Source organism: uncultured Tenacibaculum sp., assembly GCF_947495995.1.
Taxonomy (GTDB): Bacteria; Bacteroidota; Bacteroidia; order Flavobacteriales; family Flavobacteriaceae; genus Polaribacter.
Map to the genome: position 1 here is coordinate 461372 of NZ_CANMAX010000003.1, position 190841 is coordinate 652212.

The 190841-nt window shown below is 29.9% G+C and carries 199 protein-coding genes and 3 tRNA genes (1 of these 202 cut by a window edge); 60 read left to right on the top strand and 142 right to left on the bottom strand.

The genetic code is table 11. The features are described from left to right. Window positions 1–263, top strand: partial view of a tRNA lysidine(34) synthetase TilS gene (tilS, locus tag Q1A15_RS11285; RefSeq protein ID WP_299623447.1) — the end only. Its footprint begins 1048 nt before the window's first position; only the last 263 of its 1311 coding nucleotides appear in the window; its start codon lies off the left edge, out of view; the stop codon is at window positions 261–263. Window positions 264–278: 15 nt separating this feature from the next. Beyond that, window positions 279–2255: a cytochrome c biogenesis protein CcdA gene (locus tag Q1A15_RS11290; protein ID WP_299623450.1), complete on the top strand. Its 1977-nt coding sequence runs from the start codon at window positions 279–281 to the stop codon at window positions 2253–2255. Window positions 2256–2326: 71 nt separating this feature from the next. Here the strand turns inward: Q1A15_RS11290 and Q1A15_RS11295 are convergent, their stop codons facing one another. The 5 genes from Q1A15_RS11295 to Q1A15_RS11315 are packed head-to-tail and all read right to left on the bottom strand — an operon-like array spanning window position 2327 to window position 6666. Then, entirely contained in the window at window positions 2327–3139 is an 813-nt protein-coding gene (locus Q1A15_RS11295; RefSeq protein WP_299623453.1) for a DNA/RNA non-specific endonuclease, read from the bottom strand. Beyond that, window positions 3132–3581, bottom strand: a complete 450-nt coding sequence (locus tag Q1A15_RS11300) for an acyl-CoA thioesterase (RefSeq protein ID WP_299623456.1) — start codon at window positions 3579–3581, stop codon at window positions 3132–3134. The genes Q1A15_RS11295 and Q1A15_RS11300 overlap by 8 nt, the downstream gene beginning before the upstream one ends. Window positions 3582–3617: 36 nt before the next feature. Next, a complete protein-coding gene (locus Q1A15_RS11305) occupies window positions 3618–4694 on the bottom strand; it encodes an ABC transporter permease (protein WP_299623459.1) in 1077 nt (358 codons plus the stop codon). Then, complete coding sequence (locus Q1A15_RS11310; RefSeq protein ID WP_299623462.1) at window positions 4684–5946, bottom strand: mechanosensitive ion channel domain-containing protein; 1263 nt, start codon at window positions 5944–5946, stop codon at window positions 4684–4686. Before Q1A15_RS11310 ends, Q1A15_RS11305 begins: the two co-directional genes overlap by 11 nt. A 15-nt stretch (window positions 5947–5961) precedes the next feature. Beyond that, entirely contained in the window at window positions 5962–6666 is a 705-nt protein-coding gene (locus Q1A15_RS11315) for a queuosine precursor transporter (RefSeq protein ID WP_299623465.1), read from the bottom strand. 67 nt (window positions 6667–6733) lie between these two features. Between Q1A15_RS11315 and fabD the strand changes: the two genes are divergently transcribed. After that, window positions 6734–7621, top strand: a complete 888-nt coding sequence (fabD, locus tag Q1A15_RS11320) for an ACP S-malonyltransferase (protein WP_299623468.1) — start codon at window positions 6734–6736, stop codon at window positions 7619–7621. A gap of 46 nt (window positions 7622–7667) precedes the next feature. On the opposite strand, the gene Q1A15_RS11325 is transcribed toward fabD, so the two are convergent. The 5 genes from Q1A15_RS11325 to Q1A15_RS11345 all read right to left on the bottom strand — a co-directional run bounded on the left by Q1A15_RS11325 (window position 7668) and on the right by Q1A15_RS11345 (window position 14036). Continuing rightward, complete coding sequence (locus Q1A15_RS11325) at window positions 7668–10505, bottom strand: pitrilysin family protein (RefSeq protein WP_299623472.1); 2838 nt, start codon at window positions 10503–10505, stop codon at window positions 7668–7670. Between the two features lie 136 nt (window positions 10506–10641). Next, window positions 10642–11184: a carboxymuconolactone decarboxylase family protein gene (locus tag Q1A15_RS11330; protein WP_299623475.1), complete on the bottom strand. Its 543-nt coding sequence runs from the start codon at window positions 11182–11184 to the stop codon at window positions 10642–10644. A 52-nt stretch (window positions 11185–11236) separates the two neighbouring features. After that, a complete protein-coding gene (locus Q1A15_RS11335) occupies window positions 11237–11803 on the bottom strand; it encodes a TetR/AcrR family transcriptional regulator (protein ID WP_299623477.1) in 567 nt (188 codons plus the stop codon). 73 nt (window positions 11804–11876) lie between these two features. Continuing rightward, window positions 11877–12887: a UDP-glucose 4-epimerase GalE gene (galE, locus tag Q1A15_RS11340; protein WP_299623480.1), complete on the bottom strand. Its 1011-nt coding sequence runs from the start codon at window positions 12885–12887 to the stop codon at window positions 11877–11879. Further along, window positions 12888–14036 (bottom strand): DegT/DnrJ/EryC1/StrS family aminotransferase, encoded by a 1149-nt coding sequence (locus Q1A15_RS11345; protein ID WP_299623483.1) that lies wholly within the window; start codon window positions 14034–14036, stop codon window positions 12888–12890. Between the two features lie 69 nt (window positions 14037–14105). Here Q1A15_RS11345 and Q1A15_RS11350 point away from each other — a divergent pair, with 69 nt between their 5' ends. Then, on the top strand, window positions 14106–16490 hold the full coding sequence (locus Q1A15_RS11350; protein ID WP_299623486.1) for a penicillin acylase family protein: 2385 nt from the start codon (window positions 14106–14108) through the stop codon (window positions 16488–16490). A gap of 4 nt (window positions 16491–16494) precedes the next feature. On the opposite strand, the gene Q1A15_RS11355 is transcribed toward Q1A15_RS11350, so the two are convergent. The 22 genes from Q1A15_RS11355 to Q1A15_RS11460 all read right to left on the bottom strand — a co-directional run bounded on the left by Q1A15_RS11355 (window position 16495) and on the right by Q1A15_RS11460 (window position 34196). Further along, window positions 16495–17118 (bottom strand): hypothetical protein, encoded by a 624-nt coding sequence (locus Q1A15_RS11355; RefSeq protein WP_299623490.1) that lies wholly within the window; start codon window positions 17116–17118, stop codon window positions 16495–16497. A 47-nt stretch (window positions 17119–17165) separates the two neighbouring features. Then, window positions 17166–18083, bottom strand: coding sequence for a pyridoxamine 5'-phosphate oxidase family protein (locus Q1A15_RS11360; RefSeq protein ID WP_299623493.1), 918 nt, complete (start codon window positions 18081–18083; stop codon window positions 17166–17168). Between the two features lie 54 nt (window positions 18084–18137). Next, entirely contained in the window at window positions 18138–18548 is a 411-nt protein-coding gene (locus Q1A15_RS11365) for an Rrf2 family transcriptional regulator (protein WP_299623496.1), read from the bottom strand. A gap of 226 nt (window positions 18549–18774) precedes the next feature. Next, a complete protein-coding gene (locus tag Q1A15_RS11370) occupies window positions 18775–19527 on the bottom strand; it encodes a hypothetical protein (protein ID WP_299623499.1) in 753 nt (250 codons plus the stop codon). A gap of 103 nt (window positions 19528–19630) precedes the next feature. After that, complete coding sequence (locus tag Q1A15_RS11375) at window positions 19631–20326, bottom strand: CPBP family intramembrane glutamic endopeptidase (protein WP_299623502.1); 696 nt, start codon at window positions 20324–20326, stop codon at window positions 19631–19633. A gap of 78 nt (window positions 20327–20404) precedes the next feature. Continuing rightward, window positions 20405–20911, bottom strand: coding sequence for a GNAT family N-acetyltransferase (locus Q1A15_RS11380; protein WP_299623505.1), 507 nt, complete (start codon window positions 20909–20911; stop codon window positions 20405–20407). A 45-nt stretch (window positions 20912–20956) separates the two neighbouring features. After that, window positions 20957–22072, bottom strand: coding sequence for a hypothetical protein (locus tag Q1A15_RS11385; protein ID WP_299623508.1), 1116 nt, complete (start codon window positions 22070–22072; stop codon window positions 20957–20959). 96 nt (window positions 22073–22168) lie between these two features. Then, window positions 22169–22897: a hypothetical protein gene (locus tag Q1A15_RS11390; protein WP_299623511.1), complete on the bottom strand. Its 729-nt coding sequence runs from the start codon at window positions 22895–22897 to the stop codon at window positions 22169–22171. A 29-nt stretch (window positions 22898–22926) separates the two neighbouring features. Continuing rightward, complete coding sequence (locus Q1A15_RS11395; RefSeq protein WP_299623515.1) at window positions 22927–23307, bottom strand: VOC family protein; 381 nt, start codon at window positions 23305–23307, stop codon at window positions 22927–22929. A gap of 31 nt (window positions 23308–23338) precedes the next feature. Beyond that, entirely contained in the window at window positions 23339–23794 is a 456-nt protein-coding gene (locus Q1A15_RS11400; RefSeq protein WP_299623518.1) for a RidA family protein, read from the bottom strand. Between the two features lie 20 nt (window positions 23795–23814). Then, window positions 23815–24150, bottom strand: a complete 336-nt coding sequence (locus tag Q1A15_RS11405) for a hypothetical protein (RefSeq protein WP_299623521.1) — start codon at window positions 24148–24150, stop codon at window positions 23815–23817. A gap of 24 nt (window positions 24151–24174) precedes the next feature. Continuing rightward, window positions 24175–24627, bottom strand: coding sequence for a nuclear transport factor 2 family protein (locus Q1A15_RS11410; RefSeq protein ID WP_299623524.1), 453 nt, complete (start codon window positions 24625–24627; stop codon window positions 24175–24177). 38 nt (window positions 24628–24665) lie between these two features. Then, window positions 24666–25400 carry a phosphatase PAP2 family protein gene (locus Q1A15_RS11415; protein WP_299623527.1) on the bottom strand — a complete coding sequence of 245 codons (735 nt, stop codon included), beginning with the start codon at window positions 25398–25400 and terminating at the stop codon, window positions 24666–24668. A 15-nt stretch (window positions 25401–25415) separates the two neighbouring features. Then, window positions 25416–26375, bottom strand: a complete 960-nt coding sequence (locus Q1A15_RS11420) for a hypothetical protein (protein ID WP_299623529.1) — start codon at window positions 26373–26375, stop codon at window positions 25416–25418. Between the two features lie 48 nt (window positions 26376–26423). After that, entirely contained in the window at window positions 26424–26918 is a 495-nt protein-coding gene (locus Q1A15_RS11425) for a hypothetical protein (protein ID WP_299623531.1), read from the bottom strand. Between the two features lie 16 nt (window positions 26919–26934). Next, window positions 26935–27429 carry a hypothetical protein gene (locus tag Q1A15_RS11430; RefSeq protein ID WP_299623534.1) on the bottom strand — a complete coding sequence of 165 codons (495 nt, stop codon included), beginning with the start codon at window positions 27427–27429 and terminating at the stop codon, window positions 26935–26937. A gap of 75 nt (window positions 27430–27504) precedes the next feature. Then, window positions 27505–27717 carry a hypothetical protein gene (locus tag Q1A15_RS11435; protein WP_299623537.1) on the bottom strand — a complete coding sequence of 71 codons (213 nt, stop codon included), beginning with the start codon at window positions 27715–27717 and terminating at the stop codon, window positions 27505–27507. Between the two features lie 185 nt (window positions 27718–27902). Then, on the bottom strand, window positions 27903–29057 hold the full coding sequence (locus Q1A15_RS11440) for a hypothetical protein (protein ID WP_299623540.1): 1155 nt from the start codon (window positions 29055–29057) through the stop codon (window positions 27903–27905). A gap of 101 nt (window positions 29058–29158) precedes the next feature. Further along, window positions 29159–31621: a leucine-rich repeat domain-containing protein gene (locus Q1A15_RS11445; protein WP_299623543.1), complete on the bottom strand. Its 2463-nt coding sequence runs from the start codon at window positions 31619–31621 to the stop codon at window positions 29159–29161. A gap of 165 nt (window positions 31622–31786) precedes the next feature. Then, on the bottom strand, window positions 31787–31942 hold the full coding sequence (locus tag Q1A15_RS11450) for a hypothetical protein (RefSeq protein WP_299623546.1): 156 nt from the start codon (window positions 31940–31942) through the stop codon (window positions 31787–31789). 13 nt (window positions 31943–31955) lie between these two features. Continuing rightward, window positions 31956–33470, bottom strand: coding sequence for a T9SS type A sorting domain-containing protein (locus Q1A15_RS11455; protein ID WP_299623549.1), 1515 nt, complete (start codon window positions 33468–33470; stop codon window positions 31956–31958). Between the two features lie 69 nt (window positions 33471–33539). Then, window positions 33540–34196: a leucine-rich repeat domain-containing protein gene (locus tag Q1A15_RS11460; RefSeq protein ID WP_299623552.1), complete on the bottom strand. Its 657-nt coding sequence runs from the start codon at window positions 34194–34196 to the stop codon at window positions 33540–33542. A 170-nt stretch (window positions 34197–34366) separates the two neighbouring features. Between Q1A15_RS11460 and Q1A15_RS11465 the strand changes: the two genes are divergently transcribed. The 3 genes from Q1A15_RS11465 to Q1A15_RS21040 are packed head-to-tail and all read left to right on the top strand — an operon-like array spanning window position 34367 to window position 35505. Further along, window positions 34367–34846 carry a hypothetical protein gene (locus tag Q1A15_RS11465; RefSeq protein WP_299623555.1) on the top strand — a complete coding sequence of 160 codons (480 nt, stop codon included), beginning with the start codon at window positions 34367–34369 and terminating at the stop codon, window positions 34844–34846. Further along, window positions 34798–35085, top strand: a complete 288-nt coding sequence (locus tag Q1A15_RS21035) for a WG repeat-containing protein (protein ID WP_363322675.1) — start codon at window positions 34798–34800, stop codon at window positions 35083–35085. Before Q1A15_RS11465 ends, Q1A15_RS21035 begins: the two co-directional genes overlap by 49 nt. A 6-nt stretch (window positions 35086–35091) precedes the next feature. After that, on the top strand, window positions 35092–35505 hold the full coding sequence (locus Q1A15_RS21040) for a WG repeat-containing protein (RefSeq protein WP_363322676.1): 414 nt from the start codon (window positions 35092–35094) through the stop codon (window positions 35503–35505). An 813-nt stretch (window positions 35506–36318) separates the two neighbouring features. Here Q1A15_RS21040 and Q1A15_RS11470 read toward each other — a convergent pair. From Q1A15_RS11470 to Q1A15_RS11670, 41 genes are all read right to left on the bottom strand, one after another. Then, complete coding sequence (locus Q1A15_RS11470) at window positions 36319–36483, bottom strand: hypothetical protein (protein WP_299623558.1); 165 nt, start codon at window positions 36481–36483, stop codon at window positions 36319–36321. A 460-nt stretch (window positions 36484–36943) separates the two neighbouring features. Beyond that, window positions 36944–37105, bottom strand: coding sequence for a hypothetical protein (locus Q1A15_RS11475; protein ID WP_299623561.1), 162 nt, complete (start codon window positions 37103–37105; stop codon window positions 36944–36946). Between the two features lie 184 nt (window positions 37106–37289). After that, on the bottom strand, window positions 37290–37445 hold the full coding sequence (locus Q1A15_RS11480) for a hypothetical protein (protein ID WP_299623564.1): 156 nt from the start codon (window positions 37443–37445) through the stop codon (window positions 37290–37292). Between the two features lie 13 nt (window positions 37446–37458). Further along, complete coding sequence (locus tag Q1A15_RS11485) at window positions 37459–40308, bottom strand: leucine-rich repeat domain-containing protein (protein ID WP_299623567.1); 2850 nt, start codon at window positions 40306–40308, stop codon at window positions 37459–37461. 90 nt (window positions 40309–40398) lie between these two features. Further along, entirely contained in the window at window positions 40399–40998 is a 600-nt protein-coding gene (locus Q1A15_RS11490; RefSeq protein WP_299623570.1) for a response regulator transcription factor, read from the bottom strand. Between the two features lie 6 nt (window positions 40999–41004). Then, the gene (locus Q1A15_RS11495; RefSeq protein ID WP_299623573.1) at window positions 41005–42186 is read right to left on the bottom strand and encodes a sensor histidine kinase; all 1182 of its coding nucleotides are present in this window, start codon (window positions 42184–42186) and stop codon (window positions 41005–41007) included. A 108-nt stretch (window positions 42187–42294) separates the two neighbouring features. Continuing rightward, window positions 42295–43134, bottom strand: coding sequence for a hypothetical protein (locus Q1A15_RS11500; RefSeq protein WP_299623576.1), 840 nt, complete (start codon window positions 43132–43134; stop codon window positions 42295–42297). Between the two features lie 138 nt (window positions 43135–43272). Beyond that, entirely contained in the window at window positions 43273–43671 is a 399-nt protein-coding gene (locus Q1A15_RS11505; protein WP_299623579.1) for a heme-binding protein, read from the bottom strand. Window positions 43672–43788: 117 nt separating this feature from the next. Beyond that, window positions 43789–44634, bottom strand: a complete 846-nt coding sequence (locus tag Q1A15_RS11510) for an AraC family transcriptional regulator (protein WP_299623582.1) — start codon at window positions 44632–44634, stop codon at window positions 43789–43791. 38 nt (window positions 44635–44672) lie between these two features. After that, window positions 44673–45659 carry a hypothetical protein gene (locus Q1A15_RS11515; protein ID WP_299623585.1) on the bottom strand — a complete coding sequence of 329 codons (987 nt, stop codon included), beginning with the start codon at window positions 45657–45659 and terminating at the stop codon, window positions 44673–44675. A gap of 31 nt (window positions 45660–45690) precedes the next feature. Further along, window positions 45691–46278: a hypothetical protein gene (locus Q1A15_RS11520; protein ID WP_299623588.1), complete on the bottom strand. Its 588-nt coding sequence runs from the start codon at window positions 46276–46278 to the stop codon at window positions 45691–45693. A 104-nt stretch (window positions 46279–46382) separates the two neighbouring features. Further along, the gene (locus Q1A15_RS11525; protein ID WP_299623593.1) at window positions 46383–46892 is read right to left on the bottom strand and encodes a hypothetical protein; all 510 of its coding nucleotides are present in this window, start codon (window positions 46890–46892) and stop codon (window positions 46383–46385) included. Between the two features lie 15 nt (window positions 46893–46907). Then, window positions 46908–47510, bottom strand: a complete 603-nt coding sequence (locus Q1A15_RS11530) for a short chain dehydrogenase (RefSeq protein WP_299623596.1) — start codon at window positions 47508–47510, stop codon at window positions 46908–46910. Window positions 47511–47513: 3 nt separating this feature from the next. After that, window positions 47514–50660: a glycosyl hydrolase gene (locus tag Q1A15_RS11535; RefSeq protein ID WP_299623599.1), complete on the bottom strand. Its 3147-nt coding sequence runs from the start codon at window positions 50658–50660 to the stop codon at window positions 47514–47516. Between the two features lie 126 nt (window positions 50661–50786). Further along, the gene (locus tag Q1A15_RS11540; protein WP_299623602.1) at window positions 50787–52028 is read right to left on the bottom strand and encodes a S41 family peptidase; all 1242 of its coding nucleotides are present in this window, start codon (window positions 52026–52028) and stop codon (window positions 50787–50789) included. Between the two features lie 88 nt (window positions 52029–52116). Further along, window positions 52117–52833 (bottom strand): GNAT family N-acetyltransferase, encoded by a 717-nt coding sequence (locus Q1A15_RS11545; protein WP_299623605.1) that lies wholly within the window; start codon window positions 52831–52833, stop codon window positions 52117–52119. 11 nt (window positions 52834–52844) lie between these two features. Continuing rightward, entirely contained in the window at window positions 52845–53786 is a 942-nt protein-coding gene (locus Q1A15_RS11550) for an NAD(P)H-dependent oxidoreductase (protein WP_299623608.1), read from the bottom strand. 42 nt (window positions 53787–53828) lie between these two features. Continuing rightward, a complete protein-coding gene (locus tag Q1A15_RS11555; RefSeq protein WP_299623611.1) occupies window positions 53829–54407 on the bottom strand; it encodes an NAD(P)H-dependent oxidoreductase in 579 nt (192 codons plus the stop codon). 28 nt (window positions 54408–54435) lie between these two features. Next, window positions 54436–54789: a DUF983 domain-containing protein gene (locus Q1A15_RS11560; RefSeq protein ID WP_299623614.1), complete on the bottom strand. Its 354-nt coding sequence runs from the start codon at window positions 54787–54789 to the stop codon at window positions 54436–54438. 3 nt (window positions 54790–54792) lie between these two features. Continuing rightward, entirely contained in the window at window positions 54793–55668 is an 876-nt protein-coding gene (locus Q1A15_RS11565; protein WP_299623617.1) for an SDR family oxidoreductase, read from the bottom strand. 130 nt (window positions 55669–55798) lie between these two features. Beyond that, window positions 55799–57526: a helix-turn-helix domain-containing protein gene (locus Q1A15_RS11570; RefSeq protein ID WP_299623619.1), complete on the bottom strand. Its 1728-nt coding sequence runs from the start codon at window positions 57524–57526 to the stop codon at window positions 55799–55801. Between the two features lie 199 nt (window positions 57527–57725). Beyond that, window positions 57726–57923 (bottom strand): hypothetical protein, encoded by a 198-nt coding sequence (locus tag Q1A15_RS11575; RefSeq protein ID WP_299623622.1) that lies wholly within the window; start codon window positions 57921–57923, stop codon window positions 57726–57728. Window position 57924: 1 nt separating this feature from the next. After that, a complete protein-coding gene (locus tag Q1A15_RS11580; protein WP_299623625.1) occupies window positions 57925–58380 on the bottom strand; it encodes a hypothetical protein in 456 nt (151 codons plus the stop codon). Window positions 58381–58392: 12 nt separating this feature from the next. Beyond that, window positions 58393–59073 carry a hypothetical protein gene (locus Q1A15_RS11585; protein ID WP_299623628.1) on the bottom strand — a complete coding sequence of 227 codons (681 nt, stop codon included), beginning with the start codon at window positions 59071–59073 and terminating at the stop codon, window positions 58393–58395. Between the two features lie 290 nt (window positions 59074–59363). Beyond that, window positions 59364–60218 carry a hypothetical protein gene (locus tag Q1A15_RS11590; RefSeq protein WP_299623631.1) on the bottom strand — a complete coding sequence of 285 codons (855 nt, stop codon included), beginning with the start codon at window positions 60216–60218 and terminating at the stop codon, window positions 59364–59366. 15 nt (window positions 60219–60233) lie between these two features. Beyond that, window positions 60234–60620, bottom strand: a complete 387-nt coding sequence (locus Q1A15_RS11595; RefSeq protein ID WP_299623634.1) for a hypothetical protein — start codon at window positions 60618–60620, stop codon at window positions 60234–60236. 21 nt (window positions 60621–60641) lie between these two features. After that, complete coding sequence (locus Q1A15_RS11600; protein WP_299623637.1) at window positions 60642–61040, bottom strand: hypothetical protein; 399 nt, start codon at window positions 61038–61040, stop codon at window positions 60642–60644. 18 nt (window positions 61041–61058) lie between these two features. Next, window positions 61059–61499, bottom strand: a complete 441-nt coding sequence (locus tag Q1A15_RS11605; RefSeq protein ID WP_299623640.1) for a hypothetical protein — start codon at window positions 61497–61499, stop codon at window positions 61059–61061. 20 nt (window positions 61500–61519) lie between these two features. Continuing rightward, window positions 61520–61987, bottom strand: a complete 468-nt coding sequence (locus Q1A15_RS11610; protein WP_299623643.1) for a hypothetical protein — start codon at window positions 61985–61987, stop codon at window positions 61520–61522. Window positions 61988–62009: 22 nt separating this feature from the next. Continuing rightward, window positions 62010–62570 (bottom strand): nucleotidyltransferase family protein, encoded by a 561-nt coding sequence (locus Q1A15_RS11615; RefSeq protein ID WP_299623647.1) that lies wholly within the window; start codon window positions 62568–62570, stop codon window positions 62010–62012. After that, a complete protein-coding gene (locus tag Q1A15_RS11620) occupies window positions 62567–63172 on the bottom strand; it encodes a hypothetical protein (RefSeq protein WP_299623650.1) in 606 nt (201 codons plus the stop codon). The genes Q1A15_RS11615 and Q1A15_RS11620 overlap by 4 nt, the downstream gene beginning before the upstream one ends. After that, a complete protein-coding gene (locus Q1A15_RS11625) occupies window positions 63156–63650 on the bottom strand; it encodes a hypothetical protein (protein ID WP_299623653.1) in 495 nt (164 codons plus the stop codon). The genes Q1A15_RS11620 and Q1A15_RS11625 overlap by 17 nt, the downstream gene beginning before the upstream one ends. A 31-nt stretch (window positions 63651–63681) precedes the next feature. After that, on the bottom strand, window positions 63682–63921 hold the full coding sequence (locus Q1A15_RS11630; RefSeq protein ID WP_299623656.1) for a hypothetical protein: 240 nt from the start codon (window positions 63919–63921) through the stop codon (window positions 63682–63684). 138 nt (window positions 63922–64059) lie between these two features. Continuing rightward, window positions 64060–64254 carry a hypothetical protein gene (locus Q1A15_RS11635; RefSeq protein ID WP_299623659.1) on the bottom strand — a complete coding sequence of 65 codons (195 nt, stop codon included), beginning with the start codon at window positions 64252–64254 and terminating at the stop codon, window positions 64060–64062. 16 nt (window positions 64255–64270) lie between these two features. Next, complete coding sequence (locus Q1A15_RS11640; protein ID WP_299623662.1) at window positions 64271–65431, bottom strand: hypothetical protein; 1161 nt, start codon at window positions 65429–65431, stop codon at window positions 64271–64273. A 12-nt stretch (window positions 65432–65443) separates the two neighbouring features. Further along, the gene (locus Q1A15_RS11645; protein WP_299623665.1) at window positions 65444–65893 is read right to left on the bottom strand and encodes a hypothetical protein; all 450 of its coding nucleotides are present in this window, start codon (window positions 65891–65893) and stop codon (window positions 65444–65446) included. Window positions 65894–65905: 12 nt separating this feature from the next. Further along, window positions 65906–66691 carry a hypothetical protein gene (locus tag Q1A15_RS11650; RefSeq protein ID WP_299623668.1) on the bottom strand — a complete coding sequence of 262 codons (786 nt, stop codon included), beginning with the start codon at window positions 66689–66691 and terminating at the stop codon, window positions 65906–65908. Between the two features lie 108 nt (window positions 66692–66799). Continuing rightward, window positions 66800–67108 carry a hypothetical protein gene (locus Q1A15_RS11655; protein ID WP_299623670.1) on the bottom strand — a complete coding sequence of 103 codons (309 nt, stop codon included), beginning with the start codon at window positions 67106–67108 and terminating at the stop codon, window positions 66800–66802. Between the two features lie 92 nt (window positions 67109–67200). Continuing rightward, on the bottom strand, window positions 67201–67632 hold the full coding sequence (locus Q1A15_RS11660) for a GNAT family N-acetyltransferase (protein ID WP_299623673.1): 432 nt from the start codon (window positions 67630–67632) through the stop codon (window positions 67201–67203). Between the two features lie 89 nt (window positions 67633–67721). Further along, window positions 67722–68153: a nuclear transport factor 2 family protein gene (locus Q1A15_RS11665; RefSeq protein ID WP_299623675.1), complete on the bottom strand. Its 432-nt coding sequence runs from the start codon at window positions 68151–68153 to the stop codon at window positions 67722–67724. A 56-nt stretch (window positions 68154–68209) separates the two neighbouring features. Continuing rightward, entirely contained in the window at window positions 68210–68635 is a 426-nt protein-coding gene (locus Q1A15_RS11670) for a MarR family transcriptional regulator (RefSeq protein WP_299623677.1), read from the bottom strand. Window positions 68636–68776: 141 nt separating this feature from the next. Here Q1A15_RS11670 and Q1A15_RS11675 point away from each other — a divergent pair, with 141 nt between their 5' ends. Continuing rightward, window positions 68777–68977 (top strand): hypothetical protein, encoded by a 201-nt coding sequence (locus Q1A15_RS11675; RefSeq protein ID WP_299623680.1) that lies wholly within the window; start codon window positions 68777–68779, stop codon window positions 68975–68977. 30 nt (window positions 68978–69007) lie between these two features. Here Q1A15_RS11675 and Q1A15_RS11680 read toward each other — a convergent pair whose 3' ends face one another. The 22 genes from Q1A15_RS11680 to Q1A15_RS11785 all read right to left on the bottom strand — a co-directional run bounded on the left by Q1A15_RS11680 (window position 69008) and on the right by Q1A15_RS11785 (window position 87594). After that, on the bottom strand, window positions 69008–70231 hold the full coding sequence (locus Q1A15_RS11680; RefSeq protein WP_299623683.1) for a hypothetical protein: 1224 nt from the start codon (window positions 70229–70231) through the stop codon (window positions 69008–69010). Between the two features lie 53 nt (window positions 70232–70284). Next, window positions 70285–71187 carry a hypothetical protein gene (locus Q1A15_RS11685; protein WP_299623686.1) on the bottom strand — a complete coding sequence of 301 codons (903 nt, stop codon included), beginning with the start codon at window positions 71185–71187 and terminating at the stop codon, window positions 70285–70287. A gap of 147 nt (window positions 71188–71334) precedes the next feature. Next, entirely contained in the window at window positions 71335–71805 is a 471-nt protein-coding gene (locus Q1A15_RS11690; RefSeq protein WP_299623689.1) for a YcxB family protein, read from the bottom strand. Window positions 71806–71944: 139 nt separating this feature from the next. Further along, window positions 71945–72667: a LamG domain-containing protein gene (locus Q1A15_RS11695; RefSeq protein ID WP_299623693.1), complete on the bottom strand. Its 723-nt coding sequence runs from the start codon at window positions 72665–72667 to the stop codon at window positions 71945–71947. 151 nt (window positions 72668–72818) lie between these two features. Beyond that, a complete protein-coding gene (locus Q1A15_RS11700; protein ID WP_299623696.1) occupies window positions 72819–73220 on the bottom strand; it encodes a hypothetical protein in 402 nt (133 codons plus the stop codon). Window positions 73221–73245: 25 nt separating this feature from the next. Further along, a complete protein-coding gene (locus Q1A15_RS11705; protein WP_299623699.1) occupies window positions 73246–74328 on the bottom strand; it encodes an NADH:flavin oxidoreductase in 1083 nt (360 codons plus the stop codon). A 219-nt stretch (window positions 74329–74547) separates the two neighbouring features. Continuing rightward, window positions 74548–75759 carry a hypothetical protein gene (locus Q1A15_RS11710; protein ID WP_299623702.1) on the bottom strand — a complete coding sequence of 404 codons (1212 nt, stop codon included), beginning with the start codon at window positions 75757–75759 and terminating at the stop codon, window positions 74548–74550. 92 nt (window positions 75760–75851) lie between these two features. Continuing rightward, a complete protein-coding gene (locus Q1A15_RS11715; RefSeq protein ID WP_299623705.1) occupies window positions 75852–76394 on the bottom strand; it encodes a VOC family protein in 543 nt (180 codons plus the stop codon). A gap of 58 nt (window positions 76395–76452) precedes the next feature. Then, complete coding sequence (locus tag Q1A15_RS11720; protein WP_299623708.1) at window positions 76453–76983, bottom strand: hypothetical protein; 531 nt, start codon at window positions 76981–76983, stop codon at window positions 76453–76455. 21 nt (window positions 76984–77004) lie between these two features. Continuing rightward, window positions 77005–77907, bottom strand: coding sequence for an ADP-ribosylglycohydrolase family protein (locus tag Q1A15_RS11725; protein ID WP_299623711.1), 903 nt, complete (start codon window positions 77905–77907; stop codon window positions 77005–77007). Between the two features lie 27 nt (window positions 77908–77934). Next, window positions 77935–79008, bottom strand: coding sequence for a serine hydrolase domain-containing protein (locus tag Q1A15_RS11730; RefSeq protein ID WP_299623713.1), 1074 nt, complete (start codon window positions 79006–79008; stop codon window positions 77935–77937). Window positions 79009–79324: 316 nt separating this feature from the next. Next, window positions 79325–79801: a hypothetical protein gene (locus Q1A15_RS11735; RefSeq protein WP_299623716.1), complete on the bottom strand. Its 477-nt coding sequence runs from the start codon at window positions 79799–79801 to the stop codon at window positions 79325–79327. Beyond that, window positions 79792–80208: a hypothetical protein gene (locus Q1A15_RS11740; RefSeq protein WP_299623719.1), complete on the bottom strand. Its 417-nt coding sequence runs from the start codon at window positions 80206–80208 to the stop codon at window positions 79792–79794. The genes Q1A15_RS11735 and Q1A15_RS11740 overlap by 10 nt, the downstream gene beginning before the upstream one ends. Before the next feature lie 124 nt (window positions 80209–80332). Next, entirely contained in the window at window positions 80333–80713 is a 381-nt protein-coding gene (locus tag Q1A15_RS11745; RefSeq protein ID WP_299624051.1) for a VOC family protein, read from the bottom strand. A 137-nt stretch (window positions 80714–80850) separates the two neighbouring features. Continuing rightward, window positions 80851–81663, bottom strand: coding sequence for a helix-turn-helix domain-containing protein (locus Q1A15_RS11750; protein WP_299623723.1), 813 nt, complete (start codon window positions 81661–81663; stop codon window positions 80851–80853). 55 nt (window positions 81664–81718) lie between these two features. Continuing rightward, window positions 81719–82279, bottom strand: coding sequence for a hypothetical protein (locus tag Q1A15_RS11755; RefSeq protein ID WP_299623726.1), 561 nt, complete (start codon window positions 82277–82279; stop codon window positions 81719–81721). Window positions 82280–82317: 38 nt separating this feature from the next. Beyond that, window positions 82318–83049, bottom strand: a complete 732-nt coding sequence (locus Q1A15_RS11760; RefSeq protein ID WP_299623729.1) for a nitroreductase family protein — start codon at window positions 83047–83049, stop codon at window positions 82318–82320. Between the two features lie 7 nt (window positions 83050–83056). Next, complete coding sequence (locus Q1A15_RS11765; RefSeq protein WP_299623732.1) at window positions 83057–84451, bottom strand: aldehyde dehydrogenase; 1395 nt, start codon at window positions 84449–84451, stop codon at window positions 83057–83059. Between the two features lie 4 nt (window positions 84452–84455). Next, entirely contained in the window at window positions 84456–85484 is a 1029-nt protein-coding gene (locus tag Q1A15_RS11770; RefSeq protein WP_299623735.1) for an alkane 1-monooxygenase, read from the bottom strand. A 33-nt stretch (window positions 85485–85517) separates the two neighbouring features. Beyond that, complete coding sequence (locus tag Q1A15_RS11775) at window positions 85518–86207, bottom strand: RluA family pseudouridine synthase (RefSeq protein WP_299623738.1); 690 nt, start codon at window positions 86205–86207, stop codon at window positions 85518–85520. A gap of 7 nt (window positions 86208–86214) precedes the next feature. Next, window positions 86215–86826 (bottom strand): ribosome biogenesis GTP-binding protein YihA/YsxC, encoded by a 612-nt coding sequence (gene yihA, locus Q1A15_RS11780; RefSeq protein WP_299623741.1) that lies wholly within the window; start codon window positions 86824–86826, stop codon window positions 86215–86217. Window positions 86827–86829: 3 nt separating this feature from the next. Next, on the bottom strand, window positions 86830–87594 hold the full coding sequence (locus Q1A15_RS11785; RefSeq protein ID WP_299623744.1) for an alpha/beta hydrolase: 765 nt from the start codon (window positions 87592–87594) through the stop codon (window positions 86830–86832). A gap of 200 nt (window positions 87595–87794) precedes the next feature. Between Q1A15_RS11785 and mraZ the strand changes: the two genes are divergently transcribed. From mraZ to Q1A15_RS11880, 19 genes are all read left to right on the top strand, one after another. Further along, a complete protein-coding gene (mraZ, locus tag Q1A15_RS11790; protein WP_299623746.1) occupies window positions 87795–88256 on the top strand; it encodes a division/cell wall cluster transcriptional repressor MraZ in 462 nt (153 codons plus the stop codon). Further along, window positions 88249–89148: a 16S rRNA (cytosine(1402)-N(4))-methyltransferase RsmH gene (rsmH, locus tag Q1A15_RS11795; protein WP_299623749.1), complete on the top strand. Its 900-nt coding sequence runs from the start codon at window positions 88249–88251 to the stop codon at window positions 89146–89148. Before mraZ ends, rsmH begins: the two co-directional genes overlap by 8 nt. 1 nt (window position 89149) lies before the next feature. Then, window positions 89150–89470 (top strand): FtsL-like putative cell division protein, encoded by a 321-nt coding sequence (locus tag Q1A15_RS11800; protein WP_299623752.1) that lies wholly within the window; start codon window positions 89150–89152, stop codon window positions 89468–89470. 67 nt (window positions 89471–89537) lie between these two features. Next, a complete protein-coding gene (locus Q1A15_RS11805) occupies window positions 89538–91499 on the top strand; it encodes a penicillin-binding protein (RefSeq protein WP_299623755.1) in 1962 nt (653 codons plus the stop codon). Then, window positions 91500–92963, top strand: coding sequence for a UDP-N-acetylmuramoyl-L-alanyl-D-glutamate--2,6-diaminopimelate ligase (locus tag Q1A15_RS11810; protein WP_299623758.1), 1464 nt, complete (start codon window positions 91500–91502; stop codon window positions 92961–92963). 3 nt (window positions 92964–92966) lie between these two features. Then, the gene (gene mraY, locus Q1A15_RS11815; protein WP_299623763.1) at window positions 92967–94193 is read left to right on the top strand and encodes a phospho-N-acetylmuramoyl-pentapeptide-transferase; all 1227 of its coding nucleotides are present in this window, start codon (window positions 92967–92969) and stop codon (window positions 94191–94193) included. Next, window positions 94193–95527, top strand: coding sequence for a UDP-N-acetylmuramoyl-L-alanine--D-glutamate ligase (murD, locus tag Q1A15_RS11820; RefSeq protein WP_299623766.1), 1335 nt, complete (start codon window positions 94193–94195; stop codon window positions 95525–95527). Before mraY ends, murD begins: the two co-directional genes overlap by 1 nt. 4 nt (window positions 95528–95531) lie before the next feature. After that, the gene (locus tag Q1A15_RS11825) at window positions 95532–96722 is read left to right on the top strand and encodes an FtsW/RodA/SpoVE family cell cycle protein (protein ID WP_299623769.1); all 1191 of its coding nucleotides are present in this window, start codon (window positions 95532–95534) and stop codon (window positions 96720–96722) included. Between the two features lie 10 nt (window positions 96723–96732). Then, complete coding sequence (murG, locus tag Q1A15_RS11830; RefSeq protein ID WP_299623772.1) at window positions 96733–97827, top strand: undecaprenyldiphospho-muramoylpentapeptide beta-N-acetylglucosaminyltransferase; 1095 nt, start codon at window positions 96733–96735, stop codon at window positions 97825–97827. Beyond that, on the top strand, window positions 97824–99176 hold the full coding sequence (gene murC / locus Q1A15_RS11835; RefSeq protein WP_299623775.1) for a UDP-N-acetylmuramate--L-alanine ligase: 1353 nt from the start codon (window positions 97824–97826) through the stop codon (window positions 99174–99176). The genes murG and murC overlap by 4 nt, the downstream gene beginning before the upstream one ends. Then, window positions 99173–99913 (top strand): cell division protein FtsQ/DivIB, encoded by a 741-nt coding sequence (locus tag Q1A15_RS11840; protein WP_299623777.1) that lies wholly within the window; start codon window positions 99173–99175, stop codon window positions 99911–99913. The genes murC and Q1A15_RS11840 overlap by 4 nt, the downstream gene beginning before the upstream one ends. Then, complete coding sequence (ftsA, locus tag Q1A15_RS11845; RefSeq protein WP_299623780.1) at window positions 99900–101246, top strand: cell division protein FtsA; 1347 nt, start codon at window positions 99900–99902, stop codon at window positions 101244–101246. Before Q1A15_RS11840 ends, ftsA begins: the two co-directional genes overlap by 14 nt. A gap of 46 nt (window positions 101247–101292) precedes the next feature. After that, entirely contained in the window at window positions 101293–103155 is a 1863-nt protein-coding gene (ftsZ, locus tag Q1A15_RS11850; RefSeq protein ID WP_299623783.1) for a cell division protein FtsZ, read from the top strand. A gap of 79 nt (window positions 103156–103234) precedes the next feature. Continuing rightward, a complete protein-coding gene (locus Q1A15_RS11855) occupies window positions 103235–103681 on the top strand; it encodes a GatB/YqeY domain-containing protein (protein WP_299623786.1) in 447 nt (148 codons plus the stop codon). A gap of 12 nt (window positions 103682–103693) precedes the next feature. Further along, a tRNA-Arg gene (locus Q1A15_RS11860) sits at window positions 103694–103767 on the top strand. 112 nt (window positions 103768–103879) lie between these two features. Continuing rightward, window positions 103880–104734 (top strand): AraC family transcriptional regulator, encoded by an 855-nt coding sequence (locus tag Q1A15_RS11865; RefSeq protein ID WP_299623790.1) that lies wholly within the window; start codon window positions 103880–103882, stop codon window positions 104732–104734. A 102-nt stretch (window positions 104735–104836) separates the two neighbouring features. Then, a complete protein-coding gene (locus tag Q1A15_RS11870; RefSeq protein WP_299623793.1) occupies window positions 104837–105190 on the top strand; it encodes a hypothetical protein in 354 nt (117 codons plus the stop codon). 191 nt (window positions 105191–105381) lie between these two features. Further along, entirely contained in the window at window positions 105382–106011 is a 630-nt protein-coding gene (locus tag Q1A15_RS11875) for a DUF1266 domain-containing protein (protein ID WP_299623796.1), read from the top strand. 24 nt (window positions 106012–106035) lie between these two features. Continuing rightward, window positions 106036–107061 (top strand): DUF1266 domain-containing protein, encoded by a 1026-nt coding sequence (locus Q1A15_RS11880; protein WP_299623799.1) that lies wholly within the window; start codon window positions 106036–106038, stop codon window positions 107059–107061. A gap of 516 nt (window positions 107062–107577) precedes the next feature. On the opposite strand, the gene Q1A15_RS11885 is transcribed toward Q1A15_RS11880, so the two are convergent. The 3 genes from Q1A15_RS11885 to Q1A15_RS11895 form a co-directional block, all read right to left on the bottom strand. Then, on the bottom strand, window positions 107578–108810 hold the full coding sequence (locus tag Q1A15_RS11885) for an N-acetylmuramoyl-L-alanine amidase (protein ID WP_299623803.1): 1233 nt from the start codon (window positions 108808–108810) through the stop codon (window positions 107578–107580). A gap of 195 nt (window positions 108811–109005) precedes the next feature. Continuing rightward, window positions 109006–109662 carry a ribulose-phosphate 3-epimerase gene (gene rpe / locus Q1A15_RS11890; RefSeq protein ID WP_299623806.1) on the bottom strand — a complete coding sequence of 219 codons (657 nt, stop codon included), beginning with the start codon at window positions 109660–109662 and terminating at the stop codon, window positions 109006–109008. A gap of 106 nt (window positions 109663–109768) precedes the next feature. After that, window positions 109769–110632 carry a sigma-70 family RNA polymerase sigma factor gene (locus tag Q1A15_RS11895; RefSeq protein WP_075341103.1) on the bottom strand — a complete coding sequence of 288 codons (864 nt, stop codon included), beginning with the start codon at window positions 110630–110632 and terminating at the stop codon, window positions 109769–109771. A gap of 211 nt (window positions 110633–110843) precedes the next feature. On the opposite strand from Q1A15_RS11895, the gene Q1A15_RS11900 reads away from it, so the two are divergent. From Q1A15_RS11900 to Q1A15_RS11910, 3 genes are read left to right on the top strand one after another with little or no spacing between them, the layout of a single operon-like run. Then, on the top strand, window positions 110844–111416 hold the full coding sequence (locus Q1A15_RS11900) for a sigma-70 family RNA polymerase sigma factor (protein WP_299623819.1): 573 nt from the start codon (window positions 110844–110846) through the stop codon (window positions 111414–111416). Window position 111417: 1 nt separating this feature from the next. Continuing rightward, window positions 111418–111654 (top strand): hypothetical protein, encoded by a 237-nt coding sequence (locus Q1A15_RS11905; RefSeq protein ID WP_299623822.1) that lies wholly within the window; start codon window positions 111418–111420, stop codon window positions 111652–111654. A gap of 22 nt (window positions 111655–111676) precedes the next feature. Further along, window positions 111677–112519 (top strand): hypothetical protein, encoded by an 843-nt coding sequence (locus tag Q1A15_RS11910; RefSeq protein ID WP_299623825.1) that lies wholly within the window; start codon window positions 111677–111679, stop codon window positions 112517–112519. 374 nt (window positions 112520–112893) lie between these two features. Here the strand turns inward: Q1A15_RS11910 and Q1A15_RS11915 are convergent, their stop codons facing one another. The 5 genes from Q1A15_RS11915 to Q1A15_RS11935 all read right to left on the bottom strand — a co-directional run bounded on the left by Q1A15_RS11915 (window position 112894) and on the right by Q1A15_RS11935 (window position 117874). Beyond that, on the bottom strand, window positions 112894–113592 hold the full coding sequence (locus Q1A15_RS11915; RefSeq protein ID WP_299623828.1) for a porin family protein: 699 nt from the start codon (window positions 113590–113592) through the stop codon (window positions 112894–112896). A gap of 1 nt (window position 113593) precedes the next feature. Then, window positions 113594–114322 carry a bifunctional demethylmenaquinone methyltransferase/2-methoxy-6-polyprenyl-1,4-benzoquinol methylase UbiE gene (gene ubiE, locus Q1A15_RS11920; RefSeq protein ID WP_299623831.1) on the bottom strand — a complete coding sequence of 243 codons (729 nt, stop codon included), beginning with the start codon at window positions 114320–114322 and terminating at the stop codon, window positions 113594–113596. Beyond that, window positions 114315–115214 carry a NifU family protein gene (locus tag Q1A15_RS11925; RefSeq protein WP_299623834.1) on the bottom strand — a complete coding sequence of 300 codons (900 nt, stop codon included), beginning with the start codon at window positions 115212–115214 and terminating at the stop codon, window positions 114315–114317. Before Q1A15_RS11925 ends, ubiE begins: the two co-directional genes overlap by 8 nt. Before the next feature lie 115 nt (window positions 115215–115329). Continuing rightward, window positions 115330–116712, bottom strand: coding sequence for an outer membrane protein transport protein (locus Q1A15_RS11930; RefSeq protein WP_299623837.1), 1383 nt, complete (start codon window positions 116710–116712; stop codon window positions 115330–115332). A gap of 49 nt (window positions 116713–116761) precedes the next feature. Then, window positions 116762–117874, bottom strand: coding sequence for a hypothetical protein (locus Q1A15_RS11935; protein WP_299623840.1), 1113 nt, complete (start codon window positions 117872–117874; stop codon window positions 116762–116764). 145 nt (window positions 117875–118019) lie between these two features. Here Q1A15_RS11935 and proS point away from each other — a divergent pair, with 145 nt between their 5' ends. The 5 genes from proS (at window position 118020) to Q1A15_RS11960 (ending at window position 120648) form a co-directional block, all read left to right on the top strand. After that, window positions 118020–119498, top strand: coding sequence for a proline--tRNA ligase (gene proS / locus Q1A15_RS11940; protein ID WP_299623843.1), 1479 nt, complete (start codon window positions 118020–118022; stop codon window positions 119496–119498). Between the two features lie 74 nt (window positions 119499–119572). Further along, window positions 119573–119644: transfer RNA gene (locus tag Q1A15_RS11945), tRNA-Glu, on the top strand. Window positions 119645–119761: 117 nt separating this feature from the next. Continuing rightward, a tRNA-Glu gene (locus Q1A15_RS11950) sits at window positions 119762–119833 on the top strand. Window positions 119834–119865: 32 nt separating this feature from the next. Then, window positions 119866–120117: a 30S ribosomal protein S20 gene (rpsT, locus tag Q1A15_RS11955; protein ID WP_299623846.1), complete on the top strand. Its 252-nt coding sequence runs from the start codon at window positions 119866–119868 to the stop codon at window positions 120115–120117. Window positions 120118–120207: 90 nt separating this feature from the next. After that, on the top strand, window positions 120208–120648 hold the full coding sequence (locus Q1A15_RS11960) for a hypothetical protein (RefSeq protein ID WP_299623849.1): 441 nt from the start codon (window positions 120208–120210) through the stop codon (window positions 120646–120648). A 28-nt stretch (window positions 120649–120676) separates the two neighbouring features. Here Q1A15_RS11960 and rodA read toward each other — a convergent pair whose 3' ends face one another. From rodA to Q1A15_RS12040, 16 genes are all read right to left on the bottom strand, one after another. Next, window positions 120677–121954 (bottom strand): rod shape-determining protein RodA, encoded by a 1278-nt coding sequence (gene rodA, locus Q1A15_RS11965; protein WP_299623852.1) that lies wholly within the window; start codon window positions 121952–121954, stop codon window positions 120677–120679. Further along, on the bottom strand, window positions 121935–123824 hold the full coding sequence (gene mrdA / locus Q1A15_RS11970; RefSeq protein ID WP_299623855.1) for a penicillin-binding protein 2: 1890 nt from the start codon (window positions 123822–123824) through the stop codon (window positions 121935–121937). Before mrdA ends, rodA begins: the two co-directional genes overlap by 20 nt. Continuing rightward, entirely contained in the window at window positions 123824–124333 is a 510-nt protein-coding gene (locus Q1A15_RS11975) for a hypothetical protein (RefSeq protein WP_299623858.1), read from the bottom strand. The genes mrdA and Q1A15_RS11975 overlap by 1 nt, the downstream gene beginning before the upstream one ends. After that, window positions 124326–125138: a rod shape-determining protein MreC gene (mreC, locus tag Q1A15_RS11980; RefSeq protein ID WP_299623861.1), complete on the bottom strand. Its 813-nt coding sequence runs from the start codon at window positions 125136–125138 to the stop codon at window positions 124326–124328. Before mreC ends, Q1A15_RS11975 begins: the two co-directional genes overlap by 8 nt. A 4-nt stretch (window positions 125139–125142) precedes the next feature. After that, entirely contained in the window at window positions 125143–126171 is a 1029-nt protein-coding gene (locus tag Q1A15_RS11985; protein ID WP_299623864.1) for a rod shape-determining protein, read from the bottom strand. Between the two features lie 80 nt (window positions 126172–126251). Next, window positions 126252–127778 (bottom strand): bifunctional phosphoribosylaminoimidazolecarboxamide formyltransferase/IMP cyclohydrolase, encoded by a 1527-nt coding sequence (gene purH, locus Q1A15_RS11990; RefSeq protein WP_299623867.1) that lies wholly within the window; start codon window positions 127776–127778, stop codon window positions 126252–126254. A 355-nt stretch (window positions 127779–128133) separates the two neighbouring features. Continuing rightward, window positions 128134–128586, bottom strand: coding sequence for a GAF domain-containing protein (locus tag Q1A15_RS11995; RefSeq protein WP_299623870.1), 453 nt, complete (start codon window positions 128584–128586; stop codon window positions 128134–128136). Between the two features lie 3 nt (window positions 128587–128589). After that, a complete protein-coding gene (locus Q1A15_RS12000; protein ID WP_299623873.1) occupies window positions 128590–129408 on the bottom strand; it encodes a pseudouridine synthase in 819 nt (272 codons plus the stop codon). An 86-nt stretch (window positions 129409–129494) separates the two neighbouring features. Continuing rightward, entirely contained in the window at window positions 129495–130106 is a 612-nt protein-coding gene (locus Q1A15_RS12005; protein WP_299623876.1) for a response regulator transcription factor, read from the bottom strand. Continuing rightward, on the bottom strand, window positions 130093–132960 hold the full coding sequence (locus tag Q1A15_RS12010) for a two-component regulator propeller domain-containing protein (RefSeq protein WP_299623879.1): 2868 nt from the start codon (window positions 132958–132960) through the stop codon (window positions 130093–130095). Before Q1A15_RS12010 ends, Q1A15_RS12005 begins: the two co-directional genes overlap by 14 nt. Window positions 132961–133592: 632 nt before the next feature. Then, a complete protein-coding gene (locus Q1A15_RS12015) occupies window positions 133593–134513 on the bottom strand; it encodes a geranylgeranylglycerol-phosphate geranylgeranyltransferase (protein WP_299623882.1) in 921 nt (306 codons plus the stop codon). A gap of 5 nt (window positions 134514–134518) precedes the next feature. Beyond that, window positions 134519–135445 (bottom strand): mevalonate kinase, encoded by a 927-nt coding sequence (locus tag Q1A15_RS12020; RefSeq protein ID WP_299623886.1) that lies wholly within the window; start codon window positions 135443–135445, stop codon window positions 134519–134521. Between the two features lie 37 nt (window positions 135446–135482). Then, on the bottom strand, window positions 135483–135968 hold the full coding sequence (locus tag Q1A15_RS12025) for a hypothetical protein (protein WP_299623889.1): 486 nt from the start codon (window positions 135966–135968) through the stop codon (window positions 135483–135485). A gap of 5 nt (window positions 135969–135973) precedes the next feature. Next, on the bottom strand, window positions 135974–137053 hold the full coding sequence (locus Q1A15_RS12030; RefSeq protein ID WP_299624054.1) for a diphosphomevalonate decarboxylase: 1080 nt from the start codon (window positions 137051–137053) through the stop codon (window positions 135974–135976). Between the two features lie 40 nt (window positions 137054–137093). Beyond that, window positions 137094–137801 carry a LytTR family DNA-binding domain-containing protein gene (locus Q1A15_RS12035; protein ID WP_299623892.1) on the bottom strand — a complete coding sequence of 236 codons (708 nt, stop codon included), beginning with the start codon at window positions 137799–137801 and terminating at the stop codon, window positions 137094–137096. Next, window positions 137794–138852 carry a sensor histidine kinase gene (locus Q1A15_RS12040; protein ID WP_299623895.1) on the bottom strand — a complete coding sequence of 353 codons (1059 nt, stop codon included), beginning with the start codon at window positions 138850–138852 and terminating at the stop codon, window positions 137794–137796. Before Q1A15_RS12040 ends, Q1A15_RS12035 begins: the two co-directional genes overlap by 8 nt. A 202-nt stretch (window positions 138853–139054) precedes the next feature. On the opposite strand from Q1A15_RS12040, the gene Q1A15_RS12045 reads away from it, so the two are divergent. The 6 genes from Q1A15_RS12045 to Q1A15_RS12070 all read left to right on the top strand — a co-directional run bounded on the left by Q1A15_RS12045 (window position 139055) and on the right by Q1A15_RS12070 (window position 143013). Further along, a complete protein-coding gene (locus Q1A15_RS12045; protein WP_299623898.1) occupies window positions 139055–139435 on the top strand; it encodes a MotA/TolQ/ExbB proton channel family protein in 381 nt (126 codons plus the stop codon). A 34-nt stretch (window positions 139436–139469) separates the two neighbouring features. Then, a complete protein-coding gene (locus tag Q1A15_RS12050) occupies window positions 139470–140801 on the top strand; it encodes a serine hydrolase domain-containing protein (protein WP_299623901.1) in 1332 nt (443 codons plus the stop codon). Beyond that, window positions 140798–141709: a tetratricopeptide repeat protein gene (locus tag Q1A15_RS12055; RefSeq protein ID WP_299623904.1), complete on the top strand. Its 912-nt coding sequence runs from the start codon at window positions 140798–140800 to the stop codon at window positions 141707–141709. Before Q1A15_RS12050 ends, Q1A15_RS12055 begins: the two co-directional genes overlap by 4 nt. 62 nt (window positions 141710–141771) lie before the next feature. After that, window positions 141772–142008 carry a hypothetical protein gene (locus Q1A15_RS12060; RefSeq protein ID WP_299623907.1) on the top strand — a complete coding sequence of 79 codons (237 nt, stop codon included), beginning with the start codon at window positions 141772–141774 and terminating at the stop codon, window positions 142006–142008. A gap of 74 nt (window positions 142009–142082) precedes the next feature. Beyond that, window positions 142083–142703: a hypothetical protein gene (locus tag Q1A15_RS12065; RefSeq protein WP_299623910.1), complete on the top strand. Its 621-nt coding sequence runs from the start codon at window positions 142083–142085 to the stop codon at window positions 142701–142703. Window positions 142704–142719: 16 nt separating this feature from the next. Beyond that, entirely contained in the window at window positions 142720–143013 is a 294-nt protein-coding gene (locus Q1A15_RS12070) for a hypothetical protein (RefSeq protein WP_299623913.1), read from the top strand. 57 nt (window positions 143014–143070) lie between these two features. Here the strand turns inward: Q1A15_RS12070 and Q1A15_RS12075 are convergent, their stop codons facing one another. The 3 genes from Q1A15_RS12075 to Q1A15_RS12085 all read right to left on the bottom strand — a co-directional run bounded on the left by Q1A15_RS12075 (window position 143071) and on the right by Q1A15_RS12085 (window position 147439). After that, window positions 143071–144282, bottom strand: coding sequence for an NAD(P)/FAD-dependent oxidoreductase (locus Q1A15_RS12075; protein ID WP_299623916.1), 1212 nt, complete (start codon window positions 144280–144282; stop codon window positions 143071–143073). Further along, window positions 144279–145208, bottom strand: coding sequence for a GYDIA family GHMP kinase (locus tag Q1A15_RS12080; RefSeq protein WP_299623919.1), 930 nt, complete (start codon window positions 145206–145208; stop codon window positions 144279–144281). The genes Q1A15_RS12075 and Q1A15_RS12080 overlap by 4 nt, the downstream gene beginning before the upstream one ends. Window positions 145209–145705: 497 nt before the next feature. Continuing rightward, window positions 145706–147439 (bottom strand): hydroxymethylglutaryl-CoA reductase, degradative, encoded by a 1734-nt coding sequence (locus Q1A15_RS12085; protein ID WP_299623922.1) that lies wholly within the window; start codon window positions 147437–147439, stop codon window positions 145706–145708. 150 nt (window positions 147440–147589) lie between these two features. Here Q1A15_RS12085 and Q1A15_RS12090 point away from each other — a divergent pair, with 150 nt between their 5' ends. From Q1A15_RS12090 to Q1A15_RS12105, 4 genes are all read left to right on the top strand, one after another. Continuing rightward, window positions 147590–149767, top strand: a complete 2178-nt coding sequence (locus Q1A15_RS12090; RefSeq protein WP_299623925.1) for a S9 family peptidase — start codon at window positions 147590–147592, stop codon at window positions 149765–149767. Window positions 149768–149780: 13 nt separating this feature from the next. Further along, window positions 149781–151301, top strand: a complete 1521-nt coding sequence (locus tag Q1A15_RS12095; protein ID WP_299623928.1) for an oligopeptide:H+ symporter — start codon at window positions 149781–149783, stop codon at window positions 151299–151301. 24 nt (window positions 151302–151325) lie between these two features. After that, window positions 151326–152903, top strand: coding sequence for a peptide MFS transporter (locus Q1A15_RS12100; protein ID WP_299623931.1), 1578 nt, complete (start codon window positions 151326–151328; stop codon window positions 152901–152903). A gap of 93 nt (window positions 152904–152996) precedes the next feature. Beyond that, the gene (locus Q1A15_RS12105) at window positions 152997–153512 is read left to right on the top strand and encodes a DUF255 domain-containing protein (RefSeq protein WP_299623934.1); all 516 of its coding nucleotides are present in this window, start codon (window positions 152997–152999) and stop codon (window positions 153510–153512) included. Window positions 153513–153517: 5 nt separating this feature from the next. Here the strand turns inward: Q1A15_RS12105 and Q1A15_RS12110 are convergent, their stop codons facing one another. Then, entirely contained in the window at window positions 153518–155539 is a 2022-nt protein-coding gene (locus tag Q1A15_RS12110; RefSeq protein WP_299623937.1) for a ComEC/Rec2 family competence protein, read from the bottom strand. A gap of 250 nt (window positions 155540–155789) precedes the next feature. Between Q1A15_RS12110 and Q1A15_RS12115 the strand changes: the two genes are divergently transcribed. Beyond that, the gene (locus Q1A15_RS12115) at window positions 155790–157514 is read left to right on the top strand and encodes a polysaccharide lyase family 7 protein (RefSeq protein ID WP_299623940.1); all 1725 of its coding nucleotides are present in this window, start codon (window positions 155790–155792) and stop codon (window positions 157512–157514) included. Window positions 157515–157636: 122 nt separating this feature from the next. Here Q1A15_RS12115 and Q1A15_RS12120 read toward each other — a convergent pair whose 3' ends face one another. The 3 genes from Q1A15_RS12120 to Q1A15_RS12130 all read right to left on the bottom strand — a co-directional run bounded on the left by Q1A15_RS12120 (window position 157637) and on the right by Q1A15_RS12130 (window position 161339). Then, window positions 157637–158713: an energy transducer TonB gene (locus Q1A15_RS12120; RefSeq protein WP_299623943.1), complete on the bottom strand. Its 1077-nt coding sequence runs from the start codon at window positions 158711–158713 to the stop codon at window positions 157637–157639. 176 nt (window positions 158714–158889) lie between these two features. After that, window positions 158890–160584, bottom strand: a complete 1695-nt coding sequence (lysS, locus tag Q1A15_RS12125; RefSeq protein WP_299623946.1) for a lysine--tRNA ligase — start codon at window positions 160582–160584, stop codon at window positions 158890–158892. Window positions 160585–160832: 248 nt separating this feature from the next. After that, the gene (locus tag Q1A15_RS12130) at window positions 160833–161339 is read right to left on the bottom strand and encodes a DUF456 domain-containing protein (RefSeq protein WP_299623949.1); all 507 of its coding nucleotides are present in this window, start codon (window positions 161337–161339) and stop codon (window positions 160833–160835) included. A 104-nt stretch (window positions 161340–161443) separates the two neighbouring features. Here Q1A15_RS12130 and Q1A15_RS12135 point away from each other — a divergent pair, with 104 nt between their 5' ends. The 7 genes from Q1A15_RS12135 to Q1A15_RS12165 all read left to right on the top strand — a co-directional run bounded on the left by Q1A15_RS12135 (window position 161444) and on the right by Q1A15_RS12165 (window position 168033). Beyond that, window positions 161444–161920 (top strand): hypothetical protein, encoded by a 477-nt coding sequence (locus Q1A15_RS12135; protein WP_299623952.1) that lies wholly within the window; start codon window positions 161444–161446, stop codon window positions 161918–161920. Further along, window positions 161913–162281 carry a BlaI/MecI/CopY family transcriptional regulator gene (locus tag Q1A15_RS12140; protein ID WP_299623955.1) on the top strand — a complete coding sequence of 123 codons (369 nt, stop codon included), beginning with the start codon at window positions 161913–161915 and terminating at the stop codon, window positions 162279–162281. The genes Q1A15_RS12135 and Q1A15_RS12140 overlap by 8 nt, the downstream gene beginning before the upstream one ends. Before the next feature lie 2 nt (window positions 162282–162283). Next, the gene (locus tag Q1A15_RS12145) at window positions 162284–163792 is read left to right on the top strand and encodes a M56 family metallopeptidase (RefSeq protein ID WP_299623958.1); all 1509 of its coding nucleotides are present in this window, start codon (window positions 162284–162286) and stop codon (window positions 163790–163792) included. A 1-nt stretch (window position 163793) separates the two neighbouring features. Then, the gene (locus tag Q1A15_RS12150) at window positions 163794–164687 is read left to right on the top strand and encodes a DUF4350 domain-containing protein (protein WP_299623962.1); all 894 of its coding nucleotides are present in this window, start codon (window positions 163794–163796) and stop codon (window positions 164685–164687) included. A 32-nt stretch (window positions 164688–164719) separates the two neighbouring features. After that, window positions 164720–165973 carry a tetratricopeptide repeat protein gene (locus Q1A15_RS12155; RefSeq protein WP_299623966.1) on the top strand — a complete coding sequence of 418 codons (1254 nt, stop codon included), beginning with the start codon at window positions 164720–164722 and terminating at the stop codon, window positions 165971–165973. 38 nt (window positions 165974–166011) lie between these two features. Next, window positions 166012–166485 carry a hypothetical protein gene (locus tag Q1A15_RS12160; RefSeq protein ID WP_299623969.1) on the top strand — a complete coding sequence of 158 codons (474 nt, stop codon included), beginning with the start codon at window positions 166012–166014 and terminating at the stop codon, window positions 166483–166485. A 105-nt stretch (window positions 166486–166590) separates the two neighbouring features. Further along, entirely contained in the window at window positions 166591–168033 is a 1443-nt protein-coding gene (locus Q1A15_RS12165) for a hypothetical protein (RefSeq protein WP_299623972.1), read from the top strand. Window positions 168034–168040: 7 nt separating this feature from the next. Here Q1A15_RS12165 and Q1A15_RS12170 read toward each other — a convergent pair whose 3' ends face one another. After that, window positions 168041–168574: a hypothetical protein gene (locus tag Q1A15_RS12170; protein WP_299623975.1), complete on the bottom strand. Its 534-nt coding sequence runs from the start codon at window positions 168572–168574 to the stop codon at window positions 168041–168043. 157 nt (window positions 168575–168731) lie between these two features. On the opposite strand from Q1A15_RS12170, the gene Q1A15_RS12175 reads away from it, so the two are divergent. After that, window positions 168732–169514 carry a hypothetical protein gene (locus tag Q1A15_RS12175; protein ID WP_299623978.1) on the top strand — a complete coding sequence of 261 codons (783 nt, stop codon included), beginning with the start codon at window positions 168732–168734 and terminating at the stop codon, window positions 169512–169514. Between the two features lie 28 nt (window positions 169515–169542). On the opposite strand, the gene Q1A15_RS12180 is transcribed toward Q1A15_RS12175, so the two are convergent. The 5 genes from Q1A15_RS12180 to Q1A15_RS12200 all read right to left on the bottom strand — a co-directional run bounded on the left by Q1A15_RS12180 (window position 169543) and on the right by Q1A15_RS12200 (window position 174188). After that, window positions 169543–170439 (bottom strand): ATP-grasp domain-containing protein, encoded by an 897-nt coding sequence (locus Q1A15_RS12180; protein WP_299623981.1) that lies wholly within the window; start codon window positions 170437–170439, stop codon window positions 169543–169545. A gap of 13 nt (window positions 170440–170452) precedes the next feature. Further along, complete coding sequence (locus tag Q1A15_RS12185) at window positions 170453–171151, bottom strand: hypothetical protein (RefSeq protein ID WP_299623984.1); 699 nt, start codon at window positions 171149–171151, stop codon at window positions 170453–170455. 1 nt (window position 171152) lies between these two features. Next, entirely contained in the window at window positions 171153–171710 is a 558-nt protein-coding gene (locus tag Q1A15_RS12190) for a Crp/Fnr family transcriptional regulator (RefSeq protein WP_299623987.1), read from the bottom strand. 138 nt (window positions 171711–171848) lie between these two features. Continuing rightward, complete coding sequence (locus Q1A15_RS12195) at window positions 171849–172547, bottom strand: hypothetical protein (RefSeq protein ID WP_299623990.1); 699 nt, start codon at window positions 172545–172547, stop codon at window positions 171849–171851. A gap of 129 nt (window positions 172548–172676) precedes the next feature. Continuing rightward, a complete protein-coding gene (locus tag Q1A15_RS12200; RefSeq protein WP_299623993.1) occupies window positions 172677–174188 on the bottom strand; it encodes a GH3 auxin-responsive promoter family protein in 1512 nt (503 codons plus the stop codon). 55 nt (window positions 174189–174243) lie between these two features. On the opposite strand from Q1A15_RS12200, the gene Q1A15_RS12205 reads away from it, so the two are divergent. Then, window positions 174244–175044, top strand: a complete 801-nt coding sequence (locus Q1A15_RS12205) for a DUF2797 domain-containing protein (protein ID WP_299623996.1) — start codon at window positions 174244–174246, stop codon at window positions 175042–175044. A gap of 61 nt (window positions 175045–175105) precedes the next feature. Here the strand turns inward: Q1A15_RS12205 and Q1A15_RS12210 are convergent, their stop codons facing one another. Both Q1A15_RS12210 and Q1A15_RS12215 read right to left on the bottom strand, forming a co-directional pair. Next, on the bottom strand, window positions 175106–177223 hold the full coding sequence (locus tag Q1A15_RS12210; RefSeq protein WP_299623999.1) for a carboxy terminal-processing peptidase: 2118 nt from the start codon (window positions 177221–177223) through the stop codon (window positions 175106–175108). Between the two features lie 71 nt (window positions 177224–177294). After that, window positions 177295–177813 (bottom strand): hypothetical protein, encoded by a 519-nt coding sequence (locus Q1A15_RS12215; protein WP_299624002.1) that lies wholly within the window; start codon window positions 177811–177813, stop codon window positions 177295–177297. 121 nt (window positions 177814–177934) lie between these two features. Here Q1A15_RS12215 and surE point away from each other — a divergent pair, with 121 nt between their 5' ends. From surE to Q1A15_RS12240, 5 genes are read left to right on the top strand one after another with little or no spacing between them, the layout of a single operon-like run. Beyond that, on the top strand, window positions 177935–178705 hold the full coding sequence (gene surE / locus Q1A15_RS12220; protein WP_299624005.1) for a 5'/3'-nucleotidase SurE: 771 nt from the start codon (window positions 177935–177937) through the stop codon (window positions 178703–178705). Then, the gene (locus Q1A15_RS12225; RefSeq protein WP_299624008.1) at window positions 178693–178980 is read left to right on the top strand and encodes a hypothetical protein; all 288 of its coding nucleotides are present in this window, start codon (window positions 178693–178695) and stop codon (window positions 178978–178980) included. The genes surE and Q1A15_RS12225 overlap by 13 nt, the downstream gene beginning before the upstream one ends. A 4-nt stretch (window positions 178981–178984) precedes the next feature. Continuing rightward, window positions 178985–180094: a lipid-A-disaccharide synthase gene (gene lpxB / locus Q1A15_RS12230; protein ID WP_299624011.1), complete on the top strand. Its 1110-nt coding sequence runs from the start codon at window positions 178985–178987 to the stop codon at window positions 180092–180094. Window positions 180095–180105: 11 nt separating this feature from the next. Beyond that, a complete protein-coding gene (locus tag Q1A15_RS12235) occupies window positions 180106–180642 on the top strand; it encodes a C40 family peptidase (RefSeq protein ID WP_299624015.1) in 537 nt (178 codons plus the stop codon). Then, a complete protein-coding gene (locus Q1A15_RS12240) occupies window positions 180639–181133 on the top strand; it encodes a C40 family peptidase (RefSeq protein WP_299624018.1) in 495 nt (164 codons plus the stop codon). Before Q1A15_RS12235 ends, Q1A15_RS12240 begins: the two co-directional genes overlap by 4 nt. A gap of 82 nt (window positions 181134–181215) precedes the next feature. Here Q1A15_RS12240 and obgE read toward each other — a convergent pair whose 3' ends face one another. From obgE to thrS, 8 genes are all read right to left on the bottom strand, one after another. Then, a complete protein-coding gene (obgE, locus tag Q1A15_RS12245) occupies window positions 181216–182205 on the bottom strand; it encodes a GTPase ObgE (RefSeq protein ID WP_299624021.1) in 990 nt (329 codons plus the stop codon). Window positions 182206–182243: 38 nt separating this feature from the next. Further along, window positions 182244–183362, bottom strand: a complete 1119-nt coding sequence (locus Q1A15_RS12250) for an adenylate kinase (protein ID WP_299624024.1) — start codon at window positions 183360–183362, stop codon at window positions 182244–182246. A gap of 96 nt (window positions 183363–183458) precedes the next feature. After that, a complete protein-coding gene (gene secDF, locus Q1A15_RS12255; protein ID WP_299624027.1) occupies window positions 183459–186443 on the bottom strand; it encodes a protein translocase subunit SecDF in 2985 nt (994 codons plus the stop codon). 235 nt (window positions 186444–186678) lie between these two features. Further along, window positions 186679–187275, bottom strand: coding sequence for a hypothetical protein (locus tag Q1A15_RS12260; protein WP_299624030.1), 597 nt, complete (start codon window positions 187273–187275; stop codon window positions 186679–186681). An 82-nt stretch (window positions 187276–187357) separates the two neighbouring features. Next, complete coding sequence (rplT, locus tag Q1A15_RS12265) at window positions 187358–187702, bottom strand: 50S ribosomal protein L20 (RefSeq protein WP_095070111.1); 345 nt, start codon at window positions 187700–187702, stop codon at window positions 187358–187360. A 94-nt stretch (window positions 187703–187796) separates the two neighbouring features. After that, entirely contained in the window at window positions 187797–187994 is a 198-nt protein-coding gene (gene rpmI / locus Q1A15_RS12270) for a 50S ribosomal protein L35 (protein WP_075341031.1), read from the bottom strand. A gap of 55 nt (window positions 187995–188049) precedes the next feature. Beyond that, window positions 188050–188568, bottom strand: coding sequence for a translation initiation factor IF-3 (infC, locus tag Q1A15_RS12275; protein WP_095070112.1), 519 nt, complete (start codon window positions 188566–188568; stop codon window positions 188050–188052). Between the two features lie 71 nt (window positions 188569–188639). After that, window positions 188640–190592 (bottom strand): threonine--tRNA ligase, encoded by a 1953-nt coding sequence (gene thrS / locus Q1A15_RS12280; RefSeq protein ID WP_299624042.1) that lies wholly within the window; start codon window positions 190590–190592, stop codon window positions 188640–188642. Window positions 190593–190841: the final 249 nt, after the last annotated feature.

Below are 190841 nucleotides of genomic sequence, written 5' to 3' on the forward strand. Positions count from 1 at the left end.
TTCTAGTTAACAAAAATTTAGTAACTTTCCCGATGATAATAAGGAAATGGGAAGTTGGAGATTTTTTCTATCCTTCAGGGATGAAGGGAAAGAAAAAAGTAAGTAAGTTTTTTAAGGATGAGAAGTTTTCTAAGTTTCAAAAAGAAAAAACTTGGTTGCTTTGTACTAAAGAAAATAAGATCATTTGGATTGTCGGAAAAAGACAAGACAGAAGATTTACTACTTCTACTTCTACAAAGGATGTATTAAAAATAAGTATATAAATAACCCCAATGACAATGAAAAGAGTTTTTACCCTGCTTTTGTTTATTCTAGGATTTTCATTCGCAACTTTTGCGCAAGATGATGACCCACTAGAAGTAGAAACCTCTGTTAAGAAAATCTCAGATACTGAGTACGATTTAATCTTCACTATTTTTATTGAAGACGATTGGCATCTTTATTCACAGTACAACCCGAAAGATGCATCTTTACCAATGACGATTAAGCCGTCTGTTGGTGATGAAGGTTATACTTTAGTTGGAAAAGCCGTAGAAAGTGAAACAACTACTGAGTATAGCGAGATATGGGGAGTAGACGAAATTTTCTTTACTGAAGAAGCAACGCTTACTCAACGTATAAAGTTAGATGACACAAGTTTAAGACAGATATCACTTAATATAGACGCCCAAGTTTGTAAAGAGTTTTGTTTACCATATGATAATGACTTCACTTTTTCTTTAGATGGAGGTGATATCGTAGAAACAGTTGCTGAAGTAAGTGAAACAAGTAAAGAATTAACAAGTTCTTTAAACTTAGACTTAAAAAATAAGGAATTATTAAATGCAAATGTTAATGGAGCTACCGACGAGGAGAAAGGAAATTTATTCAATATTTTCTTACTAGGATTCTTAGGTGGTTTAATTGCTTTCTTAACACCTTGTGTATTCCCATTAATACCTTTAACGGTTTCGTTTTTTACAAAACAATCTGAGAAGAAATCAAAAGGTGTTACAAATTCGATCTTATATGGTTTCTTTATTGCTGCTATTTATGTAGCTTTAAGTTTACCATTCCACTTTGCAGATAGTTTAGATCCTGAGATCTTAAACACTATTTCTACAAACATGTGGTTAAACATATTCTTCTTCATAGTACTTGTATTTTTTGCTGGATCTTTCTTTGGATTCTATTCAATTACATTACCAAGTTCTTGGAGTAACAAAACAGATAGCGCATCAGGAATTGGAGGAATCATTGGTATTTTCTTCATGGCTGTAACTTTAGCTATCGTTTCTTTCTCTTGTACAGGACCAATTTTAGGTTCTTTATTAGCAGGGTCATTAACTTCTGATGGAGGTCCAATGCAATTAACTGCTGGTATGGGAGGATTTGGTGTAGCATTAGCTTTACCATTCGCATTCTTTGCACTTTTCCCTAAGTTATTAAGTGCTTTACCTAAATCTGGTTTCTGGATGAAGGCAATTACTGTAATGTTAGGATTTATTGAATTAGCTTTAGCATTCAAATTCTTATCAAACGCAGACTTAGTAGGACAGTGGAATTTCTTAAAGAGAGAAATCTTTATCGGAATCTGGATTTTAATTACTGTATTAGCAGCATTATTTATGTTCGGAGTAATTAAATTCCCTGGAGGAGAAAAAGTTAGAAGAGTATCTGGATTAAGAATTGTTATAGGTTTAGCAGTATTAGGTTTCGCAGTATATATGGGGCCTGGTGTAACTCAAAAGCCAATCTGGAATCAAAACTTATTAAGTGGTTTTGCACCACCTCAATTTTATAGTGTTTACGAATTACAAGATAACAAGTGTCCTTTAGCTTTAAATTGTTTTAAAGATTTTGACGAAGGAATGGCTTATGCAAAATCTGTCAATAAACCAGTTTTATTAGATTTTACAGGATGGGCTTGTGTTAACTGTCGTAAAATGGAAGAAAACGTTTGGAGTGAAAACAACATCTATAATACATTAAAAGATGATTACGTATTAATCTCTCTTTACGTAGATGATAACGAGAATACTTTACCACCAGAAGAGCAATTTGATTTTGTAAAGCCTAGTGGGAAAATTAAGAAAATTAGAACCTATGGTGAAAAATGGGCTACTTTACAAACTGTAAACTTTAAGAATGCTTCACAGCCTTTCTATGTACAGTTAAGCCCAGAAATGGAAGTTTTAAACTCACCACAACAGTATACAGATAAGTTAACTTATTACAACTGGTTAAAAGAAGGTTTAAAGAACTTTAAAGAGTAAATCTTTAAATATATCCGAGTAAACAAAAAAGGTTTCGTTTTAAACGAAACCTTTTTTGTTTTTATAGATTATTACTTAAAAGACCATTTTTTATAATCTTTAGAAGTTTCTAATTTATTTTCTATGTTATCAGGTAAGTGCCCAAAGAAATCTATTCCTGTTTTCTTTTCTATGATATCTATAGAAGTAACAAAGTCATATAACGGTTTTTTACTTTCCTTATGTGGAATTAAAAATGCAATTGCTTTTATTTCTGGTTTTGTATAATCTAATACAATCTTGTAGAAAGTATTTGGAACAGTAACTTTTTCTTTTCCTATTGTTTTATTTCCTGAGTTTAAAATACCTCCGGTAACTACATAAACTTGCTTATTTCTTTTAGCCCAGTAACGAACTTTTTGTTCTAAACGATTCCAAATTCCTGCGTTAAAATCATGTTTTTGCGGCGTTATGTTCGATGTGTAGAAAGTTTCATTAAAAGCTTTTAAAGTAGCTTTTCTGTCTCCAGCAGGACATAAATGGCCTTTGTCATAACCAGATTTCTTGTAGTTTCTCCAATCAGAGGATTGAGTCTTCACTTTAGGGTCTTGAATAAAATAAGGTCTTTTGAATTTTGAATATGCAATATCGTTACTATGTAAACGATACGCTACCCATTCTGCTTGTTCATGTTTCTCATCATAAGACAAAGAATACCCATTATGATGAATTATTTGCCCAGTTGTTGAGCTAGGCAAATAATTAAATTTAGAACTATCATTAGGTGTTTTATTCTCAGTTGTATTAACATCTTTTGAGATGACTTGCTCTTTTTTTTCAGTATAATAATAAGCGGTCATTACACCTAGGACAAGTAAAACACTGATGACATTTTTTTTACGCATTAGTTTTTAATTCTATTAGCTTAAAATCTTCAGTTCTTTCGGCATCATTAAAAATAACTTGGAACTTTTCTGGTGGAACAGTTAATTTTCTTTTGGCTAAATCTAACCAAGCACCATAAACATTGATTACAGCAGAAAGTTGTCCTTTTCCGTTAAAAACTTCGTGTTGAATTTTCCAACGTTCACCTTTACCAGATAAACCAGTAATTTTTAGATTTACAGAAATATCTTCCCCTAAGTGAATTTCTTTTAAAAATTTAGTGTTTTCTTCGAATAAAATCGGACCTACTTTTTCTTTAGTAAAATCGTGAATTGTAATTCCGAATTGATTAAAATAACGCAGTCTTGACTCAGCAGCATAATCATTATAAGCTGTATGCCTCATATGAATGTTAGCATCAAAATCTGCCCATCTTGTGGTAAAGTTTACAATAAAGCTCATGTGTATTTTATAATTTGAACGAGCTAAATTACAAACTTAACTTTTCACATCCAATGCATCTCTAAGTGAATTACCTAAAAGCATAAATGCCATTACTAAACTCATAATTGCGATTCCTGGAATTAAAGCTAAGAAAGGTTTTCCAAGAATAATATAGTTGTAGTGATTTTTAATAATTGCTCCCCACGATGGAGTAGGAGGTTGTGCACCGATTCCTAAAAAACTTAAACCGCTTTCAATTAAAATTGCAGCAGCAAAGTTCGCTGCAGAAATAACAATTATTGGAGCTGTAATGTTTGGTAAAATATGTTTGAATATAATTCTAAAATCAGAATAACCTAAAGCTTTAGCAGCTTCAATATATTGCTCTTGTTTAGCACTAATTACTTGTCCGCGTACAATTCTTGCGACTTCTACCCACATTGTTAAACCCACGGCTATAAATACTTGCCAATATCCTTTTCCTAAGATTAAAATGAAAGCAACTACCAATAATAAAGTAGGAATAGACCAAGTTATGTTGATAATCCACATAATAAATGCATCTACTTTTTTACCGTAATAACCTGCCACAGCTCCAACAGGAATTCCGATAAGCAAGGAAATAAAAACAGCAATGAATCCAATAAAAAAAGAAATTCGTGTTCCTATTAATAATCTGCTTAATAAATCTCTACCATATTTATCTGTCCCGAACCAAAAAGTACGTTGCGTTATAAATTTTTTAGGAGCCTTACTGAAAATAGAAGTATTGTAAAACTTTGGCAATCCATCGGAGTATTTGATCACTTTTAAAGAATCATTTTTAACTTCATAACTTTTAATTGGAAGTTCTTCATGATTGTTTGTTTTACCATTTAAAATTTTAGAAAACCAAGATTGTGAATCTGATGTTTTAGTAGTAGGAATACTTAGCATTAAAACAGAAAAACCAGGTGATTTTGAATGGATTTCTAAATGCATTTGATTTCCTGAATTACTATTGTCTGGAGCAATTGCATAACAAAAGATAGCAATTAAACCACATAAAAAAATGTAGCCTAAGCTGATTAAACCAATCTTATTGCTTTTAATCTTTTGAAATACTTGACTTCGGAAAATATTAAGATTCATTCGTGTTATCTTTCAGGTTTACAACATCTAAACTTGACGGATTTTCAAAAACCTCTAAATTAAAGAAACCTATACTTGCGAAAATATGATCGAAAATATCAGACATAATACGTTCGTAAACAATCCATTCTTTTTCACTACTGAAAGCATAAATTTCTAAAGGAATTCCGTTTGGAGTCGGAGATAATTGTCTGCTCATAAACAACAATTCCTGATTGATTTTAGGATGTTGTTGTAAATATAAATCGATGTATTTACGAAATACTCCAAAATTGGTAAGATTTCTACCGTTAATCAATAGCGATTTATCAATGTTATGAGTTGAATTATATTCATTGATTTCACTAGATTTTTCAGTAATATAATCTTGAATTAATGCTATATTTTTATAATCTTCAATTTCCTTTTCTGATAAAAAATGAATGCTATTAATCTTGATATGAATTGCACGTTTTATTCGCCTACCACCCGAATGATTCATAGCACGCCAATTCTTAAATGAATCAGAAATTAAAGAATATGTAGGAATGCTGGTAACTGTGTTGTCGAAATTTTTAACGATAACAGAAGTTAAGTTGATTTCAATTACATTTCCATCCGCACCAAACTTTTCCATTGTAATCCAATCCTGTAAGCGAACAGTATCATAAACAGAAATTTGAATACTAGCTACAAAACCTAAGATTGTGTCTTTAAAAATTAAAAGTAATACCGCAGAAAAAGCTCCTAGTGCAGTAAAGAAACGTAACAAAGGTTTTCCTGTGATGATTGAAAAAGAAACAATAAAAGCTATGATCCATAAAAGAATCATAAATATCTGAACATAACTCTCTAAAGGTTTGTCTTTAAATGCAGGAAGTGTTCTTAAGAAATCTTTTATACTTTGTAGAATACTTTTTACAAGTCGTACAAAACTTATAACAATGAGTAAATTAACGAAACGTTGTGCATATTCTAAAAAGTGAGGAAAATCAACTAGAATATAATTTAGAGACCCATAAGTGATAATTAAAACTAATACTCTAGCTAAACTTAAAAAGAAAGAGTTCTTAATTAAAATATCATCAAATTTAGTTTTGGTTTTTGTTGCTAGTTTTTTCAAAAATTTACTACCATAGTAACGAAGCACTTTAAATAACAGATAACCTATTATTGCTATTACCAATAAATTAAAAAATACATTAAAGTAACTAGCGGTAGTATGATCTAGACTTAGTTTGTCTTTTAAAAAATTATAAAAAAATTTATTCACAGCTTTATACGTTTGTTAAATACCTTGAATTTCTTCCCCAGTTTTTAAGTTAAATTTCTTTTTAAACAAATAAACTGCAAGGTAAAGAAGAGGAGTGTCTAACGCAGCAATAATTATTTTAAAAATAACTCCACTAACCAACAACCCTAAAAATTTATCCCATGCTATTATTTCGAAAGAACAAAGTAAAACTAATACAGTAAGAGTATCTATAAATTGAGATGTAAAAGTTGAAAAATTATTTCGTAGCCATAAGTACTTTCCTTTGGTTAAGTTTTTCCAAAAGTGATATACTTTAATATCGATAAATTGAGCGAATAAGTAAGCTAACATTGAGGCTACTACAGCTAAAGGAGCAGCTCCAAAAACTAGATTAAAAGTTTTATCATTCACTGGAGACCAAACTGTAGCTGGAGCTAGTTTTCCTGCATAAATAATCAATAATGAAAAAAGTGAAGCGAATATTCCAGCGATTACTACCTGATTGGCTTTTTTCTTTCCGTAAATTTCAGATAAAATATCTGTGATTAAAAATGTAATAGGATAAGGCAATAACCCTACAGAAACCTCAAATAATTTAACTCCGAATATTTCAGTATTGAAAGGATACCAGTAGAAAAATTTTTGAAAAATTAAATTAGAGGCAACTAATGAAGCAATAAACAATGCTGCCAAAATGAGATAAATATTTTGAGCGAGTAGTTTGTTTTTATCGGTCATATAGCGAAAATAACAAAATTAAAATTGATTATGTTTGCATTATAAAACAAATGACAAAAAGAAATTTATGAAGGCATATGTTTTTCCTGGACAAGGAGCACAGTTTACAGGAATGGGATTAGATTTATATGAGAAATCTTCCTTAGCTCAAGAGCTTTTTGAAAAAGCGAATTCGATTTTAGGTTTTAGTATTACTGATGTAATGTTCGAAGGTAGTGCTGAAGAATTAAAGCAAACGAAAGTAACACAACCAGCCATATTTTTACACTCAGTTATCTTAGCTAAAGTTTTAGGAGAAGAGTTTAAACCAGACATGGTAGCAGGACATTCTTTAGGAGAATTATCTGCTTTAGTTGCAAATGGAGTATTATCTTTTGAAGATGGTTTAACCTTAGTTTCTAAACGAGCTTTAGCAATGCAACAAGCATGTGAAGCACAAGAGTCTACAATGGCTGCTGTTTTAGGTTTAGAAGATGCAGTAGTAGAAGAAGTTTGTGAATCTATTGATGGAGTTGTAGTGGCAGCTAATTACAATTGTCCTGGACAATTAGTAATTTCTGGAGAGATTGAAGCGATTAACAAAGCTTGTGATGTTTTAAAAGGAAAAGGAGCGAAAAGAGCTTTAGTACTTCCAGTAGGAGGAGCTTTTCACTCGCCTTTAATGGAACCAGCTAGAGAAGAATTAGCAAAGGCTATTGAAGAAACAACTTTTAATACACCAACTTGTCCAGTGTATCAGAATGTAGCTGCTAAAGCAATTACAGATCCTAATGAGATTAAAGAAAACTTAATCGCACAATTAACTGCGCCTGTAAAATGGACACAATGTGTTCAAGCAATGATTGCTGATGGAGCAACTGAAGTTATTGAAGTTGGTCCTGGAAAAGTTTTACAAGGTTTAATGCGTAAAATTGACAGAAGTATAGCTGCTAGTGGAGCAAGCTTCGGAGAATAATAAAACAAAAAAGCCCTTTTAAAAAGGGCTTTTTTTAATTTAGATTTTATTGTTTTACTTTTTCTTGAAGTTTATTAAGTAAGACCGGTTCTCCAAAACCTAATTCTTTCATTCTTTTTAGTTGTGTTTCTGCATCTCCAACAACTAACCAAATCATTTTATTCGGATCTACATATTGATTTGCTAATTCTTGAATTCTAGGAATAGTCATTTCAGAAACTATTTTTTCTCTATCCTTCATATAATTGTTAGCTAAGTTATATGTACTTATGTTTTCTAACATTCTTAGTTTAGCACCCATAGTTTCAAAAGCTCGAGCATTACTTTTAATCAAGAAACCTTTAGTAGTTGCTAAATCTTTTTCAGAATAATTTTTCGCATAGTTTTCTAGAATTTGCTTTACTAATTGAGAAGCTTCTAAAGTAACATTACTACGTACTCCACTACCAATAGTAAATGCACCTTTATCTTTTCCTCCAGAGAAACCTGATCGAACTCCGTATGTATATCCTTTTCCTTCTCGTAATTGTTGTGTTAATTGAGAAGCAAATCCACCGCCACCTAGAATGTAATTCATTACAGTAGCAGGATAATAATCAAGATCATTAAAAGCTAAAGCTGGAGCCCCAAAACGTAATTGAGATTGTTTTGCATTTGGAATATCATAGAAATATACTGTAGATTTTTCAGGAGCTTCAGGAATTTTAAAACTTGGAACGGTAACTTCTTTCGCAGCCCAGTTTGTATCAAGTTCTTGTAAAGAAGTCATAATATTTTCTTTATCAATATCACCAACTACATGCATTGTTGTTATTGAAGGAGAAAAGAAATTATTGTAATACGCTTTTAAATCATCAATAGTAATAGATTCAACAGATTTTATATCCCCTAATATATTTTTAGAACGAATATTGTCTTTTCCGTAGATAAGTGCATTATATTGATTTGAAGCTATTGAAGTCGGACTAGCTTCTTGAGATCTTAAATTCGTGATTGCTCCTTTTTTTAATAACTCGAATTCAGCTTCATCCCATCTTGGTTCTAAAAGCATTTCTTGAATTAAAGCTAATGTTTGTTTGTAATTACGTTTTAATGTATTACCAAAAACACGAATATTATTTTTAGTAGCAAAAATACTTACTGATGCACCTAATTGAGCTAATTCATCTTCTAACTGACTTACATCTTTATTTTTAGTTCCTTTTTCTAATAAACTAGCTGTTAAATTTGCAACACCTAATTTATCCATGTTTTCAAGTAATTGTCCACCTTCGATAACAAAATTGAATTGTACTAATGGAACTTCATCACTTTGAATTCCAAATACTTTTAAACCGTTTTTTAATTCATCTTTCCAAACATTTGGAGTTTTTGATTCCGGAGCTTTTCCATATGGAGGCTCAACAGAACGATCAAAAGATGAAGGAGTTTTTTCATAAGTAGCTGCAATAGATGAATCAAACGATTCTTCTGCACCGATAACTATTTTTTCCTCAACTACATTTGCTTCCACAGAATTAGATAACGCTAATTCTTGTTGAGTTTTAGGAACAAAACTAGTAGCGATATAGTTTTTACCTTTAATATACTTATTGTAAACAGCCATTACATCTGCTACAGTAACAGCTAATGTTTCATTTAATTCTTTAGTAACATAACCAGGATCTCCAGTATATGTGTTGTAAGAAGCCAAACGAGAACCTTTACCAAGAACACTAGATAAACTATTGTAAAAATCTGTTTCTAAACCAGCTTTAATACGATCTAAATCTTTTTGAGGAATTCCATTTTGTTCAAAGTCAGCGAATGCTGTTTGAATCCCTTTTTGAACTTCGTCTAATTTTGTGTTAGAGAAAGCTCTAACAATTAATTGAATTTGACCAGCAATTTCTGAAGTAAAGTTAAACATAGTTGTTCCTGAAGTTAATTTTAAATCATCAACTAAAACTTTGTTTAAAGGAGCTTTCTTTCCGTTACTTAAGTATTCTGATAAAATATCTAAAGCATAAGCATCTTTATGATATTGTTCAGCTGCAGGCCATGTTAACGTTAGTTCTGGTAAACGAGCAAAGTTATCTTCGTAAACTAAGTGTTTAGTTTCCTTAACAATTCCAGGTCTTTTTTGAATAGGAGCAATGTCTTTACCTCTTGGTATTTCATCAAAATATTTATGAACCCATTCTTTAGCTTTAGCAACATCAATATCTCCAGATAACACTAAAGTTGCATTGTTTGGTACATACCATTTTTTGAAGAAGTTTTTTACATCTTCAACTGTAGCATTTTGAACATCCTTCAAAGAACCAATTACTTGCCAATTATATGGATGATCTTTTGGATACAGATTCTTTCCAATTACATACTGTCTGTGTCCGTAAGGTCTATTATCAACACTTTGTCTTTTTTCGTTCTTTACTACTTGTTTTTCTTTTGCTAAAACAGGATCAGTAACAGTATTAATAAACCAACCTAATTTATCAGCTTCAGCCCAAATCATTTTTTCTAAAGCATCGCTAGGAACGGTTTGTAAATAATTTGTTCTATCTCTTGAAGTAGATCCATTAGCTCCAGAACCACCAATTCGTGCACTCATTTTATCAAGTCCACCTTTACCAAGATTTTCCGATTCTAAGAATAGTAAATGTTCAAAAAGGTGAGCAAAACCAGTTCTACCTTCAAGTTCTCTAGCAGATCCTACATGAACCATAAGTTCTACAGCAACAACAGGATCAGATTTATCAACGTGAAAAATAACATCTAGTCCGTTGTCTAGTGTAATTTTTTCATAATCAATTTTTAAAGCTACTTTTTTAGGTTGTTTCTCTTTGGTAGTACACCCTATTAAAAAGCAAAATAAGAGTCCCCAAGTTAAGTTTTTTATCATGTTTGTATCTCTAAATTTAGGTTTTAAAGATACTAAATGAAGGAAAAGTTAAATTCCCTAAAATTTGTTAAAATGTAAAAAGCAAAAAGTCGATTAATTAACATAATCGACTTTTTGTTTAAAATTTTTAAAGTTATTAGATAAACTTTTTAAAAGGCTCATCTACTTCTGTATTGGCAATATGGTTTACGTAATTACTAATTACTTTTTGAGAAAGTCCTAAGATAATTTCTAAAACATGTCTTTCCGTATAACCAGCTTCATAAAATTTATCTAATTCTGGTTTAGAAATGTTTCCTCTGTTTCTTAAGATAATAAGTGTTGTATCGTATAATGCTTGTAATTTAGCATTTGGCATAGCACTTTTATTTCTTAATGCATCTATTAATTCTGGACTTACTTTCATCATGTGTGCAATTGCAGTATGTGCAGGAACACAATAATGGCATTCGTGCTCTACATTTATAGTTTGCCAAACTACAGTTAATTCTTCTGCATCAAAAGCTGTTTGTGTAGAGAATAAATGATGTAATGTTTTATATCCTTCTAAAATAGCTGGAGATTCAGCTAATACACCATGTAAGTTTGGTAACATACCAAATGCTTTTACAGATTCTTCTAATTGTCCTTTACTTTTTTCAGGAGCAGTTTCGATAGTGTGAACAGTTAATGTACTCATATTAAAATTGATTTTAATAACTAAACAATCGGTTAGTTATTGGTTAAAAAAATTATGTGTTACTAAATATGTTTTCTATAAAAATGTGTAATTGTGGTTTGTTAAATACTCTAGAAGCTGAAGATAAACCGAACATAGAAACAATAAAATAATCTGATTGTTCTTGAATTTGAACTTCGGAAAAACCAGCTTCTTGTCGAACATTACTTTCAAATAAACCTCTTATTTCTTTAGTGAAATTTGATAACTGATTTTTAATTATTGGATCAGAGTCTTCGTTTAGCTCATTAGCCGCATTTGTAACTAAACACCCTTTTATAAAGTCGTTGTTATCTTTAGCAAATTCTAAAAAATCGTAGAAATATTGTTTAATACCCTCAATACCATTTTTTGAATCTTTTAATTTATCTGTGATAGCTAAAAGCTTTTTTCTATAAGACTTTACGCATTCTAGAAAAACTCCTTTTTTACTTCCGAAACTAGAATAAATAGAAAATTTATTAATGCCCATTTGTTTTTCGAGCATTTGCATAGAAGTAGTTTCATAACCATTCTTCCAGAATAGTTCCATTGCTTTATCTATTACTTCAGATTCTATGTATTCTTTCTTTCGTGCCATTTACTTTACAAAACTAAACAATTGTTTAGAAATAAAAAACTAGTTAACAAAAGTTTAATATTTTATCTAAATTTTAGGTTTGATTATTTTGCCATTTCCAAGCGGATAACAAAGCTTCCTCTATACTTTTTTCAGTTCGCCAGTTTAATTTTTCGTTAGCAATATTTGTGTCGGCATAAGCAGCTGTGATGTCTCCAGCTCTACGCTCAACTATTTTGTAGTTTAAATTTTGATTGGTGGCTTTTTCGAAAGCTTTAACAATTTCTAAAACAGAACTACCTTTTCCTGTTCCTACATTAAAGACTTCAAAAGCTGTTTCATTTTTCTGATTTAGTAAGCGGTTTAAAGCAGCAATGTGCGCTTTAGCTAAATCAACAACATGAATATAATCGCGAATGGCAGTTCCATCAGGAGTATCATAATCATCACCAAAAATTGATAATTGTTCTCTAATTCCAGCGGCAGTTTGTGTTACGTATGGAATTAAATTTTGAGGAACACCTAAAGGAAGTTCTCCAATTTTAGCACTTTCATGAGCACCAATCGGATTGAAATATCGTAAAGCAATGGCATTTAAGCCATTTGCTTTACAACTATCTTGTATAATTTCTTCTCCAACCTGTTTGGTATTTCCGTAAGGAGATTCTGCAGGTTTAATTGGAGCATTTTCAGTTATTGGTAATTCATCTGCTTGTCCGTATACTGTACAAGAAGAACTAAAAATGAAATTATTTAAATTTCTATCTCTCATTTCTTGAAGAATGTATACCAAACTTCCAATATTATTCTCGTAATAATCTAAAGGTTTTTGTACACTTTCTCCAACTGCTTTATAAGCAGCAAAATGGATAATACCATCTACATTCACTCTCTCAAAAAAGTCTGTTACTTCTGCTTTCTTCTTAAGATCTAGTTGAAAAAACTCTGGAACTTTACCTGTGATTTTTCCAATATTTTCTAACACTTCTATTTTAGCATTAGAAAGATCATCAATAATTACAACTTCAAATCCTGAATTTTGTAATTCTACAGCAGTATGTGAACCAATGAAACCAAGGCCACCAGTAACAAGAATTTTTTTCATTTATGAAAGAAAATCATTTATAGTTTTGGTAATAAAAGCTAATTGCTCTTCGTCTAATTCTGTATGCATCGGAAGAGAAATAACTGTATCTATTAATTTATTAGTAACGGTAAAATCTTCTTCGTTATATCGCTCATCAGCATAAGCTTTTTGCTTGTGTAATGGAACAGGATAATAAATTGCATTTGGAATATTGTTGTCTAACAAATGTTGATGTAATTCATTTCTTTTCCCATTGGTAATTTGTAACGTGTATTGGTGAAAAACATGACAATCACAAGTATCGCAAATAGATCCACAAGAAGATGAAGAAGGAGTAATAATATTTTCGTTATTAGCAAAAGCATTATTGTAATATCTAGCCGCATCTCTTCTTGCATTACAATATGCATCTAAATTTGGAAGTTTAGCTTTTAAAACAGCCGCTTGAATGCTATCTAAACGAGAGTTTACACCAACAACATCGTGATAATAACGTTTGTACATTCCATGATTTACAATTCCTCTGATGATATGTGCTAAATCGTCGTCATTAGTAAATATTGCACCTCCGTCACCGTAACAACCTAAGTTTTTAGATGGGAAGAAAGAAGTTGTACCAACATCACCTATAGTTCCAGCTTTTTGCTTTGTCCCGTCTTTAAAAGTATAATTTGCTCCGATTGCTTGAGCGTTATCTTCGATAACAAATAAATTATGTTCTTTGGCAATTTCTAAAATAGCTTCCATATTCGCTACTTGTCCAAATAAATGTACTGGAACAATAGCTTTTGTTTTTGGAGTAATTGCTTTTTTAAGCGCTTCAATGTCTATATTGAATGAATCTGGTTCAACGTCAACTAAAACAGGTGTTAAGTTTAATAATCCGATTACTTCCACAGTAGCAGCAAAAGTAAAATCAACAGTAATAACTTCGTCTCCAGGTTGTAATCCAAGTCCCATCATTGCTATTTGCAGAGCATCAGTTCCATTAGCACAAGGAATTACATGTTTAACGTCAAGATATTTTTCCAAATCAGCTTGAAATTCTTTTACATAAGGTCCATTCACATAAGCTGAAGAGTTTAAAACTTCTTGAATAGAAGTATCAACAATATCTTTAATTTTTTGATATTGACTTTGTAAGTCAACCATTTGAATTTTTTTCATCTAGACGTTTGTTTGTGTATTCAAAAGTACAAATTTAAAACAGTTATATTTGATAAAAAACCATAACACATGAAAGTACTTAAAAAACTATTTTTTTTTCTTTTCATAATCATTGTATTACTAGTTGTAGGATATTTTATAGCAGGTTCTTATTTTAAGCCTAAATACAATGGAGAATTAAAATTAAGTGGTTTACAAGATAAAGTTATAGTTTTTTATGATGATAATGGTGTTCCACATATAAATGCTCAAAATCAAAAAGATGCATATAAAGTTTTCGGTTATGTACATGCACAAGATCGATTATGGCAGATGGAATTGATGCGAAGAATTGCAGCTGGTAGATTAAGTGAAGTATTTGGAAAAGATTTGGTGAGAACAGATAAGTTTTTTGGAAGTTTAGGAATAGAAGAAGCTGCAGAAAATACTATTAAAAATCTAGATGCAAATTCAAAAGCCTATCAATTAGCTACTGCTTACCTAGAAGGAATTAATGAGTTTATTAAAGAAGGAACGACTCCGTTAGAGTTTCATTTAGTTGGAATAGAAAAAGAAGCCTACACGTTAAAAGATATGTATAATGTTTTTGGTTATATGGCTTTTAGTTTTGCTGCTGCACACAAAACAGATCCATTGTTAAATGAGATAAAAGAAAAATTAGGAAACGATTATTTAGCTGAATTAGGAATTCCAACAGAAAAAGGACAACTAATTAAAAATGCTAGAAAGCCAGCAATACAATCTCAAATGACAGCTGAGATTAATGCTATTTATGAAAAACTACCAGTATCAAGTTTTATAGGAAGTAATTCTTGGGTTTTAGGTCCGAAGAAAACAGCAAATGGGAAAGTGATTTTTGCTAACGATCCGCATATCAATTTTTCTCAACCTTCAGTTTGGTATCAAAGTCATATTAAAACTCCAGATTTTGAGTTGTATGGTTTTAATTTGGCTTTAACTCCATTTCCATTATTAGGACATAACAAAGATTATGCTTACGGTTTAACTATGTTAGAGAATGATGATGTTGATTTTTATATAGAACAAGATCATCCTGAAAATTCTGAGCAGTATAATACAGCCGATGGTTTTAAAAATTACAAAACCTATTCAAAAACTATTAAAGTAAAGAAATCAACAGATGTAACTTACCAAGTTAGAGTAAGTCAACACGGACCAATAATGAATGATATTATTGAACAAGTAAAAGACAAGCGACCAATAGCAATGCAATGGATTTATACGCATTTACCGAATCAGTTATTGGATGTCTGTTATGAAATGTCGCATGCAACTAATCTTAGTGAATTTAAAAAAGGAGTTTCTAAAATTCATGCACCAGGATTAAATGTAATGTATGGAGATGCTAAAGATAATATCGCTTGGTTTGGAGCAGCAAAATTATATCAGTATAGAGATAGTTTAAACACTAAAGTTTATTTAGATGGAACGTCTGGAAAAGATGAAATCCTGAACTATTTAAACTTTGGAGAAAATCCACAAGCGACAAATCCAGATTGGGGTTATGTGTATTCAGCAAATAACCAACCAGATACTGTAGCTGGTAAATTATATCCAGGTTATTATTTACCAGAAGACAGAGCTAAACGTATTGTTAGTTTAATTGAAAATAAAGACAAGTTTACTAAGTATGATGTGAGTATAATGATGAATAATGTTAACTCAGTAGTAGTTAAAGAGGTAATAAATTCAGCATTTCAAAGTATTTCTGATAGTGAACTTACAACCGAAGAAAAAGAAGCTGCTACAATTTTAAAATCTTGGGATGGAAATTATGATAAAGAGAGTTTAGCAGCTACAGTTTACACACGATTTATTTATCAGTTTTTGCAAAATACTTTTGAAGATGAAATAGGAGAGAAGGCATTTATTCAATTATTAGATGGAGCTCCGTTACAGAAAAAATTAATTGCTGTTCAAATGCATAAGAACAATTCGCTTTGGTGGGATAATGTTAATACCAAAGAGGTAAAAGAAGACAAGAAAGTAATATTAACAAATGCATTTAAAACATCTGTAGCCTTTTTGAAAAAGCAATTAGGAAATGATATTAATTCGTGGAAATGGAAAAGAGTTTTATCTGTAGAACACGAACATCCGATAGGAAAAGCAGGTGGAGTTTTACGTAAATTCTTTAATGTTGGTCCGTTTGAAACTAATGGAGGAAATGAAGTAATTAACAATCATATTTTTAAGTTAGATAGTACTGGGATTTATAAAGTAGTAGCCGGACCATCAACTCGAAGAGTCATTGATTTTTATGATGTTGAGAATAGTATTTCAATTTTACCAACAGGGCAAAGTGGAAATAGATTCAGTCCGTATTATAAAGATCAGGCTCAAAAATACTTGGAAGGAAATTATATTCCGATGTTACTTAATCAGCAAGAAATAGAAAAATCTAAAAATAAATTAGAGTTTTTACCAAAGTAGGAAACTACTTTGGTGTTGGAATTATTTCTAATGGAGGTTTTACAAAAAAATCGTCATTTAAAGATTTTTTTTCTACAGAAATAAGTTCAATACAACTGTAAGAATCTTCTAAGTCGCCAATTGCTTTAATAGATATAGCACCATTGGTTTTTTCAGCAAAGAAATGCCATAAACCAGATTTATGAGTTTTATAATATTCTGGATTAGTTCTTAATTTTGGACTATAATAATACTTATGAATTCCTTTATTAGTTTTTACAACTAATAATTTGCATTCGTAATTCAGAATTTTTAAATCGGTCTTTTCAAATTTATGAGATAGAATTTTTTCTTGTTCTTTATTAGTAAGACTATACATGAGTTTATCACTAATAGCCATTTTTGTAAATAAGGTATCTTTTCCTTCGTGATAAGCAGTTAATTTAAAAGCACCATTTAAAGAAGAGCGATATTTTTTTCCTTTTAAATAATAAGTTTGTTTTGTACCCATTATATATTTTATCTCATCATCAGGCATTTTTCCTGTTTTGTCTTTAAAATCTATTTTAAATTTTAAGATGCCTTCAAAATCATCTTGAGCAAATAAGATATTAACAGTTAAGAATAGGAAAATAAATAGTTTTTTCATCACTTAATTTTTTTGATAAAAGTAAGTATAAAAATCTATTCTGTCTTTTACGGATTGAAAGGAGAAAAACTAACAAATTCCCAATTTGCTTTTTGGTACGTTTCAGTTTGAATCCATTGTTCAGGAGTAAATAACCAATATCTACCAGTTCCCATTGTTGTTTCTAAATCTTCCGAAGATTCTTGATCTAATACTAAAGTTGTTCTTCCTGTTAATTGTAAAGCACTTCCGCTCTCAAAATCAATAAACAATAATCCGGCTTTCGGGCATTGTAAAAAATTACCAAGTGTATTGAAAAGATTATTACCGATGTAATCTGGAATTTTTAAGGTATCGTTTTCTAATAGTTCGATAAAACCTTCCGGTCCACCTCTATGAGAAGCATCCATATTATCCTTATTATTAACGCTTCCAAGAAAAAAAGTATCGGCAGTTTTAATCCATTGTCTTTGTTTTTCAGTTAAAGTAGTTCCTTTTATTTGATTGTTTTCTTGAATGCTACTTTCTTCATTTACAGTTAAAATTCGTTGCTGAATATATTTCGGACAATTAGGATAAGCCTCACTTATATGAAACTCAATTTTATGATCGATAATTTCTGCTGAAGCATTCATTCGATATCGTGTTCTAGAAGCAGTATCGATAAATAATAAACCTACATTGTTTTGAGCTATGATATTTGAAAATAAAATGTCGTTCTGATTGCTTTGTACTTTTTTTAAATCGATAGTTACATGTTTAGGAGATTCAACTTTAATGAAGTCTTTTTGCCCAATTAACATCGACGTCCAAATATTTTTAGCTTCATCTGTTGAACTAATAATTACCGTGGTTTGTTGTTCTATAAAAGGAATCAACTGATCAATTATATGATCTTTTAATAAACGTTTTACTAATCCTGGAGGATGATATGCTTTATATTTTTTTTGAAGAGCTAATTCGCCTTCGTGAAAAGTATGTGCCATAACTGAGTTTAATTTTATGTGTAATTATTTTTATTACAGTTTTAATTAAAAAAATTAGAACCTATTTTTAAAAGATTCTAAACTAACGTCGTTGAGTTTTGTATAAATAGCTTCATCAATTTCTTGATATAAACTCTTTAGATTAGTATTGATTTTTTTGCCAACCTTACAAGTTTTATCAGGAGAGTTTGTTCTTAAAGTAAAAACATGATCTTCTTTTTTTATAGCTTTAAAAATATCTGATAATAAAATTTGATCAGCAGACTTTATAAGTTTAACGCCACCATTTTTACCTTCTTTGCTTTGAACTAATCCAGCATTTTTTAAAACACGAAGTTCTTCACGTACCAAAACAGGATTGATATTAATACTTTCAGCAAGTATTCTAGAAGATATCCATTTTTCAGAAAACATAGCTAAAACTGTCATAATATGTAGTGAAGTTGAAAGACTACTTTTAATCATATTGTTATATTATTAATTCAGAAAGTTCTTCAATACTCATTCCAGATTTTCTATTTCCGTAGAAGCCTTTTTGTAAATCAAATTTTTTCTCAACTACGTAATATGCAATATCATGATTTGGAAGATCTGGGTCTAAACTGTAACTTTTAGAAGTATTGTTATTTCGTTTACATATTAACGGTTTGTGTATGGCGCATATTCTGAAGTGTATGCACTACATACTCTGTTAGATAGTTATTTTTCTTATTTTCGAAATTTGTTTAGCATATTCATACCCTGTAGGTTTTTGAATTCCATATTTTTTATAACCTAAACTTTCAGAACCTTTATCACCATAAAAAAAATTAAATATTCTATCGTATTCTTCTGAATTTTTATTCTCTGAGTAATATTTTTCTATTTTGATAAAATCTGATTCTATATAGTCTTGAAAGTAATTGTTTTCTAATTTTAAAGAAAAAATTTCCTGTTTCAAATGTTCCCTTAGTGTTTTGGGTTGAGGGTTCTTTAATCTGTAAAAAGTCCTATTTAAATATTCTAAAGTTCTGTTTGTAATTAATTCTGTTGAAAATAATTCGCTAGTCCAAAAATAGGGAACACAAAAACTTCTATTTATCAATGGGGTTAGTTTAAATTTGCTATCGAAATCTGTCGAAAAGAAATTTGTCCAACCTCCTTTTAAATCATCGGCAATATTAAGAACAACTGTTATTTCTTTAGAACTAGATTCAACCAACTTGGTATTGAAATTTTTAATAGTTTGTTCCATTATAGCTTCCGCTCTAAGGTTTTCTAATTCAGATATTTTCTGTAAGATATGATTTTTAGCCATTGGGTTAAATCCTCCAATAGGCAAAGCTAAATCTCCTTTTGTATCTCCTTGAAGTTTTGAAATATACTCTTTAAACCTTTCAGCTGATATAGGCTTTGAGTATAGTTCTTTCATTTCAGATAATATTGGTTTCAGTTTAAATTTCATTTATTTTCTCTAATTTGACCTAATGTATTTCTATCTTTTCCTTTTGTAATTATAATTTCCATTTTTCAGCAAAATAAATTAATGATTTAAAGATAAATAATTATTAAACTCTATCAAGCATAGACATAGAATTTAACAGGCAATGTGCGATAATTAAAGGCCATAAGTTTCGTCCGAATTTCACGTAAGCAATTCCCATGATAAGTCCAATTAAACCTACACGAATAGATCTGTCGGATAAATCATATGTATGTCTAAATCCGAAAATCAAAGCTTGTAAGATTACAGCAAGAAATGTTGCAATATTAGTTTTTGAAAATACCTTTTCAAACCAATGGATTAAAAAGCCACGATCTAATAATTCTTCTAAAGTAGATTCTAATAAAACGCCTGGCATAATTGTAAAAAAAAGTATCCAGTTACCTTTTAATTCTCCAAACTTACTCGCAGAACTTTCTCCATAGTTTTTTTCAGGAATAGAAAAAGGTAAAGCATCTTTAAACAGTTCAAAAGCTATTATAGATCCTACAACTGTAACTAAAATTCCAGCAGTAATGAATATAGTTTTTTTTAAGCTTTCAGGTTTTTTTAGTCCCAAATCATACCAAGAAACATTACGGACTTTCATACGCCACATGGCAATTACTAATGTAGAAAGCGACCAAAATAATCCGTTGACTATGAATCCTAGTTTTTCGATATAAATTTCTCGAATTAAAAACATTACAGAGAAATAAATAAGTAAATCGAAAAGGAAATTTTTATAGTTAGGAGATGTTTGTGTTAGTTGATTTTTCATACCGGAAGCTTTTACCACAATGAGACAGCTTTTTTGAAAAACTGTTACACTTTTTGAATAAAATATAAGTATCTCTTTTTAAGAAAGTTGTTTCTGAAAAAGCGTGTTGGTAGAAAGTTTACCTTCTTTAACTCCAACTTTTTGAAAACCTATTCGTTCGTAATAATTACATAATCCTATGTTTTTAGAAACCGCATCTAAACGAAGAAATTCGCAGTTTTCTTGCTTCGCAATCTCAGTAATTTTTTCAATAACTAAACTACCCAATCCTTTTCCGTTGTATTGGTCTTTAATCACTAACGAATGTATATATTTTGCTTTGTCGTTTGTAATTCCCCAATAAGGTTCATCAATATTCATTATTCTCACCATTCCTATTTGTTCAGTATCGTTTAAAATAATGAAGAAGAATTCATGATTTTGAATTCCTGTTGTAACCCATTCGATTTTTTCTTGTGGAGGATTTTTCCAGTATTGCCAATGATCTACATTCTTTTTATTGATTTTTTCTGCTGCGGTTTTAAAAAACTCCAGCACTAAAGAAAGTTCTGATATTTTAATTTCTTGGAATTTGAGATCACTCAATTGTATAGTCACCTTAATTTTAGCTTTTAAGATTTAGAGAAATAATTATTGATTTATTTTATAAAGTATATTTCCTTTTTTACTAGTTACATGCTTTACATGTCCACTAATTTTTAATTCTTCCAATACTGTTTTAATTTCTTTAGAAGTGAAAATCTCTAACTTTTCAAAGTCATTTTGAAGCGATCCCCATTTTTGAATTCTCAAAGGAGAAAATGCCCATTTAGAGTATTTTGTTAAGAATACTTTTAATAGTTCAGCAAGAGATTCTTCTTTGGTTTGTGTTTTATTCCAGTATTCAGTTTCTAAATAATCAGATTTGAAGTTTAGGAATGATTGTGATTGAAAATCGTATTGAATGATTGGAGTATCATTAACATTCTCTGGAAGATTCTTGTTTTTAGGAACAATAATTAACGGTTGTATTTCAACAGAAATATTACGTTCATCTAAATAATTACGATATAAGTCAACGTAAGAATTTAGTTCTGTGTTTGCTGCTTCTATATACAGCATTTTATCGGTTTTCTTTACCTCAATTACGTAGTGCGTATCTTTTGTTTCAATAATTACATCAACGATATAACGAACTCTATTTGAAGTTAAATGAACTTTTCTTTTTAGTCTGTTGAATTTAAAAGGAATTGTTTTTTTGTTTAGCTTTTGTAGTACTGTTCTCTCAAAATTTAAAGCTTGATGAACTAAAACAGCTGGATCATCGTGTTTAGGAATTGAAAGTACATCAGCTATTCCTTTAGGTATAATTTCAGGTTCATCTATAGATTCTACTTCATCAACATCATCTATTTGTTCATTCGATAAATCATCTTCAATTTGCTTTTTCGTTTTATCTTCAATTTCGTTGTTTTTAGCTTTACCTTGAAGATAAGTCCAATACTCTTTACGATTCCAGATTAACGCAGCTATTTTTTCTAAGAATTCTAATTCTGTTACTAATGTTGCGATTATGAAAATAGCAATTGTATAGACTATAACACTATCGGCATATAAACTAATTGACATTACAAATAACGAACCAACTAGTTGAATTTTTGTTGTTGGTTTACTGCCAAAAGCGAGAAATATGAGCATCACCAATCCAGAAAAAGCAAATAAATCTGCTATTTTGAAGGTTTCAAAAAACTCTTGTAGAAATTGCATAACGCTTTTTAGTTATTTGGTAATGGCTTTAAATTTAGTCAAAAAGCTTGACAATTGAAGAAACAACACGAAAAATAGTGTTTGAGTTTAGAAAGTTTACTTTTCATTTTCTTTTAACCAAGCTAAACTCTGATCAAAATATTTACGGATTGTTTTTTTTAGATGAGAACTATAATCTGTATTTTCATTACGCTCTTTAGACAGCCAAGCCATTACATATGCAATAATTTGTTCAGGGAGATATCCTTGGACGCTCGATTCCCAACCAAATTCTTTTGAATTGAATTGAAAACGAGAATTCCCTAAGAAAATTCCAAAACCATATACTATTGCAGTAAGGTCTGTTAAATATTCATCATTTTCTTCAATTCGATTTTCACCTAATAAAATTTGATGAGCTAGTTCGTGAGATATCGTTGCAATTAGGGAAACAGGATTTTTTAATTGTTTAGTTTCAATTGAAATTATAGTTTCTGTTTCAGTTTGCTGATAAGTTCCACTAGCACTTTCCCAGCTACCATCAATATCTGCAGGTGTTGTTAAAATTGTTCCATCAGCCATTTCGATAGGAGAATCAGAAAAATATTCTAAAGTAATATCAATGTCTTTAATATTCATTAATTCCATTGTACGCTCAAGAATAAATTCTGCATCTTCTTTAGTGCCATTAAAATTCCTTTCAAAAAAATCTTCTGTAGGCGTAACAGTTCTAATTAAATTGAAATGTTCTTTACCGAATTCTTCTCGTAACCAGTTCAATTCTTTGTCAATCCAAACTTTATCGGCTTCAGTAATAGGTAATTTATTTTTTCTTTTCCAAAACATTATCAATAGTTTTATATAACATGTATTCCTTAAAAACTGAAATTTTCAATTGGAGAAGAAACATCAATTAAAGTTCCGTCAGGATCTTTTAATAATACTCTTCGTTGGCCGTAGAATGTATCAGCAGGCTCTTGTACAATTTCAAAACTTTCAGCGACTGCAATATTAAATATTTCATCTGCATTATCAACTACAAAAGTAATGTAGAATCCTTGAGGCTTGTTTTGAAATTCTTCTGGAACAATTTCATTAGTTCGATCAATTATACCTAATTCCAAGTTTTTATTATCAGTAACCAAATGAATAAACCAATCACTTTCAAAAGCTATGTTTAGCTTAAAAATTTTTGAGTAAAAATCACGGCTTTTAATTAAGTTATCTGAGCATGTGTTTGTCATTAATCGATTCATAGTCTTTACTTTTTTAAATTTTAAACTTTAATCATTGTATTGTAAATGTAGCTGTAAGTCCGACACTAAAATTTCTAGGAAGTTTGTGAACGCCAAAGATTGCTCTTGAATGTTGACCTTTTTGTTCGAGTATTTTTAAAAAAAGATCTGATGCACCATTTACAACTTTTGGAGATTCATCCCAATCTTCACCTGATTGAAAATAAGCATCAATATGATTTAAACCGACAATATTATCAATTCCAACATTTTTATCGATTTGAGCTAATACATTCAAAGCAGCTATTTCCATAGCTTTGTAACCGTCTTCAGTTGAAATTTCATTACCTAATCGACCTTGATATTTATATGCTTCATTCCAAATAGGAAATTGAATTGCAACGTATGCAATTTTTTCTCTAATGTTTACTGATACATAACTTCCGCCAGGAGTAGAAGCTTCAGGTAATTCGTAATTGAATTTGTTTAATCGTTCTTTAAGTGTCATTTTACTTCTATGTTTTCTTTTTAAATTATTTCTTTTTTTGAATAACTATAAGTGTGTAAGTCCATAATTTCAACCGATATGTTTTCTATGTCATACAATTTCATAACACTACTTAAAATACGCTGACTTAATTCCTTTTTTTGAACGCCACTTCTTCCTTCCAGCATTTTTACTGTAACATGAATAAATGATTCTTCTGTTCCGCCAACTAAATAATCGTCAATAGGAATCGCTCTAGTTTTAATTGTTCGTTTATCAAAAAGTCCTGAGTTTTCTATATCAACAGTAACTGTTTTTACAGTTTCTTTTATATGTGTATTTAAGTCGTTAGAAAACTCAATAATGCAATGCGGCATAGTTTTATATTTTACGTAATAATATTAATGAGATTTAGAGTCATTGAATTGCCATAGCACATTAACCAATTGCCATTTTCCGTTCAGTTTTACAATGTGCATATAATCTACCCAATCATCAGCAATTAGTTTAACAGAAGCTATTTTGTTAAAAATATCTAGAATAATAATTTCCTTTTTCGGTTTCTTAGGAAATTTATCTTGATTCTTATTATAACTTTCAGCTAATAAAATCATAGCATCGGTAAATGTTTCTCTTAAATATTCTTTATTCGTTTGCTTATTTTTCCAGAACGTTCTTTTCACCATTCTAGGATGAGCAGCTCTTTCAAATTGTTTAGGTTTTACGTTATGTTGCGATTCGATATAATCTAAAGCTACTTGTTTAATAGCTAAAGAATCTTTTTTTGTTTGTCCGAAACAATGCACACTGAAGATTAAAAAGTTAGTTAATAATAGAAAAGATATTTTATTCATAGTTTTTGATTTAAGTAATTTATATGTAGTAGTTAATGTTATAAATTTAATTTAAAATAAAACCCTAGATGATTATTATTAACCGTCGGAATTAACATCATATTATCTTTCTTTTTAAACGGATTCCAGTTTTTTAATGGTTCAAAATGATAGACGAGTTTCGTAACTAAAATTCCTAATCCTGCACCAACCAATACATCAGAAACCCAATGTTTATTATTTACAACTCGTAAAGCGCCCACAACAGAAGTTATTGCATAGCCGCTAAAGGCAAAAGTAGGAGAGGAGTCTTTAAACTCTTCATATAACACGCTTGCATTTGTAAAAGAAAAAGAAGTGTGACCTGAAGGAAAAGCATGTAAAGATCCGTTAGGCCTTTTTTTATTTATAATGTTCTTTCCAGCATGTGTTAAAGCTGCCGTAACAATATTAGCAATAAAGAGATATTTGGTTTGATCGAACCAATGATTTTTCGATTTAACACCTAATAAATCCGCAGTATATAATTCTACAATTGGAGCATACTGAATTAAATCATCAATAGGTAAAGAGAAATCAATAGCATTTTCTGAACCATCGTGAAAACTTCGTTTTATTTCTTTTTCGAAATGACTTCCAGATAATACAGAACCTACTAAAATTAATGAACCAGGTAAGATGAGGTTTTTTATTTTTAGTTGATTCTTATCCTTTGCGACTAAAGTATCCGATTGTATTTGTCCAAATACAAACAACGGAATTAGATAAACAGTAAGCAATAAGTTTTTATGCATAGCTTTTACTTTAAATTATTCAACTCCCATATTCCAAACAGGAAGCTTTAAAGCATTACTGATTTTTACCATATCACTTAACATAAAAGTTTTATCTCCGTGATTTAATAAATTAAAACGTTCTCCTTGCTTTGTTACCAAATTGAGTTCATAGCAATAATAACCACCTGTTTTATTTCCTTGAATAAATTTATGCAAGACTTGTAATGCATGTAACTGATTAAAATGGATGGTTTCGCCTTCTACTTTTATCGTTTGTTTCTGCTTGTTAACATAGATTTTTGTTGGAGTTACTTGAAACAATAAGAAGAAACCAGGCAACATAAATATTCCACCAGAAGTGAAAAATAAATTTCCAGCTTTCATAAAAGTGATGGTTTCTTGATTCAATTGAATTGCTTCAACGAAGGTCCATACAACAGGATTAATACCAAGGATAATAAATCCCCAAGCGATATATTTCATAAAATTACTCGGAGCAATTTTATAACCCGAACGAGTTTCTTCTAAAGCAGTACTAACAAAATTACTTCCAGAGTTTTTTACAGGGTTCCAAGAAATTTGTTGTCCAATATGATCTACATAAGGATCTGAAAAAGTAAAACTTACTTTTCTATTCTTCGGAGAAGATTTTTTTCGTTTTATCACGTAACTATAACCAAAGAATAGCGTTAGAAAAACTAAAACAAAAACAACTGTACCACCGTGTTTTAAGTATTTGTATTTTCTTCTAGCAATTGCTGTTTCATGAACTGGTACTAGAATTTCTAGCTTTGCAATTTCATTTTTAGCTTTTTGATTCGGATTGGCAATTTGTTTTAAGGAATCTAATTTATAAACATTAGTTTCATGTTCAATTATTTCTCGATTAAAATCAGTGCCTACTCTTTGTAGTTGTGGAAATACCACAAAAAACAAAATACCTATTACAGGTAAAAAAACAAGCCATGAATTATTAATTGATACTTTTTTCATAGTAAAATTTAGTTTTTATATAAGTGTATTTAAAATTGATTTTTTTGATTAGTCTCCAGCTACAATTTTCCATTCTCCGTTTTCTTTACGAAAAATTCCAAACCAAGTATGTGATTCAACCTCTTTTCTGAATGGAAGTAAAACAAGATAATCTCCTTCCTTAGATTCGTACGAAAATCGTTTTATAGGTCCTTTTTCTTTTACCAATTCTTGATAGTTCCAAATGGTTAATTTTTCGAGATCTAAAATCTCTTCTACTGTTTTTCCTTTGATATTATTAAATTGTTCAGACCGTACAATTTTTTCTAACTTTTCTTTCCATTCTTTGAGATCAACTTTTCCTTCTCCGCTACCGCCTCCAAGATCCGTAAGATTAGAAGAATATATTTTAAAATATTCAGTGATTTTTCCATGAGCTAGATAATGGATCTGTAGTTTAGCCAAACTATCTATTATTCTTTTATTAGGATCTTTAAATTCTTGAGCGTATGTATACACTGGAATGACAAGAAGTACTAGTATGATTTTCTTAATTTTTAACATGTTTTATTCTTCTTCTTTATTTGAAACCTTTAGTTAAATGACAACCAATTACTTCTGGAGTAATAAGATTTTGGGGACCTTCGTATCCTCTTTTTTCATTGATTTTAATTATTGCAATTCTCCCTTTTTTAGGCGAAGGAATACAACCAACAATTGCGGAGTTTATTACCTTCCATTTATAATTTTTCTTTTCATATACTGTCTTATTTCCAAATGCTGTAGTATGAATAATTATGGATTCTTTTTCAATTTCGTTATACCCAAAACCTTCGTTAAACTTATGTGTTTGTTTTGAATTAATCGTATAGATAATGTTATTAATTTTAGCAGGAAAAGCTTTGAAATCGTAGCCTTTATCTAAAACTGTAATATTATACTGACGAAGTTTCTGACTAATCATATTTTTATATTCATTCCAAACTTTGGTAATATTATAGTTGGTTTTTTCATCCCAATTTTTTTGTTGATACTCTTTAAAAGACCAAGTCCAAATAATAGTATCGTTTTTCATGTTTTGAATGTTTATCGTAAAATCGTAACCACCAATAGCTTCATTTTCTGGTTCAATACCCCAAGTAAAATAATTTTAATCTTCAGACCAACCGATAGGGAAGAAAGTTTCCACTAAACACTTTTTGTTTTTGCAAATATTAGCAAGTATCTTTTTAGGTATGGATAATTTTTCAGGAACCTGAAAAGCTGTATGTTGTTTTAAATCGTTAATACTGTTTTTTTTATTGAATTTTTGACTAGAACTTTGTCTGCTAAATAAAACACATAAAATTGTTATAAAACCCAAGAGTTGTTTTTTTACAGGTTTATAACAATTATTGTTTTTAAATATTGATGTTACGTTAGAATCTATAAACATTATATAATGATGATTAAAATAGAGCAGAGGAAAGTATTATTTTTCGTTAGATAAAAAATTTTAAAACCTTGTTTTTTATCCTCTGCTCTCATTATTAACCGACCCTAAAATTTTTAGTTTATCACGTTAGCCGTTATATTTAATTTTACTGGTTCAACCATATCATTAATCGTTTCTTGACCTACAAACTGTGAATAAAAAACAGCAGTAGTTTTGTATTCAGAAGCTGGTAGATTACCCACAACAAGTACGTTTACATCAGCGCTTTCACCAGGTTTTAATCCTCCTACAGGAAAGATTCTGTGAGCAGTAACAGCATTTTGCATATTTTCAGGAATTATATTCTCATACGTATTTGCAGATTGAAGTTCAATGCTATGGTTTCCAATGTTTTTCCAATGAGTAATTCCTGTAAATGTATTCACACTCACGTCTCTATCAATATCACCAGTGTTAACGTGGTTGTCTACTAACTGCATTGGATTTTTTATATCAACAAAAACATTCACCCATTTCATTCTATTATTTGAATCGTCTTTTAAAACAATGGTAAAGATTTTTGGATAGGAAAAATCAAAACTAGTCTCTGTCGTTGGAAACGGAGTATCAACATCTACAGTTGGAATAGAAGAATCTTGTGTATAAAAAACATCTTCAGCATCAAAAGTAGCCGTTGGAGTTAAATCAGAAAAATCTGTTCCTTCTGGTACAAATAAGTATATTGTTGAACTATTAGAGTTCGGATCGTTAAATACTCGTTCTATGGTAACATCTTCTGTTAATTGCGCATTTTTACTAGCTTCAAATTTAAAATCTGTAACTGTTAATGAAGATGGAGTAGGAGGAATTTCAGCTTCAATAGTAACAACATAGTGTAATAACTCTTGACTTTCATTTAAAGCATTAACAATAGTATGCGTATGACTTTGAGACTCATAAGAAAGAGCTGTATTGCCTCCAGGAATAATAGCAAACTTACTTAGGTTTAATTCGTTTGAAGTGATATTTGGTACAATATGAGGTAAAAAAAGTGGATCAGAAACTACTATATTGATTTTACCATATTCAATTTCTGTATTGTTTTCAATTACTGGTTGAATAATTTCTACAGAAGTAGGAGTAATTCCTAATAAAGGAAATGCAGTTAATTTAGCCTCTTCAAGAATAAATTCTTCAGTGTTATCAGTATCGTTGTCATCACTACAACTGATATAGAATACTGTAAAAAGAGAGAGCATAAGAGCTGTTAGAATTCTTTTGTTTTTCATTTTTTTAAAATTAGATTTATTCAGCAATTTTACTAAAAGTTAGTTCTGACGTCAATAACCCGAACGGGGGGTTTTTATAAATCGTTTTCATTATTTGCACGCTACTCTTTAATGAATTTTTTAAACACCAAACCGTTATTAAATTCTAAAGCAATAATGTATAAACCTTTAGCTAAACCAATCGTTGGTATGTCGATTTCTTTACCTTGTAAAGTAGTAGTTCCAGAAATATTATAAATACTGTAGTTATTAAATTGTATAGTATTAGGGTGAGAAATCTTTAATCTATTTTGTTGGGTAAATACGTGAACAGAATTTTTTAAATCTATATCAGAAATACTTAAAGCAGAATTTTCTGTAATTGATTTAAAACCTGTCCATTCTGCTGCAATATATGCTGATCTTGTGCCGTCAGGAATTATCAAATCGATATTACTACGATCGGTAAAAACATTGTCTCCAAGACCTCCTGATGAACTTCCTGTTGTTATTGCTGGAGTCTCACCTTGAGCTGTAACACTCATTAAAGGATTATTTGCAAAAGCCTTTTGATTTATATGTGAAATACTATAAGGAAGCACTACGCTAACTAATTGATTATTTTCAAAAGTTGATCTATTAATAGTAGAAATACTATTTGGAATAGTTAAACTAGTTAGTTTATTATTTTTAAAAGCTAGTATTCCAATATTAGTAACACTATTAGGTATAACTAAATCTGTTAATTCATTGTTTTCAAAAGCTTGACTTCCAATATTAGTAACACTATTCGGTATCAATATATTATTTAGTTTATTGTTTGCGAAAGCAGAGTTTTTAATTATGGAAATACTGTTAGGTAAATTTACGTTTGTAAGTTTATTATTATCAAAAGCACTGTGTCCAATACTAGTAGTACTATTTGGAATAATTAAATTGTTTAGCTTATTGTTTGCAAATGCTGCACTTCCTATAGTAGTTACATGATTAGGAATGGTTACGCTGGTTAATTCGTTATTGAAAAAAACAGCTTCTTCAATAGTAGCTATACGGTTAGGTATTGTAATGTTAGTTAGTCGATTGTCGGAAAAAGCAAATTCGCCAATATGTATGACATTATTTGATATGTTTACATTAATTAATTGGTTGTTAGAAAAAGCTCCTTCTCCAATACTAGTAACACTCTCAGGGATATTAAGATCAGTCAGTTTATTTTCCTGAAAGGTATAATCTTCTATTTTTAATATATTATTCGATAATATAATGCTTGTTAATTCATTATGTGCGAAAGCAAAACGCCCAATACTTGTAACGTTATTAGGAATAGTTATATTAGTTAATTGATTATTTCCAAAAGCATTTTCTTCGATAGAGGTAACACTATCAGAAAAGTCTATACTAGTTAGTTTATTATCAAAAAAAGCTCCTTTTCCAATATGGGTAACACTTTCAGGTATTGTCACTGTTTCTAATTTATTACCTGCAAAAGCAACATTTCCAATACTAATAACACCGTTAGAGATAGTTATACTGGTTAATTGATTATATCCAAAAGCCCCACCTCCGATATGGCTAACACTTGCTGGAATAGTTATCGTTTCTAAGTTATTAGAATTAAAAGTATCTGATCCAATATACGTAACACTGTTAGGAATGGTTACACTCTTTAGTCCACTTTTGTAAAAAGCATCATGATCAATACGCGTAACACTATTGGGAATAGTTACATGATTTAGTTGATTATTTGAGAAAGCAGAATCTCCAATGCTAGTAACACCATCTGGTATAGTTACACTGGTTAATTGATTTCTATAGAAAGCATCATCTCCAATACTCGTTACATTATACGTTATTCCACTATTTTCAACCTGAGCAGGTATTACTATGTCTCCCATGTTAGTATTATCTATGATCTCTACATCATTTGTACCTGAAATAACTTCATATTGTATATTATCAATTGTAAAAACTTGAGAAACCCCTTCTGTTACAGATTTAAAATTTGTCCAAACAGCAGTAGTATATGTTGCTGCTGTACCTACAGGAATAAACAAATCAATATTATTACGATCAGGAAAAACATTGTATCCAAGACCACCTGATGAACTTCCAGTTGTTATTGCTGGAGTTTCACCTAATGCAATAACACTTATTAAAGGGTTATTTTCAAAAGCATTATCACCTATATTAGTAACACTACTAGGAATGGTGATACTAGTTAGTTCATTTTCTTTGAAAGCATGATTTCCAATGCTGATAACATTATTAGGAATGGTTACGCTAGTTAATTGGTTATCATGAAAAACGGCATCTCCAACATTGGTAACACTATTAGGGATAATTATACTAGTTAATTCACTACTAGCAAAAGCCCCATGTCCAATACTTATCACATTGTATAATTCTCCATTATGTTCAACTCTCTCTGGTATTACTACATTTCCTGTGTTAGTATTATCAGTTATTCTTAAAGAGTTACGGATGCCGATCATTACTTCATATTGTATACCATCAATTGTAAAGACTTGAGAAAATCCAGTAAAGGCTATTAGTAAAGTAAATATTATAAGTAGTTTTCTTTTCATTTTGTAAGATTAGAATTGAAAGACAATTTTACAGAAAGAAAAAACCACGATCAATCACCCGAATAGGGGGTTTTACGTAGTTTTTTATTAAAAATGAAGTTGATAAATAAAAAGCGAGATAGAAAATACAATCTATCTCGCTTTTTTAGCTAGTCGTGTATGGAATTAAAATCCGCTTCCTGGTGGTTCTGGACTAGCAGCTTGAGCTTTTTTAGGATGTAAAATTAAATAGGTGCCCAATGCTGTTAATGCAGTGTACTTTCCATATTTTCCTATTTTTTGTAAAGCTTCTTTTCTATTTATTTTTTCCGATGCTTTCATACTTTTATATTAACTACTTAAATATTACTTTTTTTGTTATTGTTCCTTGTAAGCTTTCAACTTTTACAATATAAACTCCAGTATCTAAACGATTTGATTGTATTGTTAACATTCCTTGAGGAACAACTATTTGTTTATAGATTTCATTTCCTAAAACAGAATATAAACTTACTGTAACTTGCTTATTTTTAGCTAAACCTTGAATCGTAATTTCTTGTTTTCCTGACTTAACTATTTCTACGTTTTGTGTTAATTCAATTTCATCTTCAGTGTTTAAAATTTTAGAAGAAGTGTGTAAATAAAATCTTCCTATTCCTTCTAATTTACTGGTGGTTTTAAACGTGTACGGTTTTTCTTTAGTTAAGTTGATGAATTTTCCTGTTGCTGTATCTTCTAAGTATATGTTAAGGTTTGCAGGAATATTATCTGTATCAACAGTTAAACTAATTTCTTTTCCAGCATCAGATTGTAATCCTATAGGAATTACTGTTGTTTCGTAATCTGAATCTGGTAAGGATTGAATGGTGAAGTCTGTATTTTCATTACCTTCCACTAAATGGGTAAATACATCAAAAGAAGCACCTTTAAAATTTCCAATATCATAACCAGGATCTAAACCTTTTGTAGTATTATTGATATAATTAATTTTCGTAATTACTTGAACATCATTTTGATTTGCTATTAAGCGAATACTAGAACGGTTACGACTTCTTGATAAAGTTGTCGTTGTAGCATTTGGTAAACGATGACTTTCTTTAAACGTAATTGATGAAACACCTGTGTTAGTTTTAATCATGAAACCTTGACCTACATTTAATAAAGTATCACCATCTGATAGTGATGCAGTAACATATTTGTTCTGACTCGCATCCCAAATGTAAACACTTTGATAAAGCGGATCTAGTTTACTTAAATTCTCTTGAATAAAGTTATTATCTGAATTAGCATTTATTGGTAAATAAGCAGTATAAGGGTTTCCAATGGCATTCCATTGATCTGCATCTACATCTATACTCACATCATTAGTTTCTATATTTCCTGTAAAATAAACTCTTCCATCAGTAGCTCTAGATATAATATAGCTTTTTCCTTTTTCAAAAGTAATGGTGTTTGAAGCTAAATCATCAGTTGTATAATATACCCATTTCGATCCTTCAGCTTTGCTATCATTATAATAAGCAACAGCATATCTATTAGGTGTAACAGTTGTATTTACTCGAATATCGTTTCCTGAATTTTCTACAAAATTTTTAATGCTTTGTCCAGAAACAGGTGCAGTAATTAAACTCCATTGGTTTGCTAGTAATTCATATTTATAAAAAGCGATTCTAGCATTGACTTCGCCTTTTACTATAAGACTACCGCTTGTAGCGGCCGATGAATTAATGTCAATTCTATAACCACCATTTAAGTCACCATTTACAATAGCAGCCCCGTTATCTTTTATAACAAAATATGTAGAGTTACTCATTAACAAATCATTCATTTCAACTAAAACTCCTGAAGGAATAACTGGGGAAAAATTCAAGAAATTAGATACAATTACATTTTGATTAGTAGTTGCAATAGTATTTTTAGCCCAGTTTGCAGGATCTGTCTAATCACTTCCATTATTACCAGACCAAATTGCTACTTCTTCAGTTATTTCTTTAAACCCTGTCCAACCAGTTGTAGTATATGCATTTGTAGTTCCAGGAGGAATCATCAAAGTTATGTTAGTACGATTAGAAAAAACATTGTCTTCAAGTTTTTCGAATGTACTATCTTTAGTTGTTGGAGGAGTAGAACCTAATGCTATAACATTTATTAAAGGATTACCGTAAAAAGCATATTCTTCTATATTTGTTACACTTTCAGGAATAACTACACTGGTTAATTTGTTACCAATAAAAGCAGAATCTTCTATATTCATAACACCTTCAGAAATTACAATATCTGTTAGTTGATTACCAGAAAAAGCATAAATTCCAATATCTTTTATACTGCTTGGAATATATACTTCCATTAATAGTTTGTCAGCAAATGCGTAATGTCCAATAGCTGTAATATTGTAGGTAGTTCCATCATATGTAACTTGATCAGGTATTATAAAAAAACTAGGAAGTGAAGTATAATCGAAAGGATCAGGATTTTGAATTATCATTACTTCATTATTTGAAGTTGTTTGATAATATATATCATCAATCGTAAAGACTTGAGCAAATCCAATGAAGCAGAAGATTGATGTAATGATTGTAAGTAATTTTTTTTTCATTTTGTAAGATTAGAATTGAAAGACAATTTTACAGAAAGAAAAAACCTCGATCAATCACCCGAATAGGGGGTTTTACAGTAGGTGTTCTGGTACCTGAAAAGAGGAAAAGTTCATTGATATAATTATAGTATGTTATTTTTATTTACTTTCGTTTAAGAATAAAAAATAAAATGAAAAAGATAATTATACTTACTTTGGCGCTGTACTTAGCGTTAAATAGACTAAGTGCTCAATCAAATACAATTTCTTATGAAAAGTCTTTAAAAAAAGCAGAAATAGTATTTAATAATAAAGATTATTCATCTGCTTTAAGTATCCTAGATTCTATTGTAGTAAATAAGTATAGAATAGATTCAGCAATAGAATCTTTGTATGTCAAAATATTTTTGGCTCAGGGAGATGATTTAAATACGTTAAAACATTTAAATGGATATTTTAGAGGTGTAGATGAAAATGCAGAAGAATACGAAATAATGCTAAATCATTATATCAACCTTAAAATTGTTAATGAAAAAGAATATTTTAGAGAAGGTTTGTTAGCAATTGGTATATCACTCAAGAATGGGAGAAAGGCGGGTTTGTTGATAAAACAGGTAATATTATTGTACCATTCAAATATGTTCAGGTTGAAGACTTTTACAATGGGTTAGCGAAAGTAATAAACCATGATTTTCAAGAAGGTTATATAGATAAGAAGGGGAAAGAAGTTATACCTCTCAAGTTTGATTTTGTTCCTAATAAATTTGGATTTGATTTCGAGGGAGTCGAGTATAAAGGTAAATGGGGTGTTGTAGATAGGAATGGAAATATAATAATTCCTTTCAAATATGAACGATGTTATGGATTTCGAAAAAATGAATTTTCTGTTGCAAAAAGTAAAGGTAAATGAGGTACGATAGATGAATCAGGAAAAACTATTTTACCTTTTAAATATGACAGAATCAAATATGTTAGAGAGGGATTAGCTGGAGTTAAGTTAAACGATAAATGGGGATTTGTTGATAAAACAGGGGGAATAGTAATACCAATTATATATGATACTATTTCAAGTTTTTTTAATAACGTCTCTGTTGTAGAATTAAATTATTCTTGGGGAGCTATTAATAGGGTAGGAAAAATTATTATCCCTTTTGAATATGATGAATTTTATTATACTCCTTTAGGTTTGAGAGAAATGGTTGTTTTAAAAAAGGATACAAAATGGGGAGTTATGGATAGAAAAGGTAGAGTAATTTTACCATTTAAATATGAACAACCGAACGAAGAATTGAAAAAAGATTTGAATTTGATCAAAAAAAGAAAAAAGTAATCAAATTTTATCATACTGATATCCTAAGCAAAATCTAAAGACATTTTTAAAATATCAGCAAGGCATCATTTTAGAAAAAGTCTAAAAATTTATATTAAATTAACAATTAAAAGAAAAATTAATTTAATGTTTTTATACTTGAGATGTCATAATTTATAAATATACACTTACCACAAAGCACCTTAATCAAGGTGTTTTTTTATGTCTGATATTTAGTAAACGAATTATAAAATAATTGTAGGATATGTGTTACAAACTAATGTTCAGATTAACAAGGTTCCTAAAGTATTTCAAGCATTCATTAAAATGCATTTTGAGTATTTAACTGGGAATTAACACTGTAAAAGAGTGTTGGTAGACGTTTGTAAGTGAGGAATTTGAAAACTAAAAAATCTAGGAATTAATAAATCTGTTATAATTTTGATAACCAGAGCCAAAATGGAAACTTTAAAAATACATAGACTAGGATTGATACAAATAGATTTATAATAATTGTCTTTCTTTTTTCTTTGAAAAAAAAATGATAACAGTAATAAAAGAAACGCAATCACTCCTATAAGAGAGGCTGGTAATATAATCCAATGCAAAAGATGGTAAAGCCCATAAAGAGCTCTTGTTTTTCCAACTGCTTCTATAAAATTAATATATAGGTCAACTTGCATCCATAAACCTAAAAGGATTGAAATAATACTTAAACCAAAAGATAATCTTGAAATCAACATTTAGTGAAAGTAGTAAAAACAAAATAAATTAAAAGAGAAGAAAGCATGAAAGGTAAATAGAAGAAAAAAGCGACTCGAAAGTCGCTACAAATTAGCATGCTTCTCCACATGCTTCTACTCGATCTGAACCACAAGCGATAACAGTTTCACCTGTTAGGCAACGACAATAGAAACATCTAGAACTGCTGCCTCCTGAAATAAGTTGTTGTTTAGTTTTAGATAATTCAATTCCCAATTTAGAAACGTTTTTTAGCATAATAAAAAGTTTAGAAGGTTAATAAAGCAAAAAGATACAAAATAAAAACTCTTTAATATGAATGGTTTTACTTTCTGTCCTTAAAAAAATTATCGCTTCTTATTCCAAAAATTTTAACGCATTTAAGACAAATTAAAGTAACAATTACCATTACAATGATTATAAGAATAAACATATATGATTCCATGATTCAAATATATAAACTTAAAAAGTGATTAAAGAACTTTTATTAACCATTCAATTGCTTTGAATAACAAACAAATACTATTAAGAAAACATAATGAAAAAACACCTTGTTTTTTTTGAGTGCCAAGATTTTCTTTTTGGATTTTTAGATAAGTAAAGATAATAAGCTAAATATTCAATTATGAAAAAAACAAGAACTAAAATAATGCCAGCAATGTATGGATTCATAACAACTATTTTAAGCAAATATAGGAAATCAATTAAAATTTAGATTTTAATCATTATCAAATAGGTCAATGTCAAAAGAGTCTTCATCATTTTCATGTAAATGTGAATCAAAGTCAATTTCATTTGACTTTCTCTTATCGATAATCAATAAAAAAACTACTAATAAAATTAATCCAAAAAATACTATGTATCCCAAAATGTCAACCATTATTTAAATATAACCAAACTAAAAATAAAACAGTAGATTTATTGATAAAGTTTAAAAAAGATGTTTATACCGTTAAAAGTTACAAACTAAATTAAAAATGTAGGTTTTTATTAAAAATGAAGTAGAAAAAAGCGAGATAGAAAATACAATCTATCTCGCTTTTTTTAGCTAGTCGTGTATGGAATTAAAATCCGCTTCCTGGTGGTTCTGGACTAGCAGCTTGAGCTTTTTTAGGATGTAAAATTAAATAGGTGCCTAATGCTGTTAATGCAGTGTACTTTCCATATTTTCCTATTTTTTGTAAAGCTTCTTTTCTATTTATATTTTTCGATGCTTTCATACTTTTATATTAACTACTTAAATATTACTTTTTTTGTTATTGTTCCTTGTAAGCTTTCAACTTTTACAATGTAAACTCCGGTATCTAAACGATTTGGTTGTATTGTTAATATTCCTTGAGGAACAGCTACTTGTTTATAGACTTCATTTCCTAAAATAGAATGTAAACTCACTGTAACTTGCTTGTTTTTTACCAAACCTTGAATCGTAATTTCGTGTCTCCCTGACTTAACTATTTCTACGTTTTGTGTTAATTCAGTTTCATTTTCAGTGTTTAAAATTTTAGAAGAGGTATGTAAATAAAATCTTCCTATTCCTTCTAATTTACTTGTGGTTTTAAATCTGTATGACTTTTCTTTAGTTAAGTCGATAAATTTTCCTGTTGATGTATCTTCTAAGTATACGTTTAGATTAGCAGGAATATTATCTGTATCAACAGTTAAACTAATTTCTTTTCCTGCATCAGATTGTAATCCAACTGGTATCACTGTTGTTTCGTAATCCGAATCTGGTAACGATTGAATGGTGAAATCTGTATTTTCATTACCTTCAACGAGATGTGTAAATACATCAAAAGAAGCACCTTTAAAATTTCCAATATCATAACCAGGATCTAAACCTTTTGTAGTGTTATTGATATAATTAATTTTCGTAGTTACTTGAACATCATCTTGACTTGCTATTAAACGAATACTAGAACGGTTACGCTTTCTTGATAAAGTTGTCGTTGTAGCATTTGGTAAACGATGACTTTCTTTAAATGTAATTGATGAAACACCGGTGTTTGTTTTAATCATGAAACCTTGACCTACATTTAATAAAGTATCACTATCTGATAGTGATGTAGTAACATATTTGTTCTGACTGGCATCCCAAACATAAACACTTTGATAAAGCGGATCTAGTTTACTTAAGTTTTCTTGAATAAAGTTATTGTTTGAATTACCGTTAATAGCTAAGTAAGCAGTATAAGGGTTTCCAATGGTATTCCATTGATCTGCATTTACATCTACATCAATATCATCAGATTCAAAATTTCCTGTAAAACGAAGACTACCATTAGATGCTTTTGATACAACATACCCTTTTCCTTGTTTAAAACTATTTAGATGGTGTATGTAATTAGTTGTATAGTAAAACCATTTTGATCCTGCTGGTTTTCTATCGTTATAATAACCAAAAGCATATTTTTTAGGCGTAACACTCGTATTTACTCGAATATCATTTTCAGGATTATTAATAAAATCTTCAAAAGTTATATCTGGTATAGGAACCGAAATTAAATTCCATTGATTTGCTTGTACCCCCTTTTTTTTCAAAGTAATTTTTCTTTTTACAAAAGCAAAATCTTTTTCTGCTATATTTCCCTTAACTATTAGTGTTCCACTTGTGGTAGTAGAAGAATTTATAGCTATTGTGTCTCTATTATCTAAGTTTCCGTTTACAATAACAGCACCTTTATCTTTTATAAAAAAAGAAGATAACCTGTTAAGAAATAAATCATTCATTTCAACTGTAGTTCCTGAGTCAATTACAGGGAAATTATTTAAATAGCCAGGGATAATAATGTTTTGATTGTTAGATGGTAAAGAGTTTTTGTGCCAGTTTTTATTATTATTCCATTCGCTTCCCATCATTCCAGACCAAATAGCAATATTATTTATATCTATTTCTATTATAGAATTAAATTTTATCCATCCAGCATCAATGTATGCATCCATAGTGCCATAAGGAATGAATACATTTATCATGTGATCATTACTAAAAGGACTTTCTGATGGGTTATCACTTATTATTACTGGAGTATTAGCTTTCATGATAATAATATCAATAGGATTAGCCCAAAAAGCATCTTTATCGATATTCGTTACACTTTCTGGGATTATTATTGTGTTTAGTTTATTTTTTTCAAAAGCATATTCTCCTATTGAAGTAACACCATTAGAAATTGTCACGTTTGTTAATTTATTGTTACTAAACGCTAATCTTTCTATAGAGCTAACACTATTAGGAATGGTAATATTAGTTAATTGGTTGTTTTTGAAAGCATTTTTTTTAATATTAGTAATACCTTGTTCGAGAATTAAATTTGTTAATTGATTATTTCGAAAAGCAAAAGCTTCAATATTAGTAACATTACCAGGTATAGTTAAATCATTTAATTGATTTTCTTCAAAGGCATATTCCCCAATACTAGTAACACTATTAGGAATTAAAATACTTGTTAATTGATTATTACTAAAAGCATAATCTCCTATACTTATTATATTATTTGGAATGACAACATTTGTCAATTTATTATTTCGGAAAAGGGAATTCCCAATACTAGTAATACTATTAGGAATAGTAATATTGGTAAAATTATTGCTTGCGAAAGCAAAAGCACCAATACTAGTAACGCTATTGGGAATTGTAATACTATCATCTGTCAACTGATTACTACTAAAAGCTCCCTTTTCAATACTGGTAACATTATTAGAAATGGTTACTGATGTTAATTGATTACCTGTAAATGTATTCTCTTTAATAACTGTAACATTAATAGGGATATTGATTCTTACTAATTTGTTAAAACTAAAAGCGTATTTTTCAATATTATTAACGCTATTTGGAATTACAACACTTGTTAATTGATTATCCTTAAAAGCAAATTGGCCTATCTCAGTTACATTAAAAATAGTTCCATTATACTCAACTGTTGATGGTATTTCTAAATCTCCTGTATTAGTATTATCTAATATTTTTACTTCATTTTCATCAATACAACAAATAATTTGATACGTTATTCCGCTGAGTGTAAAGGTTTGAGCAAATCCAATAAAACAGATGGAGAGTGTAATAAGGGTAAGTAGATTTCTTTTCATTTTTAAAATTAAATTTAGAGTGCAATTTTATTGAAAGAAACCTCTTACGTCAATAACCCGATCAGGGGGTTTTATTATTGTCGCTTAGATTTAAATCAACTGATTTTTTAAAGCAAAAACAGTTAATTCTACAACACTAGAAACATTGGATTTTTTGAATATATTTTTTTTGTGACTTTTAACAGTATGATTAGAAATGAATAATTTATTTGCAATTTGATCTTCTGTTAATCCTTTTGAGATATAGTTTATAACTTCAATTTCTCTCACCGAAAAAAGATTTTTGGTGGTACTGGTATTTGAATTTGGGTTAACAGTATTAATTCCCATTTCTAAAGCAGCAAATAAAGATTTTTGATGTATAGGTTTTATAATGTATCCATTCGGCTTTACATCTTGAGCTCTTTTAATGGTTTTTTTATCTGCATATGCAGTAAGGAAAAAGATATACGGTGTGTAAATTTTCAAGATTTCTTTCGCTAACATTATACCGTCTTTATCTTCATTAATTCTAATGTCTAACAATAAAATATCAGGTTTTAAACTGCTGATTTTTTCAAAGGCAGTTTCCCAGCTTTTTGTTGATCCTAAAACTTCATAATTTAGATCTTCCATGATCATTTTAATTTCTTCAGAAACGATTAATTGATCTTCTACAATAAATGTTGTCATAGTGTTATTCTTTGTCATGGAGAATTAATTTTCGTAGCTATATGTTAATTGATACATAACACCGTTTTCGGTTTGTATCTCTAGTTTTCCGTTAATTTGTTCTGTTAAGAGTGTTATAATTTTTGAACCTAAACCTTTGAAGCTTTTTTCAGAATTTAAAATTCCGATTCCATTATCTTGAATGGTAAGTATTTTAGTTTTTTGATCAGAGGAATTGAATTCAATAGAAATTTTAGGATTTTTAATTCCAACGAAAGCATATTTAATAGAGTTCGTTATGGCTTCATTAATAATTAACCCGATATATAAAGCTTCATTAGAACTTAATTCTTTTTGTTCTATTTTTAGTTCATATTCAATTTCTGTTTCACTAGTATATTTAAAGATTAATCCAGCAACAATATCTTCTATATACTTTTGAAAATTTACAGTTTCATTGGAATCGTTTCGATATAACAGCGTATGAATTTTACCCATTGCGATGATTCTGTCTTTACTCGTATTTAATCCATCGATAGCAGCTTCGTCGTCTAATCTATTTGCTTGCAATCCTATTAAACTTGAAATTAATTGTAAGTTATTTTTTACTCTATGATTTAATTCATGCAGTAGGAATTCGATTCGTTCTGTTTTTTCGTTAGATTTTTTTCTCTCAAATTCATATTGATTTACCAGCCAACGAATAAGAATTATAAATAAGATTAGTACAATAATAAAACTTAAAGAAACATCTAAAAATCTTATAGATTCACTAGAATAGGGAACAACCCAGGTAGTGAATTTTTCTAAGAGAATTAACCCAGAAGCATTTAGTAAAGCAAAAATTATAAAGGAACGTAAATACTTTTCTTCAATAAAAATGATAAAGCTAGAAGCACTAACAAGTACATATAATAGCATAGCGCCTTTTAAACCACCAGATTGAAACCAAAGAATATCAATCATAGTAATAGAAAACACAACTATTACAATTGAAACTTGTTTGTATCTGTTTTTACAACGAGCATGATAGTAACAAATACTGTATACTAAACCAACGATTAAATTTAAAACATGTACTTCTATGTCTACATCTGCAACGATATTGATCACGGCAGAAGTTGAGCCAACTAAAATCCCTATGATGAGGACAATATTAATTAATTGATAGCGGAAGTTAACTTCGTTAGCATTGGTTAAAAGCAATGATAACTTTTTTATACTCATAAAACTGTTTTTGTACTTCAATTAAACATTTACGCTACAAATAAACCTAAATTTATCCTCAGTAAACGCACAAAACAGTTGTTGGTATAGTTAAATATTTTTTAAAATTTAACGAAAACGTTTGAGTAGAAATGATATTCTTTCGATGAATGATTTTTTAACAATTTTTGCTTCTGATGAATCGATCCATTGCTTGAATAATTCTATAAAAACATGTTGATTTATTAGAAAACCTTTGTTGATATAATCTATGATTTTTCCTTTTTTGAATAGAAATATTTCACCACCACCTTCAATTGCAACGCGACCTATTTCTTTATTATATTTATTTAAATATTCATTGAAGAATTGATATTCTTCATTTGAATTATTGATTAAATACTTAGGTAAACTGTTAAATTGTTTTTCTTGTAAAGCATTGAAAATTTTAGCTCTTCCAGCTCTCTCGTATCCACTCCAATCAATTTGTATATAGAGTACAGCTTTTTCTTCTTGTAGTAAGTTTTCAAATTGTTGCTGATTATCAATAATAATAAAATCACTTTCTTGTATTAAAGCGTTTAGTGATTTATTAGATTTCAACTTCTTATTGAGTTGAGTATTTTCTTTATTAACTTCATAAGATTCAGGAATTTCTTTAATGAATTCTTTTTCACGAAAAGCATCCATTCCTAAAGCAGTAATTTTACGTACGAGAATAATGTTCTTCTTAATTTCGTTTTCCGATAATTCTTTTGAAAGGTAATATCTGTTATCCCTGTAATGTATTTCTCTATCGGTTATTGTAGTTATTTTTTTGATAGTTTTTACAGGAATATTCTTTTTAATGAGAATTATAACAGTTGGTTTTGTATGATTTTCATTACGAATAAGTTGAATTTTATCGCAAGGAGCATCAATAACAATGTCATTAGTATTCTTTACTAAAGTATATTCTAAATATCTCAATTTTATCAGTAATAGTTGAGAAAGTTAAGGAATAAATTTTAATCGTATTTGTAACGATAGGTACTGAAGAATGCGTAAAACAAAAAAGCACAAAAGTAAAATTTACTTCTGCGCTCTTTTGTTTTGTAGTATAGTAACTTAAATAGTTAAAACTCCAGCTTCAGCAACAATATGATCGTTTTCAACAGTACTTCCACTAACACCTATAGCACCAATAATTTCACCAGATTCGTTTTTAATTGGTACACCACCAGGGAAAGTAATTAATCCGTTGTTAGAATTTTCGATATTAAATAAAGGTTGTCCAGGTTGTGATAACTCACCAATATTACCAGTATTCATATCAAAATAACGAGCAGTTTTTGCTTTTTTGATAGAAATATCAAGTGAACCTAACCAAGCTCCATCCATTCTGCTGAATGCAACTAAATTAGCCCCAGCATCAACAATAGCAATATTCATTTTAGTATCAATAGCTGTAGATTTTTGTTTTGCAGCTGCGATAGCTTTTTCTGCTTGTTCTAAAGTTATATTCATTTTTTCGTTGTTTTAGTATTGTAATTAATTTGATGCAAATGTATTACGAGAGTTCAGATTCGTATTTACTAAAACAGTTCAATAACTTATGAAAAAAGGTCAACTTGAAAAATGATTTTATTTTTGATTTATAATTTGATTCGGACTTACACCAAATTTATTCTTGAACGCAGTGCTGAAATTAGATAAGTTGTTGTATCCGAAATCTAGATAAATATCTGAAGGTGTACTTGTGCTTTCTTCTAGTAACTCTTTAGCCTTATTGAGTCTTTTGTCTTGAAGCCATTTTCCTGGAGAAACATTATATTCTTTAACAAAATGACGTTTGAAAGTAGATAAACTCATGTTGCATAAAAATGCAATTTCCTCAAGTTTTAAGTTAGAATGAATTTTGCTTTCAATAATTTTTTTGAAAGGTGAACTTTTTTCAATAATTAAAGAATGCAAGTAAAATTCAAATTTCTGTCCATATTTCTGAAGTAAATACAGCATTAATTCTTCAAATTTTATAGCCAGCAAATTCTCATTTAATGCCATCGGAATTTCATTAATTGCTGATAATGAATTTAAATATGAAGAAATATAAGCGTCGTTTTTAATAGTGAAATATGGAGATTCTTCTTTTACTGTGATATTATTCTTAGTGTGTTTTTCAAGGAAGTTTTTTAAAACTTTTTCAGAAAAGAATAAAAGTTTACAATAATATTCAGCTTCAGTATCTAATAATTCTGTCCATAACCAATTCCCTTTTTTCAACAATAAAGACTGATCTCTATTTACAGCTACAGATGTGCCTGCAAAATGGACTTGCTTTTTACCAACTTGTAAAAAACTGAACATGTTCATTCTCAGATTAACTTTACTTTTAACAACATCACTTACCATTTTAAAATCATAAACAAATACATCAGGATTTTTATTATCATCCTTAATGTAAATCTCTGGAATATTTTCTATTGGCATGAGTGTTTGACTAGTAGTTTACGATAAAGCTAAATTAACTAATCTTTTTCTTTTGCTTGTTTCAATATCCAATCCATAAGTTCTTTTTTATCAATATCATTCCAAGTAGATTGTGCATTTTTCTTTTTTTGTGACGGTTTCGGTTGTACAACAATCAGCTCTGTATTTTGATTTCCTGCAAGCTTTAATTCTGCTAAAAAACCAACAATATCTGTAGTGTTGTTTTCGTATAGTGTTCTTATATATTTTTCTAATCTATACTTTATTGCAGGCTCAGCATAAGCTCTAACAGCATAATTTTTATACGTAGCAATATTTCGATTTTCTTCATCAAAATAGCTATATGGAGAAAACTCATGATAACGATTAGGAACAGTTTTAGGTGTGCCTTTCAAATGTGTTTCTAACATATAGTTCATCAGTTTTGCTTCCCAAAGATTAATCTTATTTATTCTAATATCACGTTTATGTTGATGCCATTTTCTTGTCCAGTCTAAAGTGAAATTACAGATTACAATTCCTTTGGTATTTAGCTGAAATTCTAGTTTGATTTTTTTTATAAATTGAATGTATTGCATTGCTCTATGACCAACCAAACTAGCACCTAAAAAGAAAATGTTTTTATTAGGTAAGTCATATTTTTCAAATACTTCTTTAATGGTTTTATGAGCAGAAAGTATAGAAGAATTAGAAAAGTAAAAATCAAGCGGGATTTCTGTTGAAATTGATAAAACAGCAAAATCTTTTTGAGAAGCTAAATCGTACATTTGTTTCGCACTTCTATTTTTTTGATCATATTTAGAATCTTCAAAGAAAACTAAGACACCTTCTACAGTTTTATTTTTAGGCAACATTAATGTGTAACCACTTTGAATAAAAGGTAAAAAGTCTTTATCACCAATTCCAATTCGTAAACTGTCATTTTTCAACGGTTTATAATCTTGACTTATTTCTTGTGAATGAATATTACTTACGTAAAAAAAAGATAACAAGAGTGTGATTAGAAGTTTTGTGAGTGTTTTCATAAATGTTTTATAACTTATAGATAGTGAAGATTTATAATCGCTTGATGTATTTTTGATTGAAAGATTCTTTAATCCATTTAGCTATTTCATTAACTTCAATTTCATTATTTTTAATTGTTTTCTTTTTTTTAACTTCTTTTCTAACCTCAACCATTTTTTCTGATAAGTCAATTGTTTCAATAAGGTTTCCTTTATCAAAAGTAAGTTCAAAAACTTTTTTGAATTTCCAAGCAGGGTGGAACCCCATATGCACATATAAATCTCTTATAAAACCTTTACCAATCAATATTGATCCCGTATATACTATTTTTAAATCTACATTTTCATATGATTTATTAAAGAATGACCTTTCTTTAGTATTAAGGTTAGGTTTAACTCCGTTTATTTTCGGACCAGAAATATCTTTCTCAATATTAGCATCGTTTACATTAAATTTTTTAAGTACTAATTCATTATTTACTATTGAAAATATTCTGTAAAAACCTCTCCAACATGCAGAAGAAGCTCCTTTAGGAGTAATTTCATAATCACCAGGATAAAAAGGAATTTTATCTGTAAAACCAGTTAAAGAAAAATCTTCACCATTAAAAATAAAGCCATCAGATATTTGTGCAGTCATGTTTACAATTTTTTGTTTGTAAACATAAATAAAAACTGAGTTCTTTTATGATTTGAACTGTTATAAATTATTTAATAAAAAACTAAATAAACTATTAAGTTTAGTTATTTCATCTTTTTTCTATTCAAACTGAAATTTATAGAAAAGTTTAAAATAGCTGAGTTTACGGGCTTAAAATTTTTATTGGATAAAATTACATGAGGATTAATAGTTAACTTAAATTTTTCTCCTCCAATTCCAATGAAAGGAACAAATCTTACAGTCCAATTATCAAAATTAGTATAACTTATTAGTTCAGCTCCAAAAGCAAGAAACTGATAATATAAAGTTCCGCTAATTTTAGGTCCGATAATAAAGTCATTAGTATTTAAACCAATTTCAGTACCAATACCATATTGATAACCGCCTCCATGTCTTCCTCCGTAAACAGATTTATTAACTCCTAAGTCAAGAAGGTGAAAGTCTTTGTCTGTAGCATTTCCAAAACTATAATTATATCCAGCGTTTATATTTAGAGATTTGAAATAACCATAATCTCTTGATTTTTTTTCAACCTGTGAAAAGCTGGAAATTATACAGCAAATTAAAAACAAAAGTGTAAGAATGTTTTTCAATTTAATATTTCATTATTATTCATAATACCTAATAATTTGACCTCTTACTTTGCCTTCGACACTTCTAGCATAAGCATTAATAACTTTATACATGGGAACAGGGTTGTGACCAGGAAAATAATCTTTATACTTTTCATATGCATCTTCAACCATTCCTAAAGAAACTACATTTACTCTAATTTCATTTTCTAGTTCAAGATCAACAGCTTTTACGAAACTATGAATAGCTCCGTTTACCATTGCTGCACTCGTTGTTTTTTCCACAGGATCATCAGCTAAAATTCCAGTAGACAAGGTAATTGAACCTTTCGGATTCAAGTATTTTCGACCAATTCTAACAACATTTACTTGTCCCATTATTTTACTTTTCAAACCAATGTAGAAATCATCTTCAGTAAGTTTATCAAAATTATCCCATTTGGCTTCACCTGCAATACAAACAATAGCGTTTAGTTTTCCTATTTTTTCAAAAGCTTCTTCTATCGATTTACTTTGAGCTATATCAATAAGAACATCACCATTGGTTCTACCGCCAATAATCACTTCATGTTTTTGCTTAAAATGATCAGTTACTTTTTTTCCAATGGTTCCGTTTCCTCCAATGATTAATATTTTCATATGCTAGTTTTTATTTTCAATAATTAATGCTGGAATATTTAACGATTTGTACAAACTATTATACTGGCTCATTTCCGTATTGATTATCGCATCTCGTTCTTTTTTATAAACTTGCCAATCGTTCATAAGATCGTTAAAACGTTCTTTCGCTCCTTTGGTAACTTTAGGATCGGCCTGATCGATATAATTTAAAAGTTGTAATAATTGCGAGTTTAATTTGTTATTGAAATTAATAACATCTTGAAACGTTTTTTGCTTTTCTTGTATTAAGTTTTCTTCCCAAGTTTTGATACGCTTTAAAAGTTTTTCTCCTTTATCAATAAGAGGTTTTGCATCGCTATTACCTTTTAAAAGTTTAGCATAACGGTGTAATTGTTTTTTTACCGAACGTAATTGATTTACAGATGTGTGCATTTCTCTTAAAGTAGTTTCAATACGAACTAGTATATTTTGTTGTTCTTTAAAATCTTGCGGAGTAGATTGAATTGCAGGATTTGGTAGAATCATAGCTTCTGTTGAAACAGTTTCTCCTTCTAAAGAAAGCTTTAGTGTATAATTACCAGGAGCTACACTAGATCCTGAAAGTCCACCAAAAACAAAAACCTTATTAATAGCAGGAATAGCTTCTCTATTAAAATTCCAAGTGAATCTATTGAATCCTTTTTTTGAAGGAAGAATTTGTGGTCTAGATGGTCCACCAGGCCAAGATTTAAATCCTTTTGGTTTTTTATTGGTGTAGGTTCTAATAACTTTTGAACCTTCTAATATTTCTAGTTTTAAATCTAACGTATCTACTTTTTTATCTAAATAATAATCGAAAGTTACACCACTTTTAGGATTTTGTCCTTGTCCAACAGCTCTAGAAACACCACCAAAAATTCGATAACTTGGCTTTGGTTTAAAAATTTGAATTGCTTTTTTATTTGAAGACATGTTTTGTAATACACCTAAATCATCTAAAATCCAGAAACCTCGTCCAGATGTAGCCGCAACCAAATCATTATCTTGAATAGTTAAATCGTTAATAGCTACCACAGGTAGGTTCAGTTTTAAACGTTGCCAATATTTTCCATCGTCATTAGAAACGTATAAGCCAGTTTCAGTTCCAGCATATAATAAACCTTTACGTTTTTTATCAGCTCTTACAACTCGAGCAAAACCATTAGAATCATTTAATCCGTTTACAATTTTAGTCCATGATTTTCCGTAATTGGTAGTTTTAAAAATATACGAGTTTAAGTCTAACGATTTATATCGCATAATTACAATATAAGCGGTTGCTGGATTGTGTTCAGAAACTTCAATACTATTTATAATTCCATCAGAAATTCCTTTCGGAGTAATATTTTCCCAATCCGCACCTCCATTTTTAGTAATGTGTAACAAACCATCATCACTACCAGCGTATAAAACTCCTTCTTGATGTTGAGATTCTACTAAAGCCGTAAGTGTATTGTAATTTTCTCCACCAGCAGCTTCGTTAGTGTAAGGTCCACCACCCGGACCATGTTTATCTTTTTCGTTTTTAGTTAAATCTGGACTAATTGTTGACCAGCTAATTCCTTCGTCTGTAGTTTTAAAAACAATATTTCCTGCATGATAAATCGTTTTTCTATTATGAGGAGAAGAAATAATTGGTGCATTCCAATTGTAACGATATTTTGAATCTTTAGGCGCAATACTTAATCCTAATTCAGGATATTCTTTTAAAGCTTTTTGAGCTCGAGAAGATTTTGTCCATTTACTAATATTTCCTTGGTAAGTTCCACCGTAAACAGTTTCTGGATTATCTGGATCAAAAGCGATAAAAGCACTTTCACCACCAGCAACAGAATACCAATCCTTCCAATCGATTCCGCCATCATTTGTTCTACTCGCTATTGCAATTGCAGAATTATCTTGTTGTCCACCATAAACATTATAAGGAACTAAATTATCTGTAATTACACGGTAAAACTGAGCAGTAGATTGATTTTGTTGTGTACTCCAACTTTTTCCACTATTGAAAGAAATATTTGCTCCACCGTCGTTAGAATTAATCATGTTTGTGTTGTCATGCGGATTAATCCATAAATGATGATTGTCTCCATGAGGAACTGGAATATTAGAAAAACTTTTTCCTCCATCAATAGATTTCATTACTGGAGCATTTAATACGTATACAATATTTTCATTCTGAGGATCAGCAAAAATCTCCATATAATACCAAGAACGTGCAATATTTACTCTATTTCCATTTACTTGTTTCCATTTTTTACCAGCATCATCAGAACGATACACACCACCTTTTTTACCTTCAGCTTCAATAACAGCAAAAACTTTTTCAGGATTTGCTCTAGAAACAGAAATACCAGATTTTCCAAAATCTTTAGGTAAACCAACTTTCATTTTAGTCCAAGTATCACCACCATCAACAGATTTGTATAAACCAGAATGCTCACCACCAGATTTAATAATCCAAGGAAAACGTTGATGTTGCCACATTGAAGCATATAAAATTCGTGGATTTGTCATGTCCATAGACAATGAAGAAGCTCCTGTAGTTGTATTTATATATAAAACTTTTTTCCAAGTTTTTCCTCCATCAAGAGTTCTATAAATTCCACGTTCTTCAGTTGGTGCATACTGAGCACCTTGCGCTGTTATGTAAATAATATCTGGATTTGTTGGATGAATAACAACATCAGAAATATGACGTGTTTTTTCTAAACCTAAATGTGTCCAAGTCTTTCCTGCATCCATAGATTTATATACACCATTTCCCATAGATGTCATAACTCCACGAGCAGCATGTTCTCCCATACCAACAACAACGATATTAGTATCACTTTCTGAAACTGCAATGGCTCCAACAGAACCCGTTTTAAAATATTTGTCAGAAATATTTTTCCATGTAATTCCAGCATCTGTTGTTTTAAAAACACCTCCACCAGTTGAACCCATGTAATAGGTGAGTGGCTGACCAATAACTCCTGAAGATGTAACACTTCTACCACCTCTAAACGGACCGATATTTCGCCATTTTAAACCATGAAATAGAGAATCTGTAATTTCTAAATCTGGTTTTTGAGCTTTTCTTTTTCTCTTTTGTGCGTTATTAGTTAAAGGCAATAATAGTACACAAATGAGTAACAGTTTAAGTGTTTTCATGAGGTTGTTTCGTTTGGTTGATTAGATTTTTGAAAAAAAGAAATGTTTTACTTTTTATCAATGATCTAAAATTAAGTAATTCAATTGATTTATAGGAGTTAAAATTTTACTTGAATTACTTGGGTCTTATTGCTTTTTGATATCGTCAATAACCCATTGTAGCATGTTGTCAATACCATTAATATAACTTTTCCAATCGTATTGAATAACAACATCTGGTTGTACACCAGCTGTTACTTTCTCTTGAAATCTGAATAATCGCTTAGAATAGGTAACAGTTCTACCAGAATTTGGTAATGTAAATTGTCCCATATCTTGATAACCTGTAGGATTTGAACCTGTAGGCTCTCCAACAATTTTTGCGTTTAACATTTGTCGAAACTGAGCAGCATTAGTTGTTGCTGCAGAAAACGTAACCTTATCAGTTAAGACATAAACACCAGATCTCCAATTGATACTATCGGCTAAGTTTAAATAATAAGCTAAAAAAGTACCTATAAAAAAATCACCTCCACCGTTATTTCTTAAATCAATAACAACTTGTTTTGAAGCATTTTCGTTGATAAAAGTTAAAACTTTTAGACCAAATTTTTCCATGTCTTCAAATGAAGGATAACTTTCAAACTTTATATAAACTGCTTTAGTATTTTGTATCTGGCTAAACCAGAGAAAGTTATGTTTTGTGTCTTTAGGTTTTTGTATTTCAGGAGTTGAGGTAGAAAAAGATTCGAATGCTGTTGTAGAATAGTAATCTTTATCAATAATGGTTTTTAAAGATTTTTTAGTTTCATTTTTAGCATCATCAATAAAAGTAAAATTCGCTTCATTAATACTATTAGTCAACTTTAGCCCAAATAGAATTTCTGAGGTACTTAAGTATCGACTAGTTCGTATGGTTTTTGATTGTTTATTCTCGATATATTGAGCAACTTTACTTACTTCTTTTGCGATTTTATCGATAGGTTTATTGTCAATTTCTATTAAGATTTTTCCTAACAAATCTTTATGCTCTTGGGTAGTTTTAATTACTCTCCATTGCTTATTAATTTTATACAATTCTATAGGGAATAAATGAGTTTTCATCCCTCGTAATGAAAAAGCAGTATGACCATCTCCAATTTTACGAGTTAATCGCATTAGATCTATAATAACCTCTAATTCAGTTTTGTTATCCAGACCAGATTGTATCTTTTGTAATTCATTTTCAAATTGAGTTTTACTTATGTTATGATAAAGATCAATATGAAGTTTTTCTAAATTAGTTTTATAGGCTTTTAAATCTTCCGTCCATTTTACAACATCGATTTTTTGAGCATAAATATTTGAAAGAAATAAAAAAGTTAAAGCAGTAATAACGTTTTTGAACATAATGAATTTTTGCTGTACTAGTTTCATAACATGTGAAATGAGATTATTAGAAATTAGATGTAATCTGTTTGTTTTTATTGAAGTTAAATTAGAAAAGACCTTTATAGGAATTCAAATATCCATTATTTGTGAAACCATATTTTTTATAAATAGGCGCACCATATTTAGAAGCAACTAAATGGACAGTTTTGCTATTATTTATACAAGCATTATACAGTAAATGTTCAGTCATTTCTTTTCCAAAACCTAATCCTCTATATTTATGATTTACTCCAATCATATGTAACCCAGAATTACCTTTACTATCTAAAAATAGAATTCCGCAACTCGCATATTGATCTTTGTGTTTTCCTATGAAAAGCTGGACTGAATTATTTTGTAATACATTACTTAATGAAGATTTGTCTATTGTATAACCAAAAGCTTTAGAAGCTATAGTTGTAAAATGATGTAAGCCTATTTCGTCTGTAACTTTAGTAATGTTAGCAGAAGGTTTAAAAGACATATGAGATGAAATGTTTAATGACATGGCTTCAACAACAGAAGATTTTATAAAACCATGTTCTTCCAACTTTGTGTTTAATTCGTGGTTACTTTCAATAGCTATAGCTCTTGGAAGTTTATGCTGAATAATGTCTTTTTTCAATTTTTCAATATCTACATTTTGTAGGTTGAAAATTTTAAAAGGCCAATTTCCTTTTTGGGGTTGCAGTACAGTATACCCGTCAAATAGACGGATATACGTACCAACCTTCCCTAATAAACACCAAAATTCAAATTGATGCACAATTGTTTTAGATTCCATAACCTATGATTTTATGAAGCTTTTACTAAAGCTGCTGAATCTTCGTAGAATCTATATTCTTTAATCATCTGATCTTCTATGACACAATATTGAATCCAGTTACTATTAAATAATTTGCCAGAATCTTTTACAAGATGTGAAAATGTTCCTTTAGCAATTACAATATTGTTTTCGGCTTCTGTAATTGTATCTACGGTAAAGTCTTTAGTCTCAAAAAGAGATACGATATTGTTTAAAAACTGTTTTGCTTCTTCTCTAGATCGGTAAATTCCATGTAGCGTTTCGGTAGAACGCTCTTCTTCTTTTACACTTACGATATAGCAATTAGGATGAAATGTATTGAGTACACTATTTAAGTCTCCTTTTGTAAATGCATCAAAATATGATTCGACCACTTTTTTATTATTCAGATAAAGTTTATGTTCATCAACAAATAAAGAAAAAGCTGTGTCAAGTTTTTCGATTTCTAAATCATTAGTAATTATTGTTTTATGATTATCGAAATTAGAATTAAAATCGCCTAAAGAATAACTTGCTTTATAATTTCCACCCCAAATTGGAACTAATTTGGAAAGAGTTTTTAAATGTGTACTTGCTCCTGTAATTCCTGGTGAAGTACTCAATAAAAGTACAGGTTTACTGTCGAAAAATTGTTGAGTAATAACAGATAACCAATCTAACGTATTTTTAAAAAAAGCAGTAGGCAAACCATTGTGTTCTGGAGAAGCAATGATAAAACCATCGCTTTCTTTAAAAATATTATACAAATCTAGAATAGCTTCAGGAATTCCTGCTGTAGCTTGTATTTCTTGAGAATAAATAGGAGCATTAAAGTTTTTTAAATCTATAAATCGAATGTTGTAATCCGAATACTTTTGAATAACAGCGTGAATTAATTTTGTATTTATAGAATCTGGATTATTGCTTCCAGAAAAGGCTAAAATATTTTTCATGATTATAATTGTTTAATCTATAATTGAGCTTTTGTTCGTTTTTTATTCAAGGTTTTCACCAAGTTGACTTATTTTATACAACCACTTTTTACGTTGTTCTGGTGATGAATCTTTAATTGGAGCTAAATAAGTTGTCTTTACAGGTTTAATTCCGCAAAATTCTAACACTCCTTTTTTCATCTGATTAATTACAGGTTTCTTCATGACTAGATTATGATACCAACTCACAGTATCTGCTGTAATAATCATTCTAGAAGTTTTTCCTCTGAAAAGTTTCTTAGGAAAGATTTTTCCTTCTTCATATTTAAATGCGATGTTTGGAAGAAATACTCTATCAATAAAACCTTTTAAAATTGCAGGTGTACCATACCACCACATTGGAAAAATCCAAACAATATGATCTGCTTCTTTTATTTTTAAAATAGCATTTTCTAAATCTGGTTCTAAAGGATAAGGTATTCGATAACCATATTTTAAGTTGAGATCAAATTTTAAATCAATTAAGTTTAAAACATCAACATTTGCTTCAGCCATAATAGCACCTTTCATATAACTTTTTGATAGTGCCCAATTGAAACTATCTCGATCTGGATGACCATTTATTATGAGTATATTTTTCATGTGTTCTAAGTGTTATTAATAAAATAGGTTAGCTGTTTTTGAGTAAGTAAATCCATATAATTCTAGATACTCTCAGATTAAAAGAAGACATTAAAGCTAAAACTGTAATTAGAGCGATTAATATGTTAAGATGAAATATAGTATTGTAGAAAAACGAACCAATAATTACAGTGATTAGAATTTCAATAACATTTAGCGCATAACTAACATACATTGCTCCAAAGAAAAAACCTGGTTCCTTTTCAAATTTAAAACCACAATGATTACAAGATTTATGCATCTTATTGGTTGTGAAATTGAAATAAATATTCTTGTTGCTATAAATATGTCCGTGATCACAATTCGGACATTTATTCGTGAGTATCTTTTTAATGGTAGACATTACTTATTTTTTATTTTGAATTTCCTCCATATAAAAATCAAGAAGTTTATGACTTCCGTAGCGTTGAGCTACATTATCTTCTTTCATAAGTGTTAGAAAGAATTCAATAGGTCCGTATGTTTTAACTGAAGTCAGTTTTCTTAATAACCAAATAGTTACAGTTCGCATCCAATTTGGTAAATGAAGAATTTTAGCTTTTCGATTATGAGCTTTAAAAGCCATTTCTGCAATTTCATTTTGTGTAAGTACTTCAGGACCTCCAACAGAAATTTCTTTAGTGTTACTATTTACTAAGTCTAAACAGATTTCAGCAAGATCGGCTCCATGAATTGGGTTTAGTAATTGTTGACCATCGCCAAATAGAAAAACTTTTCCTTTCTCAGACATCTCTAAGAAATCTTTCATATCAGAAAAGAAACCATTCGGACGAACAATAGTATAATCGAGTCCAGAACTTTTTAATTCATCAACGAAAGCTTCTTTAGCTTCCATAATTTTCAGTTCTCGATATTTATCACCATTAATAACCGAAACATAGATGAATTTTCGAACTCCCGCTTTTTGAGCTTCTCTTAACAGATTCACATTCGCAGCATAATCTACATCCATGTAAGTCAGTCCATCTTTTTGTCGTGTAATTCCTACAGTAGAAATAACAGTATCAACACCAATACAAATCCCAGATAAAGTTTCAGGTTTTGTTACTTCTGCTTTTACTATTTGTGTAGTAGGAGAGTTGAATTGTTCTAACTTTTTAGTATTACGAGCAATTAATTTTGCAGATAATTTTCTTTTCTTTAATTCTTCAGATATATGTCTTCCAAGATATCCAGTAGCTCCTGCGAGAAGAATTGTTTGATTATATTTTTGAGACATCATTAATTTTTTTTGATGCAACAAATGTCTGATGAATAAGGAAGGCAATCGTTCTAGAATGAGATTCCGAACTTATGAAGTGAGATATAGAACTTTTTTACATTAAAAAATGAAAAAAATGACTGAAATTAGTTTAAGAATTACTTTTTAACCAAGCTTTTGGCGTTACACCTTCTACTTTTTTAAAGTAAGTATTAAAAACTGTTTTAGAGTTGAAACCGCTATCGAAAGCCAATCCTAATAAAGTAACATGTTTGTTTTCTGGTTTAATCGCAATTTCTTTAAAATGATTTAAACGATAACTATTAATAAGCTCATTAAAATTCGTACTTAAGTTGTCGTTAATGAACTTAGATAGTTTATTCGGATTTATTCCTAATTCTTTAGCTAAAGAACGTAGTGAAATTTCTGCGTTTAAAAACAGTTTAGCATCTTTCAATAATTTTTCTAACGCTATGTTTAATTCTGATAATTCATCGTTTGTAAAAAATGATGAACTATTATTTGAAGGTTTGGATGAAGTAGAAGCTGTAAAGTGATTGTTTTGAAAAGTAACTTCAACTAGTTTTTGATATCTTTTTGTAGTTCGTAACGGTTTTAAAAAAGGATCAAATTGAAAGTTTATAACCTGTCCAATTCTATTGCTTACATGATTTTCAAGTTTACTTAAAGCTACATCTGTTTTGTTTGAATATACTAAATAATACAAATCCCAAAAAACCATTAAGTTTTCATTATCAGATAAAAGGAAGTTATCAAACTCTATTTGTTGATCGTTGTTAATTGCGTTAAAAATTTGATCAATTATAATAACGTATTTATCACTTAAAAACGTTTTGGCAAAACTAATAGCACTGGTTTTGTTATTTTGAAAAATATAACAAGCTAGTTTTAAATGTCTACTTAAATCGAAGCTATTGTCAATTTTTAAAGAGCTCTCAAAACATTTAATAGCTTTATCGTACTTTTTAGTTAGAAAGAAAATATTTCCTCTTGTATAATAATGATTAGGTGAAAGCGGATTTATTTTTAAAATATGATCTGTTTCTTGTAAAGCTTCATCAAACATTCCATTGGCTGTGTATAATTCAGCAAGAGCTTCGTTTGCTTCACTGAAATATGGATTTACAGCTAAGCACTGTTTAAGTTCTTCATATCCTATTTTAAATTCCCAGTTTCCCCAAAAACTAATGGTTGCTTTAGCAAAATGTCCCATGTACGATTCTGGATTTAAAGCTTTCCCTTTTTTTACAAATAGTTCGGCTTTTTTTAATCCTTCAATTCTATCTACATGACGCCAACTTGCAATAATAGCATAACACCAACCAATGGCTACTAACGGATCTGCATAATTCGGATCAATGCTTGCACTTTTTTCATAAAAGGTAATGGCACGTTCCATATTAATCAAATTCCAACTTAACTGTAATTGCCTACCTTTTAAATACCATTGATAAGCTTTAAGATTTTGAGTATGAATTGTTGCTAAAGAATCTTCAATTTCAATATGACCAAAATTCTCTCGGATTTTTTCTGCAATTAAAACACTAATTTCATCTTGCAAAGCAAAAATGTCGTCTATTTGACGATCAAATTTTTCAGACCATAATAAAAATCCAGTATCTGTTCTTGTTAACTGTGTAGAAATTCGAATTCTATTTTTTGAAATTCGAATACTTCCTTCAACAGCATTGGTAACACCTAATTCATTACCAATTTTTCGAATATCAATTGGTTTGTTTTTAAAAGCAAAAGAAGAGGTTCTGGCAGTAACTTTTAAACCTTCTATTTTAGATAGCGCATTTATGATTTCTTCTGTAATTCCATCAGAAAAATAATCATATTCATCGCTACCACTCATGTTTTTAAATGGTAAGACAGCAATCGATTTATCTATATCTGTTATGTTATTACTAAAACTTTCCAAAGAAAATTACACAAAGAAATTAAGTTACGAAGTAATAAATATAAGGTTAAAGTTGTAGACTAACAGTAAAATTGATTTTAGAACAAGTAAAATGTTGTTTATCAGTTAAAAATTAAAAGTCAAAACTTTTAGATTATTGTTTAGGAAACTGTCTTGTTTTGTAAATACCAACACCGCCTAAGTATGTTAAGAATACACCAAAAAATGCAACAACATATTTATTCATTACATGTTGATTAAAAGCAACAAAGAATATGATGTATAAACCAAGAAGTAAAAATATTCCAAAAATTATATAAAGTGATTTAGGATTTGTAAAACCAATTTTCATACTAAAGTTTTATAATATTATTAATTTCATCAAATGGAGTAAGAATAAGTTCAGGAAGAGGCATCGTTAATTTATTCTTAGTAATTAATTTCTGATTTCTATACAATCGATAATCTTCGATGTTTACTACAATTGAATCTCCAATTTTCACATTATTAATTGAATTAAAAACTAAATCTGCTTGTCCGTTTTTTATAACACCTAAAAATCGTTTACGTTGCTCTCTTTCATCATATTCTTTTGTGTTAGTTTTATCAAGTTTAATGGAAATTACACCAAAATTATGGCCATATTTTAAAGCTTCAAAAGCCGTGATTTTTCCATTTAATTTAATATTTACAGTTTTATAATATGTAACGTCATCTTTGCTGGCGTTTACTTGTTGTCTAAAAAACATAATGAATACAATTAAAAGTATTCCAAGAATTAAAAGCGTTGATTTGTTACTTAGTTTCATAGTTTTCTAATATTATTTGCTAATAAAATCTGTTTCCAGAAAATTAATTTCTTCTTGTTTAGATATGTTGTTAGATTGATGTAGAGGTTTCAAAGATAACATCATAGAATTAATGACTCGAGTTTGATGTAAATCTTGCTCAATAATTTCAGCTTTGTGTAAAACTCCAAAAGTTTTATTGCTGTTTAAATCGCTATTATTGAGCAGTACTATTTGAAATGTATTGTTGTTGAAATTTTCAATTTCTTGGATATAGGGTTGAAGTAAAGTTTCTCCATCTTTAAATATTGGATTGTGCAATTCGTAATATTTATCGACAGGAATGTTTTTATCTGATATGAGTTGATGATAATCAGCAAACGATAATTTACTTTTAATTTTAGAAGGCTCGTAGCCTAACATTAAAAAAGAATCTGAAGGTGCATTATCTCTATGGAATTTAGTCGTGTTTTGTTGATCGAACCTTCCTAACCAAAAATAATCTAATTCTTTAGTAAACTTATGGACACATTTTTCTGATAATCCTTTTTTAATATCAACCATGTGTTTTCTCAATATACTAGAGTTTATGTTCCTTTCAAAAGAGATAACTATAAAACCATAGTCGTTATAATTATCTCTAAATACACTTGAAAATATTTTTTCTAGATGTTCTTGAGTTACTTTTTCTGATATTTTAATATGAAAGCTCATAGCTTTTTGAGCGATTTTTTTAGTGGATTATCAGTAGTAAAACTAAATAAAAAGTTTGAATTAATAGAATAACTATTACAACTTACATCTTGTTTAAAATTTTGAAACTAAAAATTAAGAGAGCGATTTTGTTTTTTTAATCTAGAATCTAACAGTATCTGCTAAATTTTCTCTTTTCATGGTATGTGATATTTATCGTTTCAGCAAATCTATACTGGAATTAGATGTATTGATCACGTCAAGATAACGTCATCTTTACGACAAGTGGTTTAAAGTCAATTAATACTTGATTATTTGATCATTAGTACGATTCTCTTTTTCCCTGGAACAAAATAATCAGTTACTACTTTTTTACCATTTTGGGTTATTGTTTCTTCAATAAAATCAGTTAATATTAATTTATCTTTTTCAAATTTCCAATGAAATTGTTTGTATGTATTCTTTTTTGAATTTTTTAATGTAATTACATCTAAGTTTTTATGCGGATGTAATGTTCCGAAATAATTTCTTACTTCATATTCATCGTAATCGTCAAAGTTTTGTAAGCTTCCATCTTTACCAAAAACTACAGTTGTATTGTTTTTTAGATAGGTTCCAGCAATTAATTTTTCATTAAAAAATCGAGTAATACTTTTACTAATTCCGTACAATTTTTCTTTTTTATTATCGAACATATTGTAAAAACTGTCTTTATGCTCAATTAAAAACTTTAAATCATCATGCTTAGAGTAACTATACGTTATAGTATCTTTTTGTTCATGAGATTGAACTTGTTTTAATAGTAGCGTATTATTCTTTTGAGTTAAAGTATAAGGAATTCCAAGAACATCGATAAGTGCCAAAGTATCTGTGCTACGGTTTATTTTCTCTTTCAAATCCATAATTGAACCAAACGTAAATAGTGAGTCATTATGGATTTTAATTAAAATAGCAGACCAAGAAGGTGGTTGAATTCTATGTTTAGCAATAGCTTTATCAGCTAAAATATTATTGAAATAATCGTTGAGTTGCCAAATACCGTTATTACTATTTTCTTGTGAAATCGTTTGTTTAGATTGTTTTTGTATTTCTTTTTCTTTCTCTTTTTGAACTTGAGTACAACTACTTAATATACAAATTGTAATTACAAAAAACTTCTTGATCATATGTGCGCTATTAAATTAATCATCATAATAATTAAAACTATTAAAAAAGTAAGTAGTAGACCTTCTATCTTCATATTTCCCTAAATGAACATGTGTGTAATTAGGGTTTTTAGAGTAATAGTTTACAAAAATCTTATATCCTTTACATTTTTTTCTATCCGCTTTACTGAAATCTCTTACTCCTAAAGTTTTAAAATATAATCTCCCATTGACTTTGTACTTATATTTTATACTATGCTTATTTGATGAATCATCATATTTTATAATGGTTCCTATAGTTTGTTTCTTATAATTAATAATTAGATAATCTTTTCTGATTAAGAAGGTGAAAAATCCTATTATTATAGTGAATACTACTACACCTGCAATTTGATCGCTTAATTTTGGTTTGTTCTCATTCATTTTTTAATAACAGACCTTTATTTAATATTTAAGAGTTGAAATTATTATGTGATATAAGAAGAACACTACGATTAAAGCGAATAATGAAAGACGAAAATATTTTTGTTGCTTTGCTTTATGATCGAAACCATCTTTTTTTAATTCCCAACTAAATAATAATTCAACTAAAGTTTGAATAGGTAAAAAAATAAAATGTAAAATACTATATCCTTCTTTTGCTTTTGTTGTTCTGATAATTCTTTCTCTTTTTTCGTTGAGGTATTTAGCCGTTTTGATTTTATATTCTTTAACACCTCTTTTTAATAATTCTGTGTTGGCTAAACTCACAGCTTTAGGATTCCATTTTTTTGGAGCTCCAACAATTTCTAACAACTCTTTAGTAGTTCTCGATTGTATTGGTGGATTAAAATCATCTGTCATCTTCACTTCTTTTCAGTTTTAATTTAAAATTCTGTTTTCAAATAAGGTTTTCGCATAACATCCGTCTTGATAAAGAATTACACTATACCCATTTACTTTTTTAATCAGATTGATGAAATGATTGATTAATAGCTTAGAATCTAAACAAACCTGACCACCGTGACTAAAGGGAGGCCAAAAATCAAAATTAGAAGTTCCATCACTATAATCAACTATAGATAAGTTAATACTTCCGATAATTATTTTATGTTGTATTGCGCGACTAAAATCATATTCTTTTTTAAACCACATGGTGTTTTCTTCTTCTTCAATTAGAAAGCAAATATCAGATTCTGGTTGAATTAAATCGCTATCAAATGTGTGATTATTGGTGTTAATACAGAAATCTTTTAAAGCAGTAATAGCTTTTTCTTTATCCTTTGTGTCAAAAGAGAGTATAAAGTTAATATCGAGTTTCATGATTTTAACACTGTTATAGCTTAATCTTTACTTTTATAATTTGGAAACTTATTTTTTTGAAAAGAACTTTTAGTAATAAGATCTAAATAATCAGAGGTTATAGGCTTAATGATTTTATTATCAATTACAAAACCCAACTGAAAATTATGACAAATATTGATGATATTCTCTATGAAAGATGTAGAGTTTGTTCTTAAGTCAAATCGAAATTCAAAAGCAGAAATCAATTTAGTCTCTTTATCAAAAATTAAAGTTACATCATTGTCTTCATAGTTTTCAGTGTCGCCTTTCCAATATATCCAATCTTCAGAATTAACCCAATCTGCTCTAGATATAAGCTTATCTAATTCTATAATAATACCTTTAGAATTTAATTCTCTACGTAACCATATTTGTTTTGCAACACTTTTATCTGTTAACATAACATTATTATCAGCTTGTAATTGATTTAAAGGAAGTATAATGATATTCTTTTGCCAAAAAGCCATAAGTTATTTTGTCTTTTAATTTTTAATGTAATTCAAAGCCTTCTATAATCAGTTTACTCCATTTTTCTTTCCACTGTTTTTTTGCTAATCGATTTTTATAAGTAGTTAAATTAAATTTAGGTGTAGGTTTAACGATTAAATTGAATAAATCATTTAAACCATACGGGGCTATATATTCAATTTTATTATTCTTGTTTAATCGCACAGCTATTGCCGTAGCTGTTTCTGGCCAAAAAGATATAGCTTCTTTACAATTAGCATATTCTTGATGATTATTTCTAACATGCATTCGAGCTTGATTTTTTACAGACCAGTTTAGTTTAGGATAGTTCTTCTTCAGTTTGTTTTCAATAGCAATATCAAATTCTTTTTTGTTATGTACTGAGTCAAAATAAATAACATCAATATCATTAAGCTTAGTTCTCGTTATTTTATGTTCTTCATCCCAAATTTTATTACGAACAAAACCAGCTCCTATCCAACAATCGTTTAGACTTAAATCACGAACAATTTTCAAGATTTCAATCATCCAATTATCGTTTTCAATACCATTAAGAAAATCAGCTTCTATGTTTCTTTTCAATTTCGTTTTATCTTTCTTTTTAATGTAGTCCAAAAACTTTCTTTCTTCGTAGGATTATCTTTAGTTAAATCAAATGTAATTGAGCTTATTTTTCCCTCATCAGTATATGTAATCTCATCTGCATTTTTTGAACCAACATCAAGAAACGTTTGAGTTAATATTTCTGATTGTTCTCTTAAGCCTTTATTAAATGGAGCATCAAAGATTTTGTTTTTTGCGTCTTTAAGAGTAAAATCAAAATCTTGAACTAAAGTGTACATTTTCTGAATTGTAGAAATCCCAATATATTTTAAATCTAATATTAATCGATCTATATCAGGTTTTTCTTTACTGTCTTTTACTCGAGATACGAGTTCATTTTTCAGGTAAGATCTTGCGTTTTCTTCAGCTTTTTGTCTAGCTATCTCACCATTAATAAAAATGTTATTGTAGTCATTTGAACTACTGATTTGCTTTTCGTTATCATGTAAATCATAAACGCACCACCACCAATGATTGTCATCCATGCATTCAGCACCTAATATTAAGCCACACCATTTAGCAGTACAGTCATCATTAAAATCTCCTTTCCAAGCTAATTCTTCTTTATAATTTCTTTTCAATCTCTGATTTTTTATATTCTTCAATAATCTCATCATTGGAACGATACCAACCTAATCGGACAGAATCAAATTCATCTTTTCCTTCATGTTTGTATATCCCGATAGTTCTCAACGATTCATTTATCGCATCCTCAACAAGAATAGCACTAGAGGGAATTTTTGGATTTTCAATTCCATCAAAAGAAATTAAAGGCCCGAGAATTTTTTTACCATTATACCAAACTTCTGATATCTGAAAACCTGGACCACCATAATAATCTGTTTCAATATATGCGCACTTCCCTTTAAAAGAAAGTTCTTTTAAAACTTTACGTGTTTCTTTAGTTAATTCTTGAAAAGGTTCAAGTATTGTGTCTGAATAATTAGTGCCATATTTGTTTTTAAAGGGAATTAAATAGTAGTTTCCTACTAAGACAACATTAGGAAATTCACCTTCATATTTAAAACTTGTTATAATTCCATTAATCGTATGTGCCATTTTTGAAACAATTTTGATGAAAGTATAAATTTTAAATCTCCTTCCAATTATATACGTTCAAGTTTGAATAATCAATCTTTAACTGATCTTTTAATTCTTTAGTTTCTGTAATAGGTATAACTTTATCAATATAATTTCCATCACACCAATTTTTAGGATACTTAAGTAGGTGTTTTAACCTTAATTTTTCTTCAGTACCATCAAATTTATACCAATCATAAACCAAAGGTATATATTTTAATGGTTGTGTAACCAAGAGTTTTCTTATCATGAATTCTTCAGAATTTTCAATACCATAACTATCTAATATTTCACCGTTACAAATTCGTATTATTCCTGCAGGTCCACCAATAAATTCAGGACAACTTGCTAGAATCGTAAAATTAATCTTCGGATAAGTTTTTGAAATTTATTGAATTACCCAATAAGGAGCATATTTTCTTCTTTGGTAATGATAATATAAAGTATTAGTATCTTTTTCAAAAGAAGAATTCATTTCGTAACTCTTTCCATCTTTTTCATATATAAGTTCTTTTAGCTTTTTAATATCATTTCTATTATCAATATTTTCAGCTATGATTGTTATTTCAGTATCCCAACCCATTACAATTGTATTTTATTTAACTATCTATGAAGCTTACGATTTCTCTGGTTTTAATGTGTTGCCAACCGCTAAAAGTTTGACGATAATTAATCCATGGAAGATAGATTTGAGATCCTTGTAAATCTCCATAAAAATTATCTAGTATATGAGTTATTGATATCATACCCATATTTAAATCTTGAAATTTAGAATATAAAATCTCTCCAAGATGTCTTTCTTTCTTATGATCAATTTCATTGTACGAATCAACTATTTTGACTTCGTTATTTTCGAATGCTTTTTTAGCTTCAATTACAAAGAGATTAGTGTGTAAGTATGTTTTTCCGTTTTTAATACCAATATACTTTACAACACTTTTTAGTCCGCTACAAATTCTTCTAACTCTACCTAATGTAATACAATTGTATCTAGGGCTGATTTCATCATTAACACAAGAGATTTTTACAAATTCAAAATCGTTTTCAGAAGCCTCATAAATATCCCAAATTGGGTCTCTTACTTTAATGTTAAAGTGAACTGTTCTTTTGTAATCTTCTTTAATTAAATGATTCAATTGTAATATTGTTCCAACTTCAATTTTATTATCGTTGATAATTGTTGTTTGGTCTTTCTCTAAAATATATTCTTCAAAGTTTTGATCTACTTTGTTCTTATTCGTTTTATGAATAAAGGTAAATCCAGTTTTTGTAATTGCATGTTCACAATCTTTTAAAGTGAAACTTTTACAAAATTGTTGAAATAACAAAGAAAAAGCAGTGTTCCAATCTTGATTTGTTCTAAAAGCATATGTATCAATTTGAGCATGCCAATAGAGATGTCGAATATTAAAATTATGGTATAAGAATGTTGCAAAGAGAGAAGTTATGTATACATAATTTTGATCTCGTCTTTTTTTAGAGTTGAAGTTTGGAGATAAAGCTATATCAAATCCATTTATAAAGGCAACTATTGTTGCTTGGTTTTTAGGAATAGCTGTATTCCAATTATTCTGAATATGTTCAAAAAGTGTAATAATATTACTTTTCTGAACTCTTTTTAAAACGTTATTTTCCTTTTCTTGAAAAGCAATTTCTGCTCCTGTTACAAAAGCCTTTTTAGTGTTTTCGTTTTTTGGAATAATATTGTTCCAAAGCATTTCAATTCTAAAATTGATTTCATCTAATTTTTCTTTTTGCATTTAAATCTAGAGTTATTCTTCCTTCCAATAATTATTAATAATATCAAATAATTCTTTTCTAGTAATATCTTCTTTAATCGGACTAAGATTCCAGCTTTTAAGTGCTTCGAAAAGCATTCTATATTCAGTTACAAATTCATTAAACTCAGCATCTGATAAGTTTTCAAAATCCGCTAACTCATCCGGTAAAGCTCTATTTTCAATTTTTGATAAATAACTTTCAGGACTTTTATCACTATTACTCCACCAATCATCTCCAAAATCTTCCCAAATTCCAATTAAACCTAAAACTACTAAAGGTGAACTTCCTACAAATCTATGAGTTTTATTTATAGCCCAATATTCTCCAAAAAAATCATCTCGCTTATCTGGAACTAAAAATATTTTATATCCTTTTTTTACAATTACAGCTAAAGCATAATTGTAAGTGTTTCCAGCTTCAGCCATTATAAAATTTTCCATAGCTTGTTTATTTTACAGAGAAACCATTGTTTTTTCTTTTCTATACCAGTCAAGAAATTTAATATACTCTGAATCGATACATGCAGACCAAGAATATCCATGCAGTTCTTTCCATTTTTTAGTTTCCATATTCCAAGTAAATTTATGAATCACTTGATTGTTATTTGTTAATTCAATACTGTTGATATTGTGGTTTTTATGTCTTTCGATTTCTTGAAAAACGTCTCTCAACAAGTTTGTTTTTTCTGAAGTATTTAAAATTAGTCCATCTTCAAAAAGCAATCCATTCAAATTAGTGTTTTCATTGGCTTTTAAATTATCAATTGAATTCCAACGATCATTTGAAGCTTGATAAAAAAGTTTTTTATTACAGATATAATGATCACTAGTCACACTAGTTATGGTAATTTCTAAACACTTTATGAGTTTATGAATAAAATCTTTATTGAATCCGATGAATTTTATTTGATCTGTTTGATAATAACACACAGAAGCATAATTAAAAGTACCATCTTCTTTACTCTTATAAAATTTAGATCGACAAGAAATAGTATCCGTAGAAAAGTCTTCATCGGAATTGATTTCCCAATAATGAAATTTTTCTAATACACGATCATTTAAAAAGAAATCAACAGGTTTTTTAGAGGTATATAAAAGGTCTAAACAATTGTAATCATTGTGCCAAAAATAATAGCAAAATGAAACAGAATTTATTTTCTTTAAAATAGAATTTATTTCTTCTTGATCGATTTGAAAATTCACAGGGAATAATCGTATATGTCTAGAAATATAATTCATGTTTCTGTATTAATTTGGCCAAATTACTATTCAATCAGGTTTAGATTCCACAATAATAATACTTTTTGATACAGTACATTTAATTTAAGTATACTAAGATGGAACTAACTATTCTATGTGTCTTAGAAATTCGCGAGGTACTTCTAACAATTCTTGATAGCACCAACTATTCGGACAATCATTATTTAATTCTGAAGGTTCTGCAATTCTTATTGTAATTGTATTCTGGTTTTGATCGATTCCAGAAAATGTCTCACCGACTTCAAAAGTTCTTTCCGTAGTTCCAATAATACCACCTACAGTAATATTAGTTGTATATGGAGTTACGAATTCATATTCATTATTTAAAGTTTCGTCATCAGAATTACAAGCGATTGTCACTAAACCTAAAATAAAAAGAAGAATTATTTTTTTCATACATCTGTTTTTCAATAAGATGCTAAAACTTAGGATTAGTTGCGTGGAAACGAAATAAATCTTAAAAATGAATTTAAAACCAATGAACTCTTTTATAATTTTTTAGAAAAGTAAATTCGTCTTTTCCCTGCAGGGAAATTTTTTAACTCTCCAAAAGGTTCATAACCATTCTTTAAGTAAAAATCTTCAGCTTGAAAATCGAATGTATCTAGCATAGCAATTGTTGCACCTTTTTCTTTAGCTACTTTTTCAATATGATTTAAAATCTTTGTTCCTAACCCTTGTTTTCTATAGGATTCTTTTACCCATAAAATTTTAATTTCAAGACCATTCCAGTATCCAATACCACCTAAAACACCACCGATTTCAATTCCGTTTTTGTCTTTTGCAACAAACTCTAAGGGAGTCCAAACATCAGCAAGTGGAGGAACTTTACTTAAATTATATTCGTTTATTCCGTCAACAATTTTCTTAATGTTTTCCTTTTCACATATTGTAATAGTATAGTCAGTAGTCTTTTCCATGAAATAACTTGCCTCTTGAAATCGCTAGCAATGTAGAAAATAAAACATAGAGCGATAAAAAAACTCTATGTTTTATTTTTTTGTGTTTTCTATGGAATTAGCATTACATAATCTTGAATTATCAACCACTTGTTTTTAATTTTTACTAGTGAGTAAAAATTCTTTAAAGTTGGTTTACCTGGGCTAGTTAAAGTTACTTTTACAGTAGCCATATTTTTTTCTATGAACTGAAAATTTTCAAAACTTGCCTTTCTTTTATAACCACCAAATTTTTTAGATTCAATAAATGATACATAAGTAGCTTTATCTAAAATAGATACAGCATTTTTCTTATCATCGTACAAAGCGACTCTAAAATTTGGGTGCAATTGTGGATTCAATTGAATTACATTGTTTGTGTCACCAGCATTTATGTAAGATGTTAAAGTAGATTTTACTCCTTTCTTATCATTTTTCTGAGCATTTGTTGTACACGATAAAAGAGTTAAAGTAGTTAAGAAGATTAAAATTTTTGTTTTCATGATATTTAATTTTAAAGTTATTATTTTAGTTAGCTAGACAACTATTTAATTAAAAATTAGTTCTCTAATTTTTTTCTTATTTTTTCTAAAATGATTTTTACACTTTCTTTTTCACTTTCAGAAAGTTCACTTAGACCAGAAAAACGAATGTTTTCTATAATAGGGTAGAGACTACTGATAAGTTCTTTTCCCTTTTTAGAAATTGATAATTCAGTTTTTCTTGAATCTTTAGCAGAAGTGTTTTTTACGATTAATTCTTTCTTTTCTAAATGACGAACCATTCTCGAAATTGTGGGCTTGTCTCGTACAAGCTTTTCTCCAATAACAATTTGACTAACAGATTCGTTTTCATGAATTACATTTAAAACTAACCATTGTTCTATGGTAATATCAATACCATGAGCTTTAAGTACATTTTGCCCGTATTGTCTTATTTTTCTGGCTGTAAGTTCTATCTGAAAGTAAGTGTTATCATTAATCATGTTACAAATATATTAAAAATAGTTAGCTGAACAACTAATTGTGGTTTGCTGAATAATTTTTATAACTATTTTAAGAAATAGATTTCTTCGGTAAACTGAATTTAATTCATACATTTAGACCTTAACTTTAAAAAATATATCATGAAATTTCCAGGAAAAGTATTAGGAAAACAAGAATTGCTAAGTATCCACGGTGGAGGTCCAAGTTTAAGAAAATGTCAGAGATTAATAAGAAGATCAGATAGACATAGATCAAGAGGAGACAAAGAAGGAGCACAGCGATTAATTAAAAAGTTCGAAGATATAGGATGTGCTAGTACTACATTTACAACATCTAATTAAATTCCTTTACTAAAAAAATAAAAGCCAAGATTAATCTTGGCTTTTTTCATTTGGTTCTATTTCTTCTAAAGAATATTCTTTTATTTCTGGTAAGATGTTATGAAGTTTAACGTATTTTTTCTGTGCAAGTAAACTATCTTTTACCTCTTTTAATTGTTCTACAAGCATTACATTAACCTGTAACTCTTTTCTTTTTTGATCTCTAGGTTCATATTCTAGTTCTTTATCAAGTATTATTTTAGATCTATTCACCAATAAAATTTCTTCTTTTAAAAGATTGAAAAGCTCTTTCGTTTCATTTGAATTAGGATTGAAGTAACCAATTTGTTTTAAAATATCTTTAGGTAAAGCATATTTCCAATTCATTACAGAACGTGGTTTGTAATAATATCTGCGATTATAACTGCCTTTTAAGTCATGAATAATAATTTGTTGTATAATGATAGTGTCTAATGATACTTTTTGATTGTAGGAAAAAGATTTTTTTATATCCCAAATTTGATGTCCAGAACTCACATACTTACGTTTTTTAAGCGTACGAATGGCATCGCTGTCAAATTTAATATTGTACTTTTTTTCTGATGTTTTTATTTCATTATCAATATATTCTAGTGATTTTAGATAAGGCTTAAAATAAATATCGTTTAGTATTTCTTGATTCACAGTTGTTGTTCTATAGAGGATAAGTATCGTAAAGAAAGAAACTACGATTGAAATTAAAATCCATTTTATTGATTTATATAGTAACCTTAATAAAGACCAACTATTGATAAAAATTACTATTGGTAAGAGCACAAAAAGACTGGAACAATCTTTATACAAATTAATAGGATGTCCAGAATTGCTTGAAACTTCAGCTGCTATTAGAAATATAAAAAGATACGCCAATTTAACGGCTAAAAATAGAATTATCCAGAAAAACAGTACTGTATTCGTTCTTATTTGTTGTTTGAGAAAATTATGTTTTTTCTTTTTACTGATTGTGCTTTCAACCCAAATTCTGATAGTAACAGAAAGTCCGAGAGCAGTACATAGTGAAACAATAAAATAATTAAAAAAGGCAAGCTCTGCATCTTCAAAAGTTAAAAGATCTTCAGATATGCTCGTTGAAAAACGAATAATTTCTCTAGCTCTATTAAAAATTAGTGAAAGTGTAGTGGCAGTAACAAAACCAGAAATAATTCCAATCCAAAATCGAAGTTTTCCTATGTTTTGTATTGAAATATGATCTTTTTTAAAGTTTATTTTTCTCATTCAGTCTTAAAGCAGAATTTTTAAATTGATTTTCCTTTTCCTGTTAATAGAATTTACGAACGCAATTGAGCAATTTTAGCATCTAAACCAAGTTCACCATAACCACTTGATATCAATAATTCTTTAAAGAAAGCTTCTAATGTTCTGTCTAATACAAAGAGTTTCTTCGTTGTTGAAAGAGTTGTCGTAAATATGTAATTGATAGCTTTATCAGTATATTCCTTTTTACATTCTTCAAATTTTTCTCTGATAAAGTTTTGAGATTGTTCAATGGTATTTTGATTCATCATTTCAACAACAGCTGTGAGTTTCTCAAAGTTTTCACTATCAGGTTGTATAAAATCATGCAGTAGATTATCAATATGAATAGTATTCTGAACTTTCTTCATCCAAATAAGTATCGCTACAATAGTTTCAGAAATTAGGAGTTCTTTTCCTTTTATATTCGGATCATTATTAAATGTTGTATATGTCGTTGTAATGGTTTTATTATTCTTTTCTTCTACAACTATTTTTTTAATGAGCGTTTTATTTTCAATTTCAAATGTTTCTGTTTTTTCTTTATGCTTTGCAGATTCTTTGATGACCTGTTTTAAGTCTTTGTAAATTTCATCTAACTGAGATTTATTTTCATCTAGTAATAATTGAGTTTTAGTATTATTAAAGTCAATTATATATAAGTTATGACCAAGAGCAAAAGAAGAAGATCTTTCTACATTCTTGATATCAGAAATTTTCATTTTCTTAAAATCATTCTTTAGAAAAAGATTATAGAAATCATTGAATTTCTTTGATCCATGATTCAATTTTGGGTGATAAAGAATTTCTTCAGGAGTAATTTCAAACTGAATAATTTTGTCCGTTTTTTTATAGAAATATATCCCAAGTAATAAAGTGACAATAAAAAATATGATGAAAAAAGGAGCTTTACTTAAAATGAAAAATACAAACATCATAACGGAACAAAGTATATAGATAAATGATGTTCTTCGCATTCTTTTATTACTCAAAAAATATTTTTTAGTCATAGTAATGTAAATCTAGGTTATTACTCCATTGATAAATATAAGTAAAGTATATACAACTTAAATTCTCATAAGTGTTTACTGATATGTTTTAAGTTTTCCATGTTCTTTTAATTTTTCTAGAATTTCAATTTCTTCTTGGTTCAATATTTCAAAAGGTAGATGAATTGTTTGTTTGTGTTTTGTGATTAAAACGTAATAGTTTTTTCTTTTTTTAAGATCTCTAAATTCTGAATAATCTAGTTCCGATTTACTTTTTTCAGTTGCAATAATGAGTTTATTAGGAGTAACAGTATAATTAAGATCAAACCTTTCAAACCAAGTTTTGCTACTAATAAGTAAAATTAAAGGTTGAAGTGTATAATAGACTCCAAAACCAATAAATAATAATCCTTTATAGTTTCCTGGAGTGTATAAATTATATCCAATTATTAAAATAAGTGGACCAGCTAATATTCTTAAAAGTGTATAAAAAACACCATAACCGAAATAATACTCTTCTAAAAATATTTTATTTTTTTGAGTTTTAGATAAACCTTTACTTTTCATAACATTTTTAATTACTAACAAATAGGTGAATTGTTAGTTACGGACTAAATTACAGATTATTATTTTAAAGATTGAATATAAAATGAACAGACGTTTGATTAAATACCAAACGTCTGTTTTATTTATAGTTTATGTGTAATTATTTCTTGTTGAAAAGCGATGTTATTTCAGATTGATTTAAAGCAACGTTATAAATTCTAACTTCATCTATTTTTCCTTTAAATGTATTCGATGGCAAATTTAAACGAGTTCCTATTAATAATGGTTGATCATTATTTAAAATACTTCCTTGTATTTCTTCAGTAGCAATTAGTTCATTATTTACATATAAAAACATTTTCTGATCTTTTAATACACCAGTAATTAAATACCAGGTATTTATCTCATATCCGTTTTTTTTGACTTGCTTAAGTTGACCTTCAGAATTAGTTGAGAAAATTAATTCATTTGCTGATGATGATAATCCGTAAGGCCAAGCTCCAGTTCCACTAATAGCACTTCCTTTTCTAAGAATAGTTTGAGATTTTTTTTCTTCTGGATAAATCCAAGCAGAAATAGTGAACTCATCATCTAAAAATAACTGAGGGTTGTTTGGAACTTCAATCCCGCTATCATCACCATTGAAATAATAAGCAAAATTTTCAAGAGCCAATTGATCACTCGTTATAGAAACTTCATTTGCAATTCCATGATTGTTATAACCACTTTGATCAAAAGGATTTTTTTCAAAAGGATAGTAAGCCAACAAATTTTTATACCTGACTTGTTCTGAGCTTACATCATCGTTAATTACATCGTCGTCGTCTCCGCAAGAAATGAAGGTTAAAAAAAGTAATAGTAGTGTTAAGTTTAAGTTTTTCATAATTTAAAATTTTTACGAAGAACAACCATCAACTAACATACCAGATTCGTGTTTACATGTTACGTTATTGTTAAGTTGAATTAAGCTTTTTTGAATAAAAATCTTTCTTAAAAATGAGGAAGCTGATTTTAAGTGATTTACAGTTTTTGTGTTAGTTCGTTTTATAGTTAGCAACTTTCAATTCTAACAAAGCAAGTAGAAGTACAATTACAATTTCTGCAAAAATGTAGCTCCAACCCAAAGAGGTAATTGTTTCCTTGTGATACAATGCAAAACCAATTGATGTACAACAGTAACAGATGTTTACAAAAGCAATTGCTTTTATGAAAAAAGCTATGTTTTTATTAGTGTTGAAATAACAGTAAAAATCATACATAGCAAAGAAGCAAGGTAGCGTAGCAAGTAGGTACAAGGTTTGTTTTGGAATACCAAAAAAAGATTCAAATCGAACTAAGACAATGCCAAGTAGAAAAGCAGATATTATAGCACCAATTCCATCAATTAGAAATAGTTGTTTCGGATTTGATTTTAAGTGCTTTAATACTTGTTTCAAAATAAATTTTTGAATTAAATAGTAATTAATCAGGATTTACAAATCCAGACCATTTACTCATATAATCAATAAAGTTTTCACCTACACCTTCATTTTTTAAATATGCTTTTGAAACCGGAATTTCGGTAGGTTTAAAGTTGATATCTTTTATTACTTGTTCAGGAAAATTATGATGAAGAATTGCAGAACGCCCAATAGTAACAAAATCTACGTTTGAATTTAAAACTTTTTGAACATCTTCACCATTTCTGATATTACCAGCCACAGTTAAATGAACATTTTTTAAATCTAATGCTGTAAAATGTTCAAGCAAAGATTTATGTTGATGTTCTTCTTCTTCCGGATGTTTGTATACATCCCATAAAGAAACATCAAGGAAATCAATTTTAGTTTCTTCAACTAGTCTTTCACAAACTTGTTTTATTTCAGATAATTTAAGTCCGAATCGTTCAGGAGAAAGTCTAACACCTAATAAAAATTGTTCGCCACAAGTATTTCTAATACCATTTACAATTTCAAATAAAATACGACTTCTGTTTTCTAAACTTCCACCATAATTATCGGTTCTGTTATTTATACTTGAGCTTAGAAATTGAGCTAATATGTAACCGTGGGCACCATGAACTTCAACACCATCGTAACCACTTTTTTGAGCTCTTTTTGCAGCATTAATAAAATCGTTTTTTAGTTGTTGAATTTCTTCTGAAGAAATTTCACGAGCACCATGTTTTTCGTTGTTAGAAGGGCAAAGAGGTTTTTGCTGAATCAGTTCTTCAGGAGATCGCATTCCTGCATGGTGAAGTTGAACAACAGCTAAACTACCATATGATTTAATTTTTTCACTTAATCTTTTATGTCCTTCAATATGATCATCAGAAAAAATACCTAATTGTCCAGGAAAACCTTTTCCAGAAGCTTGAACGTGAGAAGCACAAGTCATAACCAATCCAAATTGACCTTTAGCTCTCATTGTTAACCACTGATATTCATCTTCAGATAATCGTCCGTCTTCAAAACTTTGAGTATTCGTTAATGGAGCTAACATGAATTTGTTTTTCATGGTTAATCCACAAGGGAATTGAACAGGTGTTTGTAAAAGGTCTTTCATTCTGATTTACGCTTTCTTTTTGTAAAATTTAAGTGCTTTACTAATTTTTGTAAAGTTAACTAAAAAGAAAATTTTTTAGAAAGATTGTAACTTAAAGCGTTTGTTAAAAAAGGAGAATTGTTTTCTTCTTAAAATGTTAATTTATTAGGACTAAGTTCTTTAAGAAAATCAGTGATTTGACTTTGTATTTCAGAAGTAATATCAATCTTTTTTAGGATGTCAATTTTCATTGTTATTTTTACTATTAAAGGATTCTTTCTTTTCCTTACATTCTAATAATTTCTTGATTGCATTCTGATTTTCTGGATTTAATGTTAAAGATTTAGCATAATTAATTATAGCTTTATTCCATTCTTTATTGTCTAAATAAGCTTCTCCTAAACTATCATAAAGATCAAAATCATTAGGCATTAATTTAAGTCCGTATTTAAAAACTTTTATGGCAGTTTTTGGATCCTTTTTATTTTTTAACCACTCATAACCTACAACATTAATTCCCCAGTTTACGCCTTTATTTTTAAGTTCTTCTTCTGAATATTGTTCAGGGTTCATTTTTTCTTTCAGAAATAAAACTGGATTATTTGAATCGTTATATTTAGTATAAAATTGATAAGCTATAGAATTTGTGTCTTTTTCAAATAAGTCAATCATCATTGTTTTATGATTTCCTTTCTTGAGTTCTTTTTTTAGATCTAATTCAACATAATTAGAAAAATCAGTGTATAGGTATAAACGAATTTTAAGAGAAGTTAAATCGTAAATTGTAGAAAATTGTGTGGAGGTAACTTCAGAGCTTTCGGTTTTCATATTATCCATTACTTTACTACAATAATCAAAAGATGCTTTGCCTTGTGTAGTATTTAAAAACTGTTGCCCTTTTTGAAACCTAGGAATATCAACTTCAGATAGAGAGTTTATTTGTGAGTAATAAAAATTAGAAAACGATTTTTCAGACTCTTCTCCAATTATTAATAGTTCACCTTCAACTATTAAATATGTTCCAGATTTATCTACAAATACAAGCATACTACTTGAAAGAAAACTTAAATCAATAGTTTCTAAGTATTCTTTCACTTCTTCTACAGTTGCCATAGATTGCATGATATTGCGAAGAGCGTTAACTATCGAAACTTTAGTCTTTCCTACGGTATTTGTAACGGCTAATTCAGAATTAGCAAATCCATCAAAAACTAAACCAGCTTCATTAATTGCACCTTGAGCAAAATTATTGATTCTACCCATGTACATAACTCCAAATTTTTTATCACCAGCTACTTCAAACCAAAATTGATTATTCGGACTTAGAAAATCTTCGTTATTCCCCACAATAGTTCTTCCGTTTTTAGTGATTTTATACATACTGCATGTATTTCCGATTAATGGAAAAAGCAAAAGAATGGTAGCAAAAAGAACGATGATGTTATTTTTCATTTTGTCTTTATTAATTTTTAATAAAGACAATGTATATGTTTATATGTTACAGTTTAAGACTAATTTGTAAATGATAGATAACAAATAGTTTCCTATTTTAAATTTAACTGCCAAGAAACGCCAAATTGATCTTCAACAAAACCAAATTTTGTGCTGAATCCATAATTATTTAAAGGCATCATTACCTTTCCGTTTTCGGATAGTTTTGAAAACAATTTGTTTAATTGTTGTTCATCTTTACATTCAACAAAGTTAGAAACAGCAGGAGTAAAACCCCAGTCGTGAATAGCAGGACTATCACTACACATAAAAAGTTTATCATTTAAACTAAATGTGGCGTGCATAATGGTTCCTTCTTTTCCTGGAGCACCTTTTTCCCAACGTTTTATATTTATAATTTTTGAATTGTTAAATAGTTTGATATAGAAGTTCATTGCTTGTTCAGCATTTTCTTTTTGAAATGTTAAGAATGTTGCAATTTGTGTTTTTGAACTATTTTGATTTTCAGTAATTATCTTTTTAATGCTATCAAGTTCAGTTTGAAGTTTAATTACATTCTCGTTCTTATTATTTTCAATGTTAGTACAGCTTAAAATAAATAAAGAACTAAACAGAATTGTTAAAAATCTTTTCATGTTTAAAGTTTTTGTTGTTAGATCCTTCAATATAAGTAAACTAGATTTTTAATTGCAATTAGCTTTTAAATTTTTGCATATACTGTTTTATAATATGTCTTATTTCACAAATATCTTTTTTATTTGGTTCTTTATTAGCTACTAAATAAAATTTACGAATCCACGGTGTATTTTCAATTTTACAATGGAATTCATATTTGTGAAGTAATTTATCTTTAAATTTTGTTTTCGTATGACTTATGATAACAATTTCTTGTGATGCTATAAAAATTGTGTCTAAGAAGTTCGGGTTTTTCTTTTGAAGTTCATTATTGTTATTTTGAACATCATAAGAAGAATATCCTTCTAATTTAATGAAAGAGGAATCAGACGTTTTTTGAGCTAATAAACTATTTAAATCTCCTCTAAATTTACCCGTCCAGTATTTCGGAAGCTTAAGAGTGAAATCAGTATACTGGTCATAAAGTGAAATAGAATCTTCTACAGAATAGTTATTACAATCCTTAAAAAAATCTGTAATTGTATTTTTTTGAGCATTGCTAATGAATGTAATTAAGAAGCAAACTAGTATTTGAATTTTCGTTTTCATATAGTTGTAAAAATGTTTTTATTACCAGTTTTCTAATGCAATTAATTTATCCATTGTAGTTGTTATCCAATTGTAATCTTGTAAAGTTTCTAATTTAGAAGTCAGTTTTATGGGAATAGCATGAAACCCGATTAAAGAACCAGCTATTTGTCCTGCAATTGAACAATTTGTATCGGTATCTCCACCGATTTCAATAAGCTGAGCATACATTTGTTCAATTCCAATTTCTTTAACTTTATTTGCTGCTGCAATTGCTAATGGAACAGAATTTACGACATATCCATCGTTGCCAATTTTTCCTATCTCAAGAAGATTTTCTATGTTTTTGATTTCAATAAGTCTATCACGAACTCTGGTATCAGGAATTTGATCAATAATTAGTTCTAATAAATTCGTTGTACCATTCCAGTTACCATTTAAAATTTCTCTTATAGCGATTATTACACTTTTAGCTCCAATATAAGCTTCATCATTATTGTGAGTGATAATACAAATATCTCTGATTTCAGAATATGTAATTTCTTCTCTAAAAGCTATTGGAGCTATTCTCATAGCTGCTCCGTTTCCTGCTGCATATTCGCCTCTTCTTCCCACTTGACTCCAATGTCCGCCAAAGCTTAACTCTTTTAAAGATTTTAAAGTACTTGCTCCAATTCCTCTTAGCTTTCGTTGTTGGTAATATTCAACGAACTTGTTCGCTATTACTTCAGGATTTACTTTTTTATTTTCACACATTACTTCGATTGTAGCTAAAGTCAATTGTGTATCGTCTGTAATTCCCCAAGTAGGCATTTTTACATTTGGATTTCCAAGAAAATAAAATGTATCACCATCTTCTTCAAATTGATTTTCAAAACCGCTTCCCCAAGCATCTCCAATGGCACCTCCAATTATACATCCTCTAAACCTTTCTTCTTTAGTCATCTATACAGTTTTTAAAATTTGATATGATTATTCTCTTCCTAGAGAACTGTTGGCTACTATTTTCCTGATTTCATTTTCAAAGTGATAAATGATATCATTATTTATTGAATTACCACTTTTATAATAAATATTCTCTAAAATTATAACATCAACTTTATTCTTAGGGATATAAAATTTAAAAGAAACAAAACCTAAACCTTTACCACCATGACCAATATATAATGTTTTATGTTGACTATGAGTTCTTATTCCATATCCATAACCAGTTGTTTCATTATCAAAAGCAGAATGTTTACCCATATTAGTTGGAGTTGTCATTTGTTTATATAAATCGGAACTTAAAATTTCTCCATTGTGTAATTTATTATCCCAAATATTCAAGTCAAAAACATTAGAAACAATACCGCCAGCAGGAATGTAATTTTCCCAACTGTCTTTAGTGAAATCAGTATATTTAAATTCAACAGGATAAGCAAAGCTTCCAAGTTCGTAGCTATTTATTATCCCCTTGTTAGGTTTGTCATATTCATAGCAATAAGTATTATTCATACTTAATTCTTTAAATAAATCATTAGCTAATTCTTTAAATTTTCTATCAGTTACTTTTTGAAGTATTTTACCTAGCAAACCATAATTTTTATTATTGTACATAAATCCATTTCCTGGTTCGAAAAGTAATGTGTTGTTGAAATAATTTATACCAGCAGACATATTTAGTAAATTATGGATAGTAACTGAATTTGTCCAATCGGCTTTTATCTCAGGTAAATAATCATGTACTGTTTTATTCAAATCAATGTTTCCTTTTTCTACTTCTTTTAAAATTAATACAGCTGTAATTTGCTTACTATTCGATTGAATTAAGAAATTATCACTTAATTTAATTGGAGTCTGTTCTTTAAAATTAGAAAACCCATATTCTTTTGAACATTTAGTTTTACCATTTTGAGTTATCAAAATTACACCGTTAAATTCTCTTGGTGTAAAAGTTAATATTAGGCTATCTATTTTAGCTGAATAATCATCTATCACAGATTTTTTGCTGCGACTACAACTAAAAGCAATACATGTAAGTATTACAAGAGTAAAGAGTTTTTTCATTGAATTTGTTTGATTTTATCATTTCTAAGACCTAGCATAAAAACCAATGCGATTGTGCTTATTGGAGAAATAATTAAAGAGGGGGTCAACCTTATAATGAAGGTAAGTCTAAAAGAAAATACAGCAATAGAAAGAAGAAGAATATAGAGAGCAAAAAGAGCTATTGTCTTTTTTATTCGTGAATTAAATCGTTCAGTTATTTTTTTGTGGAAATACATTGTTAGAAATATTGGGTTTAGAATTACCCAACATAACAGTATAATAAACAGTTCTGCGTATGGACCAGTTGCTCCAATCATTTAATAATTATTATTTTTTAGCTTATTTCAATTAAAATATTTCCTTGTAAATCCGGGGAGATATTAGTTGGTATGTTCTTTAAACTATTAATTTTAAAATTAGAACATGAGATTTTAATTGTTTCTTTAGAGATAAAAGTTAATTCAATTCCTGAGACTAATTTAATTTTTCCCGTTTTCATTGTATAATCTACAAGAGTATGAAATTCATTTTCAATAAACTTTAAAGAGTCGATTTCTTGTCCGATTAAATTTTTAATCTTAGGTAAGTTATTCAAGTTTATTTCATAGAAATGAGAAGTTTCTAGATTTCGGTTTTCTTGAAATTCAAAATTTTCAAGCTCAAAATTCCAAACAAAAGTAACTGTCGTTTTAAATAAATAAACCTGAATAGCTCCGTCAATGGCATAACCGTTATCAAATTCAATGTAATTATCATTACTGTTAAATACTCTTATGTCAACAATTTTCTGATTGCAATTTTTTATCCCCATTTTTCTTCTATTTTTTCATAATCCTTTTCATAAAATAACATGAAGGCTTCAAATGCATCTTCTTTTGTTTGTCCAGGAATTACACTACAAAAATCTTTATCATAGAAATCATAAGTAACTAGTCCAAACCATTTGCTCTTTTTATAAGTTGTAGGTCTTTTGTAGCAAATATAAAATTCGTGTTCATGTAAATTACCAACTATTGAAACCGCAATTCCATCACCTTTTTCATTTTCAATATTTAAAGAAGGAGATCCATATAACTCTTTTGCGCTTAGCTGAAGTTTTAATAATTCTACCCATTGAAAGTTATTAAACTTATTAATAAACTCATCTTTAGTTAATAATTGTTCGTTTACCAAATTAGGTTTCAAAGGGTGCAATTCTGAATATTTTAGTTTTTCCATTTTATTTAGCAATTATGATTTAAAATGAAGTTTGTCTCAAGTACAACTTGCAATTTTAGCCATAAAGTTAATTAAAAACTTGAATTTTAGATGCTTTGTGAAATATTAGATCCAATAAAGTATTTTATTCTTCTGGTTTAGTGTAAGTCACAATATCAATCCCAATGTTATTAGGATCAACGATAGCAAAATGTCGATCTCCCCAAGGTTCGTTACGAATTTCAATTTCTATAGGAATGCTTTTCTTTTTTAGTTTCTCATATACCTGATCTACATTTTCTACTTCAATTGTTAGATAAACACCTTTACCATTAAATTCTGATTGAAAAATAGGTTTCTGACTGGCATGATTCGGTAGTAGAAAACTGAGTTCTGCTGAATGGTTTGGTGTATGAAGTAATAGATAAAATTCATTTTCAAAACTTACGCTAAAATCTAAAACTTCGGTGTAAAATTTCTTTGTTTCTTGTAGTTTTTTAGTAATTATTCCAGCGTTTAATTTCATCTTGTTTGTCGTTTGTGCATTCATCCAGTTAAGTGATAGAACAAATAGCGTTAATAATACTTTTTTCATTGTTAATGATTTTCTTATGTCAAATTTAAATTGACAAAACCATGAAGTATTGTAAAAATCGGACAAGCTTAATGAAAGGCTTCGGAAGGAGTTACGCCGTAGAAAGTTTTGAAGTTTTTAATGAAATGAGCTTGATCGAAAAAGCCAACATCAAAGTATAGTTTATTTTCTTTGAGACTTTGTTTTGACGGATTAGCGTTTAAAATATATTGAAAGCGAACGACATTACTAAACGATTTCGCTGTTGTTCCTAAATAAAAGTTGAAAATTCTACGTAGATGTCTTGTGCTTAATTCTGAATTAAGGTCTTCTTCTGTGTCTAAATGCCCATGTTGTTTAAAGATCATTTTTAATGCTTCTAAAAAACGAACATCGTAATTAATTTCTTGATTATTTATTAATTGGAATATTTTCTTGTTGATGATTTCTGTAATATCTTCAAAAGAATCCGTTGATTTAATATTTGATGTTATCCATTCTGAAAAATCAGGAAGTACGTTGTATAAATCTTGAGATTGATTGCTTAAAGTTTTAGCGTCAATTCCAAATAAAAGAGAAAACATAGCAGGTAAAAAACGGATACCGATATAATCAAATTCTTTCCCAATTGAAAATTGAACAAACTTTCGGCAAAATCCCATAATAAAGTTTTCTGTTGGTTCTTTATGATTGAAAAAAATATCGATACAGCCATCAGAAACAACTCGGTAATTATAGTCGCTATTTAGTTTTTTCTGTGTTTTAAGTTGCCAGAAACAAAACACGAAATCCTTAATTTCTTTATTAGGAGGAATTTCTCGATAATTGATTTTGTTATCATTAATTGAAACAGCTGGCTGAATAGGTCTGTAGTATTCTCTTATGAATTGTAATTCATTCACTGCTTAAGTGTATTGCGAAATATTTCAAAATTAGCATATGTGGGAAGAAAGATGTTTACCATTTAGTGTAATCTCCATTCTTTTCAGCCTCATTAATATTATGTTTAAACGTTTTTTTTAAATCGTAGAGACTTCCTTTTTTGTTTAACTCTATTGCTTTGTAGACTGTTGAAAATGGAAAAAGATTCATTTTATAAACTTTATGAATTACAGTGAAATCACTTCCTTGATTATCATAATAAATTTTCCATTCACAATTAAAAAAGTCATTTAAATCTTTACCGAAACTTGCACCTATTAAAGTCATAATCTCTTTTTTAGATTCTTTATTTGGACTTTTATTCTCTTTCCACTTTTCAAGAACTAAATCTAAATTTTTAGCATTAAAAATATTACTCTGTTGAGGTGAATATTTTTCAATTAAGATTTTAGCTTTCTCTAAAAGCATGTGATATTCTTTAAGTTCTTTTTCTCCCCAATCTTGTAATTTAAATCGAACACCAGAATCTGAAACATGATACTTAACAACATCTAGATTATTGTTTTGTGGTTTTTGGCTATTTCCTTTGCAAGAAACTAGAATGAGTAGTGTTATTAAAAGTAAGTAGTTTTTCATTTGTACTTATTCACTAACTTTCTATGTAATACTAATTATTAAACCTCTGTATAAATATCTTCAAAAGGAACTCTAAAGCGTTTTCCATAAACACCTTCAGGTTTACGAATACCACAAGAAATAATCATGTTAATTTCAGCACCAGAAGGTAATCCTAAAACCTTTTTTACACGCCAAGTATCAGAACCTTCCATCGGGCAAGTATCGTAACCTTCACCAGCCATACTCAACATAAAAGTCTGTGCAGCTAATCCAGCACTTTTATGAGCAACAACTCGCATGTCTTTTGCGCGTACTTCTCTGTAAATAGGTTTGAATAATCCTGTAATTAAAATTGTTAAATATTTAAAGAAGCCAAAAATCCCTAGAAAATCATTGTAAACAAACGGAATGAGTTTCTTGTAGTAATTTTTAGCAAATTTTTCTCTGCTAGATTGTTTTCCGTCGGGTTGAGGTGGATAAACTTTATCTAGATATTCTAAATTTGCTTTAGCTCTCTTTTTCCATAAATCTTTTCTTACGGTAACCACGACCATTTGTTGCGCAGTTTTAGCAGCATTTTGGTTGAAACAAAGTGGTATTAATTTATCTATAACAGATTTAGAAGTAACATGATAAAATTCCCATAATTGCATATTGCTACTGTTGGGAGCTAACGAAGCCTGTTCAATACATTTCTTTACGATTGAAGTATCTATTTTTTTTGTGTCATCGTATACACGAACCGATCTTCTATATGCAATAGCTTCGCTTACAGTTTTTTCACTCATAGTAATATTATCCTAGTTTCAATAATGTTTTTAATTGTTTCAGTTTTCCTTTATAAGGCGCATATCTTGTAGGGACATCTAACCAGTTTCCTCTTGTAACAACCCCTTTTTTATGTGAAAAAGTCTCGAAAGTTTGCTTTCCATGATAGCTTCCAGTTCCACTTTCTCCAACACCACCAAATGGTAAATTATGATTAGCAAAATGTACTGTAGTATCATTAATAGTTCCTCCACCAAAAGAGTAACGTTGAATCATTTTCTTCGCAAAAGATTTATGACCAGTAAAGACATAAAATGCAAGTGGTTTATCAAACTTACTAATGATATTTTCTAATTCACTTTCAGACTCGTAAGAAAGAACTGGTAAAATAGGACCGAAAATCTCTTCTTGCATTACGTTACTGTCTAAGCTTGGCTCGTCAACAAGAGTAGGAGAGATGTAACACTCTTCACGATCAGTTTCACCTCCAGTTAATAAAGTTTCATTTTCGATCATTTTGTGTAAACGATCAAAGTTTTTTGTGTTTACAATTCTTGGAAAATCAGCTGAAGCTTTAGGATTTGTTCCATAAGCTTTTTCAATTTCAGAAATAAAAGCGCTTGTAAATTGATCTTTTACTTTCTTATGAATTAATAGGTAATCTGGAGCGATACATGTTTGTCCTCCATTTAAAAATTTACCCCAAACAATTCTTTTAGCAGCAAGTTTTATTTTTGCTGAATCATCTACAATACAAGGACTTTTTCCTCCTAATTCAAGAGTGGTAGGAGTAATATGTTCTGCAGCAGCTTTTGCTACAATTCTACCTACAGGCACACTTCCTGTAAAGAAAATATAATCCCATCGTTGAGCTAGTAATTCTTGTGTTTCTGGAACTCCTCCTTCAATTACAGCTACATGTTTCTTGTCAAAAACAGCTTCGATAATTTCTCTTGTGATAGCGCTTGTGTGCGGAGTAAGTTCCGAAGGTTTTAAAACTACTGTATTTCCAGCTGCAATTGCTCCCACTAAAGGAGAAAAAGCTAATTGATATGGATAATTCCAAGGAGAAATAATTAAGGTAGTTCCGTAAGGTTCTGGATGTATTTTGGCTGATGAAGGAAAGTTTAATAACGCAGGAAAAACACGTCTAGGTTTAGACCAAGAACGTACGTTTTTAATCATCATTTTCAATTCAGAAAGTACAATCCCAGTTTCAGTCATTACTCCTTCATATTCAGATTTTCTGAAATCATTGTGTAGTGCTTTTAAAATATCATCTTCTCTTCGTGTGATTTCTTTTAGTAACTTTTGTAAACTCTTTTTTCTGAAAGAAATATCTTTAGTTTGTTGTGTGGCAAAAAAACGACGTTGTTCCTGAATTAATTCAGGAATAGCTTCAGTAATAACTGTATCGGTCATAAAATTATATTTCTTGTAATTTTTTATTCATTAATCTAAACCAAATGGGCGGAATTAAAGATAATAACATCATTCCGGGGTAACCCGTTGGCATTTGTGGACTTTCGGGAAGTGATTTTAAAATTTGATAATGCTTACTTCCATTATAATGATGATCTGAATGTCTAGATAAGTTAAATAAAACTAGTTTTCCAATCACATGATTTGAGTTCCAAGAGTGTGTGTGGCGAACTCTTTCATATCGTCCAAATTTATTCTTTTTACGCATTAAACCGTAATGTTCAATGTAGTTTACAGTTTCTAAAAGTAAAACTCCTACAATAGCAGCAGCTAGAAAATATAAGGTTACAGTAATTCCAAAAAAATAAAAAATTGAACTAATTAAAATGATGTGCGCTAGTGTATAAACAATCATTCTGTTTTGATGATGAAACCAACTTCTTTCAGAAGTTTTTAGTCTTTTGTTCTCTATTTTCCAGGCTTCGATGTAACTCATGAATTGAGAGCGAATCCAAAATAGATATAAAGCTTCGTTTTTTCTTGCTGTGGCTGCATCTTCAGGAGTCGCAACATTAAAATGATGTCCTGCGTTGTGGTATGGCAAGAAATGAGTTTCTAAAGAAGTAAGTAATAAAATCTCTCCTAAAAGTTGCTCTAATCTATTACTTCGATGTCCAAGTTCGTGTCCCACATTAATTCCAATAACTCCACACATAATTCCCATGGCTAAAATTCGTCCGATAAGATCTACGGTGTTAGTGGTGTTTTCAATCACAGATAAAAACCAAATTAAAAAAGCTACTTGTGTTGGAACAGTTAAATATAGAATATAAGAATATAGCTTATTATGCTTTTCAACTTCTTCTTGTTCTTTATCAAAATTACTTGCATTAACTTTTAGAAAAAAATCTGCCAATGGAACAATTCCAAAAACATAGATTAGAGTAGAATATGTAATCCAACCTGTTGATGTAAATGAAATATAGGTAGTTAAAGGTACAGTGAATACCAATAAATATTTTAATGCTTTCATTGTAGTAAGATGATTTTGAACTAAATATACGAATTAGTTACATGCATCCCAAACACCATCATTAAGTGGAGTAGGAGCGTTTACAGCAATTTTATCTTTACTAACAGGGTGAATAAATTCAATTTTTTTAGCCAAAAGATGTATGCTGGCGTTTTTGTTACTTCTTGGAAATCCGTATTTTAAATCACCTTTTATAGGGTGACCAATGTTTGAAAGCTGACAACGAATTTGATGGTGTCGACCAGTCTCTAAATCAACTTCAAGTAAAGAGTAGCGATCGAGTTTTCTTAACACAGTATAATGTAAAATAGCTTTTTTGCTTCCAGAAACTTCGTGATTATAAGCTTTAGATTTATTATTCTTCGGATTTTTCTTAAGAAAATTGGTTAAACTATCCTTTTCTTTGTTAGGATGTCCTTTCACCACTGCCCAATATGTTTTCTTAATTTGCTTTTCACGAAGCATTTTATTTAAACGCTCAAGAGCTTTAGAAGTTCGTGCGTAGATTACAATACCAGAAGTAGGACGATCTAATCTATGAACAGTTCCTAAAAAAACATTTCCAGGTTTATTGTACTTATCTTTAATGTATTCTTTTACTACATCACTAAGAGGTTTGTCACCTGTTTTATCACCTTGAACAATATCGCCAGAGCGTTTGTTGATGATAATTAGATGATTGTCTTCATGTAAAACTTGTAAATTGTTTTTTGTAGAATGCATTTAGATTTTATTTAAAATCGTCTGCGACATCTTTGTTTACCTGATCAATAAAACTTAAAACTTCTTCTCTTCCAAGTTTGTTTGAAGAAGAAGTTAAAAAGTTAACTGGTAAAGTTTCCCAATGTTGTAATAATTTTCTTTTGTAAGAAAGAATTTGTTTGTTCAGTTTAGAACTAGGTAATTTATCCGCCTTGGTAAAAATAATAGCAAAAGGAATGCTATTTTCACCAAGAAAGCGCATAAATTCTAAATCTATTTTTTGTGGATCGTGTCTACTATCAACTAAAACAAAAGCACACACTAATTGTTCACGCTCTTTAAAATAGTTTTCAATAAAATATTGAAATATAGTTCGTTTCTTTTTAGAAACTTTAGCATATCCATAACCAGGTAAATCAACTAAAAACCATTCATCATTTACTTTAAAATGATTAATTAATTGTGTTTTTCCAGGAGTTCCAGATGTTTTTGCTAATTTTTTTCGTTCCATCAACATGTTAATCAATGAAGATTTTCCCACGTTAGAACGACCGATGAAAGCATATTCAGGTATTCTGTCTTTTGGTGCATTTATAACATTACTGTTACTCATCACAAACTCAGCAGATTTTATTTTCATCGTTTAAATATTACGTTTTTTAAACCAAGCTTCAAGTGTATTGTTAAACTCTTCAGGATGTTCCATCATAGGAGCATGTCCACATTTATCAACCCAGAATAAATCACTGTCTGGTAAAAGTCTATGGAAATCTTCTGCTACATCTGGCGGAGTTACAGTATCGTTTTTACCCCAAATTAAGCATGTTGGTTGTTGCATGTTAGGTAAGTCGTTTGCCATGTTATGACGAACAGCACTTTTTGCAATAGCTAATGTTTTAACTAATGTATTTCTATCATTAATTACGTCGTATACTTGATCAACAAGTTCTTCTGTAGCTATTGATTTGTCATAAAAAACTTCCTGAGTTTTTGTGCGTACAAATCCTTTGTCTCCTCTTCTAGGATAATTATTTCCCATTGAGTTTTCATACAATCCAGAACTACCTGTTAGTACCAGAGCAGAAACATCTTGAGGATAATGTTTGATGTAATAAAGAGCGATATGTCCACCAAGTGAATTACCTAAAAGCACAACGTCTTTCAATTGTTTAAATTCAATAAAATCGTGTAAAAACTTAGCAAGATTCTTAACATTTGTCTTTAAAATAGGTAATGTGTAAAGTGGAAGTTCTGGTATTAGAACTTGATACCCTATTTTAGAAAAATGATCAAATGTATTGTCAAAATTACTTAATGCTCCCATTAAACCGTGTAAAACGATAATAGGCCTTCCTTCACCAGCTTCCGCGTAAGTAAATTTATCTTCTTTCTTTAAAAAATCAGTCATTAGCTAACATTTGGCTAACCGCAAAAATAAACCTTTTTTGTTATATGTCAATTTCTTTTTTGAAGAGGCCTCTTTTACGGGGTTAATCATAAGTTTTTTAGGTAATTGGGTGTAAAGTGGTGTAAGTTATTAACAATGTGGTAAAAAGTGGTAAAAAGTGGTAAATATTTTATACTTTTGAATATTACTATATAGTTTTTGTGATAAATCTTATTGGAACATATGAGTGTAAAGCTGATGCCAAAGGTAGGCTTATGCTAGCTTCTAGTCTAAAGAAGCAGCTATCTCCTGTGTTGCAAGAAGGTTTTGTGATTAAACGTTCTGTGTTTCAGTCTTGTTTGGAGTTGTATCCAATGCAAGAGTGGAATGTTATGATGAGTAAAATCAATAAGCTGAATCGTTTTGTGAAGAAAAATAATGACTTCATAAGGAGGTTTACAGCAGGAGTGAAGATGGTTGAGGTTGATGCTACTGGTAGGATTTTGATTCCAAAAGATCTGTGTGCTTTTGCAGAAATAAAAAAAGAAGTGGTGCTTTCTAGTGCGGTGAATATCGTTGAGATATGGGATAAGGAAAATTATGAGAAGGTTATTGAAGATTCAGCTGAAGATTTTGGTGATTTAGCTGAAGCGGTAATGGGAAATATAGAGTTAGATGAATAATTATCACGAATCGGTGTTGTTGAAAGAGAGTGTTGATGCTCTTGATGTAAAGGAAGATGGAGTTTATGTGGATGTTACTTTCGGTGGAGGTGGTCATTCAAAAGAGATTTTGAAACGTTTAGGTCCGAATGGTAGATTGTTTGGGTTTGATCAAGATGATGATGCGAGAAGAAATATTATTGAAGATGATCGTTTTGTGTTGATTGAAGAAAATTTTAGATACATATCTCGTTTTTTAAGATTTCACGGAGTAAAAAAGGTTGATGGTGTTTTGGCTGATTTAGGTGTTTCTTCTCATCAGTTTGATGAAGCGGAAAGAGGTTTTTCAATTCGTTTTGATGGTGAGTTAGATATGAGGATGAATCAAAATGCGAAAGTTTCAGCAAAAGAAGTAATTAATGATTTTGAAGAGTCTAAGTTAGCGGATATTCTTTTTTATTATGGTGAGCTTAGAAATGCAAGAGCGATAGCGAAAACAATAGTTGCTGCAAGAGCGGAAAAAAGAATTGAAACAAGTTTTGAGTTAAAAGAGGTGTTGAAGCGTTTTTTACCTAAAATGAAAGAGCATAAAATCTTAGCTCAGATTTATCAGGCAATTCGTATAGAGGTAAATGAGGAGTTAGAGGTGTTAAAGGAGTTTTTAAATCAAATGCCTCAATTATTGAATGACGATGGTCGTTTAAGTGTTATCTCTTATCACTCATTAGAAGATCGTTTGGTGAAAAGGTTTATAAGAACAGGTTTGTTCGAAGGTGAACCAGAAAAGGATTTTTATGGGAATATAAGTGTGCCGTTAAAGAAAGTTGGGAAATTGATAGTGCCAACGAGTGAAGAAATAGTGGTGAATAATAGAGCGAGAAGTGCGAAATTAAGAATAGCAACAAAAGCATAAAATGAAAGAAGGATCGGGAGTTTATGATTTGTTAAGAGGGAGTTTTTTAACTGATGATTCTGCGGCTAAAAATTGGAGAGTGATCATTTTTGTGGTCGGACTCTTATTAATAATGATATGGAGTGCGCATTCAATAGATGAAAAAGTGGTGAAGATAGCTGAGTTGAATAAGGTGAAACGAGAGTTGCGAGCGGAGTATGTTGATACAAGTACGATTCTGATGCGGATGAAGTTAGAAAGTGCAATACGAAAAAAAGTTATACCAACAGGTTTGGAACCGGCGCAAGAGCCGCCTCAAAAAATAAAAGTAATAATTAAATAAAAGATAAGGGGAGTTGTCAGTAATTAAGAAAAGCATATTAAACAAGTTGTACGTAGTTGCGGTGTTGATGTCGCTTTTTTTGTTGGTTATAGGAGGTAAGGTTTTTGAATTGCAATATCTAGATGGTGAGCGATACAAAAAGATGGCTTTAGAATCTACGATAAAAAATGATACCATAGCGGCAAATAGAGGGAATGTGTATGCTTCTGATGGAAATCTTTTAGCTACTTCTGTATCGAATTATACTATTCGAATGGATCCTGTTGCGGTAAGAGAAAAGGATTTTGAGAAACATATAGCAGGTTTAACAGAATCGTTGTCAAAAATGTTAGGTAAAACACCGCAGTATTATGAAAAGAAAATCCGTGATGCTAGAGGTAGAAAGAATAGATATCTTTTAATCGCAAGAAATTTAGGTTATAACGATTATGCGAAGATGAAGAGTTTTCCGATGTTTAATCTTGGTGTGTATCGTGGTGGTTTTATTGCAGAGCAAAGAACTGTTCGAGAGCATCCGATAGGTAGAATTGCTGAACGAACTGTAGGGTATAGTGATCATCGTGGTGGAGCTGGTATTGAGGGTGCTTTTTCAGATTATATGAAAGGTGATAATGGATGGAGAGTGAAACAAAAAATAGCTAAAGGTCAATGGAAACCTTTACGAGATATTAATGAAAAGGAGCCGGAAGATGGTAAGGATGTGATTACAACTATAGATGTAAATATTCAAGATATAACTCACTATGCACTTTTAAAGCAGTTGGAGTATTTTGAAGCAGATCATGGTTGTGCTGTAGTTATGGAAGCTTCAACTGGAGAGATTAAAGCAATTTCAAATTTAGGAAGAACTTCTAAAGGAAAATATTACGAAAAAAGAAATTACGCTGTTTGGGAAAGTCATGAGCCTGGATCGACATTTAAGTTGGCGAGTTTAATGGCTGCTTTGGAGGATAATGTTGTAGATACTGCAGATGTAATCGATACTGAAAAAGGAAGAATATTTATTAATAATAGAAAGGTAGAAGATAGTAATCATGAAGGTTATGGAGAAATATCTTTAGCTAGAGTTTTTGAAGTTTCTTCAAATATCGGAATTGTAAAAGCGATCCAGAAAAACTACGATCACAATCCGAATAAATTTATAAAAAGAATAAAACAGTTTGGTTTAGATCAGCAAACTGGAGTAAAGATTGTTGGGGAAGGTAAACCTATTATTCCACTACCAAAAACAAATAGATGGAGCCCGATTGCTTTAGAATGGATGGCTTGGGGTTATGGAGTTTCTTTAACGCCTTTGCAAACATTAATGTTCTATAATGGTGTGGCAAATAATGGTGAATTGGTAAAGCCAAGATTTGTTAAGGAGCTACGAACTGGAGGTAAAACTGTTGAGAAGTTTGATAAGGTTGTCCTAAAAGAGAGAATTGCTAAACAGATAACAATTAATAAGGTGAAAAAGATTATGGAGAATGTGGTTAAAAAAGGAACTGCAGAAGAAATTTATTCTCCAAACTTTTCAATGGCAGGAAAAACAGGTACAGCAAAAAAATGGATTCCAAGAAAGAAGAATAGTAAAGGAGAATATGAAGGAGGTTACTATTCGAATAAGAAGTATGTTGCTTCTTTCGCTGGTTTCTTCCCTGTAGATAAACCTAAATATTCTTGTATCGTCGTGATTCACGAACCAGATCCTTTAAAAGGATATTATGGAGCAAAAGTTGCGGCTCCAGTATTTAAAGAAATTGCACATAAAATTTATACATCAACTCCATCAAGTGTACAGCGAGTGACAGACTCTGTAGTTGCAGCATCTATAAATAAAGATTACAACAGGTATTATGATGTAATCAATAAATATAAAACAATAATGCCAAAAGTAGTTGGAATGTCTGCTATGGATGCGATTTCAATTTTGGAAAATATGGGATTGAAGGTTCAGGTAAATGGAGTTGGAAAAGTAACAGAGCAATCGATTAATAAAGGAGTAAAAGTTCGTAAAGGAACTACGATATATTTAAAACTATCATAATTGAGAATAGTAAAAGACATATTATATAAAGTTGGAGTGAATTCAATATTTGGTGACACAAATGTTGAAGTTGCTAATGTGGTTTTTGATAGTAGAGATGTTGTTGAAAATGATTTGTTTGTTGCGCAAAGAGGTGTTACGGTTGATGGGCATCAGTATATAGATAAAGCGATAGGTTTAGGAGCAAAAGTTATCGTTTGTGAAGATGTCCCGGAAGAGAAAAAAGAAGGTGTGACATATGTTGAGGTTGATGATAGTAACAAGGCTTTAGCAAATATTGCTTCTAATTATTATGGTAATCCTTCAGAAAAATTAAAGTTAATAGGGGTTACAGGTACTAACGGAAAAACAACTGTAACTACGTTGTTGTATCAGTTGTTTAAAAAGTTAGGTTATTGTTCTGGATTGTTGTCTACAGTCAAAATAATGGTGGATACAATTGAGTATAAAGCCACGCACACGACACCAAATTCACTTGCTATAAATAAGTATTTGGCTGAAATGGTAGATCAGGGTGTTGAGTTTTGTTTTATGGAAGTGAGTTCTCATGGAATCCATCAAAAACGAATTGAAGGTTTAGTTTTTGAAGGTGGAGTATTTACGAATTTATCTCATGATCATTTAGATTATCATAACTCATTTGCAGAATATCGTGATGTGAAAAAATCGTTTTTCGATGGTTTGAGTAAAAATGCATTTGCTTTAACAAATATTGACGATAAGAACGGAAACATAATGCTTCAGAATACAAAAGCAAGTAAAAGATCTTATGCGCTTAAAACGCTTGGAGATTTTAAAGCGAAAATCTTAGAGAAAAGTTTTTCGGGTTCATTAATTACAATTAATGGAACTGAGGTATGGACGAAGTTAATAGGTGATTTTAACGCTTATAATCTTCTAGCAATTTACGGTGTTAGTGAATTGTTAGATCTTGATAAAATGGAAGTTTTACGAGGAATTAGTGAGTTACAAAGCGTAAGTGGTCGTTTCGAATACTTGGTTTCTAAAGATAAGGTTACGGCAATTGTAGATTATGCGCATACACCAGATGCATTAAAAAATGTTTTAGAAACTATTAATAATGTAAGAACGGGTAACGAGCAAGTAATTACTGTAGTTGGTTGTGGTGGAGATCGTGATAAAACGAAACGTCCAAAAATGGCTAACATAGCTTCTTTGTTAAGTTCTCAAGCTATATTTACTTCAGATAATCCAAGAACGGAAGATCCACAGGTAATTATTGATGAAATGGAAACTGGAGTTACTGCTGAAAATTATAGAAAAACAATTTCAATCGTAGATAGAAAACAGGCAATTAAAACAGCTTGTAAGCTGGCGCAATCAGGAGATATTATTCTTATTGCCGGAAAAGGACATGAAAATTATCAAGAAATAAATGGTGAAAGACATCATTTTGATGATTTAGAGGAAGTGAAACAGTGCTTTAATCAATTAAAAATATAAAGAATGTTGTATTATTTATTTCAGTATTTAGAAAACGAATTTAATCTTACAGGAGCGAGTGTATTTCAGTTTATTACATTTCGTTCTGCTGCAGCATTTATATTGTCTTTATTAATTTCTACCATTTTCGGAAAAAGAATTATCAATTTCTTAAGAAGACAACAAGTTGGTGAAAGTATTAGAGATTTAGGTCTAGATGGACAAATGCAAAAAAGCGGTACGCCTACAATGGGTGGTGTCATCATCATCATGGCAACATTAATTCCGGTATTATTGTTAGCTAAGCTTGAAAATATTTATGTAATCATCTTATTGATTACAACTGTTTGGATGGGATTCATTGGGTTTGCTGATGATTATATAAAAGTCTTCAAAAAAGATAAGGCAGGATTAAAAGGAATTTTTAAAGTTTTTGGTCAAGTTGGATTAGGGCTTATAGTTGGAGCGATTTTATACTTCAATGATGATGTAACTATAAAAGAGCAATTGCCACAAGAGCAACAAGTAGTTATGGAGAATGGTAAGAAGAAAGTGTTTAGTGAGGCGCATAAGTCAACTAAAACTACTGTTCCGTTCTTAAAAGATAACGAATTAGACTATGCTAAAGCTTTAAGTTTCTTAGGTGAAGGTTATGAAAAATACGCATGGTTAATTTTTATTCCAATAGTAGTTTTTATTGTTACTGGAGTTTCTAACGGAGCAAATTTAACAGATGGAATCGATGGTTTAGCGGCAGGTTCTTCTGCTATTATGGTAGTAACTCTGGCGATTTTCACTTGGGTTTCTGGTAATATCATTTTTGCCGATTATTTAGATGTAATGTATATCCCAAATTCTGGAGAAATGACAGTCTTTGTGGCTGCTTTTGCAGGAGCGTTAATTGGATTTCTATGGTATAATACATATCCAGCTCAGGTTTTCATGGGAGATACAGGAAGTTTAACAATTGGTGGAATTATCGCTGTAATAGCTATTGCAATTAGAAAAGAATTATTACTGCCTTTGCTTGCAGGAATCTTTGTTGCTGAGAATTTATCTGTGATTTTACAGGTATCGTATTTCAAGTATACAAAAAAGAAATATGGAGAAGGAAGACGGATTTTTAAAATGTCTCCTTTACATCATCATTATCAAAAGTTGAATTATCACGAGAGTAAAATTGTAACACGTTTTTGGATTGTTGGAATTTTACTAGCAGTATTCACTATAGTAACGCTTAAGTTAAGATAATGAAAAGACTAGTTGTTTTAGGTGGAGGAGAAAGTGGAGTAGGTGCAGCTATTCTAGGAAAGAAAAAAGGATTTGATGTTTTTGTTTCAGATAAAGGAGTAATTACAGAAGAATACAAGAAAGTTCTTGAACATTATAAAATAAAGTTTGAAGAAAATCAGCATACAGAAAGTGAAATTTTTAATGCTGATGTAGTAATGAAAAGTCCTGGTATTCCAGATAAGGTAGCTTTAATTCAAAGTTTACTAGCTAAAGGAATAAAAGTGATTTCTGAAATTGAGTTTGCTGGAGAATTTACCAATGCAAGTTTAGTTGGAATTACAGGTTCTAATGGAAAAACAACAACAACAATGTTAACGCATCATATTTTAAAAAGTGCGAACCTAAATGTTGGAGTTGCTGGAAATATCGGAGATAGTTTTGCGAAACAAGTAGCAAATGAAAGTTATGAGAATTATGTCTTAGAGTTGAGTAGTTTTCAGCTTGATGGAATCGAAGAGTTTCGTTGTCATATTGCAATGATTACGAATATTACTCCAGATCATCTCGATAGATATGATTATGATTTTAATAAATATATCGCTTCAAAGTTCAGAATAATAAAGAATCAAACAGAAGATGATTTTTTGATTTATGATGCAGATGACGAAGTGATTACAAGTTGGTTGGATAAACATCCTGTTCAATCAAAATTAGTTCCATTTTCAATAGAGAAAGAATTGGAACACGGAGCATTTTTTAAGGATGATGAAATAATAATTAGAATAAACGAAGAGGAATTTAGAATGGATAAATCTTATTTAACAATACAAGGAAAGCACAATACAAAAAACGCAATGGCATCTATGTTGGCATCAAAATTATTACAAGTTCGTAATAATACGATATCAGAAAGTATGTCGAATTTTGAAGGTGCTGAACATCGTTTAGAAAGAGTCGTGAAGATTGAAGGAGTAACATATATCAACGATAGTAAAGCAACAAATGTTAATGCTACATTTTATGCTTTAGAATGTATGGATAATCCAACGGTTTGGATTGTAGGTGGAGTAGATAAAGGGAACGATTATACAGATTTATTGCCTTTAGTTAGAGAAAAGGTGAAAGGTATTGTTTGTTTAGGTTTAGATAACGAAAAGATTATAAATACGTTCCAAAATGTAGTTGACATTATAGTAGAAACAGCTGGAGCAGATGAAGCAGTAAAAGTTGCGCACAAGATTGCTCAAAAAGGAGATTCAGTTTTATTGTCTCCTGCATGTGCGAGTTTCGATTTATTTGATAATTACGAAGACAGAGGGCGACAATTTAAAAACGCAGTAAGAAGCTTATAAAATATTGAAGACAATATTTAAACATATAAAAGGAGATCGAGCTATTTGGGCTATAGTTGCCGTTTTGGCAATACTTTCTTTTATGCCTGTATATAGTGCAAGTACAAACTTGGTTTATGTGGTTGGTAATGGTTCTACAACAGGACATTTAATTAAGCATGTTGCGCTTTTAATTATGGGATTTGGTATTCTCTATGGAGTGCATAAAATTCCGTATCGATATTTCAGCGGAGGTTCAGTTTTAATGTTGCCTATAGTGATTTTATTACTGGTGGTTACATTGGCACAAGGAACAACTATTGGTGGAGCAAATGCAAGTAGGTGGATTAGAATTCCGTTTGTAGGTGTTGGTTTTCAAACATCAACATTAGCAGGTTTGGTTGCAATTGTTTATGCGGCAAGATATCTAGCTAAAAATAAAGAGAAAAAGATTGTATTTAAAGAGAGTTTATTGCAGTTGTGGTTGCCTGTTGGAATGATTTTAATTCTCATTTTACCAGCAAACTTTTCTACAACAGCAATTATTTTTTCTATGATAATTATGTTAGTGTTCATAGGAGGATATCCAATTAAATACATTGCAAATATTTTAGGAATTGGTATTGTTGGTTTAGGATTATTCATCCTAGTAATAAAAGCTTTTCCTGATGCAATGCCAAATAGATTGAGTACTTGGGAAAGCCGAATTGAAGGTTTTTTTAATTCAGAAAATCAACCAGAAAACTATCAAGTAGAAAAAGCAAAAATAGCCATCGCAACTGGAGGTCCATTTGGTAAAGGAGCAGGTAAAAGTGTGCAGAAAAATTTCTTACCACAGTCATCATCTGACTTTATTTACGCAATTATCGTAGAAGAATATGGAATGTTAGGTGCGTTATTGGTGATTTTTATGTATTTCTTGCTGTTATTCAGGATAATAATAGCTGCAAAAAAAGCAACAACAATTTTTGCAACTTTATTGGTAATTGGCGTAGGTTTGCCGATCATTTTTCAAGCCATTATAAACATGGCTGTGGCAGTAAATTTATTTCCTGTTACCGGACAAACTTTACCATTAATAAGTAGTGGAGGAACATCAATTTGGATGACTTGTTTTGCTATTGGAATGGTGTTGAGTGTGAGTGCGTCGAAACATGAAACAGAAGAATCAATTTTAGATGATAATCCGTTAGATATTTTACATGAAACCATATAAATAGAATAAAATGGAAAAGTCAATAAATGTAATCATAAGTGGAGGAGGTACAGGAGGTCATATTTATCCTGCTATCGCAATAGCTAACGAAATAAAGTTACGCTATCCAACTGTTCGTATTTTATTTATTGGTGCAAAAGGTAAAATGGAAATGGAAAAGGTGCCGAACGCAGGGTATGAGATTAAAGGATTATGGATTTCCGGCATTCAACGAAAATTAACAATAAAGAATTTGATGTTTCCATTAAAGTTAATTAGTAGCTTATGGAATGCAAATAAGATTATAAGAAAGTTTAAGCCAGACATTGCAATAGGAACAGGTGGTTTTGCGAGTGGTCCTGCATTAATGATGGCAAGTAGAAAACGAATACCAACAGTTATTCAAGAACAAAATTCTTATCCAGGAATTACGAATAAATTACTGTCAAAAAAAGCAAATAAAATTTGTGTTGCTTACGATAATTTAGAGCGTTTCTTTCCGTTAGAAAAGATCGTGAAAACAGGGAATCCTGTGCGACAAGATTTATTGTTGATTCACACAAAGCGAGAAGAGGCACAAGAGTTTTTTAATTTGGATAAGAAAAAGAAAACTGTATTGGTAATTGGGGGAAGTTTAGGAGCTAGAAGAATAAATCAGTTGATTGCAACCGAGCTAGATTTTTTTGAAAGTCAAAATATTCAAATAGTATGGCAATGTGGAAAGCTATATTATGAAGAATACAAAGAGTTTGGAAATAAAGATCATGTGCAGATTCATCAGTTCTTAAATCGAATGGATTTAGCATATGCAGCTGCAGATTTTGTAATTTCTAGAGCCGGTGCAAGTTCGGTGTCAGAATTATGTATTGTGGGTAAGCCTACATTGTTTATTCCTTCTCCGAATGTAGCAGAAGATCACCAAACAAAAAATGCAAAATCTATTGTAGATAAGCATGGTGCGATTATGTTAAAAGAGAGTGAGTTAAATACGTTTCCTGTAGTGTTTGAAACTTTGTTAAGAGATCAAGGAAAGCAGGAAAGTTTGAGTGAAAATATTAAAGAATTGGCGTTGCCTAATGCAACAAGTCATATTGTAAACGAGATTGAACGATTAATTAGTAAGTGAATTTAAAAGATATACATACAATATATTTTATAGGAATTGGCGGTATTGGAATGAGCGCCTTAGCAAGGTATTTCTTTGCTAATGGTAAAATGGTTGCTGGTTACGATAAAACTCCGTCTCCAATTACTAAAAGTTTACAAGAATTAGGAATTGAAATTCATTTTGAAGATGATTTGGAATTGCTTCCAAAAGAAGTATTTTCTAAAGAAAGTTCTTTGATTGTATATACACCAGCTGTGCCTAAAAATCATAGCGAATTAAATCATTTTATTGATAGTAATTTTAAAGTTTTAAAGCGAGCTGAAATTTTAGGAAGCATAACTAAAAACACATATTGTTTAGCAGTTGCTGGTACACATGGTAAAACAACAACATCTTCAATATTAGGTCATATTATGCAACCTTCAGAAGCTACAGCTTTTCTAGGAGGAATTGCAGAGAATTATAATTCGAATCTAATTTTAGGTAAAGATGAAATTTCAGTTGTAGAAGCAGATGAATTCGATCGTTCTTTTCTACATCTTTCACCAAATATCGCATGTATTACTTCTATGGATGCTGATCATTTAGATATTTATGGTGAACACGATGCTTTATTAGACTCATTTCAGGAGTTTTCAAATAAGGTTTCAGATACTTTGGTTATTGCTAAAGGTTTGCCTTTAGAAGGATTGACATATGCTATTGAAGAAGATGCAGATTATATAGCTCAAAATATTAGAATAAGTGAAGGTGTCTACATTTTTGATATAAAAACACCAAAAGGAAATATAGAAGATATTGAGTTTTCTTTACCAGGAAGACATAATATTATGAATGCGTTAGCGGCATTAGCGTTAGCAGATATTTATGGTGTTTCTTTAGCAGATATAAAAGAAAGATTAGCGAGTTTTTCTGGGGTACAACGTCGATTTGTATATAAATTAAAAACAGAAGAAAAAGTTCTAATTGATGATTATGCACATCATCCAACAGAGATTAATGCTGTAGAAAATGCAGTTCGTGAAATGTTTCCAAATGATAAAGTGACTGTTGTTTTTCAGCCACATTTATTTAGTCGAACAAAAGATTTTGTTGATGATTTTGCGTCATCACTTTCAAAGTTTGATGAAGTTTGTTTGCTAGATATTTATCCAGCTAGAGAGTTGCCAATTGAAGGTGTAACTTCTTCATGGTTACTAGATAAGATTACATCAGAAAGTAAGCAATTGTTATCTAAAGAAGCTTTGGTAGAGAATATTGCAAAAACGAATTCAAAAGTTGTTGTAATGTTAGGCGCTGGTGATATTGGATTACTTGTAGATGAGGTAAAAAATGAATTAATAAAAGAATACAATTTAGAAGGATGAAGAAGTTGTTGAAATATTTTGTGTTCATAGGTTTGTTAATTGTAATGCTGTTTTTATATGGTTTTACAAAGAATAGAAATCAAAGAAAAGTAGTAGAGGCAATAGCTGTAGAATTTAATGAAGGATCGAATCCTTTCTTAACACACGAATCGGTTAATAAATTGTTAATACAAAGTCAAGTGACGGTTAAAAACGAACCGAAAAGTGTATTAGATTTACACCATCTAGAGAATAGGGTAACGTCAAATCCTTATGTTGAAAAAGCGCGAGTTTTTATAACGCTTGGGGGAGTGTTGAAAACTCATATAACGCAAAAGGAACCTATTGCTAGAATTTTTTCTGATAACGAGGTGTACTATATTGACAAAGAGGGAGCTAAGATCCCGTTATCATCAAGCTTTTCAGCACGTGTGCCAATAGTAAATGGAGATAATCTGTCTGATGATTTACCAGAAATAACAGAATTAATTCTGCTCATTTCTAATGATGATTTCTTACAGAAAGAAATAACTGGTATTCAAAGATCAGCAAATGATGAGTATGTTTTTACTGTACGAAGTGGAGACTATAGAGTTGTGTTCGGAAAGTATCAGAATGTAAATTTGAAGTTTAAAAAATTGAAAGCTTTTTACAATAAAGCAATCAAAGACAAAACGATAAAAAAATATAAAATAATAAACCTTAAGTATCACAACCAAGTGGTATGTACAAAAGAAAATCAAGATGGAGAACAATAAAATCGCAGTTGGTTTAGATATTGGTACAACCAAGATTGTTGCCATGATTGGTCGTAAGAACGAATACAATAAAATAGAAGTTCTTGGCATTGGTAAAGCAAAAAGCTTGGGTGTGAAAAGAGGAGTGGTGAATAATATCACACAAACAATTCAGTCGATACAACAAGCAGTAGATGAAGCAGAAAGTGTATCTGGACAAAGAATTGAAAATGTAGTTGTAGGTATTGCTGGTCAGCATATCAGAAGTTTACATCACAGTGATTACATAACTAGAACAAATGCTGATGAAGTAATTCAAGAAGAAGATATTGATAATTTAGTAAATCAAGTACATAAACTGGTAATGTTACCAGGTGAGGAAATTATTCATGTTTTACCTCAAGAATTTAAAGTAGATAGCCAACCAGATATTAAAGAGCCTATTGGTATGTATGGAGGAAGGTTAGAAGCTAATTTTCATGTTGTTGTAGGTCAGGTTTCATCAATAAGAAATATTGGTCGATGTGTAAAAAGTGCAGGATTAAATCTTTCAGATATTACACTAGAACCTTTAGCATCTGCTTCAGCAGTATTAAGTCAAGAAGAGAAAGAAGCCGGAGTTGCTTTAATTGATATAGGTGGTGGTACAACAGATTTAGCCATTTTTAAAGATGGAATTATTCGTCATACAGCTGTAATTCCTTTCGGAGGAAATGTAATTACTGAAGACATTAAAGAAGGATGCTCAATTATTGAGAAACAAGCAGAGTTATTAAAGATAAAGTTTGGTTCAGCTTGGCCAGGAGAAAATAAAGAAACAGAAATTGTTTCTATTCCAGGTTTAAGAGGAAGAGAGCCAAAAGAAATTACGTTAAAGAATTTATCTAAAATCATTCATGCTAGAGTTCAGGAAATTATCGAGCATGTATATTTAGAAATCAAAAATTACGGACACGAAACTCAAAAAGGCAAACTAATTGCAGGTATAGTTTTAACAGGTGGAGGTTCACAATTAAAACATTTACGTCAATTAGTAGAATACATTACAGGTATGGATACTCGTATTGGTTATCCTAATGAACATTTGGCTGGTGGTAGTGATGATGTTTTATCGAGTCCTTCTTATGCAACAGCAGTTGGTTTATTAATGGAAGGTTTAGATAAGTTTGATAAAGAAGAACCAATAATCGTGGTAAATGATATTGAACCTCAAGCTAAAGTTGAAGAAGAGCAACAGGTAGTTGAAGAAGAAAAAACAGAAAAGAGAGAAGAATATAGGCCAAAGCCTAAGGGTAAATCGTTTTTAGAGAAATTTACAGAACGATTTAAAGAGTTTTTAGATAACGCAGAATAAGAGATAAAGAAATTAAGGGATTAAACAAACAAAAAGAAGAGTTATTATGAGCGCAGAATTTGATAACATTTCATTTGATATGCCAAAAACACAATCGAATACGATTAAAGTAATTGGTGTAGGTGGTGGAGGTAGTAATGCAGTAAATCACATGTATAGTAAACAAATTCATGGAGTAGACTTCGTGATTTGTAATACAGATTCGCAAGCATTAGAAAACAGTCCAATACCAAATAAAATACAGTTAGGAGCACACTTAACTTCTGGTTTAGGAGCAGGAGCAAATCCTGAAATTGGTGCACAAGCTGCAGCAGAAAGTATACAAGAAATACAGCAAATGTTAAACACACATACAAAAATGGTGTTTATTACTGCTGGTATGGGTGGTGGTACTGGTACAGGTGCTGCACCAATCATAGCAAAAATTGCTAAAGATATGGACATATTAACGGTAGGAATCGTTACTATGCCTTTCCAGTTTGAAGGAAGAATGCGCTCAAAACAAGCTCAAAAAGGAATTGACGAACTGCGTAAGAATGTCGATTCTTTAATTGTTATCAATAATAATAAACTGCGTGAAGTTTACGGAAATTTAGGATTCAAATCTGGTTTCTCTAAGGCAGACGAAGTATTAGCAACTGCAGCCAAAGGTATTGCAGAAGTAATTACACATCACTACAAGCAAAATATCGATTTACACGATGCAAAAACGGTATTAGCAAATAGTGGAACTGCAATTATGGGATCGGCTAAAGAATCTGGTGCAGATCGTGCAAAGAATGCGATCGTAAAAGCTTTAGATTCTCCGTTATTAAACGACAACAAGATTACAGGAGCTAAAAATGTATTATTATTAATTGTTTCTGGAACGAATGAAGTAACTCTTGATGAAATAGGAGAGATTAATGATTACATCCAAACCGAAGCAGGTTACGATGCAAACATTATCATGGGTATTGGTGAAGATGAAAGTATAGAAGAAGGTATTTCTGTTACTATTGTAGCAACAGGATTTGCTTTAGATCAGCAGAATACAATCAATAATACAGAAACTAAGAAGATTGTTCATACTCTAGAAGATGAGCAAAAAGCTACATATGAGTTTGACTCAAAACCAGTAATAAATACTCCTCCAGTTAGCGAGCCTGTAGCTCCAAAAGTTGAAAAGGTTGTACATGTTTTAGATCTTGAAGAGAAAGAAGAGCCTAAAAATACTTTAGTTAAAACTACAGAAGCAATAAAAAATATCGATGTAGTTTTTGAAGAAGTAAATTACAGAGCTGTTGCAGAAGAGGATTTCATCATTACTAACATAACAGAACCTGTTGTAGAGGAGAAAGTTGAAGAAACTCCACCGATTCAGCAAAATTTATTATTTGATTTACCTTTAAATTCTTTTGAGGAGATAAAGCCAACATCAACAACTCAAAATGATTATATAGAAACTACTGAGGCTATAAAAAATATTGAAGTAGAGTTTGAAGAAGTGAAGCCACAGGTTGAAAAGCGTTTTGTTTTAGAAGATTTTGATATTAAACCAACAATTGGTAAAAGCTCTACTCCAGCAATCGAAATAGAAGAGGAAGCATTACAATTTGAAGTAAGAACAAAAACAGAAGATGAAATTAATTCAGAAGATGATTCAGATGCTTCTCCATTGAGTTTAACAATTTCTGAACTTCAAAAAAGAGCGCAGGAGCGAAGAGAAAAAATGAAAGGATTCAATTATAAGTTTTCTGATAAAGTAAACAAAAATATTGATGAAATAGAACGCCAGCCAGCTTACAAAAGATTAGGTGTTGATTTAGACGTGAATACTAAATTGAGTGAAAAGAAAACACCTTTAAATACTAAGGATGATGAGTTTTTACGTTCTAATAATTCATTTTTACATGATAATGTAGATTAATATTATAAAGAAATAATAAAATGAAAATCCTGAGAAATCAGGATTTTTTTTATCGTTATATTTGAAAAAAAGAGAACTCATGAGTGTACAACAAGAAGTAATGAATAAAATGAAAGAAGCTATGAAATCGAAAGATACTGTAGCTTTAACTGCATTAAGAGCTTTAAAATCTGCTTTTATGTTAGCTAAAACAGAAGCTGGTGCTGGCGAATTATCTAGTGATCAAGAATTAAAAATAATTCAAAAGCAAGTAAAGCAAAGAAAAGATAGTGCAGAAGTATTTGTGAGTCAAAATAGACAAGATTTAGCTGATCCTGAATTGGCTGAAGCTAAAGTTTTAGAACAATTTTTACCTGAAGCTTTAAGTGAAGAAGCAATAGCTGAAGTTGTTGTTGCTGTCATAGCAGAAGTGAACGCTGAAGGAATGAAAGATATGGGTAAAGTAATGGGAATTGTTTCTAAAAAATTAGCAGGTCAAGCAGATGGAAAAACAATTTCTACCATAGTTAAGCAAAAATTAGCTTAAATAATATAGGACGACCTAGTAGTTCAACTGGATAGAATATCAGATTTCGGCTCTGAGGGTTGGGGGTTCGAGTCCTCCCTGGGTCGCTATTTCATATATGACTTAGCACAATTTCTAATTATTATTTACTGTAATTAAAATCTATCAATAGTAGATGTAATAGCGTTGGTATTAAAATGCGTATCTTTAAAATCGTAAATGAATCGTGATTATATCCATATTAACGACTTTGTAATTTTAGTTGAGGAAGCCAATTCAACTGAAATTGAAACTGATACTTGTTATTTTGATGAACCAGTAATAGCTGTTGCTTTTTACGGAGCTGGTAATGTAGATTTATCAGTTAAATATGGAGAAGATCAAAAAGATTTCAATTATACAAAAGGGTTATCACTTTCTTTTTACGCAGACCAAAATGTAGAGTTTGAACATACCGTTAGTTCCAATAAAAGTTTAAAATGTATTGTTGTAGCTACGAAGTTGAGTAAGCTTGAGCAATTACCAAACGAAGAAGGAGAATTATTTTCTGATTTATTAAAAGAATTAGTAAATCCTAAAGACCATTATGTAGAAGGACCAAGTTTTTACATGACACCAGAAATGGAAAATATTGTTGATGGTTTTTTCTCTAATGCATTTACAGGTAAAACTAAGATGATGTTCTTTAGAAGCCAAATTACGGCTTTATTATCTCATTTCTTTGGCCGATTAGCGTTAAAGCAAGAAGAAGCATCAAAACCACATCATAGAGAGCAATTGAATAAGGCTAGAACTATTTTATTAGAAAATTTAGATAATCCGCCTTCACTTTCAGAACTTTCTAAAGCAATCGGATTTAATACTACTAGACTAAAAAAAGAGTTCAAGGCAATTTTTGGAGTACCAGTTTTTAAATATCTTCAAAACGAAAGGTTGATTTCTGCTCATAAACTTATTAGTGAAAAAGAAGCTACAGTTCAAGAAGCTGCTTGGCAAGTAGGATACGATAGTTTAAGTTCGTTTTCTAATGCTTTCGCTAAAAAATTTGGTTATCGACCAAGTCAAATTAAATAATACACAATACACTTTTCGAACAAATCTTACTTCCGTTAGAATAAATCATTCATAGCGCTTCTATGCAATTTTGTGTCATCATAAATTTTAAAAATAAAAGTGATGATCGTTTTAGCAAAATTAATCTTAGGAATTTGTTTTAGTTATATAGCTGAAAATAATACACCTCAAAAAAATAATGAATATACAGTCCTAACCACTGTTGATTCTTATGCAGTAAAAGATTCAATAAAAACCAAAGCGTTTGAAGTATTAACGAATAAATGTAATGTTTGTCATAAAAGACGAAACAGATATAGAGTTTTTACTGAAGACAATATGAATGGTTGGTCTAAAGATGTATATGTACAAGTTTTTGTAAAAAAACGAATGCCAAAAGGTAGAAGAATTAAATTAACTGAAGAAGAATACAAAGATCTAGAAACTTGGATTTCAACTGTAAAAAATAAAAATTAATATCAATCAATCCCTCATTAGAATTTAGGTTTTAAAACCTAAATTATATATTGAAGTAAAATAGAAAAACTTCACAAAGAAAATCAAAAGTTTCACAAAGAATTATCCACACCTCATTAGTGTTTTAATTGTATCCATTGTAAATAAAATAATTTTACTGTCTAACTATATATCTATAAATCAATCAAAAAATGAAGTCAGTAAAAAATATAATCGTATTAGTTTTTTCAGTAGTTACACTTACATCTTGTGGAGGTAAGAAAGAACAAATCCAAGATAAAGAATTAAGTAGTTTCATGTTAGGAGGAATCTACTTTTTAAATGGTTACGGAGGTACAGATAATGTTGTAAAAATGATGAAAGATGCTGATTATACATCTGATGAACAATTGGTGAGCGGTTACAAAGAAATTTTTCAATTTGCTTTCGAAAAATCTCAAGGAAGAGACATTAAAAGAATGTTTAAATCTATGTGGGATATTTCTAATAAAAAGGAACTATTAGAAAGTATTAATGATTTAAAAACTAGAGAGCATAAATATAAAGCTTGGGATTATGCTCGTATCATTAATAACGCATCTATGGGATATGCAGCTAGTTGGTTGTCTAAAGACGAAGTAAAGCAAATTGTACAAGAAATATTACCATTAGCTCAGGAAAGATTTGAAAATTGGGAAACTTATTATGTAGATTTTAATAAAGGAAGAATCGATTGGAATGCAAATGATGATCAGGCTGAATCTTTTGAAAAAATCGCGAAGAATATTACTACTTACGAAAACTCGATATACAAAATATTACCATTACATACAGCTGAATAGTTTATGATATTTTAAAATAAGAATATGCTAGAGGATAAAAAATACGAGTATAAAGACAGAATATCATATACAAATTTTATATGGCCAGTTATTGGTTTTTTTTCTATTTATACAGGATTAACAAGTACAGCAGGATTGGCTTATCGAGGTAAATTAATTTTACCATATCCAACAAGTTCGTACTTTTTAATTTTAGTTGGTTTTATATTATTACTACCGCTTATTAGATTGTTTTTTACAATGAGGAAAAAGCATTTTGTAATCTTGACAGAAGATGAGATAGAGTTTACCAAAGGTTTTTTTAGAACTAAGCATGTAGAAATTAATTACAGTACTATTAAGGCTATAAATTTTGAAGAAGATGAAGAGGATGGAAAATCAGTGCTAATTGATTTTGGAAAATTTTTTGATCATGAATTACATGAAAGGAAGTTTTCTTCATCAAATGTTTTTTCTGATTTTTCAAGAGAACTTCTTGAAAGAAGAAAACAAAGTAACGATCAAGAACTTCGAAGTTTTATGCTTGGAGGAATTTATTTTATATATGGATATGGAGGGATAAGTGAAGTACAGAAAATAATCAAACAAGATAAACCTTCAGAAAAAAGAGTACATGAAGCTTTAGTGAATAGTTATAGGGAGATTTTCGTTTTTGCTTTTGATAAAGATCAGGAAGAAGAAATTAAAGATACATACAAGCAAAGATGGGGAGTTTACGATAGAGAAAGTCTTTTGAAAAAAATTAATGATTTTAAAACTAGAAATAGTAAGTATAAAGCTTGGGATTTTACTAGAATTATACAAATAGCTTCAATGGGGTATGCTTGTAGTTATCTAGAAAAAGAAGAAGTTAAATCAATAGCTTTAGAAATATTGTTTTTAGCACAAAAGGAATATGAAAATTGGGAAGCGTACTATCTAGATTTCATCAAGGGAAGAACAGATTGGAATCCACAAGATCATGAAAAAGAACTTTATAGTGATTTAGCTAAGAATTTAAGTGTTTATGATAATTCTATATATAAAATACTTCCGCTACGTGATTCGTAGTGTCTTTTAATAAAACAAATTATTTTTAAGTTAATAATATGAAAAGGTGGAACTATTTAGTTCCACCTTTTTTAATTTTTATTTCGTCTTTTTAATTCGCTTTAGTAATTAAAAACAACTAGTTGTATCGTATAGACATACACCAGAATTGCCGGATCCGAATCTCACACATGCAAATATGCAAAACGGACTGTCATCTAGAATACAATCTGAATCTGTAGCACAATTGAAAGGTACCATACCGCCAGTAATGTTTTTTTGTTCGTTTTTACTTATTTCTTTAATCCCTTTAATATTTGAAAATTTTTTAAACATAAGTTTTACGTATTAAAATTAGATTTATTTCTCTGATCTATTTTCGACATTCAGAGTTTATGTCTATTTCCGTACGCGTTAAGAAATTCAAAAACTATAGCATATTAAATATAGAAATCATTTATTCAAAATTTACTCGTCCCATCAAAATGTGACGTAATTCATTGAATTGTATAAGAATTAGATAGTTAAGGGATGAAATTAAATAGTTTTTAAAGCTTTATAAATAGCTTTAGCTATTTTTTCTTGACCTTTTTCAGATGTTAAGTTGTTTTTATCCTTAGGGTTAGATAAATATCCTAATTCAATTAATGTAGACGGGCATTCAACTTTTTTCAATATATGTGAATTCATATTTTGAATAGTATTCACTTTTAATTTCTCAGACATTGATGTTAGAAAAGATTCTGTTATCGTTGTCGATTTGTCTTTATATTCACTCTTATTACTGGTGAAAAAATTAATGCCATTCATTTCTTCTAAACCGCTACTAGCAACATGCAAAGAAATCACATAATCTGCTTTTAAGTTATTGATGTATTCAACTCTTTTATTTAGCGATATAAACTGGTCAGAAGATCGAGTTAAGAAAATTTCTATTTCCTTATTATTTTTTGAAAGTTCTTTTACTTTATTAGCAATAGCTAGCGTGATTCTTTTTTCTTGAAGTTCTTCTGTAAAAACACCACTATCTCTACCACCATGACCAACATCTAAGATGATTGTTTTTTTCAAAATCCCTGTACCAAAAGGAGATTTAGCATTCAGATCATAATCACGATAAAAACCAAATTTTTTCTTTTTAGAATTTAAGTTATCAGCAAAGAAATAACCATTGAATCCATCATTACAATCAACAAAACATCCAATAGCAGAAAGCTTATTATCATTATCAAAAGTTAGTTGTTTATAATCTATGGTAATGCCTTTATTCTTTAAGTTGTTTTTAATAGTAATTAACTCATCAAAAGTTAATTCGTTTGTAAAAGCAACTTTTACAGGTTCAATTAATTCATTTTCACTAGTAATTGTGATGGCAGTATTTTTTGGACCTTGAGCATTTATTTTATTAGTAAATAAAAAAATAGATGTAGCAATAAGCAAGCAGAAACTACTTAGTATAGAAACTTTTTTCATTGTATTTGTTTTTAGGTTAAATAAATCTTTAACAAATTCAATGGAGTTACGAAAAGTATCTTTTGATTTTTTCTTTTTAGAAATGTTTGTGTCCGGATTTTCATATGCACGAAAAAAATCAAAATCTAAAGCTTCGGCAATTTGTTTTATAGTGTAAGCTCTAGGAGTAACTTTACCTGCTTCAATTCGCTGAATAGTACGTAAAGAAATATTACATAAATCAGCAACTTCAGTTTGTGTTAACCCTTTAGATTTTCTTACCTCAATTAATTGCTCTCTGAAACTCATTTTTTTCATTCCATTAGAATTTTTAACAAGATTAAAGTCATTTCAAAAAAACTCAAAGTTTTTACCTTGTATTTCGTACGACATTTATATGTCACTTGCTTGTATAGTGTTGGTTTTTAGTAGTTTTTGAATAAAAGAAAACACATGCATAAAAACTTTAATTAAAGCTTTATACATGTGTTTTAAAGATACTTATTATGTTGTTTAATTACAAATTGCTTTTAAATCTGCAATAGTTTCAGTAGGATTATCACTTTTAAAAACGAAACTTCCAGCAACTAAAACATCGGCTCCAGCTTCTGTTAATTGTTTAGCATTTTTATTGGTAACTCCACCATCTATTTCAATTAAAGTACTTGCATTAGCAGCTGTAATTAATTCTTTTAATTGAGAAACTTTCTTGTATGTGTTTTCAATAAATGATTGTCCACCAAAGCCCGGGTTAACACTCATAATACATACTAAATCTAAATCGTTGATGATATCTTCTAGAACTGTTACAGGAGTATGAGGATTTAAAGCTACACCAGCTTTCATTCCATTGGCTTTAATAGCTTGAATAGTTCTATGTAAATGAGTACAAGCTTCGTAGTGTACTGTTAAAATATCAGCTCCTAAATCTGCAAAAGTCTTAATGTATCTATCAGGATCAACAATCATTAAATGTACGTCGATTGTCTTCTTAGCATGTGAAGAAATTGCTTTCAATACAGGCATTCCAAAAGAAATATTAGGAACGAAAACGCCATCCATAATATCTATATGAAACCAATCAGCTTTACTGTCATTTACTAGTTCTACATCACGTTGTAGATTTCCAAAATCTGCAGCTAAAATAGAAGGTGCTATTAATTTACTCATGTTTGTTGTGTTGTGTTTGTAATTGGCTGCAAAAGTATATATAAAAAAAGAAAACTCTCTTTAAATAAGAGAGTTTTCGAAATATATGTAGTTAGTTTTTTACTAATTACCCTAAGTAAGTCATAAGGATCTTACTTCTAGATGTGTGTTTTAAGCGTCTAATTGCTTTTTCTTTAATTTGACGAACACGTTCTCTTGTTAAATCAAAAGTTTCACCAATTTCTTCAAGAGTCATTGGTTGGTGTTCTCCTAAACCAAAGTATAATCTAACAACATCAGCTTCACGTGGAGTTAACGTTTCTAAAGCTCTATTAATCTCGATACGTAAAGATTCGTGTAATAATGTTTTATCTGGATTTGGTGATTCACCAGAATTTAATACATCATATAAGTTAGAATCTTCACCTTCAATTAAAGGAGCATCCATAGATACGTGACGACCAGAATTCTTCATAGATTCTTTTACGTCACTTACCGTCATATCTAATTTCTTAGCAATCTCTTCAGCACTAGGAGGTCTTTCGTTCTCTTGCTCAAGGAAAGCATACATTTTATTGATCTTGTTAATCGAACCAATTTTGTTTAATGGTAAACGAACAATACGAGATTGCTCAGCTAACGCTTGTAAAATTGATTGACGAATCCACCATACAGCATAAGAGATAAATTTAAAACCTCTTGTTTCATCAAAACGTTTTGCAGCTTTTATTAAACCTAAATTACCTTCATTAATAAGATCTGGTAATGTTAATCCTTGATTCTGATATTGTTTAGCAACCGATACCACAAAACGTAAGTTGGCTTTAGTTAATTTTTCTAAAGCTCTTTGGTCACCAGCTTTAATTCGCTGCGCTAACTCTACTTCTTCATCAGCAGTAATTAAATCTACTTTACCAATTTCTTGTAAGTATTTATCTAAAGACGCAGTTTCTCTGTTGGTTACCTGTTTTGTAATTTTAAGTTGTCTCATACACGTTTAATTTTACTTTATCTAATCGTTCCATGTAGTTATACGTTCACATATCAAAAAATGTTACAAAAAAGTTTACTTTTTTTTGAAAAAAAGTTTTCAATTGAATTTGAAGTGTTAATTTTAACATTGAATTGATTAAAAAGTGACCTTATTAATTTTTTTGTGTCTTATAAAAACTCGACCAAAAACTTTAGTAAGAAAAAGACTATTGAAGACTAACAATATTAATAAATTAAGCGACGAAGAGCTTGTACAAAAGATCGTAGAGAAAAACGATACGCATTTGTTTGCTGTGCTGTATGATAGATATGCAGGATTAGTATACAACAAATGTTACGGTTTCTCTAAGAGTAAAGAAGAGGCTCAAGATTTAACACATGATGTGTTTGTACGCCTGTTTATTAAATTGAGAAGTTTCAAAGGACGATCTAAGTTTTCAACTTGGCTGTATTCTTTTACTTACAATTTTTGTGTAAATTATGTACAGAGAAACACAGCAAAGAAAAACGAAAAGATAACTGTAGTAACAGATGTGATAAAAGATGAAGACGCAGATGTAGATGAAATTGACGATGCTTCTTTATTTGAATTAAAATCTGATAAGCTAGCTAAGGCTCTAGAAATAATAGATCCTTCAGATAAAATGATATTATTAATGAAATATCAAGATGATATGAGCATTAAAGATATTCAGTTAGCATTAGATTTAGGATCGAGCGCAGTAAAAATGCGTATAAAGAGAGCCAAGGAAAAAGTAGTTAAAGCGTATAACGATTTATAAAATGGATAATCCGTTTAAGAAAATATTGACAAATCAAGAGCTACCGGAAGTACTTAAAGAAAAAGTGCTTAACGACGTAGCTATGATAAAACTGTCTATAGATATGGCGGATTTATTCGTGGTTAAATACCCGAGTGCTATTGGGGATTTAATTTCTGGAGGAGGTAAAGATGAAACTCAAGTGAAAAAGAAAGAAAAAGGAGACCAAAAAGATGATAACCAATCTGATAAAGAATAAATACTAACTAATAACTAAATTTATGCAAGAACAAGTAAAAGAAACTGTACAAGGAGGAGGGATAGATGTGTTGAAGCCGTTTCAAGAAGTTTTTCAAAAAATAGCAGATAGTTTACCTACTGTTGCAGGTTTTATAGCTTATGTAATTGTAGCGTGGATTTTGATTCGTGTATTTTTATTTGTTTTAAGGAAGTTTTTAGCAAAAACTAATATAGATCAATGGTCTGAAAAATTAAGTGAAACTAAAATTTTTGGAGATAGTACAATAAATATTGTTTTAACTAAGGTGATATTAGGAGTCATAAAATGGTTCTTAATTTTGGTTTTTGTAATGGCAGGTGCTAGTATTTTTGGATTAGATGGCGTGTCTAGAGGTATAGCAAGTTTCTTCTCTTATTTACCAAATCTAATAACAGCTCTAGCTATTTTTGCTGGAGGAGCTTATTTGGGAACTATGGTAAAAAAAGCTATTCAAGGAATGTTTAAGTCGCTTGAAATTAGTGGAGGTAACGTAGTTGGTAATATAGCTTTTTATTTAATAGTTGTTTTTCTTTCTATTACTGCTCTAGATCAAGCAGGTGTAGATACTTCAGTAATAAAAAGTAATTTAACATTAGTTATAGGTTCTGTATTATTAGCATTTACCATTGCTTTTGGTTTAGGAGCAAAAGATGCTGTGACAAGATTATTATTTGGATATTATTCAAGAAGAAATATTACTATTGGTGTTACGATACAAATAGGTGATGTAGAAGGAGTAGTAGTTGCTATTGATAATATTTGTATGACAATAGAAACGAATACCGGAAAAATCATACTTCCAATTAAGGAAGTAGTTGATAATAAAATAATTATTAAGAAATAATTATTTTATTAATATTTTTCGATTATATTTGTGATGTTTACTTTGTATTATATTTATAAGAGATTTTCTCTTAGAAAAATTTAAATATAAATTATTTGGTAGATTTCGGGGGACTTCTATCTACAGATTTGCGTAGTGAGCAAATCATTAAAAGGACTAGTTTACTAGTCCTTTTTTGTTTTCTTAATTATTTTTTCACTGAAAAACCTTTTGATAAATAGGATGTTAAAGCTTTTTTCGAGCTTTTTCTGATTTACGTTGTGACTTAACTTTAATTTGAGTGTCTTAAGAATATGAAGGATTAGGTATCGGGGGGCACCATTCCTTATAAGAAAGAAAAGAGTTGCAATTTTGCAACTCTTTTTATTTTGTATTTATTCAAATGATAAATGGAGGAATATACCTCGTGTTCCAAAAAAGTCAATTGGATCGGTCCACTGACTTGGTCCTCGATTATCATATTTAATCTCATTAGTAATTGCAAAGATTCCTCTAATAGAAGGAGAAAATTTGAAATAAGGCAAGTAAAAATCCATTCCTATACCAACTTCATACATAAAGGCACTTGCATTTTGTCTAAATTGTCCAGAGAAATTATCATCTTGATTTTTTTCATTACTAGAAAAATTAAAATCAAAAGAAGCTCCACCTAAAATATAAGGACGTACATTGTTTAATCTATTCGTACTAAACTTAAAAATAAAAGGTAAATGTAAATAGGTGTTACCTACTTCTCTAGTTCCTTGAGTTTCGTTTGCAATATGAGTAAAACGTAATGTTTTAGTATTAGATATTAGTCCAGGTTCAAAACGTAGATTAATATTGTTATGAAGTTTTAAATCTCCAATTAAACCAACATTAAATCCTACATCAGAAACTACATCTACTTGTGCATCTGGGAAATTACTTGGTCTGTATGAAACTTTAAAACCGTTTGTGTTTAAACCTAAGTAAAATCCGTAGTGAATTAAACGTTTATCAAAATTTGGTAAATTTTCGATACGTTCTCTTTGTGCAGCACAGTTAAAAGCTACTACTGAAAGTAAACCAGTGACTAAAAGTTTTTTTAACATGTTATTTTGTAGATGAATAAATTGAAGCTACACCAAATGTAACTGGCAAGCTTTTCACATTCTTAAACCCATTTTTTCTTAAAATATTGTTGAAAGCTTCTCCAAAAGGAAAAGAATTTGCACTTTCAGATAAATAAGAATACGCTACTTTATCTCTAGAAAATAGTTTTCCAACAATAGGTAAAAATACGTTAGTGTGTAATTTATATAATTGTTTGAAAGGAAACTTAGTTGGATTTGAAGTTTCTAAGACTACGAATTTACCTCCAGGCTTTAAAACACGTAATATTTCTTTTAATCCTTTGTCTAGGTTTTCGAAGTTCCTAACACCAAAAGAAACTGTGATAGCATCAAAAGTATCATCTTCAAAAGGGATGTTTTCACTATCTCCGATTACCATATCGATTTTGTTGTCAAATCCTGCCTTTTTAATTTTTTGTTTACCTACTTCTAACATACCTGCAGAAATATCTAAACCAACAATTTTTTCAGGATTTAATTTGGTCATCATCATCGCCAAGTCACCAGTTCCTGTTGCTATATCTAAGATAGTTTTAGGATTGTTTTCACCAATAAGACGAACAACTTTTTTTCTCCAACTAACATCGATTCCAAATGAAATTACACGATTTAAGCCGTCGTAGTTTTCAGAAATAGTATCAAACATCTGAGCAACTTGCTCTTTTTTGCCTAATTCTGAATCTTTATAAGGTTTTACTTGTTTATCCATTTATAGCAATAACTTCATTAATTTGATTAGGTAACATTTCTTTCAACATTGTTTCAATACCATTTTTTAATGTTATTGTAGATGAAGGACAACCACTACAAGCTCCTTGTAAAATTACATTTACTTGTTTTGTCTCAGGGTCATAACTTCTAAAAGCAATGTTTCCACCGTCAGAAGCTACAGCAGGTTTGATGTATTCGTCAAGAATCTCAACAATTTTAACTGAAGTTTCATCTAAATTCTCTTGGCTAACTTCATTTTCAGTCGTTGCTTTTTGCTTAGGGATTTCAGAGATGATCGTTTTATTGTCTTGAAGGTAAGTTCTAATGAAAGATCTTATCTCTTGATAAACCTCGTTCCATTCAACTACATCATATTTTGTTACAGAAATATAATTTTCAGAAATAAAAACCTCTTTCACAAAAGGAAAACCGAATAATGCTTTCGCTAATGGAGAATATGAATTAGCTTCTTCTATGTTTTTTAATTCAATGTCTGTTTGAGTTAAAGCTTTATTACTTCCAAACTTCATTACAGCTGGGTTAGGAGTAACTTCAGCATACACTTCTATAGCTTCTTTTTTAGATTCTTCATTATTCTCTTCAATTACTTTTTTACCAGTATTTAAATATGCTTCAATTTGAGTTCTTACTTCTTCTTGAACATCTTCCCACTCAACGATATCATAACGTTGTATTGCAATAAAATTCGCAGCAACAAAAACTTTTTTCACAAAAGGTAAGTAGAAAAGTTGTTGAACAAATGCTGAGCTTTTTGCTTCGTCTATATTATTAAATTCATAGCTACCTCTATTCACTATGATTGAATCACTAACAAACTTAATTATAGTATTGTTAGTAGTATTTTCTATTTTGATATTGATATTTTCCATACTAAGAAATGAGATTACAAAATTACAGTAAAAAACTGATTAAATAAAAAGACCTCTTAGTTCAGTTTTTGACAAACTTTACTAAGAGACTCTTTAAAAATCCCCAATAAAAATTTTATAAGCTAAAAGTTATACTTGCAGCTATTCTTGAAGTTGTATTATCAATATTTATGTCTCCTATATTATATAGAGTATAGAATTCGTCATTCATAGATCTTAAGTATGATACTCCGATTTGAGTATTCCCAAAATTATAACCTAGTCCAGCGGTAAATCCTCTGTAGTTATCTTCGTTTGTATTTCCACCTTCTCTTAAATTAGGATTTTTCTCATAGAAATACCCACCTCTTAAACTTACACGGTCAAAACGCCATTCTGTTCCTAGGTTTAAAGCGTGAGTTGCTCTAAAATCTGTTGAGAAGAAATTATTAGGATTCACTAATTGACCACTAGCGTCTCTAAAACTTACATCATCTGTATATCTGAAGTTAGAAAAATTTCTATAGGTGTAATCTAAACTAATAACTCCATGTTTTCCGAAAATTAAAGCTCCACTAGCTGTTAATTTACTTGGTGTTCTAAATCGAAGAGAAAAAGGTCCTCTGTTAGATCTGTCTCTTAATAAAATAGATTGGTTGTTCGGATCTGTTGTATCAAAAACAGCAAAATCATTTAAGCTTTCTTCTAATACTTCACTATACCAAGTAGGAGATTCATAAGATGCTCCAATTCTGATGAATTTATTTAGTTTGTAGATAAAACCTACGTTAAAAGAAAAACCTGTTCCGTCAATAAATTGCTCATTAATATCGTCAAATAATAATGGAGTTCCGCTTAAGTCATCATTATCTTCTATAGAAATAGCACGTTCTCTATATTCTAAACTATGAAACTTTAAAGAAGCTCCAACAAATAATTTATTGTCGTGAACAGCAGAAATTCCCATGTTAAATACACTGTTTATTCCACTAGTTTCTTTAGAGAATTCCTGATTGAAAGTTTGATAGAAAGTGTTATTAGGAGCAGCTGTTCTATCAAAATTATTATCATAAAAACTTAAACCACTATTTCCATTACCTTGATAAAAATTATCAAAATCGGCTTTTACTTTATAATTGAATGAAATTGCAAATCTATTCCAGTTTGTATTATTGCTTCCGTCAAATACAAAAATTGCTCCAGCCTGACTTAAGTTTATTCTTTCGTCTCTTGTATTGGTTGTGTTACCGTAATAATTGACGTTATAATCATTATTAATACCTTCAAAAGTTACAGCAACTTTACTTTTTCTTGCTACTGCTGCACCAGCTGGATTAATATCTGTTGATGAAATATCGCTACCTAATGCTCCAAAGGCTCCGGCCATTGCATTAAATCTAGCAGTACCAGTTCTCTGATCTCTAGAGAAGAGAATTCCTAGATCATTATAATCGGTAAATTGAGAATAAGTAGTCCCTATTGTAGCAAAAATTGCTACAAAAAATATAATTTTTTTCATGTCGTAAAAATAATAGCTAAATATAAAGTATACAGTAGTTTTTTATAGATTATCTTCTGCTTCTTCCTCTTGAACTTCTGCTAGAAGAAGATGATCTTGAGAAACTTCTTGATCTTGAAGAAGAACTGTTAGAAAAACTTCTTGAAGAACTACGTCTACTAGGTGTATAAGATCGACTACTTCTTCTAGAAGAACCACTATTATTATAGTTTCTAGATCTACTACTTCGATTAATACTTCTGTTTGTTCCTCTCGAATTTGAGCCTCTACTAATTCTAGTAGAACTAGAATTTCTTCTTACTCTTGAGTTTCCTCTATTTCTTGAAATACTTCTACTGCTTCGGTTTACAGATCGACCATTACTACGTCTAACAGATCTGTTATTTCTTCTATATACACTAGATGAACGTCTAGAAGCGCTTCTAGAGTTACTTCTTGAATAAGTTCTTCTGTTATTGGAAGCATATCGGCCTCTTCTACTATAAACACCATTTCTGTAACCGTATCTACTGTATCTTGCATTCCCGTATCTAAAACCTCTGTAAGTTCTGAAACCTCTATTGATACCAAATCTATTGTAACCATAAAATCCAGGAGGGCAGTAGAATGGATCGTAAAAACCACCAACACCTACATAGAATCCAGAATTCCAGTGATAAGGATGCCAATAAGGATTGAATCCCCAACGATATCCAAATCTTCCTCTCCATGGATTTCCCCAAAAAGGATCACCCCATACATTCCAATAAGGTCCATAACCCCAATTGTTTCCAAATGTATTTACATTGATTACAACATCAGAATCTCCATCAAATCCCCAAGGTTCTCTATTTGTTGAAATTTGACCTTGATCTTCGTCTTCTATTTCATCTTCGAAATCATAATCATCAGAACTATAATTTTCGATATCAGTTAAAATATCTGTTCCATTTAAATCATCTAAACGTTCAACTTCTTTTTTGAAGTAATTTTCGTTATAATCATCATATTCTCGATCATTCGTTTGAACAATTCTTCGTTGAGGTCGTTCTTCATCTTCCGCATAAATACCATCATCATTACCAGAAACCGTTTGCGCAGCTCCGCATGAAACTAAAGTAGTAACCACGATTAATGATAAGAAATATAATGCAAGTTTGGTTATAGTGTAATGTGATTTCATATTCTTATCGTTTTATTAAATTTAACGTTTTTTGAAATTATCAGCAAAATAAAACAAGTTTATTGTAGTAGTTACTAATTTAACGTAGTTTTGTTGCTGTAATTTACAACAAAAAAATAGCAATTTTTGTGCCAAACTTTCAATTATGAGTAAACATTTAACAAAACGAGCTGAAGATTATTCAAAATGGTATAATGAGCTTATTGTTAAAGCTGATTTAGCTGAAAATTCTGCCGTACGTGGTTGTATGGTGATTAAACCTTATGGGTTTGCAATTTGGGAAAAAATGCAAGCTGAACTTGATAGAATGTTTAAAGAAACAGGACATCAGAATGCGTATTTTCCATTATTAGTTCCCAAGAGTTTGTTTGAGGCGGAAGAAAAGAATGCAGAAGGTTTTGCGAAAGAATGTGCAGTAGTTACACATTATAGATTAGAAACAGACCCTGATAACGAAGGAAAGTTACGTGTTGACCCTAATGCAAAATTACAGGAAGAGTTAATTATACGTCCGACTTCAGAAGCTATTATATGGAATACATATAAAGGATGGATACAATCGCATAGAGATTTACCATTATTAATAAATCAATGGGCTAATGTAATGCGTTGGGAAATGAGAACAAGGCCTTTCTTAAGAACAGCTGAGTTTTTATGGCAAGAAGGACATACAGCTCATGCTACAAGAGAAGAGGCAGTTGTTGAAGCAAAACAAATGCAAGAAGTATATGCAACTTTTGCTGAAGAATTTATGGCTATGCCAGTTGTAAAAGGAGCAAAATCTGAAAGTGAACGATTTGCAGGAGCTGAAGATACATATACAATTGAAGCTTTAATGCAAGATGGAAAAGCTTTACAAGCGGGAACATCTCATTTCTTAGGTCAGAACTTCGCAAAAGCTTTTGATGTTAAGTATACATCTAAAGAAGGAAAACAAGAATATGTTTGGGCAACTTCTTGGGGAGTATCTACACGTTTAATTGGTGGTTTAATTATGACACATTCTGATGATGCTGGATTAGTTTTACCTCCAAAGCTAGCACCAATTCAAGTTGTTGTTGTTCCTATATATAAAGGAGAAGATCAGCTGAATGCAATTTTTGATAAGATGAAACCTATCGTTGAAGAATTGAAGTCAAAAGGAGTTTCGGTTAAATTTGATGATAGAGATACAATGAGACCAGGAGCTAAGTTTGCAGAGTACGAATTAAAAGGAGTTCCTGTACGTGTAGCTATTGGTAATAGAGATTTAGAAAATGGTACTGTAGAGGTGGCTAGGAGAGATACTTTTGATAAACAAACAGTAGAACAAAGTAACCTAGTTGATTTTGTTTCTAATTTATTGGAAGAAATACAATCTAATTTATTCAATAAAGCATTAACATACAGAAATACACATATAACTAAAGTAGACTCTTTTGAGGAGTTTAAAGATGTTATTGAAAATAAAGGAGGTTTTGTATCAGCTCACTGGGATGGTACAGAAGAGACAGAAGATAAGATTAAGGATCTAACTAAAGCAACTATTAGATGTATACCTAATGATGTTGTTGAAGAGGAGGGAACATGTGTTTTTTCTGATGGAAAATCTACTCGAAGAGTACTTTTTGCAAAAGCATATTAATTTTTTTTAGAAAAAATTATGATGTTTAAAAAATAGTCTTATATTTGCACCCGCAAACTGATAAAGATTGTTTTGCTCCGTTCGTCTAGGGGTTAGGACGCCAGGTTTTCATCCTGGTAACACGGGTTCGAATCCCGTACGGAGTACAAAGCTTCGAATTTATTTCGAAGCTTTTTTTATCAAGAAAAATATTCTAGATAAAATTGCAGGTATAGAAAATTAGTTTTATATTTGCACCCGCAATCACAAAGAGGTTGCATCCCGCTCCGTTCGTCTAGGGGTTAGGACGCCAGGTTTTCATCCTGGTAACACGGGTTCGAATCCCGTACGGAGTACAACGTTTTTATAACTATTAAGATTTTATAAAATGGCAAATCATAAGTCAGCATTAAAAAGAATAAGAAGTAACGAAGCTAAGCGCTTAAGAAATAAATATCAGCATAAAACTACACGTAATGCTGTTAGAAAATTAAGAGCTACAACTGATAAGAAGGAAGCAGAAGGAATGTTATCTACTGTTATTTCAATGCTAGATAAATTAGCTAAAAACAACATTATTCACAAGAATAAAGCAGCTAATTTAAAATCTAAGTTATCTAAGCACGTTGCTGCATTATAAAAAAAGTTTTAAGGTTAGTTAATATTAAACACTTCGATTTTCGAAGTGTTTTTTTGTTTATAATTGTTTTAAGAAAAGAAAAGTATTTACATGAAAAAAGGTGATATCGTTTATTGTATCAACGAGTCTTCATTTTCTGACCATATTCTCAAAAGAAAGAGCTATGTCATTCAAGACATCAAACAAGATTTATTAAGAGTTTTTAATACTAGAAACAAACTTGTTTGGTTACCCGAATATTGTTTTACTAAAGAGGAAATGCCAGATATAAAATCTATAATTATTGATGATGAAATAACAGATAGTCATAATGATTATATAGAAGTTACTATTGAATTTAGTGATGGGGTGAAAAGATGGACAAGTTTTATAACAATTAATAAGTTAAATAGTCTTTTTAATGAGTTTAGAGATTATGTTTTAGGAAATGAATTGATAATCGTTAAAGAAGTAAACGAAACAATAATAAAAAGGACAATTATCGAATTAGATAAGAAAGATGAATTATATGAAATGACAAAAGAGTTGTAGCTTCAGGAAAGCTATAGAATAAATGACACTAATAGTCATATTTTTTATGTGCATCTAATCTTATAAAAATAAAAATCAACAGCGTAAAACCCCATAAAGATGAACCTCCATAGCTAAAAAAGGGAAGCGGTATTCCTATTGTTGGTAAAAGTCCAATTACCATTCCTATGTTAACTGCAACATGAAAAAAAAGTAAAGAAGCTATTCCGTAGCCATAAATTCTCGAGAATTTATTTGTCTGTCTTTCTGCTAAAAATATAATACGATAAAGCAAACACACAAATAAAATAATCACAAGAGACGATCCCCAAAAACCCCATTCTTCGCCAACTGTACTAAAAATATAATCGGTATCCTGCTCAGGAACAAAATTTCCTTGTGTTCTATCACCTTGAAGAAAACCTTTTCCCCAAGGTCCACCAGATTTAATCGTAAGCTCAGATTGGTAAGTATTATAACCAATTCCTTTATTGTCTTCAATTTTACCTAATAGAATATCAAAACGATCCTTTTGATGCTGTTTTAAGATGTTCGTATACGTATATCCAACAGCTGAAATAAAAATAGCAGAAACAATATATGTGATTAAAATAACTGGCCAGTTAAATCTAAAAAATTGTTTGTTTCTATATATAATGTATGCGAAGATTAATGTTAAAAGAATTAAAGTAGCAATTAATACTATCTTTATATCAAAATATATTGTTAGTAAAAAGAGGACTAAAGCTGTAACACCCAAAATGAAATATTTTAATGTAAGACCTTCTCTATTCAGAACAAAAAAGAAAGAGAAGTAAATTAAAACAGATCCCATATCTGGTTGCAGTGCTATAAAAAATGCAGGCAAAAATATAATTATAAATGCCTTAATTTGATTTTTTAAAAGGTCTAAATTATACTGGCGATCACTCATTAATTTAGCTAAAGCAAGAGCTGTAAATGCTTTAGCAAATTCTGAAGGTTGTAAACTAATACCTCCAAAGTTATACCAAGAAGTAGCACCATTAATTTTTTTTCCTAAAACCAAAACTCCAGCGAGAAGCACTAAAGAAAAAATATAAATAAGACTTGCAAATTGTTCGTAGAATTTAGAATTCAAGAATAATATCAATACGATTAGAGGTGCACTTAAAACAATAAAAATTAATTGCTTACCATATCTTGTACTGAAACTAAATATATCTGCTTCGTTACCTGTAGATGAAGCAGCGTAGATATTTAACCAACCAAAAAAAACTAAAATAGTATATAGTAGTATTGTTAGCCAGTCGATATTTTTAAATATATTATTCTCTAATTGTCTCAATAGTATCCTTTTTTACAAGTAGCTTATCGTACTCTTCTTTTAAACTAAGTTTAACCATTCTTTCTTCTAAGGCTTTTCTTTCTACGTTACCGTTCAGATATTTTTCAATCATTAAACTAGTAATTGGCGCTGCTATCGTAGATCCAAAACCACCGTTTTCTACAAAAACAGCCATAGCTATTTTAGGATTTTCTTTCGGAGCAAAAGCAATAAGTATTGAGTGATCTTTTAGTTGTGTTTTTTTACCATCAATAATAGCAAAGTTTTCTACAGTTCCTGTTTTTCCACAAATATCAATTCCTTTTACTTGGCTGTATTTTCCTGTTCCTGTTTTAAAAACTTCATGCATAGCTTCAACTACTACCGGAAAATGTTTTGCATCTACAAGGGTTTGTTTCTTAGTTACGAAATCAGAATTGTCAATTTTTTTATTGTCAATTTCCTTAACAATATGTGGTGTGAAATAAAAACCTCGATTAGCAATGGCAGCTGTAGCATTTGCTAATTGTATTGGAGTAGTTTCTACTTCTCCTTGTCCAATAGCATTTGAAATATTAGTAGTAGCTCCCCATCTAAAATCATATCTATTATCGTAAAATTTAGAACTAGGAATTCTTCCTTTTTGACCTACAGGTAAATCATAGCCTAAATAATTACCTAAACCAAAACTTTTAACAGTGTTACTCCACCTGTCAAATCCTTCTTTTGTGTTTTTAGATTTGTCTATAATTTTTCTATAGGCATCAGAAAAATAACTATTACACGAATTTGCAATTGCTTTTTTAAGACGAATTGGACGACCATAAACTCCACAGTGACATTTCATGAATTCATGCTTTCTTTTTCCGTAACGATATCCTCCATAACAATACACAAAAGACTTTTCGTTGATTACACCTTCTTGTAATCCAACTAGACCATTTAGAATTTTGAATGGAGAACCAGGAGCATAAAGTCCTTGTAAACCTCTATCGTAAGTAGGATTACTAATGCTATCATTAAATAGTATTGTTGAATGTTTTTTTCGTTTTCTTCCTACTAAAACATTTGGATCGTAAGAAGGAGCTGTAACTAATGCTAATATTTCACCAGAAGAAGGTTCTAAAACAACAATACCACCTCTTTTACCTGTCATTAATTTTTCTCCATATTGCTGTAAATCTGTATCTATGGTTAACATCAAATCTTTTCCGGCTACAGCTAACGTATCGTATATTCCCTCTTTATAAGTTCCAGTAATTCTATTTAGATTATCTCTACTGTAATATTTTTTACCCTTATTACCTCTTAAAGCTTTTTCATAATAATTTTCTACACCAGCTTTACCTATTAATTCTCCGTTCTCATAGTCCGGATTGTTTTTAGCTTGTAATTCGTTTACTTCAGATAAATATCCTAAAACATTAGCTGCTATTGGGGTAGGATAATTTCGTATTGTTCTTTTTTGAATATAAAATCCTCTAAATTTATGTAATTTTTCCTGTAGAAAAGCATAATCTTCTTTTGCTAGATGTTTGATGAAAACTGCAGGAAGCCAAGGTGCAAATTTTTTAGGATTTTTAATTTTAATGGCTTTTTTTATGTATTCTTCTTTTGTGATTTTAAGAAGTTTACAAAACTCTAAAGTATCAATAGATTTTAGTTCTCTAGGTATTGCCATTACATCATAAGAAACCTCGTTGGCAACCAGTAATTTATGATTGCGATCATATATATAACCACGTTCAGGATAATCGTATTCAATTTTAATAGTAGCATTACTGGTAGGATTTGAATCACCACCTTCTAATATTTGAAATTGAAACAATCTTCCTATATACAACAGTCCAACTATTGTAATTAAAAAAATTAATAAAAAGCTTCGTTTCACTATTGTTGTTTTCTACTTAAAATAAAGTTCCCTAAGAAATATAAAATTAAAGAAAATATCACTGATAAAATGGTGTTAATAATAACATTTAAGAAATTATTAAAACTAAAGTTTATCAGTATAAAAACGGTAAAATGATGAATTAGTGTAAGTGTAGCAACAAAATTGAATATTTTTCCAAAAGATTCTTGATTCATGTTGAAGAACTCGTAGTCTACTTCTGTTTTTTGAAAGAATGTTCTAAAGAAATTTGGACGTAAATATGCAATTAAAGTTGTGGCAAATGCATGAATACCACCTGAATCTGAGAAAAAATCAACAAATAAGCCTAAAAGAAAACCTAAAAATAAGATAGGAAACCTATTAGTTCTGTATGGGAAAATAAAGATGAAAGCGATATAAATATATGGATTGATTCTATCAAATAACATAATATTATTTAATACTAATCCTTGAATTAGAATTAAACAAATAAAAGTAATAGCAAGATAGAAAGGTTTTCTATTCATCGTTTTTGTTTTCTACAGCTTTAATTTCTTGTTGATGAAAGTTTTTAATGATGTATATATTGTCTAAATTACTCATATCATTAAATAATTTAATATTAATATTTTCATCATTACTAAGAACTGTTCCAATTAGAATTCCTTTAGGAAAAATAGCAGAGTTTCCACCAGTAATAATTGTATCGCCAATATTAATTTTAGCTTCTCTAGGGATATCTAAAAGTTGAACAATATTATGATTTTCTCCATTCCAACTTAAAGATCCAAAATATCCACTGTTTTTAAATCGAGCATTTATTTTACTGTTTCTATTCAAAATAGATCGAACTCTTGCATAATTAGAAGAAGCATCATCAGTCATACCAATAATTCCTTTGTCATTAACAATAGCCATTTCTTCTTTAACTCCGTGTTTTTCTCCACGGTTAATAGTAATGTAGTTGTATGGTTTATGGAATTCGTTTTTATAAACTCTACCGTTTATGTATTCAAATTGTTGATTGTAATTATCAGTATCCACTAAAGTTTTAGCTTCAACACTATCAAGTAGCGATTTAAATTTCTCGAGTTTATTTTTCAGTGCTAAATTTTCTTGAATTAAATCGTTATTCTCTTTTCTGAGATTCAAATAACTATTAAGATTACTTTTCTTTTCATATAAACCACCAGTAATAAAACTAGCAGAGCTAACAAATTTACTTCTATGATAGCTATGATTATTTATTATTAAAGCAAAAGCAATAATTTGTAATAGTAAAAAGAACAGAAAATATTTATACTTCTGAATAAAATAGAGAAGCTGTTGCATAAATTTAGCTAACTAATACGCTCTTATATTTGTTCAAGTTTTTCAGTGCAATACCAGTTCCTCTAACTACAGCTCTTAATGGATCTTCAGCTACGTAAACTGGTAAGTCTGTTTTTCTAGATAATCTCTTATCTAACCCTCTTAACATAGAACCACCACCAGCTAAATATATTCCAGTATTATAAATATCTGCTGCTAATTCTGGAGGTGTTTTAGATAATGTTTCCATTACAGCATCTTCAATTCTTAAAATTGATTTATCTAATGCTTTAGCAATTTCTCGATAAGAAACTTGAACTTGTTTCGGTTTACCACTTAAAAGATCTCTACCTTGAACCATCATATCTTCTGGAGTATCGTCTAAATCTTCGGTAGCAGCACCTATTTGTATTTTCATTTTCTCAGCAGTAGTTTCACCTACATAAAGGTTATGCTGAGTTCTCATGTAATACATAATATCACTAGTAAATAAATCACCAGCAACTTTTACAGATTGATCACAAACAATACCAGCTAATGCGATAACTGCGATTTCTGTAGTACCACCTCCTATATCAATGATCATATTACCTTTAGGCTCCATTATATCTACACCAACACCAATTGCAGCTGCCATTGGTTCGTAAATTAAATAGATTTCCTTAGCATTCATATGACGAGCAGAATCAATAACCGCTCTTTTTTCTACTTCGGTAATTCCTGAAGGAATACAGATAACCATTCGTAGAGAAGGTGGGAATATTTTTTTTCTAATTGCAGGAATCTGTTTTACAAATTCCTTTATCATTTCTTCTGAAGCTTGGAAGTCGGCAATTACACCATCTTTTAGAGGTCTAATTGTTTTAATATTTTCATGGGTTTTACCTTGCATCTGTTGGGCTTCTTTACCCGTTGCAATAATTTTTCCGTTTACTCTATTCCTGGCAACAATCGAAGGACTATCGATAACTACCTTTCCATCATGTATGATAAGGGTATTCGCAGTACCTAAATCGATTGCGATATCCTCTGTCATAAAGTCAAAAAATCCCATAAAAAATATTTAAAAGTGTAACCCGTTTATGTATTCTCACAAATCTAATAAAAAAAATGATAGAAAAGGCACCTTAAACATTAATGTTTAAAGTGTCTTGTTCCTGTAAATACCATTGAAAGACCATTATCGTTACAATAATTGATACTTAATTCATCTTTTATAGATCCTCCTGGTTGGATTACAGATTTTATACCAGCATTATCAGCGATTTCAACACAGTCTGGAAAAGGGAAAAATGCATCACTTGCCATTACTGAATTTTCTAAGTCGAAACCGAAGTTTTTAGCTTTTTCAATTGCTTGTCTTAATGCATCAACTCTACTTGTTTGTCCAGTTCCACTTGCACAAAGCTGCTTGTTTTTAGCTAATACAATTGTGTTAGATTTTGTGTGTTTGCAGATTTTCGAAGCAAAAAGTAAATCATCAATTTGTTCTTGTGTTGGCTTTTCGTTTGTTGGGTATGATAAATCTTCAAGAACATCAGTTTTGTTGTCTTTATCTTGAACTAACACACCGTTTAAAGAAGTTCTAACGATTTGGTTAGGTAATTCAACTTCTTTTTGAACTAAAATGATTCTATTTTTCTTTCCTTTTAAGATTTCAAGAGCTTCATTAGTAAAACTTGGAGCAATTACTACTTCACAGAATAATTTGTGAATTTCCTCAGCAGTTTCTTTATCAATTTCTACATTAGAAATTAAAATACCTCCAAAAGCAGAAACAGGATCTCCAGCTAAAGCATCAACATAAGCTTGATAAACAGTTTCTCTTTGAGCAAAACCACAAGCATTGTTATGCTTCAAAATTGCAAATGTTGGAGCTTCTCCTTTAAATTCATTGATAAGATTTACAGCTGCATCTACATCTAATAAGTTGTTATAACTTAATTCTTTTCCGTGTAACTTATCAAACATTGCATCTAAATCACCAAAGAAATATCCTTTTTGATGTGGGTTCTCTCCGTAACGTAATGTCTTAGCAGTAGTTTCACTTGCTTTGTAAACTACTTCCTCTTCATTAAAATAATTAAATATAGCTGTATCGTAATGAGAAGAGATATTAAATGCTTTAGCAGCAAACTTTTTTCTATCTGCGACAGTAGTTTCACCATTGTTTTCAGAGATTAAGTTTAAAAACTCATCATATTGTTCCATTGAAGAAACAATACAAGTATCTTTAAAGTTTTTAGCTGCAGCTCTGATTAATGAAATCCCTCCAATATCAATTTTTTCAATAATATCTTGTTCGCTAGCACCCGAAGCTACTGTTTTCTCGAAAGGATATAAATCTACAATTACTAAATCTATTTGTGGAATATTAAACTCTGTAAGTTGTGCTACATCACTTTCATTTTCTTGTCTGTTTAAGATACCACCAAAAATCTTAGGATGTAATGTTTTTACTCTTCCACCTAAAATAGAAGGATAATCAGTAACACTTTCTACAGGAACAACATCGATACCTAATTCTGAAATAAATTTTTCAGTACCACCAGTTGAGTATATTGTTACTCCTAATTCATTAAGTTTTTTTGCGATTGGACCTAAACCGTCTTTATGAAAAACAGAGATTAATGCAGATTTAATAGTTTTGTTGTTGCTCATGATTGTTGTGTTGTTAATGAGCGCGCAAATTTACTAAAAGTTGGATTTTACTGCAATTGTTAGGGAAGGTATTTAAAAAGAAAACCGAAAAAAACTTGTTAACAACTTGAAGTTTTTTTCGGTTTTAAGTTTTTTTATTGACTTACTATTCTGCGTTTTCTAAGAAATCTCTTACCCAAAGCGCTATTTTTTCTAGCAAAGTCAACTTTCCAGCCTCGGTACTCTTACCTAAGCTTTCATAACTAGGGATATTCTTACTCATCTTTAGGGGATTTAAGAGTTAGTAATAAAATTGTTGATAACTTTTTACAAATCTATACAAAAAAACTTTATAACCAAGTGTTTACACGTTTTTTTACAATAAAAACGAAACTTTTTCGCAAATATATTCTAAAAGTTGCTCGTCTTTATCTGAAAATGGATTAACAGTATGAGAATCAATGTCTATTTGACCGATATTTTCACCATCAACAAAAATTGGTATTACAATCTCAGATTTAACCTTCCATCCACAAGAAATATAATTGTCTTGTTCAGAAACGTCTTGTACTACAAAATTTTCATTGCTAACAGCTACTTGACCACAAATACCTTTTCCGAAAGGAATAATTGTATGTTCTGTTGGCTCACCAGCAAATTCAGCTAATTTTAGCTCTTCTTTATCTCCATTTTTAAAATAAAAGCCTACCCAATCGTAATACGAAACTTCTTCTTTAAGGTAATCACATATAGCTTGTAACTTTTCTTCTTTAGAAAAAGTACTGTTAAATATATCGTCTGCTTTTGCTTTTAAATCATCAAAATTCATTTCTTATAACATTTTTAAGTTGTTTATTTCTTGTTGAGTTAACGTTCTCCATCTTCCTCTAGGTAGATTTTTCTTCGTTAATCCTGCAAAGATAACTCGGTCTAATTTTACAACATGGTAACCAAAATGGTCAAATATTTTTCTTACAATTCTGTTTCTTCCAGAGTGAATTTCTATTCCTACTTCTGTTTTCTTTTCACCTTCTACATAAGAAACAGCATCAATAAAAACTTTTCTACCTTCAATCACTACATCACCACGTAATTTTTCAAGATCAGAAAGTGTTAACTTCTTATCTAACGAAGCATGATATAGTTTTCTTACATTATGTTTCGGATGTGTTAGTTTTTTTGCTAATTCTCCATCGTTTGTAAACAAAAGTAAACCTGTTGTATTTCTATCTAATCTTCCTACAGGATATATGCGCTCTTTAGTCGCATTAGCTATCAAATCCATTACAGTTTTTCTACCACGATCATCTTCCATGGTTGTAATGTAGTTTTTAGGCTTATTTAAAAGAACATATCTTTTTTCTTCCATTGAGATTAAAGTACCATCGAATCGTACTGCATCATCAGGTTGAACTTTGTATCCCATTTCAGTAACTAGTTTACCATTTACAGTAACGCTACCGTGTTCAATGTATGTATCTGCTTCTCTTCTAGAACAAATACCAGCATTAGAAATAAATTTATTTAATCGTACTCCAGGATTTTCTTGTGACTGTGAAGTAGTAGGTTTCTTTTTAGGAGCGTTACGTTTGAAACGAGGATTGCTGTTCTTTCCAGCTTGTCGTCCTCTCGACGAGTTATTTTTATTCATTTGAAATAATTTTAAAACGGGCGCAAATATACTCTAAATATTTGGCTTCCAGTAAAAAAAAAGAGTAAGTCTTTTTATTTGCAAATTTAACCATATTTTTCTATGATTTCTTTCTTGCTATTCACTTGAAGTTTTTCGTAAATGTTTCTTGTGTGGGTTTTTATGGTGTTTATAGAAACATAAAGTTCATCTGCAATAGAGGCGTAACTTTTGCCTTTAGCTAAAAGATTTAATATTTGATTTTCTCTTTCGGAAAGTTCTTTTTCGTTTGGAGACTGAAAAGATTCAACTACTTTTCGTGCAATGTTACTACTCATAGGTGCTCCTCCCTTTTGAGTTTGCTCAAGAGCATTAATTAATTCTTTCGGAGAAATATTCTTGGTCAAATAACCAATTGCACCTGCACAAAGAGCGTCGAAAACATATTTAGAATTTTCGTGAACAGAAATTATGACTGGTAAAACATTAGGGATGTTTTTTTTGATTTCTTTAATTGTTTGAATTCCATTGATTCCACCAAGTTGAATATCAACTAACATAATATCAATATTCGATTGCTTTTTTGTGAATTTAATCGCTTCTTCTCCAGAAGTGAAACCATTAATAACTTTAAACTTTGGGGAGCTATTAATAATTTCAATAAATGAATTTAAAATGTTTTCATGATCTTCTATTACAATAACATTAGTTGTTTCCATGTACTTTATTGTTTTTCAAGTTTCCTGTAAAAGTTATTGTTACACCATCATCGGTTTTAATTTTTAACTTTTGATTTAGCGTTTTTGCACGAAACTTCATATTTTGTATTCCGTTAACTCTCTTTACAGCATCGATATTAAATCCTATACCATTATCGTATAAGATAATTTTTAAAGTATCCTTTTTTATTGTGAATTTTAAAAATACTTTTGAAGCCTTACTATATTTTAATGTATTTGTCATAGCTTCTTTAAAAATTAAAACGAGCTGTTTGCTCCAATAATAGGGAAGTATAATTTTTTCTTCAGTGAAATTATGTGATGTATAAAAAGATATAGGAGAATTGTTAAATAATTCTTCTCCAAAATCGGTTAAATAAATTTGTAGCTGATGCAGATCATCATTTTTGTGATCTAAAGACCAGATAAAATCTTTCATTCCGCTGTATAAATAATCAGCATCTTTTTTAATCTGTTGCAGTTTTACTTTCTTATTTTGTTTGTTTGAAGAAAATTCATCGTCAATAAGTAGGTTAGAAGTAATAGCTATACTAGCGAGTTTATTACCTAGCTCATCGTGGAAATCCCTAGCTACATTCTTGCGAACTTCTTTTAAAGCTGTTTGTAGTTTTTCTTTTTCAAGTATAGTTTTCTTAAGTGCTTTGTTTTTTTCAATACTCTTTTTTAAGCCTTTTAATAATAAGACTATTAAAAATCCAAGGAAAAAAGAGGTGAGTGTAACAAAAAACCAAGTTTGCTGATGCCACGGAAGGTTTACACTAAAATAATAATCAGGAGTATATTTCCAATTGCTCAAACTGTCTTTGTACTTGAATCGGATACTATAGTTGCCTTCTTTCTTATCATTAAAATCTAAAAAATTATCTGTAGTTAAAATCCAATTTTCATCATCAATTTGATATGCTAGTTTTACCGAAGTAGAATTTATAAAGTTTATTGTGTTTAACGTAAAAGTATTTTTGTCTTGTTCAACGATAAGTTGTGTGTTGTGAGCTGTTTTAAAAGGAGTAGAATTGTTCATTTTAAAAAGCCCTTTATTTCCAATAGCGTATAAATAATTATCTTTTTCTGTGATTTCTCTTATGGAAGAAGATATTTGTCCCAAGTTCTCATCAATACTGTAGAAGTTGTTTTGATGTAAAACATTTAATCCTTTTTGAGTTCCTGCCCAAAGTTTCTGATGAGAATCTATAAATAGGTCGTTAATGTGATTACTAGAAAGTCCTTCTTTTGTAGAAAAGTGAGTTGTGCTTTTAGGAGTTATTTTATAGGCTCCTTGATTAGTAGCAAACCAGATGGTGTCTTTATTAACAACAAGATCATTGAAAATATTGATATTAAAACTTTCAGAGAAATTCCATTTGCTTTTTTCTAGTGTTTTTAAATCGATAACATACACACCTAATCTTCCACAATTAATGAGTACTTGATTTTTATATAATGTTGCATTTTTAAAAAAGTGCTCAGGATCATTATGAATTACATCACTTTTTATAAGCTTTCCATGTTTTCTAATTTCATACCTGTCATGATATAAATCTACTTTTAATGAATCTTTTTCAAATGAAAACGTTTCATTAATCTTGTTAGAAACTTTATGAGAATTGAGATAAGTGGTGTACGTTTCTGAAGTTCTACCAGGAGTGATTAAATTAATTTTATCATCGTCAATTTGAAAATGCTCTGTGTAAAAAGGGATCTTTTTTGTTTGAATTCCTTGATCATTCAAAAGGTAAATTAAACTGTGAGAAGATATAATAATATCCGAGTCAATAATATCAATGTCTCTAAGATCTGTGTTTTCTAATACATCTTCTGAAAAGAAATTATTCTTCGTATTCAAAACCTGAAAAACACCTTGTCCGTATGTTGTAATCCATAAATTGTAATCGCGATCTATTAAGATATCTGATATTGAACTTTTAATCGAAAGTTGATCTGATAATGAAGAAACAGTTTTTGAATTGAAATTGTAGGTGTAAACTTTCCTAATATTATCTACATCGTGATGAAAAACAAAATACAATATTTCAGCTACGCGAAACATTTGAATAATTTTCCCTCTTTTCAAAGGAATATTAATTACCTTATTTAGTTTCTGATTCTCATAAAGGTAAATCTTATTGTAGGAACTAATAATGGATTCATTTTTATTAAAGACTAATGCATGTACATATTTATTGTTAAGCTCTTCAATATTAAAATGTCTTACGTTTAATTTGTTGTCAACTAGGTTAATTCCTTTTTTAGAAATACTTAATTTGTTTTCTTTTTGATTCGAAAAGAAGTAAATGTTATTGTTGTAAAAGTCGCTGTTTAATGCAAAAGGCAGGTCGTTTGCACTGTGCTTTTTTAAAAATAATGATAAAGATGTTTTATTTTTAGAAGGACTCACCAATTGCATCTTATTCATAGTGTTGTCTTTCAAATCATAAATAACAACAGATGGTGTTCCTATATTCGTACCAATAACTATTGAATCATTTAGTTGATATACTTTATTAATATTAGTTGTTCTGTCTGCAGAGTTGTCGAACTTTTGAATAGAATCATTTTTGAAAGTATGTAACCCACCTCCCCAAGTAGCAAGTATAAATTGATCATTGTATTTGTCTTCAATAATATCAATTATATAATTAGAACGTAAACCATTATCGGTGTAGTTCTTTATTGATTTTCCATTGTACATGGATAAACCATCATCTGTACCAATCCAAATAAAGCCTTTGCTGTCTTGAATGATTTGATATGTCTTGTTATCACCTAATCCGTCTTCAGTTGTTATATGTTTATAAACTGGAACTTGACAGAAGGTGTTTATACAATGAAACAAGACTACTAGTAAAAATATTTTGCGGGATAATTTCAAAATAAAAACTATGATTGAATCACGATACAAATATCACGAAAAAAAAAGATGTAAAATCACCCAAAAAGGGTGGTTTGATTGTTTTATGCTTCATTTACTTTTGTTTGGAGTGATTTGAAGTTAAGTAAAAGATCGGATTACTTAGTTTTTTCATAACTACCTTGAAGGGGAGGTTAATACAACGAATCGTCTAAGATTGTTTAGGCGATTTTTTAATTGTGTTCATCAAAAGGTAGTGGGGGGAGTGTTTAATAAAAAAAAGAAAATTTGAAAATGAGATGTCCAAGTTGTGATTCGCATCTAATTAAAAGAAAAAAAAGACATGGAGTAATGAAGTTATTGCCATTTGTTCGTGCGTATAAGTGCGGTGTTTGTAAAACGAGTTTTATAAAAATTAAAGTTTGATACGAGAATCACCTTTTTCGGGTGATAAGATCCGTAAGGTATTTCGTTAGTTTTGCTTAACAATTTTAAGGGGAGGAATTGTTAGGGGATTATACATTAGGTATAATAATAGTTTGCTTTCTATACAAAGAAAAAGAAGATTAGAAGTTTTGAAGATCGTTTAGGAATATATTCTTAAACGATTTTCTTTTTTAATTAAGTTGATCTATAACTCGATCTAAAAGAAGAGATTTGTCAATTAGTAATAAACTAAAAACACCAATTAATAATAAGATTTTTAAAATATTATGTATGCGTTGATATTGTTTTTTGGTATTTGATTTCCAGATGAAAAAACTAATGAATGTAAGTGTAATTGCAGCAAGAAAGAAATAGTATTTCATGTACTGAATTGCTGGATAATACGACAATATAATAACTGGAAGTAAACTTAGAATAAGTAAAAAAATAATAAATTTTTTCGTTTTTGTTTCGCCGTAAACAATAGGAAAAGTATTATAGTTGTTAACGATAGCGCCTTTAATATTTTCTAAATCTTTGATTAACTCTCTAACAGCAATTACTAGAAGCAAAAAGAAAGCATGAACAAAAATTACTTTTGAAAAATTCTTATAATGAATAAAAATTACAAAAAAAGGAAGTATAGTTAGTACAGTAACACTAAATAAACCAAATAAAGGATACTTTTTTAGTTTGTGAGAGTATAACCAAATTCCAAAAATGTAAGCTGCAAAAAAGAATCCAGCACGCCAAGAAACCAGCCATCCAAACGAAAATCCAATGAAATTTAATAAAAAGTATAATGAAAGTTTTGTCTCTTGTTTAATCTTATCGTCAAGAGTACTTTTTATGGGTTTGTTTATTTTGTCTGCTTTTACATCATAAAAATTATTAATAATGTAGCCTCCAGCAACAACGCAAACTGTAGCAAGAACCAAGTAAAGTAAATGCCAATCTAGTAAAACATGTTTTAGAGATTTATTTTCAGAGAAAATAAAAATAGCCGCGAGATATTGAGCGGCTACTAATACTAAGATATTATATCCTCTTACAACAGATAAAAGGCTTAATAGTTTTACTAAAATATGTCTGTCGTAAAACTTAAGACTCATACGTGTTAGAATCGATAAACTAATTCAAGTTTATAATCTTTTAAACTATTTTTTGCTTTTTCGTAATCTTCAGTAAAACCTAAGATGTATCCACCACCACCAGAACCACAAAGTTTAAGGTAGTAGTCATTAGTTTGAATTCCATTTTCCCAAACTTTATGAAAAGCATTAGGAATCATAGGTTTGAAGTTTGTAAGAACAACTTTAGATAATTGTTTTACATTCTTAAATAAAGATTTTACGTTTCCTTTTAAGAAATCTTCAATACAAGCATCGGTATACGTAACGAATTCGTCACTCAACATTTTTCTGAAACCTTCATTTTTCATTTTACTCATAAAAAGAGTAACCATAGGTTCAGTTTCACCAACTTGTTCAGAGTCTAATAAGAATACAGCACCTTTACCTTCTTTTTGAGAAGGAATTCCTGTAGCCTCAATATTTTCTTTTGAATTGATAAGGATAGGTAAACTTAAGTAAGAATTCAAAGGATCTAAACCAGAACTCTTTCCGTGGAAGAAAGATTCCATTAAAGAAAAAACTTCTTTTAACTTTAATAGTTTGTCTCTAGTAAGATTTTCAAGAACAGTTATTTTATCATTTGCATACTTATCGTAAACAGATGCTACTAATGCTCCAGAACTTCCAATTCCATATCCCATAGGAATAGAAGAATCAAAATACATTCCTGCATCAATATCATTTTTTAATTCAGATAAGTTAAAAGAAACAACTTCAGCATCAAGCTTAGATAAATAATTGTAAAAATCTAATAAACACTGATTAGATTTTAATGCTTGTCCTGATAAATTTTTAGCTGTTTTTAAAGCTCCTTTGTAAGAATTAAAAGGAATAGCTAATCCTTTAGAATCTTTTATGATTCCGTATTCTCCAAAGAGTAAAATTTTGGCGTAAAATAAAGGTCCTTTCATTTTCAGAATTCTTTCGTATTACAAAGATACTTAATATTTAATAAATGTTCTTGTAGAAGGTTTTCCAAACTCCTACTTTTTCTCCTTTTTTATATTTTCCTCTAGTTTTTATTTTACCGTTTTTATAAAAAGTTTTCCAAACTCCATCTTCTTTTCCGTTTCTATAACGACCAACAGATTTTAATTCACCAGTTGAAAAGTATACTTTTTTAAGTCCATTTAGCTCTCCGTTTCTGTAGCTTTCTTTCTTTGCAATACTACCATTAGCGTTGTAATAGTTTACAACACCTTCGTAAGCTTCGTTAGTAATTTTGCTATCTGTGCTAAATCCTTCAGTATATTTTTGTCCGTTTTTATAATACTTAACAATCCAATACCCGTTTTTTACTTTTTTCGGAATAGGAATGTAATATGCAGCTTCTGATTGACTAACTTTTTTCCAATTGTTGTTATACCAAGTTTTTTCTTGAGCCCAAGAAAAGAAAATTGAAAAAGAAAAAAATAAAATAACTAAAGCTCTCATACTATTTATATTGATAACGCACCTAAACCAGCAAAATCGTGAATAAATTGACCTTTTTGGCAATATTGAACTAATTTACTTTCGATAAAAGAATGGATTTGCTCTTTCTCGTTTTCAGGGTATAACATATGAACATTTGCGCCAGCATCTAAAGTAAAACATACATTACTTCCAGTTTTTTCTCTGTAACTCCAAATTTCATTGATAATGTTTAACGTGTTAGGTTTCATTAAAATAAAATAAGGATCACTAGTAAGCATCATTGCATGCAATGTTAAAGCTTCACTTTCTACTAATTTTATAAACTCTTTAATATTACCAGTTTGTAATATTTTAGATAGTTTACTCAAGTTCTCATTCGCTTGTTTAAAACGATTTTCAGCATAAGGATGATCGTGCATTAAATTATGTCCAACTGTACTTGAAACTTGTTTTTCTCCTTTGTCAACTAATAAGATTGTATCTTGGTAATTGTCAAAAATAGAATGCACATAGTGTGGAAATTTAATTCCATATAAGTCTGAACTTTCATCAAAATCTGGATGATCTCCCCAAATAACCAATGGTCCTTCAATACTTCTACTTGCACTACCAGAACCAAGACGTGCTAAAAATGAAGCTTTTTGATTAAAAAACTCTTCAGAAATAGCTGGGTTTAGCTCTTTTTCTAAGCTCATTAAACACATTGCAATAGCACTCATTCCACTTGCAGAAGAAGCAATTCCGCTACTGTGTGGGAATGAATTTTCTGAATGAATTTCCATTTTGTATTCTAATACATATGGACAATATGTTGCTATTCGTTCAAAAAATGTTGCAATTTTCGGCTTAAAATCATCTTTCTTTTTTCCTTCAAAAAATAATTCAAAATCAGCTTGCTGTACTTTTTTAATTTTACTGAAGATAATTTTTGTAGTTGTATGACAATTACTTAATGTAAAGCTAATTGATGTGTTCTTTGGTAATTGTGGATTTGTTTTTCCCCAGTATTTCACTAAAGCAATATTACTTGGAGTTTTCCAGGTTACTGTAGTGTCTTTTAAAAGAAATTTTAAATCTTTAGGAATAAAAGAAGTTGTATTGATACTCAAAATCTTGAAATTTTGTGTAAAGATAAAATTTCACTTAAATACCAGACAACTTTTGAAGCACACTTTCTTTATAATTTCTACTAATAGGAATAGCTTTTTTATCAATTTCTACATATTCGTTTGTGTAAGCTTCAATAAAATTGACAGAAACTATGAAGGATCGATGTACTCTAATACATAATTTTTCAGGAAGTTTAGTTTCAATATTACTAATAGTTTCTCTGGTAACAATAGTTTTATCTATCAAATGAATCTTTAAATAATCGCTTAAACTTTCGATATAAATAATTTCGTTAAAATTTACTTTTACCATTTTTCGTTCAGAGCGAACAAATAAAAAATGATCTTCAATATTTTGTTTTTTTACTTCTTGTTGTTGCTGTTTTTTCAGAGGTATTTTCTTAATGGCTTGTAAAAAACGATCAAAAGCAATTGGTTTTAATAAATAATCAATCACATTTAAATTAAAGCCATCAATAGCATAATCTCTATATGCGGTGGTGAAAATAATATGCGCATCTGCATTTACAATTTTAGCTAAACTCAAGCCATTAATTTCTGGCATATTAATATCTAAGAAATAAATATCTGCTTCGTTTTCTTGAGCAAATTGTATTGTTTCTAACGCATTAGAAAAGCTTGCTTTTAGAGATAGATTCGGGGTTTTTTCAATAAATGACTCAATAATTTCTCTAGCAATTGGTTCGTCATCTACAACAACACAAGTAAATATATTATTCATTTTTCGCAGGTATTTTTAAAAAGACTTCGTAAGATGTATCAAGTGAATGTATTTCAAGAGTAAATTTGTTTTGAAACAACATCGTTAATCTCTTTTTAATATTGGTAAGTCCTATTCCTTTTTTAGAATTCAACATTTTTTTACAAGAGTTTTTAATTCTGAAGGAAATAGTGTTTTCTGAAGTTGTAATTTCCATTGCAATGTTTAAAGTTCCGTTGATTTGAACTCCGTGTTTAAAAGCATTCTCAACAAATGGTAGAAAAACCATTGGAGAAATAAGTAGAGAATCATCATGAATGTTTTTTGAAAAACTCACATTCAAAGCATCTTGAAATCTCATTTTTTCGAGGGAAATATAATCTTCAATATGTTGTATTTCATTTACAAGAAGTACTTGTGGTTTTTCAACTTGATATAAAATATAATCTAATAAACTGGATAGTTTTAAAATCATATCCGGAGCTTCATCTGCTTTTTTAAGAGCAAAACCATATAAAGTGTTTAAAGTATTAAATAGAAAATGAGGGTGAATTTGCATTTTCAAATACTTTAATTCTTGTTCCTTTAATTGTAATTGTGTTTGTAGGAATTTGTTTTTTAAATCTTCGTCTCTTAAAGTTGATTTATAATTTTGGATTAATAACCCTATCATAATTGTAATTAAAACAATAAAATAAACTCCGAAGATTATGAATAAAACTGTTTTTTTAAATGGTATTACATTGTTTACAAGTAATTTTTGAGAGAAAACCATTCCATACAGAATTGAAAGAACGATAAAGAAAAAAGCTATAATAAAAGTATAAGCCGTGTATAAAATAAATAATCCGATTTTTTTATTAAGTAAGTATTTTGGGATAAGAAAATATAAAAAGAAGTATCCCATGCTAATAGTTACTGGCATTAAATACAGAGAAAAGTTATTTATATACGCAGTGTTACTCGTACCATAACCTAAAAAGTAAGTATAAAATGTGTATACTCCTATCCAAAAAAAGATGTGTAGGAAAATGAATAATGTACGACGTATGTAAACACTTGGAATACTCATAGCGTGCAATATCAGTTTTTTTTCATTGAAAAGTAATGTTTTGAGATAGAATTCCAAAAAACATAGGTAAATAACGAATTTATTTGATAAGCTTAAAAAAATGGTAGATTTAAGGGGTAAATTTGTTGAAAGTCGATAAAAAAAGTAACCAAAGGAAATCAAGAATAGATTTGAGGTATATTAACTTTAAAAACAATTGATTATGAGATTTTTATTTTTTGGACAATTTTCTGATAGAATGAGAGAAGGTGGTGCAGATTTTATGTACCCTATATTATTAATGTTATTAATATGTATCGGTCTTAGTATTTATGCTTTTTTGAAAATTGAAAAGGTGAAAAAACTTAAGGAAATTATTAGTCATGTGAGTTTATTTGCTTTAGTGTACGGTTTTTTGGGAATGATGATCGGCTTGATTGGTGCTTTTGATGCTATTTCTGTAGCGAATGATTTTAGTTCTAGTGTTTTAGCAGCTGGATTAAAAATAGGATTACTGTCTCCCACATTTGGAATGTTTACTTTTTTAATAGCACGTGTAGGTATTATCGCATTAACAATTAAAGCAAAGAACGAAAACGCTTAATTAAAATCTATTTAATTTTTTAAAATTCAATAAAATGAAAAAAAGTATCTTTTTTTTAATGGGATTCCTATGCGTTTTTTTAACCTGGAGTCAGGATGAAAATTTAAAAGAAATAGAAAACTTATTTGCTGATTTGGCTTCAGAAAATAAAGCGATGGGAACACTATCTATTTTTAAAGAAGGTAAAGAAGTGTTTAATACGTCAACTGGATTTATTTCCGTAGAGGATAAATTAAAAGCAAATCGCTTTTCTAATTACAGAATAGCATCTATAACTAAAACATATACGGCTACAATAATTTTACAATTGATCAGTGAGCAAAAACTAACTTTAGAAAGTAAATTAAGTGATTTTTTTCCTGAGTTACCGAATGCTGAAAGAATAAAAATTCAAGATCTTTTGTATCACAGAAGCGGGTTGTTTAATGTAACAGAAATAGAAGGTTTTTCAACCTGGATTTCTAGCTACAGAACTCGAGAAGAAATGCTAGGGAAAATAAAAGGTAAGAAGCCTAACTTTAATCCAGATACAAAAACTGCTTACTCAAATACCAATTATATTCTTCTTTCATACATAGCTGAAGATATAGAAAAGAAAAAATATGCAACGATTTTCAAAGAGCGAATAGCAGATGCTTTAAATCTAAAACATTCGTATTTAGGAAAAGATGTTGAGGTAAAAGATAATGGGGCAAAGTCGTATTATTTTGAAAATAAAAAATGGAATCCAGTAACGATAATCACAGATATTAACGGACCAATAGGGGCAGGTGGAATTGTATCTAATGCTACTGAAGTAAATACTTTTTTTGATGGTTTATTCTCAGGGAAATTATTATCGAATACTTTTCTAAAACAAATGACAACGACTAAAGAAGGCTTGGGTATGGGACTTTCTATGTTTCAATATCATGGAATGCCTTTGTACGGTCATAATGGAGCAATTGATGGATTTCGTTCTATAGCTGGATATATACCAAATAAAAAAGTTGGAGTTGTAATCACATGTAATGGAGTACACCAGATGAATTTATCTAATCTTATTTTCAAAGTATTAGATCTTTATTTTAAAAATGATGCATCTATGAAAAGTACTTCTTTAGTAGAACTTAAAGTTTCAGATTTAGAACCTCTTTTGGGAATTTATGGTGGCGACACTTTTCCTTTCAAAGTAACATTTACAAGAGAAGAGAATAGGTTGTTGGCTCAAGCAACAGGTCAACCAATATTTAAATTAATAGCTTTAAAAAGAAATGTTTTTAAATACGATGCTATGGGAATTCTTTTCAATTTCAATAAGAAAGATGATAGTGTTTTAGTCAAGTTCCAAGGGAAAGAACATCTGCTGAAAAAAGAAAAGTTATGAGAAATATAGTATTAACAATTTTGATTTTTACTTGTTTGTGTTTGTATTCTCAAAATGAGGGAGATAAATACAGAAGAGAAGGGGATTTAGAAAAGGCAATTCAAGCATATACAGAAGTGTTAGATAAAGATCCTGCTAACTCAAATAATACATATAATTTAGCATGTGCTTATGCTTTGTTACATCAGATAGATAAAGCTTATCATTATTTAGACAAGGCTTTAAAGAATGATAATACACTATGGGTTTTAGCAGATAATGATCTTTTGTCGTTACGAGATGATATGAGGTGGAAAAATATTGAAGTGAATCAATTTAATAAATATCAAAAGAACAAAGGAAAATTAAAGAAACCTGAATTAGCAAAACAATTATTACGATTAATTGGTGAAGATCAAATGTTTGATTATCACATGGGTTTAGCTAAGCAATTTTTTGTTAAAAACGGAAGAGCTCCGCATTGGTATTATCCATTAGGATATGTAAAAAAACAAAAAGCGGAAGATAATTTTCGTAAACTAGAAGAGTTGATAGAGAAATTTGGTTGGCCTACATATAGTGACGTAGGAAAATTAGCTGCAGACGGACCATTGTTAATAATAAATCATCACGAAAAAGAAGAAATTCGTTTAAAGTATTTGCCTCTAATAAAAGAAACTTGTGAAAAACAAGAGGGGAGTTGTGTTGAATATGCTAAAATCAAAGATCGAGTATTGGTAAATACTGGTAAAAAGCAATTATATGGAATGCAGTTTGCTTATAATGCTGAAAATAAACTTGAACCATTACCGATTTTTGAACCTGAGTTTGTAGATCAAAGAAGAGAGAAGATAGGTTTACCTTCTCTTAAAGAATATTTGAAAAGAAAAATTAATTATGATTTTAAAGTAGCGCAGAAAAAGAAATGATTTGACTTGTAGATTGGCTTATCCTATACCCATTTCAATTTAGAAATGGGTATTTTTGTGCTATGAGTAGAAAAATAAAATTGATTTGGGATTTTAAAGGTCCAGATGCTTTAGAAACTGCCAAACATCACTGTGTTCATTTAAAAGAATTTACACAAATAGAAAATCTGAGTTTTCACGAAGTTAACTTTAAAGAAGTTAATGAAATGTACACTTTAGCATACGTAATCGTAGACGAATCGGTTATGAAAATATTTAGAGATGCATTAAAACCACATCGAGGAGAACTAGCCAGTTAATTGTTCAAATCTTTTAAGTTTTACTAAAAGTAAACAAGCTTATTATTGTATATTTAAGTTGAAGTAACCAAATTATGCATAGTAAACTATTTTTTACCCTGTTCATGTTTAGTGTTTCGTTTCTTACAGCGCAGCACACTTATGTAACAAATAGAGGGCACGAATCTTTAGAAAAAGCCATACATATTAGTCACGAATTAATTGAAGGTAGAACAGCTTTCTTCGAAAGACAGGCTGAAGATAAACCTTTAATGTTTCAAAAAACAAGAGTGTTAATAGGTGAATTAAATCGATTATCAAACAATGTGAAATCTTACATCGATACGATTCAAAAAGAAGTGAATACAGAGCAAATTGTTTACGATTTGCTATCTGAAAATTTTTATAAAAAAGTATTGTTTACTGATAACGGAGGTTTAACAAAAAGAGGAAAACGATTAAAAATTAAAATTGATAGTTTATACGACTATTCATTAAAAATTAACGTACATAGGTTGTCTCAACTAGAGAACTTTTCAAAAGATCATTTTAAAACATCTAATATGTATTATGATTTTGATGAGAATGAGTTATCTTTTTTTGAACATCTTTTTTACGATAAAACGAACTATGGTATAATGATGTCGATGTATTATCTCACTTTAGATGTGCAAACATTTCAATTATTGTACTATGGAACAGTAATGAGTTATTAATCAAAAAATAGAGAAAATGTATTTAATTAATTTACATGCAGTACCAACAAAAGAATCTGAGTATTTCGAGAAAGTAGTAGGAGCTTATGTAAGCGTTTATATAGATTATGTTGATGGAGAAGGAGCCGTTCAATTAGCAAAATATTACACACAAGAAGAAGGTTGGATAGTACAAAATGTAGAAGAAGACTTTTTTGAAATTGAAAATCCAGATGAATTAGAAGAAGATCTTAAACAATTTTATGATGAAGCCAAAGAATACGGTTATACAATGATCTTTAATTGCTATGAATCTGTTTTAGAAGAATAGTAAAGCTACATAAAGTTAGTAGTTAGAGAAATGAGAATTATTCTGTTTGTCTAACTACTAATTCTCTGCAATTGCATTTGCACAAATATAACCTCCAGTCCACGCATTCTGAAAATTAAATCCGCCTGTAACTGCATCAATATTTAAAATCTCACCTACATAAAATAAGTTTGATTGTAATTTACTTTCGAAACGTTTAAAATTAATTTCTTTTAAATCGATTCCTCCAGCAGTAACAAATTCATCTTTGAAGGTTGATTTACCTTCCGCAGAAAAAACACAATTCGTTAATTGATTAGCAAGGTTAGTAACTTCGCTTTTAGTTAAGTTGGCCCAATTTTGTTTTAAATTAATATTTGAAGCTAGTAATAATCTTTCCCACAGACGTCTTGGGATTTCTGAAAAAGGAGATTTTAATCCAATTTGTTTCTTGGCGTTGGCTTTTTTTAAGCCATTCAGTTCTTCAGTTATCTGATTTGTACTTTTAGAAAGCCAGTTTACAGCAACTTTATAACTGTATTTTTTATCAGCTAATATTCTAGCACCAAAAGCAGAAAGTTTTAAAACTGCGGGTCCACTTAAACCCCAATGTGTTACAAGTAATGGTCCAAAGTTTTCTAGTTTGGTGTCTAAAATTTTTACACTGGCATTTGGAACAGAAACTCCTCCAAGATCGGTAATTCTTTTGTCCTTTATGTTGAATGTGAATAAAGAAGGAACTGTATTGATAACTGTATGTCCGAGTTCGTTCGAAAGCTCCCATATTTTTTTACTGCTTCCTGCGGCAACAACTAATTTATCAGCAATAAACTTGTCATTTTTAGTGTTGATAACCCAATTTTCATCTTGTTGATAAAACGAAGTTACATTTTGATTTGTTAACACTTTGATATTTAGTTTTTCAACAGCTTTTTGAAAACAATTGATAATCGCTTGTGAAGTATTAGCTTCAGGAAAAACACGATTGTCGCTCTCGATTTTTAAAGGAACACCTCTGTTTTCAAACCATTCGAATGTATCTCCAGTCATGAACTGATGAAACGGACCTAATAATTCTTTTTTTCCGCGAGGATAAAACTTAACCAATTCTTTAGGTTCAAAACAAGCATGAGTTACATTACAACGTCCTCCACCAGAAATTCTTACTTTTTGTAAAACATCTTTACCTTTTTCAAGAATTGTGATATCTAAATCAGGATTTAACTCTTTTGCATTAATCGCTGTAAAAAAACCAGCTGCACCACCACCAATAATTATAATTTTACTCATAACGCCATTTCATTAAAAGGAATAATAGTTTCGTATCCTTTATTTTTAAAATATTCAGGTGTGTTTTTATTACCAGTTACTAAAACAAAATCTCCACCCCAAGCACCTAAACTTTTTATCGCACCAAAATAATCAGGAAATAATCTAGCTTTAACCGTTTGCATTTGTATTATAGCACTAATAATTCTTTCGTGTTCTATAATAATTTCATCCAATTCGTTTATCGATTTTGCTTCAAGAAAAGCATCAGATAATTCAGAAATTCTAGAAATTTCTTTAGCTATGTTAGTGTTGTTTTTTCGATACTGTGCAATTCCTTCTCTGCTATTTTGTTTCTGATTCAGAAATACAAAATATAGTTGATCCGCAAAAGCAGGAGAAAACGTAGTGTTTTCAATACTAGGTTTTTTGTTGTCTAGCTGATAAAAAATAGGATTGTCGTGTTTTGCACAAGCAATATCATAACCACTTCCGGAAAAAGCATTCCAAAGTAAATCGAACGGATTAACTTTTGCCCAAGAGGCAATATTATTGATTAAGGTAGAAGAACTTCCTAATCCCCAATTTTGAGGAAAACTTAAATGAGTTTTTACAATAAAACCATTGTTGGTTTGTAAAAAATCAGGATTTAAATTTCTTGCTTCCTGTAAAATATTTTGTAAAGTTTCAGCGATTTGGTCAGAACTTCCTTCTTTATCTGAGTTAAAAGTAGCTGAGGTTAAACGAAGATTAGGTAAACTAAAAGCTGCTTCGAACCAACATTCACTAGTGTTTGTAAAACTTCCCCAAATTAATTCAGGCTGTTCTATTGGAGTTACGGTTAAATCTTGACCATATTTAGTCGGAATAGCTAGAGATTTAGCCCCATCTAAAACAACATATTCTCCTGTAAGTAATAATTTTCCGTTACTGTAATATTTATCCAAAACTAATATTAGGTCGTATGCAGCCGAAACCTTTTTATAATTTAATTGTTACTCGACTGCACTCGAGTAAATTTTGTTTTTTGATGTTTTGTAAACTCTTTAAAACTTTTAGAGAAACAAAAAAACAGTATTGCCATGCAATAAATAACAATATTAAAGTTTGAGCTATAGTTGTAATTAATTCTACCTGATAACGTGTTTTTAATAGAATAAAACCATGAAATATTACCTAAAGCATAATATATTTTATAAGAGAAAAAGCTAATTAAAAAATACATAGTCCATTTATGTCCTTTGTATATTGCAATTAAAGAGTATAAAATTATAGCTAAATAGAAAATCTCTAAAACTATTTCAGATTTGAAATAGTTTAAATAATAGTCGTGTAAAGTACTGTAATAAATATAAAAACCAATAATATATAGTGAAGCTAGAACGATAAAACTAGATACTATAAAAAATTGTTTTCTTCCTATATTTATTAAAAAACTATCCATTTACACCAATCCAAATTGTTTAAAATGATGTGTGAAATGCTTTACTTGAAACTTTTTCCAATAGTCAAAATTCAATTCACCGAAAAAAGGATGAACCACAGTTCTTGAACTGTCTTTTTCAAAAACATCGAAAAATACTTCTAATTGAGTAATCAAATCATCAATAGCTTCTTCAATAGAATTAAATTTTAGCGGAGTTGGATTATCCGATAAAAATGACGCTCTAAAACCAGGTTGTATTTCTTGATTTGTATCTAAAAAAGGTCTTCTTCTTGCTGTTTTTTCATCATCAACAAATATATCAACACTCCAATTTCCATTCGGAATTTGAGTTACAGCACTTAAATGTTCTATCATTTGTTGAGCATTCATAGTACCAAAAACAGGTTTGTCACTATTAGAAAGTTTACGAAGAGTATTTCTGATTTCACTTTCATTAGTAATATCAACCCAATTGATTTTAGGTTTACGAATCTCTTGTAATTTTTCAACTACAGCACTATGAGAAACAGTTTTTGATTCAAAATAGTTGCTGATTTCTTCTTTCTCAGCCACAGTTGCATCATGCTGATTTAAGATATTCATTAAATGCATTTTCATATGTCCGTGCTGAATACCTTTAGTTGTTAAAGCTCTTAATGCAGCAAAATTCTGAGCTAAACCAGCAGCAGCAATAATTTGCATTAAGGTTCTTGCATCTGGTTTTTGCATAATATCTAACGATAATTTAGCCATAGGATGCAAAGCTGTTAATCCACCTACAGTTCCTAAAGCTAAAGGAATTTCTATCCAGAATTTAAAAATTCCGTCTTTAACCTCGCAATGTGTTAAACTAGAATAACTCCCGTTTCTAGAAGCATATGCATGAGCACCAGATTCAATAGCTCTAAAATCATTTCCAGTAGCTAAAACAACTGCGTCAATACCATTCATAATTCCTTTATTATGAGTTACGGCACGATAAGGTTCTATTTCTGCAATTTTAACAGCTTGCTCAAATTTATAAGCAAATTTTTCTGGATTTTCTCCACCTAAATCTTCGATAGGACAACTAACTTCTGCTCTTACTAAACATTCAGGTACGTAATTGGATAAAATACTCATGATGATTTCAATGTCATCTTTCTGAAATTTCTTAGCAATAGCTTCTAAACAAGAGTTAATAAAATTAGCTCCCATACTATCTTTCGTTTCAAAAGTAACATGTAGTTGATAGTAATTGTCTAGTTTAGAAGTCTTGTCTTTTAATTGAATATCTAAAATTCCACCACCACGCTTTTCCATGTTTTTAGTAATGGAAGCAGTAGCAGCAAATAATTCAGTTTTATTTAATTTAAAATAGGATTCTAATTCCGACTTGTCACCAGCATAAATAAAATGTACCTGGCCTATTTTGGTAGTAGAAATCACTTCTGTTTTAAAACCACCACGAGTACTCCAGTATTTTGCAACTTTAGAAGCTGCAGCAACAACAGAACTTTCTTCAATAACCATAGGAATAGCATAGGTTTCGTTATTAATAACAAAATTTGGAGCTACACCATAAGGCATGTAAAAATTAGAAATTGTATTTTCAATAAAATCATCATGAAGTTGTTGTAACTTCTCATCAGCATTCCAATATTGTAGGATAGTTTGCGTAATTTCAGGTTGATTATTGAAGTAGGTTTGAGCTAACCAATCTATTTTTTCTTGTTTAGTTAGCTTAGAAAAGCCAGAAATAATCTTCGACATTCATCTTATTTTTAAAACAGAGCAAAGATAAATCTTTCAATTAAATCACATTTTATAAATGTAGTTTTCTGTTAAATTGCAGTAAAATTTATTATTTTTTCGTAAACTTGGCAGTCGTTTTATTAAATCATCAAATAAATAAGATACTTCATGAGAAAATTATGCTTTCTAGCAATTTTGGTGACTTTTTTTTCTGCTAAGAGTCAATCAAATACAAACAACCTTAAGGAAATTACATTAGAAGAGATTTGGGGTGGCGCTTTTTCTGCAGATAGAATGAATGCCTTAAACTCTATGAATGGAGACTTTTACACCGTTTTAAATTTTAATAGAGAAACAAGAAGTTCTTCTGTAGATAAATATAGCTACGAAACACAAGCAAAAGTGGCTACTATTGTTGATAGTAAAGATTTATACAATTTATCTTTCTTTAGTTCTTATTCATTTAATGCAAATGAAACAAAACTATTATTAGGAACGAACTTTAAACAAGTATATCGTCACTCATATAAGGGTACATATTACATCTACGATATTGCTACTAAAGAATTAACTTCTTTAGGAGAAGATATTCAGGAGCCAACATTTTCACCTGATAGCAAGAAAGTAGCGTATGCAAAAGACAACAACTTATATGTTAGAGATCTTGAGCAAAATAGAGAAGTAAGAGTAACTAACGATGGAAAAGTTAATGCTATTATTAATGGTACAACAGACTGGGTTTACGAAGAAGAATTTGCATTCGTAAAAGCATTCGACTGGAGTAAAGACAGTAAGTATGTAGCTTTTTTGAGATTTGATGAAAAAGAGGTAGCGCAATTTTCAATGAACGTTACTGGGAATGAATTATACCCATCTACAAATACATTTAAATATCCTAAAGCTGGAGAAAAAAATGCAGTAGTAACATTACAATTATTTAATGTAGCTGAAAAAAGTGTGAGTAGAATTGAATTAGGTGAGTACGAGTATATTCCAAGAATTCAATGGACGAAAAAGCCTGAAGTGTTATCTATTACAACATTAAATAGACATCAAAATGATTTAAAGTTATTCTTTTACAATACAAATACTAAAGAGTTAAAAGTAACATTGAATGAAAAAGATGAAGCTTATGTAGATATTCAGGATAATTTAACTTTCTTAGATGATAATAGTTTTATCTGGACAAGTGAAAAAGATGGTTACAATCATATTTACCACTATAATGAAGATGGAACATTAAAAAATCAGATTACGAAAGGAAATTGGGATGTTACTAATTACTACGGGTTAAGTAAAACAAACAATAAAATTTACTACCAATCAGTTGAAAACGGATCAATAAATAGAGGTGTGTATTCAATTGGTTTAGATGGAACAGGAAAGAAACTATTGACAAATAAAAGTGGTCATAGTAATGCTTCGTTCAGTAAAAATATGAAGTATTTCATAAATACACATTCTTCAGCAACTGAAGTTCCAACATATACTTTATACAATGGAGAAGGTCAGAAATTAAAGACTTTAAAAGATAATATTGACCTTTATGTAAAAATGAAGGGATATAAGATGAGCAAGAAAGAATTTTTCACATATAACATTAATGGAAATGATTTAAATATGTGGATGATTAAACCTGCTGATTTCGATCCGAATAAAAAATATCCACTATTATTATTCCAATACTCAGGTCCTGGTTCTCAGCAAGTAGCAAACAGATGGAATTCTAATAATGACTACTGGCATCAAATGTTAGCACAAAAAGGTATAATTGTTGCATGTGTTGACGGACGAGGAACTGGTTATAAAGGAAGAGATTTTAAGAAAGTAACTCAAAAAGAGTTAGGTAAATATGAAGTTGAAGATCAAATAGCTGTAGCTAAGTTCTTTGCAGGAGAAAACTATATTGATGCAGATAAGATTGGAATTTGGGGATGGTCTTACGGTGGATTCATGAGTACGAATTGTATTTTAAAAGGAAACGATGTGTTTTCTATGGCAATTGCAGTAGCACCAGTTACTTCTTGGCGTTTTTATGATACAGTTTACACAGAGCGTTATATGACTACACCTCAGGAAAATCCAACAGGTTACGATGAAAATTCACCAATTTTCCATGCAGATAAATTAAAAGGAGACTATTTATTAGTTCATGGTTCTGGAGACGATAATGTACACGTACAAAACACAATGAGAATGGTGAATGCTTTAGTTGAAGCAAATAAGCAATTCGATTTATTTGTTTATCCAGATAGAGCACACGGAATTTACAGAGGAAAAAATACAAGACTTCATTTATTTACTAAAATGACAAACTTTGTATTAAAGAGTTTAAAAACCAAATAAAACTAAACTAATTATGAATACTTCTCAAAAGGATATATTGGGGCATCCTTCAGGACTCTTTTACCTGTTTTTTGCCGAGCTATGGGAGCGTTTCTCATTTTATGGAATGAGAGCGTTATTAACCTTATACATGGTTAATGAAATTTTTAAAGCTTTAGCAGAAAAAGATGTTGCAGCAGCAGCAGTTTATGCATCCTATGGTTCGTTAGTATATGCATCAACAGTTGTTGGAGGTAGAATTTCTGATAAGATTTTAGGAATGCGTCAATCAATTTTCTTAGGAGGTATTCTAATGGCATTAGGTCATTTTGTATTAGCTATAGAAAACGATATAGCTTTTTTCTTAGCGTTAGCATTTATAGTAGTTGGTAATGGTTTTTTCAAACCTAATATATCAACGTTTGTAGGTTCTTTATATGAAGATGGAGATAGAAGAAAAGACTCAGGTTTTACGATTTTCTACATGGGAATTAACATAGGTGGTTTTATAGCACCTTTACTATGTGGTTGGTTAGGTAAAGCTTATGGGTGGCATTATGGTTTCGGTTTAGCAGGTATTGGAATGCTTTTAGGTTTAATTTTCTTTTGGAGTGGAATTAAGAAGAATGTTTTTGGAGACAAAGGTTTACCACCAAGTGAAGAAGTTTACAATAAGAAAGTTTTAGGAATGCCGCAAAAAACATTAGTGCCAGTTTTAGCTTTCTTATCAGCACCAGTAATCGCTTATTTGTTAGCAGAGTATAAGGCTATAGGAAGTGGAGATACGTTTTTGGGAGATCAAAATATCGTTAATGTACTTTTCAAAGTAGTTGGAGTAATAGTTTTATTATACCTAGGTAAGATTATGATGGGAGCTACTGTAGAAGAAAGAAAAAAACTGTTTATGGCTGTTTTAATTACTTTCTTTATGACGATTTTTTGGGGATTCCATGAATTATCTGGAAGTGTAATTACTTTATTTGCTGATAGAAACGTAGCACTAGATGGGATAATGAATGCTAGTCAAACGAATTCATTAAACTCGTTAGTAATTATATTATTATCAATACCAGTTTCTTTACTTTGGACATACCTTGCAAAGAAAAAGTTAAACCCAAGAACACCATACAAATTCGGAATGGGATTATTATTAGCTGGTATAAGTTTCTATATTTTATCTTTAAGTAAAGGAGCAGCTAATGAAGAAGGTATGGTTCCTTTCTTTTATTTATTAGCAATGTATTTTGTGTTATCTATTGGAGAACTTTTTATGTCTCCAGTTGGTTTATCTAAGATCACAGATTTATCTCCAAAAAGAATTATAGCTTTTATGATGGGAATTTGGTTCTTGTCTTCTACTTACGCTTTTCAAATAGTAGGATTTATATCAAAAGAATTAGCTGTAGAAAGCACAGATACTAATATTGGAGGATTACAAACTTTAGCTTTATATACTGATGGATTCGGATTAATTGCTAAATATGCAATAGGAGCAGGAGTGTTAGTTTTATTAACTTCTCCTCTAATGAAGAAATTAATGGGCAAAGTTCACTAAAATTAAATAAACTAAGTTTTTCATATGAATAATAAAGATATCGATAATCTATTTAAAGATACAGTATTAGGACATCCAGCAGGATTGTTTGTACTATTCTTTACAGAAATGTGGGAACGTTTTTCTTACTACGGAATGCGTGCCTTATTTGTTTTATTTTTAATTAGCTCAATTTCTGACGGAGGTTTCGGATGGGCGAAAGCAGATGCATTATCACTCTATGGTACTTATACCATGGGAGTATATTTAACACCTGTATTTGGTGGTTTAATAGCTGATAAGTTATTAGGATACAGATGGGCCGTTATATTAGGAGCTTTAATTATGACTATTGGTCATGCAGCAATGGCTGTAGAAACACCATTGTTCTTTTATATAGGTATTGGATGTTTAATGGTTGGAAATGGTTTATTTAAGCCAAATATGACATCTATTGTTTCTTACATGTATAAAAATCATGAAGAGAAAAAAGATGGAGCTTATTCAATCTTTTACATGGGAGTTAATGCAGGAGCATTTTTAGGTATTATGTTATGTGGATATATCGGAGAAAATTATTCATGGTCATGGGGATTTGGTTTAGCTGGTATCTTCATGTTTATTGGTATGTTACAATTTTATTTTACTCAAAATATTTTTGGAGATATAGGATTGTCGCCTAAAAAAATGAAAGAACTAAACTTAGATGCTATCGGTAAAGATGGTGATCAAGATTTTGTTGAAGAGCCAGCTGATGAAGAAGTTTCTTCTAAAGTAGTTATTGATAGATTAATTGCTGTTGGTGTATTCTGTATTTTTACTGTATTCTTCTGGGCTGCTTTTGAGCAAGCTGGAGGATCAATGACAATTTTCGCTGAAGAATATACGCAAAGAAATTTAACAGGTATTTACGGTACAGTGTTTAAGTATGTAGATGCTTTACTTACAATTTTACCTTTAGGAATTATAACTTATGTACTGTATCTTTTATTTAAAAAGACGTTTGCAAAATTTGCTATAGGTAATATAATTTTATCACTAAGTTTTATTGTGATTTGGGGAATAGTGGGGTGGAAAATTAGTGTAGATTTCGCTAAAGAAAGTGTTGAAGTACCAGCAACTTGGTTTGGTATTTTAAACTCTTTATTTATTATTACACTAGCTCCATTGTTTTCAAAATGGTGGGAGAGTAAGTATAATCTTTCTGGAACTATGAAATATGGATTAGGACTTTTATTATTAGGTCTTGGCTTTGGTTTCTTAGCAATGGGATCTCAAGGAATAGTAGCTGGTGAGCCAATAGTTAAGGTAAGTATGTTTTGGTTAATTGCCGCTTATCTGTTCCATACAATGGGAGAGTTATGTATTTCGCCAGTAAGTTTATCTTACATTAGTAAGTTAGTACCAGCAAAATGGATTGGATTCATGTTTGGAGTTTATTATTTATTCATAGCTATGGGTAATAAATTAGCAGGTACAGTTGGTAGTTATATTGAAGAAATAGAAAAAGCTTATTCAATTTCAGGATTTTTCTTAATCTTCACTGCAATTCCAATTATTGCAGGATTAATTATTGCAGGATTAAGTCCTTTAATGAGAAAATTAATGCACGGAGTTAAGTAATAGAATTTACTCGAACAGAATAAATTGAACCTACCAAGAGAAACTTGGTAGGTTTTTTTGTAAATTTGGAATACTTATTGAGACATATAGAGTATGAAAAATATTTTTTTAGTGGCTGTTTTTGTTGTATCGGCATTCACAGCTAAAGCGCAAGAAGTAAATTGGATGTCTTTTGAAAAGGCATTAGAGTTGAATAAAACTACCCCAAAACCTATTTTAGTCGACTTATATACAGATTGGTGCGGATGGTGTAAACGAATGGACGCTACAACGTATAAAAATGAAGTAATCGTTAAGTTTATTAATGATAACTATTACGCTGTTAAAATGGACGGTGAAGGTAAAGATGATATTACTTTTAAAGGTCAAACATTTAAGTTTGTTCAACAAGGAAAAAGTAAATATCATGAATTAGCTGCTGCTATTATGAAGGGTAAAATGAGTTATCCTTCTACTGCATTTTTTAATCAAGATCAGCAATTAATTCAAACTGTACCTGGTTATTTAGAAAAGAATCAATTCGAAAAAATATTGGCTTATTTCAGTGGTGAAGCATATAAGAGTACGCCTTGGAAAGACTTTGAGAAAAATTTCAAAAGTTCTTTATAAAGAAATTACTCTTTCAAAATATAAGCACCATCCTCATACGTAGTATGAAATGGTGTTTTTTCTTTTTTACATATTTCTTTCCAATGTTTAATATAACTTTTATAATTAGTTCCATCTGCAACTATTTGAATCGGATTTAAATCTCTAATAAGCCTGCTCAAATTAATTTTTGGAGCATGTTTTAAAAGTATTATAAGCTTCCCATTTCTCTTTTCTGAATAAATACCTAAGCTATCAATTACCAATACCTCATGTCTTGATAATTTAAAATAATCTTTACTAGGTGTTATTTCACAACGATTTATTTTTTCATTAGATAAATACGATTGTAAAAATTTTGTTTTATAAATGTCTTTTTGGTTTAAATTACTCATTAAAAGTAATTCTGTTTTATTTCTAAAAGCAGTTATAGAGTTTTTTGCTTTATGAAAAACAATGAATTCTTTTCGGGTATTTGTTTCATACTTTTGATACATATAAGTCGCTTGAATTGAAAGAACACCCGCCAATAAAATAAATATATATTTTACTTTTAGTTTATTGAATATTACTATAGAAATTAGAATTAACATATACCATAAAATCATATTAATAAATGGCATATTGAGATTTGTAAGTACAAACTGCTCGTAAGAAGAAACCCAATTTACAATTGAATTCATTATTGAAATTATTCCACCATAGCATTTAACAAACAAAGAAGGTAAATAATTAATATAAGCTAGCATAAGTATTAGAAAACCAAATCCTAGAATGATACTCAGAAAAGGAATGATAATAAGATTTGCAATTAGAAATAAGCCAGGTATTTGATGAAAGTAATATAAACTAATTGGAAGTGTACCAATTTGTGCGGCTACAGATACTGTAGTCAATTCCCAAAACTTTCTTGTGATTTTAAACTTTGGATTCCAAATTTTAAAAAGGAGAGGTTGTATCCAAATAATACCAAATACAGCTAAATAACTCAATTGAAATCCAATACTAAATAAGAGAAGAGGTTGTATTAGTAAAATGAATATCATGGAACTTACAAGAGAAAATTCAATGGGTTGTTTTACTTGACGAATACTTCCAATAACTACAAAAGTAAACATTGTTGTAGCTCTCACTACAGATGGAGATAAACCTGTGATAAAGGCAAAAATCCACAATAACAATACGATAATCATGCCTCGTATTAGTTTACCTTTTTTGAAAAATAATAGCCATTGTAAAACAAAGTTTAGTAAGTAAAGTATTATACCGATATGAAGACCAGAAATAGCTAAAATATGTATCGCTCCAGCTTTTGTATAACTTTCTTTTAAAGTGTTCGATACTTCTCTACGTTGACCTAATAATAGTGCATTCATTATAGAACGTTGCTCTTTTGTAAATGAATGTTTCTGAAGCTTACTTTCTATTCTATTCCGTATTTGTGAAGCGGTTTCTAACAGTGAAAAATAGCTAGACTGATCGGTTATTGTATAGTTATTATTAATGAATACCTGATGAAATATTCCTTTTTGTTTTAAGTATGCTTTGTAATTAAATTCATGTGGATTCTTTGGTGGTTTTATAGTTATTAACTTTGCCTTAGGAACGATTAAAGTTTTATAAAGAATAGAATCTTTGTTCTTCTTCAAATTTAGATTTACGATAATATCTCCATTAGCAATTGTATTATTTACTTGAATTATTTCTCCAATGAATCTATGATTATATAAGTTTGATTTTAATTGCTCTTTAATCCGTATTACAATCGAGGATTCATTGAATTTTTGATTCGTGTAATGTTTATCATAAAGTTTTGGATTATTAACATACGCAGCGAAATTTCCAATTAGAAAAAATCCTAAACTAAAAAGTAAAATAAATTTTATTGAACTCCTTCTTAAAAGGAAAATAAAAAAGAAGCATATCCATAAACCACCAAGTGATATTAGAATACGAATATCAAATATTGTATACGTGTATTGTGTGTAAATACCAAGTACAATACATAGCAATATGTACGTAGGTAAATACCTAAGTAAATTTTTCATAGCGATGTAAATATATAAAAAATGTGAGAAACGTACTTAAAAAGTATTGTTTTGAAATTTCTTAATCATATTAAATTCTAGTAGGTAAATGTGTCGTTATTTACAATTTTGTAGGTCTAAATTTTAATTAAAAACATTTTTATTGTCTGTTTTTTAATGATTTATTAAAATTAATTGTATTTTTGGTAAACCAGATTGGTTTTCCAGTTTGGTTCACCAACAAATCAAAAACCCCTTAATAAAAAAAATAATGATTAACACAATTTTGAAACAAAAGACAAACATTAGAATTTATACACTATTAGCGTCTTTAGCATTATTATCATGTTCAGATAATGAATTAACCACAAACGAAGAACAATTAAATGATCAAATCTCAACTTCAGCGCTAAAAAGTAGAGTCGTAGATGCAAGTCAAATTACTGTATCAGCAAATGGAGACGATGGTAATATTCCTGAAAATACAATAGACGGAAATCTAAATACAAGATGGTCCTCTAAAGGAAGAACGGGGAAATATATTACTTATGATTTAGGAGAAATCAAAAGAATAGATGCAGTTCGTATAGCATGGTACAAAGGAAGTGAACGAAAAACATATTTTCAAGTTGCTGTAGGAAATACAACATCTTCTTTTAATACAGTTTTGAATAAAAAAACAACCGGATCTTCAGGTAGTACTAATAATTTAGAATTTTATGAATTGCCAGATACAGACGGGAGATTGCTAAGAATTAGAGGTTTTGGAAACTCAAGTAATGATTGGAATAGTATTACAGAGGTAGAGATTATCACCACAGGTTCTGATGGAGTTACAACAGCAGTAAAAGTTCCAGCAAGAATTCAAGCAGAAGATTTTACTGCTCAAAGTGGAACAAGAACAGAAAATACTCAAGACAGTGGCGGAGGTGTAAATGTAAGTTATATTGATACTAACGATTACTTAGAATATGAAATAGATGTTCCTGAAACGAAAGATTACAATTTTGAATTTAGAGTAGCTTCATTAAATAAAACAATAAAATTTGATGTTTTAAGTAACGGAAATCGATTGGCTAGTGTTAGTAAAGAAACTACTTCTGGTTGGCAAAATTGGATTACAACTAAAAAAACAATCCGATTAAATCAAGGTAAACAAACATTACGACTATTAGCTACCGATGGAGGCTGGAATATTAATTGGTTAGAAGTTAAAGAAAGTCAAGGTACAACAGATCCAGATACAAATCCTGGGAATGGTTCTCCAGCTGCTGTTTTAGGCGGATTAAAGAACTGGAAGTTGAATGGGTATTCAGGGACATTAAGTTTAGGAGCTTCAAATAACGGTTTAACTTATGTGGATAAAACTCCAAATCTAGCAACGTTTAGTAATCCAGAGTGGTTTTATACTGATGGAACTTGGACCTATTTTAAAGCTTATCCAGGAAATCCGACTTCTAGTGGTTCTGGTAACCCAAGATCTGAGTTAAGAGAATTAACAGCTAATGGAAATGATAATATTTACTGGGACGGAACAACTAGTAGAGAGCACAGAATGATCTGGAAAGTAAAAGTAGATCGTTTACCTCAATCTGGAAAAGTGTGTTTCGGACAAATACATGATAAAACAGATAAGTTTGATGATGTAATACGTGTGCAATGTCAAGGAGATCCTTTTCAAACTTCTGGAGAGATTACACTTAGAATTAATGGTTATGTAACAGAAGTGTTAGAAGGTGGAGGAAAATCTGTTGGAACTATAAGAATGGGAGAAGAGCTATACTACGAACTTACATATCAAAACAGTATTGTAAAATTATATGAACTAAATAGTAGCGGAAATAGAGTAAAAACTATTTATACATCTAAAAAAGCATCAGCAAAAGAAAATTATTTTAAAGCAGGTTGTTATTTACAATCAGTAAAAGGTAAAAAAGCTCAAGGATCTAAAGATTTCGGTTTAGTAGGAATAAAAGAATTAAAAGTTTTCCATTAAGCGATTTTGAATTATTGTGTACATAGAGCTATTGCAATTTGTCAATAGCTCTATTGTTTTGAACTAAAAAGACCAATCCTTTATAAGAATTGGTCTTTTACAATGTTATGATATTTTTAAAGTTAATTCAAGAAAAACTCAATAGGGAACTCATATTTAGCATCTACTTTTTTTCCGTCTTTTAATCCTGGTTTTAATTTAGGAAGTTTTTCAATCAATCTCTTAGCAGCTTTTTCTAAAATAGCTCCGTCTTTAGGTCCTTTAGCTCTTAAGTTAACAATTTCACCTTTAGTACTAATTACAAAAGAAACATAAACTATACCTTCAATATTATTGTCAATAGCATCTGTAGGATATGCAAAGTTTGCCACAACATGTTTCTTTAATTCAGTAGCAAAACAATCAAATGCATTACCAGATTCAGAAGAACAATTTTTAAATGTCGGAACTTTTTCAAGCTCATCAAAAGCATACACTTTATCAAGTTCAACATTCTTTACTTCTTTTCTAATATTACTTCTTTTAACACCTGGAATGTTAAACTTCATTTTTAAGCTGTATTGAACGTTTACCTTAACTCCACTTTGTTTACCAGGAATAAACCTTGGTAATTTTTTTACAATTCTATTAGCCTCGTCTCTTAATTCTTCTCCTTTATATGGGAATAAAGTATTTGTAATTTCTACATTTCCTTCTTTGTTAATAATAAAGTTTACTAAAACTCTACCTTGTATTCTCTTACGATACGAATTTTTAGGATATACTAAGTTATCGCTAACATGTTTATTAATTTGTGAACTAAAACATTTATTTTGTTTAGCTATGGCAACGTCTTCACAAGAGTCAAATAAAGGAATTTCGTCAACTTTAAAGAAAGAAATTACACCGCGTTCATCAACACCTTCAATATTCAAACTGTTTACGATCTGAGTATTCTTCTTTACGTTTGAAATTTTCTTAGAGAAATTACTATTTATTCCTTTAACTAAATCTTTTTTTCTCTTCACTCTTCGTCTTGAAGAAACTTGAAAAGAAACTTTCTTATTTTTCTTATCCTTACCATTATTTTTTTCAATAGTACATTTCGTAATACTATTTAAATCTAAAGTAGGTTCGTCTTCAGAAGTGTAACAAGTATTTGAATTTTGAGCAAAAATAGTCGTAGTAAGTAATACTAATAAGGGGAAAATAGTCTTCAAAATATTTCTATTTAGGGGATTTAAGGGCGGCAAAAATATGATTTTTAAAATACCTAAATGTTCATAGTGAAGTAATTAATGATTTTTTAAAGGATTTTAAGTTAAGTTAATGTTTATTTAAACAAAAAAACAGCCCTTTTTTGGACTGTTTTTTGTATATGTATATTGAATGTGTCTTATACTAAATTCACAAATAAACCTTCGTCAGTTTTTTCAACTTTAGCTAGGTTGTTTTTAGTTAAGCCTTTAATGGTTTTATCCCATTTTTTGTTACTTAATCCAGATTCAGATTTAAGATCGTTTAAAGCTATTTTTTCAGCCTTTTCAAGAATAGCTAACACTGCTTTTTCTTCATCGTTTAATTCTACTGTTGGAGCTTTCTTCTCAGGTTTCATTTGTGGGAAGAATAACACTTCTTGGATAGAAGGATTGTTAGTTAAATACATAATTAAACGATCCATCCCAATTCCTAATCCAGAAGTAGGAGGCATTCCATACTCTAAAGCACGAATAAAATCTTGATCGATAAACATTGCCTCATCATCACCTTTTTCAGAAAGTTTTAATTGCTCTTCAAAACGCTCACGTTGATCAATAGGATCATTTAACTCAGAATATGCATTTGCGATTTCTTTACCACAAACCATTAATTCGAAACGCTCAGTTAATTCAGGATTATCTCTGTGTTCTTTACATAAAGGAGACATTTCTTTCGGATAATCTGTAATGAAAGTTGGCTGAATGTAGTTTCCTTCACATTTTTCACCAAAAATTTCATCAATTAATTTTCCTTTCCCCATGGTTTTATCAACCTCAATTCCCATTCCCTTAGCAGCTTCAAATAACTCTTCTTCAGATTTTCCATTAATATCGAAACCAGTAAAGTGTTTAATCGAATCAGCCATAGTAACTCTTGCATATGGAGCTTTAAAATCTACTTCATGCTCTCCAAAAGTAGCTTTTGTAGTTCCGTTTACAGCTAAAGCACAATGCTCTAATAACTTCTCTGTAAACTCCATCATCCAGTTATAGTCTTTGTAAGCAACGTAGATTTCCATTGCAGTAAACTCCGGATTGTGAGTTCTATCCATTCCTTCGTTACGGAAGTTTTTAGAGAATTCATAAACTCCATCAAAACCACCAACAATTAATCTTTTTAAGTATAATTCGTTAGCAATTCTCATGTATAAAGGAATGTCTAGAGAATTATGATGTGTTATAAATGGTCTAGCTGCAGCACCTCCAGGAATTGGTTGTAAAATTGGAGTTTCTACTTCAAAATAACCTGCGTCGTTAAAAAACTGACGCATAGCATTAAATAACTTTGTTCTTTTAACAAATACTTCTTTTACATGTGGATTAACAGCTAAATCAGCATAACGTTGTCTATAACGCATTTCAGGATCTGTAAATGCATCATATACTTTACCATCTTTATCTGTCTTTGGTAGTGGTAATGGTTTTAAAGCTTTACTTAATAATTTAAAATCTTTAACCATTACTGTAATTTCACCAACTTGAGTTTTGAATAATTCTCCTTCAAGACCAATAAAATCGCCTAAGTCTAATAATTTTTTAAACAATTCATTATACTTCATTTTGTCTTCACCCGGACAAATTTCATCACGATTAAAGTATATTTGAATTCTACCTTCACTATCTTGCAATTCAGCGAACGAAGCTTTTCCTTGTACCTTCTTAGACATTAATCGACCAGCGATAACCACCTTTTTACCTTCTTCAAACTTCTGTTTAATTTCCTTAGAATTAGAATCTAATGGAAATAAATCGGCTGGATATGGATTAATACCTAGCTCTCGTAATCTAGCTAGCTTCTCTCTACGTACAATTTCTTGTTCTGATAATTGCATTGATATTCGTTTTATGTAATTGAAATTAAAGGCGCAAAGATACAATCAATTGTAGTATTAAACAATTTCCTTTTTTAGATAAAAAAAGTTTTTTTTAAATATTTTTTGGTGGGTAATTTAAAAGTATATATATTTGCAGGCTGTTTTGTTTTAAAAGCAGCGTTTAGTTGTGTTGTTCGGCAAGAAATTGCCAGGTTTTGTTAACCAATGGAAAGCTTCCCTGAGATGGGTTGCTTTTTTTATTTATACTAAAAACTAAAAAGTCCTTCTTTATATTCCCAAACCTTCATAAAGAATAATACAAGATAAATTGTAGCAACTATAAACTTTATTCCTGTAGAAGCTAAGAAGCCTATAAAAGCACCAAAAGAAGCTTTAAGTGCTGCGTTAGTATCTTTACCATCAAAAACAACTTCACCAACAAAAGCTCCACTAAATGCTCCAATTAATATTCCGAATGGAATAGGAGATAGCAACCCTATTATTAAACCTATTGTAGTTCCGTATGCACCATATTTAGATCCACCAAATTTTTTGGTTCCCATTGCAGGAATAAAATAGTCTAGGATAAAAATTTTAATAGCAATAAATAATGTGATTCCTAAAAAAGACCAATTTTGAGGAATCGTCTTGGTTAAGTGTAATATTAATAAACCAAACCAACTGGTTATTGGTCCTGGTAATACAGGTAAAAAAGAACCTACAATTCCTAAACAAATAAATACAAATCCTAATAAAGTCAATAATAAATCCATCTAAATATAAGACGTGAAAAAGTTTAAAATGTTACTTTGTAACTAAGAAATTAGTTTAAACTAATTTTTTAGTTATATTTGTAAAAAACAATTAAAGCTATGAAATGAAACAAGTTATATTTTTTTTGATGTTGATTTTTGTTTTTCAGTCTTGTGAAAAGAAAAAAGATAGAGTAGTTAGCGTACATGAAAATGTAAAGTTTGAAGAACTTAAACAATTGAATTTAGATAAAGCATATGATAATTTATTAAATCCGAATCTATCAACTGATGAAGAGTATACTAAGATTTTGAGCTCTTGGCAAAAGTTTCATGCTAAAGTAAATGCGGTACTAAAAGAAAACGGATTTTCCTGGGATGCTAAAACTCCTTCAGTAACTATAGTGAATAAAGTATATTTTAATAGTGAAGGAAAAGTGAATTATCTTATCGCTAATATTTTGAATGATGTTGTAACGAAAGCTAAAAAAGATGAATATGTAAAGTTGCTTTCAGAAAACATTAATAAACTATCCATAGATTTAAAAAGAGATCATCAATTTGCTCAATGTGGCAAAGTAAAATATAAGAATCATGAGTAAACAATTAACTAAAGCAGAAGAACAAATAATGCAAGTATTATGGACATTAGAAGAGGCTTCTGTAAAAGATGTAATAGCAGAACTTTCTGAACCTAAACCTGCCTATAATACAGTATCTACTATTATAAGGATTCTAGAAACAAAAGAATTTGTAGGACATAAACCTAAAGGAAGAGGTTATGTATATTTTCCGTTGATTAAAAAAGAAGCGTACAGCAATCAAAGTATTCACAAGTTGATGAATGGATATTTTGGCGGATCATTTAAAAGTATGGTTTCATTTTTTATGAAAGAAAATAAGATGGACTTGAAAGAGTTGGAGAGTATTTTAAAAGAAGTAGAGAAGAATAAAAAAGAATAATTATGCTTAATTATATCATACAAGTTATTTTATTTCAGTCTTTGTTCTTAGTTGTATATGATTTAGCATTAAGCAAAGAGACATTTTTCAATAAAAACAGATGGTATTTAATAGGAACCATAATTTTATCTTTTGTGTTACCACTGATTAGAATTACTACGGTTCAAGAAACAGTAAACGAAGAATATTTGGTTTTACTACCAGAGATAATTTTGTCACCAGAAAAAGTTATTGAACAACAACAATGGTATCAATCTATAGATTATTTAGATATCGTCTTTTGGTTAGGGTTGCTAGTTTTTTTGTCAATTTTCTTAATTAAAGTAAAACAGTTATTTACCCTTGTATATAAAAATCATGTAACAAAAAAAGAAGGTTACAGCTTAGTTGCATTGCCAAAGAGTACAAAAGCATTTTCATTTTTCAGTTACATTTTCTTAGGAGAAAATATTACAGATGAGCGAAAAGAAAAAATAATAGCACATGAACTAGTTCACATCCAGCAAAAACATTCTTTGGATTTACTGTTTTTAGAGATACTTAAAATAGTAATGTGGTTTAATCCTATAGTAAGAATTTATCAAAAAAGAATCACATTAGTTCACGAGTTTCTGTCAGATGAAATAGTAAGTAAAACTGCAAATCAAGGCAACTATATCAATAATTTATTATCTGAAGTTTTTCAGGTACAAGAGATGTCGTTTGTCAATCAATTTTATAAAAATTCATTAATAAAAAAGAGAATAGTTATGATGACAAAAAGTAGATCAAAACAAAGTAAGCAATTAAAGTATTTAGTTTTGATACCCGTTTTAATAAGTATGTTGTTTTATACGGCTTGTTCAGAAAAAGAAAATATATCTATTTCACCAGTTTTAGAAACTCAGAAAATATTCACAAGTTTAGATAAAAAACCTGTAGAAACAGATCGACAAAGTTATATGGATTTTTACATGGGTGATAAATTACCTAATACAAAAGAATATTTATTAGAAGAATTGACAGAGGAAGAAAAAGAAGAGTTTTTAGCAATGACAGAAAAGTTTAAAGATAATAGTACTGTACAACTAAAAATTTTCGAAGGATTAAATAACAGAAAAGTAGTCGCATTCTCACTTTTTATCAATAAATCTGAATTAGGAAAATATGAAAGAAAACAAGGAGATATGGTTCCGATGATTGAGTTAGATGTTTTTCCAACTTTTCCAGGTTGTTCAGATGGAGATAAAGATTGTTTTTCAAAAAGTATGATCGCTTATGTAAAAGAAAATTTTGATGTTTCGCTAGCAGATAATTTGAATTTAAGAAAAGGAAAGCAAAGAATTTTTGTGAAATTTAAAATTACAAAGACAGGAAATATTGAAGATATTGAAGTAAGGGCACCTCATCCAGATTTAAAATCTCATGCAGAACAATTAGCAAAAAATCTTCCGCAAATGAAACCAGGAGAAAAAGATAATAAAGTTGTAAATGTAGGTTACGTTTTACCAATTACATTCAATGTACAGTAAAATGAAGTTGTTTAAAGCGTTACTGTTTTGTTTTTATAGTTGTTATCTATTTTCTCAACAAATTCCCGATAGTTTATATCTACCAAATATTACTAAAGAAAATAGAAATGTTACTGTATATGTAGATGCAGCACATAATAATTTTCATACAATAAATAATCGTTTTTATCCTTTTGCTAATGTTTTAAGAAAATCAGGATATAAAGTAGAATCCTTTACAGAGAAATTTTCAAAAAAATCATTAGCAAATATCAAATTGTTAGTTATTTCAAATGCATTGCATGAAAATGCACGAGGTCCGTTTGTAATTCCAACACCAAGTGCTTTTAGTAAAGAGGAAATAAATACGATTAAAGATTGGATTAAAAAAGGAGGAGCTTTGTTTTTAATTGCAGATCATATGCCTTTTGCTGGAGCAAGTGAAGAATTAGGTAAAACATTCGGGTTTCGTTTTTATGATAGTTTCTTATTAGACGAAGATATGAGAGGTATTTTCGATTTTAATAAAAGGAATAAGACGTTAGCTGATCACGATTTAACTAAAGGAACAGTAAGATTCAAAAAAGTAAATTCCGTAAGAACTTTTACTGGTCAAGCATTTCAAATTCCAGACAAAGCAATTTCAATTTTAAAAACAACTGAAAAACAAACTGTTTTTTTACCAGATACAATGTGGAGATTCAACAAAAGCACAAAACGTTTTCCTGCAAAAGAATTATCACAAGGAGCCATTATGAATCTAGGAAAAGGTAGGATCGCAGTTTTTGGAGAAGCAGCAATGTTCACAGCTCAACTTGCCGGAATAAATCGGTTTAAAGTAGGAATGAATTCACTAGAAGCTTCAGAAAATCATATTTTATTGCTGAATTTAATTGAATGGTTAGCAAAAGAATAAAACATTTTATATTGTAAACTTATTAATAGTCCATGAGAAAGAGAATTTTATTAGTTGTAATTGTTATTTTATTTATAAAAGCTGAAGCACAAACTTCAGCTTTTAAAGCGATTGATAGTTTAACTCAAATAGGAAGATATAAAGTAGCACTAACAAAGCTAAAAGAGCAACCAACTTCGTTTGAAGCCGAAAGAAGATTAGCTAATATTTTCTATGCTTTAGATCATCATACAAAAGCGATATCGCATTATAAGAAAGCATTAACTCTTAAAGATGATTATAAAACTAAAATTCGACTAGGAAAGTCACTTTTAATAGAAAAGAGAATTCAAGAAGCGGTCAAGTTGTATGAAGATATTTGTACAGAAGATTCAAATAACCTGTTAGCAAAATATACATTAGGTAAAATGTATTTAAAAGTACGACAGTATAAGAAAGCTCGATTGTTATTTCAAGAATTAATAATGAAAGACGATTCGAATGCGAATTATTATTATCAGTACGCATTAGCGAATCCGCAACCAAAGAAAATTTTTAAACGTATCGATTATTACTTACTAGCGTATAAAAAGAACAATCAACATTTTAATGCGATAGAAAAATTAGCGAGAGGTTTTACTACTATTAAAGACAGAGACTCTGCAAATATATTTATAGAAAAAGGATTAAAGATTCGTCCGAATCATATGGATTTAAACCGATTAAAAATCAATCGTTTATTTATTCAGAAAAAGTATAAAGAAAGCTTAGCTTTATTGTTAAATATCGACTCTATTCAACCAAACGAATTGTACACAAAAAAAATGCTAGGAAGATGTTATTTTAATTTAGAAGAATACGATAAAGCTAAAACTCATTTTCAAAAAGCAAGTCAATTAGATACAGAAGAGTTTAAGAGTTTAATCTATTTAGGAGATATAGCGCTAATTGAAAAGGATACAAAATCAGCAATGTTTTTGTACATGAGAGCTACTCGAAGAGGTAAGAAAAAAAGAGATAGAGCTTACATGGGATTGGCAAATGTTTTTACAGAAATGAAAATGCCCAAAGATGTTTTAACGTCTTATAAAAGTGCTGTTGAAGAAAACCCTAAAAACAGAAAAGCACTTTTTGCGTATGCAAAGCAAACAGATAATTACTATAAAGATAAAAAGCAAGGTTATAAATTATACCAACGTTACAAAGAACGATTTGAAGGCAAAGATTCAATCACAGATATTTTTGTAGAAGCTAGATTAAAACAAATTAAAAAAGATTACTTTTTCAAAGGAGAAGAAATAGAATAACCATTTTTTTCATATTTTCACTCTAAAATTCTTAGAGCGTGCTTTTTAGAACCATCTTTTTTTTAGCTGTAATATCACTGTGCATTTCTTGTGAGTATATTTCTGGTGGAAAAAAAACGAATGTAGTTGCAAACGACACCATAGTTGATTTTTCAACTGTTGATGCTTCACCAGCTTTTATAGAGTGTGCAAAACTTATTGAAGATGAAAGAACTAATTGTTTTCGTGATTTAATAGGAAAGAAGTTTTCAGATAGACTTAAGAATTATAATTTGTCTAGTAACGAAGCAATAAATGAAACTGTAACTGTTGTTCTGATTGTAAATAACAAAGGAGAAATGGAATTGAGTGATGTAATTTACTCGGATGAAATTCAAGAAAAATTACCCAATTTACCAGATGTTTTAGATACAATTGTGTCTACAATGCCAAAGTTATTGCCAGCAACAAAAATAGGAATAGAGGTTACAACTCAGTACGAACTTCCGATACGAATACAAACAAAAGAGTAAAATATACCTGTTTACTCATTCAAAAATTAAGATAACTAAAGCAGATATATATTGTAAAGACTAAATTCTTAATTTTCGCGTTAGTTTTGAAAAAAAAGTTATTCAATGAAAGTAATTTCAAAAATTATTTGCGCTAGCATATGTTTAGCTGTCGCGATAGGTTGTAATTCAGAAAAAGCAAAAAAAGAAGCAGTGATAAAAGCTTTAAATATCGAAAAAGAAATAGCAAAAGATATTAAAGAGAATATCACTAAAGCTTATGTGAGTTCAGAAGAGCTATTTATTAAAGATCAAACAATATCTGTTATCGATGTTGATAAAGATGGTTTGTTAGATGCTGTCGCTTTTCTAAAAATTTTTAACTCAGAAGATAATTCTTTTGTGAAAACAATTGTCACATACTATAAAAACGTCAACGAAAAGTTGGTTTTTAAACATGCAATTGCTCCAGCATATTTTATTTCACCAGCAGATAAAGGAGAACTCATAAAAGGAAATGTAATTTATACTAAAGGAATCAAGCCAAACGATTTAGGAGAATTAAACGAAGCATCATCACTAGATAGTAAAGTTGTAATTAGTGACGAGAATTTGTTTTATAGATCAGGAGAAACTGAAAGTGAAGAAATCAATGAAGAAGAGCCTGTTGCTATAAATGATTCATATAAGTTTACTTCGGCCATAAGCGGACTCATATATAGAGATAAACCAGATGGTAAAGTCTTAGGTAAATTTCCATACGGAAAAGAGTTACATATTATCGAGAAAACAGGAATTGAAAAAACAATTACTGATGCTGGAAATGAAATAACTGGTGAATGGGTTGCCGTTGAATTTGATAAATATTCAAAGAATAAAGTATATGTTTTCGATGGTTTCTTGAAAGAAGAAAACGAATTGGATGTAAGAGAACTTACGAAAAGAACTCCAGCAGTTTTTGAAAAGAGTAGAACTAAAGGATTAATAGTACCAGGAACGTATAAAATCTATGATGAGAAACTAAAGCATACGAGTAGCATAACAGTTGATGCGATTAGTGATGTTTATGTTGTAGAGAAAACAAAATACAAAAGACCTGAATTTAAAAATCAAGAATATTGTAATTGGGCTAATTATGTAGAGGTTGTGTTGGCAAGAGAAAGATTAATCTTATTTGGAGCGAAAATCATTTCGATTTCAAAAGAAGAAAAAATTACCTTAGAAAAGGGTAAAGAAGTTTATCTTGTCTTAGGAGAAAATTATACAGTTGAAGCTTCAGATAAAAATGGATTAACTGGTTGTGATGATTTTAGCGAAGTGTTTATTAAAATGAATAACACATATTCACATATTTACGATAAGAATATATCGGATATGGGAAAGCAAGTTGTAAAGCGATTCTATCATAATGAAGGTGTTTCAGAAGAAATCACTGCAATAAAAGAAAAAGATAATACCATCGAACTTAAAGTAGCACAAAGCTTTCAAGAGGGAACAGGTTCTTATACACTAAAAATATTTAAAGGTGATCAATGGTATTATCAAACAACTGATGTTAAGAGGGAATAATATTTCTTTAGAATAAAAACCAAAGTATAACCATTAATAGTAATGGAGATATTAAAATACCTACAGAGAAAATAATCCAGAAGGTTAACTTCAAACGATTAAATGCTGTAGGTGTTTTTTTTAATAGTAATGCGTTGACTTCATCTACGGTTAAATTCATTATCGATGATTTATCAATTTCCTGATCGATTAATCCGTTGTAATGCAATCCTTTTTTATAGCCATCAATTACTTCTTTTGGATAAAAAAGTAAACTGAATCCCATTGCCCAAATACTCATAATACCAATAGGAAGATGTTTCCAAATTCCTGTAGCAATTTCCCATCCAGCAATATATGCTTCTCCTTTCCAAGTAGTATCACAATCGAAAAGCACATGTTGTATATCATGAATATAAACTACTTTTTTTCTGAATTCTGAGTTGGGTAATTTTAATGAAAACAGTTTAAAATGCAGATAAAAGAAATTCTCATTTTCTCCACCATGTTCAGCAAGGTTATTTTCTATGTAAAAGCTATCTAATTTTTGAGATACTGTCATATATCTATTGTGTTAATGTCGTTAAGTATTGATTACATTAAAATTACAGCTCTTGTTTTGAAGAAAACTTGACAATTATCAAGAAATTATTTTGATTGTTTTTTACAGAGAAAAATTAAAATAGTAGTTTTATAGTCAACTAATTTAACTTGAAATTATGAAAAGAATCGCTAGTTTATTTTTGTTTGTAATGATTTCTACATTAATCGTTGGATGTGCTGTAGAATGGGAGACAAAATTTAATAAAGACGGAGGAGGAAAATATAGTATGATTATCGATATGTCTGCTATGATAGAAATGACTTCTGGAATGTCTAGTAACAAAAAGAAGAAAGAAAACGAACTAAAAGATACTGTAATAGATTTCTCTAAAATTCTAGAGACAAAGAAAGATAGTATTGCTAAACTTCCTATTGAAGAGCAAAAGAAATTAAAGGAGTTAGAAGATTTAAAAATCTCTATTGAAGCAGATACTGCAACAAAGAAAGCTGTTATTCGTATCGATTACGATTTTGATAGTTTAGAAGATTTAAAGTCAGTTGGAGAAAAAATAAAAATGGCTGATCTTGATGAGTTTGTGAAATTAGGAAATAAAAAAGATAGAAAGTCAGATCAAAAAGTTACTGAAGATGAAAAAGACGAAAAATTTCCAGCGATTACAGATATGTTGAACATAGAATATACTAGTTCTAGATTTTCGACTAGAATGACTGAAGAGTCTGTAAAAGAAGTAAAGAAAAACTCAGGAGAAGATAATCCGTTTGCTAGTATGATTAAGTTTAAAATGAGATATATTTTTCCTTACAAGATTAAGAGTGTAAGTAACGAAGATGTAAGAATTCTTTCAAGCTTTAAAGGAATAGAATTTGATGCAAGTGTCTCAGATTTAAGTAAAAATCCAGAATACTTAAATGTTGATGTAGAATTCGAGAAAGAATAAAAACACAACAACAATATTTTAGTGAGTTTTATGAAGCGTTAAGTATTTTCACTAACGATTTATAAAACTCATTTTTATTTGCATTATCTGGTAATCCGGCAACTTGTCCGTCTCCTAATTCCATAATAATCCATTCGCCATTTTTCTTTTGAGTAATATCCATTGTGAAAAAGTTACTCTCCACATTATTAGCAATGCTAATAAACTCATCTAAGTTAGGTTGTAAATCCCCATAATCACCTTCATCCCAATAATTGAAAACCTGAACAACTTTTTTGTTCAAAAAGAAGATTCTAAATTCCTTTGTTAAAGGCATATCACTTTTAGAATGTTTTGTAAGAAATTCAAGTTCTTCAAACTTCCTAAAGACTAGACCTTCATTTAAAGAGTCGCCACGTAATTCAATAAAGGTTGAAGTTATTTTCTTGACATTGTTTTCATCAGAAGCATCGGGAATAAAACAAGCTTCATTCCAATGATGTTTTTCAGATTTCACATAATCTTTTACAATAATAGCATTTGTGCCAAATGATTTAGCCATTTTTAAAATAGAAGCTTCATCAAGAGTGTTCGTCCACTCAGACTTAGGAGTTTTTGATTCTATAACGTGGTAAGAATTGGGTAAATAATGACAATGTTGGTAAGAAGTCGGAGTATTAATTAATCGAACTCCTTTATCTAAAAGTCCGTGATATAAATCAGCATATATTTTTGGAGTAAGCATCCAACCTCTGTAAATTCCTATTTCTTCACTTTTCGAAGGTTTTACAAGTTTTAAAGCGCCTTTAATATCGTTTTCTAATAAAGTTTCAAAACTAATTAAAGAATAATCGAACGCTTCGTTTAACGCAGCATTTAATTCAGCCTGATAATCGGGTTCTATAGTTTTATGATCAAAAACAGCATCACAATAAATAATTCTCATAGCTTTTAAATGTTTATAATCCGGTTGATCTTAAAGTTTCTTCTTCCCAGTTCAGTATTATGTATGAGGTTAATTTGTCTTTGGAGAAACTTAGCTTGGAATTTATTTTATGATAGGATATCTTTTTTAAAAATTCAAACCGAATACCAGAGTTGAAGTTATTTAAAGCATTCTGATTTATGGGTAGAATTTGTGAAATACTTAAATCCGAATTTACGATCACTTTGTATATAAAGTAGCCTGTAAGCTTTTTATTAAATAAACTGTTTTTAATTTTTCCGTTAAAACGTTGTTTTAAGTTCGTGTCAACAACTTCTAGTCTACGTTGTTTAAGTAGGTTTATATTCTTAATGGAAGAAGGGTTAAAAGCTGTACATAAAGAAATTTCAATTTGTCCATTTTCATTCTTACTGCCTAGAATAAAGTAAGATGTATTTTCTTCAGGTATAAAATTACAAGAACTTCCTTTTTGACTGTTTATAAAGATCTTTTGTACTGTATTGCCTTTAAATAATTCTTGAATTTTAACTTCGGAGGCGTAAAGTCCATAATCATTAATTTCTATTAAATTTTCAAATTGAACTGTTCCAATAAAATCGAAATACGAATATGCGTTTATAAAACTAATGTTAGGGCAACTACAACTAAAAGAATTAAAAGTTGTGCATAAACATAAAAGAATAACGTAATATCTAATTTGTGTTTTCAACATATTATTTTCCTCTAATTCTACTAAAAGTTTCAGGAGTCATCCCTAAAAAAGAAGCCAAGTGTTTAGCTGGAACTCTATTAAAAAGTTCTGGCTTTTTAAGAAACAGTTCGTCGTAGCGTTCTTGTGAAGTATGTAACAAAAGACTGTCTAAGCGTTCTGCTAAATTGATGTATAATTTCTCAAGAAATAATCTTCCTAAATGTTCAAGTTTATGACTTTTTGCAGAGAGTTTTTCAAGTTCTTCTCTTGAAACCATAAAACAAGTAATATCTTCAATAGCTTCTATGTTGTATTTGCTTTTCTTTTGCTGAATAAAGCTATCAATTGCTGTAATACTTTCCTGTTCTTGAGCAATATGAACTGTAATATCTTTTCCTTCTCTAAAATAAAAAACACGTCCAATTCCTGAAATGATGATATAGAAATGTTTACAGATACTATTTGCAGGATGAATTAATTCTCCTTTTTTAAACTCTTTGTAGACAGCAATTTTTTCTAAAGCATCGGTTATTTCTTTATGTTGAAGCAAGAATTCTGCATTTTTAAGAAATTCTTCCATAGCATTTGGTGTATTATTACTTACAGTTTAGAAGTGTAAATTTAATTAAAAGAGATGAGTTTTTTGCTTTGTAAAGATTTACGTTAGGTAACAAATCGGCGAGGTAAAAATCGAAAGAATAATTATAATGATTTATAACTAATTTACTTCTAAAAGTTTGTGGTTAATTACGATTCCATTATCTGTTTTAGTTGTTGAGTACAATTCACCTAAATTTTCACAACCACAACCAGTCCAAGTACCATTTAATTTTTCTGTTCTTCCATCATATTCAACTATAAGAGTCTTTTTTGATTCTATAATTGCACAGTCATATTCTATTCCATTGAAGATCTTTTTTACATATTTTTTGTGAGTTGTGTGTCCTTGAAATTTTCTTGAAATCATTTTACCATTAAAAGGTATTTGATATTCAGATGAATTCCAAAAAGTTCCAAATTCACAGTACCTGTTACCTATTACAGAATCTTTTGTTATTAAAAAATCAGGATACTCATCTACTTTTGTATAAGATTCTTTGACTTTTGGTACACCATTACTTACAGTAAATATTGTTGAATCAATTACAGTACCTTGTGAACTTTCAATAACACTAAAAAGTAAAGAATCTTTGTTGATTTCTAACCAACGTCTTTTTTTAAAAAGTTTGGGTTCATCCTCACTATTAGATTTTAAAGAGTAGAGGAAAGTTTTTCCGTTAGTTAAGTTACTAATTGGATCAATGTAATTTAAAAGCTTTAGATTATTACAATCTTGATTTATCGAATCAATTTTGTTTCCAGAATTTTTACAACTTAAAAGTACTATAATTAATATGATATATAGAAGATGCTTCATTTTGATTAAAATCAATATTAAGGATTGTGATTTTTACGATTAGATGTCTTAGTTTTAGTTAAAATTGATTTATAAATCCCGAACCAAATAGTATTGTAGAATTAACGATAAATTTTAATAATAATTAATCTACAACAACTCATTTAGTTCCTCAATAAAATCTCTTTGATTTGATAATCTAGGAACTTTATGTTGTCCGCCTAATTTTCCTTTTAATTTTAACCAATCGTAAAACAATCCAGTTCTAGCTTGATGTACTTTAGGCATGCTAAGCGTCATATTATTATAACGTTTAGCTTCATAGTCGGAATTGCAATTTTTTAATGCGTTATCTAAAATCTCTGTGAAGAATGATAAATCGTTAGGTTCTTTTTCAAATTCTATAATCCATTCGTGACCACCATTTTTATCACCATTCATAAAAATAGGAGCAACGGTATATTCCTTAATAACAGATTGTGTTTTTTCACAAGCTGATTTTAATGCTTCTTCAGCATTTTCAATAATTAATTCTTCACCAAAAACATTGATATGATGTTTTGTTCTTCCTGTAATTTTTATTCTGTAAGGAGAAGTTGAGGTAAACTTTATTGTATCTCCAATAAGATATCTCCAAAGTCCGCCATTTGTAGTAATTACAACAGCATAATTAACTCCTTTTTTTACTTCTGAAAGTGGAATTGCGGTAGAGTTTTCTCCTTTGTATTGATCCATCGGAATAAACTCATAAAATATACCATAATCAAGCATCAACAATAATTCGTGTGAATTGTTTCGATCTTGAATTGCAAAGAATCCTTCTGAAGCATTATACGTTTCGTAATATCTAAAACTATCTTTTGGAATCAGTTTTTTGAATTGTTCTCGATACGGATTGAAATTTACACCGCCATGAAAATAAACTTCAAGATTAGGCCAAACTTCTAAAATATTATCCTTTCCAGTTTTTTCTAAAACTTTATTTAATAAAACTAACATCCAAGAAGGAACACCAGCTAAACTTGTAATATTTTCTTCAATAGTTTCATCAATAATAGCTTCCATTTTAGTTTCCCATTCGCTCATTAAAGCAACTTCTTGTTTAGGAGCAGAACTATAATCAGCCCAAAAAGGCATATTTTCAATTATAATTGCAGATAAATCTCCAAAATAAGTATCGTTATCTTCATAAATAGCAGAACTTCCACCTAGTCGAAGTCCTTTCCCAGTAAACAATTGCGTGTCTTCGTTATTGTTGATATACAAACCGAGCATGTCTTTACCAGCGTTAAAATGACATTCTTCTAAAGCTTCATTACTTACAGGAATAAATTTACTTTTCGCATTTGTAGTTCCGCTAGATTTCGCGAACCATTTGATTTTTGTCGGCCAAAATAAATTTTGTTCTCCTTTTCTACAGCGTTCTATTAAAGGTTCAATTGTTTCGTAACGTTGAATAGGAACAGCGTTTACAAAATCGTCGTAGTTTTTAATTTTCGAAAACTTATGTTCTTTTCCGAACTCTGTGTTTTTTGCCAATGCAACTAAATGGTATAATAATTCTTGCTGAACATCAACAGGATATTTTATAAACAGTTCCATTTGATGTTTTCTCTTTTTTAAAAACCAAGTGATAATAGAATTTATAAACTGGAACGGCATTTTTGAGTTCGAATTTGTAAGTTTGTTCTTGGCTAAAAATAGTAAATTTTACAACATGCAATACAAAGGCGTTTTAAAAAAAATGAGTACAGAAAATCTAGATACTGTACAATATTATTTAGATATGAAGACAGATTTTGTTAATGTAAATCAGTTGCTTAACAAAACAATTAGTTTGAAGTTTGAAACGTACGAATGTTTATCGTGTGGTTTAGAAAAAGAAATTTACCGTCAAGGTTTTTGTAAATCTTGTTTTTTTGAAACTCCGAATGCAGGAGATTGGATTATGAGACCTGAATTAAGTAAAGCTCATTTAGACGAAGAAGATAGAGATTTAGAGTATGAGAAAAAAGTACAATTACAACCACACATTGTGTATTTAGCTAATTCGAGTAATGTAAAAGTTGGAGTAACTCGAAAAACGCAAGTGCCTACACGTTGGATTGATCAAGGAGCTCATGAAGCGATAGAAATTGTTGAGGTGCCAAATAGATATTTAGCTGGTATTACAGAAGTTGCTTTAAAAGAACATGTGGCTGATAAAACAAACTGGCGTAAGATGCTGAAGAATGATATAGAAGATGAAGATCTTACGAAATGGCAAGAACGTTTAAGAACTTTTATACCAGAAGAAGTACAAGAATATTTTATAGAGAATAATAAAGAAACTCAGATTAATTTTCCTGTTGAGAAATATCCTGAAAAACCAAAGAGTTTAAATATTTTAAAAGAGGGAAGTTACACTGGGAAACTAGTTGGAATAAAAGGTCAGTATTTTATTTTTGAAGATAACACTGTTTTCAATGTAAGAGCGAATGAGGGTTTTGTAGTTACTTTACAGGTAGAATCTGTATAATTAAGATTTACTATAAAATTATAAAAGGAAAAAAGCCGATCTAAACAGATCGGCTTTAACTTTATTTCTTAACTAACTCGTAGTTGTTTTTCATTTTTAATTGACTTAGTACATTTAAAGCTTCATCTAGATAAATATCTTTCTTTAGATTTTTATGCCATGCCATTCTTTTATCTTTCAATACAGTATCTTTTTTGAATAAAGAAGTTTCGTACTTAGGTGAAGAGAAGGTTAAGTTAGATTTGAACTTGAAAATATCATTAAACTTTTTCGCTTCTTTTACTCTATCTTCCGACTCTTTCTTGTAAGTTTTATAGTTTAAAGAGAACGTATTGTCATCTTGATTTTTTCTCAACCACTTTGCATATTCATTAATTGATACAAATTTTGAGTTTTTATTAATTCTCTCTTTACTATCGTTAATTACTTCTCCAAAGTTGCTGTAAGAACTAGTTTTTGTGTATTTAGCTGGTTCTACGCTATCCCAAGGTAAAGCTCCGTCTAAATCTCTTTCTCCGAATTCCATATAACTATAACGATCTGGCATAGCAATATCAGAATATACGCCTTCTATCTGAGTAGAACCTCCGTTAATTCTATAGAACTTTTGAATGGTCATCTTTAAAGCTCCTAAATCACCAGGATACTTTTTTACGTAATAATTTAGCGGTAATAAATTTTGTACAGTTCCTTTACCGTAAGTTTGTTTTCCACCCATAATAACACCACGACCATAATCTTGCATTGCTGCAGCAAAAATTTCAGAAGCAGAAGCAGACATCTCATTTACCATAACCACTAATGGTCCATCCCAATGTGTACTTTTATCCGTATCATTTTTAATATTAGCAGGTTCACCTCTATATTTTACTTGAACGATTGGTCCTTCATCAATAAATAAACCACCTATATCAATAACAGTTTTTAAAGAACCACCACCATTATTTCTTAAATCAACTATTAAACCTTCTACATTTTCTTTCTTTAAACGCTCAATTTCACGTTTCATATCACTAGCAGCATTTCTCTGGTTTGTATCATTAAAATCAATGTAAAACTTAGGAAGATTAATAATTCCGTATTTCTTACCATTTTTTTCTACAACACTAGACTTCACAAATGTTTCCTCTAGTTCAACAATATCTCTAATAATTGGAATTACTTTCGTAGAACCGTCTAATTTTTTCTTTACCGTTAAACGAACTTCAGTACCTTTTTTTCCTTTGATAAAAGTAATCGCATCATCTAAACGCATTCCTACTATATCCAAAGGTTCATCATCACCTTGAGCAACTTTAAGAATAATATCACCAGTTTCTAAGTCACCTTGTTTCCAAGCAGGTCCACCAGAAATAAGTTCTACTACTTTGGTATACATTCCTTCTCTTTGTAAACGAGCTCCAATTCCTTCTAATTTACCAGACATATCTTGGTCAAACCTAGATTTAATTCTTGGTGACATATATGAAGTATGCGGATCGAAACCACTAACAACACTATTTAAAAATGTAGAATACCAATCTGAGTTTTCAAGCTCTTCAATACGAACATATAAATCGTCCATATTTTTTAAAACTTCTTGTCTAGCTTCTTTTTCAAAATCTGAAAACGATTTTTTAGCAGCATTTTTATCTTTCTTTAGTTTTTCAGCTTGCTGATCTTCTAAATCTTGAATTCTACTGATAACTTGTAGTTTTAATTGTTTTCTCCAGTAATCTAATAGCTCAGTTTCATTTTTAGCAAAAGGAACTTTATCGTAATCGATATCAATATCTTCTTTTTTACTGTAGTTAAAAGGTTCTTTCAATAACCCTTTATAAGTTTCTTTAGCTGTACCGATCTTATCTAAAAATCTACCGTAAACCAATTTATAAAAACTAATATCAGATTGTTTTAGTTGATTATCGATTTGGAATTTATACTGAGAAAATTCTTTTAAATCATTTTGAGTAAAATATCGTTTACTAGGGTCTAAACTATTAATGAATTCATCATATACATGTTCGGAGAAATCATCATTCAAATCCTTTTGAACATAATGTCCACGAGTAAGTAGACTTTTTAATACGTAAAGTATTAGTTTGTCCTTTTCAGGATCGCTTTTTTGAATAGTTTTACCGTATGAGTTACTGCATAGTAATAATGCAGCTAATAATGGAATAAGTACTTTCATCTTCATAAATCTTCAGTCGTTTAAATAATTTTAAAATTACTGGTATTTGCTAAGCTACTAAAATAATGCCAAATTAGCTAGCTCTTTTTTCTTTTGTAAATGCCTTTAAAGGCTTCTTTAATTAATTTATTATCGGAACCAATATACTGCCATGTTTGTGTAACTGTTCCGTCATCATTTTTCTTCCAAATGATTTTGTTATAATATTTTTTATTTTGATTTTCTACTAAATCACTTTGTAATGTCATTTCATTTTGAGAGAAATTTCCACTGGTTTTAAGAACAAATCCTTTATTGTCGATCCATAACTGATGCCATTTATTATCAGCACGATCAAAATAACTATAACTCGTTCCTAGAGAGTTACCATTATTGGAAGTCCAATTTTCTTGTATTGCACATGCATTTGGCATTGCTTTAATCAAATTGTTTCCGATAAGGTTTCCTTTAGTGTCATAAACATCCCAATCGCCAATCCAAAAATCAAACTGATGATAAGCTTCATTATTGCATGGATTTGCGGTATTCTGCGCTAGTATACTTGAAAAAAATAAAGAAATAAAGTATAAAATGAGTAGAAGAATAAACCGTAACATGATAAGAATGATTTAGTTTACTACAAGTTTAGGCATTATTTAACCATAAATATCTTTACGAAATGTTAAAAAGATCAGCTAATTTTTTAATGTATATTTGTTACTAACAAATTAGAAAAGAATGCAAGAAAAACCTTTGATTTTAGTAACGAATGACGATGGAATAACAGCTCCTGGACTTAGGATGCTTATCGATATTATGAATGAAATAGGAGAGGTGATTGTAGTAGCACCAGATAGTCCACAAAGTGGAATGGGACATGCTATTACTGTTAATAATGTGTTGCATTGTAACCCCACTTCTATAGACGACGGACCACAAATAGAATATAGTTGTTCTGGTACACCAGCAGACTGTGTTAAAATGGCCAAGAATAAAATTTTAAATAGAAAACCAGACTTGTGTGTTTCAGGAATTAATCATGGATCTAATTCTTCAATTAGTGTGATTTATTCTGGTACTATGAGTGCTGCCGTTGAAGCAGGTATAGAAGGAATTCCAGCGATTGGATTTTCGCTATTAGATTACAGTTGGCATGCCGATTTTCGTTCTTCTAAAGAATTCGTAAAAAAGATAGCATTAAATGTTTTATTAAACGGATTACCAGATGGGGTTGTTTTAAATGTAAACATTCCTAAATTAAAGAAGGATGATATAAAAGGAATAAAAATTTGTAGACAAGCAAACGGATATTGGAAAGAAGATTTTGATAAACGTAAGAGTCCGATGGGTAAAGAATACTATTGGTTATCAGGTGAGTTTGTAAATAATGATAAAGGACAAGATACAGATATTTGGGCTTTAGAAAATGGATACATTTCTGTTGTACCAGTTCAATTTGATATGACTGCGCATCATGCAATTCAAAAATTACATTCATGGGATTTATAAACAAAGATGTAGTTATAGGATTTTTAGTTTCGCTTTTCGCAACTTTTTGTGGTTTCTTCATTTACATTCAATATGTTTCACGTTTCGGGTTTTATGAAACCATAGAAATGTTACAACAAGGAGGTGTATTCGGACCAGTAATTGCTTTATCAGCTTTACCAAACCTATTTGTATTTTTTATCTATTTAAAAAAGAAACAAGATTTAAGAGCAAAAGGAGTATTGTTAGCTACTATTTGTACAGCAATCTTTACTTTTATTTTAAAGTTTATATAATTCAATGAAATATTACATTGTAGCTGGAGAAGCATCTGGTGATTTACACGGATCGAACTTGATGAAGGAAATCTTCAAGCAAGATAAATCTGCTCAAATAAGATTTTGGGGCGGCGATTTAATGCAGCAAGTAGGAGGTGAGCTTGTAGTTCATTACAATGAGCGATCTTTTATGGGGTTTATTGAACCACTTTTGAACATTAGAAAAATCTTAGGTTTTTTTAAAAAGTGTAAACAAGATATTACTTCTTTTCAGCCCGATGTAGTAATTTTTATAGATAATTCAGGTTTTAATTTACCAATAGCAAAATGGGCAAAAGAAGAAGGTTTTAGAACCAATTATTATATTTCTCCTCAAGTTTGGGCAAGTAGAGCAAGTCGTGTAAAAGCTATTAAGAGAGATGTAGATCAAATGTTTGTGATCCTTCCTTTTGAAAAAGATTTTTATAAAAAATATAACTATGAAGTTGAGTTTGTTGGTCATCCTTTAATCGATGGAATTGTTGGAAGAGAGCAAGTTGATGAACAAGAGTTTAGAAATGAGCATAATTTAGGAACTAAAGAAATTATCGCTTTATTACCAGGAAGCAGAAAGCAAGAAATTACTAAAATGCTAACGACCATGCTAAAAATGGTTGACAAATTTCCAGATTATCAATTTGTTGTAGCTGGAGCACCAAGTAAAACAGAAGCGTTCTACCAATCTTTTTTGCAAGGTAAAAACGTGAAGTTTATTTCAAATAAAACGTATGATTTATTGAGTATCTCTCATGCGGCTTTAGTAACTTCAGGAACTGCTACATTAGAAACTGCTTTATTTAAGGTTCCTCAGGTTGTTTGTTACAAGGGAAGTTGGTTATCGTATCAAATTGCGAAACGAATTATTACGTTAGAATATATTTCTCTTGTTAATTTAATAATGGACAGACCGGTTGTAAAAGAATTGATTCAAAACGAGTTTAATGAATCGAATTTGGAACAAGAATTGCAATTGCTTTTGAATGGTGAAAAGAGAAAAGAGTTTTTCTTAGATTATTTTGATCTTGAAGAAAAACTAGGAGGGAAGGGAGCATCAAAAAAAGCGGCTCATTCAATTATAAAAGGTTTAACGTAAATACATAATAAGTGATAAAAAAATTACCCCAAATTTTACTGATTTTATTTTTAGCATATGGATGTTCTTCATCTAAAAGTACAAGTTCCTCAAGAAGATATACCAAAAAGAAAAGAGTAGTTTTTAAAAAGAGAAACAACACAAAAGTTAAGACCTATAAATTAGCTGACAAAATAATAGCTACAGCAAATACTTACAAAGGAACTCGATACAAATATGGAGGAGTTACTAGAAAAGGAATGGATTGTTCAGGTTTAATAATGACATCTTTTAAACGTCATGGTGTTTCTTTACCGAGAACATCAATAGATATGTCTAATCAAGGTAAAACAATTAGTTTAAAAAATGTTAGAAAAGGAGATTTACTCTTTTTCAAAACTAATCCTAGAAAACCTAGAAGAATTAGTCATGTTGGTCTAGTAACCTCAGTTAAAAACGGAGTTATTTATTTTATTCATGCTTCTACAAAACGTGGCGTAACGATAAACAACATGTCTCAAAATTATTACAAAAGGAACTTCGCTAAAGTAAAAAGAGTACTAAAGTGAGAAAAATAGCATTCTTTTGTATTGTAATGTTACTTCTTTTATTGTATCGATTTGCGAACAAAGAAAGAAATAATACAGTTTCTGAAGTACATAACGATTCTAATAAAATAACTAAAGTGTTAACTTCAGCCAATGCTTATATTGGAACTCCGTATAAATTTGGAGGAACAACAAGTGCGGGAATGGATTGTTCTGGTTTAGTATACACGGTTTTTAAAGATGAATTAGGAATAAAATTACCGCGTTCATCTAGATCAATGAGTAAAGCTGGTGTACAAGTAACTCTTGAAAAAGTAAAAAAAGGAGATTTATTATTTTTTGATATTGATCGTTTACAAGGAAATATTAATCATGTTGGTTTAGTAATTTATGTAAACGGAAAAGAAGTTAAATTTATTCATTCGAGTACATCAAAAGGAGTTGTTATTTCTTCTTTAGATGAGTCGTATTGGAAAGATGCTTTTGTAAAAGTGAAAAGAATAATAGATTAATCTACAATTAGAAAGCTATAAGAATCAAAAAAAAGCTTTCTTTATTTTTATTAATAATAAGTATAAAGAAAGCTATGATATTTTAATTCAATTTAGACCAAAGCTTATCTTTTAATTCTGTTAATCCCAGTTGAGCAACAGAAGAAATAAATAAAGTCTCGATACCTTCGGGTAATTCAGCTCTAATTTCTGCTTTTAATTCATCGTCTAACATATCAGTTTTAGATATGGCTAACAAACGATCTTTATCTAATAACTCAGGATTGTGTTGTTTTAATTCATTTAAAAGAATTTTATATTCCTTTTTAATGTCATCACTATCCGCAGGAATTAAGAATAATAATAATGAGTTACGTTCAATGTGTCTTAAGAAATAATGACCTAAACCTTTTCCTTCAGCTGCACCTTCAATAATTCCAGGAATATCTGCCATTACAAAACTTTGATGATTACGATATTCTACTATACCTAAATTTGGTTTTAATGTAGTAAAAGCATAATCAGCAATTTTCGGTTTAGCAGCAGTTAAAACAGATAAAAGTGTAGATTTTCCTGCATTAGGAAAACCAACTAAACCTACGTCAGCAAGAATTTTTAATTCTACTCTAAACCAAGCTTCTTTTCCATCTATTCCTGGTTGAGCATATCTTGGTGTTTGATTTGTTGGAGATTTGAAATGCCAGTTTCCTCGTCCACCTTTACCACCTTCAAGAACAATAATTTCCTGACCGTCATCTGTGATTTCGTAAAGAATTTCATCAGTATCAGCATCACGAATAATTGTACCTAATGGTACAGGAATAATTACATCTGTTCCATCTTTACCCGTACTTCTACTAGAACCACCATCACCACCACCTACAGCTCTAAAATGACGTTTAAATTTTAAGTGAAATAATGTCCACATACTTTTATCTCCTTTAAAGATAACATGTCCACCACGACCACCATCACCACCATCTGGACCACCTTTAGCGATATATTTTTCTCTATGTAAGTGAGCAGATCCACGTCCTCCTTTTCCAGAAGAAGCATATATTTTTATGTAATCAACAAAATTTCCTTCAGTCATTTCTCAAAAATTAAGATTCCCGCCAAAGCGGGAATGTTTTATAATGTGTCAAAAACGTCAGCTAAACGCTTAGTAATATCATCTATAGTTCCAACACCATTAACGCCATAAAAATTACCTTGAGCTTCGTAGTAATCTTTTAAAACTGCAGTTTTAGTATTGTATTCGTTAAAACGGTTACGAATTTTTTCTTCATCAGTATCATCAGAGCGTCCACTAGTTTTTCCTCTTTCTAAAATACGCTCAACTAACATGTCTTCTGGTACTTCTAATGCTACCATTCCATTGATTCTTTCGCTCTTTTCAGCTAAGAATTCATCTAAAGCTTTTGCTTGATCTTCTGTACGAGGAAAACCATCGAAAATAAATCCATTAGCTTTAGGATTTTTATCAACTTCTTGCTTTAGCATGTTAATTGTTACTTCATCAGGAACTAGATCACCAGCATCAATATATTTTTTAGCTAATACTCCTAATTCAGTTTCGTTTTTAATATTAAATCTAAAAACATCACCAGTAGAAATATGAACTAAATTATATTTTTCTTTTAATAATTCAGCTTGTGTACCTTTTCCAGCACCTGGAGGTCCAAATAATACTATGTTTTTCATTTTAGGTTGTGTTGTTAATTGATAAATAGCAGGTAAGTTTCTACCTAAACCATTATAATCTAAACCATAACCAACGATAAATTTATCTTCTAAATTTCTTCCGATGTAATTAATGTGTAACTCTTTTCGATACACATCTGGTTTAAAAAATAAGGTTGCTATTTTAAGTTCTTTAATGTTCTTGTTTCTGAATATCTCGTAAATCTCTTGTAATGTAGTACCAGTATCAATTATATCCTCCAATATAATTACAGTTCTACCAGAGATGTCTTCATTTATTCCGATTAATTTTTTTACTGCTTCTGAAGAAGAAGTACCTTCATATGAAGCTAGTTTTACAAAAGTAATCTCACAATCTCTGTTGAATTCTCTTACAAAGTCTGAAGCAAATACAAAACATCCGTTTAAGATACCTATAAACAAAGGAACTTCACCTTTAGGTAAGTCTTGTTTGACTTGGTAAGCTAGTGTTTTTACAATGCTTTGTATCTCTTCTTTGCTTACTATTTCTTTAAAGTATAAATCGTGAAGTTTCTTTATTTTCATATGTAGGTAAATATACTAATTAAATAAAAAAAACCGTCTTGTGTAACTGATTTACCAGTAGTAACAAAACGGTAGTTTTATAATTTTATAATGGATTTACTCGTTAGTTTCTTTATTTTTAGTTGCGTCGAACATGATAGGCGTTGCAACGAATAATGAAGAATAAGTACCAACTAATACACCAATAATTAAGGCAAACATAAATCCTTTAATACTATCTCCCCCAAAGAAGAAGATTGCTAACATTACTAATAATGTTGTTAAAGATGTATTGATTGTTCTACCTAATGTACTACTTAATGCTTTATCTACTAAACTAGCAGTAAATGTTGATTTGTTTTCTGCGTATTCTCTAATTCTATCGAAAATTACCACGGTATCATTCAGCGAGTATCCAACTACGGTTAATATTGCTGCAATGAATGATTGTCCGATTTCCATATCGAAAGGCATAACTTTGTATAAAATAGAGAAGATACCTAATACGATTAATACATCGTGGAATACGGCAGCAACTGCACCGATAGAGAAAGAAACTTTTCTGAATCGTAATAAGATATATAAGAATACTACTAATAAAGATCCAAATACAGCGAAGATAGCTGCTTGCTTGATATCATCAGCAATTGTAGGATCTACTTTTCTAGCACTCATAACACCTTGTGCGTTATCTCCTTTTTCAAATCCTGGTTTAAAGTTTTCGTAACTAACACCAGTTAAGTATGGTTGTAAACCTTTATATAATGTATTTTGTACTAATTCGTCAACTTCTTTACTCTTATCTTCAATCTTGAAAACAGTAGTAATTTTTAATTGGTTACTTGTACCGTAAGTTTTTACTTCTGGAGCAGTACCAAAAACATCTTTTAAAGAGTTAGCAACTTCGTTAGCATCCATACTCTTGTCAAAACGTACAACGTAAGATCTACCTCCTTTGAAGTCTACACCTTGTTTTAAACCGATAGTAAAAATAGAACCTAAACCAGCTAAGATGAAGAATCCAGAGATGATATAAGCAATTTTACGCTTTCTTAAGAATTCAATACTGATATTCTTAAACCAGTTTTTAGAGATGTTAGTGTTAAACGTTAAGTTACTTCCTTTGCTAACTGCACCATCAACGAATAATCTTGTGATGAAAATAGCAGTAAATAAAGATGTAGCAATACCAATCATTAATGTTAAAGCAAAACCTTTAATCGGACCAGTACCAAAAATATATAAGATAACACCAGTTAAGAATGTAGTAATGTTCGCATCAAAAATAGCAGATAATGCTCCTTTGAAACTGAATCCTTCACTAACAGACTCGAATAAACTCTTTCCTGAGTTAAGTGCTTCTTTAATTCTTTCGAAAATAATTACGTTGGCATCAACCGACATACCAATCGTTAAGATAATACCTGCAATACCAGGTAATGTAAGTACAGAGTTGAATGATGCTAAAACTCCAAAAATGAATAAGATGTTTACTAATAAAGCGATATTTGCATATAAACCAGCTTTACCGTAATATAATACCATCCAGATTAAAACTAATAAAATAGCTAATCCGAAAGACCACATACTTGCGTTGATAGCTTCTTTACCTAAAGATGGTCCAACTACTTCTGATTCGATAATTCTTGCAGGTGCAGGTAATTTACCAGCTTTTAAAACTGTAGCAATATCTTGAGCTTCCTCAACTGTCATAGAACCTCCAGAAATAGAAGATCTACTACCTAATTTTCCTTTGATAATAGGAGCAGAGTAAACATAATCGTCTAACACAATTGCAACGTGCTTGTTGATGTTCTTTTCTGTTAAACTACTCCATAACTTAGTACCATTACCATTCATGGTCATGCTTACCTCAGGTCTTCCTGTTTGATCAAATTCTTGAGTCGCATCAGCAATAACATCACCTTCGATATTTGCTTCATCATTTCTATTAGATTTGATAGCATATAAAGCGATAAGACTTTCTGAATTGTCACTATCAGCTGCTTCAGCACTTGGAGTTAAAGGTTTGTAATCCCATAAAAACTTAGTATTTCTTAAGTTAGCTGGTAACAAAGCAGTAATTTCTCTGTTTTTTAATAAGCTATTAACTTTAGATGTATCGATTACTTTAGCATATCCTACTACAGAACCAAACTGTTGACTAGGAATGAAAAAGTTAAATAACATTTGAGAGTTAGCAACAGCAGTAGAGTCACTACTATCATTTAATAAATCATCTATGTTGCTTTTTTCAGTACTATCTTTCTTTTCAGTAACTTCTTTTTCAGAATCTTTCTTTAAAAGATCAATAGATTTGATGTTAGCTTGTGAAAGGAAAGGTAATACTTCTGTACTTGAGTAAACTTCCCAGAATTGTAATTTAGCTGTACTTTCTAATAATTTAGTAACACGTTGTACATCTTTAGCCCCAGGTAATTCTACTTGAATTCTACCTGAAGTACCGATTCTTTGAATATTTGGTTGTACAACCCCGAATTTATCAATACGACTTCTTAAAACTTGAAAAGCTGTATTGATAGAACTATTAATTTCCTCTACTAAAACAGCTTTAACTTCGCTGTTTGTGTTATTGAAGTCAATTTTTTCGCGTAGTAACTTATTACCAAAGATTGATGGATCACTTAATTTGATAGATCCGTTACTCGCTTTTTCAAATTCTGCGTAAAATAAATCGATATAATCATCTTGAGAATCTTTTTGTGCTTCATCTGCATTAGCTAATGCAGTTTCGAAAACTTTGTTTTTAGATTCATTAGATAATCCTATTAAGATATCTTTTACTGATACTTGTAAAATAGCATTAATACCACCTTTTAAATCAAGACCAAGATTCATTTCTTTGTCTTTAATGTCATTGTAGGTGTTACCTAATACTATTTCCTTATTTCCAACACTATCTAGATATTTTCTTTCTAGTCTAGCTAATTCTTTACCACTTTTATTTTCGCCAAGATTTGCTTCAGCATAAGCTTTAGCTTCGTTTTCAACCTTGTTACCAAAAAATGTAAATGATAATTGATATAAGCTTACTAATCCAAATAGGATTGCAAATAATCTGATTAGACCTTTGTTTTGCATTTTCAATAATTTAAACTGACTTCTTTTTTAAAACGTGCAAATATAGTATAACAAAAGTATAAGAAAAAAGAAAACCCTAATTTTTACGTGTAATGATTGTTATAATCTTTTATTTTTAGAGATTATTCAATGATTTCTTTTCTTTTGATAGATGTTTGTTAAGAATGTTTTAAAAAAATGATTTTAATTGGTTAATTTATTTGTTGTATGTACGGAATAAAAAAAGAGAAGTGTATTAAACTCCCCTTTGTTTATTTATTTCGTCCTGTAATTGTCTTCTTAATTTTTGTTCTTTTTCTAAAGATTTTTTTCTGAAACTTTCAAATTCTTGTTCTATTTCAGCTAAATCGTTTTTAGCCTTTTTAGTTAAGAAGTTACTACTTTTAAATTTAGAGATAAAGAAAACTAATGCAAGTAATAGTATACCAATTAAAGACCATGTAAACATATTATATGTAGTCTTGTTTGTGGCAATACCTAAAACACTAATTTGGTTTTCTTTATCTTGAGAACTAGTTAAGTCATTTGAAACTTTACTAACGCTTTCATTTAAAGTTGTGATTTCTTTTTTTTGAGAATCTACAATTTCTTGTCTTGCAACAATTTCTTTTCTTAATATAGTAACGCTATCAAGTACGTTTTTTTGGAAAACTAAAAATTCATTTCTAGGAATCATTTTATACTCTTTCCAAGTATTTGATAATCCATAAGCTTTTTTAAATTCATTCTCTATTGTATTTGGTAATTCCCTAATCTCTTTTTTTGTCAATTTTGTTTGAGCGAATAAAGAAGTTGAAAAAAGTAATACAAATAAAAAGTTAATAGTTTTCATCAGATATATTTAGATTTCGGGTTGATTTAAAAAAACCCAAACGAAAAAGTTTGGGTTTTTAGTATAAGCAAGGTTATTAAACTTATTTTACTTTATCTACGATTGCCTTAAAAGCTTCTGGGTTGTTCATAGCTAAATCTGCTAAAACCTTACGGTTTAATTCGATGTTATTAGCTTTTACTTTACCCATAAACTGTGAGTAAGACATTCCGTACTGACGAGCTCCAGCGTTAATACGTTGGATCCATAATGAACGGAAGTTTCTTTTCTTGTTTTTACGGTCACGGTAAGCATATTGTAATCCTTTCTCAACCGCATTTTTAGCTACTGTATAAACGTTTTTTCTACGTCCGAAGTAACCTTTAGCTTGCTTCAAGATTTTTTTTCTTCTATTTCTTGAAGCTACAGAATTTACTGATCTTGGCATAATTTTCTTGTTTTTGTAGTAGGCGACTAATTAAATAGTTCTTTATTGAGCCTAACTCCATGGTTAATAATTAATTTTACTACCTAGCGAACTATTATTTTAATAATAATTGTTGCTTAATGTTACTCTCGTCAGACTTGTGTACTAACGTAGAGTGTGTTAATGCAAGCTTACGTTTTTTAGACTTCTTTGTTAAGATATGACTTTTAAACGCGTGCTTTCTTTTGATCTTTCCAGAACCAGTTAACTTAAAACGTTTCTTGGCACTAGATTTAGTTTTCATTTTAGGCATTTTCTGCTATCGTTTTTATCTTGCTTATATATCGTTGTTATTCTAAAAGAATAAATTACTTCACTTTTTTAGGAGCGATAAACATAATCATACGTTTACCTTCCAATTTTGGCATTTGTTCTACTTTACCATATTCTTCTAATTCTTGAGCTAATTTTAATAATAAAATTTGCCCTTGTTCTTTAAATATGATAGAACGACCTTTAAAGAATACATACGCTTTTAATTTAGCTCCATCTTGTAAGAATTTAATCGCATGTTTCTTTTTGAATTCGTAATCATGCTCATCTGTTTGAGGTCCGAAACGAATTTCCTTAACAACCACTTTAGTCGCTTTTGCCTTTAGGGCTTTTTCACGCTTCTTTTGTTCGTAAAGAAATTTCTTGTAATCGATAACTTTACAAACAGGAGGGACTGCTTTAGGAGATATTTCAACTAAATCTAACTCTTGTTCTTGAGCTATTGCTTTAGCTTTTGCAAGTGAATAAACACCTACTTCAACATTGTCGCCTACTAGACGAACTTCATCAACATACTTAATTTTGTCATTAATTCTATGTTGATCTTCTTTAATAATTCTTGCGGGTCTACGTCCGCGTTTTCTTCTAATTGCTATGGCTTATACTTTTTTAAATTATTCTCTTTTTAATTACTAGTGTTAAACGTAACTAACGTTTTTTGAACTTCCTTCTGTATTAATTGGACAAATTCTTCAATAGTGAAAGTTCCTAAATCACCTTCACCATGCTTCCTTACAGATACCGTGCCATTTTGTTCTTCTTTTTCGCCGACAATAATCATGAAAGGAATCTTACTAACTTCCGCATCTCTAATTTTACGGCCAGTCTTTTCATTTCTATTGTCTACGAGGGCGCGAATTTCGGAATTTTCTAACAAAAGTAAAACTTTTTCGGTATATTTTTCGTATTTCTCGCTGATTGGCAGTATTATAACCTGCTCTGGGGTCAGCCAAAGCGGGAAATTACCACCTGTATGCTCTAATAAAATCGCAATAAATCTTTCCATAGAGCCAAAAGGAGCACGGTGAATCATTATTGGTCTGTGAAGTTCATTATCACTTCCTTTATATGTTAAGTCAAAACGTTCAGGTAAGTTGTAATCAACTTGTATTGTACCAAGTTGCCAACTTCTTCCTAAAGCATCTTTAACCATAAAGTCTAATTTTGGTCCGTAGAAAGCCGCTTCACCAGATTCAATTACGTAATCCAATCCTTTATCTTTTGCAGCATTAATGATTGCTTGTTCTGCTTTTTCCCAGTTTTCTACACTACCGATATATTTTTCAGGATTATCTAGATCTCTAACAGATACTTGAGCTGTAAAATTGTCAAAACCTAAAGATTTAAATACATAAAGGACTAAATCAATAACGTTTTTAAATTCACTATCCAATTGTTCTGGTGTACAGAAAATATGAGCATCATCTTGAGTAAAACCTCTAACACGTGTTAATCCATGAAGTTCCCCACTTTGTTCATATCTATATACTGTACCAAATTCAGCAAAACGCTTTGGTAAATCTTTATATGAATAAGGCTTGAAATTATAAACTTCACAGTGATGTGGACAGTTCATTGGTTTTAATAAAAACTCTTCATCTTCTTTAGGAGTAGTTATTGGTTGGAAACTGTCTTCTCCATATTTAGCATAATGACCAGAAGTCACATATAATTCTTTCTGACCAATATGTGGAGTCATTACCATTTCATATCCAGCTCTTTTTTGAGCAGTTTTTAAGAAATCTTCTAAACGACCTCTTAATGCTGCACCTTTAGGAAGCCAAAGAGGTAAACCTTGACCTACAGTTTGAGAGAATGTAAATAATTCTAACTCTTTTCCTAACTTTCTATGATCTCGCTTTTTTGCCTCTTCTAATAACTCTAGATATTCAGTAAGCATTTTTTGCTTTGGGAAAGAGATTCCATAAATACGAGTTAACTGATTGTTCTTTTCATCTCCTCTCCAATAAGCTCCAGCAACATTCATAATCTTGATGGCTTTAATTATTCCAGTATTTGGAATATGTCCACCACGACATAGATCTGTAAAGTCGCTGTGATCACAGAATGTAATATCACCGTCTTCTAAACCTTCTATTAATTCTACTTTATATGAATTATTTCTTTTCTTATAATAAGATAAAGCTTCGTCTTTTGTGACTGAACGCATTTTAAACTCTGCTTTTTCACGAGCTCTTTCTAAAAACTTCTTTTCTATAGAAGCAAAATCTTTCTCAGATATTGTTTCGTCACCAAAATCTACATCATAATAGAATCCATTGTCAATAGCAGGACCTATAGTAAGTTTAGCATTTGGATGAAAATCTAAGATTGTTTGAGCTAAAACATGGGCAGATGAATGCCAAAATGCTTTTTTACCTTCAGGAGAGTCAAAAGTATATAGTGTAAGATTACCATCGGTCGTTAAAGGTGTGGTAGTTTCAACAGTGTTGTTATTAAAGTTAGCAGAAATAACATTTCTAGCTAACCCTTCACTAATGCTCTTAGCAACTTCAATAGGAGTTGTGTTTTGTTCGTACTCCCTAATACTTCCGTCAGGTAATGTAATTTTTATCATTTTATATAATATTATGTTATGATTTTCCTACAAGTGAAAATCTTAATGCGCAAATATATTGTAAATCGATTTTTAATACAATATATAGTATGTTATTGTTTGTGTTTTTTCAAACATTGATTAAAGAATGAAAAAGTAAAAATCACAAATCATTGATTAGTTGTTTGTTATAAAAAACTTTCAAAAAAAGTGTAATTTTTTGGTTTAAAAGTTTGGTGGGATTGAAAAGAGTGTGTAGTTTTGCACCCG

Bases quoted from the DNA above. Each gene is read 5' to 3' on its own strand.
- Q1A15_RS11290 (WP_299623450.1), top strand. From the start codon at position 279: ATGAAAAGAGTTTTTACCCTGCTTTTGTTTATTCTAGGATTTTCATTC.
- Q1A15_RS11295 (WP_299623453.1), bottom strand. From the start codon at position 3,139: ATGCGTAAAAAAAATGTCATCAGTGTTTTACTTGTCCTAGGTGTAATG.
- Q1A15_RS11300 (WP_299623456.1), bottom strand. From the start codon at position 3,581: ATGAGCTTTATTGTAAACTTTACCACAAGATGGGCAGATTTTGATGCT.
- Q1A15_RS11305 (WP_299623459.1), bottom strand. From the start codon at position 4,694: ATGAATCTTAATATTTTCCGAAGTCAAGTATTTCAAAAGATTAAAAGC.
- Q1A15_RS11315 (WP_299623465.1), bottom strand. From the start codon at position 6,666: ATGACCGATAAAAACAAACTACTCGCTCAAAATATTTATCTCATTTTG.
- fabD (WP_299623468.1), top strand. From the start codon at position 6,734: ATGAAGGCATATGTTTTTCCTGGACAAGGAGCACAGTTTACAGGAATG.
- Q1A15_RS11325 (WP_299623472.1), bottom strand. From the start codon at position 10,505: ATGATAAAAAACTTAACTTGGGGACTCTTATTTTGCTTTTTAATAGGG.
- Q1A15_RS11330 (WP_299623475.1), bottom strand. From the start codon at position 11,184: ATGAGTACATTAACTGTTCACACTATCGAAACTGCTCCTGAAAAAAGT.
- Q1A15_RS11335 (WP_299623477.1), bottom strand. From the start codon at position 11,803: ATGGCACGAAAGAAAGAATACATAGAATCTGAAGTAATAGATAAAGCA.
- galE (WP_299623480.1), bottom strand. From the start codon at position 12,887: ATGAAAAAAATTCTTGTTACTGGTGGCCTTGGTTTCATTGGTTCACAT.
- Q1A15_RS11345 (WP_299623483.1), bottom strand. From the start codon at position 14,036: ATGAAAAAAATTCAAATGGTTGACTTACAAAGTCAATATCAAAAAATT.
- Q1A15_RS11350 (WP_299623486.1), top strand. From the start codon at position 14,106: ATGAAAGTACTTAAAAAACTATTTTTTTTTCTTTTCATAATCATTGTA.
- Q1A15_RS11355 (WP_299623490.1), bottom strand. From the start codon at position 17,118: ATGAAAAAACTATTTATTTTCCTATTCTTAACTGTTAATATCTTATTT.
- Q1A15_RS11360 (WP_299623493.1), bottom strand. From the start codon at position 18,083: ATGGCACATACTTTTCACGAAGGCGAATTAGCTCTTCAAAAAAAATAT.
- Q1A15_RS11365 (WP_299623496.1), bottom strand. From the start codon at position 18,548: ATGATTAAAAGTAGTCTTTCAACTTCACTACATATTATGACAGTTTTA.
- Q1A15_RS11370 (WP_299623499.1), bottom strand. From the start codon at position 19,527: ATGAAATTTAAACTGAAACCAATATTATCTGAAATGAAAGAACTATAC.
- Q1A15_RS11375 (WP_299623502.1), bottom strand. From the start codon at position 20,326: ATGAAAAATCAACTAACACAAACATCTCCTAACTATAAAAATTTCCTT.
- Q1A15_RS11385 (WP_299623508.1), bottom strand. From the start codon at position 22,072: ATGCAATTTCTACAAGAGTTTTTTGAAACCTTCAAAATAGCAGATTTA.
- Q1A15_RS11390 (WP_299623511.1), bottom strand. From the start codon at position 22,897: ATGTTTTGGAAAAGAAAAAATAAATTACCTATTACTGAAGCCGATAAA.
- Q1A15_RS11395 (WP_299623515.1), bottom strand. From the start codon at position 23,307: ATGAATCGATTAATGACAAACACATGCTCAGATAACTTAATTAAAAGC.
- Q1A15_RS11400 (WP_299623518.1), bottom strand. From the start codon at position 23,794: ATGACACTTAAAGAACGATTAAACAAATTCAATTACGAATTACCTGAA.
- Q1A15_RS11405 (WP_299623521.1), bottom strand. From the start codon at position 24,150: ATGCCGCATTGCATTATTGAGTTTTCTAACGACTTAAATACACATATA.
- Q1A15_RS11410 (WP_299623524.1), bottom strand. From the start codon at position 24,627: ATGAATAAAATATCTTTTCTATTATTAACTAACTTTTTAATCTTCAGT.
- Q1A15_RS11415 (WP_299623527.1), bottom strand. From the start codon at position 25,400: ATGCATAAAAACTTATTGCTTACTGTTTATCTAATTCCGTTGTTTGTA.
- Q1A15_RS11420 (WP_299623529.1), bottom strand. From the start codon at position 26,375: ATGAAAAAAGTATCAATTAATAATTCATGGCTTGTTTTTTTACCTGTA.
- Q1A15_RS11425 (WP_299623531.1), bottom strand. From the start codon at position 26,918: ATGTTAAAAATTAAGAAAATCATACTAGTACTTCTTGTCATTCCAGTG.
- Q1A15_RS11430 (WP_299623534.1), bottom strand. From the start codon at position 27,429: ATGAAAAACGATACTATTATTTGGACTTGGTCTTTTAAAGAGTATCAA.
- Q1A15_RS11440 (WP_299623540.1), bottom strand. From the start codon at position 29,057: ATGAAAAACAAAAGAATTCTAACAGCTCTTATGCTCTCTCTTTTTACA.
- Q1A15_RS11445 (WP_299623543.1), bottom strand. From the start codon at position 31,621: ATGAAAAGAAAACTACTTATAATATTTACTTTACTAATAGCCTTTACT.
- Q1A15_RS11450 (WP_299623546.1), bottom strand. From the start codon at position 31,942: ATGAAAGCATCGGAAAAAATAAATAGAAAAGAAGCTTTACAAAAAATA.
- Q1A15_RS11460 (WP_299623552.1), bottom strand. From the start codon at position 34,196: ATGAAAAAAAAATTACTTACAATCATTACATCAATCTTCTGCTTCATT.
- Q1A15_RS11465 (WP_299623555.1), top strand. From the start codon at position 34,367: ATGAAAAAGATAATTATACTTACTTTGGCGCTGTACTTAGCGTTAAAT.
- Q1A15_RS11470 (WP_299623558.1), bottom strand. From the start codon at position 36,483: ATGCTAAAAAACGTTTCTAAATTGGGAATTGAATTATCTAAAACTAAA.
- Q1A15_RS11475 (WP_299623561.1), bottom strand. From the start codon at position 37,105: ATGGTTGACATTTTGGGATACATAGTATTTTTTGGATTAATTTTATTA.
- Q1A15_RS11480 (WP_299623564.1), bottom strand. From the start codon at position 37,445: ATGAAAGCATCGAAAAATATAAATAGAAAAGAAGCTTTACAAAAAATA.
- Q1A15_RS11485 (WP_299623567.1), bottom strand. From the start codon at position 40,308: ATGAAAAGAAATCTACTTACCCTTATTACACTCTCCATCTGTTTTATT.
- Q1A15_RS11490 (WP_299623570.1), bottom strand. From the start codon at position 40,998: ATGACAAAGAATAACACTATGACAACATTTATTGTAGAAGATCAATTA.
- Q1A15_RS11495 (WP_299623573.1), bottom strand. From the start codon at position 42,186: ATGAGTATAAAAAAGTTATCATTGCTTTTAACCAATGCTAACGAAGTT.
- Q1A15_RS11505 (WP_299623579.1), bottom strand. From the start codon at position 43,671: ATGAATATAACTTTAGAACAAGCAGAAAAAGCTATCGCAGCTGCAAAA.
- Q1A15_RS11510 (WP_299623582.1), bottom strand. From the start codon at position 44,634: ATGCCAATAGAAAATATTCCAGAGATTTACATTAAGGATGATAATAAA.
- Q1A15_RS11515 (WP_299623585.1), bottom strand. From the start codon at position 45,659: ATGAAAACACTCACAAAACTTCTAATCACACTCTTGTTATCTTTTTTT.
- Q1A15_RS11520 (WP_299623588.1), bottom strand. From the start codon at position 46,278: ATGACTGCACAAATATCTGATGGCTTTATTTTTAATGGTGAAGATTTT.
- Q1A15_RS11530 (WP_299623596.1), bottom strand. From the start codon at position 47,510: ATGAAAATATTAATCATTGGAGGAAACGGAACCATTGGAAAAAAAGTA.
- Q1A15_RS11535 (WP_299623599.1), bottom strand. From the start codon at position 50,660: ATGAAAACACTTAAACTGTTACTCATTTGTGTACTATTATTGCCTTTA.
- Q1A15_RS11540 (WP_299623602.1), bottom strand. From the start codon at position 52,028: ATGTTCAAAAACGTTATTACTGCTTTAACTTTTTTATTTCTTTCAAAT.
- Q1A15_RS11545 (WP_299623605.1), bottom strand. From the start codon at position 52,833: ATGGAATCTAAAACAATTGTGCATCAATTTGAATTTTGGTGTTTATTA.
- Q1A15_RS11550 (WP_299623608.1), bottom strand. From the start codon at position 53,786: ATGAAAAATATTTTAGCCTTTTCTGGAAGCAATAATCCAGATTCTATA.
- Q1A15_RS11555 (WP_299623611.1), bottom strand. From the start codon at position 54,407: ATGAAAAATATACTCATAATAAATGGTCATCCAGATCGAGATAGTTTC.
- Q1A15_RS11560 (WP_299623614.1), bottom strand. From the start codon at position 54,789: ATGTCTACCATTAAAAAGATACTCACGAATAAATGTCCGAATTGTGAT.
- Q1A15_RS11565 (WP_299623617.1), bottom strand. From the start codon at position 55,668: ATGATGTCTCAAAAATATAATCAAACAATTCTTCTCGCAGGAGCTACT.
- Q1A15_RS11570 (WP_299623619.1), bottom strand. From the start codon at position 57,526: ATGAGTGGTAGCGATGAATATGATTATTTTTCTGATGGAATTACAGAA.
- Q1A15_RS11575 (WP_299623622.1), bottom strand. From the start codon at position 57,923: ATGAAAATTGGTTTTACAAATCCTAAATCACTTTATATAATTTTTGGA.
- Q1A15_RS11580 (WP_299623625.1), bottom strand. From the start codon at position 58,380: ATGAAACTAAGTAACAAATCAACGCTTTTAATTCTTGGAATACTTTTA.
- Q1A15_RS11585 (WP_299623628.1), bottom strand. From the start codon at position 59,073: ATGAGCTTTCATATTAAAATATCAGAAAAAGTAACTCAAGAACATCTA.
- Q1A15_RS11590 (WP_299623631.1), bottom strand. From the start codon at position 60,218: ATGATCAAGAAGTTTTTTGTAATTACAATTTGTATATTAAGTAGTTGT.
- Q1A15_RS11595 (WP_299623634.1), bottom strand. From the start codon at position 60,620: ATGAATGAGAACAAACCAAAATTAAGCGATCAAATTGCAGGTGTAGTA.
- Q1A15_RS11600 (WP_299623637.1), bottom strand. From the start codon at position 61,040: ATGACAGATGATTTTAATCCACCAATACAATCGAGAACTACTAAAGAG.
- Q1A15_RS11605 (WP_299623640.1), bottom strand. From the start codon at position 61,499: ATGAAACTCGATATTAACTTTATACTCTCTTTTGACACAAAGGATAAA.
- Q1A15_RS11610 (WP_299623643.1), bottom strand. From the start codon at position 61,987: ATGGCTTTTTGGCAAAAGAATATCATTATACTTCCTTTAAATCAATTA.
- Q1A15_RS11625 (WP_299623653.1), bottom strand. From the start codon at position 63,650: ATGGCACATACGATTAATGGAATTATAACAAGTTTTAAATATGAAGGT.
- Q1A15_RS11630 (WP_299623656.1), bottom strand. From the start codon at position 63,921: ATGATAAGAAAACTCTTGGTTACACAACCATTAAAATATATACCTTTG.
- Q1A15_RS11635 (WP_299623659.1), bottom strand. From the start codon at position 64,254: ATGGGTTGGGATACTGAAATAACAATCATAGCTGAAAATATTGATAAT.
- Q1A15_RS11640 (WP_299623662.1), bottom strand. From the start codon at position 65,431: ATGCAAAAAGAAAAATTAGATGAAATCAATTTTAGAATTGAAATGCTT.
- Q1A15_RS11645 (WP_299623665.1), bottom strand. From the start codon at position 65,893: ATGGAAAATTTTATAATGGCTGAAGCTGGAAACACTTACAATTATGCT.
- Q1A15_RS11650 (WP_299623668.1), bottom strand. From the start codon at position 66,691: ATGAATTATATTTCTAGACATATACGATTATTCCCTGTGAATTTTCAA.
- Q1A15_RS11655 (WP_299623670.1), bottom strand. From the start codon at position 67,108: ATGAAAAAAATAATTCTTCTTTTTATTTTAGGTTTAGTGACAATCGCT.
- Q1A15_RS11660 (WP_299623673.1), bottom strand. From the start codon at position 67,632: ATGGAAAAGACTACTGACTATACTATTACAATATGTGAAAAGGAAAAC.
- Q1A15_RS11665 (WP_299623675.1), bottom strand. From the start codon at position 68,153: ATGAAAACAAAAATTTTAATCTTCTTAACTACTTTAACTCTTTTATCG.
- Q1A15_RS11670 (WP_299623677.1), bottom strand. From the start codon at position 68,635: ATGATTAATGATAACACTTACTTTCAGATAGAACTTACAGCCAGAAAA.
- Q1A15_RS11675 (WP_299623680.1), top strand. From the start codon at position 68,777: ATGAAATTTCCAGGAAAAGTATTAGGAAAACAAGAATTGCTAAGTATC.
- Q1A15_RS11680 (WP_299623683.1), bottom strand. From the start codon at position 70,231: ATGAGAAAAATAAACTTTAAAAAAGATCATATTTCAATACAAAACATA.
- Q1A15_RS11685 (WP_299623686.1), bottom strand. From the start codon at position 71,187: ATGATGTTTGTATTTTTCATTTTAAGTAAAGCTCCTTTTTTCATCATA.
- Q1A15_RS11690 (WP_299623689.1), bottom strand. From the start codon at position 71,805: ATGAAAAGTAAAGGTTTATCTAAAACTCAAAAAAATAAAATATTTTTA.
- Q1A15_RS11695 (WP_299623693.1), bottom strand. From the start codon at position 72,667: ATGAAAAACTTAAACTTAACACTACTATTACTTTTTTTAACCTTCATT.
- Q1A15_RS11705 (WP_299623699.1), bottom strand. From the start codon at position 74,328: ATGAAAGACCTTTTACAAACACCTGTTCAATTCCCTTGTGGATTAACC.
- Q1A15_RS11710 (WP_299623702.1), bottom strand. From the start codon at position 75,759: ATGAAAAATAACATCATCGTTCTTTTTGCTACCATTCTTTTGCTTTTT.
- Q1A15_RS11715 (WP_299623705.1), bottom strand. From the start codon at position 76,394: ATGAAAAGATTTTTAACAATTCTGTTTAGTTCTTTATTTATTTTAAGC.
- Q1A15_RS11720 (WP_299623708.1), bottom strand. From the start codon at position 76,983: ATGAAAACGAAAATTCAAATACTAGTTTGCTTCTTAATTACATTCATT.
- Q1A15_RS11725 (WP_299623711.1), bottom strand. From the start codon at position 77,907: ATGACTAAAGAAGAAAGGTTTAGAGGATGTATAATTGGAGGTGCCATT.
- Q1A15_RS11730 (WP_299623713.1), bottom strand. From the start codon at position 79,008: ATGAAAAAACTCTTTACTCTTGTAATACTTACATGTATTGCTTTTAGT.
- Q1A15_RS11735 (WP_299623716.1), bottom strand. From the start codon at position 79,801: ATGGGGATAAAAAATTGCAATCAGAAAATTGTTGACATAAGAGTATTT.
- Q1A15_RS11740 (WP_299623719.1), bottom strand. From the start codon at position 80,208: ATGGAAAAACTAAAATATTCAGAATTGCACCCTTTGAAACCTAATTTG.
- Q1A15_RS11745 (WP_299624051.1), bottom strand. From the start codon at position 80,713: ATGAAATTAAACGCTGGAATAATTACTAAAAAACTACAAGAAACAAAG.
- Q1A15_RS11755 (WP_299623726.1), bottom strand. From the start codon at position 82,279: ATGAAAAACTACTTACTTTTAATAACACTACTCATTCTAGTTTCTTGC.
- Q1A15_RS11760 (WP_299623729.1), bottom strand. From the start codon at position 83,049: ATGAGTGAAAAAACTGTAAGCGAAGCTATTGCATATAGAAGATCGGTT.
- Q1A15_RS11765 (WP_299623732.1), bottom strand. From the start codon at position 84,451: ATGACCGATACAGTTATTACTGAAGCTATTCCTGAATTAATTCAGGAA.
- Q1A15_RS11770 (WP_299623735.1), bottom strand. From the start codon at position 85,484: ATGAAAGCATTAAAATATTTATTGGTATTCACTGTACCTTTAACTACC.
- Q1A15_RS11775 (WP_299623738.1), bottom strand. From the start codon at position 86,207: ATGCATTCTACAAAAAACAATTTACAAGTTTTACATGAAGACAATCAT.
- yihA (WP_299623741.1), bottom strand. From the start codon at position 86,826: ATGAAAATAAAATCTGCTGAGTTTGTGATGAGTAACAGTAATGTTATA.
- Q1A15_RS11785 (WP_299623744.1), bottom strand. From the start codon at position 87,594: ATGACTGATTTTTTAAAGAAAGAAGATAAATTTACTTACGCGGAAGCT.
- rsmH (WP_299623749.1), top strand. From the start codon at position 88,249: ATGAATAATTATCACGAATCGGTGTTGTTGAAAGAGAGTGTTGATGCT.
- Q1A15_RS11800 (WP_299623752.1), top strand. From the start codon at position 89,150: ATGAAAGAAGGATCGGGAGTTTATGATTTGTTAAGAGGGAGTTTTTTA.
- Q1A15_RS11805 (WP_299623755.1), top strand. From the start codon at position 89,538: ATGTCGCTTTTTTTGTTGGTTATAGGAGGTAAGGTTTTTGAATTGCAA.
- mraY (WP_299623763.1), top strand. From the start codon at position 92,967: ATGTTGTATTATTTATTTCAGTATTTAGAAAACGAATTTAATCTTACA.
- murD (WP_299623766.1), top strand. From the start codon at position 94,193: ATGAAAAGACTAGTTGTTTTAGGTGGAGGAGAAAGTGGAGTAGGTGCA.
- murG (WP_299623772.1), top strand. From the start codon at position 96,733: ATGGAAAAGTCAATAAATGTAATCATAAGTGGAGGAGGTACAGGAGGT.
- Q1A15_RS11840 (WP_299623777.1), top strand. From the start codon at position 99,173: ATGAAGAAGTTGTTGAAATATTTTGTGTTCATAGGTTTGTTAATTGTA.
- ftsA (WP_299623780.1), top strand. From the start codon at position 99,900: ATGGAGAACAATAAAATCGCAGTTGGTTTAGATATTGGTACAACCAAG.
- ftsZ (WP_299623783.1), top strand. From the start codon at position 101,293: ATGAGCGCAGAATTTGATAACATTTCATTTGATATGCCAAAAACACAA.
- Q1A15_RS11855 (WP_299623786.1), top strand. From the start codon at position 103,235: ATGAGTGTACAACAAGAAGTAATGAATAAAATGAAAGAAGCTATGAAA.
- Q1A15_RS11865 (WP_299623790.1), top strand. From the start codon at position 103,880: ATGAATCGTGATTATATCCATATTAACGACTTTGTAATTTTAGTTGAG.
- Q1A15_RS11870 (WP_299623793.1), top strand. From the start codon at position 104,837: ATGATCGTTTTAGCAAAATTAATCTTAGGAATTTGTTTTAGTTATATA.
- Q1A15_RS11875 (WP_299623796.1), top strand. From the start codon at position 105,382: ATGAAGTCAGTAAAAAATATAATCGTATTAGTTTTTTCAGTAGTTACA.
- Q1A15_RS11880 (WP_299623799.1), top strand. From the start codon at position 106,036: ATGCTAGAGGATAAAAAATACGAGTATAAAGACAGAATATCATATACA.
- Q1A15_RS11885 (WP_299623803.1), bottom strand. From the start codon at position 108,810: ATGAAAAAAATGAGTTTCAGAGAGCAATTAATTGAGGTAAGAAAATCT.
- rpe (WP_299623806.1), bottom strand. From the start codon at position 109,662: ATGAGTAAATTAATAGCACCTTCTATTTTAGCTGCAGATTTTGGAAAT.
- Q1A15_RS11895 (WP_075341103.1), bottom strand. From the start codon at position 110,632: ATGAGACAACTTAAAATTACAAAACAGGTAACCAACAGAGAAACTGCG.
- Q1A15_RS11905 (WP_299623822.1), top strand. From the start codon at position 111,418: ATGGATAATCCGTTTAAGAAAATATTGACAAATCAAGAGCTACCGGAA.
- Q1A15_RS11910 (WP_299623825.1), top strand. From the start codon at position 111,677: ATGCAAGAACAAGTAAAAGAAACTGTACAAGGAGGAGGGATAGATGTG.
- Q1A15_RS11915 (WP_299623828.1), bottom strand. From the start codon at position 113,592: ATGTTAAAAAAACTTTTAGTCACTGGTTTACTTTCAGTAGTAGCTTTT.
- ubiE (WP_299623831.1), bottom strand. From the start codon at position 114,322: ATGGATAAACAAGTAAAACCTTATAAAGATTCAGAATTAGGCAAAAAA.
- Q1A15_RS11925 (WP_299623834.1), bottom strand. From the start codon at position 115,214: ATGGAAAATATCAATATCAAAATAGAAAATACTACTAACAATACTATA.
- Q1A15_RS11930 (WP_299623837.1), bottom strand. From the start codon at position 116,712: ATGAAAAAAATTATATTTTTTGTAGCAATTTTTGCTACAATAGGGACT.
- Q1A15_RS11935 (WP_299623840.1), bottom strand. From the start codon at position 117,874: ATGAAATCACATTACACTATAACCAAACTTGCATTATATTTCTTATCA.
- proS (WP_299623843.1), top strand. From the start codon at position 118,020: ATGAGTAAACATTTAACAAAACGAGCTGAAGATTATTCAAAATGGTAT.
- rpsT (WP_299623846.1), top strand. From the start codon at position 119,866: ATGGCAAATCATAAGTCAGCATTAAAAAGAATAAGAAGTAACGAAGCT.
- Q1A15_RS11960 (WP_299623849.1), top strand. From the start codon at position 120,208: ATGAAAAAAGGTGATATCGTTTATTGTATCAACGAGTCTTCATTTTCT.
- Q1A15_RS11975 (WP_299623858.1), bottom strand. From the start codon at position 124,333: ATGAATAGAAAACCTTTCTATCTTGCTATTACTTTTATTTGTTTAATT.
- mreC (WP_299623861.1), bottom strand. From the start codon at position 125,138: ATGCAACAGCTTCTCTATTTTATTCAGAAGTATAAATATTTTCTGTTC.
- Q1A15_RS11985 (WP_299623864.1), bottom strand. From the start codon at position 126,171: ATGGGATTTTTTGACTTTATGACAGAGGATATCGCAATCGATTTAGGT.
- purH (WP_299623867.1), bottom strand. From the start codon at position 127,778: ATGAGCAACAACAAAACTATTAAATCTGCATTAATCTCTGTTTTTCAT.
- Q1A15_RS11995 (WP_299623870.1), bottom strand. From the start codon at position 128,586: ATGAATTTTGATGATTTAAAAGCAAAAGCAGACGATATATTTAACAGT.
- Q1A15_RS12000 (WP_299623873.1), bottom strand. From the start codon at position 129,408: ATGAATAAAAATAACTCGTCGAGAGGACGACAAGCTGGAAAGAACAGC.
- Q1A15_RS12005 (WP_299623876.1), bottom strand. From the start codon at position 130,106: ATGGAAACAACTAATGTTATTGTAATAGAAGATCATGAAAACATTTTA.
- Q1A15_RS12015 (WP_299623882.1), bottom strand. From the start codon at position 134,513: ATGAGTCTTAAGTTTTACGACAGACATATTTTAGTAAAACTATTAAGC.
- Q1A15_RS12020 (WP_299623886.1), bottom strand. From the start codon at position 135,445: ATGAAAGGACCTTTATTTTACGCCAAAATTTTACTCTTTGGAGAATAC.
- Q1A15_RS12025 (WP_299623889.1), bottom strand. From the start codon at position 135,968: ATGAGAGCTTTAGTTATTTTATTTTTTTCTTTTTCAATTTTCTTTTCT.
- Q1A15_RS12035 (WP_299623892.1), bottom strand. From the start codon at position 137,801: ATGAATAATATATTTACTTGTGTTGTTGTAGATGACGAACCAATTGCT.
- Q1A15_RS12040 (WP_299623895.1), bottom strand. From the start codon at position 138,852: ATGAGTATTCCAAGTGTTTACATACGTCGTACATTATTCATTTTCCTA.
- Q1A15_RS12045 (WP_299623898.1), top strand. From the start codon at position 139,055: ATGAGATTTTTATTTTTTGGACAATTTTCTGATAGAATGAGAGAAGGT.
- Q1A15_RS12050 (WP_299623901.1), top strand. From the start codon at position 139,470: ATGAAAAAAAGTATCTTTTTTTTAATGGGATTCCTATGCGTTTTTTTA.
- Q1A15_RS12055 (WP_299623904.1), top strand. From the start codon at position 140,798: ATGAGAAATATAGTATTAACAATTTTGATTTTTACTTGTTTGTGTTTG.
- Q1A15_RS12060 (WP_299623907.1), top strand. From the start codon at position 141,772: ATGAGTAGAAAAATAAAATTGATTTGGGATTTTAAAGGTCCAGATGCT.
- Q1A15_RS12065 (WP_299623910.1), top strand. From the start codon at position 142,083: ATGCATAGTAAACTATTTTTTACCCTGTTCATGTTTAGTGTTTCGTTT.
- Q1A15_RS12070 (WP_299623913.1), top strand. From the start codon at position 142,720: ATGTATTTAATTAATTTACATGCAGTACCAACAAAAGAATCTGAGTAT.
- Q1A15_RS12075 (WP_299623916.1), bottom strand. From the start codon at position 144,282: ATGAGTAAAATTATAATTATTGGTGGTGGTGCAGCTGGTTTTTTTACA.
- Q1A15_RS12085 (WP_299623922.1), bottom strand. From the start codon at position 147,439: ATGTCGAAGATTATTTCTGGCTTTTCTAAGCTAACTAAACAAGAAAAA.
- Q1A15_RS12090 (WP_299623925.1), top strand. From the start codon at position 147,590: ATGAGAAAATTATGCTTTCTAGCAATTTTGGTGACTTTTTTTTCTGCT.
- Q1A15_RS12095 (WP_299623928.1), top strand. From the start codon at position 149,781: ATGAATACTTCTCAAAAGGATATATTGGGGCATCCTTCAGGACTCTTT.
- Q1A15_RS12100 (WP_299623931.1), top strand. From the start codon at position 151,326: ATGAATAATAAAGATATCGATAATCTATTTAAAGATACAGTATTAGGA.
- Q1A15_RS12105 (WP_299623934.1), top strand. From the start codon at position 152,997: ATGAAAAATATTTTTTTAGTGGCTGTTTTTGTTGTATCGGCATTCACA.
- Q1A15_RS12110 (WP_299623937.1), bottom strand. From the start codon at position 155,539: ATGAAAAATTTACTTAGGTATTTACCTACGTACATATTGCTATGTATT.
- Q1A15_RS12115 (WP_299623940.1), top strand. From the start codon at position 155,790: ATGATTAACACAATTTTGAAACAAAAGACAAACATTAGAATTTATACA.
- lysS (WP_299623946.1), bottom strand. From the start codon at position 160,584: ATGCAATTATCAGAACAAGAAATTGTACGTAGAGAGAAGCTAGCTAGA.
- Q1A15_RS12130 (WP_299623949.1), bottom strand. From the start codon at position 161,339: ATGGATTTATTATTGACTTTATTAGGATTTGTATTTATTTGTTTAGGA.
- Q1A15_RS12135 (WP_299623952.1), top strand. From the start codon at position 161,444: ATGAAACAAGTTATATTTTTTTTGATGTTGATTTTTGTTTTTCAGTCT.
- Q1A15_RS12140 (WP_299623955.1), top strand. From the start codon at position 161,913: ATGAGTAAACAATTAACTAAAGCAGAAGAACAAATAATGCAAGTATTA.
- Q1A15_RS12145 (WP_299623958.1), top strand. From the start codon at position 162,284: ATGCTTAATTATATCATACAAGTTATTTTATTTCAGTCTTTGTTCTTA.
- Q1A15_RS12150 (WP_299623962.1), top strand. From the start codon at position 163,794: ATGAAGTTGTTTAAAGCGTTACTGTTTTGTTTTTATAGTTGTTATCTA.
- Q1A15_RS12155 (WP_299623966.1), top strand. From the start codon at position 164,720: ATGAGAAAGAGAATTTTATTAGTTGTAATTGTTATTTTATTTATAAAA.
- Q1A15_RS12165 (WP_299623972.1), top strand. From the start codon at position 166,591: ATGAAAGTAATTTCAAAAATTATTTGCGCTAGCATATGTTTAGCTGTC.
- Q1A15_RS12170 (WP_299623975.1), bottom strand. From the start codon at position 168,574: ATGACAGTATCTCAAAAATTAGATAGCTTTTACATAGAAAATAACCTT.
- Q1A15_RS12175 (WP_299623978.1), top strand. From the start codon at position 168,732: ATGAAAAGAATCGCTAGTTTATTTTTGTTTGTAATGATTTCTACATTA.
- Q1A15_RS12180 (WP_299623981.1), bottom strand. From the start codon at position 170,439: ATGAGAATTATTTATTGTGATGCTGTTTTTGATCATAAAACTATAGAA.
- Q1A15_RS12185 (WP_299623984.1), bottom strand. From the start codon at position 171,151: ATGTTGAAAACACAAATTAGATATTACGTTATTCTTTTATGTTTATGC.
- Q1A15_RS12190 (WP_299623987.1), bottom strand. From the start codon at position 171,710: ATGGAAGAATTTCTTAAAAATGCAGAATTCTTGCTTCAACATAAAGAA.
- Q1A15_RS12195 (WP_299623990.1), bottom strand. From the start codon at position 172,547: ATGAAGCATCTTCTATATATCATATTAATTATAGTACTTTTAAGTTGT.
- Q1A15_RS12200 (WP_299623993.1), bottom strand. From the start codon at position 174,188: ATGCCGTTCCAGTTTATAAATTCTATTATCACTTGGTTTTTAAAAAAG.
- Q1A15_RS12205 (WP_299623996.1), top strand. From the start codon at position 174,244: ATGCAATACAAAGGCGTTTTAAAAAAAATGAGTACAGAAAATCTAGAT.
- Q1A15_RS12210 (WP_299623999.1), bottom strand. From the start codon at position 177,223: ATGAAGATGAAAGTACTTATTCCATTATTAGCTGCATTATTACTATGC.
- Q1A15_RS12215 (WP_299624002.1), bottom strand. From the start codon at position 177,813: ATGTTACGGTTTATTCTTCTACTCATTTTATACTTTATTTCTTTATTT.
- surE (WP_299624005.1), top strand. From the start codon at position 177,935: ATGCAAGAAAAACCTTTGATTTTAGTAACGAATGACGATGGAATAACA.
- Q1A15_RS12225 (WP_299624008.1), top strand. From the start codon at position 178,693: ATGGGATTTATAAACAAAGATGTAGTTATAGGATTTTTAGTTTCGCTT.
- lpxB (WP_299624011.1), top strand. From the start codon at position 178,985: ATGAAATATTACATTGTAGCTGGAGAAGCATCTGGTGATTTACACGGA.
- obgE (WP_299624021.1), bottom strand. From the start codon at position 182,205: ATGACTGAAGGAAATTTTGTTGATTACATAAAAATATATGCTTCTTCT.
- Q1A15_RS12250 (WP_299624024.1), bottom strand. From the start codon at position 183,362: ATGAAAATAAAGAAACTTCACGATTTATACTTTAAAGAAATAGTAAGC.
- secDF (WP_299624027.1), bottom strand. From the start codon at position 186,443: ATGCAAAACAAAGGTCTAATCAGATTATTTGCAATCCTATTTGGATTA.
- Q1A15_RS12260 (WP_299624030.1), bottom strand. From the start codon at position 187,275: ATGAAAACTATTAACTTTTTATTTGTATTACTTTTTTCAACTTCTTTA.
- rplT (WP_095070111.1), bottom strand. From the start codon at position 187,702: ATGCCAAGATCAGTAAATTCTGTAGCTTCAAGAAATAGAAGAAAAAAA.
- rpmI (WP_075341031.1), bottom strand. From the start codon at position 187,994: ATGCCTAAAATGAAAACTAAATCTAGTGCCAAGAAACGTTTTAAGTTA.
- thrS (WP_299624042.1), bottom strand. From the start codon at position 190,592: ATGATAAAAATTACATTACCTGACGGAAGTATTAGGGAGTACGAACAA.